At 42.2% G+C, this 230,686-nt stretch carries 193 protein-coding genes, 32 tRNA genes and 8 pseudogenes (1 of these 233 running past the window's edge); 130 read left to right on the top strand and 103 right to left on the bottom strand.

Annotated elements, in window-relative coordinates; all coding sequences use genetic code 11:
• The 5 genes from NLP_RS23985 to NLP_RS23965 all read left to right on the top strand — a co-directional run.
• Window positions 1-75: the end of a hypothetical protein gene (locus NLP_RS23985; protein ID WP_234017378.1), read on the top strand. The gene continues 237 nt to the left of window position 1, outside the view; the window shows 75 of its 312 coding nt (coding positions 238-312); its start codon lies off the left edge, out of view; the stop codon is at window positions 73-75.
• Window positions 76-106: 31 nt separating this feature from the next.
• Window positions 107-2,110 (top strand): hypothetical protein, encoded by a 2,004-nt coding sequence (locus tag NLP_RS23980; RefSeq protein WP_104908510.1) that lies wholly within the window; start codon window positions 107-109, stop codon window positions 2,108-2,110.
• Between the two features lie 21 nt (window positions 2,111-2,131).
• Entirely contained in the window at window positions 2,132-2,785 is a 654-nt protein-coding gene (locus NLP_RS23975; protein WP_104908509.1) for an OmpA/MotB family protein, read from the top strand.
• 13 nt (window positions 2,786-2,798) lie between these two features.
• The gene (locus NLP_RS23970; RefSeq protein WP_104908508.1) at window positions 2,799-4,202 is read left to right on the top strand and encodes an EH signature domain-containing protein; all 1,404 of its coding nucleotides are present in this window, start codon (window positions 2,799-2,801) and stop codon (window positions 4,200-4,202) included.
• A 197-nt stretch (window positions 4,203-4,399) separates the two neighbouring features.
• The gene (locus NLP_RS23965; protein WP_104908507.1) at window positions 4,400-5,122 is read left to right on the top strand and encodes a TerC family protein; all 723 of its coding nucleotides are present in this window, start codon (window positions 4,400-4,402) and stop codon (window positions 5,120-5,122) included.
• Between the two features lie 159 nt (window positions 5,123-5,281).
• On the opposite strand, the gene ndk is transcribed toward NLP_RS23965, so the two are convergent.
• Window positions 5,282-5,731 (bottom strand): nucleoside-diphosphate kinase, encoded by a 450-nt coding sequence (gene ndk / locus NLP_RS23960; protein WP_104910011.1) that lies wholly within the window; start codon window positions 5,729-5,731, stop codon window positions 5,282-5,284.
• Between the two features lie 270 nt (window positions 5,732-6,001).
• Between ndk and speA the strand changes: the two genes are divergently transcribed.
• A complete protein-coding gene (gene speA, locus NLP_RS23955; protein ID WP_104908506.1) occupies window positions 6,002-8,017 on the top strand; it encodes a biosynthetic arginine decarboxylase in 2,016 nt (671 codons plus the stop codon).
• Window positions 8,018-8,119: 102 nt separating this feature from the next.
• Here the strand turns inward: speA and NLP_RS23950 are convergent, their stop codons facing one another.
• From NLP_RS23950 to NLP_RS23940, 3 genes are all read right to left on the bottom strand, one after another.
• Window positions 8,120-9,289, bottom strand: coding sequence for a sugar phosphate nucleotidyltransferase (locus tag NLP_RS23950; protein ID WP_104908505.1), 1,170 nt, complete (start codon window positions 9,287-9,289; stop codon window positions 8,120-8,122).
• Between the two features lie 298 nt (window positions 9,290-9,587).
• Window positions 9,588-10,418: a segregation/condensation protein A gene (locus NLP_RS23945; protein WP_104908504.1), complete on the bottom strand. Its 831-nt coding sequence runs from the start codon at window positions 10,416-10,418 to the stop codon at window positions 9,588-9,590.
• Between the two features lie 318 nt (window positions 10,419-10,736).
• A complete protein-coding gene (locus tag NLP_RS23940; protein WP_104908503.1) occupies window positions 10,737-11,822 on the bottom strand; it encodes an AI-2E family transporter in 1,086 nt (361 codons plus the stop codon).
• A gap of 138 nt (window positions 11,823-11,960) precedes the next feature.
• Between NLP_RS23940 and pdxH the strand changes: the two genes are divergently transcribed.
• A complete protein-coding gene (pdxH, locus tag NLP_RS23935) occupies window positions 11,961-12,605 on the top strand; it encodes a pyridoxamine 5'-phosphate oxidase (RefSeq protein WP_104908502.1) in 645 nt (214 codons plus the stop codon).
• A gap of 137 nt (window positions 12,606-12,742) precedes the next feature.
• Here the strand turns inward: pdxH and NLP_RS23925 are convergent, their stop codons facing one another.
• Window positions 12,743-13,360, bottom strand: a complete 618-nt coding sequence (locus NLP_RS23925; protein ID WP_104908500.1) for an FMN-dependent NADH-azoreductase — start codon at window positions 13,358-13,360, stop codon at window positions 12,743-12,745.
• A gap of 149 nt (window positions 13,361-13,509) precedes the next feature.
• Between NLP_RS23925 and NLP_RS23920 the strand changes: the two genes are divergently transcribed.
• The gene (locus NLP_RS23920) at window positions 13,510-13,884 is read left to right on the top strand and encodes a winged helix-turn-helix transcriptional regulator (protein WP_199784882.1); all 375 of its coding nucleotides are present in this window, start codon (window positions 13,510-13,512) and stop codon (window positions 13,882-13,884) included.
• A gap of 26 nt (window positions 13,885-13,910) precedes the next feature.
• Here NLP_RS23920 and NLP_RS23915 read toward each other — a convergent pair whose 3' ends face one another.
• Together NLP_RS23915 and NLP_RS23910 are read right to left on the bottom strand one after the other, a co-directional pair.
• Complete coding sequence (locus NLP_RS23915; protein WP_104908499.1) at window positions 13,911-14,813, bottom strand: DUF3153 domain-containing protein; 903 nt, start codon at window positions 14,811-14,813, stop codon at window positions 13,911-13,913.
• 184 nt (window positions 14,814-14,997) lie between these two features.
• Window positions 14,998-15,540 (bottom strand): tetratricopeptide repeat protein, encoded by a 543-nt coding sequence (locus NLP_RS23910; protein WP_104908498.1) that lies wholly within the window; start codon window positions 15,538-15,540, stop codon window positions 14,998-15,000.
• A 170-nt stretch (window positions 15,541-15,710) separates the two neighbouring features.
• Between NLP_RS23910 and NLP_RS23905 the strand changes: the two genes are divergently transcribed.
• The gene (locus NLP_RS23905; protein WP_104908497.1) at window positions 15,711-16,238 is read left to right on the top strand and encodes a hypothetical protein; all 528 of its coding nucleotides are present in this window, start codon (window positions 15,711-15,713) and stop codon (window positions 16,236-16,238) included.
• A gap of 302 nt (window positions 16,239-16,540) precedes the next feature.
• Here NLP_RS23905 and argB read toward each other — a convergent pair whose 3' ends face one another.
• Window positions 16,541-17,437 carry an acetylglutamate kinase gene (argB, locus tag NLP_RS23895; protein WP_104908495.1) on the bottom strand — a complete coding sequence of 299 codons (897 nt, stop codon included), beginning with the start codon at window positions 17,435-17,437 and terminating at the stop codon, window positions 16,541-16,543.
• A gap of 525 nt (window positions 17,438-17,962) precedes the next feature.
• Between argB and NLP_RS23890 the strand changes: the two genes are divergently transcribed.
• Window positions 17,963-19,663 carry a pentapeptide repeat-containing protein gene (locus tag NLP_RS23890; protein ID WP_104908494.1) on the top strand — a complete coding sequence of 567 codons (1,701 nt, stop codon included), beginning with the start codon at window positions 17,963-17,965 and terminating at the stop codon, window positions 19,661-19,663.
• 105 nt (window positions 19,664-19,768) lie between these two features.
• Window positions 19,769-20,392, top strand: a complete 624-nt coding sequence (locus NLP_RS23885) for a Uma2 family endonuclease (RefSeq protein WP_104910009.1) — start codon at window positions 19,769-19,771, stop codon at window positions 20,390-20,392.
• 11 nt (window positions 20,393-20,403) lie between these two features.
• Here NLP_RS23885 and NLP_RS36220 read toward each other — a convergent pair whose 3' ends face one another.
• The 3 genes from NLP_RS36220 to NLP_RS33515 all read right to left on the bottom strand — a co-directional run bounded on the left by NLP_RS36220 (window position 20,404) and on the right by NLP_RS33515 (window position 22,321).
• The gene (locus NLP_RS36220; protein ID WP_104910008.1) at window positions 20,404-20,706 is read right to left on the bottom strand and encodes an element excision factor XisH family protein; all 303 of its coding nucleotides are present in this window, start codon (window positions 20,704-20,706) and stop codon (window positions 20,404-20,406) included.
• 20 nt (window positions 20,707-20,726) lie between these two features.
• Window positions 20,727-21,272, bottom strand: a complete 546-nt coding sequence (locus NLP_RS23875) for a shikimate kinase (protein ID WP_104910007.1) — start codon at window positions 21,270-21,272, stop codon at window positions 20,727-20,729.
• 893 nt (window positions 21,273-22,165) lie between these two features.
• A complete protein-coding gene (locus NLP_RS33515) occupies window positions 22,166-22,321 on the bottom strand; it encodes a hypothetical protein (protein WP_158680511.1) in 156 nt (51 codons plus the stop codon).
• Here NLP_RS33515 and NLP_RS23870 point away from each other — a divergent pair.
• Entirely contained in the window at window positions 22,320-22,514 is a 195-nt protein-coding gene (locus tag NLP_RS23870; RefSeq protein WP_104908493.1) for a hypothetical protein, read from the top strand. The two genes, NLP_RS33515 and NLP_RS23870, sit on opposite strands and share 2 nt — an antisense overlap.
• Before the next feature lie 22 nt (window positions 22,515-22,536).
• Here NLP_RS23870 and NLP_RS23865 read toward each other — a convergent pair whose 3' ends face one another.
• The 3 genes from NLP_RS23865 to NLP_RS23855 all read right to left on the bottom strand — a co-directional run bounded on the left by NLP_RS23865 (window position 22,537) and on the right by NLP_RS23855 (window position 26,395).
• Window positions 22,537-23,235 carry a hypothetical protein gene (locus tag NLP_RS23865; protein ID WP_104910006.1) on the bottom strand — a complete coding sequence of 233 codons (699 nt, stop codon included), beginning with the start codon at window positions 23,233-23,235 and terminating at the stop codon, window positions 22,537-22,539.
• A gap of 164 nt (window positions 23,236-23,399) precedes the next feature.
• Complete coding sequence (locus tag NLP_RS23860) at window positions 23,400-24,020, bottom strand: flavin prenyltransferase UbiX (RefSeq protein ID WP_104908492.1); 621 nt, start codon at window positions 24,018-24,020, stop codon at window positions 23,400-23,402.
• 17 nt (window positions 24,021-24,037) lie between these two features.
• Window positions 24,038-26,395 carry a ribonuclease R family protein gene (locus NLP_RS23855; RefSeq protein ID WP_104908491.1) on the bottom strand — a complete coding sequence of 786 codons (2,358 nt, stop codon included), beginning with the start codon at window positions 26,393-26,395 and terminating at the stop codon, window positions 24,038-24,040.
• Window positions 26,396-27,422: 1,027 nt separating this feature from the next.
• Between NLP_RS23855 and NLP_RS23850 the strand changes: the two genes are divergently transcribed.
• Both NLP_RS23850 and NLP_RS35145 read left to right on the top strand, forming a co-directional pair.
• Entirely contained in the window at window positions 27,423-28,307 is an 885-nt protein-coding gene (locus NLP_RS23850; protein WP_104908490.1) for a hypothetical protein, read from the top strand.
• A 73-nt stretch (window positions 28,308-28,380) separates the two neighbouring features.
• On the top strand, window positions 28,381-29,205 hold the full coding sequence (locus NLP_RS35145; protein ID WP_234017045.1) for a hypothetical protein: 825 nt from the start codon (window positions 28,381-28,383) through the stop codon (window positions 29,203-29,205).
• Between the two features lie 142 nt (window positions 29,206-29,347).
• Here NLP_RS35145 and clpP read toward each other — a convergent pair whose 3' ends face one another.
• Window positions 29,348-29,959: an ATP-dependent Clp endopeptidase proteolytic subunit ClpP gene (gene clpP, locus NLP_RS23840; RefSeq protein ID WP_104908489.1), complete on the bottom strand. Its 612-nt coding sequence runs from the start codon at window positions 29,957-29,959 to the stop codon at window positions 29,348-29,350.
• A 478-nt stretch (window positions 29,960-30,437) separates the two neighbouring features.
• Between clpP and NLP_RS33510 the strand changes: the two genes are divergently transcribed.
• The 5 genes and pseudogenes from NLP_RS33510 to NLP_RS23825 all read left to right on the top strand — a co-directional run.
• Window positions 30,438-30,608 (top strand): hypothetical protein, encoded by a 171-nt coding sequence (locus NLP_RS33510; protein ID WP_158680510.1) that lies wholly within the window; start codon window positions 30,438-30,440, stop codon window positions 30,606-30,608.
• Between the two features lie 544 nt (window positions 30,609-31,152).
• Window positions 31,153-33,213, top strand: a complete 2,061-nt coding sequence (locus tag NLP_RS23835; protein ID WP_104908488.1) for a thioredoxin domain-containing protein — start codon at window positions 31,153-31,155, stop codon at window positions 33,211-33,213.
• 18 nt (window positions 33,214-33,231) lie between these two features.
• Window positions 33,232-33,828, top strand: coding sequence for a molybdenum cofactor guanylyltransferase (locus tag NLP_RS23830; protein ID WP_104908487.1), 597 nt, complete (start codon window positions 33,232-33,234; stop codon window positions 33,826-33,828).
• Between the two features lie 367 nt (window positions 33,829-34,195).
• On the top strand, window positions 34,196-34,336 hold the full coding sequence (locus NLP_RS33505) for a hypothetical protein (protein ID WP_234017044.1): 141 nt from the start codon (window positions 34,196-34,198) through the stop codon (window positions 34,334-34,336).
• Window positions 34,323-34,871 (top strand): annotated as a pseudogene (locus NLP_RS23825) (histidine kinase dimerization/phosphoacceptor domain -containing protein); the annotation flags it as partial. The gene NLP_RS33505 and the pseudogene NLP_RS23825, both read left to right, overlap by 14 nt.
• Here the strand turns inward: NLP_RS23825 and trhO are convergent.
• A complete protein-coding gene (gene trhO, locus NLP_RS23820) occupies window positions 34,853-35,770 on the bottom strand; it encodes an oxygen-dependent tRNA uridine(34) hydroxylase TrhO (RefSeq protein ID WP_104908486.1) in 918 nt (305 codons plus the stop codon). The pseudogene NLP_RS23825 and the gene trhO overlap by 19 nt on opposite strands.
• A gap of 71 nt (window positions 35,771-35,841) precedes the next feature.
• On the opposite strand from trhO, the gene NLP_RS23815 reads away from it, so the two are divergent.
• From NLP_RS23815 to NLP_RS23805, 3 genes are all read left to right on the top strand, one after another.
• Window positions 35,842-35,914: transfer RNA gene (locus NLP_RS23815), tRNA-Ala, on the top strand.
• Window positions 35,915-36,191: 277 nt separating this feature from the next.
• Window positions 36,192-36,638, top strand: coding sequence for a DUF2127 domain-containing protein (locus NLP_RS23810; protein ID WP_104910005.1), 447 nt, complete (start codon window positions 36,192-36,194; stop codon window positions 36,636-36,638).
• 166 nt (window positions 36,639-36,804) lie between these two features.
• Window positions 36,805-38,211: a lysophospholipid acyltransferase family protein gene (locus NLP_RS23805; RefSeq protein WP_104908485.1), complete on the top strand. Its 1,407-nt coding sequence runs from the start codon at window positions 36,805-36,807 to the stop codon at window positions 38,209-38,211.
• Between the two features lie 8 nt (window positions 38,212-38,219).
• On the opposite strand, the pseudogene NLP_RS23800 reads toward NLP_RS23805, so the two are convergent.
• Together NLP_RS23800 and NLP_RS23790 are read right to left on the bottom strand one after the other, a co-directional pair.
• Window positions 38,220-39,230 (bottom strand): annotated as a pseudogene (locus tag NLP_RS23800) (sulfate ABC transporter substrate-binding protein).
• A 484-nt stretch (window positions 39,231-39,714) separates the two neighbouring features.
• Window positions 39,715-40,698 (bottom strand): AraC family transcriptional regulator, encoded by a 984-nt coding sequence (locus NLP_RS23790; protein ID WP_104908484.1) that lies wholly within the window; start codon window positions 40,696-40,698, stop codon window positions 39,715-39,717.
• A gap of 182 nt (window positions 40,699-40,880) precedes the next feature.
• Between NLP_RS23790 and NLP_RS23785 the strand changes: the two genes are divergently transcribed.
• The 7 genes from NLP_RS23785 to NLP_RS35640 all read left to right on the top strand — a co-directional run bounded on the left by NLP_RS23785 (window position 40,881) and on the right by NLP_RS35640 (window position 46,519).
• Window positions 40,881-41,318 (top strand): (R)-mandelonitrile lyase, encoded by a 438-nt coding sequence (locus NLP_RS23785; RefSeq protein WP_234017043.1) that lies wholly within the window; start codon window positions 40,881-40,883, stop codon window positions 41,316-41,318.
• 12 nt (window positions 41,319-41,330) lie between these two features.
• Entirely contained in the window at window positions 41,331-42,389 is a 1,059-nt protein-coding gene (locus tag NLP_RS23780) for an NAD(P)-dependent alcohol dehydrogenase (RefSeq protein WP_104908483.1), read from the top strand.
• Window positions 42,390-42,749: 360 nt separating this feature from the next.
• Window positions 42,750-43,601, top strand: coding sequence for an aldo/keto reductase (locus NLP_RS23775; RefSeq protein WP_104908482.1), 852 nt, complete (start codon window positions 42,750-42,752; stop codon window positions 43,599-43,601).
• Window positions 43,602-43,726: 125 nt separating this feature from the next.
• On the top strand, window positions 43,727-44,890 hold the full coding sequence (locus tag NLP_RS23770) for an aldo/keto reductase (RefSeq protein ID WP_104908481.1): 1,164 nt from the start codon (window positions 43,727-43,729) through the stop codon (window positions 44,888-44,890).
• A 51-nt stretch (window positions 44,891-44,941) separates the two neighbouring features.
• Complete coding sequence (locus NLP_RS23765) at window positions 44,942-45,280, top strand: aldo/keto reductase (RefSeq protein WP_104908480.1); 339 nt, start codon at window positions 44,942-44,944, stop codon at window positions 45,278-45,280.
• Window positions 45,281-45,311: 31 nt separating this feature from the next.
• A complete protein-coding gene (locus tag NLP_RS23760) occupies window positions 45,312-46,319 on the top strand; it encodes an aldo/keto reductase (RefSeq protein WP_104908479.1) in 1,008 nt (335 codons plus the stop codon).
• A 77-nt stretch (window positions 46,320-46,396) separates the two neighbouring features.
• Complete coding sequence (locus NLP_RS35640) at window positions 46,397-46,519, top strand: hypothetical protein (RefSeq protein ID WP_267894888.1); 123 nt, start codon at window positions 46,397-46,399, stop codon at window positions 46,517-46,519.
• A gap of 763 nt (window positions 46,520-47,282) precedes the next feature.
• Here NLP_RS35640 and NLP_RS23755 read toward each other — a convergent pair.
• From NLP_RS23755 to NLP_RS23705, 12 genes and pseudogenes are all read right to left on the bottom strand, one after another.
• Window positions 47,283-47,355: transfer RNA gene (locus NLP_RS23755), tRNA-Ala, on the bottom strand.
• Between the two features lie 429 nt (window positions 47,356-47,784).
• Window positions 47,785-47,925, bottom strand: a pseudogene (locus NLP_RS36215) (IS5/IS1182 family transposase); the annotation flags it as partial.
• 14 nt (window positions 47,926-47,939) lie between these two features.
• A pseudogene (locus NLP_RS23750) lies at window positions 47,940-48,273 on the bottom strand (transposase family protein); the annotation flags it as partial.
• 339 nt (window positions 48,274-48,612) lie between these two features.
• Window positions 48,613-49,532, bottom strand: a pseudogene (locus NLP_RS23745) (ISAzo13 family transposase).
• Between the two features lie 645 nt (window positions 49,533-50,177).
• Window positions 50,178-50,251: transfer RNA gene (locus NLP_RS23735), tRNA-Met, on the bottom strand.
• Window positions 50,252-50,418: 167 nt separating this feature from the next.
• Window positions 50,419-52,716 (bottom strand): peptidoglycan DD-metalloendopeptidase family protein, encoded by a 2,298-nt coding sequence (locus NLP_RS23730; protein WP_104908476.1) that lies wholly within the window; start codon window positions 52,714-52,716, stop codon window positions 50,419-50,421.
• 797 nt (window positions 52,717-53,513) lie between these two features.
• A complete protein-coding gene (locus NLP_RS23725; RefSeq protein WP_104908475.1) occupies window positions 53,514-53,975 on the bottom strand; it encodes a tRNA (cytidine(34)-2'-O)-methyltransferase in 462 nt (153 codons plus the stop codon).
• 345 nt (window positions 53,976-54,320) lie between these two features.
• A complete protein-coding gene (gene gshA, locus NLP_RS23720; protein WP_104908474.1) occupies window positions 54,321-55,460 on the bottom strand; it encodes a glutamate--cysteine ligase in 1,140 nt (379 codons plus the stop codon).
• 189 nt (window positions 55,461-55,649) lie between these two features.
• Window positions 55,650-57,482 (bottom strand): hypothetical protein, encoded by a 1,833-nt coding sequence (locus NLP_RS23715; RefSeq protein ID WP_104908473.1) that lies wholly within the window; start codon window positions 57,480-57,482, stop codon window positions 55,650-55,652.
• Window positions 57,483-57,545: 63 nt separating this feature from the next.
• Complete coding sequence (locus NLP_RS34305; RefSeq protein ID WP_234017041.1) at window positions 57,546-57,794, bottom strand: hypothetical protein; 249 nt, start codon at window positions 57,792-57,794, stop codon at window positions 57,546-57,548.
• Between the two features lie 117 nt (window positions 57,795-57,911).
• Window positions 57,912-58,052: a hypothetical protein gene (locus NLP_RS34300; RefSeq protein ID WP_199784675.1), complete on the bottom strand. Its 141-nt coding sequence runs from the start codon at window positions 58,050-58,052 to the stop codon at window positions 57,912-57,914.
• 736 nt (window positions 58,053-58,788) lie between these two features.
• Window positions 58,789-59,382 carry a DUF1802 family protein gene (locus NLP_RS23705; protein ID WP_442946632.1) on the bottom strand — a complete coding sequence of 198 codons (594 nt, stop codon included), beginning with the start codon at window positions 59,380-59,382 and terminating at the stop codon, window positions 58,789-58,791.
• An 85-nt stretch (window positions 59,383-59,467) separates the two neighbouring features.
• On the opposite strand from NLP_RS23705, the pseudogene NLP_RS23700 reads away from it, so the two are divergent.
• The 3 genes and pseudogenes from NLP_RS23700 to NLP_RS23690 all read left to right on the top strand — a co-directional run bounded on the left by NLP_RS23700 (window position 59,468) and on the right by NLP_RS23690 (window position 62,557).
• A pseudogene (locus tag NLP_RS23700) lies at window positions 59,468-60,454 on the top strand (aldo/keto reductase).
• Window positions 60,455-61,077: 623 nt separating this feature from the next.
• A complete protein-coding gene (locus NLP_RS23695; protein WP_104908471.1) occupies window positions 61,078-61,797 on the top strand; it encodes a hypothetical protein in 720 nt (239 codons plus the stop codon).
• A 358-nt stretch (window positions 61,798-62,155) separates the two neighbouring features.
• Window positions 62,156-62,557, top strand: a complete 402-nt coding sequence (locus NLP_RS23690; protein WP_104908470.1) for a hypothetical protein — start codon at window positions 62,156-62,158, stop codon at window positions 62,555-62,557.
• 214 nt (window positions 62,558-62,771) lie between these two features.
• On the opposite strand, the gene NLP_RS23685 is transcribed toward NLP_RS23690, so the two are convergent.
• Entirely contained in the window at window positions 62,772-63,710 is a 939-nt protein-coding gene (locus NLP_RS23685; RefSeq protein WP_104908469.1) for an alpha/beta fold hydrolase, read from the bottom strand.
• Between the two features lie 152 nt (window positions 63,711-63,862).
• Between NLP_RS23685 and NLP_RS23680 the strand changes: the two genes are divergently transcribed.
• A complete protein-coding gene (locus NLP_RS23680; RefSeq protein ID WP_104908468.1) occupies window positions 63,863-64,744 on the top strand; it encodes a shikimate dehydrogenase in 882 nt (293 codons plus the stop codon).
• Window positions 64,745-64,921: 177 nt separating this feature from the next.
• On the opposite strand, the gene NLP_RS23675 is transcribed toward NLP_RS23680, so the two are convergent.
• Complete coding sequence (locus tag NLP_RS23675; RefSeq protein WP_104908467.1) at window positions 64,922-66,304, bottom strand: aminopeptidase P family protein; 1,383 nt, start codon at window positions 66,302-66,304, stop codon at window positions 64,922-64,924.
• 47 nt (window positions 66,305-66,351) lie between these two features.
• Window positions 66,352-66,603, bottom strand: a complete 252-nt coding sequence (locus NLP_RS23670) for a hypothetical protein (protein ID WP_104908466.1) — start codon at window positions 66,601-66,603, stop codon at window positions 66,352-66,354.
• A gap of 150 nt (window positions 66,604-66,753) precedes the next feature.
• Here NLP_RS23670 and NLP_RS23665 point away from each other — a divergent pair, with 150 nt between their 5' ends.
• Window positions 66,754-67,560 (top strand): PhzF family phenazine biosynthesis protein, encoded by an 807-nt coding sequence (locus NLP_RS23665; RefSeq protein ID WP_104908465.1) that lies wholly within the window; start codon window positions 66,754-66,756, stop codon window positions 67,558-67,560.
• Between the two features lie 2 nt (window positions 67,561-67,562).
• On the opposite strand, the gene NLP_RS23660 is transcribed toward NLP_RS23665, so the two are convergent.
• Window positions 67,563-68,027, bottom strand: a complete 465-nt coding sequence (locus NLP_RS23660) for a DUF29 domain-containing protein (protein ID WP_104908464.1) — start codon at window positions 68,025-68,027, stop codon at window positions 67,563-67,565.
• Window positions 68,028-68,224: 197 nt separating this feature from the next.
• On the opposite strand from NLP_RS23660, the gene NLP_RS23655 reads away from it, so the two are divergent.
• On the top strand, window positions 68,225-68,968 hold the full coding sequence (locus NLP_RS23655) for a class I SAM-dependent methyltransferase (RefSeq protein WP_104908463.1): 744 nt from the start codon (window positions 68,225-68,227) through the stop codon (window positions 68,966-68,968).
• A 184-nt stretch (window positions 68,969-69,152) separates the two neighbouring features.
• On the opposite strand, the gene NLP_RS36210 is transcribed toward NLP_RS23655, so the two are convergent.
• Complete coding sequence (locus NLP_RS36210) at window positions 69,153-69,410, bottom strand: hypothetical protein (protein WP_442946673.1); 258 nt, start codon at window positions 69,408-69,410, stop codon at window positions 69,153-69,155.
• A gap of 76 nt (window positions 69,411-69,486) precedes the next feature.
• Between NLP_RS36210 and NLP_RS23650 the strand changes: the two genes are divergently transcribed.
• Window positions 69,487-69,927, top strand: a complete 441-nt coding sequence (locus NLP_RS23650) for a DUF4332 domain-containing protein (protein WP_104910003.1) — start codon at window positions 69,487-69,489, stop codon at window positions 69,925-69,927.
• 55 nt (window positions 69,928-69,982) lie between these two features.
• On the opposite strand, the gene NLP_RS23645 is transcribed toward NLP_RS23650, so the two are convergent.
• Window positions 69,983-70,597 (bottom strand): TetR/AcrR family transcriptional regulator, encoded by a 615-nt coding sequence (locus tag NLP_RS23645; protein ID WP_104908462.1) that lies wholly within the window; start codon window positions 70,595-70,597, stop codon window positions 69,983-69,985.
• A gap of 151 nt (window positions 70,598-70,748) precedes the next feature.
• On the opposite strand from NLP_RS23645, the gene NLP_RS23640 reads away from it, so the two are divergent.
• From NLP_RS23640 to NLP_RS23625, 4 genes are all read left to right on the top strand, one after another.
• Complete coding sequence (locus NLP_RS23640) at window positions 70,749-72,392, top strand: M16 family metallopeptidase (RefSeq protein ID WP_234017040.1); 1,644 nt, start codon at window positions 70,749-70,751, stop codon at window positions 72,390-72,392.
• 46 nt (window positions 72,393-72,438) lie between these two features.
• Window positions 72,439-73,956, top strand: coding sequence for a M16 family metallopeptidase (locus tag NLP_RS23635; protein ID WP_104908461.1), 1,518 nt, complete (start codon window positions 72,439-72,441; stop codon window positions 73,954-73,956).
• 70 nt (window positions 73,957-74,026) lie between these two features.
• Window positions 74,027-74,254 carry a hypothetical protein gene (locus NLP_RS23630; protein WP_104908460.1) on the top strand — a complete coding sequence of 76 codons (228 nt, stop codon included), beginning with the start codon at window positions 74,027-74,029 and terminating at the stop codon, window positions 74,252-74,254.
• 689 nt (window positions 74,255-74,943) lie between these two features.
• The gene (locus NLP_RS23625) at window positions 74,944-75,591 is read left to right on the top strand and encodes a Uma2 family endonuclease (protein ID WP_104908459.1); all 648 of its coding nucleotides are present in this window, start codon (window positions 74,944-74,946) and stop codon (window positions 75,589-75,591) included.
• A gap of 67 nt (window positions 75,592-75,658) precedes the next feature.
• Here the strand turns inward: NLP_RS23625 and NLP_RS35140 are convergent, their stop codons facing one another.
• Window positions 75,659-76,024, bottom strand: a complete 366-nt coding sequence (locus tag NLP_RS35140; RefSeq protein WP_234017393.1) for a hypothetical protein — start codon at window positions 76,022-76,024, stop codon at window positions 75,659-75,661.
• Here NLP_RS35140 and NLP_RS23620 point away from each other — a divergent pair.
• Window positions 75,912-77,114, top strand: coding sequence for an alpha/beta hydrolase (locus NLP_RS23620; protein ID WP_104908458.1), 1,203 nt, complete (start codon window positions 75,912-75,914; stop codon window positions 77,112-77,114). The genes NLP_RS35140 and NLP_RS23620 overlap by 113 nt on opposite strands.
• Window positions 77,115-77,162: 48 nt before the next feature.
• Here NLP_RS23620 and NLP_RS23615 read toward each other — a convergent pair whose 3' ends face one another.
• Window positions 77,163-77,795 (bottom strand): hypothetical protein, encoded by a 633-nt coding sequence (locus NLP_RS23615; protein WP_104908457.1) that lies wholly within the window; start codon window positions 77,793-77,795, stop codon window positions 77,163-77,165.
• Between the two features lie 228 nt (window positions 77,796-78,023).
• Between NLP_RS23615 and NLP_RS23610 the strand changes: the two genes are divergently transcribed.
• Window positions 78,024-78,455 (top strand): biotin carboxylase, encoded by a 432-nt coding sequence (locus NLP_RS23610; protein WP_104908456.1) that lies wholly within the window; start codon window positions 78,024-78,026, stop codon window positions 78,453-78,455.
• Between the two features lie 85 nt (window positions 78,456-78,540).
• Here the strand turns inward: NLP_RS23610 and NLP_RS23605 are convergent, their stop codons facing one another.
• From NLP_RS23605 to upp, 3 genes are all read right to left on the bottom strand, one after another.
• Complete coding sequence (locus NLP_RS23605; protein WP_104908455.1) at window positions 78,541-78,810, bottom strand: YggT family protein; 270 nt, start codon at window positions 78,808-78,810, stop codon at window positions 78,541-78,543.
• A 127-nt stretch (window positions 78,811-78,937) separates the two neighbouring features.
• Entirely contained in the window at window positions 78,938-79,291 is a 354-nt protein-coding gene (locus NLP_RS23600; protein ID WP_104908454.1) for a hypothetical protein, read from the bottom strand.
• A 74-nt stretch (window positions 79,292-79,365) separates the two neighbouring features.
• On the bottom strand, window positions 79,366-80,016 hold the full coding sequence (gene upp, locus NLP_RS23595; RefSeq protein WP_104908453.1) for a uracil phosphoribosyltransferase: 651 nt from the start codon (window positions 80,014-80,016) through the stop codon (window positions 79,366-79,368).
• Window positions 80,017-80,309: 293 nt separating this feature from the next.
• On the opposite strand from upp, the gene crtH reads away from it, so the two are divergent.
• Window positions 80,310-81,812, top strand: coding sequence for a carotenoid isomerase (gene crtH, locus NLP_RS23590; protein WP_199784674.1), 1,503 nt, complete (start codon window positions 80,310-80,312; stop codon window positions 81,810-81,812).
• A gap of 600 nt (window positions 81,813-82,412) precedes the next feature.
• Here the strand turns inward: crtH and NLP_RS23585 are convergent.
• Entirely contained in the window at window positions 82,413-82,871 is a 459-nt protein-coding gene (locus tag NLP_RS23585; protein ID WP_104908452.1) for a hypothetical protein, read from the bottom strand.
• Window positions 82,872-83,393: 522 nt separating this feature from the next.
• Between NLP_RS23585 and NLP_RS23580 the strand changes: the two genes are divergently transcribed.
• The gene (locus NLP_RS23580; RefSeq protein ID WP_199784879.1) at window positions 83,394-84,755 is read left to right on the top strand and encodes a serine hydrolase; all 1,362 of its coding nucleotides are present in this window, start codon (window positions 83,394-83,396) and stop codon (window positions 84,753-84,755) included.
• Between the two features lie 52 nt (window positions 84,756-84,807).
• Here the strand turns inward: NLP_RS23580 and purT are convergent, their stop codons facing one another.
• The 4 genes from purT to NLP_RS23560 all read right to left on the bottom strand — a co-directional run bounded on the left by purT (window position 84,808) and on the right by NLP_RS23560 (window position 89,440).
• Window positions 84,808-85,971 (bottom strand): formate-dependent phosphoribosylglycinamide formyltransferase, encoded by a 1,164-nt coding sequence (gene purT, locus NLP_RS23575; RefSeq protein WP_104908451.1) that lies wholly within the window; start codon window positions 85,969-85,971, stop codon window positions 84,808-84,810.
• Between the two features lie 65 nt (window positions 85,972-86,036).
• Complete coding sequence (locus tag NLP_RS23570; protein WP_104908450.1) at window positions 86,037-86,519, bottom strand: pentapeptide repeat-containing protein; 483 nt, start codon at window positions 86,517-86,519, stop codon at window positions 86,037-86,039.
• Between the two features lie 156 nt (window positions 86,520-86,675).
• Window positions 86,676-88,445 carry an ABC transporter permease subunit gene (locus NLP_RS23565; RefSeq protein ID WP_104908449.1) on the bottom strand — a complete coding sequence of 590 codons (1,770 nt, stop codon included), beginning with the start codon at window positions 88,443-88,445 and terminating at the stop codon, window positions 86,676-86,678.
• A gap of 44 nt (window positions 88,446-88,489) precedes the next feature.
• A complete protein-coding gene (locus tag NLP_RS23560; RefSeq protein ID WP_104909999.1) occupies window positions 88,490-89,440 on the bottom strand; it encodes an ABC transporter ATP-binding protein in 951 nt (316 codons plus the stop codon).
• Window positions 89,441-90,017: 577 nt separating this feature from the next.
• Between NLP_RS23560 and NLP_RS23555 the strand changes: the two genes are divergently transcribed.
• Both NLP_RS23555 and NLP_RS23550 read left to right on the top strand, forming a co-directional pair.
• Window positions 90,018-91,199, top strand: coding sequence for a PEP-CTERM sorting domain-containing protein (locus NLP_RS23555; RefSeq protein WP_104908448.1), 1,182 nt, complete (start codon window positions 90,018-90,020; stop codon window positions 91,197-91,199).
• A 239-nt stretch (window positions 91,200-91,438) separates the two neighbouring features.
• Entirely contained in the window at window positions 91,439-92,713 is a 1,275-nt protein-coding gene (locus NLP_RS23550) for an APC family permease (RefSeq protein WP_104908447.1), read from the top strand.
• A gap of 155 nt (window positions 92,714-92,868) precedes the next feature.
• Here NLP_RS23550 and NLP_RS23545 read toward each other — a convergent pair whose 3' ends face one another.
• Window positions 92,869-94,149, bottom strand: a complete 1,281-nt coding sequence (locus NLP_RS23545; RefSeq protein WP_104908446.1) for a sensor histidine kinase — start codon at window positions 94,147-94,149, stop codon at window positions 92,869-92,871.
• Between the two features lie 235 nt (window positions 94,150-94,384).
• Entirely contained in the window at window positions 94,385-95,065 is a 681-nt protein-coding gene (gene rppA, locus NLP_RS23535) for a two-component system response regulator RppA (RefSeq protein ID WP_104908445.1), read from the bottom strand.
• A gap of 102 nt (window positions 95,066-95,167) precedes the next feature.
• Here rppA and NLP_RS23530 point away from each other — a divergent pair, with 102 nt between their 5' ends.
• Together NLP_RS23530 and NLP_RS23525 are read left to right on the top strand one after the other, a co-directional pair.
• Window positions 95,168-95,593 (top strand): hypothetical protein, encoded by a 426-nt coding sequence (locus NLP_RS23530; RefSeq protein ID WP_234017039.1) that lies wholly within the window; start codon window positions 95,168-95,170, stop codon window positions 95,591-95,593.
• Entirely contained in the window at window positions 95,577-96,437 is an 861-nt protein-coding gene (locus NLP_RS23525) for a hypothetical protein (protein WP_234017038.1), read from the top strand. The genes NLP_RS23530 and NLP_RS23525 overlap by 17 nt, the downstream gene beginning before the upstream one ends.
• 114 nt (window positions 96,438-96,551) lie before the next feature.
• On the opposite strand, the gene NLP_RS23520 is transcribed toward NLP_RS23525, so the two are convergent.
• A complete protein-coding gene (locus tag NLP_RS23520) occupies window positions 96,552-96,740 on the bottom strand; it encodes a hypothetical protein (RefSeq protein ID WP_104908444.1) in 189 nt (62 codons plus the stop codon).
• An 830-nt stretch (window positions 96,741-97,570) separates the two neighbouring features.
• Here NLP_RS23520 and NLP_RS23515 point away from each other — a divergent pair.
• Complete coding sequence (locus NLP_RS23515; protein WP_104908443.1) at window positions 97,571-99,664, top strand: glycoside hydrolase family 32 protein; 2,094 nt, start codon at window positions 97,571-97,573, stop codon at window positions 99,662-99,664.
• A gap of 280 nt (window positions 99,665-99,944) precedes the next feature.
• Here NLP_RS23515 and NLP_RS23510 read toward each other — a convergent pair whose 3' ends face one another.
• Both NLP_RS23510 and NLP_RS23505 read right to left on the bottom strand, forming a co-directional pair.
• Window positions 99,945-100,427, bottom strand: coding sequence for an SRPBCC domain-containing protein (locus NLP_RS23510; RefSeq protein WP_104908442.1), 483 nt, complete (start codon window positions 100,425-100,427; stop codon window positions 99,945-99,947).
• A 301-nt stretch (window positions 100,428-100,728) separates the two neighbouring features.
• A complete protein-coding gene (locus NLP_RS23505; protein ID WP_104908441.1) occupies window positions 100,729-101,154 on the bottom strand; it encodes a universal stress protein in 426 nt (141 codons plus the stop codon).
• A 291-nt stretch (window positions 101,155-101,445) separates the two neighbouring features.
• On the opposite strand from NLP_RS23505, the gene NLP_RS23500 reads away from it, so the two are divergent.
• From NLP_RS23500 to accD, 6 genes are all read left to right on the top strand, one after another.
• A complete protein-coding gene (locus NLP_RS23500; protein ID WP_104908440.1) occupies window positions 101,446-101,988 on the top strand; it encodes a hypothetical protein in 543 nt (180 codons plus the stop codon).
• Between the two features lie 89 nt (window positions 101,989-102,077).
• Window positions 102,078-104,825 (top strand): cation-translocating P-type ATPase, encoded by a 2,748-nt coding sequence (locus tag NLP_RS23495; protein WP_104908439.1) that lies wholly within the window; start codon window positions 102,078-102,080, stop codon window positions 104,823-104,825.
• 141 nt (window positions 104,826-104,966) lie between these two features.
• The gene (gene leuB / locus NLP_RS23490; protein ID WP_104908438.1) at window positions 104,967-106,055 is read left to right on the top strand and encodes a 3-isopropylmalate dehydrogenase; all 1,089 of its coding nucleotides are present in this window, start codon (window positions 104,967-104,969) and stop codon (window positions 106,053-106,055) included.
• 90 nt (window positions 106,056-106,145) lie between these two features.
• Complete coding sequence (locus tag NLP_RS23485) at window positions 106,146-106,406, top strand: hypothetical protein (RefSeq protein ID WP_104908437.1); 261 nt, start codon at window positions 106,146-106,148, stop codon at window positions 106,404-106,406.
• A gap of 116 nt (window positions 106,407-106,522) precedes the next feature.
• Window positions 106,523-107,350: a prepilin peptidase gene (locus NLP_RS23480; protein ID WP_104908436.1), complete on the top strand. Its 828-nt coding sequence runs from the start codon at window positions 106,523-106,525 to the stop codon at window positions 107,348-107,350.
• A 602-nt stretch (window positions 107,351-107,952) separates the two neighbouring features.
• On the top strand, window positions 107,953-108,903 hold the full coding sequence (gene accD, locus NLP_RS23475; RefSeq protein ID WP_104908435.1) for an acetyl-CoA carboxylase, carboxyltransferase subunit beta: 951 nt from the start codon (window positions 107,953-107,955) through the stop codon (window positions 108,901-108,903).
• Between the two features lie 130 nt (window positions 108,904-109,033).
• Here accD and NLP_RS23465 read toward each other — a convergent pair whose 3' ends face one another.
• Window positions 109,034-110,461: an MFS transporter gene (locus tag NLP_RS23465; RefSeq protein ID WP_104908433.1), complete on the bottom strand. Its 1,428-nt coding sequence runs from the start codon at window positions 110,459-110,461 to the stop codon at window positions 109,034-109,036.
• A gap of 183 nt (window positions 110,462-110,644) precedes the next feature.
• Between NLP_RS23465 and NLP_RS23460 the strand changes: the two genes are divergently transcribed.
• On the top strand, window positions 110,645-111,904 hold the full coding sequence (locus NLP_RS23460; RefSeq protein WP_104908432.1) for an ABC transporter substrate-binding protein: 1,260 nt from the start codon (window positions 110,645-110,647) through the stop codon (window positions 111,902-111,904).
• A 204-nt stretch (window positions 111,905-112,108) separates the two neighbouring features.
• Here NLP_RS23460 and NLP_RS23455 read toward each other — a convergent pair whose 3' ends face one another.
• Window positions 112,109-112,513, bottom strand: a complete 405-nt coding sequence (locus NLP_RS23455; protein ID WP_234017036.1) for a type II toxin-antitoxin system VapC family toxin — start codon at window positions 112,511-112,513, stop codon at window positions 112,109-112,111.
• Complete coding sequence (locus tag NLP_RS23450) at window positions 112,498-112,743, bottom strand: type II toxin-antitoxin system Phd/YefM family antitoxin (RefSeq protein WP_234017035.1); 246 nt, start codon at window positions 112,741-112,743, stop codon at window positions 112,498-112,500. The genes NLP_RS23455 and NLP_RS23450 overlap by 16 nt, the downstream gene beginning before the upstream one ends.
• A 99-nt stretch (window positions 112,744-112,842) precedes the next feature.
• Here NLP_RS23450 and NLP_RS23445 point away from each other — a divergent pair.
• A pseudogene (locus tag NLP_RS23445) lies at window positions 112,843-113,016 on the top strand (ABC transporter substrate-binding protein); the annotation flags it as partial.
• 131 nt (window positions 113,017-113,147) lie between these two features.
• Here the strand turns inward: NLP_RS23445 and NLP_RS23440 are convergent.
• Genes NLP_RS23440 through NLP_RS23430 form a run of 3 tightly spaced genes read right to left on the bottom strand, consistent with a single transcriptional unit; the run spans window position 113,148 to window position 115,298 of the window.
• On the bottom strand, window positions 113,148-113,495 hold the full coding sequence (locus tag NLP_RS23440; RefSeq protein WP_234017034.1) for a hypothetical protein: 348 nt from the start codon (window positions 113,493-113,495) through the stop codon (window positions 113,148-113,150).
• Window positions 113,496-113,504: 9 nt separating this feature from the next.
• Entirely contained in the window at window positions 113,505-113,909 is a 405-nt protein-coding gene (locus NLP_RS23435; protein ID WP_104908429.1) for a hypothetical protein, read from the bottom strand.
• A 12-nt stretch (window positions 113,910-113,921) separates the two neighbouring features.
• Window positions 113,922-115,298 (bottom strand): hypothetical protein, encoded by a 1,377-nt coding sequence (locus tag NLP_RS23430; RefSeq protein ID WP_104908428.1) that lies wholly within the window; start codon window positions 115,296-115,298, stop codon window positions 113,922-113,924.
• Between the two features lie 35 nt (window positions 115,299-115,333).
• Here NLP_RS23430 and NLP_RS23425 point away from each other — a divergent pair, with 35 nt between their 5' ends.
• Window positions 115,334-115,795, top strand: a complete 462-nt coding sequence (locus tag NLP_RS23425; protein ID WP_104908427.1) for an alpha/beta fold hydrolase — start codon at window positions 115,334-115,336, stop codon at window positions 115,793-115,795.
• Window positions 115,796-115,799: 4 nt separating this feature from the next.
• Window positions 115,800-116,126: a hypothetical protein gene (locus tag NLP_RS23420; RefSeq protein WP_104908426.1), complete on the top strand. Its 327-nt coding sequence runs from the start codon at window positions 115,800-115,802 to the stop codon at window positions 116,124-116,126.
• 33 nt (window positions 116,127-116,159) lie between these two features.
• Here the strand turns inward: NLP_RS23420 and NLP_RS23415 are convergent, their stop codons facing one another.
• Window positions 116,160-116,354 carry a hypothetical protein gene (locus tag NLP_RS23415; RefSeq protein WP_104908425.1) on the bottom strand — a complete coding sequence of 65 codons (195 nt, stop codon included), beginning with the start codon at window positions 116,352-116,354 and terminating at the stop codon, window positions 116,160-116,162.
• Between the two features lie 510 nt (window positions 116,355-116,864).
• Here NLP_RS23415 and NLP_RS23405 point away from each other — a divergent pair.
• The 6 genes from NLP_RS23405 (at window position 116,865) to petJ (ending at window position 120,854) form a co-directional block, all read left to right on the top strand.
• Window positions 116,865-117,773: a carbohydrate ABC transporter permease gene (locus NLP_RS23405; protein WP_104908424.1), complete on the top strand. Its 909-nt coding sequence runs from the start codon at window positions 116,865-116,867 to the stop codon at window positions 117,771-117,773.
• Complete coding sequence (locus NLP_RS23400; protein WP_104908423.1) at window positions 117,770-118,606, top strand: carbohydrate ABC transporter permease; 837 nt, start codon at window positions 117,770-117,772, stop codon at window positions 118,604-118,606. Before NLP_RS23405 ends, NLP_RS23400 begins: the two co-directional genes overlap by 4 nt.
• Before the next feature lie 161 nt (window positions 118,607-118,767).
• Complete coding sequence (locus NLP_RS23395; protein ID WP_104908422.1) at window positions 118,768-118,983, top strand: hypothetical protein; 216 nt, start codon at window positions 118,768-118,770, stop codon at window positions 118,981-118,983.
• A gap of 133 nt (window positions 118,984-119,116) precedes the next feature.
• Entirely contained in the window at window positions 119,117-119,608 is a 492-nt protein-coding gene (gene psbV / locus NLP_RS23390; protein ID WP_104908421.1) for a photosystem II cytochrome c-550, read from the top strand.
• 236 nt (window positions 119,609-119,844) lie between these two features.
• A complete protein-coding gene (petE, locus tag NLP_RS23385) occupies window positions 119,845-120,261 on the top strand; it encodes a plastocyanin (protein WP_104908420.1) in 417 nt (138 codons plus the stop codon).
• 248 nt (window positions 120,262-120,509) lie between these two features.
• Entirely contained in the window at window positions 120,510-120,854 is a 345-nt protein-coding gene (gene petJ / locus NLP_RS23380) for a cytochrome c6 PetJ (RefSeq protein ID WP_104908419.1), read from the top strand.
• 817 nt (window positions 120,855-121,671) lie between these two features.
• Here petJ and NLP_RS23375 read toward each other — a convergent pair.
• Window positions 121,672-123,180, bottom strand: coding sequence for a hypothetical protein (locus NLP_RS23375; protein ID WP_104908418.1), 1,509 nt, complete (start codon window positions 123,178-123,180; stop codon window positions 121,672-121,674).
• A 614-nt stretch (window positions 123,181-123,794) separates the two neighbouring features.
• Here NLP_RS23375 and NLP_RS23370 point away from each other — a divergent pair.
• The gene (locus tag NLP_RS23370; protein ID WP_104909995.1) at window positions 123,795-124,490 is read left to right on the top strand and encodes an esterase/lipase family protein; all 696 of its coding nucleotides are present in this window, start codon (window positions 123,795-123,797) and stop codon (window positions 124,488-124,490) included.
• A 100-nt stretch (window positions 124,491-124,590) separates the two neighbouring features.
• Window positions 124,591-125,223, top strand: coding sequence for a cytochrome b N-terminal domain-containing protein (locus NLP_RS23365; protein WP_104908417.1), 633 nt, complete (start codon window positions 124,591-124,593; stop codon window positions 125,221-125,223).
• Window positions 125,224-125,274: 51 nt separating this feature from the next.
• On the opposite strand, the gene NLP_RS23360 is transcribed toward NLP_RS23365, so the two are convergent.
• The gene (locus tag NLP_RS23360) at window positions 125,275-127,194 is read right to left on the bottom strand and encodes a cation:proton antiporter (RefSeq protein ID WP_104908416.1); all 1,920 of its coding nucleotides are present in this window, start codon (window positions 127,192-127,194) and stop codon (window positions 125,275-125,277) included.
• Window positions 127,195-127,520: 326 nt separating this feature from the next.
• Here NLP_RS23360 and NLP_RS23355 point away from each other — a divergent pair.
• Window positions 127,521-127,593 (top strand) — tRNA-Glu (locus NLP_RS23355).
• A gap of 94 nt (window positions 127,594-127,687) precedes the next feature.
• On the opposite strand, the gene NLP_RS23350 is transcribed toward NLP_RS23355, so the two are convergent.
• The 3 genes from NLP_RS23350 to NLP_RS23340 form a co-directional block, all read right to left on the bottom strand.
• Entirely contained in the window at window positions 127,688-128,275 is a 588-nt protein-coding gene (locus NLP_RS23350; RefSeq protein ID WP_104908415.1) for an SRPBCC family protein, read from the bottom strand.
• Window positions 128,276-128,283: 8 nt separating this feature from the next.
• Window positions 128,284-130,311: a GAF domain-containing protein gene (locus NLP_RS23345; protein ID WP_104909994.1), complete on the bottom strand. Its 2,028-nt coding sequence runs from the start codon at window positions 130,309-130,311 to the stop codon at window positions 128,284-128,286.
• Window positions 130,312-131,183: 872 nt separating this feature from the next.
• Window positions 131,184-131,519: a hypothetical protein gene (locus tag NLP_RS23340; RefSeq protein ID WP_094347436.1), complete on the bottom strand. Its 336-nt coding sequence runs from the start codon at window positions 131,517-131,519 to the stop codon at window positions 131,184-131,186.
• Window positions 131,520-131,956: 437 nt separating this feature from the next.
• Here NLP_RS23340 and NLP_RS23330 point away from each other — a divergent pair, with 437 nt between their 5' ends.
• Window positions 131,957-132,463 (top strand): HNH endonuclease, encoded by a 507-nt coding sequence (locus tag NLP_RS23330; protein WP_104909993.1) that lies wholly within the window; start codon window positions 131,957-131,959, stop codon window positions 132,461-132,463.
• Window positions 132,464-132,479: 16 nt separating this feature from the next.
• Window positions 132,480-132,869, top strand: a complete 390-nt coding sequence (locus NLP_RS23325) for an alr0857 family protein (RefSeq protein WP_104908413.1) — start codon at window positions 132,480-132,482, stop codon at window positions 132,867-132,869.
• A gap of 34 nt (window positions 132,870-132,903) precedes the next feature.
• Here the strand turns inward: NLP_RS23325 and NLP_RS23320 are convergent, their stop codons facing one another.
• Entirely contained in the window at window positions 132,904-133,749 is an 846-nt protein-coding gene (locus NLP_RS23320; RefSeq protein WP_104908412.1) for a polysaccharide deacetylase family protein, read from the bottom strand.
• Between the two features lie 507 nt (window positions 133,750-134,256).
• Here NLP_RS23320 and NLP_RS23310 point away from each other — a divergent pair.
• The 27 genes from NLP_RS23310 (at window position 134,257) to NLP_RS23195 (ending at window position 136,859) form a co-directional block, all read left to right on the top strand.
• A tRNA-Asp gene (locus tag NLP_RS23310) sits at window positions 134,257-134,330 on the top strand.
• A gap of 4 nt (window positions 134,331-134,334) precedes the next feature.
• Window positions 134,335-134,456: transfer RNA gene (locus tag NLP_RS33485), tRNA-OTHER, on the top strand.
• A gap of 3 nt (window positions 134,457-134,459) precedes the next feature.
• Window positions 134,460-134,532, top strand: a tRNA-Cys gene (locus tag NLP_RS23305).
• A gap of 10 nt (window positions 134,533-134,542) precedes the next feature.
• Window positions 134,543-134,618: transfer RNA gene (locus tag NLP_RS23300), tRNA-Met, on the top strand.
• Window positions 134,619-134,621: 3 nt separating this feature from the next.
• Window positions 134,622-134,693: transfer RNA gene (locus NLP_RS23295), tRNA-Trp, on the top strand.
• A 56-nt stretch (window positions 134,694-134,749) separates the two neighbouring features.
• Window positions 134,750-134,820: transfer RNA gene (locus NLP_RS23290), tRNA-Glu, on the top strand.
• Window positions 134,821-134,827: 7 nt separating this feature from the next.
• A tRNA-Tyr gene (locus NLP_RS23285) sits at window positions 134,828-134,910 on the top strand.
• A gap of 4 nt (window positions 134,911-134,914) precedes the next feature.
• Window positions 134,915-135,001: transfer RNA gene (locus NLP_RS23280), tRNA-Ser, on the top strand.
• 4 nt (window positions 135,002-135,005) lie between these two features.
• Window positions 135,006-135,080: transfer RNA gene (locus NLP_RS23275), tRNA-Arg, on the top strand.
• A gap of 21 nt (window positions 135,081-135,101) precedes the next feature.
• Window positions 135,102-135,176 (top strand) — tRNA-Phe (locus tag NLP_RS23270).
• 6 nt (window positions 135,177-135,182) lie between these two features.
• Window positions 135,183-135,257, top strand: a tRNA-Asn gene (locus NLP_RS23265).
• Between the two features lie 5 nt (window positions 135,258-135,262).
• Window positions 135,263-135,335, top strand: a tRNA-Gln gene (locus NLP_RS23260).
• A gap of 3 nt (window positions 135,336-135,338) precedes the next feature.
• A tRNA-Gln gene (locus tag NLP_RS23255) sits at window positions 135,339-135,414 on the top strand.
• A 6-nt stretch (window positions 135,415-135,420) separates the two neighbouring features.
• Window positions 135,421-135,497: transfer RNA gene (locus tag NLP_RS23250), tRNA-Leu, on the top strand.
• Between the two features lie 6 nt (window positions 135,498-135,503).
• Window positions 135,504-135,581, top strand: a tRNA-Leu gene (locus NLP_RS23245).
• Between the two features lies 1 nt (window position 135,582).
• Window positions 135,583-135,655, top strand: a tRNA-Pro gene (locus NLP_RS23240).
• Window positions 135,656-135,658: 3 nt separating this feature from the next.
• Window positions 135,659-135,732, top strand: a tRNA-Leu gene (locus NLP_RS23235).
• 12 nt (window positions 135,733-135,744) lie between these two features.
• A tRNA-Met gene (locus tag NLP_RS33480) sits at window positions 135,745-135,820 on the top strand.
• 8 nt (window positions 135,821-135,828) lie between these two features.
• Window positions 135,829-135,901, top strand: a tRNA-Thr gene (locus tag NLP_RS23230).
• A gap of 4 nt (window positions 135,902-135,905) precedes the next feature.
• Window positions 135,906-135,976, top strand: a tRNA-Gly gene (locus tag NLP_RS23225).
• Window positions 135,977-135,985: 9 nt separating this feature from the next.
• Window positions 135,986-136,057 (top strand) — tRNA-Gly (locus NLP_RS33475).
• A gap of 5 nt (window positions 136,058-136,062) precedes the next feature.
• Window positions 136,063-136,138, top strand: a tRNA-Val gene (locus NLP_RS23220).
• A gap of 6 nt (window positions 136,139-136,144) precedes the next feature.
• Window positions 136,145-136,218: transfer RNA gene (locus NLP_RS23215), tRNA-Arg, on the top strand.
• A gap of 169 nt (window positions 136,219-136,387) precedes the next feature.
• A tRNA-Ala gene (locus tag NLP_RS23205) sits at window positions 136,388-136,461 on the top strand.
• A 6-nt stretch (window positions 136,462-136,467) separates the two neighbouring features.
• Window positions 136,468-136,541 (top strand) — tRNA-His (locus NLP_RS23200).
• Window positions 136,542-136,548: 7 nt separating this feature from the next.
• Window positions 136,549-136,631 (top strand) — tRNA-OTHER (locus tag NLP_RS33470).
• A 157-nt stretch (window positions 136,632-136,788) separates the two neighbouring features.
• A tRNA-Lys gene (locus NLP_RS23195) sits at window positions 136,789-136,859 on the top strand.
• 95 nt (window positions 136,860-136,954) lie between these two features.
• On the opposite strand, the gene NLP_RS23190 is transcribed toward NLP_RS23195, so the two are convergent.
• A complete protein-coding gene (locus NLP_RS23190) occupies window positions 136,955-138,043 on the bottom strand; it encodes a glycoside hydrolase family 3 N-terminal domain-containing protein (protein WP_104908409.1) in 1,089 nt (362 codons plus the stop codon).
• 445 nt (window positions 138,044-138,488) lie between these two features.
• Here NLP_RS23190 and pds point away from each other — a divergent pair, with 445 nt between their 5' ends.
• From pds to NLP_RS23170, 4 genes are all read left to right on the top strand, one after another.
• Window positions 138,489-139,928 carry a 15-cis-phytoene desaturase gene (gene pds / locus NLP_RS23185; protein WP_104908408.1) on the top strand — a complete coding sequence of 480 codons (1,440 nt, stop codon included), beginning with the start codon at window positions 138,489-138,491 and terminating at the stop codon, window positions 139,926-139,928.
• Window positions 139,912-140,844: a 15-cis-phytoene synthase CrtB gene (gene crtB / locus NLP_RS23180; protein ID WP_104908407.1), complete on the top strand. Its 933-nt coding sequence runs from the start codon at window positions 139,912-139,914 to the stop codon at window positions 140,842-140,844. The genes pds and crtB overlap by 17 nt, the downstream gene beginning before the upstream one ends.
• Window positions 140,845-140,963: 119 nt before the next feature.
• Window positions 140,964-141,055 (top strand) — tRNA-Ser (locus tag NLP_RS23175).
• A gap of 192 nt (window positions 141,056-141,247) precedes the next feature.
• Window positions 141,248-142,570, top strand: a complete 1,323-nt coding sequence (locus NLP_RS23170) for an ABC transporter substrate-binding protein (protein ID WP_104908406.1) — start codon at window positions 141,248-141,250, stop codon at window positions 142,568-142,570.
• 56 nt (window positions 142,571-142,626) lie between these two features.
• Here the strand turns inward: NLP_RS23170 and NLP_RS23165 are convergent, their stop codons facing one another.
• Window positions 142,627-143,469: a hypothetical protein gene (locus tag NLP_RS23165; protein WP_104909992.1), complete on the bottom strand. Its 843-nt coding sequence runs from the start codon at window positions 143,467-143,469 to the stop codon at window positions 142,627-142,629.
• Window positions 143,470-143,993: 524 nt separating this feature from the next.
• Between NLP_RS23165 and NLP_RS23160 the strand changes: the two genes are divergently transcribed.
• The 4 genes from NLP_RS23160 to NLP_RS23145 all read left to right on the top strand — a co-directional run bounded on the left by NLP_RS23160 (window position 143,994) and on the right by NLP_RS23145 (window position 147,859).
• Window positions 143,994-144,311, top strand: coding sequence for a hypothetical protein (locus NLP_RS23160; RefSeq protein WP_104908405.1), 318 nt, complete (start codon window positions 143,994-143,996; stop codon window positions 144,309-144,311).
• 238 nt (window positions 144,312-144,549) lie between these two features.
• Window positions 144,550-146,277, top strand: coding sequence for a succinate dehydrogenase/fumarate reductase flavoprotein subunit (locus NLP_RS23155; RefSeq protein WP_104908404.1), 1,728 nt, complete (start codon window positions 144,550-144,552; stop codon window positions 146,275-146,277).
• A 150-nt stretch (window positions 146,278-146,427) separates the two neighbouring features.
• On the top strand, window positions 146,428-147,021 hold the full coding sequence (locus tag NLP_RS23150; RefSeq protein WP_104908403.1) for a hypothetical protein: 594 nt from the start codon (window positions 146,428-146,430) through the stop codon (window positions 147,019-147,021).
• Between the two features lie 652 nt (window positions 147,022-147,673).
• A complete protein-coding gene (locus NLP_RS23145) occupies window positions 147,674-147,859 on the top strand; it encodes a DDE transposase family protein (RefSeq protein WP_104908402.1) in 186 nt (61 codons plus the stop codon).
• A 79-nt stretch (window positions 147,860-147,938) separates the two neighbouring features.
• Here NLP_RS23145 and ctpC read toward each other — a convergent pair whose 3' ends face one another.
• Both ctpC and ispG read right to left on the bottom strand, forming a co-directional pair.
• Window positions 147,939-149,222, bottom strand: a complete 1,284-nt coding sequence (gene ctpC, locus NLP_RS23140; RefSeq protein ID WP_104908401.1) for a carboxyl-terminal processing protease CtpC — start codon at window positions 149,220-149,222, stop codon at window positions 147,939-147,941.
• A gap of 232 nt (window positions 149,223-149,454) precedes the next feature.
• The gene (gene ispG / locus NLP_RS23135) at window positions 149,455-150,681 is read right to left on the bottom strand and encodes a (E)-4-hydroxy-3-methylbut-2-enyl-diphosphate synthase (RefSeq protein ID WP_104908400.1); all 1,227 of its coding nucleotides are present in this window, start codon (window positions 150,679-150,681) and stop codon (window positions 149,455-149,457) included.
• Window positions 150,682-150,861: 180 nt separating this feature from the next.
• Here ispG and NLP_RS23130 point away from each other — a divergent pair, with 180 nt between their 5' ends.
• The 3 genes from NLP_RS23130 to NLP_RS23120 all read left to right on the top strand — a co-directional run bounded on the left by NLP_RS23130 (window position 150,862) and on the right by NLP_RS23120 (window position 152,878).
• A complete protein-coding gene (locus NLP_RS23130; RefSeq protein ID WP_104908399.1) occupies window positions 150,862-151,332 on the top strand; it encodes a hypothetical protein in 471 nt (156 codons plus the stop codon).
• A gap of 30 nt (window positions 151,333-151,362) precedes the next feature.
• Window positions 151,363-151,773, top strand: coding sequence for a hypothetical protein (locus NLP_RS23125; protein ID WP_104908398.1), 411 nt, complete (start codon window positions 151,363-151,365; stop codon window positions 151,771-151,773).
• A 70-nt stretch (window positions 151,774-151,843) separates the two neighbouring features.
• On the top strand, window positions 151,844-152,878 hold the full coding sequence (locus NLP_RS23120) for an isochorismatase (RefSeq protein ID WP_104908397.1): 1,035 nt from the start codon (window positions 151,844-151,846) through the stop codon (window positions 152,876-152,878).
• A gap of 159 nt (window positions 152,879-153,037) precedes the next feature.
• Here NLP_RS23120 and NLP_RS23115 read toward each other — a convergent pair whose 3' ends face one another.
• Window positions 153,038-153,931 carry a LysM peptidoglycan-binding domain-containing M23 family metallopeptidase gene (locus NLP_RS23115; RefSeq protein WP_104908396.1) on the bottom strand — a complete coding sequence of 298 codons (894 nt, stop codon included), beginning with the start codon at window positions 153,929-153,931 and terminating at the stop codon, window positions 153,038-153,040.
• Between the two features lie 207 nt (window positions 153,932-154,138).
• Between NLP_RS23115 and NLP_RS23110 the strand changes: the two genes are divergently transcribed.
• On the top strand, window positions 154,139-155,347 hold the full coding sequence (locus NLP_RS23110; protein ID WP_104908395.1) for an HhoA/HhoB/HtrA family serine endopeptidase: 1,209 nt from the start codon (window positions 154,139-154,141) through the stop codon (window positions 155,345-155,347).
• Window positions 155,348-155,603: 256 nt separating this feature from the next.
• Here the strand turns inward: NLP_RS23110 and NLP_RS23105 are convergent, their stop codons facing one another.
• The 3 genes from NLP_RS23105 to ispD form a co-directional block, all read right to left on the bottom strand.
• Window positions 155,604-155,951, bottom strand: a complete 348-nt coding sequence (locus tag NLP_RS23105; protein WP_104908394.1) for a DUF760 domain-containing protein — start codon at window positions 155,949-155,951, stop codon at window positions 155,604-155,606.
• A 169-nt stretch (window positions 155,952-156,120) separates the two neighbouring features.
• Window positions 156,121-156,663: an SMC-Scp complex subunit ScpB gene (scpB, locus tag NLP_RS23100; RefSeq protein WP_104908393.1), complete on the bottom strand. Its 543-nt coding sequence runs from the start codon at window positions 156,661-156,663 to the stop codon at window positions 156,121-156,123.
• A gap of 194 nt (window positions 156,664-156,857) precedes the next feature.
• Complete coding sequence (ispD, locus tag NLP_RS23095; protein ID WP_104908392.1) at window positions 156,858-157,541, bottom strand: 2-C-methyl-D-erythritol 4-phosphate cytidylyltransferase; 684 nt, start codon at window positions 157,539-157,541, stop codon at window positions 156,858-156,860.
• A 69-nt stretch (window positions 157,542-157,610) separates the two neighbouring features.
• On the opposite strand from ispD, the gene NLP_RS23090 reads away from it, so the two are divergent.
• Window positions 157,611-158,570, top strand: coding sequence for a glycosyltransferase family 9 protein (locus NLP_RS23090; RefSeq protein ID WP_104908391.1), 960 nt, complete (start codon window positions 157,611-157,613; stop codon window positions 158,568-158,570).
• Between the two features lie 745 nt (window positions 158,571-159,315).
• Here NLP_RS23090 and NLP_RS23085 read toward each other — a convergent pair.
• Window positions 159,316-160,044, bottom strand: coding sequence for a class I SAM-dependent methyltransferase (locus NLP_RS23085; RefSeq protein ID WP_104908390.1), 729 nt, complete (start codon window positions 160,042-160,044; stop codon window positions 159,316-159,318).
• Window positions 160,045-160,479: 435 nt separating this feature from the next.
• Window positions 160,480-160,950, bottom strand: a complete 471-nt coding sequence (locus tag NLP_RS23080) for a CRR6 family NdhI maturation factor (RefSeq protein WP_104909991.1) — start codon at window positions 160,948-160,950, stop codon at window positions 160,480-160,482.
• A gap of 685 nt (window positions 160,951-161,635) precedes the next feature.
• On the opposite strand from NLP_RS23080, the gene NLP_RS23075 reads away from it, so the two are divergent.
• Window positions 161,636-162,082, top strand: coding sequence for a Fur family transcriptional regulator (locus tag NLP_RS23075; RefSeq protein ID WP_104908389.1), 447 nt, complete (start codon window positions 161,636-161,638; stop codon window positions 162,080-162,082).
• Between the two features lie 51 nt (window positions 162,083-162,133).
• Here NLP_RS23075 and NLP_RS23070 read toward each other — a convergent pair whose 3' ends face one another.
• On the bottom strand, window positions 162,134-165,166 hold the full coding sequence (locus NLP_RS23070; RefSeq protein ID WP_104908388.1) for a pentapeptide repeat-containing protein: 3,033 nt from the start codon (window positions 165,164-165,166) through the stop codon (window positions 162,134-162,136).
• A 143-nt stretch (window positions 165,167-165,309) separates the two neighbouring features.
• Between NLP_RS23070 and NLP_RS23065 the strand changes: the two genes are divergently transcribed.
• The 4 genes from NLP_RS23065 to NLP_RS23050 all read left to right on the top strand — a co-directional run bounded on the left by NLP_RS23065 (window position 165,310) and on the right by NLP_RS23050 (window position 169,790).
• Window positions 165,310-167,061: a DUF3685 domain-containing protein gene (locus NLP_RS23065; protein ID WP_104909990.1), complete on the top strand. Its 1,752-nt coding sequence runs from the start codon at window positions 165,310-165,312 to the stop codon at window positions 167,059-167,061.
• 56 nt (window positions 167,062-167,117) lie between these two features.
• The gene (locus tag NLP_RS23060) at window positions 167,118-167,825 is read left to right on the top strand and encodes a diacylglycerol/polyprenol kinase family protein (protein WP_104908387.1); all 708 of its coding nucleotides are present in this window, start codon (window positions 167,118-167,120) and stop codon (window positions 167,823-167,825) included.
• 688 nt (window positions 167,826-168,513) lie between these two features.
• Window positions 168,514-169,110 carry a DUF4360 domain-containing protein gene (locus NLP_RS23055; RefSeq protein ID WP_158680504.1) on the top strand — a complete coding sequence of 199 codons (597 nt, stop codon included), beginning with the start codon at window positions 168,514-168,516 and terminating at the stop codon, window positions 169,108-169,110.
• A 158-nt stretch (window positions 169,111-169,268) separates the two neighbouring features.
• Window positions 169,269-169,790, top strand: coding sequence for a hypothetical protein (locus tag NLP_RS23050; protein WP_104908385.1), 522 nt, complete (start codon window positions 169,269-169,271; stop codon window positions 169,788-169,790).
• A 301-nt stretch (window positions 169,791-170,091) separates the two neighbouring features.
• On the opposite strand, the gene NLP_RS23045 is transcribed toward NLP_RS23050, so the two are convergent.
• From NLP_RS23045 to pilM, 7 genes are all read right to left on the bottom strand, one after another.
• Window positions 170,092-171,543, bottom strand: coding sequence for a dihydrolipoyl dehydrogenase family protein (locus NLP_RS23045; RefSeq protein WP_104908384.1), 1,452 nt, complete (start codon window positions 171,541-171,543; stop codon window positions 170,092-170,094).
• Between the two features lie 106 nt (window positions 171,544-171,649).
• Window positions 171,650-172,753: a threonine-phosphate decarboxylase CobD gene (gene cobD / locus NLP_RS23040; RefSeq protein WP_104908383.1), complete on the bottom strand. Its 1,104-nt coding sequence runs from the start codon at window positions 172,751-172,753 to the stop codon at window positions 171,650-171,652.
• Window positions 172,754-172,779: 26 nt separating this feature from the next.
• Entirely contained in the window at window positions 172,780-173,064 is a 285-nt protein-coding gene (locus tag NLP_RS23035; RefSeq protein WP_010998076.1) for an HU family DNA-binding protein, read from the bottom strand.
• Between the two features lie 614 nt (window positions 173,065-173,678).
• The gene (locus NLP_RS23030) at window positions 173,679-175,865 is read right to left on the bottom strand and encodes a type IV pilus secretin family protein (protein WP_104908382.1); all 2,187 of its coding nucleotides are present in this window, start codon (window positions 175,863-175,865) and stop codon (window positions 173,679-173,681) included.
• Between the two features lie 285 nt (window positions 175,866-176,150).
• The gene (locus NLP_RS23025; protein WP_104908381.1) at window positions 176,151-176,915 is read right to left on the bottom strand and encodes a pilus assembly protein PilO; all 765 of its coding nucleotides are present in this window, start codon (window positions 176,913-176,915) and stop codon (window positions 176,151-176,153) included.
• A complete protein-coding gene (locus tag NLP_RS23020) occupies window positions 176,912-177,688 on the bottom strand; it encodes a PilN domain-containing protein (protein WP_104908380.1) in 777 nt (258 codons plus the stop codon). Before NLP_RS23020 ends, NLP_RS23025 begins: the two co-directional genes overlap by 4 nt.
• 4 nt (window positions 177,689-177,692) lie before the next feature.
• Window positions 177,693-178,799, bottom strand: a complete 1,107-nt coding sequence (pilM, locus tag NLP_RS23015) for a type IV pilus assembly protein PilM (RefSeq protein WP_104908379.1) — start codon at window positions 178,797-178,799, stop codon at window positions 177,693-177,695.
• 152 nt (window positions 178,800-178,951) lie between these two features.
• On the opposite strand from pilM, the gene NLP_RS23010 reads away from it, so the two are divergent.
• Entirely contained in the window at window positions 178,952-180,250 is a 1,299-nt protein-coding gene (locus NLP_RS23010; protein ID WP_104908378.1) for an ABC transporter substrate-binding protein, read from the top strand.
• An 8-nt stretch (window positions 180,251-180,258) separates the two neighbouring features.
• Here the strand turns inward: NLP_RS23010 and NLP_RS23005 are convergent, their stop codons facing one another.
• The 3 genes from NLP_RS23005 to NLP_RS22995 all read right to left on the bottom strand — a co-directional run bounded on the left by NLP_RS23005 (window position 180,259) and on the right by NLP_RS22995 (window position 182,603).
• Entirely contained in the window at window positions 180,259-181,557 is a 1,299-nt protein-coding gene (locus NLP_RS23005; protein WP_104909989.1) for a bifunctional folylpolyglutamate synthase/dihydrofolate synthase, read from the bottom strand.
• 219 nt (window positions 181,558-181,776) lie between these two features.
• Window positions 181,777-181,902: a photosystem II protein Y gene (locus NLP_RS23000; protein WP_104908377.1), complete on the bottom strand. Its 126-nt coding sequence runs from the start codon at window positions 181,900-181,902 to the stop codon at window positions 181,777-181,779.
• 173 nt (window positions 181,903-182,075) lie between these two features.
• Window positions 182,076-182,603 carry a gamma carbonic anhydrase family protein gene (locus tag NLP_RS22995; protein WP_104908376.1) on the bottom strand — a complete coding sequence of 176 codons (528 nt, stop codon included), beginning with the start codon at window positions 182,601-182,603 and terminating at the stop codon, window positions 182,076-182,078.
• A gap of 242 nt (window positions 182,604-182,845) precedes the next feature.
• Between NLP_RS22995 and NLP_RS22985 the strand changes: the two genes are divergently transcribed.
• The 4 genes from NLP_RS22985 (at window position 182,846) to map (ending at window position 188,285) form a co-directional block, all read left to right on the top strand.
• Complete coding sequence (locus NLP_RS22985) at window positions 182,846-183,355, top strand: TIGR02652 family protein (protein WP_442946672.1); 510 nt, start codon at window positions 182,846-182,848, stop codon at window positions 183,353-183,355.
• Between the two features lie 66 nt (window positions 183,356-183,421).
• Window positions 183,422-183,865, top strand: a complete 444-nt coding sequence (locus NLP_RS22980) for a VOC family protein (RefSeq protein WP_104909988.1) — start codon at window positions 183,422-183,424, stop codon at window positions 183,863-183,865.
• 142 nt (window positions 183,866-184,007) lie between these two features.
• The gene (locus tag NLP_RS22975; RefSeq protein ID WP_104908374.1) at window positions 184,008-186,878 is read left to right on the top strand and encodes a M16 family metallopeptidase; all 2,871 of its coding nucleotides are present in this window, start codon (window positions 184,008-184,010) and stop codon (window positions 186,876-186,878) included.
• A gap of 579 nt (window positions 186,879-187,457) precedes the next feature.
• A complete protein-coding gene (gene map / locus NLP_RS22965) occupies window positions 187,458-188,285 on the top strand; it encodes a type I methionyl aminopeptidase (RefSeq protein ID WP_104908373.1) in 828 nt (275 codons plus the stop codon).
• Window positions 188,286-188,538: 253 nt separating this feature from the next.
• On the opposite strand, the gene NLP_RS22960 is transcribed toward map, so the two are convergent.
• Window positions 188,539-189,993 (bottom strand): hypothetical protein, encoded by a 1,455-nt coding sequence (locus NLP_RS22960; protein ID WP_104908372.1) that lies wholly within the window; start codon window positions 189,991-189,993, stop codon window positions 188,539-188,541.
• 208 nt (window positions 189,994-190,201) lie between these two features.
• On the opposite strand from NLP_RS22960, the gene NLP_RS22955 reads away from it, so the two are divergent.
• Together NLP_RS22955 and NLP_RS22950 are read left to right on the top strand one after the other, a co-directional pair.
• Window positions 190,202-191,605: an amidase gene (locus NLP_RS22955; protein ID WP_104908371.1), complete on the top strand. Its 1,404-nt coding sequence runs from the start codon at window positions 190,202-190,204 to the stop codon at window positions 191,603-191,605.
• Window positions 191,606-191,607: 2 nt separating this feature from the next.
• Window positions 191,608-192,306, top strand: coding sequence for a Crp/Fnr family transcriptional regulator (locus tag NLP_RS22950; RefSeq protein ID WP_104908370.1), 699 nt, complete (start codon window positions 191,608-191,610; stop codon window positions 192,304-192,306).
• 44 nt (window positions 192,307-192,350) lie between these two features.
• Here NLP_RS22950 and NLP_RS22945 read toward each other — a convergent pair whose 3' ends face one another.
• The 5 genes and pseudogenes from NLP_RS22945 to NLP_RS22920 all read right to left on the bottom strand — a co-directional run bounded on the left by NLP_RS22945 (window position 192,351) and on the right by NLP_RS22920 (window position 195,416).
• Window positions 192,351-192,842: a hypothetical protein gene (locus NLP_RS22945; protein ID WP_104909987.1), complete on the bottom strand. Its 492-nt coding sequence runs from the start codon at window positions 192,840-192,842 to the stop codon at window positions 192,351-192,353.
• Window positions 192,843-192,952: 110 nt separating this feature from the next.
• The gene (locus tag NLP_RS35135; protein WP_234017033.1) at window positions 192,953-193,153 is read right to left on the bottom strand and encodes a hypothetical protein; all 201 of its coding nucleotides are present in this window, start codon (window positions 193,151-193,153) and stop codon (window positions 192,953-192,955) included.
• Window positions 193,154-193,236: 83 nt separating this feature from the next.
• Window positions 193,237-193,647: pseudogene (locus tag NLP_RS22930) on the bottom strand (GNAT family N-acetyltransferase); the annotation flags it as partial.
• A 300-nt stretch (window positions 193,648-193,947) separates the two neighbouring features.
• Window positions 193,948-194,814 (bottom strand): aldo/keto reductase, encoded by an 867-nt coding sequence (locus tag NLP_RS22925; protein WP_104908369.1) that lies wholly within the window; start codon window positions 194,812-194,814, stop codon window positions 193,948-193,950.
• A gap of 401 nt (window positions 194,815-195,215) precedes the next feature.
• Window positions 195,216-195,416: a heavy-metal-associated domain-containing protein gene (locus NLP_RS22920; RefSeq protein ID WP_104908368.1), complete on the bottom strand. Its 201-nt coding sequence runs from the start codon at window positions 195,414-195,416 to the stop codon at window positions 195,216-195,218.
• A gap of 900 nt (window positions 195,417-196,316) precedes the next feature.
• On the opposite strand from NLP_RS22920, the gene NLP_RS22915 reads away from it, so the two are divergent.
• Window positions 196,317-196,580 (top strand): DUF3146 family protein, encoded by a 264-nt coding sequence (locus NLP_RS22915; RefSeq protein ID WP_069070640.1) that lies wholly within the window; start codon window positions 196,317-196,319, stop codon window positions 196,578-196,580.
• A 59-nt stretch (window positions 196,581-196,639) separates the two neighbouring features.
• On the opposite strand, the gene NLP_RS22910 is transcribed toward NLP_RS22915, so the two are convergent.
• The 3 genes from NLP_RS22910 to ntcA form a co-directional block, all read right to left on the bottom strand.
• Window positions 196,640-197,092 (bottom strand): Holliday junction resolvase RuvX, encoded by a 453-nt coding sequence (locus NLP_RS22910; RefSeq protein WP_104908367.1) that lies wholly within the window; start codon window positions 197,090-197,092, stop codon window positions 196,640-196,642.
• Between the two features lie 130 nt (window positions 197,093-197,222).
• Window positions 197,223-198,713: a DUF3084 domain-containing protein gene (locus NLP_RS22905; protein WP_104908366.1), complete on the bottom strand. Its 1,491-nt coding sequence runs from the start codon at window positions 198,711-198,713 to the stop codon at window positions 197,223-197,225.
• A gap of 168 nt (window positions 198,714-198,881) precedes the next feature.
• On the bottom strand, window positions 198,882-199,553 hold the full coding sequence (gene ntcA, locus NLP_RS22900) for a global nitrogen regulator NtcA (protein WP_094347373.1): 672 nt from the start codon (window positions 199,551-199,553) through the stop codon (window positions 198,882-198,884).
• A gap of 379 nt (window positions 199,554-199,932) precedes the next feature.
• Between ntcA and fabI the strand changes: the two genes are divergently transcribed.
• The 5 genes from fabI (at window position 199,933) to NLP_RS22875 (ending at window position 206,816) form a co-directional block, all read left to right on the top strand.
• Window positions 199,933-200,709, top strand: a complete 777-nt coding sequence (fabI, locus tag NLP_RS22895; protein WP_104908365.1) for an enoyl-ACP reductase FabI — start codon at window positions 199,933-199,935, stop codon at window positions 200,707-200,709.
• A gap of 115 nt (window positions 200,710-200,824) precedes the next feature.
• The gene (hisB, locus tag NLP_RS22890; protein WP_104908364.1) at window positions 200,825-201,460 is read left to right on the top strand and encodes an imidazoleglycerol-phosphate dehydratase HisB; all 636 of its coding nucleotides are present in this window, start codon (window positions 200,825-200,827) and stop codon (window positions 201,458-201,460) included.
• Window positions 201,461-201,645: 185 nt separating this feature from the next.
• Complete coding sequence (locus NLP_RS22885; protein ID WP_104908363.1) at window positions 201,646-202,629, top strand: ABC transporter ATP-binding protein; 984 nt, start codon at window positions 201,646-201,648, stop codon at window positions 202,627-202,629.
• A gap of 497 nt (window positions 202,630-203,126) precedes the next feature.
• Window positions 203,127-204,596 (top strand): SLBB domain-containing protein, encoded by a 1,470-nt coding sequence (locus NLP_RS22880; RefSeq protein WP_104908362.1) that lies wholly within the window; start codon window positions 203,127-203,129, stop codon window positions 204,594-204,596.
• 804 nt (window positions 204,597-205,400) lie between these two features.
• Window positions 205,401-206,816 (top strand): right-handed parallel beta-helix repeat-containing protein, encoded by a 1,416-nt coding sequence (locus NLP_RS22875; RefSeq protein WP_234017032.1) that lies wholly within the window; start codon window positions 205,401-205,403, stop codon window positions 206,814-206,816.
• 633 nt (window positions 206,817-207,449) lie between these two features.
• Here NLP_RS22875 and NLP_RS22870 read toward each other — a convergent pair.
• The 8 genes from NLP_RS22870 to NLP_RS22835 form a co-directional block, all read right to left on the bottom strand.
• The gene (locus NLP_RS22870; protein WP_104908361.1) at window positions 207,450-209,678 is read right to left on the bottom strand and encodes a GumC family protein; all 2,229 of its coding nucleotides are present in this window, start codon (window positions 209,676-209,678) and stop codon (window positions 207,450-207,452) included.
• Between the two features lie 810 nt (window positions 209,679-210,488).
• Window positions 210,489-211,685: a glycosyltransferase family 4 protein gene (locus NLP_RS22865; protein ID WP_104908360.1), complete on the bottom strand. Its 1,197-nt coding sequence runs from the start codon at window positions 211,683-211,685 to the stop codon at window positions 210,489-210,491.
• Window positions 211,669-212,970: a nucleotide sugar dehydrogenase gene (locus NLP_RS22860; RefSeq protein ID WP_104908359.1), complete on the bottom strand. Its 1,302-nt coding sequence runs from the start codon at window positions 212,968-212,970 to the stop codon at window positions 211,669-211,671. The genes NLP_RS22865 and NLP_RS22860 overlap by 17 nt, the downstream gene beginning before the upstream one ends.
• Window positions 212,971-213,038: 68 nt before the next feature.
• Window positions 213,039-213,602, bottom strand: a complete 564-nt coding sequence (locus NLP_RS34295) for a hypothetical protein (protein ID WP_199784672.1) — start codon at window positions 213,600-213,602, stop codon at window positions 213,039-213,041.
• Window positions 213,603-213,819: 217 nt separating this feature from the next.
• Window positions 213,820-215,064 carry an O-antigen ligase family protein gene (locus tag NLP_RS22850; RefSeq protein WP_104908358.1) on the bottom strand — a complete coding sequence of 415 codons (1,245 nt, stop codon included), beginning with the start codon at window positions 215,062-215,064 and terminating at the stop codon, window positions 213,820-213,822.
• Between the two features lie 10 nt (window positions 215,065-215,074).
• Window positions 215,075-216,178 carry a glycosyltransferase family 4 protein gene (locus tag NLP_RS22845; protein WP_104908357.1) on the bottom strand — a complete coding sequence of 368 codons (1,104 nt, stop codon included), beginning with the start codon at window positions 216,176-216,178 and terminating at the stop codon, window positions 215,075-215,077.
• Between the two features lie 85 nt (window positions 216,179-216,263).
• Entirely contained in the window at window positions 216,264-217,691 is a 1,428-nt protein-coding gene (locus tag NLP_RS22840) for an oligosaccharide flippase family protein (protein WP_104908356.1), read from the bottom strand.
• A gap of 382 nt (window positions 217,692-218,073) precedes the next feature.
• Window positions 218,074-219,516: a sugar transferase gene (locus NLP_RS22835; protein WP_104908355.1), complete on the bottom strand. Its 1,443-nt coding sequence runs from the start codon at window positions 219,514-219,516 to the stop codon at window positions 218,074-218,076.
• A 2,092-nt stretch (window positions 219,517-221,608) separates the two neighbouring features.
• Here NLP_RS22835 and NLP_RS22830 point away from each other — a divergent pair.
• Window positions 221,609-227,560, top strand: coding sequence for an amino acid adenylation domain-containing protein (locus NLP_RS22830; RefSeq protein ID WP_104908354.1), 5,952 nt, complete (start codon window positions 221,609-221,611; stop codon window positions 227,558-227,560).
• A gap of 302 nt (window positions 227,561-227,862) precedes the next feature.
• Complete coding sequence (locus NLP_RS22825) at window positions 227,863-229,044, top strand: aldo/keto reductase (protein ID WP_104908353.1); 1,182 nt, start codon at window positions 227,863-227,865, stop codon at window positions 229,042-229,044.
• An 87-nt stretch (window positions 229,045-229,131) separates the two neighbouring features.
• Here the strand turns inward: NLP_RS22825 and NLP_RS22820 are convergent, their stop codons facing one another.
• The gene (locus tag NLP_RS22820; protein ID WP_104908352.1) at window positions 229,132-230,460 is read right to left on the bottom strand and encodes a hemolysin family protein; all 1,329 of its coding nucleotides are present in this window, start codon (window positions 230,458-230,460) and stop codon (window positions 229,132-229,134) included.
• Window positions 230,461-230,686: the final 226 nt, after the last annotated feature.

Genomic DNA, 230,686 nt, shown 5'->3' with positions numbered 1-230,686 from the left:
GCAGAACATCTGCCAATGCGGGTAGCTCAAGAGGTTCTTGCGGATAAAGAATTACAGCAATTTAAAAAGATATAACCAAGATAAACAAGAAGGGTGCAGCGTCAAAATGGCAAAAGTTTGGGATATTATTTGGCATAACGAACCTTTTCATTGGGCAATTGCTTTTGTATTAATAGTCGCAATTATTGTCGAGTTTTACACATTATTGCAGTATTGGCGCTTAGAGTGTGGAACAACTGAAACCGCAATTAAATTGATGAAAAAGGGTAAACATGTAAAGCTTTCAAACGAAGTTAGTGACTGGTTAAAAAAGTATTTAGGAACCGATGATCTAAGCATAATTAGTCAACAAGCGCAAAAGGATGGCAAGTTCGTACTGATAAAGTATCCATCTGTCTTAGCCCAGCCCATACCTCGTAGTTCCCTACGTTTCGTGACAACGTTGTGTACTGCTATTGGTCTTTTAGGAACATTTTATGGTATTCAACAGGGACTCCAAGGAATCAATTTATCTGCAAAAGACACCAACGAGCTGATAACTGCCAGTAAAGAGCTACTGGTGGGAATGAAAACAGCTTTCTCCACTTCCATGATGGGTCTTGGTTCTGGTAGTGTATTCACCTTAGTTTTATTTGTATGTGATTCGCTACGGCAGAAAAGGCGCGATAGTTTACGCCATAAATTCAATGCGATTGCCACTTTAAAAACAGCAGATAATGCCAACCATGAAGTAGCTGAAGCACTTAGTCTTGTAGCAAAAAATTTGACTGGGTTAAAGCAGCTAAATGCAGAAGGCATTGGTGAAGCTGTAGGTAGGAGTATTGCAGAACAGTTTGCAGGTTTAAATCAGTTATCAGCCCAAGCTATTGGTAAAGCTGTAGGCCAGCAAATGTTCCCAGCCTTGGAAGCAATATTCAAAGAACAGAAAAAACTTCGGGAACTCCAAGAAAATCAAGGACAGAAAGTTTTAGAAGAACTTATCAAGGATCTGCGAATTCAGGTACTCGAACCCATTGCAGATCGATTAGATAAAAGTGCAGAGTTAACCCAGCAAGCTTCTACCGCAGTACTGAACCTACATAAGGAACTTGGTGGTATCTCTGAAAGTTTGGCAAATTCCATCCTGACGATTCAGAACTTTCAACACGAAACTTTAGTAAAACTAGAAGGATTTGCTAAGAATTTGGGAGACACTCTCAATCAATTTAAAACAGATACAAGAGATGTTTTACAAGTAATAGCCGACGAAATTAATCAATCTGTAGATCATAGTATTGAAGGAATGACAGCCCAGCGAAGTGCTTTTGAAGCCAGTGCAGAAAAAGCGGCTGCTACCTTCGGAGGAATTCGAGAGGAACTGCAAAAAGCACTACAAGAACGCGCAATAGTAGAACAGCAGATGCTTCAAGCTACTCGGACTGGAATTATCCAAATTCTCACCCAAGCAAATACAACCTTTCATGAGCAAACTAATACTCTAAAAACAGTGGGTGATCAAGCCTCTGGATTGATGAATGATGCGAAGGATAATCTTATGGCTACTTTAGGAAATATCGATGCAACACTCACAGCCACCCGCCGAACAGTAGAGGAAGATTTGACAAAATTCCGGCAAGAATATCAAGAGAATTTAAAGAAGTTTTTTCAAGAACAAAATATCTTACTTGAGGGGACACTAGGCAAACAACAGGAAGGATTATCTGGAGTTGTGAACAATATTGATAAAGTTTTCCGAGAGGAATTTGAAAGACGTAGTAAATTGACTGGAGAAGTAGACAAAAGTATGACTAAAATTCAGGAGTCTGTCGAACAAATTAACAGATTAGTTAGTGCATCTGGATTAAATGATGCACAACGACTAATGCAACTAGAAAATCTTGCTCGTGGTATTGGTCAGGAAGTGCAAAGAGTGGACAATTCATACAGGGATTTGCATCAAAAATTTGACAATAGCCTTCAGTCTTGGCAGGGTCATCTTGAAGGTGCTATGCAAAGAACTGTTGACTTACAGGTAAGTTTTTTCCAACAAGCAGATAAGTCTATGGCTAGAGTTTGTGGAGATGTACTCAAAACAGCAGAAGTACTGTTAGAAGCAAATAAGAAATATTAAATTATTAATGGAATAATTAAAATGACTAATTTTATCAGCGACGAATTTGTTGATACAGAAATAGCTGAGGATGATGATTCTAGTATCTATCTGTCTATTGCCGATATGATGTCTAGTTTACTAATGTTTTTTGCGTTGCTATTTATCACTACACTACTCCAGCTTGCACAAAAGGATGCACCAAAACAGGGAGTAATTGGTAATGTTGTGGGACAGATGAAAAGCAACAATATCAATGTTAAAGTTAACCCAGAAAATGGGGATGTCAGTATCCAAGAATCAATTCTTTTTGCCAAGGGAAGTACAGAACTTAAACCAGAAGGTAAAGCCTTTCTACGCCGCTTTATTCCTGTTTACAGTGGGGTTATTTTCTCAAAACCAGAATTTGATAAGGAAATTAGCCGCGTAGTTATAGAAGGTCACACTAGCTCAGATGGAGACGACAAAACCAATCTACAACTAAGCTTGTTGCGATCAGCATCAGTTTATAAATACATTTTCTATGATATGAGTTTCCCTACCAAAGCACCTTTAAGCCAGAAAATATTAGCTGCTGGCCGTGGAGAAATTGAATCTGACAAGAAACGTGATAATCCAGGCGATCGCAAGGTAGTTTTCCGCTTTCAGTTTCGCAGTGATGAGTTAAAGAAAGATATTGTAAAAACCTCTCTTTAAAGGAGCTAAAACATTGAATTATCAGTTTTCCATTCCTTCCCTACCTGAAACTCCCCAGTGTAGTCCTAATCAACTTATTCAGCTTGCAAGTAACTTACCAGATGTAACAATATCAATACCAAGTGTTGATAAAGTATTGGAAGCTATTGAACAGGGTAAAGCCGATCAACTAAATAAGTTGGACTGGATTTACTGCATCCATGCTAAAGCACAATGGGATCAGCAAAATATTGACCGCTCCAGGAAAACATCAGCAGCCATTTGGAAGGTAGCAATTTCTAACTCATGGTTGCAACATCAGCTATTGTGGCGTTTAGCTCTTTATTATGGTGATTGGCAAGAACAGGTATTAGCACAGTCTATAGCTGAATCTTTTGATATCTTTGCTAATTCAGTTAGTCACCTGCTACCATTTCAAATTATTCGGGCATTTCGCAGTATACAAGCAGGTATAGAATTAGCAAAAATTGCTTGTGAACAGCGTGTTAATCAAACTGAATTATTAAACATAATCAAAGAAGATTTACCTATTTGGATTCCCTTATTTAGCAGATTCATAGAAGATATAATCCATTATTTTACTACAATTCGCTCCCCAAATCACCAGCAGATAAAATGGCTGTTAAGTTGTTTGGATGAAATGTCAGAGAGTCAGCAAATAAAAGCTGTTAATCATTTGCTAACTAATGTTTCCAATGATATAGCAAGCAATCATTCTTTACTAGTTGATTGGTTGCGAAATAACTATAGAAATGGGGAAAATTGGTATAAACTTTCAGATTCAGCAAGGCGAAAACTTCGAGAGTGGATTGGAGGTATTAATTATGGTGATTTCCAAAGGTTAGTAAATCTCATATTGAACAAGCTCGATTTGCAAGACTTCGAGTCAAATCGGCTATGTAGACGTAGAGATTTTTGGGCTGATTATAGTAACCGCTTTGAAAGGCTTCGCATCTTGTTACCTAAGACATCACAAATTGCCATAGGGTATCAAATCCAAGGTGATGTTGATTTACTAGAAGATGATGGTAGCGATCCGACAGAGGTCTGTATATTCGATTTTGGTGAGTGGTTTGTAGTCGAATTCTTTCGTGGAGGCGGTAGTGAGACGCGCCTGTTTCCAAAAAATTCCAGGAATGAGCAAATTCTCTTTGGTGAATCCACTCTTTCAGTCAAGCGGATTCGTTGTCTGGGTGGTGATAAGCACGATCATGAATTTCTTTGGCAGGTATTTTCCCGCATCTGGCTTGCAAATAATGGAATTTTTCCTAATCCAGATACCCACTATTCCAGAAACCCGACAGCAGATCAATTGCAACAGCGAGAAAACAGGCTTGAGCGGTGGAAAAGAGAAATTGAACGTTTAGAACGGGAAGCAAAAGCCTACTGTAACAGCAGTCAATTGCGATCGCACTAAACTAGATGTTAAAACTTTTGGTGTATTGAATAACACCCATAAACACCTTTCTGGCACTGCGATCGCACACATTCAACCCCCTTCAAAATGCACCACAACCACGTTAAGCTGAATTAGAGTGGCAATTTATTGCGCTTTTTAATATGTAAATCTCTGTTCTTGTCAAATTTTAATTTTTTCTGCTTGAGAAACCCGGAATGCTAGACCAAATTTTTGATTACCTCGACTTTCATTTCAGCCTTGAAGCCCTTATAGTTCTGTCGATCCTGGTGCTTTTAGAGGCGCTGTTATCTGCCGACAATGCCATCGCTCTCGCTGCGATCGCAAAAGGGTTGGAAGACAAGGAACTTGAGCGTAAAGCCCTCAACTTTGGTTTAGTCGTTGCTTATGTGCTGCGAATCTCCCTGATTCTCACTGCCACTTGGGTACAACAATTCTGGCAATTTGAATTATTGGGCGCTGCTTATCTGCTTTGGTTGGTATTCCAACACTTTACCTCAGAAGAATCCAAAGACGATCGCCATCACGGCCCGCGTTTTAATTCCTTGTTGCAAGCAATACCTGTAATTGCATTTACAGATTTGGCATTTTCTTTGGATAGCGTGACAACTGCGATCGCAGTTTCTCAAGAAAAATGGCTAGTGTTAACGGGTGCAACAATTGGTATTATTACGCTGCGATTCATGGCGGGATTGTTTATCCGTTGGCTAGACGAATATGAAAACCTAGAAGATGCAGGCTATGTAACTGTGGCCTTGGTGGGCTTACGCTTGTTGTTAAAAGTGGTCAACGATAGTTTAGTTCCACCAGAATGGATCATGATTGCTGCCATCTTCCTGATTTTAGGCTGGGGATTTTCTAAGCGTGTTGATACTGAATTAGCCCAAGTAGAACCGGAAAAGAGCGAAGTCTCTAAGTAATGAAGAGGGGACAAGGGAGGCAGGGGAGCAGCACTTCGGCTCCTTTCGACTTCGCTCAAGGCAAGTCGCTCAGTGACCGAGGAGAAGTTACAGTAAGTTTTTCCCCTCTGCCCCTTTGCACCTCTGCTTCTTGTGCCACACTCCCTACTCCCTACTGTCTTACTCGTGCAACCAAGGCGTTAAGTGTGGTTGCCAACTAACCAATTCTTCATCCTTAAACCATAAAGCTACTTCCTGTTGCGCGGTTTCTGGCGCATCAGAACCGTGAATTAAGTTGCGACCAATATTCAGTCCAAAATCGCCGCGAATCGTTCCTGGCTCTGCTGTTAAAGGGTTTGTCGCACCAATAATCTTTCTGGCAGATGCAATAACGCCATCACCTTCCCATACCATCGCTACCACTGGGCTAGAAGTGATAAATTCCACTAGACCACCAAAAAAGGGACGTTCTCGGTGAACACCATAGTGTTGTTCAGCCAATTCCCGACTGACTTTCAGTAACTTTAAACCAACTAGGGTAAAACCTTTAGTTTCAAAGCGACGGATAATTTCCCCCACTAATCCCCGCTGTACTCCATCAGGCTTAATTGCTAAGAATGTGCGTTCCAAAGCTTTCTCCAAAAACTTAATGAATTTTTTATCTGGTCAATTGTCCTTTATTATTTGTCATTTGTTCTTCGTCCTCTGTCTTGAGTCTAAGGGTTTTGCACTAATGACCAATGACTCTTGACTTTTGACTTTTGACTTTTGACTTTTGACTTCCCCGAAGGGGCTGACCAATCAGAGTTTATCTCAGAAATTATCTTTGGGTGCATATACGTTCCTAGATGAATGCGCTAAATTGTTAACTCGTGGGTGAAAAACAGAGGTTAGGAAGAAATGGGTGTTGAGTCAACTGCTACATCTGACGAGGTGGTACCAGTACCGTCCAATGGACAAAAAGAAGTGAAAAATCATAAGCACAAAAAGCTGTTACCACCTAGTCCTACCACAGGAGATTTACCTCGCTCCTGGAAAATTGAGGATAGCGAAGCCTTGTACCGCATTGAAGGATGGGGACAACCTTATTTTTCCATTAGCGCTGCTGGACACGTGACCGTAGCACCCAAGGGCGATCGCGGGGGATCTCTTGACTTGTTTGAATTGGTCAACGCCATGAAGCAGCGCAACTTGGGACTTCCCATGTTGATTCGCTTTTCCGATATTTTGGAAGACCGGATTGAGCGGTTGAACGCTTGTTTTGCCAAAGCGATCGCTCGCTATAATTACCCTGGTGTCTACCGTGGCGTGTTTCCCGTCAAATGCAATCAAGAGCGGCATTTGATTGAGGATTTAGTGAAATTTGGCAAGCCCCATCAATTTGGTTTAGAAGCCGGTTCCAAGCCAGAATTAATGATTGCTCTAGCTGTGTTGGATACACCAGGAGCATTGTTAGTTTGCAACGGCTACAAAGACCGAGAATACATCGAAACGGCAATGTTAGCCCAAAGACTAGGGCAAACACCAATTATCGTCTTAGAACAAATTGAAGAAGTCGATTTGGTGATAGATGCCAATCGCCAGTTAGGTATTAAACCAATATTAGGAGTTCGTGCTAAACTCAGTACCCAAGGCATGGGACGTTGGGGAGCCTCTAGCGGCGATCGCGCTAAATTTGGTTTGACAATGCCTGAGGTAATTGAGGCTGTTGACAAATTACGGGAAGCTAACCTGCTCGATTCTTTGCAGTTGATGCACTTCCACATCGGCTCACAAATCTCTGCCATTAATGTGATTAAAGATGCTATCCAAGAAGCCAGCCGCATTTATGTGGAATTGGCAATGCTGGGAGCAGATATGAAATACCTTGATGTTGGTGGCGGCTTGGGCGTAGATTATGATGGCTCTCAAACTAACTTCTATGCATCGAAAAATTACAACATGCAGAACTATGCCAACGACATCGTGGCAGAGTTAAAAGATACCTGCGCAGAGCGGGAGATTACCGTACCAACACTGATTAGTGAAAGTGGACGAGCGATCGCTTCTCATCAGTCGGTGCTGATTTTCAACGTTCTCAGTACTAGTGATGTCCCCCTGAATCCACCAGAACCTCCACAAGAGGGAGAATCCCCAATTATTAATTATCTTTGGGAAAGCTTTCAATCCATCAACCAAGAAAATTACCAAGAGTTATACCACGACGCTGCACAATTCAAAGAAGAAGCCATCAGTCGGTTTAACTTAGGAATTTTACGCCTCAGAGAACGAGCTAAAGCTGAACGGCTCTACTGGGCTTGTTGTCAAAAAATTCTGAACATTACTAGACAGCAAGAATACGTACCAGATGAACTGGAAGACTTAGAAAAAATTATGGCTTCCATCTACTACGTCAATATGTCAGTGTTCCAATCAGCACCAGATTGCTGGGCGATTGACCAGCTATTCCCGATCATGCCAATCCATCGTTTGGCTGAAGAACCAACGCGGCGAGGAATTTTAGCAGACCTCACTTGCGACAGTGATGGTAAAATCGACCGCTTTATAGACCTGCGAGATGTCAAATCGGTTTTAGAGTTGCACACTTACAAGCCGGGAGAACCCTATTATTTAGGGATGTTTTTGAATGGAGCTTACCAAGAAATCATGGGCAATTTGCACAACCTGTTTGGTGACACCAATGCCGTTCACATCCAATTAACGCCCAAAGGCTACCAAATTGAACACGTTGTCAAAGGTGACACTATGAGCGAAGTAGTAAGCTACGTTCAGTATGACTCCGAAGATATGGTGGAAAACATTCGCCAGCGCTGCGAGAAAGCATTAGAAGAAAATCGCATCACCCTAGCAGAATCTCAGCGGCTACTGCAAACCTACGAGCAAAGTCTTGGAAGATACACGTACTTAAATAGTTAGGATTGGGGATTGGGGATTGGGGATTGGGGATTGGGGATTGGGGATTCCCCTTATCTCCCTTATCTCTCTATTCCCCACTTCTCATGCCCCATGCCCCATTCCCTAAATTGTATTTGTCCCCAACAATTCCTCTATCGCTTGTCGCTCAACAGGTGTATGTGATGGCACTGTCTGACGGGCATCGGTAATCAGCCAGTCTAAAGCAGCCGCTTGAACATCGATCGCAGCGCCAGTTTTATCTACACAATAACGTCCAAATACCAGCTTATCGACTAACCGGACTCCAGGTCCCAGGCGCGACCATTCAAAAATCACGCTGTTTTCCACAGTTGCACCACTACATATCCAACAATTGGGGCCAATCATCGCTGGCCCGACAATTTTAGCTCCGTCTTCGATTCTCGTCATCCCGCCAATGTAAACGGGGCCTGTGATATCCACTTTGTCCCAATTTACGGCAACATTTAAGCCAGTGTAGATGCCAGGGGCGACTTCATGACCAGGAATTTGCACATTTTTGATTTCACCCAGCAGCACACCGCGAATCGCCCGCCAATAGTCTGGGACTTTACCAATATCTACCCATTCAAAGTCCATAGGAATGGCGTAAAATGGGGCTTTGATTTCTACCAATTTGGGAAACAACTGGCTACCAATGTCATATTCCACATCAGAGGGAATATAGTTAAAAACCTCTGGCTCAAAGATGTAAATACCTGTGTTGATGTTGGTGCTGAGGGCTTCTTCAGTTGAAGGTTTTTCTTGGAAAGCTTTGACACGACCTTCTTCGTCAGTCACAACCACACCATAGCTAGAAACTTCTTCCTTGGGGACAGATTTAGTGATAATGGTAGCGATCGCTCCTTTGGATTTATGCCATTTAACAGCCGCAGTTAAATCCAGGTCAATTAAAGCATCACCACATAAAACCACAAAGGTATCATCAAAAAACGGGGAGAAGTCTTGGATGCGCCGCATCCCTCCAGCTGAACCTATCGCTTCGCCCACCAGTTTACCGTCGTCATCGATTTTTCCTTCAAAGGAATAGGCAATCTGCACCCCAAACCGCTGACCATCACGAAAATAGTTTTCTATTTCCTCAGCCAAATGACTAACATTGACTAGAATTTGGTCAAATCCATGATGGCGTAACAGTTCTAGCAAAAACTCCATCACTGGCTTTTGCAGGATGGGCATCATCGGCTTGGGCATAGTGTACGTAATCGGACGCACGCGAGTACCCTTGCCAGCCGCGAGAATCATCGCTTTCATAAAAATTTATTCCTCAACCACAAGCCAGTTTACTTTCATTGAGTGATACTTAATCATCAGTTTTTATTTCTACTCTAAGTCATCCCCCAGAATAGGGATAACAGGAATTTAGTGGTTATAACAACCATTGATATACTTAGATGACAAGCGATCGCTTATCTTTTCAATTTACTCGGATTTTGGGGCTGAATCAAAAATCTATAACAAGGTAGGAGGCAGGTGGTCACTGAGCGTAGTCGAAGTGACCACCTACCTCATGCCTTTCTTAGAGAAATTGTCTGCACTACTTTTGACTTTCTTAGTTCATCGGATGCTCAAAAGGTTTGCCGATATTAGCTGAATCTCTAATTAAGCGAATTTTAATTTCATGGTAAAAATCCTCTTGAAATAGCTCTACTTTCGATTGAGCCGAGAGTAATAGTAGTGCCCAGAAAACGCTAACTAGGTTACTGTGTTTAGACTCATGTCCAGACCCATTTTGGTTGAGAAGCTTTGTCTTAGTCCATAATTCTACAAGTTGTTCTAAATTCAACCAATTTTGTTCTAAACTTAGCTCTCTTGTTGACAATTTCAACACCTGCTCCAGTTCCCCAGCGACTTCTGTCAGATTTTCCTGGTGGGCTAACTCCAGCGCCTCTCGCATACTTTGGACGCTAGGTTGACGCCTGGGACGGATAGGTTTGCTGACTTTTTCTACCAGTTTGAGTTGGTTAGCCATAATCTGCAATTGCTCAATTAACTCTTGCAGAGTTACCCGGCGCTTTGGTGGCGGCATCGCCGCTGGACGACGACGTAATTGCCGTTCTAAGGGTAGACGATGACCCTGAGGTGATATACCGTCTTCACCTGACAATAGGGCATCATCCTCTACACCATCTTGTGCATCTCCTACTGTTGACAATTGCATCAAGGTATTAGCTTTGAACAATACCAGCATTGATGCTGATAAAAATGCCTGTCCAGATTGAGACAAGTCCGCTTCATAGCCTCTTGTTATTGCCCCCGGTGCCATCAGTTCTAAATAGCGGTCAATCACCTCAATCACTTGGACATCCCAAGGATCAATTTCCCCCTGCTCGGCTTGGTAAATCAAAAATGTGATTGTTTCTAATAGCTCGGAAGCTTCCATCAACAGGTTATAAGTTAATTAATAAGAATCAAAAGACTGTAAATTAAACAGCAAACTAATTGACTATTAGCAAAGCGTATACTCTATACACTCGCTTGCGCTTCTTTTTTTCAGAAATTGCCTGCTGGCAGTATCCTCTGAAATTTGTAATCAATCACCATTGTGAATTGTGAGATTAGATTGTGCAACTTTTGAGTTGGGCATTGAGAATTGGGCATGGGGCACAAGAGGCAGAGGGGAAAAACTTACTGCAACTTTTCCTCGGTCACTGAGCGTAGTCGAAGTGCTGCTCCCCTGCTCCCCTGCTCCCCTGCCACCTCAATCAGGAGGTGAGTCATGGGCAATAGTAACAGTTGAGACAAAATTACTCGGCTTGCCACTCTTAATAGCATCGAAAGTGCCCTTAATAGTACCAGCAATTGGAACAGCAACAAGTGTCCCTAACAAGCCAGCAATCTCAAATCCCATTAGAATAGACACAAAAATCCAAATGGGATTCAGTCCGATAAAATTGCCGAGTAACCTGGGAGCTAACAAATTATCTTTAAGCTGCTGCATGAGAATTGCCGCAATCGCAACTTGAACTGCCAACCACCAATTTTGCAGCAGCACTAAAATCGTTACTAGACCAATACCCAGAGACGCCCCAATAAAGGGAATGAGTTCTGAGATACCGATTAATATGGCAAACAACAGGGCAAAGGGCACCTTCATCACTAAGAAAATTGGTGTCAGGGTTAGCACCATGAACAATCCTAGTAATAACTGGCTGAGAAAGAAGTTCTGGAAGTTTAAGCGCAAGGATGTGGTCAGGGGATCTCCAATGTTAGAAGGCAAAAGATTGATCAGACCATACCAGACGCGATCGCCATATAAAAGCATATAAAATGCAAGCACAATCACTAACACTAAGTCAAGTAATCCTGTCAGCAGAGTTCCAGCAAACCCCACTGCACCAGAAGCTAGCTGTTGCACCACATTCTGAATGTTGGCATTGATTTGACTGCTCACAACCCTCAGATCGATTGGCAAACGTCGTTGCTTTGCCAGCATCTCAAACTGCTCTAGGTTTGCTTGACTACCGGCTAACCAATCAGGAATCTTATTTAACAGTTGGATTGTTTGGTCAATAATCAACGGCACTAGGGTGACGCCCAGAATCCCAAGCAGCGTTAATGTTGCCAGTAAAACTATGATCACCGCCTGAGTGCGCGTGATCCGGGCACGTTCAAAGAACTTAACCGGGTAATTTAGCAGAAAAGCCAGAATCGCCGCAATGCTCAAAACAGTAATGGGATGCTGGAAATAGCGAAAAAGCAAGGATAGTAGCCAGATATTGAGAGCGATAACTGGACCGCTCAGACCATAAATTAAGAGACGTTGGAGGGAGGCCGAACGGCGCATTTTATGCAACCTATTTTAGATATTCTTTGAGAGAGTTTGTAAAATTCTTGATGGCGCTGATCGTCATCCGATCATCATCATAGATATTTTTGAGAAAGATATATATAAGCGTATCTGATAGCAAGGAAACAAATCACAATGGACAAAACCGTAGCTGACCTTCGCAAAGACTACACTTTGGAAGGTTTGAGCGAACTCGAAATAGAACTCAATCCTTTTATCCAATTTAAAAAATGGTTCGATCAGGCACTCGCAGCACAACTCCCTGAACCCAATGCCATGACCATTGCCACAGCCACACCAGACGGTAAGCCTTCAGCCAGAATGGTGCTGCTTAAGAATTTTGATGAACGGGGCTTTACCTTCTTTACCAACTACAACAGTCACAAAGGACAAGAATTAGCAGAAAACCCCCAGGCGGCTTTAGTCTTTTGGTGGGCAGAACTGGAACGTCAAGTCCGAATTTCGGGGTATGTGGAGAAAGTTTCCGAAATTGAGTCCGACCAATATTTTCACAGTCGTCCTGCCAACAGTCGCCTGGGTGCATGGGTATCTAATCAAAGCGAGGTGATAGAAAGCCGAGAAGTCTTAGAGCGACGCTTGCAGGAGTTCCAAAGCAAATATAAAAATCAGGAGATTTTTCGACCACCTCATTGGGGAGGCTTACGAGTTATCCCTACAGAAATTGAGTTTTGGCAAGGACGCCCTAGCCGTCTGCACGATCGCTTACTCTATAGCCGTTTAGATAATGCCACTTGGAAAATTGAGCGGTTGTCACCCTGAAGAAGAGGCAGGGGAGCAGGGGAGACAAGAGGACAAGGGGGACAAGGGGGAATTCTTGAACAAGTCTCTCCCTTGTCTACCTTGTCTCTTCTCCATGCCCAATGCCCAATGCCCAATTCCCAATGCCCCGCATCACATTACCACTGGGCGATCGCATCTTGAATTGCTGCCCTTGCTTCTAATAGAGATTGGGTACGGGCATCACCTTCATTCAAGCTATTAGCGTTAATAAATTGAATGTCTGTAATCCCAATAAAGCCGAAAATTGCCCGCAGGTAGGGTTCTTGGAAGTCGTAGGCAATGAAAGGAGATGTCGCGCTAAAGTCACCACCGCGAGCTGTGATGATAAGCGCCTTTTTACCCTCGACTAACCCTCTAAAACCTTGAGCATCTATAGCAAAAGTCCGGTTAGCGCGAACGATTTGGTCGATGTAAGCCTTGAAAGTCGAAGGTATATTGAAGTTGTACATTGGCACTCCAAAGACGTAGTGATCGGCTGCCAAAAACTCATCAATCAGTTCGTCAGAAATCCTAAGTGCCTCAGTTAATTCTGGGGTATGGGTTTCTGGTGGTGAAAATGCCGCCGCAATCCAAGCTTCATCAACGTGAGGAACTGGGTAATGCCCTAAATCTCGATAAGCGATCGCATCTTCAGGATGCGCTGCCCTCCAACCACTGACGAATTCCTTAGATAGTTCTCGTGAGTGCGATCGTTCACCACGGGGGCTGGAATCAATATGTAGAATATTTACCATCAAATATCTCCTGATTAACTAGGATTTACTGCTTTTACTTTTTTTGAATCTTTATTTCAAAGCATTACATTAGATACTAAAAGTAACTAGTTACTAAAGTAAAGTAGTTACCATAAAGTAACTACTAGATAATTTTGGCTAACTTATCGATGCCTGCTTCTACAAGTCGTGATGCTTGCCCAATAAGTATTTTGATGTCTTTATTATCAGGACCCTGGACAATGTATATACTGTGGGTGTTGTGTAATAGTGGGCCGGCTCGCTTTGGTGCATTGAAGCGCCAAGTCGAGGGCATCTCAACCAAAGTGCTGACAGAAAGACTGAGGATGCTTGAGGCCGCAGAGATTATTTATCGCCAGTATGAACCAACTGTTCCACCCCAAGTAACTTACGGTCTGACAGAACGCGGTCAGGAACTCATTGATGTGCTTCATCAACTTAATGGACTTGCTGAACGTTGGTATGGCAGTGAACATGAGTCTGAAGGTGAAGTAAAAAAGCCGATGCATTCTCCATCGGCTTAACTGACAATATTCAACAGATAAATAGTCTACTGTTCCTGGATCGCTGTTGCTTTGGGAGGAAACTGAATTCTGGGATCTGGCATGAAATTGTATCTCAAGTACAATCCTCCCCAGACAAACAGGATAATTAACAACCCACCAATACCAAGGGGACTAGGAAGCCAAAAAACAGCTTCTATGTGATTTAGTTCACCAGGCTGGAGTTTCCACACTAATTGATTGCCATTTTTTTCTGGCTCAATTGCAGTTTCAGTTAGTTGAATATTTTTGGCTCCCCAAGGAGTCTTCAAGCTAAATTCTAAATCGAGAATTGAACCAGCATTAGCTAGGACGTTACCTTTGCTGGCGATTAGAGAGAGCGATCGCAAATCCAAATCATAAATCAACCGATTTCGGACTAAAAGTAAAAAATTATTCTCCTCGAAGAGGACGTTTGATTCAATTTTCGGCAGTTCTGAGTTAGATTGGCTCTCTACAGACTCAGAGGGTTGATTCGCACGGGAGTTAAAGAATTCGTTGAATTTCTCTTGCAATTCTCTACCATTGCTAAAAGGAATTGTGACGATAATTTCTTCTTGGGAAACTCGCTGTACTTTACCCTCAAGTTGACGGGCGCGGCGTTCTATGCTGTTTAACCATTCGTACACAGAATCGCCACTAAAACTGGTTAGACGTTCTCCCAACTTAATATGCTGTACTAGTTTGCCACTATTTGAGTTGTCAAAATTAAGCCCCACATCATACTTTACACAGCCAGTCAGTAGGAGAGATGTTAACAGCACTAGCCACAGAATAGGATTTCGCATGGGAAAGACCCGGTTCATTCGATTTCGACCATTCAGTGGTGAGAGCAATTTCATATTTGCCAACACAAAACTAAATGGTCTGACTAACCACAAGAAAATCTTTCCGAAAATTGAAGAATTCATAACTATAAATCTCCCCAAAAGTCAAACTTTTTAACCAATCTTGATTTCTTAGTATTGTTTGAGATTCCTGGAATACCATTTCGATCGCTCTGGGACTGGGTAAGAAAATATGAGTAAGATTTAGTCTGGGTCTGAATCTTCATTCAAATCTTCCCAATCCCTAGTCCCCAATCCAAAATTTTTATCAGCCAGGAGTTCCTGAAAAATTCAACCAAACCAAGTACGAGATGGTTAAACCAATGGCAATTAGTGCCACCCAGATAAAGCGATTATCTCTGGTATTGACCTGACTGAGGTCAACGAATTCTGGCTCGGCAGGTTTAGGTTTTTGCTGAACAGAAGATTTAGTAGACTTAGCAGGTACAGAAATTTTGAGTTCATTATCGGCTAATGCTGCCAAATCGGGGATTTCGGTCATCCATTCGCTAGGTCTTTTCAGCTTTGGTGCTTTTAAGATATAAAGCATCTGCCGTGCTTGTTTGCTGATTTCAAAATGGGCATGGCGTTTGAGTCTTTCGCAAAGAGCGATCGCATCATCCGTGCGTCCAGCCGCTTCATAAGCTGTCACTAGATGAATTTCTACTTCGCCCCCAAGGCGAGAATTACGCGCTAACAGGGCGCTGGCCTTTTCCAAATTTTCTATGGCTTCGCGGTATTGCCCATTTTCAAAGGCAAATTTCCCAGTCTGGTAGCGGGTTTTAGCAATTTCTAAACTTTCTGTACTCACGTCTTATACAAAAATTAGCACTGTTTTAATTTTGCCAATGCCAGCAATCTTTTTGGAATCTTTTCAAAAGCTGGCAATCTGAAAGTGGATAAACTTCTAAAATTTTAACTAAGTAGCTGTGACTATTTTCTGATTAAAAATTCCGGTATCTTATGCAGGTGAGCAAAATTATGTTGAAAATCAAGCATTCGCAACTGAATTGGCTCTTAGCAGGTATGACTTTAGCAGTGATGGGTATAAGCATTGCTCCAGCTTCCGCCCAGCGCGCGTTCGTGATTGATGGTGGTTATGGAGTCAGGCGTAGCTGCGAAGCAGGTTGTCGTCAGACATCGCCTTCTGCGGGTTCATTTATTTATGGTAGTCCGATTCCCACGCCTATGCCTGTAGACCCAACAACCGGACTAATGCCACAACGCACTAATTTCCCCGATTCTTACTATCCCCAGGTAAGGCAGCCCGATTCTTACTACCCCCAGGTAAGGCAGCCCGATTCTTACTACCCCCAGGTAAGGCAGCCCGATTCTTACTATCCCCAGGTAAGGCAGAACGTGAGAAATTCCACGCTGATTAATCCAACTTTGATTAATCCGACAATTCGAGACTCAACCGTAGTTAATCCGGTGATTATAAATAATTCATGGCGTCATACACCATTTAGCAGTGGGCGATCGCGGGTTATTATTACCTATCCCCGGTAGGGAAGTGGAGGAGTCGGGGAGGCAGGGGGAGGAAGGGAGGTGAGGTGAGTATCAAAGACTCATCCACGAGTATCAAAGACTCGTCCACGAGTATCAAAGACTCATCCACGAGTATCAAAGACTCATCCACGAGTATCAAAGACTCGTCCACGAGTATCAAAGACTCATCCACGAGTATCAAAGACTCGTCCACGAGTATCAAAGACTCGTTCGCGAGTAAAAAACGAATTTTAATTTACACAAAATTACAGTTACAAATCATTCTCCCCTGCTCCCCTGCCCTTCCCCTCCCTGATCTTCCTCTACGAAGTAAACTGCGAACCCAGAATCATTGTCCCAATTCCAACGTCAGTAAAGATTTCTAGTAACAGAGCGTGAGGAATGCGACCATCGATGATGTGTGCTGCACGAACACCTTGAGCAAGCGATCGCACACAACAATTCACTTTGGGAATCATCCCACCGCTGACTATACCATTAGCAATCAACTCGCGGGCTTCGCGGATATCTACTTTTGGAATCAAAGTAGATTGGTCTTTGTAATCTTTTAAAATTCCACTGGTGTCGGTCAGTAGAATTAACTTTTCTGCCCCTAATGCTGCGGCGATTTCTCCCGCTACAGTATCAGCGTTAATGTTATAAGCTTGCCCTGTCTCGTCTGCGGCGACGCTGGATACCACCGGAATATAGCCATTGCTAGCGAGGGTGTCCAAAATCTTGATATTCACATTGCTGACTTCCCCCACAAAGCCGATGCCTTCTTGACCTTGGGAACGGGCTGTAAATAGATTACCGTCTTTACCGCAAAGTCCTACAGCCAATCCACCAGCTTGGTTAATCAGGGAGACAATTTCTTTATTAACTCGACCAACTAAAACCATTTCCACCACATCCATTGTGTCGGCATCAGTGACTCGCAGACCATTCTTAAATTGTGGTTCGATGCCCAGCTTATCTAACCAACTGTTAATTTCTGGGCCACCGCCGTGGACTACAATCGGACGCAAGCCCACGCAGGATAAGAATACAATGTCGCGGATAACTTTGTCTTTTAGTGTGCTATCTTTCATCGCTGCGCCACCGTATTTGACAACAACAGTGCGACCGGCGAATTGTTGAATATAAGGTAGTGCTTCGCTTAGTACACGCACACGAGTGGCTTCAGTTTGCCTGATGTATTCAGAATCGTTGACCGTCATGAGGAGCCTAACAGAGAGAGTTAAAACCTATTTCAGTCAGTGTAGAAGACTTTGTAACTCCTCACAATCTCTGCTGCCAAAGTCGAGTATGTTTGTACTGATCAGCCATAGCTGTTTGGTTCGTCTCAGAAATGTGGAAATCTATAAAAGAAGGACTAGCAACCAGAATCGAAAATTGTCAGGAGAAATATGGATACACCGATTCTTGATCGGGAATACGCCTTGCATACAATTAGCTTCAGCTTGCCTGACTATTCAGAACCGTTGACCGTCATGAGGAGCCTAATAGAGAGAGTTAAAACCTATTTCAGTCAGTGTAGAAGACTTTGTAATTCGTCACAATCTCTGATGCCAAAGTTGAGTATGTTTGTACTAAAATGACTTTAGCAATCTGGCTGAATTTGTAAAAATATGGTTGCTATGGTTGCTTGTTGTGTAGATAACACAGCAATAACAGTAATGGTGGCAGTATCTCTTTTACAAGGAGATATTGTTAGTGGTGTTAAGAAGCGCTTTATTTGATTTATGGATATTAAAGAATTACTCAGACAGTATGCCTCTGGGGAAAGAAATTTTATTGGCATTAGTTTAAAGAATGCTAACTTAATAGGTATTAACTTGAGCGGAGCTAATTTAAGCAACTCTAATTTAAGATATGCCGAGTTACACGGGGCTAATCTTCAACGAGTTATTCTTAAAGGAGTTGATTTAGAGGGAGCAAACTTACGCTATGTAATGCTAGATGAAGCAGATTTGAGTAATGCCGATTTAACTGAGTGTAATTTCCAATATGCCAGCTTAAAAGGGGCAAAATTAGCAACCTGCAAAATATTGGAAAGCAGTTTAGAAGGTGCAAATCTAGAAGGCGCAAATTTAGAAAATGCAGACATAGTTGATACAAGTTTAAAGGATACAAATCTCACAAACGCTAATTTAAGTAATGCTGAGATTGTGGAAACAAGTGGTTCCCCAGAATTTAGTGGCGCTATTTTGTGCAACACGATTATGCCAAGTGGTCATGTTTACACCGACAATTGTAATCCTGATGCAATTAAAAATATTTTGTTGCAACGTTACGCATTAGGAGAACGAGATTTTACAAACAATTTCAGTTATGTTGAATTAAGTCTTTCTGATTTGCGAGGAGCCGATTTAAGTAGTGTACAGCTTCCTGGTATAAAACTATGGAATGATCTTTTAGAAGGCGTAAATCTAAGTAATGCAAATTTGAGTGGTGCTTGGTTAATTGAAATTTTTTTCCAAAATGCCAATTTAGAAGGTATTAATCTTGAAGAAAGCAAATTGAGTAGCTCATCTTTTAAATCAACTAATTTAAGAAGATCAAACTTCAAAGGTGCTAGATTGGACGTGGGTGAACATGGTTGTGTTTTGACAGATTTAACAGATGCGGACTTCACAGAAGCTGATTTAAGTAATGCCAATTTAGCAGGAGCTATAGTCAGTAAAGCTAATTTTACTAGAGCTAACTTAATAAATGCAAATCTAAGTAAAACTGATTTGATGCGTGCCAATTTCAGCGAAGCCAACTTAACTGGAGTTAACTTAAGTGAAGCCGTTTACTGTTCAGAAACAATTTTTCCTGCAAATGTTGATTTATCTCAAGCTATCTCAATTACCTCTGGAGTAAATTTGTCTGGACATCACAAATATCTTTTATCTTGCAGAGATTTACACTCTCTTGATTTAAGTAGAGCTAACTTAAGCGGTCTTTACATGAATGATGTAAATTTGAGTGGCGCAAATCTTAATGAATCTAATCTTAGCAATACTCGTTTAAGTTATGCCAATTTAAAAGGTGCAAGTTTAATAGGTGCTAACCTTAGTAAGGCTTATTTAGGTGGTGCTAATTTAAGTAATGCTGATCTTAGCTATAGCATCATGACTAATACCAATTTAGTAGGATCATTTTATAATTCGGAAACTATTTTTCCTAATGGTAGTGATTTATCAAAAGCTATATATCTTGATTCAGGCGCAAATCTATCTAATATCTTTTTCACAAAAATTAATTTAAGTAGAGTTAATTTATCTAACACAAACTTAAGTAATTCAATTTTAAAGTATATTGACCTAAGTTATGCAAACCTTAATAATGCTAATCTAACTAATGCCAATTTGGAAGGCGCGATTTTAGATGGTGCAAATCTGGAAGGAGCAATATTCAGTACAACTATTATGCCTGATGGTAGTGTTCGGAATAACTGATACTAAATAAATCACTGTTGCCAGATTACCCGACATAACAAGCAAGCGATCGCTCCTTCAAACCTCTAAAATTGAAATCATTCGGCTAGAAGCTAGGGAATGAAAATGACCACGCTGCTAATTCAAACTGAAAGCACACCCCTTACGGTAAATTTCCCCTCCCTTGTGCAGATGACAAATGAGCAGTTCTACGAATTCTGCCAAGCCAATGGAGATTTGCGAATCGAGCGTACTGCCAATGGGGAAGTCATCATCATGCCTCCAGCTTTTTCAGATACGGGGAACCGTAACTTTAACATTGCTGCACAGCTGGGGAATTGGACTGAACAAGATGGCACTGGCATAGGCTTTGACTCCAGTGCAGGTTTTACACTACCCAATGGAGCAATGCGTTCCCCTGATGCTTCTTGGATTGAACTGGAGCGCTGGAACGCCTTAACAGATGCACAAAAAGCCTCATTTGCACCAATTTGTCCCAGCTTTGTGATTGAGTTACGTTCTTCGAGCGTAGGCGTAGCCCGTCGTAGACATCGCCTGATAAAATTACAAGAGAAAATGCAGGAGTACATCGATAATGGTGCATCACTAGGCTGGTTAATTGATCGGCAGAATCGAAAAATCTACATTTACCGTCCGAATCGAGAAGTTGAAATTTTGGATAATCCCGAAGCAGTTACAGGTAATCCAGAATTACCAGGGTTTATCCTGCGGATGGGCAAAATTTGGTAATTTGAGTTTTTTTAATGAGAAACTTGTGTTTTGAGAACGTTATAAATTGCCTCAAGTATTCGCTGGGCAACGTCTTGGGGTGTGTCTCCCTCTCGCTCGATGATGTGCAAATTGGCTTGAGAGTAAAGTGGTGTTCGTTGTTCGAGGAGCGATCGCATTACGCTATTTTCTGCGGCAATTATTTTCTCTGCGCCTAAATCAATTTGGAAGTTGACTTGCCCAAATTTAAATTTGAATCGATCGCTCGTAATTGTCCATTGTTCTTTTTGCAAAGCTTGTTTAACTGATTCATGAAAAATATCTTTTGCAGACACAGTTAGCTCAATCTTCCCCATTAATGAGAAACAGATTTTTTCAGCACACTAGGAATTGCCTCAAGTACTCGCTGGGCAACGTCTTCAGGTGTATCTCCCTCTCGCTCGGTGATGTGTAAATCGGCTTGGGAGTAAAGTGGTGTTCGTTGTTCGAGGAGCGATCGCAACTTAGCTTTAGGATCGGCATCTTGCAGTAGCGGTCTTGTGGTATCCTCAGCTAAACGGCTGTAAATTATCTCCACTGGCGTATCTAGCCACACTATCAAACCGTGGTGCAAGTAACCCCAATTTTCTTGCCGCAGTACAATGCCCCCACCAGTTGCTATAGTCAACTTTGTAAAAGCACAAACTTGTGAAAGTACGTCGCTTTCTAACTGACGAAACCCGGCTTCACCAACTTGTGCAAATAACTGATTGATAGATTTACCCGTGGCTCGGACAATGACATCATCGGTATCTACAAACCCATAACCCAGTTCCTTTGCTAGTAAGCGCCCTACTGTCGTCTTACCAACGCCCATAATACCAATTAAGTACAGGTTGACTCCTTGTAATAAGCTGCTCACCAGTTGTTTCGCTCCAATTATAAGTTCTGAGTGCTGAGTCACAGTTTTAAATTATAAACAACTAAGTGGGCGCTAAAAAACACAACTAAATTAAAAAGAGTAAAGGGGTAAGAGGATAAGGGAAAAACCTTTAACCTTTTCCCCTTACCCATACAAAATTTTATATAGTTCGGTTTGATTATGCCTACCTACTTATCACTGCTGGGGAAAAAAATATCATCGCTAGCTTTATAAGGTGTTTAAATCCACAAAGGTATCTCGCTTCATTTGGAGCAAGATACCTTTGTAGATATCAAACTTGCTTATAATTTTTTTAACTTCCAATTATTTTTAAAACCTTCAAATTCATCTTCTAATTAAGTAGGTTGGGTTGAGGAGCGTAGACCCGTTGGCGTTCGCGTTAGCGTCTCTGAAAGAGATGCCTCTCGTAGAGAAGGGGCTGACCGCAAGGTAAACCAACATTTCTTTAGCTTTGTTGGGTTACGCTTTGCGTAACCCAACCTACAATTTTTCTTAACTGAACTGTATAGCCTTCAAATTCATCTTCTATTTAAGAGGAATTAACTGCTGTTATTACCGTTATTAATGGTATCTAAAGTAACTTAGGCAATCAATTAACGATTCTTCTATCAAATATACCATCAGTAATAACTAATGAATTTCTTACGAATGTAGTGATTTTCCTGAAGTAACTAGGTAATTGCTGTATAGCGATCGCTATGCTTAACCAGAAAATTAAAGTAGCTTGTTTGAAACTTTATCCAAACAATATCTGTCTATCCAAATAATCAGGGTTTTTACTCCGATGAGGAATTTTAAGTATATACAATACTGTGTTTCTACCAGCACATAATGATTATTCTAAAAATTCAGTTATAACAAGACCTGCTCAATTAAATGTTTCTGATAAAGGTGTAAATAATGACTGATTTACCGCGATCGCCCAAAAAAGCTTGCAAAGAAATTGAAGTTTCGACACAAAGACTACTGCATATTCCACCCCAATAAGCCTGAATGAATAAATATTGTATGAATGAGGTGTCAACCATGACTCGAATTCGTGACGTTGTAGAAAAAGCTTTAGTAACCGGCTATTTAACTGTTGAAGCTGAAGATCAACTACGACAACTGTTGACTACCCGATATGACTTGGAAGATTTTAATGCTTTCATGACTTTGCAGGAAGCTGCCATGACTGGTAAGGTCAAGCAGGAGTCAAGAGAACGGTGTGGCATTAAATAGAGATGTAGCCTGCTACTACATCTCACCGACGGGGGCGTTTACCATCATCTTCAAAATCATCATCATCCTCAAAAAATTCCCAATCATCATCATCTGCTTGATTGGTAGTTGGCGGCTGGTAAGGGGGGATAATTACCCGGTAATCAGCATCGTAAATTGATTCAGTTTTTCCCGCGGCAGTATTTTTTGGCTCGCGGTAGCTGTAAGAGTAAACTGAACCAGACCGAGAACTGCTTTTGGCTTCTGATTGACGTTCGTAAGTTGTTGAGTCTCTAGGCTGTTGAGCTTGAGAATTAGGAGTAGGTGCTGATGACTGTTCATCAAAGTTCCAATCATCATCTTTACTGCTATTTGTCTCCCAATCATCAAATACCTCACTGCTAGACTCTTCATTTTTACTAGCTGGTGGTGGAGAACTGGTAGGGCGAGATGTAAATTCTTCTCTTTGGGTTGTTTTGGCACGACTTGAAGGGGTGGTTGCTCTGTTAGGAGTTTGACGTTGTCCTGCCACAAAATAATTAGATAAATTAAATAAGGTAGCAATCAATATCGATGTGAAAGCACCAGTGGCAGTACTGAACAAAATCCATATCGCTAGTGGTAATGGTTGAGTTCGTACCCCCAAAAATACTAGCGATAGGGCAGGTGAGAAATTTTGGACTAATAACAGCGTTAGTCCTCCCAGTACTGCCACCAATAGAATTAAGCGAATTACAGCCATAAAAAAGGTAAAAGGTAAAAGGTAGAAGGCAAAAGGCAAAAGGCAAAAAGCAAAAGGCAAAAAGCAAAAGTAACTCTATCTTTCTTTTACCCTTCGGGTTCACCACTTGCTTTATGCAGGTGTTCCCGTCCACCGCAGTGGCTCACCTTTTTACTTTTACCTTTTTACTTCCTTCCTTGCCACCGCTGAATTGGGATGCAGTCAATATCTAGTTGATCTAAAGCACGGGCAACTACAAAATCAACTAAATCCTCAATGGTTTGGGGATTGTGATACCAAGCGGGAATAGCGGGGACAACTCTCACTCCAACTTCTGCTAAAGAGGTTAAGTTACGTAGGTGGATGAGACTAAAAGGGGTTTCACGCGGGACAATAACTAGCTTTCGCCCTTCTTTGAGTTGGACATCCGCTGCTCGTTCTAGTAAATCGGAACTCAAGCCAACCGCTAGCTTTGCCACTGTACTCATGCTGCATGGAATAATCATCATCCCCAGAGTGGCAAAGGAACCACTGGCAATTCCGGCTCCAACATCGCTCCAAGGATGACAGCGGAGTTTACCCAAAAGTGCAACACCAGCTTGCTCTCGCCAGAATTGTTCTTGCCCGGTTGGTTCTGATGGCATCCGAATTTCCTGTTCTGACTGCCAAACCATGTAAGTTGATTTAGAGGCAACCAACTCAATACTATACTCCGCTTCTAGCAAAAATTTGATCGCGCGAACAGCGTAAATCAGACCAGATGCGCCCGATACGCCTAAAATTAAAGGTTTAGTGTGATTTGACACGTAAGTTGTAGTGGATTTTACTCGTCCTCAGAGTAAGAGTCTAGGTCATCAGGTTCCATGTCATTTGGTAAGTAGAGGTCTGAAAGGTCTTCTTCACGGGAATCATTGCCAGTTAAACCTTTGGCGACGCCATCGCTGCCGACTGTTACCAAATCAATTTGCTGACGGTAGTAATCGACACTTTTAACTTGGACGGCAACGCGATCGCCTAATCTGTAAGAAGCGCGATTTTTGCGCCCAAACAGTGCTTGTTGTCTGGCGCGATATTCATACCAATCATCTTTGAGAGAACTGACGTGTACCAATCCTTCTACCCTCAAAGGCACACCAGGATTACTGCTAGACTCCACCTCAGCCGCAGGTACTTCAATTTCCACAAAGAAACCGTAGGATTGAACCCCAGTAATCACACCTTGAAATACCTGACCGATGCGTTGCTTCATCAGTTGGGCTTTTTGCAGTCCAGCTAAATCGGCTTCGGCTTCTTGGACTTCTTTTTCTCGGTCGTTGATTTGGACAATTACCCTAGTCAAATCGCTTTGCAGTTCTTGTTGCAATTCTGGGGGTAAAACGTTCCAGTTAATTTCCTCGTGGCTGGAGGAGTGGCGTAGATTAACGCGCTCTCTAACACGGGTATTGCGGCGATCGCGTCCGTTTTCGAGTAGCGCGTAATACACTCTTTGCATCAGCAAATCTGGGAAACGCCGCAAGGGAGCGCTAAAATGGACATATTGCGGTAGTGCCAGACCAAAGTGAGATCCTTTGGTGGTACTGTATGCAGACGGCTTAAGGGTATCTTGTAATAAGTAAGTAAGAACTTGCTCAGAGGGAGATTCAGCAAAAGCTGTGGTCAAATGTTGGTAATCTAAGGGTTGGATATCGACTTCTGGATCTAATGTGAGGTCAACGCCTAAATTGACTGCCAATTTCAGCATTTCCTGGACATCTTCAACATCAGGAGTACCTTGAACTCGCCAGATTGCGGGAACACCAAGGGCATTTAAGTGAGTTGCAAACAGTTGATTAACTAACAGCACCAACTCCGTGAGTAGCGATCGCACTGGTAAATCATTCACCACCACAGCGCCGAGAATTCCCTCATCATAATAGGCGTTTTGGCTAGGTGGCAGATTCAACTGGAGGCTACCACGAGTCAAGCGTACCTGTTTTACCGCTGTTTGCAAGACTTGGAGGTCTTGCAGTATTTGGGAAACCTGTGATGATTTATCTTCAGCTTCACCTGTGAGAATTGCTTGGGCAAGTTCAGTAGTCAGTGCAGTTTCGACATTGATTACACTGGGTTGAATTTCCCATTCCAGCACTTCTCCCGATTGGGGATCGATGGTAATTAAAAAAGAGATGGTTAAGCGATCGCTCCCAGCTACTAAAGAACAGCGTTCTGCCACAGTTGGGGGCAAGATTGGCAACACCAATTCTCCTAGATAGACTGATTTACCCCGTTTGAGTGCTTCTCTATCTAAGGCTTCGTCAGGTTGGACATAGTGAGAAACATCGGTGATATGAACGCCCAAAAGCCAATTTCCGGCTAAGTTTTTTTCTAAACTAAAAGCGTTTTCTATAACTTTAGTATCGCTATTTACCCCTTCAATCGTGAGAGTAAACAAATTACGCAAATCCAGCCGATTTTTCAGGTCTGCTTTCAGCAGCTTTTTGGGCAACCTGGCGGCTGCTTCTAGAACATTATCTGGAAAAGTCCGGGAAAGGTCGTGTTTGCACGTAACTAAATCTATATCAGCAGCAGCTTCGGCATCGCTACCGAGGATTTGCACCACTCGACCAAGGGGAGGATATTGTGCCAACGGGTAACGCAAAACTTCCACATGAACCAGATGATCGATCGCTTCTTCTAACTTGGCCCCGTTAGGTTGAATCTTGAGTTCAAACAGCAATCGATCGTCTAAAGGCACAGCCCGAAAACCAGTTTCTACTTGCTTAATTCGTGCCAGTAAAGTGTGGTTAGAACGTTCCAGAATCAGCTTCACCTCCCCTTCTGGAGAGCGACGGCGACTGCCTTCTTTAAGAACTCTCACCAAAACGCGATCGCCATTCCAAGCATTACTCAGATGACTTTCGCGGATGTAAATATCCTCGGCTCCTTCCACATCTTGAATAGCAAAGCAAAAGCCTTTACTAGAACAACGGAGTTTTGCCTCGATTATTCCCTCTTCTGAGACACGGCGGTACTTGCCCCGTTCCTTCACTAAAATACCGATTTTTTCCAGAACATCTAAGGCAATGTGAAGTTTTTGTAAACTTTTTTCATCTTCACAGCCAAGTTTCTTTTCTAAAACCTTCCGAGCTACCAATTTATCATCGGTGAAATTGGCAAGGAGTGTAGCGATTGAAAATTCCATGCAGTGAACCGACCTTTGGTCAAAACATCATTTGTTGTTTAATCTGGTTCTTTCCTGTATATCCTCACGGCTTACAGAAACAAGCTGGAAACTAATTGCCCTGAAGCAAGACTTCCTAAGTTCTAAGGAAAGGAAGCCCGACCCAGTAAGAGCGGGAAACTACTCTTGCAGTTCCTTTGCAAAGAAGCCCACCCACAGACAACTCTGGGCGTTTACGAACTTCTCACTGCACGGTGCTCTCAGAATTCGCCTGTGTTCAAGTCCCTTCACCTAACCAAACTTAAGATTGCACGCCTGATTAAAATTTAGCCCCGCTAGTTAATTACGCGACGGGTTTTTGAGAAGTTGGGTTTAGAGAATCCATACTGCCCAAAAGCGCTATGCAGGGGAGCCACTGCGGTCTTCTCCCTTGGCGTTAGCCTCTCCCTTTGGAGAAGGGGAGAGGCTAAAAGCAATGGGGTCTCCCCAAGTGGAGCAAGTGGCGTGGAAACTACAGGTGTTTGATTGTCTAGAGTGAAGGTAATTTTACGACATTAGACTCTGATTTTTAACTAGGCGGAACTGCCGTGAACCCAATTTTCCCACATGTAGAATCGGTAACAATTAGGTGAGCAGCTTAATAAGCAGTGAGGGCGAACCTTATCTCCATTATTGTAGATTTAGAGCGCACTTCCAGAAAATACTTCTAGATATCGACTTGGGTAATAAGTATAGCATTGCAAGCAAGACTACCCAGATAAGTTAGCACTGACCAAAAATTTCGTCAAAAAAGAGCTACTGCTACAATTGGGACACAAGGCAAAGCAAGAATATCACCTTGATGGCTCAGAGCAGAGAATTATACCTACTCATCGCCTGCCAAGAAACTGATGACACATAGTAAACAATTAAAAATGAATAAATGCAATATTGGCAGGCATCCTGGGTATCGAGTGGATGTAAATTAAAGTAAGGGCAGCTGATATCGCTTGAACATACAGGCAGTATCAACCCCGTTATTAAAAATATTTAGATTGGTAGCAATATTATGTTGGCTCAATTCCAGAGCTTGTATCCCAAAGCCAGTTTGATTTCTGAATTAGTGCAAATTTTTCAAGGAAAATATATTGTTCGGGCAAGCGTGCAAATTGAAGGTGTAACCCGTGCTACGGGTATGGCAGCAGCAGAAACAGTAGAAGCCGCAGAAGACCAAGCCAGAACCAGGGCGTTGATAGTTTTGGGTATTACAAACGCGCCACCAGAATCAGTAGCGTTGACTTCAAATCCAGTTTCTCCAGCACAGCTAAATCCTGAATTGAATACTAAAGGTAGATTGAGTGAGCCTGCTGCTTATTCCTCTGCAAAAGATGAGGATTTTGTTAGTAGTCAGTGGTCAGCAGTCAGCAACAAAGAAATATCTATACCGCCTTCCCAAGAACAGAACATCAAACCAGAAGTAGTAACAAGCAGTAACGAACAATACGGCTACAGCAATGCTGCGCCTCTAAACGATACCTATAGCCAGGATTTAGGTCAAAACTTTCCGATGACTGCCAACCGGGAGCTAGAATTCGATCCTCCAGTTGAAAACTTGGAAATAAACTTTGATAACCAGCCAGAAAATCAAAACTTTCCGGCAATTTCTGCCAACAATGTCACACCATTTACACCTCGGAGTTACAGCCCTCAAGAAAATGTTACTACCCCGGCAGTGACAGGAAAGAGAAAGAAAAAAGCTGAACCCGTGGATTTATCGGATGTAATTGCTAAAACAGATGTCGAACTTCAGCGTTTAGGTTGGACACCAGAACAGGGACGGGAACATCTGATTGAAACCTACGGTAAGCGCGGGCGGACTTTGCTGACTGAAGAAGAATTACACGGATTCCTCAAATACTTACAATCTCAGGCAGATCCAATAGCGGGATTTTGATTTGTCATTGGTCATTAGTCATTTGTAAGGACTAATGACTAATAACGTTGGCTCTTGAAACAGTGACGAAGCTATGGAAACTGGGAATTTTTCTGAAGTAATTGCTCAAACAGATGTTGAAATGCAGCGACTAGGGTGGACAATAGACCAGGGACGGGAACATCTCATAAAAAATTATGGGAAGCGATCGCGTTTTTTGCTAACCGATGAGCAATTGCATGAATTCCTGCAATACCTTGTATCTCAACCGACACCAACATTAGACGAAGTTCTAATTGCTAAAATTAATGTTGAAATCGAACGTTTATGGTGGACAGAAGAGGAGGCATGGGAACATCTCAAAAAAACCTATGGGAAGCGATCGCCTACCTTACTGACAAAAGTAGAATTACTAGACTTCTTGCAATACCTTGTATCTCTACCTACAGTAGAATCCCCCACGGATTTTGATGCGGAATATGAAGAGTTCCAAGATTTCTCTACATACTCAGAAGAATCAGACAAGGTAATTACTAGAATATCTTCTGAGGATTTATCTCAGATATTGGATAAGACCGATGTCCAAATGCAGCGTTTAGGGTTGACAACAGAACAGGGACGGAAGCATCTAATTAAAACTTATGGGAAGCGAGGGCGTACTTTGCTGACAGAAGCAGAATTACTAGACTTCCGGCAATACCTTGCATCCCTTGCATCTCAACCAACACCACCAGATTTGTCGGATGTAATTGCTAAAACAGATGTCGAAATCCAGCGCTTAGGCTGGACACCAGAACAGGGACGAGAACATCTGATTAAAGTCTACGGTAAGCGAGGGCGTACTTTGCTTACTGAAGAAGAATTACACGGATTCCTCAAATACTTACAATCTCAGCCAAACCCAATAGCGGGATTTTAGTTGGTCATTTGTCCAAATCGGTATTAAGTACTTGAGCAGACCATCCATTCCAAAAATAACCCCTCTTCATAAGTAAAGAGGGGTTATTTTTGCGGTTTAAGGAAATTAAAAGTGCTAAATCACCATTTACCAATCGTGACTATTAATTAAGAACAGCAACTGCTGGGCGACTACCAGCAGCGTGACGGTCAATCACTTGGTCAATCAAACCGTATTCCCTGGCTTCCTCTGGCGACATAAAAAAGTCACGCTCAGTATCTTCAGCAATCCGCTCAATTGGTTGACCTGTATGTTCGGCTAAATAGTCGTTTAGCCGCCGCTTATGGTAGAGAATTTCCCGCGCCTGAATTTCAATATCAGTCGCCTGTCCTTGAGCGCCACCTAAAGGTTGATGAATCATAATCCGAGAATGGGGTAGACTCATCCGCTTACCCTTAGCACCCGCGCTGAGGAGAAAAGCACCCATACTCGCCGCCAATCCGGTACAAATAGTACAGACATCAGGGCGAATATGTTTCATAGTGTCAAAAATACCCATACCAGCCGTCACCGAACCACCGGGAGAATTGATGTACATATAAATGTCTTTCTCCGGGTCTTCAGCATCCAAATACAGCAGTTGGGCAACAATCAAGTTGGCAATATTGTTATCAACTTGTTGTCCCAAAAAGATGATGCGCTCACGTAGCAGCCGTGAGTAGATGTCAAAGGCGCGTTCACCTCGACCCGATTGTTCAATAACGATAGGAATCATGGAAGCGTGTTTGTGGCTACTTTAAATACATTTTATCGGTGACAGCACGAAACTGGGGTTTATCTCTACTATTCCGAGGTAGATATAAGTAAATCTTGGCTATTCTGTCTGATTCAACAAAGGAGCAAAATGTGCTTTTGCAATAAATTCAACTTCTAAGGACACTTTTTAGCGACAAAAGCTGTCTAAGAGAATATCCCGGTTTAGAGAAGAATAAATCAAAAAACTTCAATTGTCGCCAATCTTATATCTCGGACTTTGCTGCACAACCTTGGCGATGTATTGATTAGACCGATAACCGAAATCCGACTTGCTTAGGGAATTATATTAACCATCAGTAACATTTTAAACATTTTTTTATGATTTCCTTCGGCATTTATTGAGTTATTTTTGTTAGATTCGGTTAATCGGGAGTACGAGGTGTATTTAGAATAACCAGTCGCAGTTGAAATGCTATCCACTCAGAGAGAGACGTGCCATGCTGGAAAAACTCATACAAGCCGCCATCATCACCTTCTTGCTCCATCTGATAGCAGGACTTAGCCCAAATACTTTAATGCAAACAAAGACAGCATCACCTATGCAGCAACCTATGCAGCAAGAAATGCCACCAAATATTGTTAGCTTGCTATTGCGACCTTTTCAATAAGAATGTTTCATAAGTTGCACAGGTGTAAGTAAGTCGGCGTACATAAACTCAATTATATAGATGATTACCTAGTAGTTAGCGCTGACTACAAAACTGCAATTTTTTACACTAACTTACTTAGGCAAGATTAAAAACAAAAGTATAATTCGCTCGTTGAGTTTCTTACTTACAGCAGTTTTCATGTATTTGAACCACACTTGTCGTAGGGGCGCAAGAACTTGCATTGGTGTCAACTTCAGAAAAAATCTGCTTTGAGAAGACGTTTGACCCTCATCCCCTAACCCCTTCTCCCAAGTTGGGAGAAGGGGAACTAGAGAATTTGCTCCCCTCTCCCAATTTTGGGAGAGGGGTTGGGGGTGAGGGTCAAACCTGGAAAGTTCGCCAAATCTAGCTTATAGGTTAAGTTGACACCAATGAAGGACTTGCGCCCCTACCGCGTGGTCTATTTACCTGAAAATAGCTGTAATGTACATAGCTGTCTAGGCTCACACTCCTGAGAACAGGGTAGACTGAGCAAAGAAGGCAAACTTACTTGCGTTTGATTATGACTAATCGCCTTGCTGAAGCTAAGAGCCTCTATCTCCGCAAACACGCCGAAAACCCAATTGATTGGTGGCCTTGGTGTGATGAAGCACTTGCAACTGCAAGGGCGCAAAATAAACCGATTTTTCTCTCCATTGGCTATTCTAGTTGCCACTGGTGTACTGTCATGGAAGGCGAAGCTTTTTCTGATATTGCGATCGCTGACTACATGAATACTAATTATCTTCCCATCAAAGTAGACAGGGAAGAAAGACCTGACCTCGATAGCATCTATATGCAAGCTTTGCAGATGATGAGCGGCCAAGGGGGTGGTTGGCCTTTAAATATTTTTCTTTCCCCAGAAGATTTAGTGCCGTTTTACGCTGGTACTTATTTCCCTGTAGACCCGCGCTATGGTCGTCCGGGATTTTTGCAGGTGTTGCAAGCGCTTCGCCGTTATTACGATACAGAAAAAGCGGACTTACAACAACGTAAAGCCTTAATTGTTGAGTCTCTGCTCACGTCTGCGGTGTTGCAAGATGGTACAACAGATGAGCTTGAAGACCATGAACTACTGAGCCAAGGTTGGGAAACCAGTACAGGCGTAATTACTCCTAATCAATCTGGCAATAGTTTTCCGATGATTCCCTACACAGAATTAGCACTGCGGGGAACTAGATTTAATTTTGAATCTCGCTATGATGGCAAGCAAGTTTGTACCCAACGAGGACTAGACTTAGCGCTGGGCGGCATTTACGATCATGTAGCTGGTGGTTTTCATCGCTATACTGTTGACCCGACTTGGACAGTACCCCACTTTGAAAAGATGCTCTATGACAATGGACAAATTGTCGAGTATCTGGCTTCTTTATGGAGTACAGGAGTACAAGAGCCAGCCTTTGAGAGGGCGGTTGCTGGAACTGTACAATGGCTGAAGCGGGAAATGACTGCGCCTGAAGGTTACTTCTATGCTGCTCAAGATGCCGATAGCTTCACTGAATCCACGGCGGTAGAACCAGAAGAAGGAGCCTTTTACGTCTGGAGTTACAGCGAATTACAACAACTGTTAACGCCTGAAGAATTAACCCAATTACAACAACAGTTTACGGTGACGCCTAACGGCAACTTTGAAGGACGTAATGTTTTGCAAAGAAGCCATTCAGATAAATTAAGTGCAACGCTAGAAACGTCATTGAGCAAGCTGTTTACCGCTCGTTATGGCGTTAATTCTGAGTCACTAGAAACTTTTCCTGCTGCTCGTAACAACCAGGAAGCAAAAACCACTAACTGGCCAGGTCGCATTCCCTCGGTGACAGATACGAAAATGATTGTCGCCTGGAATAGTTTGATGATTTCAGGGCTGGCTAGGGCTGCTGGGGTTTTCCAACAACCTTTGTACCTGGAATTAGCAGCACAAGCGGCGAATTTTATTTTGGAAAATCAGTTTGTCGGTGGGCGTTTCCAGAGACTCAACTATCAAGGAGAACCAACCGTTTTAGCGCAGTCTGAAGATTACGCTTTGTTTGTTAAAGCTCTCTTGGATTTACAAGCTTCCAACCCTGAGCATGAGCAATGGTTAGAAAATGCGATCGCTATCCAAGATGAATTTAACGAATTTCTCTGGAGTGTAGAATTAGGTGGTTATAATAACACATCAAGCGATTTTAGTCAAGATTTAATTGTTAGAGAGCGTAGTTACGCAGATAATGCGACACCATCAGCCAATGGAATTGCGATCGCAAACCTTGTCCGTCTGGCCCTACTCACCGATAATCTAGATTATTTGGATTTAGCGGAACTTGGTTTGAAAGCTTTTAGAAGTGTAATGCATCGCGCTCCCCAAGCTTGTCCCAGCTTGTTCACAGCTTTGGATTGGTATCGAAACTCTACTTTGATTCGCAGCACCACTGAGCAAATCAACGCTTTGATTCCCAAGTATTTACCGGCAGCTGTGTTTGCCATCACATCTGATTTTCCAGAGGGAAGCATTGGGTTAGTTTGCCAAGGTTTGAAGTGTCTTGCACCAGCAGAAAGTGTTGAGCATTTATTGCAGCAAGTGCAGAAAAGTCTAAATAGGGCATAGGGCATAGGGCATGGGGCAATGACGAGCCGAAGCAAATTAAGCGCGATTGTATTAGCCGGCGGTAAGAGTTCTCGGATGGGTCACGATAAAGCCTTGATTCCCATTCAAGCGGTACCATTGTTGCAGCGAGTTTGTGGGATTGCTCAAAGCTGCGCTGATACTGTTTATGTAGTAACTCCCTGGCCAGAACGCTATCAAGAATTATTTTTGCCTGGTTGTAAGTTTATTCAGGAAGTACCTTTATCTGGAGAATCTTTAGCTCACGGGCCTCTAGTTGGGTTTGCTCAAGGATTAGCCGAAGTAGAGACAGATTGGGTGCTGTTGCTAGCTTGCGATTTACCAAGATTGCGGGTTGAGGTGTTGCAAGATTGGGCAAGTAGACTTGATAGCGTGGGAGATAATGCGATCGCAGCTTTAGCTTGTCATCCAAAAGGCTGGGAACCTCTGTGTGGTTTCTATCGCCGTCGCTGTTTGCCACAACTCCTAGAGTTTATCAACCAAGGGGAGCGATCGTTTCAGCAGTGGCTTCGGCAATATCCGGTAGAAGTTTTGCCCTTAGCAGAACCAGAAATGCTGTTTAACTGTAATACACCAGAAGACTTGGCTTTAAGTTGAGTTAGGTAATGGGGACTTAATCGTGAACTGAACCTGCGGAAACTCTGGTAATAAAGTCATTTTTCGGCTGATTTGAATTTACCTCTATAGTTCAACACAGTTCAGATCAGCCCAAAACCCTAATGTAGAGACGCGATAAATCGCGTCTTGGTTATTTTAGATTTAAACTCATTAAAATTAGTAGATAATAAAAACTTTTATCACATAACCACTAATGCTATTTCCTGAAAATGAAAGCCAAAGGAGTTTTAATTTACTTTTCTCTAAAAATCCCAACCCTATGTGGGTATATAACTAGCATAATCTACAATTTTTAGATGTAAATGAAGCGGCTGTTGTTCACTACGGTTACTCACGAGAAGAGTTCTTGCAAATGCGAATAACTGACATTCGCCCTTCAGAAGATGTGCCTATCTTCCTTGAATATTTAGAACGAAAGCACTCTAACTTAGATTTTACTGGGCGATGGCGACATCAGCGAAAAGACGCACAGATTAGCGATCGCTAATATTTATGAAGCTGGACTAACTGATTGCCATATTCGCCTGTTAGAACAGTTTGAGGTGAAAGCAAATTTAGTTGTGCCCATTTTACTCGAAGTAAGCTCTCAAAACCCTGGCTCCCACATTTGGGGTTTACTGATTGCTCACCAATGCTCTGGTTTTCGTGAGTGGGAAGAAAATCAATTAGATTTGCTCGATCAAGTGACAGTCCAATTAGCGATCGCAATTCAACAATCCAGGATCTTAGAGCAAGCTCAAACTGAACTTGTTCAAAGACAAAAAGCTCAAATCAAGTTAAAAACTGCCTTAGCTGAAAAAGAAGTTCTTTTAAAAGAAGTTCATCATCGAGTTAAAAATAATTTGCAAATTGTCTCCAGTTTATGACAACTTCAGTCTCAAACACTCAAAGACCCGGAAATAATCAAAGTTCTTCGAGAGAGTCAAAATCGAATTGAGTCAATATCTCTAATTCACAAAAATTTATATACTTCTGCTAATATTGGACAAATTGATGTCGCTGACTATATCAGTAATTTAGCAGCTTTGTTACCAACTTGGGTTTGGTAGTGGCGCCATTTTTCCTGCTGACGCGCTCTTTTCTCCTCGGTAAGGCTATCGAAACAGTAGGGACAAGAGATACCTTGCTCATATTTGGGAGACCCTTTATCTTCCTCAGAAATCGGACGCCCACAACTGAAGCACCGCTCACAACTTCCTTCTTCTAATCCATGACTAACGGCTACCCGCTCATCAAAAACAAAACATTCTCCTTCCCATAAACTTTCTTGTGCTGGAACTTCCTGCAAATACTTAAGAATGCCGCCTTTGAGATGATAGACTTCTGCAAAGCCTTGGGCAAGCATGAAGGATGAAGCTTTTTCACAGCGAATGCCACCTGTACAAAACAGAGCAACCTTTTTGTGTTTAGTTGGGTCGAGATGGTGGCGCACATAATCGGGAAATTCGCGGAATGATTCAGTTTGGGGATTTTCTGCCCCTTGGAAAGTACCGATATTCACCTCATAATCATTGCGCGTGTCAATCACGGTTACTTCTGGATCGGCAATTAAATCATTCCATTCTTGGGGATTGACATAGATGCCAACTTGCTCATTTGGGTCGATTTCTGGCAACCCCAAAGTGACAATTTCTTGCTTCAACCGCACCTTCATCCGCTCAAAAGGTGGGGTTTCGGTATAGGACTCTTTAGATTCTAAGTCTGCTAGACGGGGGTCAGAACGCAGAAACCAGAGAACTGAGTCAATCGCCTGACGCGAACCGGCAATTGTACCGTTAATCCCTTCAAGTGCCAGCAAAATCGTCCCCTTGACACCTTGCGCTTGGCAGTAAGACAGCAGAGGATCTCGTTTCTCGGCAAAATCTGGCAGCTTAACAAATTTATACAGTGCTACGACAACTTGGATCTTTTCTGGCTTCATCCCTTTGGTAATAGAACAATATAAGTTACAATAACAACGGTAATCAAAGTTATCTACTATTTTAAGTTTATGGGGGTTTAGCTCAGTTGGTAGAGCGCCTGCTTTGCAAGCAGGATGTCAGCGGTTCGAGTCCGCTAACCTCCATTGGAAATGTTTGATTAAAATGTGCTATGCCTGGGGTTCTTGCTAGCCTACGCACATTTAAATTAATTAAAATCCCATTTATTATCAAATAATGGGGTTATTTCCCTTGTTAGGCAAGAGGTTTGGGGAGAGGAAAGTATGGTATTGCATCCATTGCACCGATTCAAAGCTGTACTTAGTTAGAGGAATCTCTGGATAAGGAGGTAAACTCTGATTTGATAGTACTAACGTATTTTGAATAGTTAAAAATTTGACTTATTTATACTTAGGGGGTTGTTTGGAAAAGCGTCCATTGGGGTTAGTGGCAATTGTTCTCTACAAATCATTTACCGCCTTGCTGCTTATAGTTACTTCGATCGCTTTATTATTGACATTAAAAAATTATCAAACTCTAGAAGCGTTTTCAGAAAATTATGTTTTAGAAGGTAAATCGGTAATTATTGATTGGCTTTTAAAGAAAGTTGTTAACTTAAATCCTAGAACTTTGGCATTTAGCGGTATCGGAACCGGAATTTATGCTATTGTTACTGCTACAGAAGCCGTTGGTTTATGGTACGAAAAGCGTTGGGCACATATTTTAGTATTGGGACTTGTCGGTATCAGTATTCCACCAGAGATTTATGAATTAATTCGGGGAATATCTCCGATTAAAACATTAGCTTTTGTGTTAAATTTAGCTGTATTTGGCTATTTATTCCGAAATTTTCCTAAACATCCAAACTAATTTTTGATTCGATACTTAGGGTCTATCGTGGAAAAGTTAAGGAGTGCTGAGGAACCAAAAGAGCGAAACGTAGTGATTAAAAAGCTTGACCACAAAAGGCTCAGGGTTTACGCAAAACCAAGACCCCACGTTGTACAATCGCTAGAAATACAATCTGGAGAGCGACTTGCCTAGATCGATTCAGTCTACTCAACCACCACTGAAATTTATTCCCCAACGGTTGAATCCGCTGGTACTCCAGATTTTTCGGTGGTTACTGCCGATCGCACTACGGTTTCGTACTCGCCCTTGGCTGCCGGCTGGGATTGTCAAGATTGAAGCCAAGAATGTTGAAGTATTAGCTGAACTATATCAACAATTTCAGGCTGGAAAAATTCGCTTTTTGTTGGCATTTCGCCACCCAGAGGTGGAAGATCCTCTCTGTATGCTGTATTTGCTTTCTCGGATTGTGCCACAAGTTGCTCGTCAAAAAGGTATTACACTAAAACCCCTGGTTCACAGCTATTTTCTTTATGACCGAGGTATGACAGTTTGGGCTGGAAAGTGGCTAGGTTGGCTGTTCTCTCTGCTGGGGGGTGTGCCCGTTCGTCGTGGTAGGCGACTAGATCGGCAAGCTATCCAAAATGCAAGGGAGTTGTTTGCTAATGGCGAACTTCCGATCGCAGTGGCACCGGAAGGCGGTACTAATGGTCATAGTGGCATTGTTAGCCCCTTAGAACCTGGTGTTGCTCAAATGGGGTTCTGGTGTGTAGAAGACTTAGAAAAAGCTAACCGTTCTGAGACTGTGATCGTTGTACCGATCGCCATCCAGTATCGCTACGTTGAGCCACCTTGGTCTAAGATAGATTGGCTATTGAGTAAGTTAGAAGCTGATAGTGGCTTGAAAGTTTTGGAAATTGATTCGGGCAATAGCGAAGAGATTTACTATCAACGCCTCTGTAGGTTAGCTGAATATCTGATTACCGAGATGGAAGAGTTTTATCGTCGCTTCTATCATCAAGATATCCCCAAAAGCATCTCAACTGATGAATCTGCTAGTGCTAATCAGGTATTAATTGCCCGACTTCATTGCTTACTGGATAAAGCTTTGCAAGTTACCGAGCAATATTTTGGAGTTCAAGCGCAGGGTAATTTTATTGACCGCTGTCGCCGTTTGGAAGAGGCTGGCTGGAGTTACATTTACCGAGACGATTTGCCAGATATCAATGCTTTACCACCCTTCAAACGCGGTTTGGCAGACTGGATTGCAGAAGAAGCCGACTTGCGAATGCGGCACATGCGGATAGTAGAAAGTTTTGTTGCAGTCACAGCTACTTATATTCAGGAACAACCAACGGCGGAACGGTTTGCAGAAACAGCTTTGCTTGTATTCGATATGCTTTCTCGAATTCAGGATACAACACTTCCGGGGCGACCTCGCTTAGGTTTGCGACAGACACAAATCACTGTGGGAGAGCCAATTTCAGTTACAGAACGCTTCAGAAATTGTCAGGGCGATCGCCAAGCATCTAGACAGGCCGTGAGCGATTTGACACAAGATTTGCAAATCGCTTTAGAGAAGATGATTAGATAACAGAAATTCTAAGACTTTTTCGCTCGAATTTTGTCAAAGATTGCACCTTCATCAAAGAATTTTTTCTGAATTTCGTCCCATCCTCCTAAATCTTGAGCTTTGAAGATCGTTTTAATTTTAGGAAATTTGCCTTCCGTTTCTTTTGTAACAGTCAGGTCAACAGGACGAAATCCTAATTTGGTAAATTCTCTTTGCGACTCTGCGGTGTAAAGAAATTTGATAAATGCTTCGGCAATCGCACGAGTACCATGTTTATCAACATTTTTGTCTACAACAGCAACAGGATTGTCGATGGAGATATTAATATCAGGCACAATATATGAGATTTTTTTACCATTTTTTGCTAGCAAAATCATCTCGTTTTCGTAGTTTAGCAGAACATCACCTTGATTATCGTTGAAGAATAGTTCAGTGGCATTTCGAGCCGTTTTAGGTAACAAAGGTGCATTGTTATAGACTTTGGAGGTAAAGTCTATTGCTTGATTTTCATTTTTGCCAGTTTCTGTTACAGAACCCCAGAGACTAAGAAAATTCCAGCGAGCACCGCCAGATGTTCTAGGATCAGGTGTAACCACATTTACGCCATCTCGTGCCAAATCTGCCCAAGTTTTGATATTTTTGGGATTACCTTCACGAATAGCGATGCCTGCGGCGGGCTACGCCTACGCGTCTAGAGATTTGGTAACAATTGCATCATTAGGCGCTTCTTTTTGCCACCCCGGTTGAATAAAACCTGTCTGAACAAGTTTATTAATATCAAGGGCAAGTGACAGGTGTACCACATCAGCTTCTTTACCGTCAATCACAGCAAGAGTTTGGGAACCCGACCCATCATAGCTTTGATTGAAAGTGACGTTTTGGTTATGTTCTTTCTTCCACTGTTCAATAAATTTAGGAATGATCTGCTGGTATGCGGCACTAGTAACTGAGTAAGAAACAAAGGTTAGTGTTACATCATTCTGGGAAACTGCACTAGTATTACCACTATTATTGATACCACGTGGAGAGCAGGCAGCCATTATTACACTCAAGCTAACTCCGACTACGAATAGAGACGCAACACCCAATAAAGAATATTTGTACAACCAATTTCGTATTAGTTGTACGCGCCACTGTCTTGTAATATGTAAAGCTTTAACAATATAAGTCTGAACTAATTCAGTCAAATATCTCCTTGATTTAAAAGTACGTTGCCCCTGGTTCATCAAATTTTTCCCTTAAATCTGCGGTAAAGCGATCTGGATACTGTAGTTAAGGGGCATTATAAAACAGTGGTTAAGGATAAATAACTTTTTATTAACCTAAATTTAAACAAATTATCACCGTACCGAAATCTGTGAGTAGAACCATAACTTTGCCGTTAGTGAAGCTGTAATGGGCACGATACACAATCTATTCAGCACTATCTAGGACACAAAAACATTCAGCATACGGTGCGGCTACACAGAGCGGTCTCCACAATGTTTTAGCGATTTCTGGCAAGATTAGAGCATCTTGAGGAGATCATATTGAACTAGCAGTCTCCCTAGCAGCTTCTCGCAGCCGTTCTACATCGCGCATCGGTGGTGCACCAAAGAGCCGCTTGTACTCCCGGTTGAAGTGCGAGGCATCGTCGTACCCCACTCGGTAGGCAGCACTGCTAGCGTCAAGGCTTTCCCCCAGCATCAGACGGCGAGCCTCCTGGAGCCGCAGTTGCTTCTGGAACTGCAAGGGACTCATTGCAGTGACAGACTTGAAGTGATGGTGAAAACCCGAAACACTCATTCCCATCTCTCGTGCGATGCTTTCAATCTTGATCGGCTCGTTAAAGTCTTTACGAAGTCGCGCGACGGCTCTGGCGATATGGTAGGTATAGCCACCCAGAACTGCAATATGACGGAGCCGATTACCTTGCTCTCCCATCAGGAGTCGGTAAATGATTTCCCGCTTAATCAGTGGTGCGAGAACATGAGCTTCAGCAGGGGAATCTAGAAGCCTGACGAGCCGCACCACAGCGTCCAACAGATTTGCATTCAACGGACTTACGTCAATCGCTTTCACATCAGCACGGCTACGCGATGAGGGATACCCTGCCTCGACCATCACTGAACCAACGAGGGTGGGGTCAAGATCGAGGCGAACGCTAAAGTACGGTTGCGCCTTGGACGCTTCCAGAATTTGGCTGACAATCGGCAGTTCAACCGTAGCAAGCAGATAATGCATCGGGTCGTACTGATAGCGATCGCTACCCAGAAGAACTTCTTTACTGCCCTGAGCGATCGCACAAAAGGCAGGGATAGAGACACTATGACAGGGTTCCGAAGGCGAGGAGGAGCGGTTGAAGTGCAATCCTCTGTGCGGCTCAATCGTCCCATCCTGACGAATCGCCTGTGCAATCCGCTCAGTCAGTTCGTCTCTGTTGGCTTGCGCTCTGTCTGCCTCGCGCTTTGCCTGCGGGTCATTCATTAAATCGATATCGGACTTTTCACTCGTTTTGGCAGCGTTCATTTCTAAATTTGCAGGATTGTACAACGATCTTAGACGATCGTTATATTCCTTATTCTTCAGGATTCTTAGAATGAAGCTAAAGCAGCGAAAAATGATTTTGGCTTCTTGTAAGCATTCTAGATTTTTATTTAAGAGAAAACTCAGTTTTGATTGGGCAAGAGACTTGCCTACTAGCCATCGAAATGGCATCAAGTGAAGGAATTAAGAAAATGGACATTAAAAGAAGTGGCTCACAGCCTTCCGCCAAAGGGCAGGCTGAGTATTTTACCGGCACTGTCCGCGTTGACCCCCTGTTCGAGGCACACGATCCAGCACGCACGTCTGGAGCCAGTGTCACATTTGAGCCTGGTGCTCGGACAGCATGGCACACTCACGCGTTGGGACAAACCTTAATCGTGACGGCTGGCTGTGGCCTCGTACAACGCTGGGACGGCTCGATCGAGGAAATTCGACCGGGAGACGCGATCTGGATCTCGCCGGGTGAGAAGCATTGGCACGGTGCTACAGCAACCACGTCCATGACGCACATCGCCATTCAGGAATGGCTCGACGGCAAGCCCGTGGACTGGCTGGAAAAGGTCAGCGACGAACAATACCAGACGCCAAAAGTAGACAAATAGGAGCATCAATTTATGTACAACACAAAAGCTTATTCCGCAACCAGTGCAACATCACCCCTGTCCTCCACCAAGATCGAGCGTCGCGATCCAACCGAACACGACGTGCAGATCGAAATCCTCTTCTGCGGCATCTGCCACTCCGACCTCCATTCGGTGCGTAACGAGTGGAGCAGCATCATGTCCACAGTCTACCCGATTGTCCCCGGTCATGAGATTGTCGGCCGCGTCACCAAGGTCGGCTCGGCAGTTACCAAGTACAAGCCCGGCGATCTCGCCGCGGTCGGTTGCCTGGTCGATTCAGATGGTACCTGCCCGAACTGCAAAGCTGGGCTTGAGAATTTCTGCCCGAACCAGATCCTCACTTTCGGCTCCCCAGACAAGCACCTTGGAGGTGTTACTTATGGTGGCTACTCCGATAGCGTCGTCGTCGATGAACGCTTCGTTTTGCGCGTTCCCTCCAACCTCGATCTCCCTGGAGTCGCGCCACTCCTCTGCGCCGGGATTACAACCTACTCCCCCTTGCGCCACTGGGGTGTCACCAAGGGCAAGAAAGTTGGTGTGGTCGGTCTTGGTGGACTGGGCCACATGGGCGTGAAGTTCGCCCGTGCGTTCGGTGCCCACGTCGTCGTCTTCACCACCTCGCCCAACAAAAAGGAAGACGCGCTCCGCCTTGGTGCCGATGAAGTGGTCGTCTCCCGCAACGCCGACGAGATGCAGAAGCACACAGGCAGCTTCGACTTCATCCTCGACACCATTTCCGCCGATCACGACATCAACGCCTATCTTAACCTGCTCACCCGCGACGGCAACATTACCCTTGTTGGCGCACCCGCAAAACCCCTGGATGTCTCGGCATTTAGCCTGATCATGGGCCGCCGCAGTCTCTCCGGCTCAAACATCGGTGGCATCGCCGAAACCCAGGAAATGCTTGACTTTTGCGGCGAGCATAACATCACCGCAGATGTCGAAGTCATCCCCATCCAGAAGGTCAACGAAGCCTACGAGCGACTGCTCAAGTCCGATGTGAAGTACCGCTTTTGTATTGATATGGCATCCCTTAAATCTGAATAACCGAGGTAAAACCTCGAAGGGGTAACAATGCAAAAGCGTAAACTTGGCAACAGCCATCTGGAAGTTTCGGTTCTTGACCTTAGCTGTACAGAACTGAGCTACGGCTGCCATTCTCGCCGATATCGGGTCAAGCTGCGATGAAGAGTGCTGAGTAAAAAGTGCTGTTAGCGGTAGCGGGGCGTTTAGCCCGTGTTGGGTAAAAAGACCACGCCACTTGCGGGTGGGGTATCAACCTCCTCCTGAAAAGAAAAGATTCCGCTTAACATCGGGCGGGGCAAAAACCCAAGTGCAAAAGTACTGAGTACTTCTTAATTTACTCAGCACTCACCACTCAGTACTAAGTAGGTAAAAGGAGAAATTATGCAGAAGGTTGTCTTGAACAACGGGTTGGAAATGCCCATTTTGGGATTCGGTGTCTTCCAAATGACTGATCTGGAAGAGTGCGAAAGAAGCGTCTCGGACGCGATTAAAGTTGGCTACCGTCTGATTGACACGGCAGCTTCTTACGGCAACGAAGAAGCCGTCGGCAAAGCCATCCAAAAGAGCGGCGTGGCGCGAGACGAGATTTTCATCACCACTAAGCTCTGGATTCAGGATGCCGATTACGAAAGCACCAAGAAGGCTTTCCAACGATCATTGGACAAGCTGAGATTGGATTACCTAGACTTGTATCTGATCCACCAGCCTTACGGCGACGTTTACGGTGCGTGGCGGGCAATGCAAGAGTTGTATCGAGAGGGTCGCACCAAAGCCATCGGTGTCAGCAACTTCTATCCCGATCGGCTCATAGACCTTATCATTCATAACGAAGTGGTTCCGGCGGTAAATCAAATCGAGACCCATCCCTTCCACCAGCAAATTGAAACCCAAAAATTTTTACAGGAAAACAAGGTTCAGATTGAATCCTGGGGACCGTTTGCTGAAGGTAAGAACAACATTTTCAGCAATGAACTACTACTTTCGATCGCCGGGAAATACCAGAAAACCATTGCTCAGGTGATTCTGCGCTGGCTGACACAAAGAGGAGTGGTGGCGATTCCGAAATCCGTTCGGACGGAAAGGATGGTTGAGAACTTCAACATTTTCGATTTTGAGCTAAGTCCCGAAGATATGAATGCGATTATCTCGCTGGACACGAACAAGAGCAGCTTCTTCGACCATCGCGACCCCGACATGGTGAGAATGTTAGGAACTGCCAAACGCAACACCTAAGCCCCTGAAGACAACAAAGGGCTACACGCAAAACGATTTTATTCCAGATAACTGGGGCGCTACAGCCCAAAGAAGGTGTCACTGACATGAACAAAACACGAAACAGGAGAGAAGACGGCCCTCCTATGCCAAATCGTCGCCAGTTGCTCGGCGCGGGACTGGGACTGGCCGCAGCGTCGGTGCTGGCTCGCGGGGCCACGACCGCGCAGGCCCAGCAAGCCGGACAAGCTACCGGGGCGCAGGGCGCCACAGGACAAAACGCCAATGAGTCACAGCAAATGGCGCGACGCAGACTCGGCTCTTTGGAAGTCTCGACCCTCGGACTCGGCGTTCAAAACATGAGCCGCACCTATCAACAGACGATCCCCACCCGATCCGAGATGTTCAACATCATTCGGACAGCCTTTGATCGTGGCATCACCTTTTACGACGCCGCGGAGGCTTACGGTCCTCATGAGGTGGAACGGATACTCGGTGAAGGTGTAGCGCCGTTCCGAGACAAGGTTGCGATCGCATCCAAGTTCGGCTGGAACATCGATCTCGAAACGGGCGAGCGCCGTCCGGGACTCAACAGCCGCCCCGACCATATCAAATTGGCCGTCGAGGGGATGCTCAAGCGCCTTCGCACCGACCGCATCGATCTCCTCTACCAGCACCGAGTCGACCCCCAGGTGCCAATCGAAGATGTCGCCGGCGCGGTCAAGGATCTGATGGCGCAAGGCAAGGTTTTGCACTGGGGCCTATCCGAGATGGGGCCGAACACATTGCGCCGCGCTCATGCCGTGCTGCCCGTTAGCGCCGTTCAGAACGAGTACTCGTTGCTGTGGCGTGGGCCGGAAGATGTAGTCATCCCGCTCTGCCAGGAACTCGGCATCGGCTTCGTCCCGTGGAGTCCGCTTGGCGTGGGTTTTCTGACCGGCGCCATTGACGCAAATACGCGGTTCGCTGACGGTGACATTCGCGGCATTGAATCCCGGTTCTCGCCAGAGAATCTGCCCCACAACCTGACGCTCGTTGACTTGGTGAAAAGCTGGGCCGTGCGAAAACAAGCCACTCCCGCCCAAATCTCGCTGGCATGGCTGATGGCGCAGAAGCCGTGGATCGTGCCCATCCCCGGCACGACACAGATGCCGCATATGATCGAGAACATCGGCGCGGCTGCCGTTCGATTCACACCTGCCGAACTTGCCGAACTGAATCGGTCTGTTTCGGCGATCCAGATCCGTGGGGCGCGCCTCCCAGACGCAGTGCTGGTCTTCTCGGGTGTAGAGGCGCCTTCAAAGAACTGAACGTTCCAAGGCTACTCTGCTAAGTCATCTGGAACAGAATCTGGTAAGCCAATCCAGCCGCCTTCGCGTGTCAGCCAAACACGGTTAACCGCGACAGAACAAGGCAAAAACAACATCTTCCACAACGACGTTTTGCTGTCCATCGCCGGAAAATACGGCAAAAGCGTGGCTCAGGTCATCCTGCGCTGGCTGACGCAACGCGATGTGGTGGCGATTCCCAAGTCGGTTCGCAAAGAACGTATGTCCGAAAACTTCAACGTTTTCGACTTCGAGCTAAGCGCCAACGACATGGATGCAGTTGCGATGTTGGATAGCAAGCAAAGCGCCTTCTTTGACCATCGTGATCCCGCCATCGTAAAAGCGTTGGGCACCATAAAGATCCATGACTGAGCCGATTTGAAACCAATAAAGGATAAGTATCATGCAAAAACGTAAACTTGGAAAAAGCAACTTAGAAGTCTCGGCGATCGGGCTTGGCTGTATGGGAATGAGCTTTTCTTATGGCCCACCCAAAGACACGCAGGAAATGACCGCTCTTCTCAGGGCCGCCGTCGAACGCGGCGTTACATTCTTTGACACCGCCGAGGTCTACGGCCCGTTCACCAACGAAGAGCTTGTGGGCGAAGCCCTCGCTCCCTTCCGCGGGCAAGTGGCGATCGCCACCAAATTCGGATTCGACCTGAGTCCTAATTCCGATCCCCGTGGGATGAAGGGTGCGCCAGGATTGGATAGTCGGCCGGAGCGCATCAAGCAGGCCGTGGAAGGCTCGCTCAAGCGACTCAAGGTCGAGACAATCGACTTGCTCTATCAGCACCGGGTTGACCCGAATGTACCGATCGAAGACGTGGCAGGAGCAGTGAAGGAACTGATTCAGTCAGGTAAGGTTAAGCACTTTGGACTCTCTGAAGCAGGAGTGCAAACGATCCGTCGCGCGCACGCGGTTCAGCCGGTCACTGCTCTTCAGAGCGAATACTCGCTATGGACGAGGACTCCTGAGAAGGAAGTGATACCGACCCTTGAGGAACTCGGAATCGGCTTTGTTCCGTACAGCCCGCTGGGCAAGGGCTTTCTCACTGGCAAGATTGACGAAAACGCGACCTTCGACAGCTCCGACTTCCGCAGCACCCTGCCTCGCTTCACGCCGGAGGCTCTGAAGGCGAATCAGTCCCTGATTAATCTGCTCGGCAGCATCGCAGAACAGAAGCAGGCGACACCTGCTCAGATTGCGATCGCCTGGCTGCTTGCCCAGAAGCCGTGGATTGTTCCAATCCCAGGCACCACGAAGCTGCATCGCTTGGACGAAAATATCGGGGCAGTCTCAGTCGAACTCACGCCCGACGATTTACGTGACATCAATGATGCGGCCTCTAAGATCGTGGTGCAAGGAGCTCGGTACCCCGAAAAGCTGGAGCAAATGACCGGTCGTTGAGTGGCAAAAAATGTGTTCTCTGGTTGCATTCCGTAGCTCACTAAGTACAGCTTTGCGTAAAATCGTAGCGTTCTTTAATGCAAGGGGACGCATTGGCATTGTCAGTCGATGCGTTGGCATTGTCAGCCGATGCGTTGGCATTGTCAGTCGATGCATTGGCATTGCAGGGTATTACCAAATTTAATATCGCTACGAATTAATGAAATGCTGTACTAAGCAAGGCAACACGTACAAGGCAGATAGCTGGCAGCGATAGACAAGGGAGAGCAGTATGCGAGTTGGCATTCTAGGTTCGGGATTGATGCGTGGCAAACTCGGAACGCTCTTCGCCCGTGCGGGGCATGAGGTGGTGTTCAGTTACGCGCGCCGCGCCACCAGAAACTGAAGAAGCTCGCGCAGGACGCTTATGGGAACGCGCGGGCGGGTACACCTGACTTTTTAGGGGATGTGGAAAGGGGAGACTGGTTCGCGAACCAGTCTCCCATAAATGGAATGCGACAGAAGAACTATTTTTAGGCATTTTTCAAATTTATGTCATGCCATCTCTGCCAAAGACCTCAAGGATAGAAAGGCGATTCTTCTGAGAAATGTACAGCAGTCTTGCGATGAAGTTCGACGAATTGCCCTAAGTTTACACAATCAGGGAGCATATCCGTCTGAAGCCTGCGTTTCAGAACACAGAAGTATGCCACCAGGATACTTAAGATACAGAGAAGCCCGTACAGCATTGCAAGAGATACAATGCCAATTAGGCAAATGCTAACTTAAATTTGCTTCGAGCCGTCGAGCAATTATTTCTTCTATGCTTTTCCTTGCCTTCCTCTTCCTCTCCGTTGTGCGACAATTGACAAGCATTAATTGTCCTTTGAGAACAACAAGCATAAAGTGACCTTTTTGGACAACTATTGCTTGTTATCGCAACAAATAACAGGTTTTGAGTAAGTAGGTTGTAGGTTTTAATAATGGAGCTAAGCGGATTCGAACCGCTGACCCCCTCAATGCCATTGAGGTGCGCTACCAACTGCGCTATAACCCCAGAACCCTTAGTAGGTAAGCTTTTTAAGCTTACTAATTAGTTCTATAAATTATGTTAGCTTAATTATTATGCAAGTTTATGTAAGTTAAGTCAAGACAACTATATTAAGTTATGTACATTCACAAATTAATGTCGCTAACTTGAACCCACAAAAGCCTTGCTACCGTTCTTTTGTCACTCTGGGGAAATAAAAATCTCAGGCAACATTTAAACTTCATATAGCACTTGGGTTTGAAGCTTTATTTTTTAACATTATGGTCAGAAATATGTATTTGGACTGAAACTACTGCGTAGCATGGATTATATGTTTTTACTCTGGTGAAAGTGATTAAAGAGCGCTACACGGGGTTTTTGTTAATATTTGCTTACTACTGGACAGTTGATGCGGCAGGTGTCTACTAGACCTTTTGCAAAAGTCATTCAAGCAGCTTAAACTTTAATTAGATGAAGTTCATAATTGTACAGACCCGCTATCAAATTAAATCTCAAATAAAATTTTTTTCTCCGATTTCTATAACGATCTGACAAAATTTTAAACCCCTTGAGTTTTCTATTTATATGTTCGCCTAACACTCTGACTATTGCTAAATCCTGATTACTTTTTTATCTTCATAGCTCAACTGACCACAGCGAGATTTCTTTTTTAGTATTCGACTATTGGAATGGATTTTGTGAATACCTTGATATCCTTTATCTCCCAAGCATTCAATATTTTCTTCCAATCGGACTTTGCTGTTTTTAAATATTATAAAATCATGCTCTTTACCCTTACCATGAGCCGTACATACAATTTCACCAGTCTCTTGGTTTACCACTACCTGTGACTTCAATGTATGTCGTTTCTTTTTTCCACTGTAGAAATGCTTTTGTTTTTTTTTTGGGACGCTCTATTGGGCTTTCTGTCACGTCGACTACCACTACCTTAATCTAAGAATCAGGGACTTCCAAAGAATAAATTATTCCAAGAAAAACAAGAGACAGGTTTTCTCAAGAATGATAATCATTTTAAGGGGGGAGAAAAGGGGTTGCCGAGGGCAACCCCTTTTCTCCCCCTCATCTATGCATGAAGAATCTATACACTTGTCGTCTGCTTTGAAGTTAAACAGTGAAAAATTAGTATCTTTTGTAGCTAAATAAATGCTGTTATTAAAATCAAATAACTTTTGTTTTACTACAATAAATATCAATAAACCAATTACCTAAATTTGGGAAAACTTCAGGAGTAGAATCGGTTAGCCGCTCAATCTGTTTTTCAATTTAAGCCATCGCTTTTTTTGTAAGCTTTACCCCATTCTCATAAGTTTCGTGTACTAGCTTAACTACTGGATGAGAACCTTTCCATTTCATAGTACTAGCAAACTTTAAAGCCGTCTCCACTTCATTTAAAATGCTCCCATTCCTATCATTTTCTAGTATTGCCCATGTCCTTTCTATCGGATTATATTTACTATGATATGGAGGGTAGTAAGCTAAACGTATATTTAGTTGATACTTGTGAGCAAACTCTACTATACGTTTCATAAATTGGGTACGCCGGGAGCTATTCTGCGGCCCATTATCTTGATTGAGAAGTAATGTTTTAATGTGCGAAAAACGATACTTTTCACAATACCAAAAATCTTCTAAAACATCAACAATAAAATCACTGGTAACTTTTGATTCTGTAAAGTACAAAAATAGCTCATCAAGCTCTGGAAGAAATATACCATAAGGAGTTACAGTTGTTTTTGGATTATAATCATGGTCATCAGCTTTCGCTCCATCCCTGCTTTTACCCCCTCGATCAAATGAGCCAATCTTAACGCGGGCTTTTCCGTCCATGCTGAGACGTAAAACACTCTTATCTTCCGAAGCGTCTTTGTTTACTATGTCTAGTTGCTCAAAGATTGCATCAGTTTGTGGGATTTTTTTTGAGGTTGAACTTTCTTTACCCTTCTGAGCTTGTAACCTAAATTATTTAATTTGACTCGAATTGTTTCTGATGTATGTAACTTTTCGTCACTGTAACCATACTTTTCTATTAATTGCTTTCTGACTTCGGCTGCACTGAGTCTAGTATATAGTCTTTGACTTTTAAAACTCGGATCGGTTTGACTATAGAAGTCAACTAAATTTTTTATATCTTCTAAAAGATTTGGCAGGTGTTCTTCTGCTTTATAACGCCCTTTGCCACTCATGTTATCAACACAAGTAATACCGCTTTTTAATTCTCTTGTTCCTTTGCGAATTGTGTCTCGATTCCATCCTAATTCTGATTGTGCAAGCCTTTGCCCCCCTAAACCTAAGCCCTGAACTGTCTGCGCCATAAATTTGCGCTTTGCTGCACCTTTTAATTGAGATGCAGTTCCAATTAACAACTTTTTGAGAGAATCAGTTAATACTATAGCCACCAGTTACCACACTCAAAAACAAGCATCATTATTCAAATTACTACAAAAGGGGAATGAAGGGGCTGCCGTCGGCAGCCCCTTCATTCTCCCCTTTAAAATGATTATCATTCTTGTTAGTGGAATAGTTTATTTTCTGGAAGTCCCTAAAGGTAGATTTGATAGTGTCGGTGAACATGAACTCTGGGATTCCAATTCTAGAGATTTAGTACAAGCGCGGGCAGTTTTGCACTTCATATCTTCTCGAATGGCTGGTATTTTATTTCTTTGCAAGTCCCTTAGTCTCTAATCTTGCGATATTAATTTGTGAACGGTTATCTCGAATGAGTTGCGACATCAATTAGTGAAAGAGCGACATTAATGTGTCAATGGCGACACCTAATTTGTGAATGTACAACTACAAGCTCAAACCCTTATGTTATTCTACTTTTAAAATGGCTCAGGTCGGAGTTGAACCAACGACCCCAGGCTTATGAGTCCCGTGCTCTAACCAACTGAGCTACTGAGCCAGATTTATTCAAGTCATTAGCTAATATAGCATGCAAATTTGCTCAACACTAGCCCCTTTTGCAATTTTGTTAGAATTATCTATTCCTGTTGAGGTAGTAGGAAGCTGAAGAGGGAGGTAAACTCCCTCAACTAACAAAGCAATGATTTAGTTAAAGACAACTAAGAATTACAGGCGTTGTGGTAGAAAGGCTATTGGGTTAACAGCACCCTTGCCTGATGGATGAATCTCAAAGTGGCTGTGTGGGCCAGTGCTGTGACCAGTAGTACCCATTAAAGCAATTGTTTCTCCTTGATGTACCTGTTGACCCGGTTGCACCAGAATCTTGCTGTTATGAGCATAGCGAGTACTACTGCCATCAGGATGATGGATTTCGACGAGGTTGCCGTAGCCACCATTGTTCCAGCCAGCTTTCTCTATTGTACCGTCAGCTGAGGCAACAACTGGCGTGCCAGTGGAGTTAGCAATATCAATTCCCTTGTGGGGTCTTCCCCAGCGCATACCAAAGCCAGAAGTGAGAGTACCCTTCGTCGGCCAGATATAAGCCAAGGTTGAAGTAGATGGAGGAGGTGTAAGTTCGTCAATGGGTCTGGGTAGATATTGATCCACTGCTGCTAAAGGCGGCATTATCTGTGGAGAAACTGTGGTTCCTCGCATCTTTCCTAAAGAGTCAGAGGCATTTACTCTTCCAGAAGGCGTTGCAACCCTTGTGGCAGATTGAGTGCGAGAGGGAGTCCACTGACTAGCAGAACCTAGATTAGGCAAGAACTCTGGGTTTACTGCTTCGGTAGCACGTACAGTAGTCTGGAATTGGGGCTTAACTGGCTGAACGCTATAGTTACCTCGAATCGGTGTCGGAACTGGAATTGGTATTGCTACACTATTTGGTCTAGATGCAGGGTTAGGTACACTGAAATTATTGGGCGTAGATATAGGAGTGAGCATAGCAGCATTATTAGCTTCAATCGCTGTTGCTGGCACAACTAAATTACCAGACTGTTGAGCGCGATATTTCTGCTGTAACCTCTGGATTTCCGCTTGTAAGCCCCGCAAACGGTCATTATTGCTATTGTTTCCCCTTGCTACCCTATTTGCTGGTGTATTAGGCTGTTGCATTTCGGCAAAAGCTTGTGGCGCTGGAATATCACCACCGACGCCATAAGACTTAGCTGTAGGGGGGGCAGTTTCTGAGTCAGTCGCACTGTTTGCCTGAATCTGTACAGTCACTGGTGTAGGCACGGCAACGCTACTTTTGTCGGCAATAGTTGGTGATGAGAAACTAGGTAGATATGAGTTGGCACTACCAATATTTAAAGGGGAGGTAGCAACATGAGGAGTTTTGCTAGACTCTACAAAAGTGGGCTGACTCGCTACAGTTGCTTCAACTTGAACAGCAGGAATTTGAACAGCAGGAATAACTAGTTTTTGACTAATTCGCAGTTCATTGGGATTATTGAGGTTATTTGCTTTAACTAGTTCTGATACTGAAGTATTGTATCTGCTGGCGATCGCTGCTAGTGTATCTCCAGGCTTAACTTCGTAGGCTGTATGTGTCGAGGAGGCAATCACTATTGGCGCCGATGGTACAGATGCACTTGTCTGTGTCTTCTGTTTTAACCTCGATATCAGGCTCGCTTGGCTTGCATCGCTAGAAGTGTCTAATTGGGCTGTTAATGCAGTCTTCGCAACCACAGTTGTCGGCTGCGCCAATTCTATATCAGCTTGTGATAAATTTTTGGTCTCTCCAGACTGTAACTGCGCCAGACTGTTTCTTAAACGGTTCGACTTTTCTTGTAAGCGATTTAGTGCGAATTCTTGTTGCGCCTTAAGTTGTGCATTTATTTCACTGTTGGCTGCGCCAGATGTTGCCACTGTTTGTGGCTGGGCAGTTAGTGATACCTTTGTACTATCAACACTATAATCAGACAGATTATTGACTGTTGGAAAACTAGTTTCGGTTAAGGTATTGTTCAATCCCTGTGCCACTTTGGGCTTCAGGTAAGTGGAATTGTTATAACCTACGTTTGTTTGAGAAAACGTGTTTGATGCAGGAACTTGCAAAGATATTCCGCTTGCCGCGACTTGCCATTTAGCTTCAAGCCCAGGCACTTGTGAGACTGCCGTTGGTTGCACGATTACAGGATTTTCCGGCACGCTCACTGATGAGACTGCTTGGGAGTCCAGCTTAGTGGAGGCGAATTTCACCTTGGTGTCCGGAACAGCAGGAATTGTTGAGGTCGCCTTTTGGCTGCCTACTGGCACCGCTGCTTGGGCTTGATCGCTTTGTCGAGTCACCAAAAGGCTGGTTGCTCCCATAGAGATTGCCAAGCCAATCATTGCCGCTTTTGTCCGCACCCGGCTGTTAACTTTTGGATTCATCACATTTAGCAGTTCTACCGGGGCATCATCGCTGCTGGGGGTATTGTTCAACACAGCTTTTACTCTCTTTTTCAATGCTCGTTTCAAAGACGACCTCCTTACGATCACTAGCGCTTAATTGACCTCGATTTTTCAGTTGGATACTAGTCAATGATTTAGATCGCAACAAACGATAGATCGAGATCACATTCACCAGAGATGCTTACGCAAGATTAACCTGCTTCTCTGATTTAGACAAGTTCATAACATCTGTTAGCAAAACTTAAATTTTGCTGTCTTTACTTGTCCGAACCACTCCTAACACCACTTAGGACGATTGATTTTACTCTTTACCATTATCCGCGCTTGTCTTGCGTCAATCGCGGGGACTGGACAAACTATTTGCCAAGCCCAAGTCGCAGCTGAGATTAAATCGCGGCGACTTCTGGAAAAGTTATGCCCCCTGCTGTAGATATCTTCAAGATATTTCTACCCCATCCGTCTTCTCAACACGAGACTTTACGTTGATTATTCCCTAAAAAACAACCGTATTAACTATCGGCTACTTTTGGGCTGATTTCTGTTCTTTGTTGAGCCAAAATAGCTCAAATGTAAGACATGACTGGATTTGAGCGGTTTTGTTCCTAGTTTAGGATGTTTTAAATTCATCAAAATCTATCATTCAAGTTTGGCAATATCCCAAGTTTCATATACAAATTTCTTATAATAACCTTACTATACTTGTAAGTATCTTCCACTACATTTTGCAAATAAACCCAACTTTTGGTATATTGTTTTACATATTCTTGCTATTACAAGAAAATTTTTGCAGTCAGAAATAAATCGTCTAATAGGTTTCTAGAAAAGTTATAAGTAAATACACTTATAAGTAGGAATGTAAACAACTATTGTAAATAGCCTAACTGACGACGGGTTTCAAATAAGCCAATTGCTACACTTACTGACAGATTCAAGCTGCGAACCCCCGATTGGCTCATGGGAATATAGAGGGTAGCATCGCAATCTGACAGAATTGCTGGTGGTAAGCCCGTGGTTTCACTACCAAACAGTAGCCAATCATCAGGTTGAAACTGAAAGCTTACATAATTACAATTTCCACCAACCGTATAACCCAACCATCTGCCGCCACGCCCCTGATGTAAGGTCTTAAAGGCTTCGAGAGATTCGTGATAGTGTAGTTTTACATAAGGCCAGTAATCTAAGCCGGCTCTTTTGAGGTAGCGATCGCTAATTTCAAACCCCAAAGGGCCCACCAAATGCAACTCTGTACCCGTAGCTGCACAAGTACGGGCAATATTACCTGTATTAGGAGGTATCTGCGGGTTAACTAAAACTACCTGAGGCATTATCCGTACAATTTAAGTATTGTATAAAACAATTTATTGCCAATGTTAAATCTACCAAAAGATAGAGGCTATTCATAGGTTTTGTTAATAATCATCAAGCATCCTTTACCGATTAGATTTTTTAAACGAAGTACGAATCATCCCAGAGCAATGCCTGAGAGGATATTTGGCTACAATCACTAAATATTAAGTTTTGTGTAGAAAAAGTAAGTACTTATGTATTTTAGGGCTGGTAGTGACCGCAATAAAATCTACCATTTGTATGAAGACGAGAGTGGGGAGATGAGGGGACAAGGGGATAAACAAAGTGTTTTCTCAATGCCCAATCCCCAATGGCTTTTGTAGTTAACCCAGCAGAGACGAACATAATTTGTCTTCGAGTTCAATTTCGCGCTCTTGGGTGGCAATAATAGCCTGAGTGATGACGCATTGGCTGTCAAAACCGACTGCGTGTAATTGCAACCACTGTTGAGCTTCATTGCCTTCGCGGAGGATTTTGTGCAAAGGGGAAAGGAAACAGCTAAAACCTTGTTGCTTGGCGATCGCCCAAACATCTTGGTAAATTTCGGCAATCCAATCTCTTGCTACAATGCTTCTGCCATCTTTCCAATGCCTTAACTGAGCATCAAGACTACCAGCAGCAGCAGCAGCTTCGTTGTCAGCAGTCAGAGTCACAAGTTCTTCAGCAGAGAAAGTACTTTGGGTTAACGGATCGATGCTGGGATTTTCGATTATTTGCAACAAACGCGCTTCTAATAAGGCAGTAATTGCTAGTAAGGCAATAGGATCTGTGACTAAATCGCAAATTCGCAGTTCTAGGCGATTTAAGTCATAAGGACGGCGATCGCCATTTGGTCGCACTGATGCCCACAAATGCCGCACATTCTGCATGGTTCCGGCAACGAGTTGATCTTCCACCCACTGGATATGATCGGCGTGGCTGGCAAATAAGGGGACATGGCTAGGCGTTTGTGGGAAGACGCCCCAACGCGTGGAGTGATAGCCAGTAGCTTTGCCATCCAAGAAGGGAGATGAGGCGCTGAGGGCGAGAAATAGGGGCGCTTCCATACGGATGACTCGACACGCCCGCATTAATACTTCTGGGTCGCTGATGCCTATATTTATGTGTACGCTAGCGGTGACTACTTTCGTGCCGTAGGTGTTCTCAATGTAATCATGATAGGGATTTGCTGGATCGGAACGTAGAAAGCGATCGCTCCCACCCAAAGATAAAGTACTTCCCGGTATCAAGGTGTAATTGCCCAAACGATTGAGGTAGTTTCGCAACTCCCGCTTGGGACGCAGCAAGGCACACAATAAATTTTCGTAATTATGAGATGGTTGGGTTATGTATTCAACGTTGCGGCTATCTGGTTCGCGCATAAATCCATCCAAAGCCGCAACAATTTTGTCGGAGAGACCGACGATTTCACCTTGAGGCGTACCAGTGTACATCTCAATCTCAAAGCCTTTTAATAATACCACCTTGTTCTCCTCGCCTCTCTCTACCTATAAATTGTATCGAACAAGACGAATCTCTGAAATCTATCTTTAAGTCAATCAAAGGTTAAGAATCATTTAATTGCCAATTCCCGCGAAATCAAGACGGCATATATCTGGACTGTGTTCTAATAAATTATTACTATTGGAATATGAAAAATATCCTAGTATGGGTTAAATACAATACAAAATAAAATCATTGGGCGAATCACTCTCTTGAACAATCTTGAGACGTATAAATTGCGCCCATACTTCATCACTAAGTAAGTTGAAAGCAGTTTCGGGATTGTTAATTGCGATCGCGCCGATGACTTTACGCCATCCCTGTTGCAATAACTCAATAAAAGCCTCTTCAAGAGAAACTTGACTCAGCAACGAAAGTGCAGTTTGAAAACTTGCTGAATCACCTGATAAGTTTTTCGATTTTAATCCCTGTATTGCTACATTCAACCATACAGGCAGAAGTTCAAACCAATTAGTTTTCTGTATCTCTTTGAGTGCAATATCTTCCATACCTAGCGCACCCCACACACATAAAGACTCTACAGCCAGTTTAGAATCGCGGTTTTCTAGAGCATTTTGCCATAATTTTTGAGCGTGATTTTGGAAGCGATTAGCAAGAAATTTATAAGCTTCCTGGACTTGAAGGGGAATTGTCACTTTATAAACTGACTCACCTCGTGGGAGGTAATCGCCGCGATAAGATAACCAGTTATGAGAGCCGCAAAGATGTATTTCTTGATCAACTATTACTTCTTTAACATGGGAATCTCCCAACCAAAAAACCTGTACAGATGGTAAACCATCAGGTGTTTTTATCGCTCGAAGTTTTTTTTCTAATTCTGGTGGAATTGATTTATTCTCATCTTCTTGTCGCCGCGCAATTCCATATCCAACTAAAATCCAAACTCCGCGATTAACTAATTTCTGTAACAAAGTTAGAAATTTTTCATTGATAACTGCTTGATTCACCCAAGGAGAATAGATTAGAATCTGACTTTTAGCCGAATTTAAAACTTCTGAAAAAGTTAAGCTAATTTGTCCATCGCGTAACTGTACGGCTTCACCTAACGCTTTATAGTTATCTACCTCATTAGTGGTTTTTGTGACAGCTTGTAGCGCCTTTTTGCGAATATTTTCGAGCCTAGCTTCTATTTGAGTATTTTTCTGCTTGAGAATGGCTTCGCGTTCAAAATCTATAGTTTCGGTTGACAATTTACATAACGTTTGCAAAGATATTTTACCTTTATTATGTAACACTTCTAACCAATTTGATGCTGACTCTAAAATTTGCTTGCCATTTCTTATTTGAATGCTCAATTTATCTTCAAGAGCATCAAAAATAACGAAAAGCGATATTTTTCTCCAGATTTTTTGAGTTGAAGCTAGCACCCTATAGGAAGTTACAATTTTTCCCTCTTCTGGCACATGAAGTGCTAAACCTGAAGCTTGAATACTTTTTTGTATTTCTTCAAGGGGTAAGGAAGCAATATCAGCAATTGTATGATCAATAGTTATAAAGTCTGCCAAGTCAGGCAAATTTATCGTTGTCTCGTTTAGTGATTCAGATTGAAAGGTTATCTGATCGCTTAAAGGGTCTGTAATAGCATTAATTTGTATAGGATATGGCGGCTGTAGTACAGACCCTTTTTCATAAAATGAGCGACCTTCAGGAGTAACTGTTAGTGGCGATGTTGGTGATAGAGTTTGTAAGGAACGAAGAGTTGTAGTAGTAGTTTTAATAAATACAGAATCAAGCCCAAGTACAGATGCTAATTCATCTTCTGTTGGCGGAGGTTGAAATTCAATAGCAGCACGGATAATAAATTCTTCGAGTACGTTAAACTGGCGGGGTTCCTTGATATTTAGTTCTACAGGACTTTGCCGCAAACTATAACGGAATTCACGCGCTGCTAAAACTGATAAACTTGGGCTTTGCGCTTCAATTTCGTCTACAAAATTCTTGAGATTGTCATCAATCGGTTTAGCAGAAGAGGCTAGAAACATCAACGTAACAAGATTGGATAATTCAATTTGTACAAATACTTGTAACCATGAGGCAAACTACTTTTATGCTTTCAACAAGCCTTGGCGACAACTAGTCCACCAAGCAAATCCAGCACCAGTCAAAAATATTAGCAGACCATAAATTGCCCCAGGAATGGCTATTGTGGAAGTATTCAGCAGTGTAGGTGTAGAAGCGATCGCCAGTGTCCCATTTTGAATTCCTACTTCTACTGGAATTGCCGTAACGTATTTTTCTCCTAATCTGGTTAAAGTAGCGATCGCAAAACCTAAAGCCATTGCAACCACATTCAAAACTAGAGTTGCCCAGCCTACATCTTATGACATAAGAAACAAAATTATTCCATTCTCGTAGCAGCACTCCAGTAATTATCACCACCAGGAAAAATAAAGCACAGCCACTTCACAGGTTTATCTGCCTTGTTCTGCCAGTTCGGGTACATACCGCTTGGCTATCATTCCTATTGCTATAGGTAGAAGTGTAATCGCCGCAATCTGCAAAACAGTACTTAAGAAAGGTAACTTTAGCGCCGTCAGAAAATTTGCTTCCATTTTTAACACGCGTTGGTAACAATAAAAGTTCCTCTGGATTTTACCGTATTCCGCTTAAAATTCTAATTATTACTTGTGATAATCGATACAATCAACCACAGATAAACATAGATTATCATAGAGTTGCGATCGCAGTTCTGACTTCATTATGCCAGAGTTAAACTGTATCTGGTGCAAGGTGATTCACTGGGGATTCTGCTTACATATAGAAGCGCAGATTTTAGAAGTTAGTTATAAAGCAATATGCTTGGCTTTGTAAAAAACTTTAGTAGCGTGTCAAGGCGAAAATAGTGTATTAGATGTAAATGTAGGTTGGGTTAAGCAAAGCACAACCCAACAAGCAAGACCTGGAAATGTTGGGTTTCGTTCCTCAACCCAACCTACTAGTACCGCAAGGCGGAATTAAAAATTAAAAATGAATACAGCATAAGGGTTTCGTTGATTTGGAATGGTTGGTTTATTTTCGCCGTGTTGTACTAGCGCGGCAAGCTTAATTTATTGGGTTGAGTAATTTTGTTCATGATTATATTTTGGTTTTCGTGAGTTTTTGAAAGCCAACATTTTAAGCCTATCGCGCTACTACAAATATTATTAAGTGTTTAACCGAACCTGATATTAGAGATAATTTATAAAGTTATAAATCAAATGAGCTATAGGGTGAAATAGCACTTCTTAAACTAGATTTAGATACCCGACTTATTGAATAAATCGGGTATCTGAACAACAAGTTGGGTTATTAGAAGGATGGAGCATACAACTTATCGCCGACAATCTGGCGAATTGTCTCTACTATTTGGCTGTATGCAAAGTTAGATAAAACTGGTTGTGCTGTTTGTAAGTAAATCGATCGATCTAAATCAATCCATGACTTGCAGCCAGCGTATTTGGCGTAATAGGGAATTTCTTGCTCTTGCGGTAGTTTATACGTCCGCAGAAGCAGAATATAAAGGGGTTGACGTGCTTTCCATTTGAGGCGATCGCTAATAAAATGCTCGTTCCAAATATGGAAGGGAAGTAAACTGTTGACAATAGACTCGTCACTCACTGGCAAAATATCTGTAATTTCAGCCCAACTGCCAATGCGAACAGTTTCAGGATGCCAGCCTGATGTTACTGGATAGACATTATTGGCATACTCAGCTTTCAGCATGAAAGCTTGTTGATGTTCATAAGTAGGGTAAAGCAAAATTTGCTTGTGGGCAACTTGGAAATGTCCATGTCGTTCGTGGATTCCGCCTTTGCGGAGCAACATAATTGTTTTGCCATCTTCCAAGGCATTTATGGCCACTGCCCATTCTTTGAGAGCATGAAAAGTTGTAGTCAATTCCATCGGTATCTATTGTAACTCTGATTTAATTTGAAGCTAAGACTGATAATGTATGAACCTGTCTAAAGGAATGAATTAGGAAGCAATTATGGAAAAGCGATCGCTAGGTACAAGTGAAGTCAAAATCACACCCATTCTGATGGGAACTTGGCAAGCTGGTAAAAGAATGTGGGTGGGAATTGAGGATGCTGACTCGATTAAAACGATTCGAGCCGCTTATGAAGCTGGTATCACCACAATTGATACTGCTGAAGCTTATGGTGAAGGGCACTCTGAGCGAATTGTCGTTGAAGCTTTATCTGATGTGCGCGATCGCGTGGAATATGCCACAAAAGTTTTTGCTAACCATCTTAAGTATGAACAAGCGATTGAAGCTTGCGATCGTTCCTTAACTAACCTGAAAACTGATTACATTGATCTTTACCAAATACATTGGCCCTCCGGCGCTTTCAATAGTGAAATAGTACCTATCGAAGAAACTATGAAAGCTCTTAACATGCTCAAAAAGCAAGGTAAAATTCGAGCAATCGGTGTTTCCAATTTTTCTGCTGTCCAGTTAGCAGAAGCAGCTAGTTATGGACGTATTGATAGTTTGCAACCACCCTATTCTTTATTCTGGAGACAGGTAGAACAAGATGCATTGTCCTATTGTATCGAAAACAATATTTCTATCCTTGCTTATTCGCCTTTAGCGCAGGGGTTGTTAACAGGAAGATTTGCTCTCGGTCATGAATTTGACCCAACAGATAACCGTGCTAAAAATAAACTGTTTCAAGGCGAAAACTTTGAACGTGCCCAACAAGCGCTAGAAAAACTGCGTCCTATAGCCATTCTTCATAATTGTACCCTTGCTCAGTTAGCTTTAGCCTGGTTAATTGCTCAACCTCAAACAAATGCGTAGACGCGTCCTAGCGGCTTGTCGCCAGACATCGCTGGAGGGCGTTATCCCGAACAAGCATTAGATAACGCATTAGCCGCCCAAATCAAGCTTTCTAGCGCCGAATTGGTAGAAATTGATGCCATTGGCCGTATTGTCACCGACCATCTGGATGACAATCAGATTATGTGGGATTGATGACAATGCTGTTTGGTTGCTATGCTTAATCTATCCAAGATCCCTTTAACTTTCTTCAAAAGAGGGTCGGGGATCAAATTTTTGGCTCTAGATTGCAAAATCTAACAAAACGTCAACTTTCGTAAACCAAGGGTTACAACTCACAAATTAAGTGATATTTTAAATAGTAGGACACCAAACAGAATAAAACCAAACAAAAAGGGTCAATGACTTAGTGTCCCCTTGTCATCAGCCCAAGCAGATTTCAGCATATTAAATGTAATAGAAGTGGCAAAAAGCCTAATGTAGAGGGCAAAGCCAAATCCTAAAGCGGAAAAACGCAATAATGCTGAGTTTGTTAGTTTTTCAGTCCACCCTAGTTATTAACCTTCAGTTATTTAATTAGTTTAAAATTTGAAACCTGTAAACTCGATAAAACCTGGTCAACCTCGACCAGGTTTTTGGCATTTTATTGTAATATGATTTTCTCGGTACAGCAGGGAGTGCCAGTGGGGCTTTGTTGAGTCACGCTTTGCTTAACCCAACTTACAATTTTTCTTAATCCAAGCGTATTGGATGGACTCTAGCTAATTTTCCAGCAGGGAATAAAATAGGACAGCAACATATCCTGTTAGGAGAATTTGATGAGAAATTATCGCTTTTTAAATAAAATTACTACAGTTATGATTGTAGCTGCCCTTTCTTTTTCCTGTAAGTCTTCTGGTAGTAAAAATGCAGAACAGGCAAAAGCAACTGAGAAATCAAAGCCACAATCAAATATTATCTATGGCGATTTAATTATTAAAGAACAATCAGATTATCTAATGATTCCTGTTAGTCTTACAGAGCAGAATGAAGATAAAGGAATTGATTTAAACCTTTCACGTTCTTATGAAAATGAAAGAAATAATCAATTGTATAACATCATCTTTTATCAAAAGCAAGGTAGTGAAGCTCATCTTTTATTAAATAAAAAAGCTATTATCACCTCTTTCGATTTATTGGAGGTAAAAGCGGCAGAGAAACCCACCAGAAGAGTTTTGTTATATAAAATCATTGAACAAGATACAAATACAGATAAAAAACTTAACAGCGAAGATGCTACTATTGGCTATCTTTCTGATTTATCAGGTAAGAACCTCCAGCAAATTACCCCAAATAATACTCGAATAATCAGTTGGGTTGTTGTTCCAGGTCAAAATGCAATTTTTCTAAAAATTATTAAAGACTCGGATAATAATAAAAAGTTTACAAAAGAAGATAAAACAAATTTTGTGAGGGTTAACCTCGATAAAATCAGTATGGGAACTGAGATTATTAGTGACCAAATAGACCAAGAAATTAAATCCTACGTTTTTAAATAATTAAATAAGTGTGTTTTAAACTTGACAAGGCAAATTTTAGCTGGTGATGCATGATCCGCTAAAATTCCTTTGCTCTTTAGCGATCGCGCTTTCTGCAATGCGGTGGGTGCGTTCCTATTTGGATGGCCATCAACAAAAGTTGCCAAGACTTAACAATCCATAAACTTGACAATTATTCGTAGATTGCGAGTGACATTGAAAACATAAAATTTTCTAAGCAAAACACAAGGTAATGTCTGAGGAGAACTATGTAAGTAGCTTCTGGCGATCGCATAACTTTCGCTTGGAGCCTTAGGGAAATGACTACGAGCCACCAATTCAAATCAGTGAAGAACTTTCACTGAAAGATGCAAATACTTTGGTAATTCGAGATGGAGCATTGCGATATGAATCGCCAACATTTACGTTGGGCTACATCAAATTACCACAACTAGAATCTTCAGACTATATCAAAGCACTAGAAAAACGCGATCGCGCTGCTGAACAAAACCGCCAAAAAGCTGCTGATACTAAAACTAAAGCTGAAACAACCATCGATAATCTAAAAAAGCAAGAAATTCAATGTCGCCAAATATTAGCAGAAAAAGAAGCTGAACTGGAGGCAGAGACACAACAAATTAGTGTCATATTAAAAACAGATAAATGGAAAATTAAAGTAATTGAACAGGAACGCCAAGCATTATATGAAAGTGACGCTAAGTATCAACAATGTTTAAGAAACCAAGAGAAAACAGGTACAGAGGGAAACAAGACAGATTAGTTGGCGTGATCACTCATGTTCCCGCCTTGGGAGAGGAGTTAGGAACACAAATCAAAGTAGAGAAGTTTTTGGAAGGCTCTCGGATTGTTGTAACAGGAATTTTAGCTTAATAGTAATTTCCTCTTTGTTATAAGTATTTTTTTTATAGAAAAACCTGCGAGTAGAGATGCAATAAATTGCGTCTCTACTCAACATTTTCTAATGAGATTTAATATCACCGGGCAATAGATAAAACCCAATCGCGTAAAAGTTGATTTACTCCATCGGGTACTTCATCATGGGGACAATGACCTGCTGTTAAGAAATGCTCTGTGAGTTGAGGAGAATATTGACGAAACTTTTGAGAACGTTCTTTAGGATTCATCCACGGATCGGCTTCTCCCCATAACATCAACAAAGAACAAGTTAATTGCTTTAGTAGTACATCAACTTTTTCTCCTTGAGGACTGCTAAAAACTGAAACAAATACATCCAATGCACCCGGATCAAAAGCAGGACGATAAATTTCTTCTACCAATTGGTCTGTAACTGCACTTTTATTAAGGTATACCTTTTCTAAAGTTTGGCGAATTACCCAACGTTGTCGTACATATTGAAATAACACAAACTGAGCTAAAGGTTGTTGAAAAATCCATTTAACTGAGTCACCCAGAAGTTTCTCTAAAGAAGAGGGTTTTTTGGGTGGCTGAATTTCGCTTTGCAAAGTTTCAGGTTCAGATGTTGGCTGGTTTTCGCTAAAAGGCCCGGCACTATTGAGCAAGACTAATCCAGCTGCACTGTCGGGACGTTGTGACGCAACACATAAGCAAGCATAACCACCAAGGGAATTACCTGCTAATACTGCTTTTTGACCAATCACTTCGCTGATAAAATCGTGAAGTTGGTCGCGCCACAAGTCGCCACTGTACTGCAATTTTGGTTTTGCCGATCGCCCGAATCCCAAAAGGTCGATCGCAAATACTTCAAAATCTTGACACAATCCTGTGATATTCTTGCGCCAGTGGTCTGTGGAAGCACCAAATCCATGTACCAAAAGCAAGGGCGGACGTTGCGTTTGTTTCTCTCCTGCACGCACGTAGTAAACGTTGTGCCCGCGCCACTGCCAATATTTGCCAGGAATTGGAGTTGTAGAGGAGGCTGTAGTTGCCTGCATGATTTAAAGAAATGTTAAGGAGCTTTTAATAATTGTAGGCTAGGTGGGGAGTAGGGGGCAGGGGGGCATACTTCTCTACGAGAGGCTGCGCCAACGACTGCGCTCAGTAACCGGGGGAGCAGGGGAGATAAATGACAAATGACAAATGACAAATGACAAAAGAAATTACAGGGAAAACTAAACTACTAGGAGTCATTGGACATCCGGTGGAGCATTCGCTGTCGCCAGTGATGCATAATGCAGCGATCGCACAATTAGAATTAGATTACATTTATCTGCCTTTTCCGATTGAACCACAGAATTTAGAGGTGGCGATCGCAGGTTTAGCTGCTGTTGGGGTTGTCGGCTTTAATGTGACAATACCTCACAAACAGGCAATCATTCCCCTACTCTCAGAAATTACACCCCTGGCTCAAATTATTGGAGCAGTGAATACTGTTAGCCGCCAAAATAACCAATGGGTAGGCACAAATACAGATATAGAAGGATTTCTTGCTCCTTTACAGACAACATATAAACAAAATTGGAGTCAGAAAGTAGCGGTAATTTTAGGCAATGGTGGTGCAGCCAGAGCAGTTGTCGCAGGTTGTACTCAGTTAGGTTTTGCCCAAATTCATGTTGTTGGGCGCAATATGCAGAAATTAGAAGAATTCCGCAATAGTTGGAGCAATTCACCCCTTGCTGAGAAATTCCAGGTTCATCAATGGGAAGAATTACCAAAGCTTATTCCCCAAGCAAATCTGCTGGTAAATACAACTCCGATTGGGATGTATCCCAAAGTCGATGAATCGCCTTTGAGTGTAGAGGAAATCGCGAATTTACCAACAGGTGCGATCGCTTACGATTTAATATATATTCCTAAACCAACACAATTTCTAGAGCAGGCACAAAAACAAGGCGCAATTGCGATCGATGGATTAGAAATGCTAGTCCAACAAGGGGTAGCAGCATTAAAAATCTGGTTACAGCAGGAAACTTTGCCTGTAGAAGTGATGCGCCAAGCTTTACAAAATCACCTGGGCTTGGGGAAATGAAAGTTCTATAGGACTCAATACGCTTGGGTTAAGGCTCAAACTCTTTATCAAAGTCAATTTTTAATTAACGTAGACGCAAAGCTGCTTGCTGTAGGCTACCGCAGAGGCGCAGAGGGAACAGAGAGAAGAAAAAATCCAGTAATTAGGCATCCATAAAGGATGCCTGTGAGTATGAACTCAGCCATTGACTAGATTTTCTACAGTATCGGCATCGTTTGGCAATGCAGCTGTTAAAACTTCGCTGCCTTCTGTAGTAACTAAAACATCATCTTCAATGCGAATTCCCCGCACATCGGCAAATTCAGATAAACGCTGCCAATTCACCACATTCTGATATTTTGAACGCACATTAGCATCATTTAAAATTGCTGGTACTTGATAAAAACCAGGCTCAATTGTGACTAGCATTCCTGGACGCAGGGGACGATTTAAACGGAGGTAGCTTAAGCCAAAGCGATCGCTCCTTTCACGTCCCTCTTCATACCCGGCTAAATCGCCCAAATCTTCCATATCATGCACATCTAAACCCAGTAGATGACCGATACCATGAGGAAAAAACAGCGCGTGGGCATTGATTTCTACTAAATCTTCGGGATTTCCTTGTAAAATGCCTAACTCTACTAAACCTTCAGCGATCGCTGTAGCTGCTAGCAGATGAATATCCCCATACTCTACACCAGGCTGGATTTTGGCAATGCAAGCATCATGGGCTGCCAATACCACATTATAAATATCTCTTTGGGTAGATGAAAACTTACCCGAAACTGGCCACGTGCGAGTCACATCACCTGCCCAACCCGTCTGGGTTTCAGCGCCAACATCGGCAAGCAGTAAGTCACCTGGTTGCAAACTATGGTGATACTGCTCGTTATGCAAAACTTCACCGTGAACGGTGACAATACTGTTGTAAGAGGTAGTCATATTGTGGGCAATAATTACCCCTTCCATCGCTGCCCGAACTTCTGCTTCTAGTTTGGCTTGGGGTGTTGCTGCCATCCCCGCTTTGTGAGCTTTGACAGTGAGTGCCGCAGCTTTTCGCAACTCGGTTAATGCCGCATCATCGTGGGTGAGGCGGAGAGAAACGATCGCCTTAGCTAACTCCAAGTCAATTCCTTGGGGAGGACTTTGTGGTAAAACCCATCTATTTAATAGCTGCGATTGCTGCGTCCAAGTAGCTGCATCTTGGACAGCAAGTGTAGCGGCATCTTCTAGCCAAGACTCTAATTCTGCCATTGGTCGAGCCACATCCGCCCCAATCTTCTCGGCTATTTCTTCGCGCGTTGGCGTTTCTCCATGCCAAAGGGCGCTGCTGGGTGACGGATCGTCGATGAATAGTTCTAGTTTGCCTGCTTCTAGACGAATTGCCGCCTTTGGTAATGGCAGTCCGGCGAAATAGAGGAAATGACTGTTAGCACGAAACGGAAAGGTATTGGCGGGAAAGTTGCGCGAATTATTACTACCCGACCACAGAATTGCTGGAAAATCAACGAGGTTGGCTAGTTGTTGCCGTCGGTGGCGTAAAGTATTGCCGAGGGAAGTAGAAGTTTGTGGGATAAGCATAAATGTAAACTCAAAGAAAAAAATAAAGGTGATGGTTTTGTCTTTATTTAGTCGTTATCGTCATCTTTTTTCTCATTTTTGCGATCGCCATTTTTATCGTCGTCATTTTTGTCCTTTTGCTTTGTCTGGTTAGGCTGTTGGGTAGGTTGTACGACTGGTTTTGGTTGCTCAGTTGGTGCAGGTGGCTGGGGTGCTTCAACAACACAACTAACTAATCCTCCAGAAATTAGCGCTAAGTTGACAGCAGCAAAGATGCTTTTGAAGATTTTTATCCTCACGTTTTCGGTTTGCTTTAACATTGACTCTGGTTTTTGGAGATTGTATTCCTAATTTCTAAGGTACTGTATATAGTGGTTCTCATTAAACAAGTAGGGGCACGGCACGCCGTACCTCTACACCTTGCTACTGATAAATATATTGTTTTCTAACTTTCAAGGCGACTCTATCTAATGGGACAAATCATTACTCAAGTTGATGCTTTTACCAATACACCTTTCGCGGGTAATCCGGCTGCTGTCTGTGTTTTGCCTACTCCCCAACATAAGCGCTGGATGCAAAACGTGGCGCAGGAGATGAATTTATCTGAAACAGCTTTTCTAGTCAGACAGGATGATGGCTTTAATCTGCGTTGGTTTACGCCCACAGTGGAAGTACCGCTTTGTGGTCATGCAACTTTAGCTAGCGCCCATGTACTTTGGTCAGAGGGACATTTATCACCTGATGAAGTTGCACGTTTTTATACCAAAAGTGGAGTGCTGATTGCGAAGTTGCAAGGTGAGTGGATTGAGTTAGATTTTCCTGTGAATCACTCACGAGTAATCATCGGGCCTCCAGAACTCAAGACTGCTTTGGGTGTACCATACAGATTTGTCTTGCAGAATTCACTAAGTTATTTAGTGGAATTAAAATCGGAAGATTTAGTGCGGCAAATGCAGCCTAATTTTCAACTACTAAAAACCTTACCACTTGGTAAAGTTATAGTTACTAGCTTGACTAGTCCTGATTCAGATTATGATTTTGTCTCTCGCTTCTTTGCACCAGAGGTAGGTATTAATGAAGATCCGGTGACTGGTTCAGCCCATTGCTGTCTTGCTCCATTCTGGCGCGATCGCTTGCACAAAAATGAATTTTTGGCTTATCAAGCATCCAATCGCGGTGGCGTGGTGAAGGTGTATTATGACGGTGGCGATCGCGTCTTTCTCGCCGGACAAGCGGTAACTGTGCTACAAGGGGAGTTATTTACCGCATCAATCTAATATTACAAATCAATAATATCCGGCAAAAACTCACTATCAAGAACTTGGGCAATGGAATAAGGACATTCCACTGCAAACGTATTTATTGGTAGTTCAGTTTCATTACTAGCAGCTTTCAATCCCCGATGATAGCACTGGGCTAAAACTTCTTCTGGATAAGACTTGAGGCTGGGACTCTCTTGCAGTAAATCTGCAATTTTGTAGCGCTGCTGATCAATCGTATTTCGCCAAGAGCCACTCCGCAAACTAGACTGATGTTGCCACTTGAGCAAATGCTGTAATAATACTTCCAAGCGGCTTTTCAACTCTCGTCGTTCTGACCGTCCCAAGCTTTCAATCTCCTCAATCACAGCATCCCAGTCTACTTGTCCAAATTGTCCAGCACGAATGAGTTGTACAGTTTTTTCTGTCCATGCTGCAAAGTCTGTTTCATACAACTGGGCTGCGCTTTTCGGAATCTGGGTCATGAGCTTCCTGCAATCTACCGTATACTAGCTAAATTGGAGATACTTTACGCCCATTTTAACTTCAAGAAAGCGATCGCATCTTTTTAGTCATACAAGCCGTAACGCGCTTATCTTGAAGTGTTGGTGCTGAGGTGGCAGGCGTAGAATTTAACTTTTCAGACATCCTTTAATAAAAAACTTGCAAGTGAGTTGAAAAAATGGCAGCCGAGTATGATAGCATAGCTCTCCAGTTTCAAAAACTTAACAAATTGCCTTATCGCTTGTATGGTGAGGCATATACATACTTAAATTTAATCGCAGATGTTACCGGGAAATCAATCCTCGATCTAGCTTGTGGAGAAGGATTTTTCACACGATTGCTCAAACAGAATGGCGCTGCACGTTTGGTTGGTGTGGATATTTCCTCAGAAATGATCAAATTGGCAAGACTTGAAGAAGCTTCTGTTCCACTTGAAATTGAATATATCATCGGTGATGTGATGGAAATTGGTTCTATTGGCAGCTTCGATCTTGTGGTAGCCTCCTATTTGCTGAATTACGCTTCAACTAAAGAGCAACTACTCAAAATGTGTCAGGCTATAGCAATTCATCTGAAACCTGGTGGTCGATTCGTCAGTTTGAACAATAATTTAGAACTGCTTCCAGAGTTTTATGATAAACATGAGAAATATGGCATTGCTAGGAGATGTGCCCAGTCACTCCAAGAAGGTACTCCCATAACCTTAACATTGAGCATTCCTGATGACGGTGAGTCTATCAGTATTGATAACTACTACCTTAGCCAAGCGACTTATGAATGGGCCTTGATGAGTGCTGGTTTTAAAGAGATCCGCTGGCACCATCCCATAGTCTCTCCCAAAGGCATACAGAAATTTGGCTCCGAGTTCTGGCAGGATTACATTGACTATCCCGATATGATCGGCATTACCTGCCTAAAATAACTATCAATGCAGTTGGTTATATCATGTCTGCCAAATCACCCATAATAAAAGAACCCCACCCCCAACCCCACCCCGCAAGCGGGGAGGGGAGCTAAAGCGCAGCTTTTGCGGGGTGGGGTTCCGGTTATTATGGTTAATTACCCGGACATCATATTAGGGGCTGTTAGGGAGTTTTGCAAGATATCTAATGTTTGTTAGGCGAAACAATTGCATTGTCAGGCGAAACAATCGTATTGTCAGGCGAAACAATCGTATTGTCATGCGAAACAATCGTATTGTCAGGCGAAACAATCGCATTGTCAGGCGAAACAATCGTATTGTCAGGCGAAACAATCGCATTGTTAGGCAAAACAATCGCATTGTCAGGCGAAACAATCGCATTGTCAGGCGATGCAATGGTATTGCTGAAGATTGAATTCAAATTGCACGTCAATACAAACACCAAACTGCAAGAGCGTACTTTTAAAGGAGAAGTAACTGTCACAATATTTAAACAAGCCTATATTTTAATTTCAAAAATGTCTGCTAAACACAAAGATAGTAGAACTACTATCCAATCTCGTGATTGGCCAATTGAGCAATTACCTGGACTGAGCCACGAAGAACAATCTCAACTTCAAAATTGTGGGATTACTAGCACAGTAGCCTTAGTCAAACAAGGGAAAACTTTAGAGTCAAGACTAGCGTTAGCAAATAAACTACAGATTCATCTTCAGTATGTAAATAAATGGATGGCTTTAGCTGACTTGGCACGTATTCCCAGTGTCGGGACACAATATTGTGGTTTATTGCTTCATGCAGGTATTGGTTCTGTAGTGCAGTTAGCTCAAACTCCCACTCACAGATTGCACCAACAAATTATGCGCTTGCAAGTAGCAACAATGCAGCGCCGAGATTTGTGTCCAGCAATTGAGCTAGTACAACAATGGAGTCAGCAAGCTAAAGCAATCATTAGTTAGGAGTTAGGAGTGAGGAGTTAAAACTCATAATTCATAACTCACAACTCATAACTCTTCACTCTTTAGCTAAAACACCATTAAGAAAGATATCAGCGAGTCCTTCCGCCATTTCCTGCATTTGTTGGGGAGAGGCATCAGGTTCTATCAGGGTGTTGTTAGAAAAACCTGCGATCGCAAACATTCCTAAGAAAACTTTCGCAACTAGCTTTGCGTCCCCTTGACGATAAATGCCTTTATCCATCGCTGTTTGAAAGAATGCTTCACCCACATCAGTCATTTTGGTAATGACTTCTGATTGAATGCGATCGCGCAAATCGGGGTGAAATTGCACCTCCATAAAACAAACACGCATCAAATCGGCATTTTTTTGGAAATTCCACATCCGGCGGCGCATCACCTGAGCAACGGCTTTATAGCTGCCCATTTCACTTAATTCTGTGAGCAAATCTGTAAGAATCTCTACCCAGCCACTCGTGGCTACTTCCACCAAAATTGCTTTTTTATTCGGAAAATGACGAAATAGAGTGCCTTCAGCTACACCTGCTGCCTGTGCTAAGTCGCGGGTGGTAGTACCGTCAAATCCCTGAGAGGCAAACAAGCGTTGCGCTGCCTGTAAAATCCGGGTGCGCGTCTGAGCCTCTGAGGGCGGGGAAGAATTAAAAACTCGCATAACAGTTATGGTTAGATATCCGTAACAAGACTTGTAGCATTATTGTCTAATGTCAAGTGCAAAGAGCCACTGAAAACTTAATACAAGATTAACGTTCTTTTGCTGAGTATCCTGTTATTTAGGTGATGTAACTTTATCTTAATTTTCGCTTATGAACCAGAGCAGTCGGTCAATTTTAGATTTTAGATTGGGGATTTTCGATTGGTTAGATCGAGTATCTGTCATATTACGACGGTTGTTTGTCACTTTGTTGGCTTTAATCATCTTCTCGTGGGGATTGCTGCCAGAAGTCGCTCTAGCTCAAACTCAGACAGCACCTCCTCCTCAAGAAACCAAAACTCAAACCCCACCAGTTCAAAGTTCAATTCAACCTTATCTCGATCGAGTTATTAAGCAATTAACGGAGTTTCGCCTCGACAATGGTTTGAAATTCATTGTTTTGGAACGACATCAAGCGCCCGTGGTTTCTTTTCTTACTTATGCAAATGTTGGTGGTGTGGATGAGCCAGATGGTAAAACTGGTGTAGCTCACTTTCTGGAACATTTGGCGTTTAAAGGTACAACGCGTATTGGTACACAAGACTACAAAAAAGAAAAACCGCTACTAGATACCTTAGAGCAGTTGAATGCTCAAATTAAAACAGCGAAAGCCGATGGCAAAAAAGCTGATGTTGTTCGGTTACAAACTGAGTTTGAGCAAGTGGAATCGCAAGCAGGTAAGCTAGTCAAGCAAAATGAATTGGGGCAAATTGTCGAACAAGCGGGAGGCGTGGGTTTAAATGCCAACACTTCAACCGAAGCCACTCGTTATTTTTACAGCTTTCCTGCCAATAAGCTAGAACTTTGGATGTCGTTGGAGTCGGAGCGATTTCTCGATCCGGTAATTCGTCGTGAGTTTTATAAAGAGAAAGATGTAATTTTAGAAGAACGACGGATGCGGGTGGAGAATTCACCCATTGGACAGATGGTGGAAAAGTTTATCGATACTGCTTACAAAGCCCATCCTTACAGGCGTCCAGTGATTGGTTATGACGAAGATATCCGCAATCTGACACCAGAAGATGTCCAAAAGTTTTTTGATACTCACTACGTACCAAGTAATTTAGCGATCGCTATTGTCGGAGATGTCAAGCCGGCTGAGGTAAAAAAACTGGCGCAAACTTATTTTGGCCGCTTTCAAGCCAAAACCAAAGCTGTTGAACAAATTCCGGTGGAACCACCACAACAACAAACACAGGAAGTTACTTTACAGCTACCTTCTCAACCTTGGTATTTAGAAGGTTATCATCGTCCGGCAATTACTCATCCAGATAATGCCGTCTATGAAATCATTGGCAGTTTATTAAGTGATGGGCGCACATCGCGGCTATATAAATCTTTGGTAGAAAAGCAGCGTTTGGCGCTAAATGCTCAAGGTTACAGTGGATTTCCTGGAGATAAGTACCCAAACCTGATATTTTTCTATGCTCTCACAGCTCCTGGTCATACAGTTGATGAGTTGGCAGTGGCTTTGCGCCAAGAAATTGACAAATTAAAAACTGAGCCTGTAGCGGCGGCTGATTTGCAACGGGTGAAAACCCAAGCACGGGCGAGTTTGTTACGTACTCTCGATTCCAATATGGGGATGGCTCAACAATTGTTGGAATATGAGGTGAAAACTGGCTCTTGGCGGAATTTGTTTAAGCAGTTGGATGACATTTCAGCGGTGACGACGGCTGATATTGTGCGAGTGGCAAAGGAGACTTTTACGCCAGAAAATCGCACGATTGGTAAGTTGTTGTCGAAAGAATCTTAAGAGAAACGAACCACGAAGGACGCTAAGGGCGCAAAGGAAGAGAGGTATGCAGAGGTATAAGGTGAAGGGTAAAAGGCAGATAACGTTGAAAATTCAAAATAGGAAGGGGTTGATTTATGTTTTGGTTGCTGTTTTTGCGTGCTTACTTTTAACTTGTAATTTTTCTCTGGCGGCGACGGCTGAGGCGAAACATTACACACAATTGCAGCTACCACCGCTACCTGAGATTAAGTTACCCAAGTATGAGCGGTTTGTGCTGCAAAACGGCTTGGTTGTGTATTTAATGGAAGATCACGAGTTACCGTTGGTGAATGGTACAGCGTTTGTACGCACAGGGAATCGCTTGGAACCAATGGAAAAAGTTGGGTTGGCTGGTTTTACAGGCGGGGTAATGCGAACTGGAGGAACTAAGAACCATTCGCCTGATGAACTCAACGAGATATTAGAACAACGGGCAGCATCTGTGGAAGTTGGTATTAGTGAAACTTCTGGTGGTGCTAGCTTTGATGCACTCAGTGAAGATTTAGAAACAGTATTTGGGCTGTTTGCTGAGGTGCTGCGATCGCCTGTATTTGCTCAAGAAAAGCTAGACTTGGCTAAGACACAAGCTAAAGGTGGCATTGCCCGTCGTAATGACAATCCAGATGGGATTGCTAGTCGAGAATTTAAGAAATTGATCTATGGGAAAGATAGTCCTTATGCTCGCACGATAGAGTATGCAACGGTGGATAAGGTTGAGCGTGAGGATTTGCTCAAGTTTTATCAGCAATATTTCCACCCCAATAATATAATTTTGGGGATTGTGGGGGATTTTGAGAGTCAGAAAATGCGATCGCTTATTCAAGCTAAGTTTGGCGGTTGGCAACGTAACCCAGGTATTGCTAAACCCACATTACCAAAGGTTTCACCAGCTAATACAGGTGGAGTCTTTTTTGTCAATCAACCACAACTAACGCAAAGTAGTGTGCTTATCGGGCATTTAGGCGGACGTTTCGACAATCCCGATTATGCAGCGCTGGATGTATTGAATGGAGTGTTAAATGGATTTGGTGGACGCTTATTTAATGAATTGCGATCGCGTCAAGGTTTAGCTTACTCTGTCTATGGCCAGTGGAGTCCCCGCTACGATTATCCTGGCATATTTATCGCTGGTGGAGAAACGCGATCGGATGCTACCGTCCAGTTTGTCAAAGCCTTACAAGCTGAAATCAAGCGCACCCAAACTCAAAGAGTGACAGCAAAAGAACTAGCTTATGCCAAAGAGTCTACACTCAACTCTTTTGTGTTCAACTTTCAAGACCCCAGCCAAACCTTATCACGGTTGATGCGATACGAATATTACGGCTATCCTGCTGATTTTCTCTTTCGCTATCAAAAAGCCGTAGCCGCCACCACAGCTGCTGATGTCCAACGGGTAGCACGAGAATACCTCAAGCCAGAAAAGATTGTGACTCTAGTAGTGGGGAATCAAACCGCCATTCAACCGCCATTGACACAGTTAGCTAAACAGGTGACACCAATAGATGTAACGATTCCTGGTTCGCAGCCTCAAGCGAAGAATTAATAGTGTAGATAGCTACAATACCTTTGCCAAAAAAAGAGTACGAACACAGAGGGCTGCTGTAGTAGAGTTATTGTCTCTCAAAACAACAACTCAAAAACTACAAGCAGCCCATGCCCGATATTTTTTCACTGCTACAATGCCTGTTACCGCAGATAAATGCTACGACGATGCGGCAATTGAACTAGATAATCCTGGCTATGTTAGCAATGAGTGGCTTATCTCTCGTTTTCGCATCCTTAATTCCAACTCCGGCATTATTGACCTTAAAGCTTATTATCGTGGATTTCGATATATCTAGGACTTACGCATTGACACAAAATACATAGTATGTAAGGCTTTAAAAACCACATCTGTCGTAGGTGCACAGCATTGCTGTGCCCCTACAGCGCGGGTTTACTGATCATCAAAGAACAATTAATAAAGGCTGAAACGACCTATTTTCGTGAAACATACTATGATTAATTTGTACAGTGCGTAAGTCCTAATATCCATGAAATCTTAAAAATGCTTCCAGAAATCCCTGAGCCTATTTTATTAACCTAGATTTTTGCCAAATTTACTTCTTCAAGGTGTCTTTATTCCGGTTCTACGGACGTTCAACCCTCGTAAATTGGCAATGGTATTGTAGCTAGATACTCAATATCCAAATAAAATCGCAAGGTTCAGATCCCCGACTTCTTGGACAGTCAGGGATCTTGTTGTTGAAATAATTTTCTCCATTATCAGGAAATGACTCAGGAGAAATTGGAGTAACAAGTAGAAACTAAATCAGGAACCAAAACCTCTGGAAACTCCAGAGGTTTTTTTTACTCTATTAATCTTTTTGGGAGCGATCGCCCCGGTATACACTTCTATAAAGGGCTTCTTCAAGCAAGCGATGTCTAACGACAAGCTGCGGCGTATCCTATGAAGTAGCAAAAATTGTCGCAGCAAATTATTTAACTAGAGTAAGCTAAATTTAGGTTTCAACTACTGGGAGCGGAGATGATGTTGTTGGAATTAAAGCGCATCCATGTTCCACCAGGGCAAAGAGTGCTACTGCAAGATGTAACCTGGCAGGAATTGGAAACAATTCTAGAAGATTTAGGGGAACACCGAGCAGCACGAATTGCTTATGATAGGGGAATGCTGGAGATTATGGCACCACTGCCAGAACATGAAGACGATAAAGAAATTATTAGCGATTTAGTCAAAGCTCTTTTGGAAGAATTAGACATTGAGTTTAGATGCCTTGGTTCTACCACTTTCAAAAACCAAGCAATGGTTCAAGGTATAGAACCCGATCAGTGTTTCTATATAAAAAATGAATCTAAGATTCGCGGCAAGAAGCGGCTAGATTTAGCAGTAGACCCTCCTCCAGATTTAGCTCTAGAAATTGATATTACTTCTCGCACTCATCCTAATATTTATGAAGCGCTAAAAGTGCCTGAGCTTTGGCGTTTTGAGCGAGGAAAGCTCCAAATTAGTATTCTACAAAATGGTCATTATGTAGAATCTCAGCTAAGCCTAAATTTTCCTCTATTCCCACTAATTGAAGCGATTCCCCAATATCTGGAGCAAAGTACAACAGCAGGTAGAAATGCAACGCTCAAAGCTTTTCGGATTTGGGTACAAAAACAGATACAACAACAATAACTTATGCTGTCACCAGAATTCACAACAGACAGCAGATTTCAAGTTAGTGAAATACACAAGCTAAGTCTCAAAGCCTCTCCTGGCGAATGGAATGCGCGGCTATACAAACAAAACCCACTCCCGTGGGTTTCAAATTCTTTGAGTTTGCGTAGGCGGACTTCGTTTGTGTAGCTGCGATTTCTAATCGCCTGGTAGATTTGCAAAGGTGAGATGCTCCCAAGACTGTTTTACCTCTGAATTCTGCTGTATAACTATTGCCAACCTTCGCATAAGCGGATAAATTGTACTTCTTTGAAGTCATTACTACCGCATTTTTATCTATGTTTGTTAAACCCAAAATATTTTTATCATCGCTTGCATTATTACTCAGTTTTGCAAGTCTATTTCTTAGCACTTGGATTCTTCTTCCTGCTCCAAATATGTTTTTACTCACGCTAGCAGTAGGAGCGCCAGAAGTCAGTCCTTGGTTATTATTATTAAATTTGCTCTTTTTATTGCTGTCTGTATTCTATATCCGTCGCCGTCAACTACAACGTTTAGTTTGCATTTTCAGTTTAATCGGATTGCTAATTTGTGGATGGGTGCTAGTGAATATCCCACAAACTCAAATGCAGATGGCTAAAGCGATGAAACAAGGGTTGGGAGCAAATTACCTAGAGCAAATTCCACCCCAAGTAAGGGCTAAGATGCAAACCTATCCCTTTAACTTAGTTAATTTTTTTCGGGGTATTGCATTAGGTAAAACGCGTCATCAAAAAGATATTCTCTTTGCTTCTCCTGAAGGAGTGCCTTTAAAAATGGAAGTTTACCAACCCCCAGAGGTAGGGAAATATCCAGCAATGATAGTAATTTATGGTGGAGCTTGGCAATATGGCAATACTCATGCCAATACCGAGTTTAATCAATATATTGCTAATCATGGATATACGGTATTTGCGATCGACTATCGACACGCACCTAAATATCGGTTTCCATCTCAGTTAGATGATGTGCGTACAGCCTTGAATTTTATTCGCAAACATGCAGCTGAATATGAAGCCGATTCAGAATGTATGGTACTTTTGGGACGTTCTGCTGGGGCACATCTAGCAATGCTAGCGGCTTATCAACCCGATGCACCACCGATTCGCGCTGTGGTGAACTATTACGGGCCTGTTAACTTAACTGAAGGATATAAAACACCACCAAATCCCGATCCTATAAATACCCGCGCTGTTTTAAAAGCATTTCTTGGTGGTTCTTTAGAAGAATTGCCTAATCAGTATCAGATTGCTTCACCGATAAATTACCTAACGCACCCTTTACCGCCAACTTTATTAATTTACGGCAGTCGCGATCATTTAGTGGAAGCGCGATTTGGCAGACAGATGTATGAAAGTTTACATTATTCTGGCAATACTGCGGTTTTTCTCGAAATTCCTTGGGCAGAACATGCTTTTGATGCTGTTTTCAACGGTGTGAGCAATCAATTAGCGTTGTATTATACTGAGAGGTTTTTGGCTTGGGCGTTGTTCGGGCAATGATTTTATTCGCAGACTCATTCACAAGTATTAAAAACTCAGCACTCTTTACTACTTCTGAGGCCAGCGCCAATTGTAGCGATTCCATTCATACATTCCTTGAATTTCATATTCTGCGCCGTTAAAGAAGCGCACGACGCAATTAGTGGAGGAATCATCGCGTAGGCGTAGCCCGTCGTAGACATCGCTAATTTCCTCAACCTTAATCACCATACAAGGAAACCACTCCCGCTTACAAGGGCCATTCTCCTGCACCCATTCCCATAGTGCATTGGAAACTTCAATGCGATCGCCTACTCTTAACTTCAGTGCATCCTCAAAATAAGAATACTTATCAAAATGATATGACTCAACACGATTCAACCACTGTAAACCATAGCGTTGGCGAATAAACTGTACCGTTCCAGAGTCCTTTTCTAGCAACCAGTCGTTGAGTAATTGCACTTTCCAAGTGCGATTGCGTTGTTCTTCATCCTTCACAAACTGTAAAAATGTTTCTAACTCTTCTGGGGTAAGTTCATCTAAAGGATTAGCAATATTTGACATCTCAGAGGTAGAATTTCCCTGAATTTGCTCGACTATTTGTAGTAATATCTGTTTCTGCGTGTCAGTGAGAGGACAGCTTGCGGCATCACAACTATTAAAGGCTGCAAGCATAGCTGTTTCAATCTCATCTGGAGTCATAAGTTAATAGCAATTGAGGGGTTATTCCCCTAATTATTACAAATGTTAAATTCAAGTCTCCAATCACCCTGTAGTTAAATTCAAGGTAAGCTGAGGTTGTAAGTTATATGGCATCTCCAAAATGAATCTAGAGATGTAGCACTGCTATGTCTCTACAAGGGTTCGGATAACGCATATTTAATTTCACCAGATGTCTATTGTTTGTTACATTAACTCACGGGGTATTTTATGCGGTTGCGTTCGCTCACGGTCGTTTTTATTTCATGTCTCATTACCTTTCTATCGTGGGTGATTATTCCCCCAGCTGTAGCCCTGACACAGATTAAACTATTTGATGTCTCTTATAAAGATTGTCCATCAGAACTAGCACAAGGCGCTGTTATCAGTAGTGGTAGCGCGGCAGCCAATTGTTTTATTGTCATTGGCAAAGCAGAAAATGGCACTAATAAAACAGTCTACGACGCAGATATTTTTGGACGTATCTATGATGCCAATAATGACTCGGTGATGCAAAACCGCACTCGCTTAGGCTCTATTACCGAGGTGCCACCAGGTATTAGCGATTTTGAATTGAGAATTTCTGTACCTGCGAATCAGCCTACTCCGTTGAAGCTAAAACAGTTCAAGGCTGCCGGGTTTAGCGGTCAAGTGCGTAGGTAATTCGTAATTCGTAAAAAATTGTAGAGACGCTTGTATACTTAACGTCTCTACACAATTCTTTACCAAAATAGTAATCAAAATCTTTCTATAAGGGCAGGTTAGATGGAATGGCACTCAGAAGCCCAGTAACTACATTGAGTGCTAAGAAAGCTAAGAGCGGCGAAAAATCTATACCGCCTAGTGGGGGAATAATTGAGCGGAATAGATTCAGATAAGGATCGGTTATCTGGGCTAAAGCGGCAAATGGCTGGTTATACCAGTTGATTGTCGGGAACCAGGTTAGCAAAACCCGGATAATTAGCAAATAGCTATAAAAGGTGACAAAGGTAATTAGTGTCGTAATCAGTAAACTCATGGATAGCTTTGTTTCCTACTAGGTGTCAAACGCGGTCTTATCTTTTAATTTTAATTTAGTCCATGTCATGGTGTATGCGGATTCCCGATTTACCACACTTGACACTTTCACCACGCCTGAACAAATTTCAGGAGTCTTTAGTGAGGGAGCGGTCATTGGCTGCTTGGGGTGAACCACTATTTACTTTTCCCAGTTGATTTCGCACTTCATCAATTGTGGCATTTAGCTGGGCAATTTTATCTTCTAACGATCGCCTGGCCGTTTCTATGCCGATGCTCTCACTTTCTGAGGCTTTCATCTGACGCCGCTTTGCTGCTATTTTCTTAGCTTCGACTTGGCTATCCGTTAGTTCTGTCTCCTCCTCTGCTAGTAATTGAGGATCGCGTCGAGAAGCAATCAGTGCGCCGATAACACCACCAAATACGCCACCAACAAACGCCCCTGCTACAAAACCACTGCCAAAACCATCTCGCTGACTCATATCTTTACCGCCTTCACAAACCTTGCAACTTTTACAGTAGTTATGCTATTTTCCTGCCCTAGCTGCATACTAGCTTAAGTCCCAAAGATGCGATCGCCTGCATCTCCTAATCCCGGTACAATATATCCCTTTCTGTCCAGTTTTTCGTCAATTGCAGCGGTGTAAATTATTAAACCTGGATAAGCTTCACTCAATTTTTGCAAAGCCGGTGGAGCCGCCACTACACAAACAATCCGCGTTAGAGTTGGATCGGCACCCCGTTGTGTCAATTCTGCCATTGCCACCATGATTGACCCTCCAGTTGCCAACATTGGATCGGTAATTAATACTCGTGTTTGGGGGTCAAATTTTTCTGGTAACTTGTTCAGATAACAATGAGGTTGCAGTGTCTCTTCATCTCGCGCCAAGCCAAGGTGGTAAATCGATGCTAAAGGCAGTAAAGTCTGCGCTCCCTCTAGTAATCCTAGCCCAGCCCGCAGAATTGGCACTACTGCCATAGGCACTTGCGGATCGATCACCGTTGCTGGACAGATATCTAAGGGACTCTGTACTGCTGTTTCTTGAGTCGGCAACCAGTCTCGTGCAGCTTCATAAGTCAGCCATCTTCCCAACTCAGTCATCGCACTGCGGAACAATACTGAAGGCGTGCCTGCATCACGGGCTACTGCTAGCCAGTGCTCGATCAGGGGATGGGGTGGAACATAAACGCGCAATTGTAGCGTCATAGCCAGAAATAGGCGCCTTTTTATTGTATAACAACTGAAACACCATAATACTCTTTCCTGCATCCGGCTGACAGCTTAAAATTAACAATCTCAATTTTATTGATAAAATCTTTCATTAATAGTTGACATTAATTCTCAATCAAGGCTATATTCTTATAAAGTGTTCTCCTCTCTTTTAAGGATCGGCAGACGGGATTAGTCAGCAGTAGCAGGCTCGTCCCTCTTTTTTTTTGATTGGGGCATTGGGAATTGGGCATTGGACATAAGGGAGAATGACAAATGACAAATGACAAATGACCAAAATGCAAGATATTGATGCGATCGTGATTGGGTCTGGGATTGGCGGATTAGTAACAGCGACCCAGTTAGCGGCGAAGGGAGCGAAAGTGCTGGTACTGGAACGTTATTTGATTCCGGGTGGTAGTGCTGGTTATTTTGAACGCCAAGGCTATCGATTCGATGTTGGCGCATCAATGATTTTTGGACTGGGACAGAACGGTACAACCAACTTACTCACCCGTGCATTATCAGCTGTAAATGTCAGCCAAGAAGCGATCGCAGATCCGGTGCAGATTCACTATCATCTACCTCAAGGTTTAGACCTGAAGGTTGACCGGGTTTATGAAAAATTTTTGCAAAATCTTACTGCTCATTTTCGCCATGAAGAACAAGGGATTCGTCGCTTTTATGACGAATGCCAAAAAGTATTCAAATGTCTAAACAGGATGGATTTGCTGTCGCTAGAAGAACCTCAGTATCTACTGCGCGTATTTTTCCAGCATCCTTTGGCGTGTCTCGGTTTAGCCAAGTATCTGCCCCAAAATGCCGGGGATGTGGCGCGGCGTTACATCAAAAACCCGCAATTATTGAAATTTATCGATATGGAATGTTATTGCTGGTCGGTGGTTCCATCAGACATGACACCAATGATTAATGCTGGGATGGTCTTTTCTGACAGGCATTATGGCGGAGTTAACTATCCTAAAGGCGGAGTCGGACAAATAGCCCAAAAACTGGTGGAAGGTCTAGAGAAGGCTGGAGGTAAAATTCAGTACCAAGCTAGAGTCACGAAAATTCTGACAGAACAAGGAAAAGCAGTAGGTGTACAACTGGCGAATGGTAAAGTATATCGGGGTAAACGCATAGTTTCTAATGCTACACGCTGGGATACATTTGGACAATTACTACCAGCAAAAGAAATGCCATATAATGAGAAAAAATGGCAACAAAACTATCAAAAATCTCCAAGCTTCTTGAGTTTGCACATCGGGGTAAAGAAGTCAGTTTTACCTGTGGGGACAGAGTGTCACCATATTTTGCTGGAAGACTGGGAAAAGATGACAGTAGCAGAAGGCACAGTGTTTGTTTCGATTCCCACATTGCTTGACCCAGATTTAGCACCAAATGGATATCACATCATTCATGCCTTCACTCCTCATTGGATTGATGATTGGCAAGAACTTTCTCAGGGTGAGTACGAAGCAAAGAAAGAAGAGGCGGCTTGGCGAATTATTGACCGCCTAGAGAAGATTTTTCCGGGTTTAGATGCCGGATTGGATTATTTAGAAGTGGGGACACCGCGCACCCATCGCCGCTTTTTGGGTCGTGAGGATGGCACTTATGGGCCAATTCCCCGGCGTAAGTTGTGGGGGTTATTGAACATGCCCTTTAATCGCACAGCTATTTCAGGCCTTTATTGTGTAGGGGATAGTACCTTTCCGGGTCAGGGTTTGAATGCAGTGGCTTTTTCTGGTTTTGCTTGCGCCCACCGTATTGCCGTAGATTTAGGATTGTGAAGTCCATCAATCAAGGTGATTACAGGAACAGCCTATGCAAAAAGCTTAGTAAGGGGATAGCGTTAACAGTGAAGTTGGTAGCTACCTCAACAATCTGAGTAACTCTCAATATGATTCGGTTAAGAAAGTTATCTGTTAAGGCGATCTCTTTAAGCGGGAGTAGAAGAAAGTGCTGGGGAAGCAAGAGTGTTTAAATTTAATCTCTTCACTTGAAGTGAAAATTATAGCCAAACCGCCTCAATCTCCAAATCCAATAGACCTCTTGCAAAAGTGCTTTTTGCAAGAGGTGGGAAAAGGGACTCATGTTAAAAGGAAAGGGGAAAATACAAAATACTTCCCCTTTTCCCGACTTCTGCAATAAGTCTAATGTATAGTCAAGCACTGTTGGGATCATATACCGGGAGCGATCGCTTATTTTAAAGAAACACCCCGAACGATTAAAGCGATTAAGTTACCAGAGGTTGTGTTTGTAGCTGCTTGTAAGTAGGGGAGTAAACTGGAAGCCGCACAGGTGAAATCGAATGTGATTGTTTGGTTTGAGTAGGCGCGGCTCCATATAATCGGGGATTTTAATTGAAATTGCAAGTCAAACGTAGACAGTTAATTTTTGGAAGTTGAAAAGTTCAATTCCTGTTGAATGGTTTTAGCATCATCATACAGATTTGTCACTCTCGAATCATTACTTGGACAGCTAATATCTTGAGATGTTTGCCCTTGATACCTGACTTGAGTTGACGTACCGAACGAAACAGATTTCACACAGGGTTTATATGGTAAATTTGACAATAGTTTAGCTGCTGAAATATCATTGAAAAATTTAGTAGCTGTGCCTAATTTTATTTCACCTACACCTTTTCTGTTGCAAACAGTATAAGTTGCTTTTCCGGATGGCAATACGCGAATTCTATATTTGCAGGTATTTGTAGAGCCACTATTAATAATAACTGCTGGCTGTTTGGGATTTGGAGTTTCTGCAAGTATTCTCAAAGGAAAAACACATAAGGGTGTAGCTAACAATACTGAAGCTAGACTAATTTTATATATGTTAAAAAGTTCCACTTTCACCTCACATTAATTTTTTGAGTTACCTAATTAGGTCAGAACTGATTTGAGATATCTTATGCAACAAAAAATTTTGCAATAGCACTTGCTTGCTTAAGACTTGATTAAGTAATATTAAATTTTTGAGCAACACAGTTACTAAACAAAAATTATAGTGATTTTTTAAAAGTATAGTTGATTATATACTTTTTAGATATGTCATTCTGATGTCAATGTTATGTCAGGATAACACTGATTTTTCTGTGTTATTCCTGTCGAATATCTACTGTGGATTTCGCAATAAAAGCCTTCAGTGACACAATTGTGGCATTGCTGGCTCACGCCGGAGAAACAGTCATCAGCCGCGATACGCAAACGCATTCGTGCGTGGATGCGGTAGGTTACGCCACGCTCAAAATCCATTCGGTTGGTTCTTTACCATGCCTTTTCACGGCAATTTACAAAATTTTTCATAATTGTGCTTTAATGGTGGGCGGTTTTTATTTTCAAGAATCTTCCTCACACACAAAACGATCGCTGATGCTACTCACACACAAAGAAAATATTGTAAAATTTAGCTGGCTTCTACCCAGTTTCTTAAGCTTGATCCTGTTTGGCTCCACTGTTAAAGCTAATGGTGCGATGCCTGCGGCGGGCGTAGCCATCGCAAATTGGCATTTTGATAGCAATCGCAATCATCTGGACTTTACCACAGATGAGAACGTTCAACCGAAAGTACAACTACTTACGAACCCTACTCGTCTGGTCATTGATTTACCTGGAGTTACGTTAGGATATCCACAGACTAGTCAAAGAGTGGGGTTAGTAATTAAAGACATTCGTATCGAGCAGTTTAATGTAGAGACTACTCGTATGGTAGTTACTTTAGCATCCGGTTACACCTTTGATTTAGCACAGGTACAACTGCAAGAAGAATCCGCCAATCATTGGTCTGTGCAGTTACCCAAGCCAATACAATTGACTGCAACCCAGCCGCAATATTTAGAGATAACTCCGAGTATTGCTCCAAGAGTGAATGATAATAGTACTCTCTTTGCTGGCGTGGTTCCGATGCATTCACCGATGAAAGCGCTGGAACCTCAAATTAAAGTCTTAATGAGTCGCTACAGTTTTCTGAAAACAGGAATGTTTTTTCTGGATTTGGATACTGGGGATTATTTGGATATTGGAGGCGATCGCGTTTTCCCCGCTGCAAGTACAATCAAACTGCCAATACTCATCGCCTTTTTCCAGGATTTAGATGCTGGTAAAGTCACCCTTCAGGAAAACCTGACTATGCGGCGTGACTTAGTTACCAATGGTTCTGGAAGTATGCAATATGAGCGAGTTGGGAAGAAGTACACAGCTTTGGAAACCATCACTAAGATGATTACCATTAGCGATAATACCGCCACCAACATGATTATTGATCGCTTAGGTGGAGCAGCGCGACTAAATCAGCGCTTCCGTAGTTGGGGACTGAAAGACACAGTAATTCGGCATCTTTTGGCTGACTTGAGAGGAACCAACACCACAAGTTCTCAAGATATGGCGAGGGTGCTGGCTTTAGTTGTGAATAACAAGCTAGTTTCTTTACAAAGTCGGGAGCAAGCCTTAGATATTTTGCGTCACACCACAATTCATACACTGCTTCCCGCTGGTTTGGGGAAAGGTGCAGTTATCGCTAACAAAACTGGAGATATCGGCTTTCTCATCGGCGATGCGGGATTTGTCACTATGCCCAATGGTAAGCGCTATTTGGCCGCCATTTTCGTCACCCGTCCCTATAAAGACACTAGGGGGAGAGACTTTATTCGTCAAGTTTCCCAACTTGTTTACAATTATCTGAATCAGACAAATCCAGTTGCTGCGGTTAATTTGCCTAATAGTGCTACGAGATAACAGTTCAAAATAGATATTGGTAGGGACGCACAACCGTGTATCCCTACGGTAATTAGATAATTTTAATTTTACTTGCGGCTATAGTAGCTTTTTGCCTAGCCTCTTGGACATTCACACCCTTCGCCAAAGCTACGCCCATTCGCCGATATGGATGAGCATTAGGTTTACCAAATAATTTAATATCTACATCTTTTTCTGACAAAGCATCGGCTACACCACCAAAAGCAATAGAATCAGATTTTTCTGAGGCTAAAATTACCGCACTGGCTGAGGCTCTTAGCTGCTCTATATGAGGAATTGGCAAGTCTAAAATAGCTCTTAAATGTAATTCAAATTCATTGAGATTTTGTGAGATTAATGTCACCATTCCCGTATCGTGGGGTCTGGGAGAAAGTTCGGAAAAAATAACTTCATCTTTGGTAATGAAAAATTCAACACCAAAAATTCCGGCTCCTCCTAAAGCATCAGTTACTTTTATAGCTATTTCTTGGGCTTTTAATATTTTATCTTCAGAAATTTCTGCCGGTTGCCACGATTCTTGATAATCGCCTCTTTCTTGACGATGACCAATGGGAGAGCAGAAAATTGTCGGTGCATTCCACTGTTTAATTGTCAGTAAAGTTATCTCCATTTCAAAATTAATAAATTCTTCTACGATCACCTTTTGACTGTCTCCTCTAGAATTAGCGATCGCATAATTCCAAGCTTTCTCAACCTCAGTCTTATCCTGGACTACAGACTGACCTTTCCCTGATGATGACATCACAGGTTTAACAACATTGAGAAAGCCAATTTTATCCGAAACTGTAATCAATTCTTCTAGAGTTGTTGCATAACCATATTTAGCTGTTCTGATGCCCAATTGTTGATGTGCCAGTTCTCGAATTCTGTCACGATTCATTGTGTAGTTAGTGGCAGCCGCAGTCGGAATAACTGTAATTCCTCGCTGTTCAAATTCTAGAAGTTTTTCTGTTCTGATTGCTTCAATTTCTGGTATAATAATATCTGGCTGATGTTTTGTCACTACAGCTTCTAAATCATCAGCACTGAGCATAGAAATAACTTCATAAGCATCAGCAACCTGCATTGCTGGAGCATTGGCATAGCGGTCAACGGCAATCACATAATTACCAAGACGTTGAGCAGCGATCGCAAATTCTTTACCTAGTTCTCCTGAACCCAACAACATCAGTTTTTGGGGCAACTTAATACTCATTAACTTATCCATCTCAATATCAATTCAATCATTTTATAATTTTTTGTGTTTTCATTACTAACTTTTCAAGAATTAAATATGGCTTTGCGTAGTTCTAAATCTTGACGTTGTAGATGATTTAAACCAATACCTACACCAAGCTGACAGTTATCTACTAGAGTCTCTAACCAAATAGTCTCATTCAGAGTTGCACCTCGTAAATCTGCATTTCTCAAGTTGGCTTTCGTAAAATTTACAAATAAGAGGTCTGCATTTACTAAACTACTACCTTGTAGATTGGCTTCTGACAAATTTCCTCGGATGAAGTTGACACCATCTAAAATTAAACCAGATAAATCTGCTCCTATAAGATTAGGAAACTTTAGCTGACTCGGATATTTAAAAAACCGCATCATACAGATGATATTTGCTTCATTTAGTTGGATTTTGGTTAAAAACTCATAACGAGCTATACCCAGTTGCTTAAGAAGTTGTAGACGCTGTGGGGGACTTTGTTCTAAAAACTGGATAGCTGTATAGCGTAGGTCTTGAGTAGGGATATTTAACATGATTTTCCGATTGTTACGATCCTTATGCCGATTAAAAATTTAATAGTCGATGTAGGCAAATAATAGATAATATAGCAGTCTTAAATCATTCATGAAAAACAATAACCCCGATTTCTCAAAGAAATCGGGGTTATAACTTTATCGATAACTACTTACCTAACCTCTTGCCAACACTGCTTTCGTAGCAGATTCGCCTGCTAATTTCACCTGCCTTGTCAACTGAAAGTTTAACAACGCGAGAACACTCAAATCAGCTAAGAGTGCCATAAAAACTGTTGTCACCCCAGCGGGTTCTATAGCTGCCCAAGGAAAAGGTGTAAACATCCATACAGTAGAATGTTTCCACGACGAGATACCGATAGTTTCTAGAATCATTGGTAGTAAGAACATGGCAGCACCTAAAGTCCCAATTGCCCAGAAAGAACGCTTAGGAGTTTTCAGCAAAAGTATCAATTGGGCGATGGTAGCGTAAATCATCATTAAGCTGATAGACAAAGCTATAGTTAAAAGTACTTTAAATCTGTCAATCTCGTTAACAATCTCAGTTCGGCCATTGTTTGCGTCAACAACAGATGTAAGTAAAAGCCAAACTAACCAGGGGATAGTAGCAATTGTCAAATTAATAGCGATCGCCACAAGTGCAGGGCTTTTTTCAGACCAAATTAGATCCTGCCAAACACTCTTATAGTTAGAAACTCCCTGATGTCGATATCTTGCCCAATCTTGTACACCTTGACGATGAGGGGAAAGAACTGCAATTAAACTTAAAATCAACACAAAGTTGTACACTGCCAGCAAAACGAAATTTCCTGCAACCTGTTCATTCCATGTGTTATTATTATTCCCATTTTGTAGAGCAAATCCCCAGATCATCAACTGGTAAAAAGTTACTAGTAAATAACTTTGCTTCTTGCTAATTATTGAAGCTTGAGGATTACGGAAGCAACGTTTAAGAGCTTGCAAAATACCGTAAATGCACAATTGAAAGTTTAATAAATGTAAGCAAACAACACTAACAACACTTGTTCCTAATGGTAAATAGAAAAACTGCAAGTTTTTCAAGGTAGAACCCTTGTCTAGATGGAATAATTTAGGAAATAGATAATTTGTTACATCCCAAGGAGCAAACAGCCTCAACCAAGCCGTTGAATTATACCAAGCGCCTGAATGATCTGATGATGTTATCTGAAACGTTATCAACAAGAAAAGGAAAACTGCACCACTACCTAACCAAGGTTGAAAACCACTCAACCAGCGACTAACTAAGCCAAATAGTAGTGCGGCGCTGTAGAAGAAAATACAGCTAGCAATAAGAATTGCGTAATAACTCAAAATGTAGCTAAAGGCAATTTGGGCAGAAAGTCCGGCCCACAAATGTAAAGGAACTGCTACTAAAACAGTCAGATAAATTAAACTTGGAACTCCTAGCAACTTACCAGTCAATATACTTGTTTCTGACTGGGGACTAAGACGGATAAAATTCAGCGTACCGCGAGTTTCTTCTTTTGCTAAATCGTTGATTAGTAAATAAGTTCCTGCAACTAATAGTGTAAATCCAAAAATTACAGTAAAAGAGAGGAATATATATTCCCAATGGTCTCGCCACCACAACTGCCAATTAATTTCATTTTGGGGACAAAAGTTCTTTGAGAGGAATTTATTGAATTCATTAATTATAGATTGATTTGATTGCTGGTAAATCCGGTTTTGTTGCTGTTCATATACTTGACGCAGATTACAGTATGTAGCAGTTAGTGAGTATCTCTCACCAGGATATTCGCGGAACTGATATAAAAAAACTACTAATTGCAGTAGTAGGGAAGTTGCAAATGCGATCGCAACATTAAAAAATTTCAGTCGTCCTTTGAGTTCCCGCAATAGTTGCGGATTCCAATCGCCGATTTTGTCGATAAAATTGGGCATCATAGCAAAAAAATCTCCAAAAATGGGGAGTAATATTTATTAACGAATCAAGATGCTTGTTTGTGACCTAATTTCAAGAAAATACTTTCTAAATCTTCTTGCGTACAGTGAAAATCAGTCAGGGGAATGCCCGCTTTGATGAGCGATCGCAACAACTCAGCACTATCTTCATCTTTGCCCGAAAAATTCACCCGCACGCTGTTTTTTCCTGGTATTACCTCCCACTCTTCTACTAAATGATGATGTTTTAATTCGCTCAAAAGTGCCTCTAGATTCCCTAGAGTTGATATCACAATTTGCTGATGAGCAAGACGTTGGTAAAGTTGCTGTAGGGAAGTACTTTCTACCAAGAAGCCAAGTTCCATAATTCCCACGGATGTGCAGAGTTCCGCTAAATCACTAAGAACGTGGGAGGAAATGATGACAGTCATGCCAGCTTCTTGCAAAGCCTTGATGATTTCCCGGAAGTGCATCCTAGCAATGGGATCAAGCCCAGAAACAGGCTCATCTAGTAGTAGTAAAATCGGTTCGTGGATAATGGTTCGCGCTAAACTTAAGCGCTGTTTCATCCCCCGCGACAGCGTAGAAATCTGACTATTACGTTTATTACCAAGTTGGATGAGTTCTAAAACTTCATGTAGGCGTTGAGTGCGGCGCGGTTCTCGCAAGCGATAGAGACGCGCAAAGTAATCTAAGTAGTCCCAGACTGTTAAATCCTCATATAGCGGGTAGTCATCGGGTAAGTAGCCTAGACGACGCTTGAGCTTGGGGTTACTCTTGTCACGGAGTAGGCGATCGCCATTAATAAAAATCTCACCCGTAGTTGGTTCCTCAGCAGTTGCCAACATGCGGATGAGAGTTGTTTTACCCGCGCCATTCGGCCCAATCAGTCCATATACTTCCCCCGCCTGGATTTCTAAATCCACATCATTGACAGCAACGTGTCGGTCAAATTGCTTAGTTAGTCCACGGGTGCAAATTGCTATTTCTTTTACCATCGCGGCTGGGGTGCGGCTTGTGATTAACACTTAACGTAACCTCTTTCTACAACTTCTGTCAGTCTGGTTTCACAAATTGAAACTGCTTTACGTAAAGTTGCTTTGAGCAATACTTTGAACGATTTTTAGTTGAGGGAATCGGCAAGCAAGCTATCGAACCGTTAAGGTGCTGATTAGAACAAACAAGCATCTTAATGGTTCGATAGCTGTATGGAAACTGATAAACTCCGCAGAAACCCTCAATTTATCGCTTATGCTTTGCTAATTCCTCGTCATAGCCGATCTCAAAGTAGTATTCCCACCGTTACTCATCCGTCAAGCTTTATTTGACTAAGTGTTCTAAGTGATTTATGGCAAGATTACATATATTTTTTTTAGATTAATTTATAAAAAGTGTTAATACTGGTAACAAAAATCTTGAGCCTGTTAACTCTTCATGAAAATGAAGCAAAATAGCCGTCATTTCACTAATTTAAATCAAATTAATAAAACTAGTAAATTCGCTATTTACAAATGCTACTCAGACTACTTAGCATGAGAAGCGAAACAAACATCAAGATTTTACCTGGAGTTATCAATGAATAAGCAACTTTCTACTAACGCTTTAGTTATTGCCATTAGCTTGCTTGGGGTATATTCTGCTATCACACCTGCTTCAGCTAGCTTGACAAGTGCAATAACAGCAGTCACAAAAACTGAAGTTCCTAAAACAGTACAAAGTGTAACCACAACTACTAATACTGCTGAAGTCGGAAAAGGCGTTAAAGCTACTGTCCAAGAGACAACTAATACCACCGTTGGACAATTGGCTGGAGTTGCAACTGATTCTAAAACAACTGCACAAGTAAAAGACCCAAGTCAAGTTAAATTACCATCCTTGGATAACCCAACACAGCTCGTCCAAACCACTGGTCAAGCTGCGGTTGGAATTAAAGCCGATCAACAAAGTACTCAAGCTAATGCAAAAGCTGACCTGGGAGTACAAATCGCTGATTTGGCCACAGTCGGTATCTGTTTAGACGCTAATGCAACATTAGGAATTGTTAATAAAGGTAGCTCGGCTAATTGTTCCAAAGCTGTTGAAACTCCACCTGTTGGCATTGAAACTTTAGCTGCTGCCCTTGAAACTTTAAAAAGTGTAACCACAACTACTAATACTGCTACTGCTGAAGTCGCAAAAGGCGTTAAAGCTACTGTCCAAGAGACAACTAATACCACCGTTGGACAATTGGCTGGAGTTGCAACTGATTCTAAAACAACTGCACAAATAAAAGACCCAAGTCAAGTTAAACTACCATCTTTGGATAATCCAACACAGATCGTCCAAACCACTGGTCAAGCTGCGGTTGGAATTAAAGCCGATCAACAAAGTACTCAAGCTGATGCAAAAGCCGACCTGGGAGTACAAATCGCTGATTTGGCCACAGTTGGTATCTGTTTAGACGCTAATGCAACATTAGGAATTGTCAATAAAGGTAGCTCGGCTAATTGTTCCAAAGCCGTTGAAACTCCACCTGTTGGCGTTGGAACTTTACCTAGTGCCCTTGAAACTTTACCTGTTGCGGTTAAAACTCCACCTGTTGCGGTTGAAATTCCACCTGTTGCGGTTGAAATTCCACCTGTTGACGTTGCTTTGTATGTTCCTATTAAAATTCCACCTGTTGGTGTTAAACCTCACTCTGTTCCCGAACCTACAACTCTCGGAGGACTTGCTTTGTTGGGGGTTTACTTTATTTCCCGCCGTCGTCGAGTCTCTTAATTTAGAACTCTTGAGTACAGTTACTCTCCTGAAGATTTCTGATAGTGTTTTGCCAAATACTTCTATAGCCCTTTCTATGTCGGTGAAGTCTAGCTAGACTTCATATATAAACCCTCTCAACTTTGAGGATGTGTCTCATTTGATCGAGAACTGCTATATTCCCAACCACCTAATCTCAGCTTGATTATATGCCTGTTGGTCAACGATTATAAGACTATCTATTCCTAAAGAGGTTACAGGTGTCAAGCAAAAAAATCGGTTTCTGGTCTGTGTGGGCATTAGGTGTCGGAGGCATTGTCGGTGGACTTTTCCCAGCACTGGGAGTTGTAATTCAAATAGTTCATACAGGCGCACCACTAGCATTTGCGATCGCTGGGACAATAGCTTTGATAACTACTTATGCTTATGCAAAACTTTCAGTAGCTCATCCATGTCGAGGCGGGACAGTAACCTTCTTAAACCAGGCTTTTGGTTCAGGGCTGTTTAGTGGGACACTGAATCTTCTACTATGGTTTAGCTATGTAGTCATGCTTTCTTTTTACTTACAGGCTTTTGGTAGTTATGGAGTTAGCCTGTTCACATCTACTCAACCTATTTGGAAGCATTTACTGATTAGCTTGGCAATTTTAGGGACAACTGGATTAAATCTACTAACTGCAAATCATATTGGTAAATCTCAAATCTGGATTGTCAGCTTCAAACTAGGGATTTTGATCCTGTTCATTACTGTGGGAAGTAGTCATATCGACATTTCCCGTCTAGAACCAGTCTCAGTATCGTCGCTACAGTCAATTTTCGCAGGAGCAATGGTAATCTTCTTGTCTTATGAAGGCTTTGAGCTAATCGCCAATACAGCAGAGGATCTTGTCAATCCCAAGCATACTTTGCCACGAGTTTATTACTCTGTAATCGGGTTCGTTATTTTGCTTTACGTTTTAATAGCACTAGTTACATTGGGAGCAGAACCAATAGAACAGATTTTGGCAGCAAAAGACTATGCTTTGGCTGAAGTTGCCAAACCAATTATGGGGCAATTTGGATCTGTTTTGATTACTATTGCTGCTCTTTTCTCAACTATCTCGGCTAGTAACGCAACACTCTACGGTTCAGCTCGTTTTAGCTCTGTGATTGCTAAATCTAGAGGGTTTGACTTTGGCAGCCAAATAAATGGCATAGATCAATCTTCAATTGGCTTATTTATTACTAGTGGTATCACTCTCATAATCGCCAATTTCTTTGATATAAGTCGGATATCAACGATGGGTAGTGCCGGGTTTCTCTTAATATTTGCTGCGGTTAATTTAGCTAATGCTCGTATGCATTGTTATACGAAAAGCAAGCAATGGATTTCACTTCTAGGTGCTGGAATATGTTTAGTAGCACTAGGAATGTTAATTTGGTTTGCTTTGCAAACAGATCCACAAACTGTCTGGGTTTTAGTATTGATGGTGGGAGTAGCCATAGGCATCGAAGTAATGTACTACCTGTCAAAAAACCGACAGATGCACCTTTGAAGAAGCTTTGCTCAACTCTAAAATGTATTTGTAATAGTCCACGTTTGGATTAATTTAACTTAAATTCGCTAACAGTGCCTTCTCTGTTAGCGGGTCGTTAAATATAGCTCTTTATTTTAGATTTTCATTATGAACCATCATCTCTTAAAGGTGATTTAGGAATGCCTCATAAGCGGTAATTTTATCTGGAATGTCGAGCCTTTACCCTCATTGCTCATCACATGAATGTGACCTCCGTGAGCCTGGACAATTTGTTGAGCGATCGCCAATCCCAACCCAAATCCGCCGCTTTCTCTGGCACGTTCTGTGTCAACCCGATAAAAGCGATCAAAAATATAAGGTAAATCTGCATCTGGAATTCCAATTCCAGTATCGATGACCTGAATTACTGCCCGATCTGGATGAGGTTCTAAGCGTAACCAGACAGTTCCACCAGACGGAGTGTAATTGCAAGCGTTGTTGAGTAAGTTTTCCACAGCTAGCCGCAGCAAATCGGGGTCAGCCCACAACTCAATAGGTTGTTCTGGTAAATGGCTGATCAACTTGATCGACGCTTTTGCAGCTTGAGTATTGTAATAAATAGCTAAATTCTCTAGCAAGCTATTGAGATTAACCTTTTTGAGAGATTCGGGAGTTAATTTTCCCTGATGCCGTGCCAACAGTAATAAGTTATTGACCAAGGTACTCATCGACTTAGCGCTATCGATGATGTTCTCCACTGAGGGATGGATTTGAGGATGGTCTGCTGCCATTAGTAACCCAACTTGGGCATTGGTCAAAATCGCAGAAAGGGGCGATCGCAACTCATGAGAAGCATCTGATGTGAAGCGTTGCAGTTGATTATAGGCTAGCTGAACAGGCTGCATAGCTATGCCACTGAGTACCCAACCTGTAAGTCCAATTAACCCCAGTGCTACAGGTACAGCAAGGGTCAATATTAACTGAAATTCTCCGAGCTCGTTTTGAGTTTCTTTCAGTGGGATGGCAACTTGCAGATAACCGATGACTGAATTTCCTCCTTGAACAGGTAGCGTGACTTGACGAAGCCAAAACGTCTTACCTGTAAACTGGTCAACAGACTTAATCGTGAGAAACTCAGATGCTATTTCTAACTGCTCTGGAGGTGGAGTACCAAAAAACCGCTTGAGTTTGCTATTGGGGTCATACCAGCGAATATACACCAGTTCAAGATCAGCGGGGTGAGAACCACTACCCAATAGCGGTATATTGCTCAGATCGACTTGTTTTTGTCCTTGATACAGCCGATACTGCGAACTGGCTGCCATTAGCTCTGCTCTTTTATAAAGCAGTTGATCTAATGCTTTGAGCTTGTCTTTTACCTCAAGATTGTAAATGACTCCAGCAAAGAGAATGAGAATGCACCCCATTGAAAGGGTAAACCAACGAGCTAAGTTACGACGACTGCGGTTAAACACAACTGATGCTAATTCGTAATTCGTAATATTTCGGCTGCGCTCAATACAAGTTCGTAATTAGTCAGGACTTACGCAAAATAATGAAAAAACGAACCGCAAAGGACGCAAAGGACACAAAGGAATAAGAGTTTCAGAGAGTTATTGCGTAAGTCCTATTAGTAATTACAAGACTTTTTAAGTAATTGAACTACATTACTGCCTACTGCCTATTCTCGGTCTCCGGTGTTATTAAATCTCAAGATGGTTTTGGAGGGTTTAGACGATAGCCCATGCCGTAAACAGTTTCAATCCAATCGGCTGCTGCTAATGTTTGTAAACGTTGGCGAAGTTTACGAACTAAAACGGTGATTGCATTGCTTTCTGGCTCACTACCCCACTCCCATACGGCTTGCTCAATTTGGTTGCGAGTCAAGACTTGCTTAGGATGACGCATGAAGTACTCTAGCAACTGAAATTCTTGGCTGGAAAGGGATACGATCGCCCCTTGTCGCTCCAAAATTAGTGTATCGAGATGAAGTTGCAGGTCTGCCAACCAGAGGGTGTCTCCTTGCCAGAGGGGCGATCGCCTCCTCAATGCCCGCACCCGCGCCATGAACTCTATAATATCAATTGGTTTGACTAGGTAATCATCTGCTCCGGCATCTAATCCGATGACTTTATCGGGTGTGGTGTCTTTTGCCGTGATCATTAATACGGGAGCTGTTTTTCCTGCCGCCCGATACTGTTGACACAAGCTCACTCCACTAATTCGAGGTAACATCCAATCCAAAATCAACAGGTCATATTCTTTTTCAGCTAAAAGCCATTGAGCGGTTTCACCATCCTTGACACCATCGACGCTGTGTCCAGCCTGAGAGAGAACCATTTGCAATGGCATTAATTGCTTTGGATCATCCTCTACCAGTAAGATTTTCATCGCTTTTATACACTTGTGCTTGTTTAGAATAATCCATTGAAGCAATCTCAACGTCTTTCATCAGTCAGATTTCAGAGGATTGTCTATCCCATTAGGATATAGATGAAGTGCGATCTAGCAAAATCAGAAGCAGGTGTAGTGGTGTGGCGTATTAGTAAACGTTGGCTGCAAGGGCTGGGATTAGAGTTTTGGTTGCCTCTACCACTAGTAGCGGTTGTGTTTTGGCTTGGCTGTAATTTCCTAGCTGCTCAAGAGTTAAGCCGACCCTACTCCACGAAGAAAAAACTTCAGTCAGATACTCAACTTGAAGCACGGGTATCAGTCAATGTGTTGCTGATTAACGCCGCCGTCAACCGAACTAAGAGAATTACCCAGGTAGAAGTGGAAACAGCAGACCCCATCTTGAAGCGACTGGAATTAGAACTTCCAACAATAGAATTCAGCCAAATAGAAGCAACAATTGCCCAAGAACTAGGTCTACCCCGTGAGGATGTGAGGAAGTTAGTGCGCTATGAAATTGTGGAATAACATAATAATAGTTGCGATTGAACACCTTCCCAATTTGCACGCTGATTCCTTGTCCTTTAGTTGCTTACTTTTTATAACAATGGAATTTGATTTTAATAATTTAGAGCCATTATTAGCGACTTTAACTAATCTTTTTGCAAACGCTGGCTCTGCAAAACAGGTAGCGGTACTTGTAGAGGCGACGGCCAAGATTGTGCAAATAGATTATGACAACTGGAACGGTGGAACTGAAATTTATAATTTCTACTTAACAATTCCTGATTATCTAGTTAGCCAAATTGCTAATGATCAAGAGAACTTAGAGAATGAAATTCTGGAAAAGACATGCTATGTGCTAAGACCATATATGACAAATTGGTATATCAAATGCGTTGTTATATCACCGACGCTATCAAGTAACTCTCAATGGAGAGAAAAAGCAAAAGCATGGATAGGGGGGCAAGGTATCACTAATCAAGGTCGTGTACGTTCAGACAACATTGCAAATAAGTCATGTGATGGATTGTTATTCCGGTCTCAACCCGAAATATATTTGTATCAGGCGTTTAAGGCTCTTGGTGTTTCCTTTGCACCGCTTCCGGTATTTATTCGAGGAGGTAAAGATTATCGCCGTATTGAACCAGATTTTGTAATTATTAAAGATGGACTAATAATGATTATCGAGGTTGATGGTGATAGTGTTCATCGAGAAACGCCTGCGGAAGCCCATACTCGTTTAACTATGCTCACTCACGAGGGAGCTATTTCAGAACGGGTATTAGCAAGTGAATGTAGCACACCTGAAAATGCTAAAAAATGTGCATCTCAATTACTGGAAATCCTTAATAAGAGAAGAAAAGCCTAATCACCCGAACACTATGTTAGTAATTAATTAAATAGCCATTTCCCCCTCCTTGTTGAGAAATAGATTACCATATTCTCGAATTAGTAGAATAGATTAAAAAACCTATGGTAATGATTAACTAAATCTCAATCCTTCTATTGATGTGTTTTCTACTATTATCTTTGCTGTACCAGGTATAGATGCTAAATAGAAAATCCAGGCATCAGCAGTATGTTCACTATATGTCCAATCTCCTAATGGTTCACCTTCAGTAGTGGTGACTTTGTATATTTTCCCTGGAATCAACGATATATTTGTAACCATAATTTCTTAATACAGAAGTTGATACAGCTATTTTAGGCTTTTAATAGATTGTTTAATTAGTTATTATTTATACAACCAATTTTCAGTTTACAAAGTGACAAAAGCCATTCTTATGTAAGAAAGGTACACAGCACTGGCTGATGCAAAACCTTACAAATAAGGCTTTGGAGCGAGTCAGAAGTTTCTTTGCTTATTTTTGTTTCTTATTTGCGCCCAATTTTAAAAGCAAATCCCTGATTAACACTATTTAGGTATTAATTCTAATCTATGCCTCGTCAAATCCTTCATCATTTATATCTGGGATTCAGGCTAGACTTGTGCATTCAATTGAGTAGTCATGGTTTGAGCAATACGTTCTGCCTTGGTTTTCAATGTTTGGTTCATGGCTTCAAACCCTTGGCGAACGTCGAGATTTAATCGAGGAGCCAGCAGAGGTACTAGTAAGCCTTGGAAAGATTCTTGCTGAATGAAGCGAACGCTTAGGTGTAGCCCGTCGTAGACATCGCTTCCTAGCGGTTCAATGAAGACAAAGCTAAGTTTACAGGTTTTTTGGTCTTAACCGAACCGTATTGGGAGACTATGTATCTCACTTTCTGCCCTGCTAGCAACTCTCGACAGGTGATGCTAGTAGTTGACTTGAATAAAACGCTAATAGTGACCTTCTTGCATGAATGGAGCGTCATGGAAAGCGGAAAAGTGTTATTTTTTGTTTACTGCATTAAATGCTTACCATGAAAATTTAATATGTATGTAATGCATCCATCCACTTCCTTGCGTCAAGGTGGTGAAGTTTCAGCCGGAATTGCAGGGATATTGTTTGGAGAAGAGCGATGAAGGTGCGTACTGTTTCTGTACTCTATGCGACCGCGGCTTTGTTGATTTTTCCCGCTCCTGCTCGGTCTGCGATCGAAAAGGTTGTTGGAGGTGGTAGTGTTCATCAGGGTGAAACACGCCGTATTACTGTGATCGGAGATGGGATCGATTTTGCGACTTCGGTCGCTTCCTCGGATGCGCGGATTGGTGTCAGGCTTCTCAGTAAGAAAGGACTTGGACAGGGCAGAGCAAAAGGGCAAATTGTACTGGAAGTTGCTGTGCCTCTCAATGTCCCTAAAGATCAGAACTTTAACCTGACGGTTAAAATCGCTCCAAACCTTTATTACTCCAAGGGAGGTTCTGAAACGGTTCGGCTGAATGTGCAGGAATATCCCAACAGTTCATGGAGACCTTTCTTTCATTTTGCTCCCTCATGGGGATGGATGAACGATCCGAACGGTCTTGTCTATGTAAACGGGACGTACCATCTCTACTATCAGGCAATTCCGTTCTCCCGGGATCTTAATGGCCAAATTAACTGGGGACATGCAGTTAGCACCGATCTGGTTCACTGGTCTGGGCGCAGAGACGCGATGTTCAGTCCGTCAATGGATCTTCTTCCCAGTAGCGACGATCAGAATCAAGTCTGGTCTCCTTTTTCGGGGTCGGCGGTGACCGTTAGTGGTGAGGCAGCAAGACAGTTCCCCTGCGACTGCTCAAACCTTTGTGTTGCTTCTATATTCACCAAGAACACTTCTATTATCTCACTCCAGGATCAGTGGCTTGCGGCTAGCTGCAATGGGGGCGAGTCCTTTAAAGCACCGGAGAGTGTGTTGCCTAACTTGACACCTCCTAAGCCAGATTTCCGAGATCCGAAGGTATTCCCCTATAAGGGGCACTGGATTATGGTGTTAGCGGTTGGAGATAAAGCCGAGCTTTACGAATCTGCGAATCTGAGACAATGGAAACTCCTATCCTCTATCCCGCTCTACAGCAGCCTCACCACTTTAGGCCCTTTCGTCGAAACCCCAGATTTATTTGAGTTACCGATCAGTAATTCGGGGACGAACCAGACCAAGTGGATACTGACCTACAGCGAAGGTTTCCTTCCGCCTGTGGCCTGCCAGGGTCTTCGAGACAGTACCGGAATGCCGCTCACTGACCCTAAACCCAAAAAGGACTGTGAAAGCTCCCGAAAATTTACCTCACGTAGCTTTTATATCGTAGGCGAATTTGATGGGAAGCAGTTCAAGCAGGAGTCACAGCCTCGACCTATAGATTTTGGCTCAGATTTTTATGCGCCTCAAACCTGGTCTGGCACTCCAGGACGACGCATCCTGGCTGGCTGGCAAAATAATTGGCATTACGCCCACCAAACTCCAACAACGCCGTGGCGAGGACAATTGAGCATTCCGCGAGACTTGGGGTTGATGAGAGATTCTGGCACCTATTGGCTGACTCAAACTCCGGTTCAAGAACTAGCGCTTCTGAGAAATTCTGCGCTTGGGCGTGTGACTCGGCTGCGGGATAAACCCTTGACTAACAGGACGCCAGAGGAACTGAAGAATTTTCGTTCCACTGCATTCGATGCTGACCTAGCAATTGATGTGGCTGGTTTGCCCAAAGTGAACTCTGAAATCAAGATTCATCTGCGATCGGGTAATACAGGGCAAGGAATGGTGTTGGCATGGCGACGTACTGGTGCCGACAAGGGAGAGCTATCACTAACGCGCTCTGCTTCTGAAGCCGGTGGATCGACTTCAGAATTAAAACAACAAGAGTCTGGGTTTATCGGTAAATGGTTGTCTGTCTCTCTTCCTTTTGCAGCATCCACAATTGAGCGGCTCGTATCAAACCTCAGGAATGCTCAACCCAATGAAAGCTCGCAGATCACTCAGATGCCTGTTGTGACACGTGGCACTAATAATAGCCTCTTAAAACTTCGGATTCTCGTGGATCGAAGTTCGGTAGAAGTGTTTGGGGGCGATGGACGCGTAGTGTTAAGCAGTTTATTCTTTCCTAATTCAGCCAATAAAGAGTTCAAGCTGTATGCAACAGGGGGAAATGCAAAGATAGTGAGCTTGGTTATATACCCGTTCAGTGATGACTGATGATTTCAGATAACGACTGCAAACTAATCAACCATCAGTGCGTAGACGCAAAGCGGTGAGGGGGTCGCAGTCTTCTCCCAAGGGGAGACGCTAAGAGCGATGGCGGTTCCCGTCGTTAGCGCAGCGTTAGCGAGTCTTCGAGCGTCTTGCGAACCCCCAAACCCGAAGGGCTTGTCGCCAGACATCGCCTTATTGAGGTTCTAGGCGACTATGTATCTCACTCTCTGCCCTGCTGTCAAGTCTCAACAGGTGATGCTAGCAGTTGACTTGAAAAAGCGATTTAGCGATTTAATGAAGTAGTCGTAGTTTGATTAATGCGTTCTGCCTTGGTTTTCAATGTTTGGTTCATCGCTTCAAACCCTTGGCGAACGTCAATATTTAATCGACGAGCCAGCAGAGGTACTAGTAAGCCCTGGAAAGATGCTTGCTGAATGAAGCGGACGCGTAGGCGTAGCCCGTCGTAGACATCGCTTCCTAGCGGTTCAATGATAAAGCTGTGTTCACCGTCAAATAATCCTGGGATCAAAAAATGCCCTAACCAGCGCAATTTGCGATTAGGTTCTACCGTAATCACAGTAGGTCGAAAGATCATAATATCTGTACCCGGAGGCTGAAAGTGAACGGTTAGCTGTGCCCCTTCACTCAGCGAACCACTAATTTGACGAATAAACAGATTCCAATGTGGAAAACTGGCAAAATCAGTGAGTAAGTTCCATACTTGCTTATCGGATGCCTGAATTTCGATTTCAGTATAGATTTTCATGGGTATGAGTTGATAGAAAAACCAGCATTAAAACGGTTATTCCTGCTAAAAACAACCCCATGTATTCTAGTCTTAGTAATCGACCAACCCAAAAATTACGGGTGAAGGCAGGCAGATAAAGCAGGGGGAGCAGGGGAAGAAAATAACTTGATTTTTTTACCATAAAATAAACTCCGCAAAGTCTCTTTGGTGGACTACAAGTAAACTAGATTGTTTCTTGTCAAGCATAATGAATACTATTTGTAGAAAACTCACGTTTGAACAGCAAAATTCTGGCGGTTGGTAGACAGTTGTCAAGGAATTACTGACGTTGAACAACTAGGACGGAACATGGAGCGTGATGAACGACGTGATTGCTCACACTTCCTGTTAAAAGTTCGGCAAATCCTTTAAGTCCTCTACGACCAAGCACAATCAAATCTGCTCCCCAACTCCGGGCTAAATCACAGATGTTAGTCCCAGGCTCTCCTGTTTGATAACTGTATTCTGCCATAATGCCTAGTATTTTCGCTTTCTGATAGTACAACTGGAGTAAACTTTGTGCCTGTTGTGTTTCTATTTTTAGGTCTACTAAGTTCACAGTGAGTTGACTAGAAGCTGCTAGCTCAATGCTGTAACCAATCATTAACTGAGCAGCATCTCTTTGGGCTAACTCCAGCGCTTTTATAAACACTGTTGCAGTCGCAGGTGAATCATTAACCGCCACCAAAATCTTCTTAAAGCTCATATCCAGCTACAATAATCGATTACTTCATTCACTTTTGTTGTCTTTTAGCTTGAGGGACAAATGTGATTTAAAAGTGAAATTAAGTCGGATAAACGATTTATTCACTTTTCGTTCACATTCATCAGCAATCCTGGAAAAGAAGCAGAGAAACGAAACTAACCCAACTGAGGTTTAAAACGAATACCCGAACTAATACGGTTCATGCTCACACTATCAAACTATAGTTTTTTACTATTTGGAGATTAATAAAGCTTCGTTTTAAACTTACTGATTTTGATAGGAGATGTTGTGATGAATTTCAATCCAGTTAAAAATGCAATCGGGATCATTTCTACCCGTCAGGCTGCAACACAGGTGCTTGATGAACTCAGAGCGATTGACTTTCCCATGCAGAAAATTTCTGTGTTCACTTTAGACTCTGAAGACGAAAAGTTGCACGAGGATGCTAATGCGGGTAAACATCCCATAACTCCGATCGAAGGTGCTAAAGCAGGCGCAATTACAGGAGGAACAACCGGGGGCTTCCTGGCACTAACAGCCGGACTTGGCGTATTAGTTATTCCCGGTTTTGGGCCAGCATTAGCGGTTGAATCTGTGGTGAGTACACTGCTGGCGGGTGGAGCGAGTGCGATTTTTGGCAGTGTTTATGGTGCATTTCAAGGTTGGTTTGCTCCCGAAAGGCAACCTAGACTCTGTGAGCCAACCACCTGCCAAGAAAAATTTTTGGTGAAGGTTGAGGGAACAACAGATGAAATCTGGCAAGCAGAATCGATTCTCAGTTATTGGGGTGTGCAGGAATGGCATATTTATGAATTTAACAAAAGATTCTCGTAATAACACCAATTTGAAAAAAGAAAAGTACAGATTCAAGCAGAGAAATCCAGATTAAATCTGTTAATTACTAATTATTTTTGGAGACGGAAATGACAGCAGATACGATCGCTACAAATACTTTTGCCCAGACAACAAAAGATTTACTCAACTATGAATGGCATACTCTGGGTGAACAAAAGGTTGTGCAAACGTTAGCCAGCCATCCGGAAGCAGGTTTGACCCATGAAGAAGCTACCAAACGACACCAGCAGATGGGTGCAAATCAACTGACTGCTAAAAGTGGAAAAAGTCCTTGGCTACGATTTTTAGAGCAATTTAATCAACCACTACTATATATTTTGCTGACGGCGGGAGTAGTAACGCTGCTGCTGCGAGATTGGATAGATGCGGGAGTAATTTTTGCCGTCACCCTAATTAATGTCATCATTAGCTACATTCAAGAATCGAAAGCAGAAGGTGCGATCGCTGCTCTATCCAAAGCCGTCACTACCGAAGCAACTTTGATTCGCGATGGTCAAAAAACCCGTCTGGCTTCGACTGAACTTGTTGTTGGTGATTTGGTATTGCTGGCATCTGGGGATAAAGTACCTGCGGATCTGCGGCTATTAAGTGTGCGTGGGTTGCAAGTTGACGAGTCTGCCTTAACAGGCGAATCCGTTCCGGTGGAGAAAGCAACGGCATCGCTAGCTGTCGAAACACCGTTAGCTGAACGAAGCAATATGGTGTACGCAGGAAGTTTCGTTAGTTTTGGACAGGCAGAAGGGATTGTAATAGCGATCGCAGATGCCACTGAAACCGGTCGCATCTCGCAGTTAATTGAAAGCAGCACAAATCTGAAAACACCGCTGACACGAAATATTGACAAGTTTAGCAAAACCTTGCTGTATGTCATTTTAGGTTTGGCTGCTCTGACATTTGCAGTCGGATTAGGACAAGGCGAATCTTGGATTGATGTTTTCAAAGCGAGTGTAGCTCTGGTAGTCAGCGCGATTCCAGAAGGATTGCCTGCGATCGTTACCGTCACTTTAGCGATCGGAGTTTCCCGGATGGCACGACGTAAAGCGATTATTCGCAAGCTACCCGCTGTGGAAACCTTGGGAAGTACCACTGTTATCTGCTCTGACAAAACTGGGACGTTAACTGAAAATCAGATGACGGTTCAAAAGATTTATGCGGGTGGGCAACACTACACCGTTAGCGGTATTGGTTATGCCCCAGATGGTGAAATCCTAATGGATCAACAGCCTGTTGATTTCAATGCAGATGGACATATTGCTCTTTGGGAATCCCTGGAAGCAGGATTGCTCTGCAATGATTCTCACATCGAATGGGGAGATGGACAGTGGGACTTAGTAGGAACCCCAACCGAAGGAGCATTAATTACGGCTGCCAATAAAGCGGGATTGACGCAAGGGAATCTAGAGCAATTACGTAGAATAGACACCATTCCCTTTGAGTCGCAATTCCAGTACATGGCGACTTTGCATGAATTAGATGCAAAGCGATCGCTGAATGTGATTTATCTCAAAGGTTCTGTAGAGGCAATTCTCCAACGATGCGATCGCATGTTCGATGCTCAAGGACAACTCGCTCGTCTCAATCCTGCCGCAGTGGAACAGGAAGTTGCTGATATGGCAAACCAAGGGTTACGAGTGCTAGCTTTTGCCAGCAAAGAAGTTGCCACTAAGCGATCCTTGGATCGTAATGATATTGATCGAGGACTGGTGTTTCTGGGACTTCAGGGCATAATCGATCCGCCGCGTGAGGAAGCGATCGCCGCAGTAAAAGCCTGTCAATCTGCCGGAATTCAGGTAAAAATGATTACAGGCGACCATGCACTCACAGCAGCTGCGATCGCCCGCCAAATGGGAATTTGCTCGACTGAAGCACAAGTTTTCACCGGACGGCAATTAGCTCAGATGGATGAAAAAGAATTCGCCCAAGCGGCTGAACAAGGTATGGTATTTGCGCGAGTTGCCCCAGAACAAAAATTGCATCTGGTGAAAGCGTTGCAGTCTCAGGGTGAAATTGTTGCCATGACTGGAGATGGTGTAAATGATGCTCCCGCTCTCAAACAGGCAGATATTGGTGTAGCGATGGGCATAGCCGGGGCAGAGGTGGCCAAAGAATCGGCGGATATGCTTCTAACTGACGATAACTTCGCTTCAATAGAAGCTGCTGTGGAGGAAGGACGTGGTGTTTATCGCAACTTGCGAAAAGCGATCGCCTTCTTGCTGCCGATCAACGTTGGAGAATCCATGACGATTTTGATTGCCATTCTCCTGGCAACTGTGCTTCCCATCTTACCAATCCAAATTCTCTGGTTGAACATGGTCAGTTCAGTAGGGTTGATTGTTCCCCTCGCCTTTGAGCCAAAATCTGGACAGGTGATGCAGCAACCACCACGCAACCCTAGAGAAAAGCTTTTATCAGGTAGTTTACTTAAGCGCATATTAGCGATTTCTGTTTTCAATTGGGTGGTAATTTTTGGGGTGTTTCAATGGATACTTCAAACTACAGGCAATGAAGCCTTAGCTCGCACGATGGCAATTAATGGATTGGTGGCAGCAGAAGTCTTTTACCTGTTAAGCATTACCCAGTTTTTACCATCTCTAGTCGTGAGAATCCAAGGTAAACGCACACCCGTAGCTTATGCACCTGCGATCGGAATTGTGGTTGTGGTGATTTTACAATGTCTGTTCAGTCAGTGGAGCATGATGAATCAAGTGTTTGACACCACACCTTTGACATTTATCCAAGCTCTCATTTGCATGGGTGTAGGTTTCCCAGTGGTGTTTATAGCTCTGATCTTGCAGCGTTTCGATCCGCTCAACTAGGGATATAGGAGTCCGATAGTGGTTTCATCCAATGCCAAATGATTACGTTAGAGCCGCATTCAAATTAATTAAAAACTCCATCGGTACATTTTGCTGGGTATGATATTTAATCTGCAAGCATTTACCTAGTAATAACCAGCTATGACCCAGAACTACCGCATTACTCTACTCCCCGGCGATGGCATTGGCCCTGAAATTATGGCAGTGGCGGTAGATGTGCTAAAAGTCGTAGGCAAGCAATTTGATCTGAAGTTTGAATTCCAAGAAGCCCTCATCGGTGGTGCAGCAATTGATGCCACAGGGGAACCCCTACCATCTGCCACTCTCGATACTTGCCGTAACAGTGATGCTGTGTTACTTGCTGCGATTGGTGGTTACAAGTGGGATTCCCTGCCATCCAATTTACGCCCAGAAGCAGGTTTGTTAGGACTACGCGCAGGTTTGGGATTATTTGCCAATTTGCGCCCAGCGAAAATTTTGCCCCAGCTAATCGACGCCTCCACTTTGAAACGCGAAATTGTCGAAGGCGTAGATATTATGGTGGTGCGTGAACTCACTGGTGGGATTTACTTCGGTAAACCTAAAGGGATTTTTGCTACAGAAACTGGTGAAAAACGCGGTGTAAATACAATGGTTTACACCGAATCAGAAATTGAACGTATTGGGCGAGTGGCGTTTGAAGCAGCAAAAAAACGCGGTGGAAAACTTTGTTCGGTGGATAAGGCGAACGTATTAGAAGTATCTCAGTTATGGCGCGATCGCATCACCCAACTTTCTCAAGAATATCCAGATATCGAACTCTCTCATTTATATGTAGATAATGCTGCTATGCAGTTAGTACGCGCTCCCAAGCAGTTCGACACCATAGTTACAGGTAATTTGTTTGGTGATATTCTCTCTGATGCTGCCGCCATGCTCACAGGTAGTATTGGGATGTTACCCTCAGCTAGTTTGGGCGCTTCTGGGCCTGGTGTATTTGAACCAGTCCACGGTTCCGCCCCAGATATCGCCGGACTTGATAAGGCAAATCCTCTAGCACAGGTTTTGAGTGTGGCGATGATGTTACGCTACGGTTTAGACCAGCCAAAAGCAGCAGATCACATCGAACAAGCCGTATTGCAAGTTTTAGAACAAGGCGATCGCACCGGGGATATAATTTCTTCAGGAAAAAACCTTTTAGGTTGCCGCGCTATGGGCGATGCACTGATTTTAGCTCTTGAAGGTAAATAATTAAATGATGCCACTTGGGCAATTTGGCAACCTTTGCTATAAGTTTCGGGTAGACTAAAGGGAAATCTAGCAATCAAATAACAGTCGATAGTGTACGCATTACGACAAGGTCAAGTAAATTTCACCGCCCCAAAGAACCAATCGCCTTTGATTGATCCCGCCGTAATTAGAGCTGCTGGGCAGATATACTATACTCACTGTGAAGTACACCCCGAAATAGCTGGGCAACCTTCCGGTGTAGCAATTAATCGTGTGACTCATCGAGGTAAGGTTATTTTTACTAACCAACCAGTTCTTTTACCTCAAGAGTGTTTTGTGCCCTTAAGTCAAATTGAATCGCACATGTATTAGTCATTGGTCATTAGTCATTGGTCATTAGTCATTAGTCATTGGTCATTAGTTATTGACAAAAGACAAATGACACAGCACAAATGACACAGGACAAATGACAAAGGACAAATGACTATATGGACATTTTGTTCGCCATCCCGGCGAGTGTAATCGTCTTTGCTTTGGGTGCATCTATTGGTAGTTTTCTCAATGTTATTGTTTATCGCCTACCTGCTGGGTTGTCAATTCTTTGGCCGCCTTCTCGTTGTCCTAAATGCTTAAACCAGCTAAAAGCTTACGACAATGTACCAGTGTTCGGCTGGATTTCCTTAAGAGGGCGGTGTCGATATTGTAAAAGCAAAATTTCTGTCCGTTATCCTGTGGTAGAAGGGGTAACGGGCATAATTTTTTTACTAATTTTTTTGGTATTTCAAGTTTCGATTTTAACAATAGGCTATTGGACTTTTTGCAGTTGGTTATTGGCGCTATCGCTCATCGATTTAGATACAATGACCCTACCCAGTCCACTTACTCAGTCGGGTTTGGTGGTGGGGATTTTGTTTCAAATGGTAGCTGGTTTTCTACCAGAGGGTAGTTTTGTGGCACTGGTAAATCATCTTATGATAGCCATCGTTGGTGCAGTATTGGGCTTATGGTTGTTTGATGCGATCGCCCTATTGAGTTCAATTGCCTTTGGTAAAACTGCAATGGGTACAGGTGACCCCAAGTTAGCAGCCATGATGGGAGCCTGGTTAGGCTGGAAATATTTGCTCTTGGCTAGTTTTATTGCTTGTGCGCTAGGAGCATTAATTGGCATCAGTATTTTGATTATGCAGCGATCGCGACAAAAATTAGGACAAAAGATACCTTTTGGGCCTTTTCTAGCTTTAGGATCTGTGATTACCCTGTTTAGCGGCGAAGCCATTTTGTCTAGCTACCTGCGGTTATTTTTTCCAGCCTCTTGAGTTGGAGTAGGGAGCAGGGGAGCAGCACTTCTCTACGAGACGCTGCGCGAACGGCTACGCTCAGTGACCGAGGAGAAGTTGCAGTAAGTTTTTCCCTCTGCCCCTGTGCACCTCTGCCTCTTGTACCCAATACCCATTCATAATAAATATTTATAATTCGTGACTGTAACCAACATTACCCCATCTACCTTTCACATTTTGATAATATTCAGCTTGTGACTTGTATTACCCTCTTAACGACGATTAACCGTTGGCAAGCGCAACTAGTACAACAGATGCTGATTGTTCAGAACCTAGCAATAGGAATAATTGATTTGGGTGGGAGGGGGAGAGCATCTTATTTGGAGGTTGGTATTCTCATGGCTTTGTCACTACATCCATATAATTAAGTCTGCTGAAAAAAAGAGCAAGAGACTTGTATTGGTATAAGTATTTTCGTTAAGCTGGCAACCAAAGATGAAAATTAAGGTCTCAATTGCTTAAAAGCTTAGTTTGACGATGGAGCCATTAGTCTTAATAAAGAAAAATGACTAATGACTAAGGACAACCCAATACGGTTTGAAATGTTTTCGACCTCATACCCACTTAAAATAAAATAAAAAATGGCTAACAACGAAGAATCACGTGGTTTAAAGTCTCTATTTGATTGGTTTGCAAATCGACGGAAGTCAGGATCTACCAGCCTCGAACGCCAAGAACGTGAAATTGCTGATGGTTTGTGGCATAAATGTTCTAAGTGTGGTGTGTTGGCATATACAAAAGACCTAAAAGCCAATCAGATGGTTTGTGTCGAATGTGGTCATCACAATCGGGTAGACAGTGATGAGCGCATCCGTCAATTGATAGATAACAATACCTGGAAACCGCTGGATGAGCATTTGCGTCCAACCGACCCGCTGGAATTTCGCGATCGCAAACTCTACAGCGATCGCTTGCGGGAAACACAAGATAAAATTGGCTTAATAGACGCGGTTAGAACTGGTTTAGGTCAAATCAATGGTTTGCCCATTGCCCTTGGAGTTATGGACTTCCGCTTCATGGGTGGTAGTATGGGTTCGGTCGTGGGAGAAAGACTCACCCGGATGATTGAGCAAGCCACTCAACGACGCTATCCTGTAGTTATCATCTGTACCTCCGGTGGCGCGAGAATGCAAGAAGGTATGCTCTCTTTGATGCAGATGGCAAAAATCTCCGCAGCCTTACAGCGCCATAAAGACGCCCGACTATTATATATTCCTGTTTTGACCAACCCGACAACGGGCGGCGTTACCGCTAGTTTTGCAATGTTGGGCGATATAATTTTGGCAGAACCCAAGGCAACGATTGGTTTTGCTGGTCGGCGAGTGATTGAGCAAACCCTGCGGGAAAAACTACCCGAAAATTTCCAGACTGCTGAAGATTTGCTCCAGCATGGTTTTGTTGATGATATTGTACCCCGTACCCAATTAAAGAACACCTTAGCCCGACTGATTGCCCTACACCAGCCTGTACTAACAACACCTCACATGGTGTTGTGGGAAACAATGTCCTTGACTTCTACCGCCGCAGAATAAAGTATGGGGCATGGGGCTTGGGGCATTGGGTACAAGAGGTAGAGGTGCACAGGGGCAAAGAGGCAGAGGGGAAAAACTTACTGCAACTTCTCCTCTGCTCCCTGCTCCCTGCTCCCTGCTCCCTACTTCTTCACGCTCTCCCCGGCTCTTGAAGAAACATGAGTGGAACAAGGGCTACTAGTCGGAATAGACCTGAGAGGGCAAACAAACCTAGTAAGCCTCCAGACTGAGCAAATTGGACGAGAAAGCTGCCTATAGTTGTACCCAAAGCACCACTCGCTCCAGCAACGGCAGCTGCGATCGCAAAATAGATAGACTGATTTTTAATTGGTGCAATGCCCAATTGTATATTGTTGCTGCACAAGTCAATTGCCGCCCAAGTACCTCCAGTCAAGATGTGTAGTAGTGGCAACCACAGCCAGATGTCAAGGCGATTAACACTAATCCCCAGCCACAGCAATGGTGTAGCTGCAACCAAAATCCCAATACAGATGAGGATGGGACGATTACCTATCTTGTCTGCTAATTTTCCCCATAGGATAAGCATCAGCAAAGTTGCCCCCGCCTGAAGGCTGTTGTAGATAGTCACATAGCTCACATCTAAATTCAACGTGTTAAGCATATAGAGGTTAAAAAAAGGACTGCTGAGGTTAACAGCAAGCGTCCAAAAGCTGAAATACAGCAGAAATATCAAAAAGTTAGAATTTTTCCAGATGCTGTTAGCTAACTCGTCTTGTGGCAAATGAATTGATTGAAGTACTTCAGAAGATTCATCTTTTGTAACCTCTGATTGAATTTCACTGGTTTGTGGGGACTTGCCATAATAAGTGTTTTGCGATTGCGGATTCATGTCCACCTGGAAATACTGACAGCTCAATCCCATAATCCCAAAGACAACGCTTATCAGTAGAACTACTCCATAGCCTTGTAGAGTTCCCCCATACCAATGTGATACAACTAGACCGGCCATTGGTACGCAAACCAGATTAGTTAGACTAGCAGCACTATTGCGTGTCCCAAAATACCTGCCTCGTAATCGCCGAGGAACTATCATTGCCACCCAACTTAGCCACGATGCAGTTCCTAGTCCTCCCAAAAGACTACTGAATAGAACAATCAAGAGTGTCAATATGACTAACTGGTGAGCATCAATCACTCCCAAGCTGGCGCTGGCAATACCAATTACTAAAACCAGCCATAGCAGCCGACCAATTCCGTGTGTCCGAAGCGAATATTGAAAGCGGCTAGTGCTGCGTTCAGACAAGTAAGCACCCAACGGCTGAATGAGATTGACCAACATGGGAATAGAGGACAGCATTCCAAATACCACTGGACTAGCACCCAATTGCACCAATAAATTGCTGAGTAAAATCCCGCCAGTTCCAAGAGAGTAAACCGATGCTAAGACAGAATCCGCAGTGGAAGCTTTTAAACTAGTGCGAATAGTATCCTTGGAAATTCGAGAGTTTGAAGAGATTGCTGTTGGTGGTGAGGCAATCTGGGTAAATTCCAGGGTCAGTGGCGCAGTTGTTTCAATCTGAACAGAATCCGTAAACATAGATTATGGGTGAAGTATCCTCGGATAAATCAGCTTGCAAAGGATCTCAGTATGCTTTAATTAGCATCGCTGATAATTTTTCGTTATTTTAGCTTGCAATTTTTAACCATAATTTCAAATAATTAAGATATCACTCCTTAATAACACAAGGTATGAGCAAGGAAAGAGACGTATTATTTGTTTGTGAACAATAAAGGATTATTTAATTTTTTGGCATTGGTGGTGGCGATCGCGATCGCCATTATTGGTTGTCACACCCTAGAATTACCAAGCAAACTCTCAGTGTTTACCCCAGTCACCATTAAACTCAGTGGTTGGGGAGGCAATCTTGTTGAGCAAAAACTTTTGAAACAGGTATTGCTAGACTTTGAGGCACAGCATTCAAATATTAAGGTCAAATATGAGGCGATTTCTGACCAATACATGGATGTAATCAAAACTCGTCTGGTTGGGGAAGCAGCGCCTGATGTCTTTTATCTGGAGTCGGTGGAAGCTCCTTTTTTGATGAGTCAAAATGTTCTCGAACCGCTAGAAGCTTACATTACCCCCGAATTTGACCTAGCGGACTTCGAGGATAGCCTACTTGACAGCTTCAAATACCAGAACCATATTTATGGTCTTCCTAAAGACTATTCCACCCTTGCCCTGTTTTATAACAAAAAAGCCTTTGCCGCCGCAGGCTTGAGTAATCCGCCAGCTACTTGGGATGAACTACGCACTTACTCTAAGCAATTGACAGGCAAACTTAACAGATACGGCTTTGGAGAAAACCCCGACTTAGCACGTCAGGTTTATAAAATTAAAGCCTTTGGTGGACAACTCGTTGATCAAAATAGTTATGCTACCTTTGCCAGTGAGGCAAGTTTGCAGGGTTTAGAGTTAGTGATAGATCAGTATCAAAAAGACCGCTCCTCTGCCCAAAAATCTGATGTGGGGACAAACTCAGGTAGTGAAATGTTTGGTCAGAGTAAAGTGGCGATGGTGATTGAAGGTAACTGGGCAATTCCCTATCTAACCGAAACCTTTCCCCAAGTAGAGTTTGCTACCGCACAAGTACCTATGATTAATAATAAAAAAGGCACAATGCTGTTGTCCGTTGCCTACGTGATGAACAAGCAGGCACAGCACAAAGCCGAAGCTTGGGAGTTGATTTGTTATCTCACGGGTAAAGTCGGGATGCAGAAGTGGACAGGCACAGGGTTTGCTTTGCCAACACGTAAATCAGTGGCAAAGAATTTGGGCTATGACCAAGATCCCTTGCGATCGCCATTAGTGGCAGGAGTTAATTATGCTACACCGTGGCAAGTAGGTCAGTATCCAAGTGCGATCATCAATAATTTTGATAACCAGTTTGTCAGCGCCTTGTTGGGGCAACAATCATTAAAGCAGGCGATGCTGAAGGCAGAGAATGAAGCTAATCAGCAAATTAAGACGATGGAGTAAGTAATCTTTATTACCAAGCCCCGTTGGGGCGGGTGTAGGGGTGTAGGGGTGAGGGGTGTAGGGAAAAAGACTAGCCCCAACAACCACTCTTGTTAAAAGCCCCATCCCTTGGGACGACCGCGTTGTCCGAGGTTTCAATCCTCGGACAACGCTTGAACCCCCTATACCCCTATACCCTTATTACCCCTACACCCCTAATGAACTCTACCAAATCACTTCTGAGTAGAAATTTGCTATCTCTTTATCAGATGTAATTATCGCAGCTTGATTACTTCTGGCTAGTGCGACGACAACTCGATCTACTGGATCTCGATGACCCCATTCTAAGTTGACACTTTCCATCCAAATATTTTCATCAATGGGTACAATCTCAACGGTACTAGACTTTTTCAGCCTTACTACGTACTCGTTAAGATTGACTCCTAAATCTAGTTTTTTATTTTTGATTTTTATCGCAATTTCCCATATAGCTATTGACGGGACAAGACCATTTTTATCCCTTTCCATGTAGTTGCACGCTTCTTTAGCTTGTTCAGAAAGTTTAGCTGGATCTAAACTCCACCAGATTAGGGCACAAGTGTCAAGGACTATCTTCACAATTGTGTCCATTCCTCAGTGGTTGGTGTAGTTAAATCCTCAAAGTACTTCACTTTACCGCGCATTTCTCCAAATAACTCCTCTGTTGAAGGTGTTTGTGCGTATTTGGAAATTTTCACCACTGGCTTACCGCGATCGGTAACTACAATTTCTTCTCCCTCTGACTCTACAAGTCGTAAGAACTCAAGAAGCTGAGATTTGAGTTTACTTTTGGAAATTGATTTCATAATAACCGTAGTCATGACTATAGTCATATTCTAATAGGGCATAGCATCGGTTCTCACTTGCTTACAATACAAATGCTCAATATTTCCCGCCTATGACCAAGACCTACTGTGATCTTAGTTGCGGGAGTGAATTATGCTACACCGTGGCAGGTAGGTAAGTATCCAGGTGCGATCGTGAATAATTTTGATAACCAGTTTGTCAGTGCCTTGTTGGGGCAACAACCATTAAAGCAAGCGATGGTGCGGGCAGAAAATGCAGCTAATCAGCAGATAAAGGCGATGGAGTAACTTAAGAGTATCCACTGCATAATATTTAACTGCTAACTACCAGGTATGAGGGTGCAATTTACAGGTAAGTGGGGAAATCTCTACTCTCTGGAAGTCAGTAGTATGATTCAATCAGTTTAAAAACCCTGTATTTATTCAGTAAACCAGCGACGCACGGCACCATCCAAGCCATAATAAGCGGATTTGAACTGCTTCATAGCGGCTACGTACTGAGATAACATCAGTACTACATCACTATTTTGAGGGATATCATCCTCATCAATGAGATCAAGATAGTCAAGCGATGTTTCCGAATCTAATACTTTACGACAGCTTTCTAGAAGTCTATTGACAATTTTTACCTTATTCTTGCTCAACACAGCCTCTGGCTTCTTCTTGCTAAGTTCTTTAAATTCTATATGCATGGCATCTATTAGAGGCATTGTAACTTCATGCAGTTCGGCTTTCACTAGGCTTGTCTGTTTTTGATCTATTTTCATAATAATAATTTATTCTCTTAAGCGCTTTGGACGAATTGTTTTAATATAAATTTTGCCTGATTCATCTCCAATTTCATTTCCTTCAGCATCTACTACCCAATACCAACTGAGATATCGCTGCTTTACATTATCTGCACGCATTTTCTCAAAGCATTGTAGATACTGTGAGAGAATAAATACTACATCACTATTTTGTGGAACATCATCTGTATCAAACTCTGAAAATTCTTTAAAAGGCCGATATTTATCTTCAAGGAATCCATTCGAGCCATTCAACAGTTGGTTGATAAAATTGAGTTTAAACTTATTGACTGCATCATTGGGAGATTTTTTAGACAATACAGAAATCTCTTCGTAAATACCTTGAAGTTGTCCCGATAGTTTTTCAAATTCATCAACATCTTTACGCTTCATCTATTTCATCTTTCATGAGGGACAAGCTCGACGAAACTCCACATACTTTTTTTTGAGAACATCAATTGGTGAGCGCTGCTTACTCTCAAAAATATTAACCATTAAGGAGATATCCTCATCTGTAAGCGTAATGATACATCGTCTTTGTCCAGACCATAAATCAATAGTATTGCCCAACATTGCTTTTGAGAGAGGGTTTCTTGTGACGAGAACACCAAACTTACCAAGACCAGAATCCAGATATCTATTGAGTTGGCTAATGTGTTCACGCTCAATTATCTTGACGTTCTTTAACTCAAAAACAAGCTGTCTATTGCCATAGTCTTGATAAATCTCTTGAAGAAAATCAATTGACCTATTATTGTAAAAAATGAGGTCTCGAATAAGTCTTCCAGATTCTGTACGACTCTGTTTTGCTGCAAAGTCAAGGTCTGGATAGAAAAGCGATGCAAGAAGTTGACAGATATAATTTTCGTATTTAATGTCTGCTTCATTCGTCTTTCCTGTTGGTAACTTTTGTATTTCACCTAATTTTCGTTTAGCGGACAAGACGGGAATCTGTTTAAATAGCGGATCGTTTTTACAGTCATCCTGAGTTCGCTCTTTTACCTTGATATATTCCTGAACAATGCCATAATTCTCCCTATTGAAGTTTAGAACCTTAACACGTTCTTCTGGCTCACCAGGATTAAAAATTTCATCACGAGGACAGTAATCCTTAAAGTAGTCTTCAAAGTTGATCCACGGAGAAAATTTGAGCCATCTCTTAGGAACAAAAATTAAAGGCTCTTTTGTTTCAGGATTCACAGGCAATGTAATTTCCTTATCTAAGATAAATAAATTTTTACGGTAGTCATAAAGTCCAGAAACAACAGCTTTATCAATTGGTATCCCTAGTTGTTCGCATTGTTGTATTGTAAAGTCTATTAAAAATGATTTAATAAAATTACAACAAATATCACTGATCCGATCTTTCGCAATTCCATCTACATAAAACTGGATTTCTTCAAAGTGAACAAATCCGTATTTTCCATACTCAGTAATTCTCTGAAATAAAGAGAGAATTTCATCTGCTTTTTTACGGCTAATTTTTATCCCTTTTCGTTTTTTTGACAATCCCAGTCCAATCTCTTGGCATTCAGATGCAAGAATGAGATTGTCACGAGCCTGATCTATTTTGCCTTTCTGAACAAGAAAGTTTAGGTTATTAAAGGAATTAATTATGGAGGTATGAAGTGATTGGTCTTGTTGTGAGGGAGACTTCCATAAAAGAAAAGGGTCAACGTAAAGGGGAATATCTTCATCTAGAAATGTTATGGCAAAATCTAGCTGTGCTTGGGTAGCTGAAATGCCGTGGTAATCAATTATTCTTGGGCGGACGATCGCCATTTGCTATTTTTGTCTACGTATAGTCGACTATTATAATGTCAAATAATTTTTGTGCCATGTCTAATACTTCTGCCCTCGAAGACTTTATTTCATTCCGTGGTCATCAGGTATGGTATCGCATCGTTAAACCAGACCAAGAATATTCTAAAAAACTACCACTGCTGTGTCTTCATGGGGGGCCAGGAGTACCCCACGACTACTTAGAACCTTTGGAAGCGATCGCCGCAACCGGAAGGCGAGTTATTTTTTACGATCAATTAGGGTGTGGTAATAGCGATCGCCCCACACATCCCACCTTATATTCCATTGATTTGTTCAAAGAAGAACTCTTCGCCGTCCGCAGTGCCTTAAATTTAGACCAAATTCATCTTTTTGGGCAATCATGGGGCGGTTGTTTAGCCTTGGAACATGCTTTTTCTCAACCTACTGGGTTAGTCAGTCTCGTTCTAGCTAACACGCCTTCTAGCATTCGACAATTTGTCATCTCAAGCTTATAGCCTGATGAATGAGCTACCAATTGAAGTACAAGAGGTCATTCGTAAACACGAAGCCGATAGTACTACTCAAGACCCCGAATACAAACAGGCAATGGAAGTATTCAATCATTCTTTTCTTTGTCGAGTAGACCCTTGGCCTAGCAGCTTAACTAGAGCCTATAGCAAAGTTGGTACAGAGTTTCGGGGTGCAGGCAAAATTCTAGCTCTGGCGATCGCCATTAATCCTACACTTGTTAGCAGCAGTTTTCAAGTAAAATATCCTAATATTCCTAGAGTGATGTTTCCAACACTGCTAAAAGAGCGATCGCCATTTTTATTAAGCTATTGCTAATCCAATCCCCATTCTAATTTCAGAGTTTCTAACTTAGGATTCTTCACACTCATTTTCTTCGTTTAGCCCTTTGACTTGGCTAAAGTCAAGTTTAAATTCTTTGATGCGATTAGTAATTGGATCTGCTTGTACTAAATCAGGTTTTTTAGCGACATACTCAAAAGATGGATAATCAATAGAGTCAAATGAGACTGGGACTACTTGGTGTTTTTCATAATCAGGAACCATGATTACAACCTGGAAGCGATCGCCATAATATACCTTTAATAGAAATAGCTATCTTTGTATCTAAAAAAATATACAAATCCAACAGAGGATTTGCACAAAGTCCCAATTTATCAAGAGTAATATTAAAATCATCTATGAATGATTGACTTCTACGCTGATAGCCAAACTGTTCTATGATAGTTTTGACCCGTAGGCTTTTTTGAGTTTTACCAGTTCTCTGAAGTTTACTTTTAATCGAAGTAAGTAGGCTGTATATGACATTTTGTGTCCTCTTGCTTGAGTTAGGTTAATTAGCATCGCCAAGGAAACTAAATATATAGTTCCCGAAATTACATAAGCAGCTAACTCATAGAACCGATGTCTCGTGACTTGCCGCTTTGCGTCTACGCTTTCTAAAAATAGAAACTTATCTAAATCAGGTTAATTATTTTTTTACAGGAGTACGATAAATAATCATGCACTACCCATCGCTACAGCCGGGTTAGTGCGGGATTAAGCGGAGGTTCTGTAGTGTTTGAAATCAACAGGCGGCGGAATAACCCCAGGTGGAATATCAGAGAAGACTTGGCTGGGTATATGTTCATCATGCCCACCATACTAGTTTTGGGAACTTTTGTAGTTTTACCCATTCTCTACGCCGTTTTTCTTTCCTTGCAAAAAGTTCAACTTCTCGGCGGTATTGAGTACGAGTTCATCGGTTTTCGGAACTTCACGCAATTAGCTGAAGATGAACGAGTTTGGATTGCTTTAAGAAACACAGCACAATATGTAGCCATTGTTGTGCCAACTCAAACAGTCTTAGCTTTAATTCTGGCGGTAACTCTGAATTCTGGGATTCGCGGTAAAAACTGGTGGCGCATCCTCTACTTTTTGCCCACAGTCACTTCTTCAACAGTGCTGACACTTATCTTCATGTGGATTTATAACACTGATGGGCTACTAAACGATTTTCTCACTTTTATGGGGCTACCTACTTATAACTGGTTGGGCGATCCAGCAGTTGCGCTCAAAGGCATTATGATCATGAACATTTGGTCAACTGCGCCGTTTTTCATGGTGATTTATCTGGCGGCGTTGCAAGATATACCCCAAACTCTTTATGAGGCGGCAGAACTCGATGGTGCAAATGAATGGCAGCAATTTATTCACATTACCCTTCCCTTGCTGAAGCCTGTAACCTTCTTTGTGGTGGCAGTGGGGGTGATTGGGACTTTTCAACTTTTTGACCAGTCTTACATCTTTTCTGGCGGTACTGGCGGGCCAAACAACGCTACCTTAACTGTGGTGCTGCTGATTTATCAATCTGTATTTCGGAATTTACAAATGGGATATGCCGCTGCGATCGCATTTTTGTTAGCAGCAGTGATCATTGCCATCACTTTAATTCAACGGCGACTTTTCGGAGGCGAACGGATTTGATTAAAATCTCTGGCTTATCCTGGCTCAAAGTCTTGTTATACATCTTGCTGACATTCTATGCGATCGTTACCCTAATTCCCTTTCTCTGGGCACTTTCGGCATCATTTAAGCCACTAACAGAGATTGTCAGTGGTGAACCCAACTTTCTCCCCAAGAATTTTACTCTCGATAACTACAGACAAATCTTTCTCCAAGAACCGCTATTTTGGCGCTGGTTGTTCAACAGTGTAGCGATCGCCGTCAGCGTTACGCTTTTAAACTTGTTGTTAAATTCAATGGCTGGTTATGCCTTGGCAAGACTGCGCTTTGTGGGCAAGCGCTTTTGGTTCTTCCTAATTTTGGCAGTACTAGCAGTACCGACGCAAATCACCCTGATTCCCACATTTTTGATTTTGAAAGCGATCGGCTGGCTAAATTCTTACCAAGGCATGATTGTTCCTAGCATGGTTAATGCCACTTTTATCTTCATGATGCGGCAGTTTTTCGTTAATTTTCCTAAAGAATTAGAAGAAGCAGCTCAACTCGATGGCTTAAATACTTTTGGAATTTTTCGACACATTGTCTTACCTTTGGCAAAACCAGCACTAGCAGCACAGGCAGTTTTTGTGTTCATGGGGAGTTGGAATAATTTTTTACTGCCTATAGTTATCCTATTTGACCCAGAAATGTTTACCCTTCCTTTGGGGCTGAACACCTTCAAAGGTCAATACATCAGCTATTGGAACTACATTATGGCGGCTTCTATGGTCTTTACCCTGCCAGCTTTAGGTATTTACGCCTTTTTTAATCGTTACTTTATTCAAAGCGTCACCTTTACCGGAGGAAAAGGTTAATAGGCATTGGGTATTGGGTATTGGGTATTGGGTTATTCCCCTTGTCTCCCTTGTCCCCCCATGTCCCATTCCCCAAAGAGTATTTTGGGCAACAAATTGCACTCCTAACGTGATATTGGTATTACAGCGACTCAATCTCTATCTATCAGTAAACAAGCATTATGGGTTTTGCAGACCTATCGATCGCAGAGATAGCTGCCGACTACAGCATTCCTGTAGAACAAGTGTTTTCTCTGTGCAACCAACTGGGAATCGCCTACAAACACCAAAAGACCCGTTTGGCGTTAGAAGATGCAAAGGCAATTATTTCCCAAATATCGTCTGAAATATGCCCCAAAGGTACTAACGACTTGGTGGGTGATCACGAAGTCCCCTGAAGGGTTATCTCAGAACTTTCGCTAATAACTGATAGCTAATGACAAAAAACAATGAGTCATTAGCAATTAGCAGCTTGGAGATTGAGAATCGCGTTCTTAGCTGTGTTGAGCGTCAAAATCTTTAAGGGGAAACATGTTTATAAGACTAATTGGCGTTGTTGTGGCTACTGTTTTACTTTCGTTTCAGTTGATTGTCGGTAGCGCGACAGCAGTGGAACTGGACAAAGCTACCCGAACAGTGCCATTAAATACTCAGGGTGATACCGTTGTACTCAGCCTTAAACAAGTCAAAGAAGGCAAACGCTTATTTAATTACGCTTGCGCCCAATGTCATGCTGGTGGAGTTACCAAGACAAACCAAAACGTGGGACTTACTCCAGAGGACTTGGCACTAGCAACACCTAACCGTAACAACATTGAAGGTTTAGTAGATTACCTGAAAAATCCCACTACTTACGACGGGGAAGAAGAGATTTCCGAAATACACCCCAGTCTCAAAAGCGCAGATATTTTCACAGCAGTGCGAAATCTGACGGATGATGACTTGGAAGCGATCGCCGGTCATATTCTCTTACAACCCAAAATCGTTGGTACTAAGTGGGGAGGCGGGAAAATCTATTACTAAATCCCGGAGTTGAGTCATTGGGAATAGGGCATTGGGCATTGGGAATAGGGCATTGGAAAGAATTTAGTCCCTATTCCCTATTCCCTATTCCCCATTTACTGCTGATTGGACGGCTTTTTGCAATAAATTACTCTCCATTCTTAAAAAAAAAATAGATATATGACAGATTGTCATACTTTGACGTTGATTTTATTTAAAATGAGAAAAGGAAAAAAATTGTTTGTTAGGAGAGAGCTATGAAATTAATTTCGGCAAGCTGGCGACGCCTTGGTTTAGCTGTGTTGACAATCCTTTTAGTTGTTAGCAGCTTTGCTGTTTTTACTCCCAGTGCTTCGGCTGAAACCTACAAGGTGAAATTGGGTAGCGATAAAGGACTGCTAGCATTTGAACCGAAAAAGGTGACCATTAAAGCAGGTGACACAATTGAATGGGTGAACAATAAAGTTCCTCCCCATAATGTTGTGTTTGATGCTGCCAAAAACCCTACTAAGAGCGCCGATTTAGCTAAATCTCTGTCTCATAAGAAGTTGCTCATGAGTCCCGGTCAAAAGGAAACAACCACCTTTGCAGCAGACGCACCTGCTGGTGACTACACCTTCTACTGTGAACCTCATCGTGGTGCTGGTATGGTTGGTACAATCACTGTCCAATAGCTAGAAACACCAGCGTTTGACACGAGATGATTACTCAGTGAAATTAGCTCATCGCCACACGCTACACTCCTAGGGTGACGCACAAAATACACAAATGGCGGTAACGAGTCCTATCCTTCCCTAAGACGCTAAACAATCTGTAGCGATCGAGGAGTGAACTCGTTACCGCCAATTTTGATCAAATTTGACTTAGTCAGGGATTAATCGCGTTTATACTCTTGCTGGAGGCTTGTTGCGAGGAAATTTTGTTGAGAATACTTTTATTAATTCTACTGTCGACGATCGCCCTATTCAAATTCACATTCATTAGTCCAGCACTAGCTGCCGAAACATCCAACGGTGCTAAAATTTTCGAGGCTAACTGCGCTTCTTGCCATATAGGTGGCGGTAACATCCTTATCAGCCAGAAAACTTTGAAAAAGGAAGCATTGTCAAAATACCTAGAAAATTACAATCAAGACTCAATCCAGGCGATTATCCACCAAGTGCAAAATGGTAAAAATGCCATGCCTGCCTTTAAAGGCAAGTTAAGTTCTGAGGAGATTCTGGAGGTAGCTGCTTACGTTTTTCACAATGCAGAACAAGGCTGGTAAAGTACCTATATCATCTAGTTCTTGTGGGGTGAGCGTTTGCTTATCTTTAATTACTAGCCAGCTAGGCGCTCATCCCAAAACATTGGAGAATTTATTTGTTGGAAATCCCTCAGTGCATTTCCTTCTTGGAAGCAGTTAAGTTAGGACTTACGCACTGTACAAATTAATCATAGTATATTTCACGAAAATAGGTCGTTTCAGCCTTTATTAATTGTTCTTTGATGATCAGTAAACCCGCGCTGTAGGGGCACAGCAATGCTGTGCCCCTACGACAGATGTGGTTTTTAAAGCCTTACATACTATGTATTTTGTGTCAATGCGTAAGTCCTAAAGTATTATGTATGACGAACTAGCGATCGCTTATTCGTCAACTACTAAAAACAATATTTTAAACCCAATACCCTGATGTAGAGACGGGATTTATCGCATCTTAAAAGACCAATTATCTACACCAATAGCTATCTTGCACGAATACAAAACTAGCCCACCCTGCGGGAAGCGAGCTACATTCCCCAACCCCTTCTCCCAATTTTGCGAGAAGTGGAGACAATTTCAAAGTCCCTCTCCCAAGCTTGGGAGAGGGATTTAGGGTGAGGGCTTTTGATTCATGCAAGAAGTCTAATAACTTTTAACCCAAGCGTATTGTATTTTAAACAGGACTTACGCAAACAATAGTCGAAAAGAATGATTTTCAGGTAGGTAAAAGGCCCTGAGGGTACTCCAGGGGAGAACTCGTAGAGTGCCGCTTCTTTATGAGACGCTGCGAATACGTCTACATCAATTACCTATACCTGAATCCAAAATCATCAGCGGGTGATTATTTTTCTGAATTAGACTTTTGTCTGCTTTCCTTGACTTCACGCAACCGTTCTACTAATTTTTTATCCGATTCAGCAGCAGATGTAGACTGGCCCTGATTGATTTTCGGCAACAATAACGGTTCAGAAGTAGTAGCTGCCGATGAAGGCGTAGGCTGGTTATTTTTAATTTGCAGTTCAGATAATGGTTTGGGAGTAGCTGCTGGTGCAGTTAATGGTTTGAGAGTACCTGTTGGTGAGGACGTAGGCAGGTTATTTCTGATTTGTAAATTAGGTAATGGTTTAAAAGTAGCTGCTGGTGAGGGGGTAATCTGATTGTTATTGATTCCCGGTGCAGATAATGACGAGGGCTTTTGCTCTTGATTAATTCCAGTAAGATTGCTCGTACTGCTTTGGAAACGTAGGTTGAATGGATAGGAACTAATCTGTTTATCTCCCTTGGGGGATTGCTTGTTGAAGTATTGCCTTGCTTTTAATTGCAATTCCGGGGAAATTAACTTGTCTTGAAATTTGATATCTAAGACCTTACCATCAGGATCTACCACTAATACACCCAAAACAGCACCTTCAAGATTTGACTTATCCGTGGATAATGTTTGGCGGATGACTGGTTTTTGTTCAGCATTAGGGTATTGTTGCTGGACTTCCTTTCTCAGGTTGGCGTAGGAGTCTAGCTGTGCAATTGCCTGTTGAGTTCCCTTAGCCGATAAATCGGGTGTTTGTAGCGTGCTTCCCCTAGTTCCAATTAAAGTACCCCCATTCGTTGGAGCTTGTTTTAGAGAATTTATCAGCGGGTTTTGAGCAATTCTAAACGACGCATTATTATTAATCGGTTGCGTCATTGGCTGAGAAGTCGTATTTACCTGTGCTGTTTCAACGGGTGTACTGTCAGATAAGATTGGAGGTTGGGCATTCCGCAGAAGATCAGCAGGTATTTGCTGCGACTGCAATTCTGGCAGCCTATTTACAGCCAGCGGCTTAGGTGGTTCGTATTTAGCTACGTTCTCACTCACATTCGCGCGAGGAACTGGTCGAGAGAATCTGGCGCTGGTATTAAATTTAGAACTATCAAATTTAGACGCGTCAAACCGCAAATTATCACTAGGAATCATCCGCAAAGACTGCCTTGTAGGCAAAGAGGATACTCGATAGTTATTCGATGATGCTGGTAGCGGAGGTAATACCAGCTGACTCGATGGTGATGGCGCTAACGGGGTTAATCCCGGTTGGACGCTAAAGTTTGGAGCAGCAAGTGGGGCGACTGGAGGTAATTGTTGTAAACCAATTTGGGGTGTGCTTTGCGGCAAACGGTTTTGGTCTGCTTGGCTCAATTCCAAAAGTCCAACTGTTTTAGATGATGCTGTTTCTTTGGGCTTGTTAGACTCCATCGGCATCAATGGTACGATCATAGCGATCGCACCGTGGATACCAAGGGAGGCTATAGCTGCTATCCCAATTGGCTGGCTTAAGATTTCTGGTATATTTCTCAGCAGGGAGACGTAAGACATAGCTTTTATCGTTCACTCACTCAGTTACAGTTGACTAGCGATTTTCTCTTTTCGATATTGCAATATCTTGCAAGATATGCGTTCTTCATAAGGAAATAATAACTTTCTCTGCTGGCAATCAAAACGCTAAAATTGCCATTTATTCAAGTTTTTAACTAATGACGCTGTATCATATCTTCAAAATTCGAGCTTGCTAAAGAGATATTTTAAAAATTACTACTTTTGATTTTTTATTGTTATGACGCACACAATTAAAATTAATATCTAGAAGTTTTATAAAGTTTAAGTAAACGCACAAGTTTGAATACATTAAAACATCTGCCGAAGTTGCCTTGTTTTTTTCAACTGTTTTTCAGTCAACGACACTTCTGTAACAGATGACACACGTGTTTTTTCGATCCTGGGGCCTATTTAAAAAAATAGTACCACATTGGCAGCCACTCAAACTGTTGCAAATTGTACAATTTTATTGACATTCTAGCCTAAAACCCATCAAAGCTATTGGTTTTTATCCAAGGAGTGAGTCAGACGATCGCAATTCTACTTCCTGAATCATGACTAGTTCTTCGTCAAAAAAGTTCAAACCCTCAATCATTGCATCCCCAAAATTTCTAATGCCGTTACCGACAGTTATTGTGCCTGGTTATCTGGAAAACGCGATCGCTTATCGCCAGCTAGAACAATCCCTACAAAAGTTAGATTTTCCTACAGTTACAGTACCACTGCGAAGGCGTGACTGGCTCCCCACTTTGGGAGGAAGACCTGTAACCCTGATTCTGCAAGAACTTGATTACACGATCAAGCATATATTAGAGCAACATAATGCTACTCAAATTAACTTAATTGCTCACTCAGCCGGAGGTTGGATATCCCGGATCTACATGGGAGAAAAGCCCTATTTGGCAAGCAGTGATGTCAAGCCATTTCTCTGGCAAGGGCATCCCTTGGTTGCTAATCTCATTACCTTGGGTACACCCCATATTAGCCAAGAACGCTGGACACGCCAGAATCTGGATTTTGTTACCAATAACTACCCAGGAGCTTTTTACAAAAACGTTCGTTACGTTTGTGTGGCTGGCAAAACTATCTTTGGGAAAAGGCGGCCTGGTAGTTGGTTAGCTTACAGTAGTTACCAATTAACCTGTGGTAAGGGCAACACTTGGGGAGATGGCATCACACCCATTGAAGCTGCTCATTTAGAGGGAGCAGAAAATCTGGTGATTGAAGGTGTCAAGCATTCTCCCAGAAGTCCTGGAATTTGGTATGGCTCACCAGAACCCTTAAAAGCTTGGGTGCAATATTTGATTTAAAAAACTTTATTTTTATATAAAAAAAGTAACATTTATTAAAATTTCTTAGTTAAAATCGTAATAAGAATAAATACTTACTTAAGAACAGGAGGGGTGAGCTATGCAAAGCACCCAGTTCGATAAGATTTTGCGACGAATAGCGACGATATTATCAGTCGTGATTTTGACTCTGTGTTTAATTTATATCTCTACCGGAGTAATGCTTTCTTTTTACTATGAACCGACAGCAGGCGGAGCTTATAACTCATTGAAGATGATTAATACACAACTGCCATACGGCTGGTTATTTTGGAGAGCGCATGATATTGCTGGTAATGCGGTAATAGCGATCGCTCTAATTCAAATTGTGGTGATGTTTTTAGGTCGGCAATTTCGCAAGAGTTGGCTGGCTGCTTGGATTAGTGTGATTTTGTTAACCCTGAGTGCGATCGGGCTGGATTGGACAGCGATGATTTTAGATTGGACTCAGGAAGGGTACTGGCGTTTTAGCATTGAGCTAGGAACCATCGAAGCCATTCCTTTGATTGGTGGGCAACTGCGCGAAATCCTGACTGGTGGTGGAGCCATTAACACAATTACCGTCGAACACCTTTACACAATACACAGTTATCTGATTTCGGTAGCGACGCTAATTCTCGCCATAGTACATTTGTCTGCTTTACTCTGGCAAGAATGGCAAATGTATCAAGAAACGCCAAAACCAGAAAGCGAATTTATTCCTTCCCAAGGCTAATAAACAGTCAAGAGTTAGGAATTCCTCCCCTGCTCCCCTGCCCCATCCCCCTCATCCCCCAGAAGCCTCACTAGTAGAAAGTTGAGATAATTGGGCAAGGGATAGGTCTTCAACCTCTGGTAGCTTTTCTAGAGAAAGGGGAGTGGATTGGGTAGCACCAGATAAGCGTTTTAAAAGGCTAGGTCTGGGGTCATGTAACAGATAAATAATCCGATCGCCAATTTCCCAATCTTGGTTAGCTGGTATTACCTGTAAGCGTTCTGCTCGTTCTACCAATAGCGGTATCAACACCCCAGTCTGAATCTTTTCTTGGATGCGATCGCATTGAGTCGAAAACTCCAACTCATCTAGCGTGGTTGTTCCCAACTTCACTCGCCCATCATTCAAATACTCATTCCAAGTTTTAATCGCTAAGTCTGGGATAAAAGCTTGATTAACTTTATTACTAGCCGAGATACTCGCTTGCGGATCGCGGGGAAAAACAGCTAAGACGCGCGGGGGTTTAAACTCCTCAGCTGCTCGTTGAGCCAAAACAAAATTCACCTCGCCATTACTTGTCATAGCCAAAAAAGTGCCCATAGAGGCAAGTCCTGCCTCTTCCAAAACAGCAGCATCCAGTGCACTGCTGGCAATAACCCGGAGATTTTGCGCCTCGGCTTGCACAAGACATTCGGGGTCAGTATCAATCATCACCACGTTTTCTCCCCGTTCTTGAAAGAAGCGGGCAATCAAAAGACTCAAAGGATTACAACCCACAATCACTGCTCCAGTTACATCCTTGGAGGTGATTTGCAGCCATTTAGCAACCCAGCCAGCTGTTAGCCCCTGGCAGACAACAGTCATGATAATTGTCAGGAATACTAGAGCTTTAATCGAATCACCGCCGTTAATGCCGCGTTGAGTCAACGAAATCGCAAAAAAAGAAGCCACAGAGGCAGCAACAATTCCTCTCGGAGCAACCCAGCTTAAAAACAGTTTCTGTCGCCAGTTTAGGTCACTGTTCCAGGTACACAAGAGGATGTTAATCGGGCGAACGACAAACATTAGTACCAAAACGGTGAATAAACTACCCCAACCCAAAGCAAACACACTCGCAATGGATAAATCAGCAGCTAATAAGATAAATAGTACCGAGACGCTGAGAATTGTTAGCTGACCCTTAAAGCTGCGTAACAGACGTTCTTCCGGGACTGAGGAGTTAGCAAAGACTGCTCCTGCAACTACTGTTGTCATTACTCCCGATTCACTGCGGATCATTTGCGATAATGTAAACAGGCTCCAAAGTATCGCTAACACCACTAAATTTTTTAGCTCAAATGACAGAAAACTGGCGCGTTTGAAAATCAAACTCATCAGATAACCGCCAGCACCACCAATTCCTGCACCAACACCCAGACGTATAAGTAAACCGACGATCGCATTGATCGGGTCAGCATCGCCGTTCAAAATCGTATCGAGGACAACGAAGGCGAGGATAGCCCCTACAGGGTCAATTAAAACCCCTTCTCCTTCCAAAAGCGTTGCCACTTGCCGATCGACATTGATTTGTTTGAGCAATGGGCCAACGACGGTTGGCCCTGTCACCACGACTATGGAAGCATAGAGAAAAGCTATGTTCCAGGGAAATTCACCCAGCCAGTGGGCTGCCATACTCCCGCCAAGCAATGTGATCAGCGTTCCTTGAGTGACAAGCAATTGTAGGCTGACTGAAACTCTACCTAACTCTCGCAGATCCAAGTTAAGTCCGCCTTCAAACAAAATGATTGCCGTTGCTAGGGCGACTATAACTTCCAGTCCAGTGCCTAGCACGTGGGGATGCAATAGCCCTATACCATCAGAGCCAAACAAGATGCCCAATAGCAATAACAAGACGATACTGGGTACACGAAGGTATGCAGCCAGCACTTGGGCACTAATGCCTGCAAAGACAGCGATCGCCATCTGTATGGTGATTTCAAAAGATGCTTCCATGTTGTAGATTTTGAGCGATTTATTTCAAAATCTCTTGTAAAAAACCGTAGATATTAACTCTACAGGGTACAACATCATACCCTTTGTTCCTTGCTGTCTTCAGCGTTTTTTAGATATGTGTATACCCCGAAATTCCTAGTGCCCAACGCTGACGCACCCTGCGGCTGATCGCAGAAGCATCTACGGACTTTTTTATCTGTCTCCATATCTTTGTATCCTCTTCGAGCTTTTGCTTCCACCCAGTTTAGCTGCCAGAAACTTTTTTTGGCAAAACCTGTTGACAACGGCAAGGAAATTGGTTAACTTATAAAAGGTCTGAGTCCAATGCCCCCATCGTCTAGAGGCCTAGGACACCTCCCTTTCACGGAGGTAACGGGGATTCGAATTCCCCTGGGGGTACTTAAAAACAATAAAAAGCAAAAGCTTTTTTGTTTGAAATCTAGCAATAAAAACTATCATCCAGGAATGCACCTGAATGATGGTTTAATTGTTGTTATGCATACGGTTTTTTGCTGGCTAGTTCTTCTACACGTTGGTGAATAGCCAAAAGATTTAACCGCAAATCTTTGCTCAGGCGATTTTCAATAATCCCCACTGGCATAGTGAGTTTAGGCCAAACTTGAATTGTGTAGGACAGATTTGTTCCTAGATACTCACCGAAAGAATAAGGCTCTAAGCACCAGCTACCAGAAAAGCCTTTAAAATCTCCCTCTACCATGCGGAAATTAATTGCTTTAGGGAAGCATTCTTCTAAATCTAGAACTACCCGCGCACAAAAGTTGAAATTTAGTAAGCGTTGGGAGCCTACTTGCTCCAGTCGAATTCCACCATTGGGATGCTCGATTAGATAACTCTTGGCGAGGTTGGGGATGAAGTCAGGTAAGGCTTCATAATTTGTCAGAACCTTCCAGATTTGCTCCACTGGGTGGGGAATTTGGACTTTAGCACTGATTTGCCGCTGTCGCTCTGCTATTTTCTCAATTTGAACTTCTACCTTAGCAGGCAAATCCCCTTCTAGGTTGGTGTCATCAGTAGGAGACTGCAAATTAGGGTTCTCTGTTGTGTTCTGTTTTTTAGTCACTTTCAGAATTATGGTTTGCTTTCGTCAGAAAATTGGGGCAGAGTCAAGGTGAAGCAAATTTCGCTCTGTTCAGAATCCGAAATTAGGAGACTTTCAACAGCGATCGCTCCATTCAAATGCTGCACTAAAGACTTGACTAAAGCAAGTCCCAAGCCAGTCCCTGGAGTCCAACTCCCTCTTCCTCTTCCACGACGGAACTTATCAAAGATGTAGGTCGCTTCTTCTTCTGAGATGGCACGTCCTGTATTCGTCACCTTCATGATAACTTGATCGATTTGTTGATCGACTCGGTGAGCAGCTTCAAGGTGAACTATTGTATCAGGCTCTGAGTATTTACAGGCATTAGTTAATAATTCTTGCAGGATGCGGTCAAAGCTCTCCAGTTCAGTTTGCAGTTTGAGCGATTCCTCCGGCAAATCTACAGAAATCTTTAATCCCTTTTCCGCAAGTTTTTTCTCAAAAGATGCTGCTATATCCTGAATTCTAGTATTTAAATCTATAGATTCTAATTGCAGGGCTTTGCTCTGTAACTCTAGCTCTTGGAGGGTCAACAAGTCATTAATCAAGTTGATTTCCTTGGAACATTCTTGTTCAAGAATATTGAGATATATACCCTGACGCTCTGGTGTTATTCCTGGCAAACGCAAGTTTTTTATTGACATCAGCATATTTGTCAAAGGGTAGCGTAGGCGATCGCTCATGTTGCTCATAAATTCATCTTTGAGTTCATTGAGTTTCTGTAGCTGCTCGACATACTGCCGTGTTCTTTCATGCAATTTTGCCTGGAGTTCCTGACTGCTCTGGACTGTGGCTGCCCGCTCATCTACCGCACTTTGGAATTTTTCGAATCTTTTTGACTGAATTATGGCGTTACTCACTTGAGCACAAACCATTTCTACAATATTTAATTCTGCTGGTTGCCAACTGCGAGTCACAGCTTGCTGTAGCACCAAAAATCCTAAAATTGTACCTTGACTTTCTAATGCCATTAACAGCACCGTCGGAAATTTCTCTACTGCCAATAATGGAGTAGCTGTTGAGGTATCATTTTGCTCTGTATAATTATCAAAGATTACTGGTTTTCCTGGGTTTAGCAAGGCACGCTGGCATAAACCACAGTCTGAAATCAAGAAAGACTGAGCTAAGGTGTCTAGTTTACTAGTGCCAGAATTTTGTGTTTCTGTATGCGGCCATTCAGCAATTACACTAGCTTTCGCTTTGGGGATTTGTTTTTTAGCTTGAGTCCTATATAGTGGATCTATATATTTCAGTAATATCAGCAAACCCCGATCTGCCTGTAGAGATTCGGTAGTAGAGTCGATAACTACCTGCAACATTTGATTAAGCTTCAAGTTGCTACGACTCAATATGGTTAATTGCTTGATCAAACTTTCATGCTGCTTGCTCTTTTGCAGGGACTGCTCTTGATGAGCAATTAGCTGGGCTTGTGCCACGCGAAAAAAAGCGATCGCGCAAGCCGACTCCACTTCTTTGAGCAATTGTTTTTCTGATTCACTCCATTCATAAGGTTGGGATTTAATCAGATTAATCACTCCATTATTATTGCCACCAAACCGAGTTGGAATTGCCAAAACTGCTTCTATGGCTAGTGGCAAATATTGACAACCAATTACCAGACTGTTGTGAATCAAGGAAATGTCTTCAATAGTCAATGGTTCAGCAGCACATTGCAGCACTGGCAAGTGCATAAGTAACTGTTCCATCGAAACCATCTCTTCTGAGTGTGGCAACCCTAGATACTCATCAGCACACCAATTAGTAGTAATCGCTTCCTCGGTTGTCTCACCCGTTACTGAAACCAAGCAGCAGCAATCTACTTTAAAAGCAACTCCGAGCAATTGGGCTATCTCTTGCAGCATCAAAGCCGTAGTAGAGCTATTAGCAATAATTTGGTTAATCTTTTGTACCAACTCGCGGGCAGGTTCTTCCTGATGCTGCATCAGTTTGACTTGGTAAGGTTGTAGTCGGTCTATGTCATCTACGTAATGTGGCGGCGATGATAAAGGCTTTTTCATTTTTGGCACGCCCTCGGATAATAACCCCATTGTTCTTGCACCCAACCTCTTGGCATATTCTTCACCGTATTCTTCACCGTTAGTTGTGTTGCTACACCCTGATAAATTGACAAATTTTGTGTGAATACTTTCTCTCACCTGTTATAGCCCTTTTCTATCTCAGATGGCCAAATTCCCCCTGTATCAAGCAAATTGCTACATTGGTACATAAGTAATAGAATACTTAAGATATCCTATAAATGCTTAAGTTAGCTTATTTTTAACTGCTCTATCTTGAAATAATTTACTAACTTTATCCTGTCTGTAAGTATACATAAACCGTAATTTCTCTGGAATTACAGCAAAATTCACCTTTTGAGGGCGTAAAATTACGTAACTTGCTTTATAAAGCTTTATTACATTTATTGAAAAAACTAGTAGGTTTAACAAGCTACTCTTCAATCTCCGTAACTCTCAGTAAAATATCAATAAAAGTAAAAGGAGACACGAGGAGGTTGCTCTTGCAGTGTACGCTTCTCTTCTCTACAAGAGGCTGCGCTAACGAGACACACTCGTATTCAGACCTATACTGATAGCGTAACTGTGGTAGCGAGTTCGTGAGCGTCTTGCTCTCAAACTGTGGCAGAAATTTGGAGTAGAGCTTAAATTTAAATAAATTCTTGCTCATTAGAGGTTGCGGCAGTTCTGGCTAAATTTTGAATGCAGCCCAGTTATTAGTAAAAATAACTAGGCTGCATTCGTCTGAATATAAAATTAAACCACATCTATTTTGAAAACTATATTTTTTAAAGTAGTAAGAGCATTTTGTCCTCCCTGCTGGTAGTAGCGGGCTTTTCGGCCCGCCCTACTCCAGGTTTTAAAATGTACGAGGTTTATCCAGCCAAGCTCTCGACACTCAGAGGAACCATATCGCCATTCCTCGTCAGTCCTAGCAACATCGGTTCTTGGGGTTGAATTAGTTGACCTGTAAGTACACAGCGTTCTTCTTGCTGAGCTGTGGCAGCTATGCTAGCTCGAATGTCGGATCGCGAAAATCGAGGCTTCCACTCACCTGATTTTTGCTGGACATAATTCCAAAGGATATCTCGGATCAGAGCTTGATATCCCTGATTCCCAGCTATTTCTTTGAGCTTATCTTTGAGTTCCCGCTCTAGGCGAATGCTGGTAACTTCCATATCGGTGGTTGGGGTGCGAGCGATCGTATGCATCAGTTTTTCTCCTTAAAGGTATAGACAGGATAGTAATACAAGTGTAGTATGTTTAAAGGAATGTTCAATAGGTGAAATTTTCTGTGAAATCCATTTACCCCATCTCTACCTCAATTTTGTGCGCTACCAATTGCCGAACCAATTGGGAATCGGCTGCTATGGAAGTGGAGTATTTATTTATGGGCGATGGTAGCCGAAATCATGGGCAAATCACAGAAGGTAATGATGATTATAAGTATGTAGCCATTAGTGCACTATTTGCAAAACCACAACTAAATCAAAAAAGCGGGGGGTATAGGCAAAAGAATCCTGTACCGATATGAAACCAGAAAATTTTCCGGTCAATTATAACCCCCGCTTCACCGAAAACTTGAAGCGGGGGTTTTTTTATAAGGAGTTAAGCTGTGACGATATCTTCCATGCGCGGCGCGAACGCAATGCAAGTGTTAGAGCAATCTGTGGTGGTGTTTTCTCAAAATTACTTGCCACTATGTCGGGTGAATATCAAGCGGGCGATTGTGCTGTTAGTAACCAACAAGGCGCAACCGCTGGGTTTTACCACAGAAAGCGGATGGCAAGTTCACTCACCCAGTTTGGTAATTGATGTGCCAAAACATATTCGCTTGACAATCACTTCTAATGAGCGGATGTGGAAAGTTCCGCCAGTCAATCGGCGGGAAGTATTACGACGAGACCATCACAGTTGCCAATATTGCGGCAACGGCAAACATCTAACGCTAGATCATGTGATGCCGCGTTCTAAAGGCGGTTCTCACACTTGGGATAACGTAGTCGCAGCTTGTGAAAGATGTAACTCCCGTAAAGGCGATCGCACTTTGTTTGAAGCTGGTATGCAACTGCGTACCAAACCAAAAGCGCCAATCCACCCCGCGATTTCTTTTGCTGAACAGTTTTGGATAGATATGCAAGCAAACCTGGAATAACAGGAGAGCATAAGGAATGCTGAAATTAACTTACACTGAAAGCAGTTTTGATTTGGAATGTGTCACTCTGTCGCTAGAAGAATGGGTAGCGCAGCGAGTGATTTTAGCCCTGCGAGTTGGGCAAGGTTTGTGCATTGAACCCACTACCGCTTCCTTTTTGCTTCCTGTTGATTTGCCAGGAGTAGAAGTATTGAGGGCTGAGGTAAAAAGAGATGACAGAGAAATCATTGCCCTCTGTGCGTGCGATGCCGAATATATGGAAGTCACGCTGCGGGGTTCTTGGCTATCAGCTTGTTCTAAGGATTCTGTCGGTGTGTTTGTCACCACTATCAGCGATCGCGCTGAGTTCTTTTTGCAGAAACTTTGGCAGGAAGCTCAATCTTGTGCTTCTGTGATGAGTGAATAAACGAAATAGTCGGGTGAGGAGAATTTCTCACCCTTTATTGCGCCATTTTTAGTAGTTCAGGAATTGTCACAAATCGGTAGCCTTGCTGTTTGAGTCCACTGATGATTTGTGGCAAAGCTTCTACAGTTCTGTGGCGATCGCCACCACCATCATGCATTAAAACAATAGAACCAGGTTTCGCGCCTTTCAGGACATTATTTACAAATGCTTGTGGTTTGGCGTGAGGATCGGTATCAGCTGAAGTTACTGACCACATAATTACAGCGTCCTTCTCGCTTTTGGCGTAAGCGGCTAGTCCATTGTTTAAAAAGCCTCCAGGAGGACGAAACAGAGACGTTTTAACTCCTGTAGTTTTGTATATCAGATCGGCTGTGCGATCGATTTCACTTTTGGCTGTGGCTTCATCCATTCGCCGATACCAATGATGCCAAGTATGGTTGCCAATGGCGTATCCTTCGGCTACCTCACGCTTGGCTAAGTCAGGATTTGCTTGCAAGGCTTGTCCTACCCAAAAGAATGTCGCCTTAACATCATTTTGCTTCAGAATATCCAGCATTTCTAGAGTTGTCTTCGGCCAGGGACCATCATCAATGCCTAGAGCAATAATCTTCTCGTTATTTCTGGGATGCACCTGATAAACTGTTTTTCCCTGAAATTTAGCTGGGACTGTAAAGGTAGGGTTTTCTACTTTGGCTGATGGTGGTAGCTGGGCATTAATTTGGCTCTTTGCTGGATCTTGAAGTGCAGTATGAATTTTCCTTAGTGGGTGGTTCAATCCCGATTGTGGGGAGATACCTGGAACAATACTACAAGCTGTAATACTAGAGGCGATCGCGACAAAACTAATTATCTTTTGTCGCTTCAGGTGGTTGTCTGTCACGTCAGGCTTTTAAAGACTCACCCAATCATAACTGTAGTTTGACTTTTAAGAGGGGTTAGCAAGTTCAAATCTAAGTGCAGAAGCTTTTCTAGACAATTTCAAAAAAACTTTCTGAAACCCCTTGACACCTCTTGTAGTATTTTGTAGTATAAATGTAGTGAAGCGAAAGACAAAGCTTCTCAAGAGTCAAAGTCATGTTCTACATACAACTAAAAGAAAGGCGCTGGCATAAACCAGAGTCCCCAGTCAACAAAGCCGCTCCTACTTGCAAACCATCGCAAGTAGAGGCAATAAACGAAAAAAGTTCTAAGTTTGCACTCATCAAAACCACCGAATACATTCGGAATATACAACAGGCTTGCTACCTAGAGTTTCGGTTGTTTTGCTAACACTTTCTAATAGTAAAAGCTAATTTTTCTGAACCTTGAAAACTAAATAAGAAATGGGCAAGTTCACCAAAAATCTGTGCCTCAAAACCTAAAAGTTTAGGCACAGATTCCCAAAAATCGGGGTGTAGCTCAACTGGCTAGAGCGTTCCGTTGTCTGCGGAAATGTTGCGGGTTCAAATCCCGTCACCCTGGTTGAAGTCCCGTAGGCGAATAGTTTAAGCCGTCAGTTTACGGCAGTCGCTACAACTCTGGGAACCAGAGCAACGCGCTGCCTGCTCAAGCTGAAGATTGCGAGTGCGAATCTCGTCGGGACTCCCAAATGGCTGAGTAGCCAAGTGGTCGAAGGCGTCGGTCTGCAAAACCGATATCGTGAGTTCAAATCTCACCTCAGCCTCTGGTGCGATCGCAGCGTAGCTTAACCAGCAAAGCCCCAGGTTCATACCCTGGTATATGCGGGTGCAAATCCCGCCGCTGCCACCAAATGCAGGGATGGTGTAACGGCAACACCTCGTGACTCCAAATCCGATGTTCTAGGTTCAAATCCTAGTCCCTGTGTCAGACAATTTTAGATTAATAAATTTCATCCAAAATCTAAAATTCGGTAAATTATGCCCTCGTGGACGAATGGTTAAGTCAGTGCTCTTTCAAAGCACAGATGCGAGTTCAATTCTCGTCGAGGGAATGATTATGGGTCGGTGTCTGAGTCTGGCTGAAGGCGACAGTCTGTAAAACTGTTCTTTTTTGCACGCAGGTTCAAATCCTGCTCGACCCACTATGGAGAGGTGGCTGAGTGGCCTAAAGCATCCTCCTGCTAAGAGGAAGCGGGTGTATACCCGTCACAGGTTCAAATCCTGTTCTCTCCGCTTTGAGAGTGTGGTGTAATCGGATAACATCTCAGTCTACGAAACTGAGGACTTGAGGGTTCAAATCCCTCCGCTCTCGTTACATAATCTCTTCTTTTATCCCCCGGTAGCTCAGTTGGTAGTTAGCGCCTGTTTGAAAAACAGGAGGTCGTCGGTTCGATTCCGACCTGGGGGACTTCGTTGCCTCATAGCTCAATGGTAGAGCAAGCGGCTGTTAACCGCGCGGTTGTAGGTTCGAGTCCTACTGAGGCAGCCATTCATTGCCGGGTGGACGAATTGGTAAGTCGCATCGCTCTGAACGATGAGGTTGCAGGTTCAAACCCTGCCCTGGCAATAAAGCCCTGTGGTGTAATTGGCAACATAGCGCCCTTTGAAGGCGAAGATTCCAGGTTCGAGTCCTGGTGGGGCTGCCAAACTTTGCTCTTGTAGCCCAACTGGAAGAGGCTGCCGTCTCAAAAACGGTATGTTGTGGGTTCAATTCCCACCAAGAGTACCAAAACTTGCTCCTGTAGCCCAATTGGAAGAGGTGGCAGACTTAAAATCTGTTTGGTTGTGGGTTCGACTCCCACCAGGAGTACCAACGGGATGTAATTCAGTGGTCAGAAGCCATGCTTTGGGAGCATGGAGTCGCAGGTTCGAGTCCTGCCATCCCGATATACCTCTGTGACGGAACTGGTATACGTGCTGGAATCAGAGTCCAGATTTTGCAGGTTCAAATCCTGTCAGGGGTATTTGGTGAATATGCGGGGATAGAGCAACGGTGGCTCGTCAGGCTCATAACCTGAACATCAGCAGGTTATGAGCCTGCCTCCGTCACCAAAATTAATGCTGGTGTAGCTCAATTGGCAGAGCAACTGACTTGTAATCAGTAGGTTGCAGGTTCAATTCCTGTTACCAGCTTGATGCGGGTGTGATGTAACGGCAGCATGAGACGCTTCCAACGTCTTCGTGCGAGTTCAAATCTCGCCGTCCGCTCTGAAGCTTGCGGGTGTGATGTAATCGGTAGCATCTGAGTGCGCCATACTCAGTGCGTGGGTTCAAGTCCCTCCACTCGCTTGCATAGTCCTGTAACTCAATTGGTAGAGTGTCTTCCTTACAAGAAGAATGTCGCAGGTTCAATTCCTGCCAGGACTACCAAATATTGGGAGTGTAGCTCAATGGAATAGAGCTTCGAGCTTCTACCTCGAAAGTTGTGGGTTCAAGTCCTACCACTCCCGCCTAAACAAGTCAAAAGTCAAAAGTCAAAAGTCAAAAGTCAAAAGTCAAAAGTCAAAAGTCAAAAGTCAAAAGTCAAAAGTCAAAAGTCAAAAGTCAAAAGTCAAAAGAATGAATTTAATTATTTTTCTTTCTTTTTAGTTTTTACTTTGCTCTTTTTATTTTTTTGATGGGGTCATAGCTCAAATGGATAGAGCGCCTGCCTTGCAAGCAGGAGGTTATGGGTTCAAGTCCCATTGATTCCACTGATGGTGTCTGAAGCCAAAGTGGTCGAGGCGCTGGTTTGTGGAACCAGTCAAAGCGGGTTCAAGTCCCGTCAGACGCCCCTGAATGGAAGATGCCGCTGAATGGACGGCAACTGGTCTTGAAAACCAGGGTATGGGCAACTGTAGGGGTTCGATTCCTCCATCTTCCACTTATCCACCTGAAGCCGAAAAGCGAGGCGCTGTGCTGATAACACAGAAATAGGAGGGGCAGTACCTCCCTGGTGGATTTATATCTAATGTTGGTATTACAAAGCTTGCGATGTAAGTATCCGATCGCACTTGCTCATTTCTTTTTCAAATTAACTAGGGTGGTTGGCATACCGGCTGTGCAGCGGGCTTTTAACCCGCAGAAATAGGTTCGACCCCTATACCACCCACTAAACAATTCAAAATTCAAAATTCAAAATTTAAGAAATGCAATCTTAGTTAGGCTTTTGGCAATTGCTAATGTACAACTTGAATGCACGTTGGGTTATGAGTAGCAACTCGCGATCGCTAGTTGAGCATGTTGCGATAATACATCTTTATCCAAGGCATGTATGGGATATTGCGGTGTTACTGCCAGTAGTTTCTCAATTCTTTCTCTAGCTGCTTCTACCACTGTTTCATCTAAGCTGCCGTTATTAAGCGAATCAGCAAAATCTTCAGCAATCCGATAAGTTCTTTCAATAGATGATGAATTAATATTACGTGACACAATAAACAGATCGCAGCCTGCATTAAATGACCGCGCCACAGTACCAGCTTTCATAAACATATCTGAGATCGCTTTCATATCCAAGTCATCAGATACAACCACTCCCTCGAAGCCAAGTTCCTCTCTAAGTATAGTTTTGAGGATAGCCTGGGAAAGCGTTCCTGGCACATCAGGATCTATCTTGGGAAATAAGATATGGACAGTCATCATCAAAGGAATCTGGACTTCGATTAAAGCTCTGAAGGGTATAAGTTCTCGAAGTCGCAGGTCTTCTAGAGTTAAATTCAGTATTGGTAACTCAATGTGAGAGTCCTTGCTGGTGTCTCCATGTCCCGGAAAGTGTTTGGCGCATCCCAAAATTCCTAAATCTCGAAGTCCAAAGTAATAGTCACGCGCACCTTGAGTAGCAGTTTCGGGAGTGTTACCAAAGGCGCGAGACCCAATCACGGGGTTGTCAGGATGGGAAAAAATATCAGCTACTGGTGCCCAAGATAAATTGATTCCCAATGATTTTAGTTCTACTGCTGTGGCTTTTGCTACTTCATAAGCGTGCGATCGCAGTAATAAGGCATGAGGAAAGCGGGTAATTGGCGGTGGTGTACGAATTACACGACCTCCTTCATGATCGAGAGTCATGAACATAGAATCACGTTCAGTATATTCTCGTATCTGCCTATTTAAATCCTTGAAGCTTTCCAGCCAAACCTGATATGGGGTGCCATCCAAAAAGTTCTTGGCAAAAAATATCACACCAATCGGTTTCAATTCATTGAGTGCGCGTTTATCGTCATCACTTAATGTAGTTCCGGAAATACCTAAAATCAGGTGATGTCCAAAGCGCTTTAGCTCCTGCGATACACCCATAATCTTTTACCTATAAGTTGTGCGGTAAACAACTGGGTTGTTCAACCTAGAGGACATAGACTTTTATCCTACACGCTTATGGGAAGCGGAAAGTTTTCCAAGTAGTCTTTAAGCAATACTCCAGATATTTCCTCAGAGCAAATACACGAATTAGCAAATAAATCAACTACTTTAAGACCACATTTGAGATTACCCTATTTTCAGTCAAAGGAAATACTTTTGTTTGCCTAAATTTCTTCTATGTAAAGATAAATGAAATGCTCGCTCAAACCTATTGCCAACAATGGTATTAACAATTTGTTCGGGTAGGTGCGCTTAGGTAAAATTCCCTTTGGCAAAAGCTTTTTGGGGAAGCGATCGCACAACAACTGCCAAATGTAACGGATTGCAACGTATAATGAAAACGATAAAACGGTTAAGAAATATTGAAGAGCAGTAGGGTTACATGCGAGTAGCGATCGCGGGAGCGGGACTAGCAGGACTTTCCTGCGCGAAATATCTTACAGACGCAGGTCACACACCCATTGTCTTGGAACGTCGAGACGTTCTAGGCGGTAAAGTGGCCGCGTGGAAAGATGCTGATGGAGACTGGTACGAAACAGGTCTGCACATCTTTTTTGGCGCATATCCTAATATGTTGCAGTTATTCAAAGAACTGGACATTGAAGATCGATTGCAGTGGAAAGAACACACAATGATCTTCAACCAGCCGGATGCACCAGGTACTTACAGTCGCTTTGATTTCCCAAATTTGCCAGCACCGATTAATGGTATAGTGGCAATTCTGCGAAACAACGACATGCTGACATGGCCAGAAAAAATCCGCTTTGGCATCGGGTTATTGCCAGCCATGATTCAAGGGCAAAAGTACGTTGAAGAAATGGACAAATATTCCTGGACAGATTGGCTGCGTAAACACAACATTCCAGAACGGGTCAATAAAGAAGTTTTTATTGCCATGGCCAAATCGCTGAACTTCATCGGCCCAGATGAAATTTCGGCAACCATTCTTTTAACTGCCCTCAATCGTTTCCTCCAGGAAAAAAAAGGCTCGAAAATGGCCTTTTTGGATGGTTCGCCAACAGAACGATTGTGTCAGCCCATAGTGGATTACATCACCGAACGCGGTGGAGAAGTCCGCTTGAATGCCCCTTTAAAAGAGATTTTGCTAAACGCCGATGGTAGCGTGAAAGGATACTTGATTCGGGGGTTGAATGGGGACGAAGATGAAGTTTTCACGGCGGATTTGTATGTATCTGCCATGCCGGTTGACCCTCTAAAGGTGATTTTGCCAGCACCTTGGAAAGAAATGGAGTTTTTCCAAAAGCTAGAAGGGTTGGAAGGCGTGCCTGTGATTAACGTACATTTGTGGTTCGATCGTAAACTTACGCAAATTGATCACTTGCTATTCTCGCGATCGCCCCTCCTAAGCGTTTATGCTGATATGAGCAATACCTGCCGTGAATACGCCAACCCCGATCGCTCGATGCTGGAATTGGTTCTAGCCCCGGCAAAAGATTGGATTGCCAAATCCGATGAGGAGATTGTGGCTGCAACTATTGCCGAGTTAGAAAAACTCTTCCCCGACCATTTTGGGGTAGACAATCCAGCAACATTGCTGAAATCTCATGTGGTGAAAACGCCCCGTTCAGTTTACAAAGCGACCCCTGGTCGTCAACAGTACCGTCCCTCGCAAATAACCCCCATTAGTAATTTCTATCTCAGCGGGGATTACACCATGCAACGCTACTTAGCCAGTATGGAAGGTGCCGTACTTTCTGGTAAGCTGACAGCGCAGGCGATTTCTGAGGCCCTCCCGGTAGCAAATTCCTCAAACCTGCAAACGCTCACCCGACCGCCCGCAACGAATGCTGCAACTGCCTGATTCCCCGCCGCGCATGAAAACGCTGGTCTCTGTAGACGAGTCATACAAACTTTGTCGGCATCTCACAGCAAAGTATGCCAAGACTTTTTACCTGGGTACTTTGCTTATGAGTCCGGTAAAACGTCAATCTATTTGGTCAATTTACGCTTGGTGTCGCCGTACAGATGAATTGGTGGATGGCCCCGCATCTGCTATTACCACGCCAGAAACCCTAGACCTATGGGAACAGCAGCTGGAATCCATTTTTGCGGGACGCCCATTAGAAAATTACGATGTAGCTTTAGTTGATACTCTCCAGCGCTTTCCGATGGACATTCAGCCATTTCGGGATATGATTGCCGGTCAGCGCATGGACTTATATCGCAGTCGTTATGAAACCTTTGAGGAGTTATACCTCTACTGTTACCGTGTTGCTGGCACTGTTGGCTTAATGTCAACATCAGTTATGGGTGTGGATAACACCATATATGCAGCACCGTGGCGGCAAAACATCCAACCTTATGTTCCCACAGAAGAAGCGATCGCTCTGGGAATTGCCAATCAACTCACCAACATCCTGCGGGATGTGGGAGAAGATGCCAAACGGGGACGGATCTACGTTCCCCTTGAGGACTTGGCAAAATTCAACTATACCGAGCAAGATTTCTTCAATGGTGTGGTAGATGAGCGTTGGCGGGCATTGATGCGCTTTCAAATTGCTCGGGCCCGCCAATTCTATACCATATCCGATCGGGGAATTACTTATTTAGCAGCAGATGCTCGTTGGCCGGTTTGGGCAGCATCAATGCTGTACGGTCAAATTTTGGAGGTGATTGAACGCAACGGTTACGATGTATTCAGTCAGCGGGCTTACGTTCCCCAGTGGAAAAAGTTACGCACCTTGCCCATAGCTTGGATGCGATCGCAAGTCCTTTAAAAAATTAGTCATTTGTCCCTAGTCTTTAGTCCTTAGTGTTTTATAAATAACCAATGACAAATGACAAATGACTATTGACTCTTGCCAAAAAACCTGCTAACATCATTATTCGTGAGTCAGGAGAGGTGGCTGAGTGGTCGAAAGCGGCAGATTGCTAATCTGTTGTACGGCAGGCAACTCCGTACCGAGGGTTCGAATCCCTCCCTCTCCGTTTTCCAGGTTTTGATACACGGAGGATATTCTGTGTAGAAAAATAAATATTAATGCCGAGTAAATACTCCTACTCCCAAAGATGGATGATATGATCTATCCTTTGAAGTCTTGATAAAATCCAGCTAAGTTACAAATCTAGTTTGGATCTTATTTTTAGGCTCCTAAGTATTTTGAGGAGTGAGAGTAATTTATGAAAAAAATTAGCACCGCCTTAGCCTTTAGTATAGCTACCCTAGCAACTGGGTTTCTGGTTGGGTCTTGTGGTGATAACACTACCCCCAACGGTACAGCTAACAACGCAAGTACTGCTACTCCAGCGGCAAACTCAACTACTACAAGCAGTGCTAAAGGACTAAAAATTGGTTCCCTGCTACCAACAACAGGTGACTTGGCTTCTGTAGGACAGCAGATGCTAGGTTCTGTTCCTTTACTTGTCGATACAGTCAACGCTTGCGGTGGGGTGAATGGCGAACCTGTTACTTTGGTGCAAGTAGACGACCAAACCGACCCAAGAGCTGGAGCTGCCGGTATGACCAAACTTGCAACTTTAGATAAAGTTGCAGGTGTAGTTGGTTCCTTTGCCAGTAGCGTTTCTAGTGCAGCAGTCTCGATTGCCACGCCAAATAAAGTCATGCTGGTTTCTCCTGGTAGTACCAGTCCCGTCTTTACTGAAAAGGCCCAAAAAGGCGACTATAAAGGCTTTTGGGCACGTACAGCCCCCCCCGATACATATCAAGCGCTAGCTTTAGCCCAACTTGCCAGAAAAAAAGGTTTTAAGCGAGTTTCTACAGTCGTGATTAATAATGACTATGGCGTAGGGTTTGAAAAAGCATTCGTGCAAACTTTTGAAAAATTGGGTGGAACTATAGTTAATAAAGATAAGCCTGTCCGCTACGATCCAAAAGCCCAAACATTTGATACAGAAGCGGCTGCTGCTTTTGCTGGTAAACCAGATGCAGTCCTGGCTGTACTCTATGCAGAAACTGGTAGTCTGTTCCTGAAAGCCGCCTATCAACAAGGTGTGGCGAAGGGAGTACAGATTCTGTTGACAGATGGGGTTAAATCACCGACTTTTCCCGAACAAGTTGGCAAAGGCGGTGATGGTAAATATATCTTAACAGGAGCGATCGGTACAGTACCCGGTTCCGATGGTAAAGCATTAGAAGCTTTCAACAAACTGTGGAAAGATAAAAAGGGTGGTGCGCCAGGGGAATACGCTCCTCAAGCTTGGGATGCAGCTGCTTTATTGACATTGGCGGCGCAAGCTGCTAAACAAAATACAGGCGTTGGTATAGCCAGCAAAATTCGGGAAGTTGCTGATGGCCCTGGCACAGAAGTTACTGATGTCTGCGAGGGACTAAAATTACTTCAAGATGGTAAAAAAATTAACTACCAAGGAGCCAGTGGCAACGTAGATGTCGATGCTAACGGCGATGTCGTTGGTGTATACGATGTTTGGACAGTAGGAGATGATGGCACAATCAAGGTGATTGACAAAGTTACCCCTAAATAAAAACTAAGGAGTTATGAGTTATGAATTTAATCTTAATAACTCCTAACTCCTAATTCTTAAAGCCCACTGAAGTTGTAACCAACTCCTAACAACAAGCCCACATCAGTTTCATCGAAAAATCCGGCATTTATAGCAGCCGTTGCTGTAAATTGAGAAGTTAGAGGTACATCAATGCCAGCAGATGCCAAAAAGGCAAATTGCGAATCATCACCAGTTTTATAAGCTGCACCGACTCCGATGTAAGGTGCGATCGCTAATGGTTCGCTAAAAGCATCTGCTGATTTGAAGGTAAAATCGTAGGTGATTGGAAGTAAAATTGTGGTGTTATCTCCAAATACGGCTGAGGGTCGCACTGATATAGAATTTGTCAGTCCAATTTTGCTAACTACTGCAAAGTTACCGTCGCCCAAAGACGTGTCACCACCACTCAAACCAATGTTAGCAGCGATCCCAAGATAGCTACTACCACCACCTGTAGTTCTACCTAAATCAATATCCGATTGCGCCACTTTGGTAGCAGATGATTGAGCAGTGGCTTTAGAAGTCGGTTGTACAAATTCAGAGATAAGCGTCGCAGATGAAGTTGCCACTGTGCCTGGGACAGGTGTGGGTGTTACACTAGCGTTTTCTTGTATCGCAGTATTGGGCAACTGCTCTCCCTTAGTTAAATTTGTGACTGTAAAAGTCTTAGTTATTTCTGTAGAGAGATTTTGGCTTTCAGTGTCTATTTCTGGACTAAACTCGTTGGGAGACGCTACGGTTGCGGAAGGTTCGGTTAATGGCTGACTGCTCACCTTGTCTACTGTCTGGGCGCTTGCAGATAAACCGCTACTCAGGAATGCAAGAGCAGCTAAACTTGGCAACCAAAAAACACCTTTACGAAGAAAAATAGTATTCACATTCACTCCTAAAACAATGTTGCCACGAAAAATAAAGGTTTTTGTTGATTTAGTCAACAAGTTCGGGCAATACTCAAAATTTAACATCAAAAAATCGGTTTGACATCAAGCACTTTACATGATTTCTCTAGTTAATATTTACTAGCAAAAAACTAAATACTATAGCAATCTTGAATCATTCATGAGAAACAAGACTCCCGACAACTTTTAGGAAGTTGGGAATCTGTGGGTTGCAATTTTCACAAATTAAATAGAATTGCTATATATTTATTTTGAATATCCTGAATTTGACAGATGACAAATAGTCTCTTTGCCTAAAACTAAGATAGTGTTTGTTAAGGAGGCGATCGCAATTGCGACCTCTCCTATGAAGGGAAGAAGTTTTTGAGCATAACTTCCTTGCCGCCAAAGACAGCTAGATTGTGAAGTGATATTACAAAGCTTGCAAAAATATTTAGAAATTGCCTACAAGGCAAACATAGTTCTAACGTAGAACCTATTAGGAGAGACTTGAGGCAAATGTGATGAGCGAAAATAATATTCAAAAGTATCGGTTTGTCTGTACCCTGACTTTCGGTGATATCTACGGTCAAATAATAGTTTGGTTGATTACAATTACCCTGAGTTTGGCATCAGCTTTGGCGCTGATGGGTGCCAAGCGCCCCGTGTACGCTTTAGCAACAGCTGGTCTCGTCGTTCTGCTATCGCTACCTTTCTTGTTGTTTGCGTTTGTCACTACCTTGTTAAATCATGTTGAAGTCAGTCCTGTAGGACCAGAAACCAAAATGGAACCCATACCAGGTAATGTGTCTCAGCAACAACCTGTACAAGCAACTAGCTAAAGAGTTAGGAGTTATGAGTAGAGACGCGATTAATCGCGTCTCTACAGGAGTTATGAGTCACTCTATCTGTGCCGTAACTCTTTGTTTTTAACTTTTCACTCCTAATTTCAAAATTTTTTATAACATCCCTGTCTATAAGCAGGGATTTTTTTGTAGAGATGCGACTGTTACAACTCACTAGCTGATTAATCACGTCTCTACAATAGAACAGCAGTGGTTTGCAATCAGAGGGCTAATTATGCTGGAACACGATGTGATTATTGTCGGGGGAGGATTGGCGGGATGTCGCGCTGCTGTAGAAATTGCCCGTACTGACCCTAGTTTAAATATTGCTGTGGTTGCAAAAACCCACCCAATTCGTTCCCACTCGGTTGCGGCTCAAGGTGGTATGGCTGCATCGCTGAAAAATGTTGATTCCGAAGATAGTTGGGAAGCACACGCTTTTGATACTGTCAAGGGTTCTGATTACTTGGCAGACCAAGATGCTGTGGCGATTCTCGCCCAAGAAGCGCCAGATGTGGTGATTGACTTGGAACATCTCGGCGTTTTGTTCTCTCGCTTACCCGATGGACGCATTGCCCAAAGGGCTTTTGGCGGACATTCCCACAACCGCACTTGTTACGCCGCGGACAAAACCGGTCATGCAATTTTGCACGAATTGGTTAACAATTTGCGGCGTTATGGGGTGCAAGTTTACGAAGAGTGGTACGTGATGCGTCTTATTTTAGAAGAAAATGAGGCCAAGGGTGTGGTCATGTTCCATCTTTTGGATGGACATATTGAGGTGGTGCGCGCTAAGGCGGTGATGTTTGCTACCGGGGGCTATGGTCGCGTTTATAACACCACCTCTAATGATTACGCTTCTTCAGGTGATGGTTTGGCCATGACTGCGATCGCAGGTTTGCCCCTAGAAGATATGGAATTTGTTCAGTTTCATCCCACTGGTTTATATCCGGTAGGGGTACTGATTTCGGAAGCGGTACGGGGAGAAGGGGCGTATCTGATTAATAGTCAAGGCGATCGCTTCATGGCGAATTATGCACCTAGTCGGATGGAACTAGCTCCTCGTGATATTACCTCACGAGCGATCGCTTACGAAATTCGCGCTGGACATGGTATTCATCTCGACGGTAGTGCTGGCGGGCCCTTTGTTTATCTGGATCTACGCCATCTGGGCAAAGAAAAAATTATGAGTCGCGTTCCCTTCTGTTGGGAAGAAGCCCATCGCCTAGTAGGTGTTGATGCAGTAACTCAACCTATGCCAGTCCGCCCGACAATTCACTATTGTATGGGTGGTATACCAGTTAACACTGATGGTCAAGTTCGTAGTAGTGGCGATGGTTTTGTTGATGCTTTCTTTGCTGCGGGTGAAACATCTTGTGTTTCCGTACATGGTGCAAATCGTCTTGGTAGTAATTCACTACTGGAATGCGTAGTTTATGGTAAAAGAACTGGGGCTGCGATCGCCAAATTTGTGCAAAAACGTAAGTTACCCTCTGTAGATGAGCAACATTATGTAACAGAAGCCCAGCAACAAATTCAAGCTTTATTAGAACAGCCAGGACAGTACCGTATTAATCAAGTCCGTGAAGCTTTTCAGGATTGTATGACTGAGTACTGCGGCGTTTTCCGCACTGAGGCATTAATGACTGAAGGTTTGCAGAAACTAGAAGAAATACAACAAAAATACCCTCAAATTTATTTAGATGACAAAGGTAGTTGTTGGAATACAGAACTCGTAGAAGCCTTAGAATTACGAAGTTTGATGGTAGTGGGACAGACCATTTTGGCATCAGCCCTAAATCGCCAAGAAAGTCGTGGCGCTCATTTCCGCGAAGATTATTCCCAGCGAGATGATACAAACTTTCTCAAACACACAATGGCATACTACTCACCAGCAGGAATTGATATTCAATATCGATCGGTCGCAATTACTATGTTTGAGCCAAAAGAGCGGAAGTATTAAATTTTAACTAAAGGATGAAATTATCTATTTCATCCTTTCTTTATAACTTTATTTTTTCAGGTAATTTGACAGAGTGTTTGACAATTACACAAAGAATATATAGGTTTAAACATTCGACAATAGTTGATTTTTGATCACAGGTTATGCAATATGGAAAACGAGCTAAAGCTTTCTAATAATCGTAGAGATGCAATTGCTACTTCTATACATCAAACAGTTCAGGCATTTTCCGATAGACTTCCTGGTAAAGTTAATGGTCTATGCCTATACTATGCAGGTCTTGGTATGGACGTTTGTACAGTTGTATATCAGAAGGTAAGTAAAGATGAAACTCTTTATTACTCTCTTCAAGGAGGCAGTATTTCTGTAAGAGTAGCGTCTGATCCCGAAGACGTAAGCAAAGGAGTAAACTTTGGGGCAATAAACCCATCTTTTAAGACTGGAAATTACCATTGTTGGATTGTTGGTTTGTGTAGAGAACGCCGAATAATCACCCCTTTTGAGTTTATCGATTTCACCAGTAAGCATTACAAATCAAATTCTCTAGAGCAGGGACATAGATGGGAAAGGACTGATATTGGTGATTATTTATGGTTAGACCAAGATGAGATGGAGAAGTATGGAGTCTCAGCTAATTTTGATGAAAATATAACTCAAAAAGCTATGGAAGCGTGGTCAGATATTAGCTTCAAGGATGCAATGCTTTATCAGACAATACAAAACTATAAATCAATAAATCAATAATTCAATCAATATCACGAGAAAAATTTTATATTGTGATAAAATTTGAAATTTTTACGCTGAATTATTGATTCACATTGAAAATTCAACTCAAAATGATTGTGCGAACATATGATACTGAGAGTTGCGTTGAACCTAACTTTGAGCCTATAATCTTCTAATTATTATATGTGGGTGGCTGGTGTATAGCCTTCCAAATGTCTTGGGTATTAGGATTATTCTAGAGGTACTCAAGGATGCTCCAACAGTGCAGGATTGGGCCTCGTTCTCCATGAACATCAAGGAGGGTCTTATGATTGCACCTATTGTCTATGTGACAGTCGGTTCCTGTGGGGTAGCGTTACTGCGGAGATCGAATGGCGATTTACTCTGAAGTGTACTGGGAGCATTGTGAGGTCTTAAAGAGGTTCTTTACCTGGGAGTAGCGCTATGGGGGTTCAATTCCCCCACTCCGCATTTCTCGTAGTCTACACAGTTAGTGGATAAACTTAAGCAACAGGAACTATTCTCAAGCATCCAAGATATGATTAGTCGTCAAAAAACCTACAGGGTTCTATGATCGCACCTACAGAATGTCGGATTTAGCAGTAAGGGCGAAGATATTTTCTGTATGCCGTAAAATTCTTACTATAAAAACAAGATTTTTATTTAAAATATGAACAATTCACAAACTTGGTATATTGTCAAGCGTTCTGCTGGAAACTGTGAAATTATCCCCAGCGACCAAGTTGGCGACGATAATTTAGAAATTATAGAACAGTGGGGGCCTTTTAGTTCGCAAGAAGAAGCGATCGCTCGGCGTGTTGGACTTATTAGGGCTGGGAAGTGCCAACCAGTTTAAGTTAGGAGTTAGGTAGTTGACAGTGACGCTCTTTATTCCTAACTCCTTACGATTCACTCCTAACTTTATTCCTAACTCTTCATTTTTCTGCTGTAGGTGTTCCCTTAACAGCAATTTTTTTACCTATCACTTCCACTGCTTTAGCGAATTGAGGGTCTGCTAGAGTAGCTAGTTTGTCACGTTCATGGAGCCATAAATCCTCCATCTGCTTTTTGGTCAAATCCACCTTCACATCTGGCGAAATGCCTTTGTGATTGATATCTGTACCATTGGGGGTATAGTAATGAGCAATTGTCACCGCCAATCCTGAACCATCTTCCAGAGGACGCACCGATTGTACTAGTCCCTTACCAAAGGTTTGAGTACCGACCAAAGTAGCACGCTTATTATCCTGCAAAGCCCCTGAAAGGATTTCACTAGCACTAGCTGAACCTTTATCTACCAGCACCACCAATGGTTTAGTTGTCAAGGCTCGTCCGTTTGCTTCTTCCTTTTCAGCCTCTCCTTGGCGTTCAACAGTGGAGACAATCTTACCTTTATCTATCCACATCCGGGCAATATCCACACTGGAGAAAAGTAAGCCGCCTGGATTACCACGCAGATCGAGAATATATCCAGCTACCTTTTTGTTTTCTAAATTTTTGATAGCGGTTTGCATTTCTTTACCAGCATTGGCGCTGAACTGGTTCAAGCGAATGTAACCAAGATTTCCTGCTGGGGTTTTCTTTTCAGAAAACTTAACTGGATGGATTTCAATTCGCGCCCGTGTAATGTCAAATTGTTTTATCTTACTATCGCGCTGAATAGTCAAGCTGACTTGCGATCCTGCCTCACCCCTAATTAAAGATACTGCCTGATTGGTATCCATCCCCTTAGTATCTTTGCCGTTAATTTTGAGGATGATATCTTTTGCCAAAACACCAGCTTTAAAGGCTGGTGTATCCTCAATTGGCGCAATTACAACCAATTGCTTGGTTTTTTCATCCTGACTAATCGTGATCCCAATCCCTGTCAATTCTCCAGAGGTATCCACTTGCATATTCTTGAATTCCTCTGGGTCCATAAACCTAGTGTAGGGATCTTCTAGCTTTTTCAGCATTTCCCGAATGGACTTATACGCATCCTGCGGATTACTGTAGGACTTGCTCAAATATTCCTTACGAACAGCCTGCCAATCTACTTGATTAAAAGTACCGTCTACATATTGGCGCTGAACAATTTGCCAAACTTCATCTACTAATTCTTTAGGACTTGCTTTAAATAAAGCCTGACCTCGCGAGTGAATGCCAAGGCTAGTAACAGCGATCGTGGAGAGTGTAACTGCCGTAGCACCCAAAACAAGCCTACTTTTTGTAATCACCATAATGACAGTTGCGTCAGAGGGAAAATTTATAGTCAGTATGCTCAATCTAACACAGGCTACCACTTACAGACCAAGTATGTATTCTTAATTTAAACAAAATACTTGACAATCAGACGACCTTGGTGGTTAAAAGATATAAAGTTTTTGGGGATGGGGCATTGGGCACAAGAGGCAGAGGTGCGGAAGGGCAGAGGGGAAAACTTACTGTAACTTCAATTTTCCCCTGCTCCCTTTAAGGTTCTACCCAGCGTTCATCTGCCTTAATGAGGTTAATTAATTCCTCTACACCTTTATCTTCTGGGACTTTTTTAATTTCTTCTCGACCACGATACAAAGAAATGTAACCAGGTGTTTTGCCAACATAACCATAGTCGGCATCTGCCATTTCTCCAGGCCCATTGACAATACAACCCATAACCGCTACGTCAAGGCCAGTTAAGTGTTTAGTCGCTTCCCGGACTTTGTGCAGCACTTCCTCTAGGTTAAACAAAGTGCGTCCACAGGAAGGACAAGCAACGTATTCCACCATCGTTTTTCGCAATCCCAAAGCTTGGAGAATGCTATAACAGACGGGAATTTCTTTTTCTGGTGCTTCTGTCAGTGAGACGCGGATTGTATCACCAATGCCATCAGCAAGTAAGGTAGCAATACCAGCCGTAGACTTAATTCGCCCGTATTCGCCATCACCGGCTTCGGTAACGCCTAAATGTAGCGGATAATCCATACCCAGTTCATCCATGCGCTTGGCTATCAGGCGATAGGCGGCTAGCATCACTGGTACTCGTGAGGCTTTCATGGAAATTACCAAGTTGCGGAAATCTAGAGATTCACAGATGCGAATGAATTCTATGGCAGATTCCACCATGCCTTCTGGGGTGTCACCGTAGGTAAATAGCATCCTTTCAGCGAGGGAACCGTGATTTACCCCAATTCGCATCGATTTACCTTGATCTCGCAAAGAAACTACTAGAGGTTCTAGGGTTTCGCGGATTTTATCGCCAATTTCGTCAAATTCGGTTTTAGTATACTCAGTTCGATTAACGTTTGGCTTTTCAAAGACATACAAGCCCGGATTAATCCGCACTTTTTCTATGTGCTTGGCGACTTCCACAGCAATTTTCAGCCCATTGTGATGGACATCAGCCACAATGGGCACATCTTGGTAAGTTTTAATTAATTTTTGTTTAATTTCTCCTAAAGCTTTAGCATGAGCCATACTCGGCACTGTGACGCGGACAATTTCGCAGCCAATTTCGTGCAGACGACGAATACCAGCCACGGAACCATCAATATCAAGGGTGTCTTCGTTAATCATTGACTGCACTACAACGGGGTAGCCACCGCCAATGGTGACATTACCAACCTTTACAGAACGGGTTTTACGCCGCTTGATAGTTGTATCAAAGGTGGCTGGAGGTGATGTGATGTTTGAAGTGTTTACTGTGGGCAGAGTTTGCATAACCTGATTAAGTAAATTTGCTGTAGCTAAAATATCAGATTTAATAAATCTCTGTTTCCCAGATTGCCACAGCTAGTGCCTCTTTTGGACGATTCGCGGATAAAAAAAATGGAGAAAGTAACAATCCTCTAGTCTTTAGGGAACCCTAGTAAATGAAAAATCTATTGAAAAAGCAGGAATATGGGATTTCTCGAAGCAATTTTTGGTGCTGGAGCTATTGTCATGAAGGCAATCCAAACTGTTAATCAAGTAACCAAAAACTATATTGCTAGAGTTGTTAATGAGATTTCGCAAGAGAGAGCCAAAGAAAACCAGGCTACGCCTAGTCCAACACCTATTACTGTAAATATTCAAATTGACATCAAGAATATTGATCTTGAGGAAACGGAACTTGAGAAAAAGCGGGCGCGTGATGGACTGCTAAAGCGAACTGAGCTAGAGAAACTCCAAGAGTTAAAAAAACAACGTGAGGATAAGTTTGAGCAGTGGCAAAAGGCCAAAACTCAAGAAGTCGTAGCCGAACAAGTAAAAAACCCTGATAGATATGAAACATCATTTTTGAACAATGATAAAGTTCACATACTTCAGTTTCACATGGGGCAAGTTGTTCTTGAAAAGCAATGCGGGTGTGGCAGACCAATGTTTTTATAACATAAAAATCGACCTGACAGCAGTTGATTGATGTTAAATGACTTTTTCTGGTCGTGTATTGGCTATTACAATCATGCAAATACTCAATGTAGAGGTACACAGAAATTTTATACGCAGGATATTGGTTTAATGCATAAAGCAAATGTCTTTGAACTTAAGTTATCAAATGCCGAACTAAGTCAGAGTTTTACACCTAAAAATATCCAAATTACAGTGGTTGATCGTGTTAGACAGCATTTGAAGGTAGAAAATAGCGATGTACTATGCCCCATACATCATGTACCTATGGTCTTACGTGAAAAATGCAATCACTCAGATGTTGTTATAGATATGTTTTACCTGCAATGTCCGCATTTTGGATGTCAACAGCTTGTTAAATTGAAGTCAGCCGCACAAATTGCTGCATTTTTGCACAGTAAAGAAGGAAGGGGAATTTTGTAGTAAAAACTTTGTCAAGTATTATATCTAACTGAGTTAAGCCTAGTAATTATCAACACAAGTGTAGAATTATATGAACACCCAAATAACACCCCAACAACTAATTCCCCCACACTTTAACCCAGAAGAAGTGGGCAAAGTCTGGCGCGTAGCTTATCAAGAACGTGCCGCTGAAGCTGAAATCTGGGCAAAACAACACGAGATAAAACCAGCATCTTTAGATAAAACCCGTATTTGCCTACTGTTAATTGATGTCCAAAACACCTTCTGTATCCCTGGATTTGAATTATTTGTAGGTGGAAAATCGGGGAATGCGGCGGTGGATGATAACGTCAGATTATCTGAGTTTATCTATCGAAACTTGGGAATAATCACGAAAATTGTACCAACTCTAGATACTCACACTGCAACGCAAATTTTCCATCCAATCTTTTGGGTGAACGCTGCGGGAGAACATCCCACTCCAGCAGCAACTAGCATCACACCTTTAGATATTCAACAAGGTATCTGGAAAGTTAACCCAGCAGTTGCTAACAGTGTTACTAATGGGGATTATGAATTATTAGAAAAACACGCTTACCATTACCTTAAAAAACTCAGTCAAGATGGGAAATATCCCCTTACTGTTTGGCCTTATCATTCTATGTTGGGTGGTATCGGTCATGCTCTAGTTTCATCGGTAGAAGAAGCGATATTTTTCCACGGTATTGCGCGTCAGAGTCAAACGCAATTTGAAATAAAAGGTGAAAATCCTTTAACAGAAAACTATTCCATCTTACGTCCAGAAGTGTTGGAAGATTTTGAACAACGTCCACTTGCTCAAAAGAATACGCTGCTGATTAAACAACTTTTAGAATATGATGCAGTAATTATTGGTGGTCAAGCTAAAAGTCACTGCGTCGCTTGGACGATTGACGATTTATTAACAGAAATTAAACAGGTAGATGTTACTCTGGCGAAAAAAGTCTATCTGCTAGAAGATTGCACTTCCCCCGTTGTTGTTCCTGGTGTTGTGGACTATACAGAACAGGCAGATGCAGCATTTAGAAGGTTTGCAGAGGCAGGAATGCACATCGTCAAATCTAGCGAATTTGGGAATAGGACATAGGGCATGGGGCACTTGTACTGAGCGACTTGCCCTCTTGGTAGTCGTTGGCGCAGCCTCTCGTAGAGAAGGGAGTCGAAGTTATTGGGCATTGGGTTTAGTAGTCTCCCCCTGCTTCCTCATCCCCTATTTGCTATTCCCTACTCCCTACTCCCCATTTCTTCATTTCTTTAAATAACCCTTGGGATCTTGCGCTACCCAACCCAGAGATGAGCTAGAACGCACTTCAAAATGGAGATGCGGCTGAGTGGATGTTGGTTTTCCACTAGTGCCTACTGTTCCTAGTAAGTCTCCTTTTTTCACTTGTTGACCGACAGTAACTTTGATACTGTCAAGCTGGGCGTAGCGGCTTTGAAGTCCGCCACTGTGGTTAATAATGACCAACTTGCCATAAGAACCTTGATCGCTAGCAAAGGCTACAGTTCCAGGTGCGATCGCTAGCACATTAGTACCAACTGGTGATAATAAGTCAACACCACTGTGGAAGAAAACTTCACCTGTCGCAGGATTAATTTGCCAGCCATAAGCTAATCCCACAGCTGCCACTTGTGCTAAGGGATATCCAGACAAGGATGCACGGTTTGGTGTACCTGCATCAGTAGGCAAAGGGGACTTAGTTACAACACCATTAGGCGACCAATTTACCCCCGGAACAAACACGATTCTGGGGTTTTGTTGGCAGCCATTCACCTCAAACAGGCTATCAGCACGAACTTTATATTGTGCCGCCACTTGTCGCCAAGTTTGACCGCGAGGCACTTCGACTACAATCCCATTGTAGGGAGGAATCTGAAGCACACTACCAAGGGCGGCAGCTGCACCATTCTGCAAAGCTGGATTCATGCCAATAATAGTTGTCGGAATGAGATTGTAGCGCTGCGCTATGCTCTCCAAAGTTTCGCCACGAACAACTTTATGGCGTTGGAAGCGAGATAGGGCTGGAGTTGAGCAACCACCCACAGCAGCCTTAGCACTGTTTGAGTATGGCAGTATGCTTACTAGGCCCAAGGCGCTAACTAAGCTACAGAGAAACAGTTGACGAAAGGGTAAAGTCATGTACACAGGTCAATAGCGCATTAACTTTAGATTTTAGATGGGAAGAATAGGAATTGGGGAGCAGGGGAAAATTGAAGTTGCAGTAAGTTTTTCTCCTGTGCCCCATGCCCAATGCCTAATTTCTCGTAAATTGATCTGTCCACTTGCCGTTAGCTTGACTACACTTAGAAATTAGCAACTGCATTGCTGTTCTTGAGCAAAACAATTATGAAGTTATCCTTAAAGCAACTGGCGGTTTATGTATTTTTACTGCTAATTGGCGGTAGTGTAGGTTTGTTTGGCAGTCGCTATCTCATACCGCAAAATCGCTCGTTCCAACAGCTAAAAAATGTAACAATAGCTTCGCCGCCAGAATCCGTAGTTCCGAATTCTCCTAACGGAGCTATTGGGGCTACTGGTGGCGATAACGTGAATTTTATTGCGACGGCAGTGCAAAAAGTTGGGCCGGCTGTAGTGCGAATTAATGCCACTCGCAAAGTAGCCAATCCTATCTCTGATGCTTTGAAAAATCCCATCTTGCGGCGATTCTTTGGAGAGGATGACCAACCAATTCCTCAAGAACGCATTGAGCGCGGTACAGGATCGGGATTTATTTTGAGTGAAGATGGGGAATTACTCACCAACGCTCATGTAGTGGCAGATACAGATACAGTACAAGTTACCCTTAAGGATGGTCGAAGTCTAGAGGGTAAAGTGGTAGGAGTTGATTCTGTAACAGATGTGGCGGTGGTAAAAATAAAAGCGAATGATTTGCCGACAGTAAAACTGGGCAATTCGCAAAATCTGATCCCAGGAGAATGGGCGATCGCTATTGGCAATCCTCTAGGTTTAGATAATACTGTTACTATCGGCATCATCAGCGCTACCGATCGCACTAGCACTCAAGTTGGTGTCCCAGATAAGCGAGTCAGCTTTATCCAAACTGATGCCGCAATTAACCCTGGTAATTCTGGTGGCCCCTTATTAAACGCCCAAGGCGAAGTGATTGGTATTAATACAGCCATCCGCGCTGATGCTCAAGGGCTTGGTTTCGCCATCCCCATTGAAACCGCCGCCCGCATCGCCAATGAACTTTTTACTAAAGGGCGTGTGGAACATCCTTTCTTAGGTATTGAAATGGCAGACCTTTCTCCCATCAGAAAACAGCAAATTAATCAAGAAAATCAGCTGAACATTCAGCAGGATGCTGGAATTGTGATTAAAGGAGTCACAGATGATTCCCCGGCCAAGCGTGGAGGACTGCTTCCTGGAGACGTGATTCAAAAATTTAATGGTAAACCAGTCAAAACTTCAGCCCAAGTTCAAAGGCTGGTAGAGTCGAGCAAAGTTGGAGACACTATAGCTATCGAAGTCAACCGCAGCGGTAAAATCCAAACCTTTAAAGTCCAATCAGGAGCTTATCCTGAAAGGAAGTAGTCAAAATAATTCGTAATTCGTAATTCGTGCTTACAAGATGCTCTCTACGAGACGCTAAAAGCGTAGCTTGCTTCTTTGAAAGAGTACGCGAACTCGCTAAAGCTGTGCTATCAATGGAAGATTTAACTTTCCATAAATATCTTGTTGACCACTAAATTTTAATTCAGTGTCGGCTACTATACCTTTTTTAATTACGAATTACGAATTAGTCGTTATTTGGTCAATAGTTCCAGAATGTTTGATTACTGACTATTAATTATTGACCATTAGACAAATGCTCTAACTGCATTCTTTGTTCCATCTGGCGCAGAAAATACCCCGTCATCATGGCTGACGCTAGAAGTCCAGCTAAATTCTCCCGATCTGTTGTGATTTGCACGTTGAAATTTTCTGCCGGGAGCATCCCCACTAGCCCTTGGACATTTTGCGAGATGATTTGTTTAATTTCCGGGCTGGCGGACTGAGCAATCCTAGCTAAAACATCAGGAGACTGATGCTGTAGATATTTGAGTAACTGATTAGGGTATTCCTCAGAGTGGTCGGAAAGAAGTTGATTAGGGTGTTCCTCGGAGTTGTCATTCAAAAAGTCAGGATTAAACACCATTGGCAGTTTTATTTAGCTTAATTGCTAACTCTACTCTAAACCATAGTACAAGGGTAGCGCATTCACCACAGTTATAAGTCAAGAGGAGGGGAGTGAGGAGTAGGGAATAATCAATAGTTCTTCTTCCTCTAGCTCCCCTGTTCCTCAATCCCCTTCATCCCTCAACTCCCTACTCCCCACTCCCCACTCCCTTCAGTTCTAGTTCTAGTTCTAGTTGTTCTTCCTTCTGGCTGGTAGAAAGTATTTGCGGGAGTTGTTCAATTTGGAAATACTGATGAAATTTCGGTGTTACTTGGAGTGAGTAGGAGCGAGAATCGCTGTCTCGACGCTTGCGGATAAAACCAAGTTCCACAAGTTCTGGAACGTGTTGATATACTCCCGAACCGCGCAGGTTAATTAAATCGCTCTGGAGTATGGGACTATTGAGGGCGATCGCTGCCAAAGTTCGCAATGCACCTACACCCAATTCTACTGGTATCATTGTTTGCACCAGATCGTGAAAGTCAGATCGTAGTTGCAAACTATAACCATCTGTGGTTTCTATTACCTCTAGGGCGCTATCTCGGTGGGCATAGTTGTCCATGAGTTCAATTATGCCTTCTTTGACAGTGGCGCGATCGCACGCGGCATACTCGGCGATTTCGCCGAGCGACAAGGGTTTACCTTTTAAATAGAGAATTGCTTCTATCTTCGTCGCTGTGGCTGTAATCATTTAGTCATTAGTCGTTAGTCATTGGTCATTAGTCATTGGTCATTAGTACATGACAACTAACAATCAACAAGTGTGTGGCATTATATCGTAAATTGTCAAAGTATTTTTTAAAAATTTTAAATTTGGCATTGGGATTAGGGGAGAGGTGACAGATGACAGGGAATAATCTTTACCCTATTCCCTTCTTCACTCCCTCAAAAGCCTCTATTTGTAAGAATAAATTCTGCGATCGCTAAATCTTGGGGAGTGGTCACTTTTAAATTTGTCTCCTCTCCCTCGACAATTCGGACTTCGATGCCGCACTTTTCAAATAAAGCAGCATCGTCTGTTACTTCCCAACCTTGACGAACTCCTTCAGCATGACACTGTTTCAACAACTTGACATCAAATCCTTGGGGAGTTTGTGCCGCCCATAGTTGTCGTCTGTCGGGTGTCTCTTGAATTATGCCTTGTTCGTTGACAACTTTGATGGTGTCTTTGACGGGTACACCAGCAATTAAACCGGGACAGTGGTAAATGGCCTCGGCACAAGAATTAAATAAATCTGGTGTGGCTAGGCATCTGGCGCCATCATGAATCAACACTTGTTCTGCGGCTATTGGTAGAGATTGCAAGCCATTGTAAACAGATTCTTGGCGGGTGGAGCCGCCTTGAATCAATTCCACTGGTTTAGTCAGCTTTAGATCGGCAATAATTGCTTTGAACTCTGGCCAATCGTTAGACTGAGAAATAATCCCGATCCAACTGATTGTACTGGCGGCTTCTGCGGCTAATAAAGTCCAAGCAATAATTGGTTGCGATCGCACGAGTAGCAGGAGTTTATTGCGGTTACTACCCATTCTTTTTCCGATTCCAGCTGCGGGAATTAGTAAATACACAGAATTCCTCAATCTTTAAGCTATATATTTTCCCCTAAAATAGGGAGCGAGTAAGCGTCAATAAATATTATGCGAGTAGTAGCCCTTGTACCTGGCGGAATTGGCGACCAAATTCTCTTCTTTCCGACTCTAGATGACCTGAAGCGCCATTACCCTAACGCTCAGATAGATGTCGTTGTTGAACCCCGGTCAAAGGCTGCCTACCGAGTGAGCAAGTCAGTTCACGAGGTACTGAACTTTGATTTTAATGACCGTAACAGTCTGGCAGATTGGGGTAATTTAGTGGGGACAATTCGCGATCGCGAATATGATGTTGCCATTGCTGTTAAGCAAAATTGGTTGGTAGGTCTTTTACTCTGGTTAACGGGAATTCCTATACGTATTGGCTACCAAGGCAAAGGATCGGGTTTTCTTACCCATGCTGTGCCGTTCAAACCATCCCAATATGCGGCGGCAGTATATCACGACTTGCTGCAACCGTTGGAAATAAATAGCCCTGTCCCAGAGTTAGCAGTAAATGTGCCAAAACCAGATATTGAGTGGGCACAAAAGGAACAAAAACGTTTAGGGGTTCATGAAACAGGCTATATCTTGATTCATGGCGGTTCTGGCCAGTTATTACAGGCTAAAGAACTAGATAAAATCTACCCTGTCGAGAATTGGCAGCAAATTATTCAAGCCTTCCAACAAAAGCAGCCGGATCTGCCTGTGGTGGTTATTAAGGGACTTGATGATGAGCTGTTTGTGCGATCGCTTCTGGAGTCTTCTCCAGATATCAAGGTGACTGCCCCAGATGATATTGGTAAGTTAACTGCCATAATTGCCGGGGCAAATTTGATGTTATCTACTGATAGCGCGGCATTACAACTGAGTGTTGCAGTTCAAACCTATACCATTGCCGTATTTGGTCCCAGCGATCCAGCTAAGTTGTTGCCGAAAAACGACAAATTCCTGGCTATTGAATCCCTCACGGGAAAAACAGCGGATATTTCACCAAACACAGTTTTAGAAAAAATTTGGGGTGGCTAAACCAGTAGTTTTCCCAAACTTAGATACCTAGAACAGAGAGTAAGTCTCAAAACCTCTCTCTTTACAGGAGAGAGGTGAATGTATATTCCATACAAATGAAAAGCTCTATAATTTATCACTCAGCCGTTATCACAAGTTGGGAACGGCTTTCAGTTTTTATTTAGACAAATCGATCTATTCTAGTGCGTTATAGCATTTCCAAAAATCTTTGCAACGTATTAATTGGCCGTAGGGGCATACAGATGTATGCCCCTACTTATTTACAGCAGATTGCAAGTTAATGAAGTACAAAAATACCCCTCCCTAACCCTCCCCTTGGAAAGGGGAGGGAACTATATTGGGAATTTTCCCCCAATGCATCGGGGGGATTAAGGGGGGTAAGAATGTACTTCATTTAGATGCAAAATGCTGTATCTGTATCAGATATTTCGTGAAATGATATTATCCTTCACTAATACACCCTAAAAAATTGGATTTTTTAATAGGGAATCTCTTAACTTAAGGTGAGTTCAACGAACCTCTTCCACCTAGTACAGCTTGGCGTAAATAAACATACCATTTCAAATGGCGCAAGAGCTTGGAATACAATTCTTTTGACTTTTGACTTTTGACTTTTGACTTCCGCCTTGCGGTACTAGCCCAATACCGTTCAGTTAAATCTAAAATCTTTAGATATGCGTTAGCCCAGCAAGCATCTCTACAGATTGAGGTCAAATTCCCCATCTAAAATCCAAAATGGTATTAATTAGAGGCAAGCAATAAATGTCCAGCTTGCCATATATGTTCCCACAAATATACTGGGATAATCAGCATTACTATCGGAAACAAACCAGTCAGGAGTCGCTTTCTGCTGTCGAACCCTCTTTTCCAAACCAATTTGTAGAGATATATTCTCGTGAACAATTTTTGCATTGGCAATTTCTAGCATTTTCTCTATTGACTTTTGTAGCCACTCTGCTCGAACAAACAAACTGTGAGATGGATGATCGCCGTAGCAAAAAGGTACAATGAGAACAAGATATCCTTTGTCGTTTAGTATTTTATTCAGGCAAAATTGAATAATTTCTTGATCGTCTTTTTTTTCTTGGGTATCTTTGTTAATGCTGTGAAATAACAAACCCGCTAGCACGACTGCATCAAATTTTTGATTATCTTCAACAAGTTCAGACAGGAAAAGCGATAAATCTTTGGTAACAAACTTTCTATTTGGGTAGAGTTTTAAACATTGTTCAATAGCTAATTCACTGTGATCGACTCCTAGATAGTCACATCGAGCTGGAAGATATTTGCTTAAAGCCCCATTACCGCATCCTAAATCTAATAAAGAGAATGAGTTTTCTGGAAAAGCGTTACTTAAAAAACCACCTGTAGGTGTATATCGGGTAATATTTTCCGGGGATTCAAAGTAAGAATAATAGTCATCTTGGAAACGTTCTTCTTCAGATGTTGCACGCTCAGGTACTAAATTTTTCATTCCAAAACCCTCATTTTTTCAAGCTTGTTTGATTACAAAATTGCTCTTTCAGGATCTTGCGAAACTACTGAAAGCGCTTTGAAACAAGTATAAAATCTAACTTGTTATCTTTCCTGTATCAGAAACAGGTTTCTATTCTCAGCATATTTGCTATAGTTAATTTAAAAAATATCTTTTTAGATAGATAAAAATTTCATCCTTAGAGGACGTTTTAAATATCGCAAAATATAGTATACATCAATACGATTCAGTTAAGTTTTTGGTATCGATTTCGGCAAATAGAGGCGCGAAATTATACTTCGTGTCGATGCGCTAACGCTTCTCTACAGAGGATTTAGGGCTTAACTGAACAATATTGCAATCTAAGAAGAATAACCTCACACAGTCCACTAAAACGAAGAAAATTTTCTCAAAATTCCATGACCTATTAGCTATTTAAAATATTTCAAAAAAAGCATCATCTAATTCATAACCTAGAATTTGCGCCATAGACTTTAGCCGCGAGAGGCTGGGGATATCTTGCTGTTTAAGCCAGTCACCTAAAGTAAAGATTTTATGCATCAAAAATATTTCTAAGGCTTCAGGATTGTATTGAATGCCTTCTTGGGAACTGAACTGGTGTGGTACAAGCATGGCGGCATAACGGGCAAATTCCCCAGCTTTCCAATCTAGTAAAAATGGCAACCAGGGATATTTGGCATCTAGACGCACAAACCACAGTCGCACCTCTGGAATTTCTGAGAGTTCTCGTGGGTCGCCAGGTTGGAGATCGTAATTGACATCAAAGCGTAGCTGCTGTTCGTGGGATGCAACCCCATCTTGCAGCAGTTTTTCAATCACTGTTGATGCAGGGGACAGATCCAGATTGTTAATGAAGTCATTATTGAGTGTGATCGCAATTGTCATTGATTCAGCAGCCACTTTATTGATGCTCAACTGTAGGATCGAGAATATACAGTAGCAGCTTTCAGGGATTGACGCTACATTAACTTTTGATAGCACAAAGTCTTCTTCATAAATCAATTAGTATTTACTGATACTTTTTTGCTAATAATTTCGTCAACCCATACAAGGTTTAAACACAAGTCTGACCTTGCTCAAATTTATTTGATACTTTTAGTTAATTTTCGCTGGTTATAACAAATATACATCCATTAATAGCCTTGATATGAGCTACTGGCGATGCCTGCGGTAAATGCTCACCTACGCCACTCACTTCACCGATGTTTACTAAAATTAAATGTTACTTTTATCATTGCTATAATTACTCGCATCTAATAAATAATTACTACACGATTAATATGGTACGCCATTAGAATCAGCCTACTTGGGCAAGACAATAGCTGCCCCAAGGTGGACATTTACAGCAATTTTAAGTTAAAGTTGTAATGAGTTTGTTTTAGATTAAGGTCTGATCAAAGTAACCGTCAACAAGCAAAAAAAAAATCATAATCGCACCTGTCACTTCCCCAGCATCAAAAGCCAAAACATAAGTGTAGGTAAAACAGCGGTGTGCAATATCATTGCATATATTAAATAACCAATAAACATTTAGATCGGAAAATTCCCCTAACAGTTAACAAGCTGTAATATGCAAAAACAAACAATTACTACAAAACCAATTCGTTCCTTAGAAGATGCACTTGAGCGCTGTCAAATCCTGGGTATGCGCGTCAGTCGTCAGCGCCGCTTTATTCTGGAATTACTTTGGCAAGCAAATGAACATCTTGCTGCAAGAGAGATTTATGATCGCTTGAACCACCAAGGTAAAGAGATCGGTCATACCTCTGTTTATCAAAATTTAGAAGCATTATCCAGTCAAGGCATCATTGAGTGTATTGAACGCTGTGATGGGCGTTTGTACGGCAACATTAGTGACTCTCACAGTCATATTAACTGTGTGGATACAAATCAAATTCTTGATGTTCATGTGGAACTACCAGAAGATTTGATCCGCAAAATTGAAGAAGAAACAGGAGTGCGGATTACTGACTACAGTATTAACTTTTTTGGCTACCGCAACCCGGAAGAGGTCTAGGGACTAGGGACTGAGGACTGGGAAGATGAACCAATCCCGATTCCCTATTCCCTATTCTCCAATCAAGTTATTGCCAAAAACTGTCTCATCCTCGATATTATCATCTAAATCTACTGACAAAATTGTGCCTTCACAGCTTTCAATTAGTCCGATTGCAGGGATCTTGTTCCAATTAACCTTTGTGTTTGGCGTGATTTGTACGGTGTTTAAGAAAGGCTGCTGCGATGCCTGCGGCGGTAAACTACGCAAATGTTTCAGTTTTTGAAACAACTCTTTAGATAATAAAGCACCATTATCAGCGGCCAATTTTTTGTCAGTTGTAGCAAGGATGGCGTCAAATAAGCAGGCATTGGTGAGATCGGCAGAATTAAGATTTGTCCCCATAAGGTTTGCCTGTTGCAGGTTTGCGCCTGTAAGATTTGCCTGTTGTAGGTTTGCACCTGTAAGATTTGCGTATTGTAGGTTTGCGCCTGCGAGGTTCGCCTGTTGCAAATTAGCTCCAGCCAAATTCGCCCCCATTAACTCCGCATTAGATAAGTTTGTTTGCTCAAGATTTACTCCAGTTAACATCACTTGCGATAAAAAGGCTCCCGATAAATTGAGTCCAGCCAGAGACTTGATTCGGGTTGCAAAGGCACTTTTATGCAAAACCGTTGTCCTAGCAATTAGCACACTCAGCACTTCTGGATTGAATTCTGTCAAATTGACTGGATTCCCACAAGGCCAAAAAGGAACTTTTGTTTCTCGGTAGCAAGTACAAAGCAATAAAAACACATTCATTCCCACAGCAGCATTCACCTGTTCAACATTCACAAGGTTTTGCAGGGCATGAAAATTAGTCAAAGCCTTGTGGGCTATCCCCTCATCTAACCAACGTCCTTGACAGTAAGCACGCCAGAAAGATAAAAGACGTTGAAACAGAACTTCAAACGAAAATTTGTGCTTTTGTTGGCGACGCAATCCGGCGATCGCTAGTTCTTCAATTTCTTGGCTAAGTATCCCGTAACCTAGTAAATTATAAATATTCTGGGCTACGCTACTAGGAGAATCAAGAACAAAAGTGGGCGTACCATAAGCTTCCTCTTGATACTGAGTCAGAAATTTAAGTTGGGCAGCAATTGCATCTGCACAAAGAGATTCTCCTAACTTGAGATGCGAAAACTCAATTAAACTACTTTTCGCTGCACTTTCGCCTGAGCTTTCTACATCCCAAATTTTAAAATAAAAGGCTGGTAAAGTATTAAATTCACCAGCTAGATTAATTTGATGACGTTGCGAGTGTAAAATTTTAAGAGCGATCGCTTGCATCTGCTCAAGTAAATCTTGGGGATGACGACCGGCGAGTAAATTAGCGATCGCTTCTGGAGTCCGATGAATATGAGCCGTACCCGAACGCAGTAGCATTGTTTTGATCCCACCACTTAGCGGATAACCCAACAACCATCGACTCAGGCGATGATAAATTTCCGATAACAGAAAAGACTTTTGGGTATTAGCAGCTAACTGCAATAGTTCATCATCTAGCAATCCCTCGCGGTGCAAGATGCCCAACAAATGCAGCATTAGGGGTTGACGGACAAGGGCGGATAATTCTCTTAACTTTAATTGGCTGGTAAATAACCCTGCCTGTTTGAGAAATGTAAAGAAATTTTGAGTGATGGGCAATGATTGCACTTTTGCCCACTGTTGAAACCATTGTTTGAGTTCGTCCACATCCAACGGCTGAATAATAATTCGCCTCAACAATAGTGGTAGTTCGGAGATGATTTCTGGTAATGTCTTTGACCGACTCGTTAACACAATTTTGTGGCGGTGCTGAGATTGAAAGTTTAGTAATTGCTGAATAAAAATTGCTTGTGCTCTGATACTCTGAGTAGAATGGGGCAATTCATCCAGACCATCCAGCAGCAACAGACAAGGGAGATTTTCTTGCTCTAACCAAGTTGAAAGATTAACGGGAAAGGCAGAATTTAGAGTTTCGATGAGAGTTTTACCGTATTTTACATCTCGCAACTTAATTACTATAGGCATCCAAGTAGGGTATAATTCCTCTGCTACCTGTGCTGCCCAAAGTTGGCAAAAACTAGTTTTTCCATAACCAGGTTCCGACTCAATAACAGCGATCGTTTCTAAATCAGTTAGCTGTTTCTGCACCCATGTTTTTAAATCAACTGGTTTAATAGTTTTTTTATCTTGCTCAGAAATATTTTCCTCTATTGGTAAACCTTTTTGTGGTATATAGATATCTTTAAGAGCAAAGGATTCCATTAGCAAAGGGATGCTGAGGTTTTTAATCAAACTTGCACGGTAATGTTCTCGGTGCAAATCAATTTTTTCACTGACTGTAGAACCAACTTCTGGGGTAATGAAATTGGGAGATAATGAAATCCCCAAACGGAAAAATTTTTGCAGTTGGGCTAAAGGTGCAGCATTTTCGGTGACGACTACCAATATGTCACCAGGAAGTGAGTTGACCAAACGCTGTGTTAGGAGTTTCGCTTCCGGTTCTTCTGCACCATTGGCAACTAACCAAGCTATAGCAGCGTTATTTATTTGTTGCACCAGTAATGAATCTGCAACTGAAGACAGTGCTTGTTCAGCTTGAGTATCAGTCAATTTACCTGGGCTGAGAGTTTTCAGCAATCCTTGTAGTTGCGGATCTTGGAGAATGAATTTACCCACATCCTCTTTAAGTATGTGTGGTTGTATGGGTATAATTGCCCGGTCTAACCACGGCTTTTGTAAGCTTGCTTCCTGCTCTAGAATTGCTTGCAAAGCCTGGAGATAGGCAATTTGAAAGGCTAGCCATGTGCCTTCGTTACGTTTTAACGGTTTTTTTTGGCTGAGGCTACGTAACAGTTTTTCTGTCAACTGGGAAATGACACTGATTTCTTCCCAAACAATATTTAAGGGCAGTTCTAAAACCTCTACCAAGGTACAGATATCAAAAGGCATTAGGCTTTTGACTTCCATATCCTGAACAATATGGTAGGCAATACCTGCCAATTGCCCCTCAGAAAAGCCTTTGATTTGATTGATTGCGATATGGCGTTCTGCCAACCAGTGCCGAATACTCAGGTTCATTTAATTACACAGTGAAGGCTGCATAAGGCAATTATGATCGATTTATCAGTTTGCGAAAACAGGTGACAATGGGGAAGACAAAGTTTTGTATCAAAGCTGTTTTCTGATTGGTAAAAAACAGTGCTGATGTAATTGAGTGGATTATGAGCGATCGCCCTCTAAAATTATTGTTAATCGACCAAGACCCGATTTTTCGTCTGGGATTACGGGTAGCCCTCGAAGCGATTCCTAACCTGGAAGCGATCGCAGTTGTAGAAACTGATACCGTTGCCTTGCAGATTCTAGCAGAAATTGCTGAAAAAGACCCTAATCAGGTAAATTTGGTAGTTTTGGAATTCGGTAATGGTCGCTCCACCACCAGTCAACAGCTAGGTTTACAATTCTGTCGGCAACTCAGAGCCTTATATCCCAACCTACCAATTTTGCTCCTGAGTTCTATTCAAGAACAAGGACTGCTATTGGCGGCGAAATCTGTTGGTGTAAATGGCTACTGCCTCAAAGGTACACCACTTCTTGAGTTAGTCGCCGCCATGCAAGAAGTTGCAGATGGTGGTTCCTATTGGTTCCAGGACACGCAAGCAATAATAACTCCTAATTCCCCACTCCTAACTCCTAACTCCTCACTCCCTTTCTCTAAACTGCGAAATAATTTACGTTTGTCAGGAATTGCTAACATTGACGCTACCCTAGCCGCAGTAACAGCACAATTACAAGTTCCCGGACTACCAGTACTAGATCGAGCAATTCTAGCTGGACAGGGGCGAGAACTGCTAGCGGCTCGTTGGTTACTAAATCGGTTGTTGGTTTCACCACCAGAAAGGCAAGAGGAACAGATTCCGGTTGCTGATCGGCCGCCTTTGACTCCTTCATTAAGTAGTGCCATTCAACAAAGGCAAACTATATCTTCTTTACTTAGTCCAGGAAGCCTACAATCTGCCTTATTTACATCTTGTATTACCAAACTTCAATTACCTTTAATAAATGTCACAGATATACCTTTAGAAATTGACATCTTTCGTGAAGATAAAAAACGGGAATTACTTTATCTTATTTTGCAAAAATTGGCTAACCAATTGGATGAACTGCGTACTTCTCAAATAGAGATAAATCAATTATATGAACTAAAAAATACTTTAACAAGTGATTTATGGCAAGCAACAATTACAGATTTTTTTGGCAAATTTTCTCGGATAAAAATAGTTAATCAAAATATAGAAGTCGTTAATTTGTTGCTGGAAAATATAGAGGTTGTGCAAAAAGATATTCTCAATAAAATCCCGCTAGTTTATGAGTTGTATTCTTATCTATTATTTCAAACAGAGTTGAACATTGATAATATCTCTTATCCAGTAGTGAGTGATGAAGCCAAATCTCAAGCATTAATGATTTTAGAGAACTTGTTGATTCAGGTAGGGAATGGAGTAGTACAACCGCTGCTAAATTATTTAGCAGATGTAGAAGAGATTAAGCAAAAATTTTATGGACGTCAATTGATTTCTACAAGAGAGATTGAACGGTTTAGAAATGATTTGTCGTGGAAATATAAATTTAAAAATTATATAAACGAGCCAAAAGCAGTTTTTGAAAGTCGCTATGAGCTATTTGTAATTGCGCCTCGTGGTATTGCCAATACTTCAGTTTATGCTCCTCGAAATCAGGAGTTAGTAAAACTTTCTAATATTCCTTTAGTAGTAACATTGCTCCTAGAATTTAGTGATGCGATCGCACCGCGTCTAAAATCGCTAGTAGCTTTTGTAGGTAGCGGTATAGTTTTTATCCTTACCCAAATAGTTGGTCGGGGTTTAGGTTTAATCGGTCGTGGTATTCTTCAAGGTATTGGTAGCGTTTCGTCAGTAGAAAAAAACTTTAGACGAAATAGCGATCGACCTAAGTGAACCAGCAAAGCAGAGGGGCCACTTTCTGTAAGTCTTTCTCCAATGACAAATGACAAATGACAAATGATTTTATCGGGCTAGCAATTTCTTATGTTTACGCTATCAGTCTGCTTGTGATTGGCGAGGGATTGCGTAAGCTGTTTGGTGTGAAGCCGGATTTGACTCGCAAAGTAATCCATATTGGTGCAGGGATGTGGGCTTTCGGCGTCCTGCTACTGTTTAGAAACTGGGAAATCGGAATTATACCTTTTGCTACCTTTATCGGATTGAACTACCTGTTTTACCGCTACCGAATCATCGGCGCAATGGATACCCAGGATAGCTCACCCGGTACAGTTTATTTCGCTATCTCAGTGACACTGCTGTTCGGGCTACTATGGCGACCGGAGGGGCCAGTAGATAGCGCTCCAATTGCTGTAGCAGGGATAATGGCCATGACCTGGGGTGATGCACTAGCAGCATTAATCGGTAGACGTTTTGGGCAACATAAATACCAAGTGGGAAGTTCTATACGTTCCTGGGAAGGTTCAGCAGCAATGTTTGTAGCGAGTACAGTAGTGATTTTCTTGGTGCTGTTACTGCTACCTGGTTCGTCGCTGAGTCCCCTGGCAACGCCTTTAAGTTTCGGGTGGGCCTTGTTGACGGCGGTGGTAACTGCTACTTTTGCAACTTTAGCAGAGGCAGTTTCGCCCCACGGCACAGATAACCTCAGCGTACCTCTAACAGCGGCGGGAGTAATTTGGATTTTCATACGGGGTTTTTAAGGCACTCCCAATTACCTCGTTCCCAGTCTACAAGTAGAATTTCAGCCACTTAATAATATAAATTTTCAATAAAAACAGTTATTTCACTGCGATGTCTGCGGCGATCTGTGACGCTCGACGGCTCACTAACGCTGCGCTATCGATATCTCACTATTAAATCGGCGATTTATAGCCCTAATTTTTAGCACCCAACTTTGGAGTACTACTCCTCCATACTACCTGCATACTACTAGCTTGAAATTGGCAGTGTTCGGAGACACAATATATCTGTGATCGAGAACACACACTTGCTGATTAAGATAACTATATGATTTTCACCACACGGAAATACAGCAAGAATACATCTTATAACTTGATGTCCATCTTCTTTCTGTTAACTCCAGCGATATACAGTTATGCTTCATTTCCTGATTGAGCAAAAATTGTCAAAGCATACCTGAAAGGATTTCCCACAATTGAAGAAGGCAGAAGCCTGTAAGTATCAATCAAAACTTTAGTTATGGGTAATTGCCCACTACTATAACAATATTGTGTCGAGATATGTAACACCAGACACAAAGCATCCTTGCTTCAATCTCATGCTTTTAAGCGTGGGATTAAAGCAAAGATGCCTTCATACCTCGTACCTTCTGGCTTCTAAATGCATTTTTCATCAATAAACAATTCTAGCAACATAGGTACAATCAATATGAACTTTAAACAATTTGGTGTATTACTATCTGTATCTACAATTCTTGGAATCAACGTGATTGCGACCAAGGTTTTGGCTGAAGACCCGCCTAGTATTACTTTTGGAGATGCACTCGGGTCTGGCGGATGTAGTGTTGCCGATCAGCTTCCTGGAGAGGATGGTAGAAGCTTATCGATCGTCTTGGATAACTTTAATGCATTCAATGGTCAGCGTAAAAAGTGTATTTTACGTGTTCAAACTTTTATTCCAAGTGGTTTCATCGTCCAAGATGTACAAGTACTGTACCAAGGAACTACTGATCTTGATAGAGGGAGTAAAGGTACCAGTTTAAACAGAACTTATAGCTTTAGTGGTGGTGCTCTTGGTCAAGCCGTAGCTCCCCCTCAAACTACCAAGTTTACATCTAGTAAGGCATTTGCGGAGCAAGATGAGATTACTGTTCTAGCTGCTACAGGTTTATGTAGTGGTGGTGGGCAAGGACTATTAGGTATTAATCTGATTGCACAATCCTCATCAGGAAGTTCTATTTTCGTTGATACAGCCGATCTCAATGCTGGGGATGTGAGACTTTATTTTGACCTAAAGCGTTGCTAGTCCTTGGTTTTAGCGATTCTGCGGATAGATGGTGATACACCGCACCAAATTCCAAATTTAGTGGTCTTCAATGAGTGGTGAGTCTAAATCCCCCACTCATTGAATCTACCGAATGTATTCTTTTTTCAGATTATAAATTTCTGTTGATGGAGAATAAGATGATGTTGAGATTAAGTGATGCACGTAATTTTTTCATATTAATGTGCTTGTTTTTTTTCTATTCTTATGATGCCAATTCATCTAGCGCTGCTGCTCCAATAAACAACCAGCCACGATTTTCGGTTAATAAGGGATGTAATATAAGTTTCGATCCGCAAATAAGTCAGTTGACGCTTCGCGCTCCTATAACTGTAAAGGCACAATCACCAAGGGCTAGATGTATAGTTAGAATTGATACCTCTAATACTCAAAAGCAATTTAGGCTCGTGCCTTTAGCTTTAAAAGGTGTAGTAAAGAAAGCACCAGCAAGAGTAGCTATAACATCATTTTTACTTGGCGATAAACCAACACCATATCAAATAACATATGCAAGTGCTACAAATTTTGATTTGACCAATAAAATACTTCCAACTAACTATACAACTACAGGAAAAAGTGTTTTAGGCATTAATTTAGTATTAACAACAACCGGAGGAGAATTAGACTTGACAGAGCTAAAGTTTGCACTTCAACAAAAATAATAAGAGGATGTTTTAAAAGTCCCGAAAGGTATAATTTTGCTATTCAGCACGGTGTTAAGTGCGACGAAAAATTAAGGTTTTAGCCATGTACTGAGATGCTTGGCTGTGCTAACTATGAGAGCAAAAGACCCTTTTAAAACATCCTCTAAGCTCAATTTTGAGGGATGCTCCCCAATTCTGATGACGTTGTGTTTGCAATCAAGGTGCTGTCAATATTGGCAAAGGCAGCGAGAACTGCAAAGTCAGTAATAATATCAGCACCTTGTTTAAGTGATTATAGTGACAACTCCATGCATAAGTGCTAATTCCAATTGCGGCAGAAATAGAAGAAGCCTTCTAAAAACTCTTGCAAAGGAATGTTGGTATTTAACTTTTGCTTACTCCACTCTCTTGCAGTTCGTTCCAGAATTTCTGAAAAACTGGGATAGGCAGGAGATAAATTTGCTAGATGTTTGACTTTAATTTTTTGTGATATTGCTAAGGCAATCAAATTAATTAATTCGCCAGCTTCTGCCCCCAATATCGAAGCTCCCAAAATTTCGCCGTTGTATAACACAATTAATTTACACATACCAGTGGTTTCGTTCCGAAGTTGGGCTGCTGCCACTGTTTTAAAATATTGTCGCAAAACTAAAATTTTATCTCGGCTAAATAGGCGTTTTGCCTGTGTTTCTGTCAAACCCACTTGCGCCAGCATCGGCACAGAAAACATCGCCCAAGGAATGGAGCGATAATTTACTCGTAACCTGGGGAAAAAGAGTGCATTGTTTAGCGCAATTTTTGCTTCATAATTAGCGATATTGGCAAAGTCGTAACCACCAATTACATCACCACAAGCATAAATGCGGTGGTTAGTGGTTTGCAGTTTATCATTCACAACTAAACTACGCCGATGCCATTTCACACCTACTGCTGCCAGATTTAGGGATTCAAGATTTGGCTGTTGTCCAGTCGCCACTAAAATTTCATCAGTTTCAATGGCCTTATCTCCTACTTGAATCCACTTTTTATTCTCAATTAGCCTCACCTGAGTTACTGGTTTTTTGGTGAGGACGCGTACACCTTCGACTTCCAACTGCGCTTGAAGCAATATAGCTATCTCAGGGTCTAGATATGGAAGAACATAAGGATGCTTGACTACCAGCGTCACACTGGAACCAAACCTTGCTAAAGTTTGAGCAATTTCAATGCTTTGGGGAATTCCACCAATAATTACCCAATTTTTGGGTAATATGCCTCCCTGTAAAAATTGCCAAATATTAGAAAGGGTTAGATAGCCAGTGGCTTGCAATCCTTCAATCTCAGGAATTTCTGGACGCGAACCACTAGCCAGCAAATAAGTACGAGCGCGTAGTAGGCGATTATTAACGGCAAAAGCCAATTGGGGTGAAGATTGAAATTGACCACTGCCAACGATGATATCGACTCCCTGCGCGGCTAGGATAGCTGGGGAATACTGTTCTTGGAGATTTGAGGCGACGCATTGAGCATACAGCATCGCTTCTTGCCATGCCATAGATATATGGCATTCTTCTGAGGCATCAGTGTGTGTGGCATGAATACCAAAACCAGCTGCATCCTTCAACTTTTGCGCTAGTTTACCAATTTCGGTAAGAGCATGGTGATGAGTAAACCCATAGTCTACTTTGGGTTGTACCAGGGCTACTTTGGCACGTAGTTGGGTTGCAGCAAGGGCAGCGTAGTATCCAGCAAGACTGCCGCCAATAATTACAACATCGTAGTCAACGGTCACGTGAATTTAGATTAGAGTTAGGAGTTAGGAATTAAGAGTTAGGAATTAGCAGTTAAGAATTAAAACCTTTTTTAACTTATAACTCCTAACTTATAACTTATAACTCCTAACTCTCTTTTAGCGCTGTTAGTAAGCGTTGGTTATCAGACTCTTCACGTACAGCAACCCGGAAAAAGCGATCGCCTAGTTCTTTAAAACTAAGGCAATCGCGGATTAGAATCTGGTGATCCTTGAGTAATTGTTGCTGTAACTGGGAAGTAGATTCTTGGGACTCAACCAGTAAAAAGTTAGCAGCACTTGCTTGGGGTTGCAATCCTGGGATTTCATTTAAACCCTGAAACAGTTGGTTTCGTGCAGGTGGTAGCCATGCCCAGGTTTGCTGCTGAAATTCCGTATCCTGGAGTGCCGCAATTGCCGCCGCCACAGCTAGCGTGTTTACGGGCCAAGGATCGCGCCATAGCTGCCATTTAGCTAGGCAGTCAGGATGTGCGATCGCATATCCCAATCGTAGTCCTGGGAGACTGTAAAATTTGGTCAGCGATCGCAACACTACTAAATTCGGATATTCTTGCACCACCGGAATCAGGCTTTGTTCCTCATTGGGCGGCACAAAATCCATAAATGCTTCATCCACCACAACCAAAGCAAATTGCTCCAGGTAGGGCAAAATAGACTCCCGCGAAAATAGCTTTCCGGTTGGGTTGTGGGGGTTATTCAGCAATAGTCCTTTGTCCTTTGTCCTTTGTATTTTGTCAATGATCAATACTTCGGCTTCTCTACGAGACGCTACGCGAACGCTCAGTACAAGTGACCAATGACCAATGACTAATGACAAAGGACACTCCAGCACTTTAGCGTTGTACGCTGCCAAAGTTCGGTAGTAGTCGCCAAAGGCTGGAGTGATTAAAATTGTTGCGGCTAATTGAGCTAATTCTCTACCGATTAAAGTGAGTAATTCTGCGGAGCCGTTACCCGGCAGAATCCACTCAGACGGCAGTTGATGGAAGTGACTGAGAGCTAGTCTCAGTTCACTATAGTTTGGGTCTGGATAGTGCTTAAGATTACCAATTTGGGACTTAATAGCAGCGATCGCGCTATTTGGAGGCCCTAACGGGCTGATACTAGCAGAAAAATCCAGAATAGCATCAGGGGGACAGCCAGCCAGTGCTGCTGCCCAGGCTAAATTTCCCCCGTGTGCAGGTTGCCGCATTAAAAAAGGGTTCCCGAAGACAGAACCTATGCTTTTGGGGGTGCTACCTTTTCTCTAAACAGTTTTCCTGCGGAGAAGGCAGGAACCCTCGTGGCTGGAATTTCCATTTTTTCATTTGTTTTCGGGTTGCGACCTTCACGGGCTTTACGTTCCCGTGATTCAAATGAGCCAAATCCCACCAACGTTACCTTATCACCAGAGGAAACTGCTTCAATAATCGTTTCCAAAGCGGCAGTTAAGACTGCATCCGCTTGCTTCTTGGTAACACTAGCTTTTTCAGCTACGGCATCAACTAATTCACCTTTGTTCATGTCAAACTCCTGAAGGTTTACTTGAGATTTTAGTACGGATGCACATTAATACACCCGTACTAAAATCTTTGTTCGCGGAAATACAAAAATCATCCTTTGGGAGTATTTTTACTCAAAACGGCTGTACATCCCATCGGCTCGACTTTTCAATGAATCATTCTAAGGCGTTGTAGCCTGATGTGGATAGATGAAACCATTAATTTATATAGATTTCAGGATTTTTTGTAATTTTAGGGTACTTGTTTCACTAAAAACTACCCCAAAAGTAGGAAAAAATACCTAATAAATCCCGTAATTGCCAAGAAAACAGGGGAGTAGGGAGGTGGAAGATGGTCAGCATTTGTTGGGATTAATTACCGATGGTAAAGAGTTATTGCTGAGATTAACCAATTTTTATGAAAAATAATTTGTAGTATGCACTTTTGTGCTTAAAAAACTTTCTTCTACACCACAATAAAAGGCGATAAAAACTAACCTACAGCATTTTGCTGCAACGCCTCAGTCGCTTATCTGCTCTGCACAGAGAATTTTGTAAACAAGAAGATCCCCAACTTCTTAAAGAAGTTGAGGATCTAAGCCTTTGGCAAAGGTGACTCACCTACTCATTATCTTTATTACCTGCCAGGAACCTTCAACCCCCGACGCTCAAGGATTTGCCGCACTTCTGGGCTGGGGGTGTAGTTATAGCCGTAGGAGGAGTTCTCAGAGTCGTCCATAATCTGAGGTGTGAGTAACACAATCACCTCTTGACGCTGGTTCTGTCTGTTTGTACTTCTAAACAGCGAACCAATCAGAGGAAGATCACCCAAGATAGGAATCTTGGTTGCTGAAACTCGCTCTTGATCTTGAATTATGCCGCTGAGAATTAGTGTCTGGCCATCTCGCAGACGAATTGTGCCAGAAGTTAGGGAGCGTTGAGAAATTAAAATGATTTGCCCATTACCTGTATCTGCTGTACCTGCTGGAGATTTGACTTGGGGAGCAACTTGTAGAGAAACAAAACCGTTGTCATCAATTTTTTCTACTTGGACAGCAAGAATTAACCCTACAGTCTCTTTTTGTGCATTTCGCACTTCTCTAGAGCCACCAGGTGTGTCAGTTATAGTTATTGTTATATCTCCTACAACTTGCTGAGTTAGTTGGACATCAGCCGTCTGTCCTTCTTGCACAATTAAGGTTGGGTCGGTCAAAATCTTGGCATTGCCATTTGTAACCTGAGCCTGCAAACTAGCGAGAAGACGCTTGGGAAACTGGTATGGCGATGCAAGAGTGCTAGCGAGATTATTGATGATCGGTGTACTAGTCAAGCTGTTTCTCGCTTCAGTAGTAGCAGCTGGTCTAGAACCGCCAAAATTCAAAGATGCGACACCACCTTCATTAGTAAAAAAGTTATTACCAACCCCAAAGGAAAAGCTAGTGTTGAAATCATTAGCTGCCAAGAGGTTAACGTCGATAATCCTAACGTTAACTGCCACTTGACGGCGGCGGATATCAAGGGGAGTAATTTGAGCCACCGCAATGTCAACTAACCTCGGCGAACCAATTAAAGTAATAGTACTTGTTCGCTCGTCTCCTAATACTTGTAAACCTCTAAGTAGGGGAATTGAGTCAGTAAATTTAATGCGTTGAGCCGTTAGATCAGAGTCTTCAGCTGTATTTGTTTGCTTTCCCTCTACTGTACCCACTGCTTGTGTAGTGACCCTAGTTATCTTTGGTTCAGCATTAACAGCACTCTCTGCTCCTAGATTAACTAAAACCCTTAAGATTTCTTTTACTTTTGCTTGGTTAATTCTCAGGTTCCGTATCACCACATCACGAGTTGAATTAGGCAGTTTAGGCGCTACAAAAATCGTGCGTCCACTGCGGTTAGCTTCTAAACCACTCAGGCGCAAAACGTAGTTAAATACATCTTGCACTGGCTCATTTTCTATATCTAGGGATACTGTGTCATAAGTTTGCCTTTCAGTATCACCAGCACCCTGAGACGAAATTACACTAGACCCCTTACCGTCTTCTGCCTTTCCGACATAAGCCAAGTTCAAATTAGCCGCACGGGCAAGCAATGACAAAACCTCACGCACTGGCGCATCTCGCAATACTAAGCGGGGTACACGTTCCTGAGTTCCTAAGTCGATAGTGCTAGGAGAAGCATCAGCATTGGAGATGGCGATATCTCCCACAGGTGGGGCGACGGCTCGAGGTAAGAACGGTGGAGCCTGACTTAGAGGTTGACCTGGCCCAGCAGCTTGTGCAGGTTGTCCGTCAATGGTGACTTCCGGGTTGGGAACGAGAACATCTGGCTTTTGACCCGGTTGGGCTGGAGTAGTAACAGGTGGTGCAGTGGATGTTGGGGATGTTGGGGCTGTTGGCGTTGGTGCTGATGCTGTAGTGCCTGCCGATGGACTAAAGCTGAGTGTAATTCCATTTGGCGATCGCACCACCGGTTGACTGCTAGGTGTGTTGTTGCTGCCAGTTACCGTCACTCGGATGCTATTAGCATCAAGCTGATTAACCTCAACAGACGCAATTCCTGGTGCTGGGCTATCTTGACGAAAACTATTACCTTGTGGTAATCGTAATTGAGTGTTGATAACATCTGCGACTAAAGCCTTGCCTCTTTTAGTAGTGAAAACTTGGGGGCGCGACCCTGAAGAAGTTTTCAAAACAACACTAACTCCACCATTAGCTGGATTTAATTGGACACCAGTAACTTGGCTCATTTGTGCCCAAACTGGTTGAGCTGCCAAAAATGCAAAAGCGGCAGTACCTAAAATAAAACTATTACCGTGAAGCTGTTTCACAGTTCATTCCTCACCTTATAAAACCTTGTTTACAAACAATTTTGAGTAGGCGGTTAGAAACCACACGCCAATTAGCTTATGAAGGAAACCCTATTGGCGTTAGCCTCTCCTTTTTGGAGAAGACCGCGCTGGCTTGACTACACGAGACTTTACCCACCTACCCTGCGAGAACGCCAAGGGCGAACGTGAGTTTCAAAACCCTCAATTTTCAAATCCTTAGTCTGCGGGAAAGCTTTATCTACGCTTGTGTAGCCGCTAATTCTATTCGTCCTAGCTCTAATTTGACTACTTTTTCGGAGCAGCTTTAGCTGCTGCGGTTATTTCTTCTGGACTAAGTGGCATCAATACCTGTAACTGGAATGATGTATTAATCGCTGCTGGGCCTACCTGCATCGGCGTTTTATCTAATGGGGATCTTGTCTCTGCTGGAGCCAAGGTTGCTTGATAATCTTTAACTATTAACAAAGGCTGCAACCGCTCAATGTTACGAATTATCGATTGTGTTTGTTCATAAGTTGCTGTAATCTCGGCATTGATACTACTGCGTTGCAGCTTGCCGTTAACCTGTTCTCCCAGACTTCCATCGGTAATCGGTTCTGGTTTTTGGGAAATCGGCACAAATTTATTCAGTTTGGCTCTGACTGCATTAATAGAAGTTCCAGTATTGCCAGACTCAATTAAGCGGTTCAAATCCAATAGCAATGTATCTAAGGTTTTTTCGTTAGCAAATAAACTTAAAACCTGAACTTTTTGCTGCTTTGCCTGTGCTAGTTCGTCTTTAACTTTGTCAATCTGTTTGATATTGGCTTTTTTTTGCTCAATTTGCGCTTGCAGTTCAGAGCTTTTGGCTTGCTGCTGCTGATAGCTTTCCCAAGCTGGCATCAGCAGGTTTAAAAATATATAAGCTGCTCCCGCCAAACCAACTACCCCCACCAAGATCCCAATAATTTTTGGTGTGAAGGCAATACCAAATACCACAGGTGCGGCTGGCGTTGCCGGATCGAATTCCCCACCTTGTTCGGCAAAATTTAAATCATCACTCAGCGTCATTTTGAAATGACTCCTGTTTGTTGCATATTACGAATTCGAGTTACTAACCCCACTGTGCCTTTTTTTTCCAACTCTCGAATTAATTCCGACGCTGGAACGTCGTTCATGCTCGATTGAATAGTGTATTTAACTACTTGAGGAGGCTTAATTATTACATCATTAGAAGATTGACCTGCACCTGGTGTTAAGGGAGCATCTACTAATGTTGCTGTCAGAATTCTGGTTTCTGTGGGCTTTAAAAACTGAGACTGTTGTAAACTCAATAAGAAATCATTGACATCATTAAAAGAACGAGCCAATCCGTTAATTTCTAATCCTCCTGCGGGGTTATTTGGTGGCTGACCTGCCGCTACCGCTACAGGTGGGATTTGCTTGATGTTCTCGATTTGCACTGCCGTTGGGATGCGATCGCGCAAATCTTGCAGCATTGCTGACCAAGGACGAATCTGGTCAAATACAGTTACTAAAGCTTGGGTTTCCCCTTTAATTGCGTTTGTCTCGGCTTTGATATTGTTAATATTTCCTATTTCTGTATCTAACCTCTTGCTTTCTTGGTCTAGTTGTGCTATTTGACCATCTAATTCAACAATCTTCCCTTGCAGGAACCACCAACCAACTCCCAATAAAGCCGGAAGACCTACACCTACTGCAACTCCGACATACAGTAGTGTCAAATCCCCAGTAGGAAATTTTAGGGCTATTCCCTTGTTTCTCTCAGGCCTGTCCTTGTATGCTGGGCGGTCTTTAAGAAAGTTAACATCTAGGCTGTACATTTTGTTACACCTCCCGCATTCCTAGACCGAGTACAATCGCCAGACCAGAGCGTTGTACCTGTGGATATTTATCAGTGTCAACTTCCAAAGATAAAGACCCGATTGGATCTATTTGGGTAGTTGGCAAACTCAATCGTTGAGTAAAAAATTCATCTAACTGTTGAAGTCCACCTCCTGGCCCAGCTAATAAAATCTGCGCTACCTCCAAATTTTCACTTTGATTCAGGTAAAAATCGATGGAACGGCGCAGTTCATCCGTTAATTCTCCCAAGACTCTCAATATGGCAGCCATGCTAGGATCGAGTTCGGTAACGCCAGTTTTACCGCCGTCTATGGGAGTTGCAGGAATAACCATTCCGTGTAACAGTTCCATATCTCGTGATGTAGGTAAGCTCATTGCCCTTGCTAAGGCAGTTTGCATTTGATAAGTCCCGATTGGGACTGTGCGCGAAAATTGCGGTACTCCGTTAACGATGATGGCGATTTCTGTACTATCGAACTCGATATCAACTAGTACTGCTGCTTCTTGCGGCCCAAATTGTCGCAGTTGTTCACGAATAGTCCGAATTAGAGCAAAACTGTTAATTTCTAAAACATCAATTTGTAATCCTGCTTGCTCGAAGGTACTTATATAGGTATCCGTTATCTCCTTGCGGGTGGCAACTAGGAGTACGTGTACTTTTTCAATGCCATCTTCATCTACAAAATACCCAAGTTTCTGATAATCTACATCAGCCTCTTCACGAGGATAGGGTAAATACAAACCTGCTTCATGGTTCAGCACCATTTCTCGCAGTTCTTTATCATCTAATTCTGCTGGCACTGGTATAATCCGAACGATAGAATCTCGTCCTGGGACACCAGTAGCAACGCGAGAAGTTTTGATTTTGCTCTCAGCTAGCGCCTGCTGGATTAATTGCGCCATTGCTGGAGGGTCGCTGATTTGACCATCGATAACTATCCCTTCTGGAACTGCTACCGATGTATAGATTTCTAGTTTCAAGCCTTGACCCTGCTTGCGTAGCTGAACAACATTTACCCGTTCGGGAGCAAGTTCAATGCCTACCCCTTTTTTCGATTTGCCAAACAGACTATTGAAGCTTTTTACCACAGTTGTGCCCGCTGGACTGCTAAATTGAAAATTTAAATTTGTTGCAGTAAAGGCGTTATATATTACGTCTTTACGGGTAATTTATTTAGCCGATAATCTCAACAATTCTGTCTAAGCTTTTCACACCGATCAAGCGTAAAAATACTGGGAAAATGATTCAATTGCGAAAATCTAAACAACTTGTTGCTTTGGTACTGCTTGGCTTATTAACCAGTTGGATTGTAAGTTGCAGTACAGGTAATGTTAATACAAGTACAAAACAAGCTACTTCAGGAGCGGGAACTGTTGAGTTTTGGACAATGCAACTCCAACCTCAATTTACCGACTACTTCAAAAGCCTAATTGCGAATTTTGAATCGCAAAATCCAAGTATAAAGATTAACTGGGTTGATGTACCTTGGGCGGCAATGGAGAACAAAATATTAACAGCTGTCTCCGCAAAAACGCCACCTGATGTAGTTAACTTGAATCCGGGTTTTGCTTCCCAACTTGCCGGACGAAATGCCTGGTTAGATTTAGATGCAAAAGTCCCAAATGATGTACGTTCCTCCTATCTGCCGAATATCTGGGAATCTTGTACGCTTAATGGTAAGAGTTTTGGGATTCCCTGGTATCTCACCACACGGTTAACCATTTATAACACTGATTTATTAAAACAGGCAGGTATCAATAAAGTCCCTGCAACCTACGCAGAATTAGCACAAACTGCGCAACAAATTAAAGACAAGACGGGAAAATATGCCTTTTTTGTAACTTTCGTACCGCAAGATTCCGGTGAAGTGCTGGAATCTTTTGTGCAAATGGGAGTTACCCTAATAGATGCTGAGGGGAAAGCGGCGTTTAATTCAGCACAAGGGAAAGCTGCGTTTCAGTATTGGGTAGACTTGTATAAAAAAGGGTTACTTCCTAAAGAGGCTTTAACCCAAGGACATCGCCACGCGATCGATTTATACCAATCTGGAGAGACGGCGTTTCTAGCTTCTGGGCCAGAGTTCCTGAAAACGATCGCTAATAATGCCCCAAAAATTGCTCAAGCTTCGGGAATAGCACCTCAACTCACTGGTGATACAGGTAAGAAAAACGTTGCGGTGATGAACATAGTTATTCCCCGCGATAGCAAACAACCAGATGGCGCTGTGAAATTTGCTTTATTTGTTACTAATGACGAAAATCAGTTAGCCTTTGCTAAAGCTGCAAATGTCCTACCTTCTACAATCAAAGCATTGTCTGATAGTTACTTTAAAGATGTTCCAGCTAATGCTTCAACAATAGAAAAGGCGCGAGTTATGAGCGCTCAAGAACTGCCAAAGGCAGAAATCTTAACCCCTACCTTGAAGGATTTCAACAAACTGCAAAAGGCTGTTTACGAAAACTTGCAAGCAGCAATGTTAGGCGAGAAGACTGTAGATAAAGCTGTAGAAGATGCGGCGCAAGAATGGAATCAAAGATAAATTCGTAATTATGATTTACGAATTATATCGGTGGTTGCTAAAAAATCGCCGACTAAATAAAGGGAACCACACAAAACGATTAAATCTTTTGTGGTAGCGGTTAAAGTTGCGGCTGCTAGTGCTGTGAATAAATCTGGATGAATTTGGCGATCGCTTAATTGGGGACAGAGGCTGTAAGCTAGGTTTGATAAGTAGTCTAAGTCAGCAGAAGTTCTACCGGGCCAAGGTTCTACTGGTATTGGCACTAAATAAAGGCGATCGCCTGGTCGCAGCAGAGCGGTAAAAATATCAGTATGATCCTTATCGGCAAACATTCCCATAACCCAATTGACGGGCTTGGGGTTAACTGCGTCTAAGCTATCGACATACTGGCGAAGAACTTCGGCGGCGGCAGTATTATGAGCGCCATCAAGTAATAATTTATGGTTGTTCCAAGTAGTCGATTGCATCCGCCCCGGCCATTTAGTTTTGGCTATGCCGTTAATTATGGCTTCTTCTGAAATCTGCCAACCCTGTTGTTGGAGAATTTCTAAAGCAGCTAAAGCCAAAGCTGAATTAGTTAACTGAATTTGTCCCGCTAACGGCAAAGGGTATTTAATTAATTTAGAATTTTGAATATTTTGATATTCTGCCCACCCTGTAGTGATTTCACGGGCGGATTGAGGTGTAAAAAGTGGGCATTGTAATTCTAAAGCACGCGATCGCACCACTTGGTCTGCCTCTAGTGGTAATGGCCCAACCACAACGGGACATCCAGGTTTGAGAATACCTGCTTTTTCTCTAGCAATATCAGCGATGGTAGGGCCAAGTTGCTGCCAGTGTTCCCGGCTAATGGAAGTAATGAGCGTAACCAAAGGTTCTAAGCAGACATTAGTAGCATCTAAGCGCCCTCCTAGTCCGACTTCTACCACAGCCACATCAACTTGCTGCTGGGCAAAATATAACCAAGTGGCAGCTGTAATTACTTCAAACTGAGTTGCTGATTCGTCATCAGGGCGAATAACCGCTTGGACTTTTTCTAATAATTGGCTCAATTCTTCAGAGGAAATTTGCTGTTCATTCAGACAAATACGTTCTGTCCAATCAACTAAATGGGGGGAAGTGTAGCGTCCTGTACGATAACCAGCCTCAGTGAGTACTGAGGAAAGATAGGCACAAACTGAACCTTTGCCATTAGTGCCAGCAATATGAATTACTGGGACTTGGTGATGAGGATTGCCAAGATTTGCCAATAAATTGACAATGCGATCAAGTCCCAGATGGACGCCAAAGCGTTGCAGCGGTTGTATTACAGAATCGATATCCAAGGAAGTGGAGGGGGGATAAGGGAGCAGGGGAGCAGGGGAGCAGGGAAGCAGGGGAGCAGGGGAGCAGGGGAGAAGTTGCAGTGAGTTTTTCCCCTCTGCCTCTGTGCTCCTGTGCACCTCTGCCTCTTATGCCTCATGTCCCATTAATCGATATGAACAAAACCGACTGCCTCTGTGAAGAGAAACAGTCGGTTAAATAATGATGATATTGAGCCTAATTTAGGCTTCCCGATCAAAAAAGCCTTGAATTTGTCTTAAAGCCGCAGCGCCAATATTAAACACTGCCCAGCTGGCGGCAATGGCAATTGGTGCTAAAACGATCGCTATACGGAAATCGATATCCATATCTAGAACCCCTTTTTTAATTAGAAATTAAAGTTTTGTCAACTGCTCTCATTTTTATTTTTAGCTGAAGTGGGCAATTTTTCCAATTAGATATGTAAAGAATGTTTAAATTATGGGGCATTGGGCATTTCCCTCCTGTTCCTCTGCTCCCCTATCTCCCCACTTCCCACTCCCTAAGCCTTGCTAAAACCAATATCAGTACCCTTACCAGCATGAACTAAAGCTAACTTTTGGTAACGTTTAGCGTGTTCAATCAGTTCTGCGGCTTCAACGTCTGTTAGTTGGCGTAATACTTTACCAGGAATACCGACAACTAGCGACAAAGGCGGTACATTTTTAGTTACCACTGCGCCAGCACCAATAATGGTACCAGTGCCCACTCGTACTCCATCTAAAACCACTGCGCCAATGCCAATCAAACTTCCACGCTCAATGTAGGCAGAATGTACTACAGCGCGATGCCCTACGGTAACATGATCTTCTAAGATTGTTGGAAAACCAGCATCACAATGTAAAATTGCACCATCCTGAATATTTGTGCATTTGCCAATTTCAATCCGTTCTACATCTCCCCTAACCACTGCTCCATACCAAATGCTCACTTCTGCTGCTATATTTACCGAACCGATAACAACAGCATTGGCTGCAATGAACGCAGCTTGAGAAAAATCAGGAGATGTCCAGTAAGAAGCGGTAGACACGATAGAATATAAATATGGTACCCAGGAACACTGGAGAAACTCCAACCTTTGAGGCTGGTTGCACAACCAGGATATCACAGCGTCAAGCCTCTACGCTGAGGAAAACACTAGTGAACAATGTTCCTGCCGCAACACCGTCTCTATGCAGCAGCGAGCAAGTAACCCAAAGTGGTTGAGCCGAAGTGTATAATCCAACCCACTAGTGCTAGTGAAGACAAAATTATGTTTGTACGCACTTCATGATGAATCCAGGTTTGCAGTACCCGATGTTTGGGCCGGAAATACAGTGTCCCCATTGTCGCCAGACTATTCCGGCGTTGACACTAACAGATACCTATTTGTGTTCTCGTCATGGCGCGTTTGAAGCTAATCCTAAAAATGGAGAGTTAATCCATTTGCAATCGGGGCGTCATTGGCGGAGGTGGAATAATGAATGGTATAGACAACATACTCATCCTGATGGTATTCGCTTTGAAATTCACGAAGCATTAGATAAGCTCTATAACCAAGGCTTTCGAGCAACACGAGTGATTATTGCTCGACGCTATCAGGAATTGATGAGTAGCTACTTGGAACGCAGCACCCCTTGGCGTTCTGAACAACCAGAAGCTACTGCTGCGCGATTGTACGGTTTACCTGTGGAGTTTAGCCCCGATACTTCAGATGATGCCTGTTGGGAAGTAATTAATTTTGACTTGGAAAAAGAGCCTGGTGTCCCTGTACGCTACCCTTATTTCAGGTTGTTTGAATAATGGTCATTGGTCATTGGTCATTGGTCATTTGACAAATGACTAATGACAACTGACAAAGGACAAATTATGCACCACGCTTCTATTCGGACTGCGAATATTCATCGAGCGATCGCTTTCTACGAACTTTTAGGGTTTACAATCTCAGAACGCTTTACTACAGGCTACACCCTAGCCTGCTGGATGGAAGGATTGGGCGGCAGAATTGAACTGATCCAAATTCCCGAACCAAAACCAGCCCCAGATGCGTTTGCTGACGAACATTATGTGGGATATTATCATCTCTCGTTCGATTTAACTGAAATTACATCAGATTTACCTAGCTGGTTGACAAATTTACAAGAACGTGCATTTATAGCTGCTGAGAGCCAAACCGAAGGATTAGAACCGTTGAAGGTGCTTTTAGAACCGACACAACAGCAAATAGGCGATCGCATTTACGAAGTGGCTTTCATCGCCGATACGGATGGCTTACCTCTGGAATTCATTCGGGTTTTAGCAAAACTCCCATAATTTAGCTTTTTTATGACCTTTACTGCTAATATATTGTTTTTCTGTATTGTTACCGAAGTCACAGATTTTTTTGCCAGATTAAAGTGTAGTCACTCTCCAAAATAACTATGTAACTTAATTTACAGATATATCTGCTAAATACATGTATGGATTTTCCAAATTTTATTCCAAATTTTATAAATATCCCTTGCCGTTATTACTTTTAAGTTTATGGCTAGTAGCTGTTTTTTTGTTGAGCGATCGACCGGCTCATAGCCAACATCCAGTTATATCTAACAAAGAAAAATATCAGTCAACCTTGCTAGCAAAAAGAATAATGCCCTCAACACTGACAGAAAATGTCCGCAAGACAGTGCTAGAGAATGGTCTAACTGTCCTGACAAAGGAAGTGCATACTGCGCCAGTGGTGACGGTGCAGGTGTGGTACAAGGTTGGCTCACGCAACGAAGAACCGGGTGTGAATGGCATTGCCCACCAGTTGGAACACATGATGTTTAAAGGTACTTTAAATCGTCCAATTCAATTTGGACGTTTGTTTGGTGCTTTGGGTAGTGATTCCAATGCTTTTACTAGTTATGACCAAACTGCATATTACAGTACTGTGGAACGAAACAAGCTGAAAGCGCTCTTGGTGCTGGAAGCAGACAGAATGCGAAATTCTCAGATTGAGCCGGAGCAATTAGCGAGTGAAAAGCGGGTAGTAATTTCGGAGTTGCAGGGTTACGAAAATAGTCCAGAATATCGCCTGAACCGCGCCGTCATGCAGGCGGTGTTTCCCAATCATGCTTACGGGTTGCCTGTAGGTGGCACCAAAGCTGATGTCGAAAAATTTGAAGTTGAGCAGGTAGAAAAATATTACCGTAATTTTTACAGTCCCGATAATGCCGTCTTAGTGATTGTTGGAGATTTTCAAACTGCAAACACCCTCGAAACAATTAAAGAAGTATTTGGCAAATTACCGAGGCAGGAGGCAGGGGGCAGGGGGCAGGAGGCAGGAGTTATTTCTCCATCACTTAGCACTCAGCACGGGCTAAACGCCCCGCTACCGCTAACAGCACTCAGCACTCCCATAGTATTGCGAGAACCGGGAGCAGGGCAGCTGTTACAAGTTGTGTATCCGCTACCGGATGCAAATCAACCGGATGTCCCGGCGCTGGATGTAATGGATTACATTTTGACAGAAGGACGGAATTCTAGACTTTATCAGGCATTGGTGGAATCAGGTTTAGCTAGTGAAGTTACAGCATCCGTCACCAGTTTGCGAGAATCTGGTTGGTATGAAGTGTTGGTAACGGCTGGTTCTAAACAAGATTTGAAAAAAATTGACTTAATGTTGAGTAGCGCGATCGCCAATGTAGCAGAAAAAGGTGTGACATCTGAGGAAGTAGAACGAGCCAAAACTCAATTAACAGCAGATGTAATTTTGAGTAACCGTGATATCACCTCTCAAGCAATGCGGTTGGGTACTGATGAGACAACTGTTGGTGATTATAGCTACACAGACCGCTATTTGGCTGCTGTCCGTCTAGTGAAGTCGGCTGATGTCGTTGCTGTGATTAACAAATACCTGACAAAAGAAGCGCGGACAGTTGGCTTTTTTGAACCAACTCAGAAGCGGATAACAGAGGTTGCTGACAAACCAGACTCAGCCCAAACTACAGAAAACTTCTCTCCTGGCGCACCCGTACTTTTTTCTGAGGTGATAAAGTACTTACCGCCTGTGGATTTGGCTACAGATGCGATTGCCCAAGTCTTACCTGATGAATTTAAATTTACCAACGGACTGCGGATATTACTGTTACCCGATCGGAGTACTCCCACCGTAACCTTGAGCGGTTATATTCAAGCTGGGACAGAATTCGATCTAGAGAATAAAGCTGGATTAGCTGCTTTTGTGGCAGATAATTTGCTCAATGGCACTAATAGCAAGGATGTCTTTACTATTGCTAAAGTCTTAGGAGAACGAGGGGCAAGTCTAGACTTTCAAGCCTACCGTGAAGGTGTGCATATCGAAGGTGATAGTTTAGCAGAGGATTTGCCGATACTCCTAGAGATATTGGCAGATGTTGTAAAAAATAGTAACTTTCCAGTCAAAGAGTTGGAATTGCATCGCCAACAAACTTTAACCGAACTGCAACTGGAATTAGATGAGCCATCAGAAGTAGCCAGAAGAGTATTTGTTCAGTCAATTTATCCGAAAAAACATCCCTTACATACTTTTCCCACAGACGAAAGTTTACAGCAGATTCAGCGCCAGGATGTGATTGATTTCAAAGCTAAACATTATCGTCCAGATACAACAGTGCTAGCGCTGGTGGGAGATTTTGATCTAGACAAAGTGCGATCGCTGATTAAAAATAAGTTTGGCGATTGGGAAGTTAACGGAAAAGCACCCACATTAAAATATCCCACGGTGGCAATGCCGGAGAAAATCGTTAGTGTCAACCCAGTTTTACCAGATAAAACCCAAGCTGTAACTTATATGGGTTACACAGGCATTAACCGTTACGATCCTCGATTTCATGCAGCCTTAGTATTGAACCAGATTTTGGGAGGCGATACCTTATCTAGTAGACTAGGTGCAGAAGTGCGCGATCGCCAAGGTTTGAGCTATGGAATTTATAGCTCCTTCCAAGCTCTTAAGAATGTAGGGACATTTTTGATTGAGATGCAGACTAGTCCTGAAGATAGCAGTAAAGCGATCGCTAGCACCTGTCAAATACTACAGCAAATCCATCAACAAGGTGTAACTGTACTAGAAGTAGAAACAGCTAAACGCACTCTCATCAGCAATTACAACGTTTCCCTGGCAAACCCAGAGGAATTAACAGATAGAATTCTGATGAATGAAGTCTACGGGCTAGATAAAGTAGAATTGCACTCCTTCACTGATAAAATCCAGAAAGTCACCCTTACCCAAGTGAATCAAGCGGCTCGTGAGTTACTCCACTCAGATAAAATCGTAGTCGTTACTGCTGGACCATCTGTGTCAGCAGAGAAAAGCATTAGGTAGAGATGGGCACTAAGCATGGATAATATAAAGAATGGGTAAAGTCGTTTTTCCCGCTATCTATAAATTGTTCCTGCTCATCAGTATTGCCTTTTGAAAACTAGTGATGAAAATTTATCACCATTTTTACGAAATTGTAATTAAATCTTTTACTTTCCCAACTCCTATTTAGGTAAAAATATGACGGCAGAGCTAAGTGATATTAGCGCTGCTCCTAGCTCTAATATTTCATTGCTGCTACTCCAGCAATCGCGGCGAATGTGTCTGGCGATTTGCTCAAGCAACCAGCTAGATAAATTACAGTTAGCTTAGGTAATTCGGCTAACGAACTAAAATCCCTCATTTTAGACAAAACTGTACTAACTCCCATAGTGTATGGTGAAAAATAACTTAGGGCGTTTTTGATTCAAGTCCAACATATTAGGAGTATGCAAATATGTTATTCTATATACATTAGCGCCCAAAATAGAAGAATCCCTATCAGCGATTAAAATAACTTAAATTATAGATATTATTTCTCAAGTAATCTAGAGAAAGCATTGATAGTTCAGCGGCAGAGCCACCAGTAATTATTAATTTCTTATGAACATTTTCAGTAACTTACTTCCTCAAACAACTCAGCCTGCAACATCGAAAAAACAGCGCCGAGGAATTGAAATTAAATCACCGCGTGAAATTGAAATCATGCGGCAATCAGCCATAATTGTGGCCACTGTCCTCAAAGAAATTTCCGAGCTAGTAAAGCCAGGAATGACAACAGCTGATTTGGATGCTTATGCAGAAAAGCGCATCCGCGAAATGGGTGCAACACCAAGTTTTAAAGGATATCACGGTTTTCCAGGTTCTATTTGCTCCAGCATTAACAATGAAGCAGTACATGGCATTCCTAGCCCCAAGAAAGTTATCCGCGTCGGGGATGTATTAAAAGTAGATACGGGCGCTTATTATCAAGGCTTTCATGGTGATTCTTGTATTTCAATTGCTGTCGGTGAAGTGACGCAAGAAGCTGCTAAATTAATTCGTGTAGCAGAAGAAGCTTTATATAAAGGCATTGAGCAAGTTAAGGCTGGTGTATACCTACTTGACTTAGCTGGAGCAATTGAAGATCATGTGAAATCTAACGGCTTTAGTATAGTCGAAGAATTCACTGGACACGGTGTCGGCCGTAACCTACATGAAGAACCTTCAGTATTTAACTATCGTACCCGCGAGATGCCAAATGTTAAACTTCGGGCGGGGATGACGCTGGCAATTGAGCCAATTTTAAATGCGGGTTCCAGACACACACGGACATTATCTGACCGTTGGACAGCAGTCACTATGGATAATTCTTTGTCAGCTCAGTTTGAGCATACAGTTTTGGTAACGGAGACTGGTTATGAGATTTTGACTGACCGTTCTAAGGTGTAATTGTTAGTTGTAATTATCTATTGTTAAGAGGTGAAGCGTCGAAAGAGGGCGATTTACCTCTTTATTTTTTAAAGCATAGGCGCTTCGCATTCCTGTAATGTAGGTTCGCGGAGATAAGCAGAGAGAATATTAATACCAATGGAGATTCAAATCCTATCTTATCCGGCTTATGGAGTTAGGTAAAATTATGCTGGAGGAAGCAATCTATCACGGATAAGGTAAGAGTAATCCTATCTAATTTTTCACAAATGATTTAAAACTGCTGACTAGTAGCTGCATAATTAATTTTATAAATAGTAAGCATCTCTTTAGCTTGTACAGAGACAGATGTACTTTCTGGAATAGCTTCTAATAAATTAATGGCTTGCTGCCATTTATCTTTTGCTTGCTGCCGACTTAGTTGTGAATGAGGTAAATTTTGAACAAAGAAATTAGCTTCTGCTGCAAGCTTTTGGGCTGATTCTAAGTTTTCTAAGGCTTTCTTTTCAATTAACGCTCTTTGACTAATAAATTTATAGTTAATTTGATAGTAAGCCAATTTCTTTTTTGCCCGGTCATAAACTGATGTCTCATGAGGAATAGTATCTAACAAGTCTATTGCCTGATACCATTTAGTTTCTGCTTGTTGCCAGACTTTTAAAGGATGTGGTGGCTTTTGAACCAGAGAAGCAGCTTCCATACCAAGTTTTTGAGCAGATTTAAACTTAGCATAAGCACTTTTTTCTTGAGTTAAACTTAGATTTTGTTCTCTAATTTTCCAACCACCAAAAGTTAAGAGTAATAAACTTGAGGCTATAATCAAAGCTAAACTTACTATTTTTGGTGTAGAAAACTTCGGTACTATTTCTACTTCTTGACCATTAATTGTTTCTTCACTACTTTCCTGTTCAATTTTTTTTAGGGCTTGTTCTCCCTGTTGGTTTAAAGTGTCACATTGCACAATCAAAGTAGCAATTTGTTCTTGGAAAAAATCACAATCATTGAGAATATCTGTCAATTCTTGAAACTTTTCCTCACTCGATATGATTAATTCGTGGTCATCATCTAACCACTCTAAAGCGAAACCAGATTTACCATAAAAAGCTGATACACCTAATAAAATATTTAATAAACTGCGACTATTTTTAATAGTGTTAAAAATATGATTTAATTTTTGTTGTAACTGTAATAGTTGTTTTTGATAATCACTAACTTTTTGAAGTTGATGTGTTAATAGATTATATTTGTAAAAATCTAAGTTAATTTTTAATTTTTCATTAAGTATTTCAAGTTCATTGGATATGCTTAGATGACTAATATCAGAGTTTAGTTGATTTACTAATTGAATATCACTGAGAATATCAGCCGCTATTGCTTGCAAAAAATAACCCCATTCAATCCAAGAATCAATTTTTAATTGTAAATCAGTCAATGAAATTTTCGTTTCTGAGTTACCAAATTTTTCTGCTATGACTGGATCTACTAATCCTACACTAGGTATAAATAAAGTAGTTCCTGTGATTAATCGAGGAAGTGTAGCGATCGCGGAATTTTTAACGCTCTCAAATCTCAATTCCTGAGCGATTAATTTTTTTATATTCCGTAGCTGTTCTTGAGCATTATTGATCGGGATAATTTGTTGCATGATTTCATTAGAATCGCCAATAGTCAGTTTTAAACTCTGAATCAGTCTTGGCAATTCACTAACAAGTATTTCTAGGTTAGCCATAAATACCCTTTAGGGATTTGTCGAAAGTTTATGCGAAACAATTAAAATGGCTTGAGTAAGAACATAAGCACGCCTATTCCATCTGAGCATCCTAAATGAGTCACAAATCTCAGGAGCTATAAAATGTATAGTTCCCCGAAATCCTGCTAAAGTAACAATTTCAGTTTAAAAATCCCAGAGAAAGACAAAATTATCCATTCACTAACCTATGAATGAAGTTGATTTAGCATTTACCCCAGCACTAGAGTTGGCGCAATTGATTCGTCGTCGGGAAATATCACCGCTAGAGTTGGTAGAAATATATTTAGAACGGATTGGGCAATTAAATCCCCAATTAGGAAGTTATTTTACGGTGACGGCAGAATTAGCGATCGCAGATGCCAAAGCCAAAACAGAATTATTGACAACTACCTCAGAACTACCGCCATTTTTTGGCGTGCCGATTTCCATTAAAGACCTCAATGCTGTAGCAGGTGTTACCTGTACTTATGGAAATCCAGCATTACTGAACAATATCCCTAACTATGATGATGGCGTTGTAACGCGGATTAAGCAAGCTGGATTTACTATTCTTGGTAAAACAGCGACTTCCGAATTAGGTTCATTTCCATACAGCGAACCTATGGGTTTTCCCCCAGCCAGAAATCCGTGGAATTTAGAATACACCCCTGGCGGTTCCAGTGGTGGCGCAGCGGCCGCAGTAGCAGCGGGATTGTGTGCGATCGCTCAAGGTTCTGATGGCGGTGGTTCGATTCGGGGACCTGCGGCTTGTTGTGGTTTGGTAGGAATTAAGCCATCTAGAGGCAGGGTAAGTAAAGCACCCGTAGGCGAACGCCTCGCTGGAATTGCCGTCAACGGGCCAATCGCCCGCACTGTAGCTGATGCTGCTGCCCTTTTGGATGCCATCTCTGGGTACATGACAGGCGATCCTTACTGGTTGCCAGATCCCGAACCATCATTTCTCGCTGCCACTCAGACAAAACTTGGTGCTTTGCGAATTGCCTTTGACACTAGCATTTCTCCTTTGGGAGAAGCTGACGCGAACTGTCAGCAAGGTGTCCGCCAAACAGTCCAGTTATTAGAACAACTCGGCCATCACGTTGAACAAAAATCTCCAGATTTTAGTGGTTTAGTTGAACCATTTCAAATCGTTTGGCAAGCTGGGGTAGCTGCATCAGGACTTCCTGTTGAAGCCTTGCAACCATTGAATCGCTGGTTATTTGCACGTACAGGTTCTGTTGCCCAGTATTTGCAAGCAGTTTCCCAAATGCAGGTAGTGGCACGTCAAATTGTGGCGTTTTTCGATACCGTTGATGTGCTGGTATTGCCAGTTTATTTACATTCACCCATCCGCATTGGGGAATGGGCTTCACTGAGTCTAGAAGAGACATTCCAAAATATTATTGAGTGGGTTGCCCCTTGTCCACCTGCGAATGCAACTGGACAACCTGCGATCGCAATTCCTGTGGGCTTTGACAGTAAGGGTTTACCCATGAGCGTGCAGCTAATTGGTAAACCTGCCGCTGAAGCCACAATCATCAGCCTAGCAGCACAATTAGAAGCGGCTAACCCTTGGATTGATCATCGTCCAGCTTGGGCAATATCGGGCTAATCATGCAGGCATCTCTGGAACAACTTTCGCAAATTCTTGTGTTTGCGGGTTTAGAAACAGCAGAGAAGATCGGTTTGCAACCTGACACTCAGGTACAAGGCTATCGCAAAGGGGAGATTATTCTCCATGAAGGCGATCGCTTACCAGCAAAACTCTACGCTGTTGTTAGTGGATCAATCCAAGTTACCAAAACAGCAACAACGGGAAAAGAAACAATTCTCCGCGCCTTAGCTGCTGGGGAAATTTTTGCGGCTCCGGCTTTGTTGGGAAATGGAATTTCTCCGGCAACTATCACTGCTGAATCTGATTGTGAAATTATCACTGTAAAGCGAGATGCTTTATTAAAAGCTATTGGTCAAAATCCGGAAATTGCCTTACAAATGCTGATGATTTTTAACAGTCGGATTCAGCAATTACATGAAACAGTCCACGGATTAGTTTCTGAAAGAGCTATTGTTCGCCTTGCCAGATTAATACAATATTTTGCTGCCGAATCTGGAACTGAATCTAGTTCCCAAGGCGAATGTTTAAAAATAAAATTATCTTATTATCGGATGGCTCGAAGTAGTGGCATTACTTACGAAGAATGCGTGCGATTAATTAAAAGTCTCAAGTCAGTAATTGCTTATCGCCGTGGTGGGACGATTATAATACTTGATGCTGATAAATTAGATGCGATCGCTTCTGGAGATATAGATTAGTAGGGGCACACAGCTGTGCGCCCTTACACGCAAAGAACAGTAATTTACATTGCTACACCTACTCTATCTTGTTGGCGTGCAGCAACAACTAAAACTAGACATAGAGCCGCGATCGCTTTTTGCCATTCCTGCCGAACTTGCACATCTTCGACACCTTCAAATATCTCTACCAAGCGGGGAATAGAAGCTTCTAAAGCCAGACGAGGTACTGGACGGTGTAACTCAACTAAATGAGTTAAACTTTTTTGATTATGGAGGAAACCAATTACCCATGTTGTTGTGTGATCGGGACTATCAGGAACCCGCTTTACTCCCAACTCATTTTTTAGCCAGTTATAAAAAGGTGGTAATTCCTTAGCTAAAATTCCTCCTGCTCTCGGCAAGCTTTTCTTAAGTAAATTGGTATCTAAGCTGTTTAATTCTTGTTGCAATCCCGGTAAAGTAAGAACTTCAGTTAAAGGTTGTGAGAGTATTTTTTCTAACTGAATTTCAGAAAAACTTAGATTTTGGGCAAAAGTTAAAAGTAGCAATCGCATTTTTTCAGACTCCATAAATAACTAATTATTCTCTGCGACTTTCTCAGAGAGGGTGAGCAAAAAAGTCAGGTTTTCTTCAGCTTTTAAAGCATCAGGTGCATTAGCAAATATCAAGAAAAAAACACCAGATTATAGTATTTTGGGATTAGGAACCGTAAAGAAAGGCTGATAATCCTCCAGGCTGAAATGTTTGCCCATTGAAATAATTTATCTGTAGCTATTCGTCCACCAGAACGCAGATATTTTTTATCCGTTGCTGCTAATACTTTGTGTCCGATAGCTGTTTGGAAATTGAGGATAGTGTTGGTCATCTGTGCGACCCTCTGAACTTGTCTTATCCTCAATTTCTCAGTAATTTATGATATTGTCTCTGAGGTAGCTCATAGAAGCAATATTAGTTCGCTTTCCACTCATGCTCAAGGATCGCGTAAAGAAAGTTGTCGTACCATCTGCCTTTGATTAACTCTTTTTCTTGCAGATGACCTTCACGACGCATACCAATTTTTTCTAATACCTTTATAGAAGCAACATTCTCTGCAATACACCAAGACCAGATCCGATGCATTTCCAGTTCTTCAAAGCCAAACTTTAAAATGGCTTGTGCTGCTTCTGTTGCATAACCTTGTCCCCAATATTGAGTGTTTAGTTCATAGCCGATATTTGCTTCTCGCATTTCCAGATCATTTACACGGATGGCACAATTGCCAATAAGCTGATTTTCTTCTTTGAGGATAATAGCTAACTGAAATTTTGTTCTTGGTTGCTCTTTTTGCTGATCGATAAACATCTGGATAAACTCGCAAACATCCTTCTGTGTGCGGTGTGTTCAGTAGTTGTAACGCAAGTACAAAGGATTTGATTGATAGGCAAAAACCGCTTGCCAGTCTGTCTCTACAAAATCACGCATTAGCAAGCGGTGTGTTTCTAATATCATGTCTTTTTTTATAGGCAACCTCTACCACATCTACGTTAGCGAGTGGAATAATTGGTGTTGCTAAATTCAGGTATGAAAATGATTTTGCGTGATGTAAAAATATTTGTAAAGACGTCGTAATGCAACGTCTTTACACCCAGATTTATACATTTAATTAGCAACGCCGAATGATTAAGTTGCCCGATCAATTTTTTGCACTTCTTCATCAGATAGTTTCACATTGATAGCTTTTGCCGAATCTTCAATGCTCGAAACTTTGCTAGCACCAGGAATTGGCAAAATAGCAGGCGACTTGGAACGCAACCACGCCAAAACGATATTATACACCGATACGCCTTTTTCTTTAGCTAATTTAGCGATCGCAGAAATATCTTGCAAGTCCTGATGGCGACGCCTACCACCAAAGGGACTCCAAGGTAAAAAGGTCAATCCTTGCTGTTCGCAATACTTCAATACGCCGTCATTTTCTGGCTGTCGTTGCCAAGGGCTGTATTGATTCTGCACCGAGACAATATCCACTACATCCCGCGCCCGCTTAATTTGTTCAACGGAAAAATTAGAAACTCCCACAAACCGAATCAAACCAGCCTCTACTGCTTCTTTAACTGGTGTAAGGGATTCTTCAATGGTGTAATTAGTATCGGGAGAATGATATTGCCAAACATCGATGGGTTTAGCACCACCCAACGCCTCAAAACTGTCTCGAATTGTTTGGCGCAAATGTTCTGGGTTGCCGTTGCTTGTCCAGTTGCCATCGGGACGCATCAACCCGCCCTTAGTTGCTACAATCACTTGGCTAACATCAGCTTTGTAACTACTAAGTGCCTTGTGAATTAGCCGCTCATTGTGGTGCTTATCTGACTCATCTTTGCAGTAAGAATCGGCAGTGTCAATAAATCTAATACCCAAATCCAAGGCACGATGAATAACTTGGATTGATTGTGATTCTGGAGGGCGATTAGAAATTGACATGGGCATACCACCCAAACCAATTGCACTCGCAAAAATACCAGTTTTTCCTAGCTGTTTGGTTTCCATGCTTCTAGCTATAGCTTTCTGCCCCAATTATCTATCAGTTCGTTATTCCTCATAAATCCTCCCTAGTACTTAGACTTGAGGATAAGTGAATATAATTCTTTTTTGGCTAGGCGTGGGAATACCACGTTATTTGACAGACAACCGTCGGTTGCCTCTAATTTCTACCTAATAATGATTATTAATACGAGAGTTAGCATTTAATTTTCTGAAAGTTATATTCGATTGCTTCTTGACGAATTTAACTTTCATTCAGGTTTGCCCTGCTGTAAAAGGAGGAATATTTGCGATGAAGTAGAGTAAGTTATTAATATCTACGCCCGTAAAACGGACGTAAATATCATTAAGCAATTGTGTTGGCTAAATCATTTCATCTAAATTTATTAGAAAATTTAGAAATTTAATTAATAGCCCTCTATAGTATAACCAGCAGATTGAACCATCTGTTTAATTGACTCTTCAGAAGCCGCAGCATCTACAGTTACAGTTTTAGTATCAACGTTCACGTCTACTTTGGCATCAGATTCCATAGTCAGAATAGATTTAGTTATTTTCTTGGCGCACTCATCACCTTTAATATCCGGAACTTTCAATTTAATTGCCATTACTTACCTCATTACGTAAACTGAAATTTACATTTAATATATATAATATCGGTTTTAATAGTAAGCGCACATCTGACTTGAGTTAGGGAATCGAGCATTAGACAAATAGTAATAAATAATAGTTATACCTAAATCATTATTGACAAATTATTTAGGCAGTAAAAACAAAAAAAATACCAAAATCTATAAAGTTATTTCTGAAAATGCACTTAGTACTACTAACTTATAAAAAGCCGCTTTTTTAGTTTATTCTGAAGACCCCACCAGACATTCCCCCTGTTTTTCTAAACGTTGCTGTTCGACATAGTTGTTCTTGCAACACTGCCTGATCGTACAAGGGTCTATACGTAAGTCACGAAACCTTTTTATCTGTAGTTTTTAATTTATTGTATACCCCAGATACTTTTGCCCAACTTTTACAGTACATATAGATTCAAAAAACAGCTATCTTGCGGTATAGATATACTGTGGGCTTCGCAACTAAAACCTTCAATGACGCAATTGTGACAGGAGGGTTGAAGACTGCTAATTTGATTATTGACGGTAGAGACTGCTTCACGTTGCGAATGGAAACGATTGCTCAAATGTGCCAGTAGTTGAAGTGCGATCGCTAGAAGCAACGAAAAAATTAGCATTTCTCGTTTGATTTATTTTCCAATCTCTACGACTAGCTGTGACCCTCGAAGGAAGACTCACTAACCCTTGTCTAAAAGACGCTACGCGTAGCTTGCTTACCTATCGGTGGTGCGGCTTCAGGATAGTGAAGTAGTTTTGCTCATAAACACAACCTAGTCAACTACAAATACCCACTTTGTCAGTTTGTTTAATTAAGATATGTTTGGTAAATAAAATAAATAGCCTACATCATCGGCTGTTATTCCACACTTGGCATAAAGCATTGTGAGTGCAAAACGTCTGCCAGAAACCATTGCCCATGTCAGAATTACCCGCCAATCCTGGCAACACGGCTTCCTTGAGGGCGAAGTGAGTGCAGGTGAGTTTGAGTGGCATTTCCAGTGGCATTTTCGCCGGGGAGAACTTGCCGTCAAGCCTTCCCAAGGTCGCGCCTTGATCAAAGAACCCCTCGGTCGATTCTTAGAGCAACAAGATTACCAGCTAGAGCCTGGAGGAGACTATGCTTTTACGATTCGGGCGGAACTTTAAAACTTAGGAGTTATTCAATTTTGGATTTTGGATTTTAGATTTTGGATTGAAGAAAAAATTTAAAATTGGCTGGCTGCTGATTCAGTGAGGCGATTTAAGTATCTTTCGATTAAAAGGATGGCAACAATGTCATCTATGGGTCTTGGTGGCTGTCGTAGACCCTGTGGCAATAGCTTTATTAACCCTTTGGGCGGGAACATTTGCCAATAGCGATCGCGTGCTTCTAAGGTTGTGTAGCGCTCATCCACTAAAATAATGCTCAGGGGTTCTGTCAATTCTTGATATAATTTCTCTCTCCACTGTTTGGCTGTAGTTTGGTCGCCCATGACCATCAAAGAGATCGGAAACCTTTGACGCAGTGTCTCAATGGTAGCGATCGCCTCTTTTGCTAGCACGACCTGATGATAATGCAGTTGCCGATCCAGTCCCATCACCGCTAAACCACATTTATCTCGACCTGGATCAAACCCCAAGATGACTGGTTGCGTTGGTGAAAATTCACGGAAATTCATAATAAATTAAAAATTAAAAATTAGAAATGTTCGCGTCGTGTCTGCTAAATAAAAAATCCAGCTACAGCAACTATTTTGGCTGCTGTTCAATATATTTAAATCTTACTAATAACAGCGTACAAATAATTTTTTAAGTACTAAAAATAATTTTTCCGTTAACTATTGCCACCAATTTTACTCTCAATGGCCCGGCTGTATAAGTATCCTCTGCTGCGATCGCTTTGATCTCCAAGGGTTGATTATACTGTCTTAGTTGGCTGACAAAGCGCAGAAAAGTCCCTTCTACTTGGACATTTTCGACAATTCCGGCATTACGGGCACGAAATTGGGAAGCAGAAATCAGTATTTCTAGGCGCTGCTGTAACTGATAAGATGTCATGGTTTTGGAATCAGCAGTAGTCGTAGCTAGCACCGCGCCTCCTGAAAAAACTAGTTGATTCTGGGCTGTATCCGCGAAAAATTCTATCTGCTTTTCTCCCCTGACGTAATTACCAGCAGAGAAAATTCGCACGACGTATTCTTTACCATCGCCAATCTGCTTGCTCAATTGATCGACTCTATCCTGGGTCACACGCAGTAGCTCTACATTTGCAGGATTTGCACCAGGTTCGCTTAATTCAAGGTTGGCGTTGCGATTGGCTTCTTGTAAAAGTTGTACCACTGCCTGACGAGCAGCAGCAGGTTGAGTAACACGAATGACAGCAGCGGACAGAACTTGACCGCGAACTAAGGCCAGCTTACCCAAACGCAGGTCGCGGTAGGACTGATAATATTTTTCCAGCCTGGCAACTTCCTGTTCTAGTTCCTCCTGTTGTGCTTCCAATTCTTTGAGGCGCGATTCTCGTTTGGCAATCACTTGCTCTCGTGCTGTAATTTCTACATTACGTTTTTGAATTAGTTGATCCAGTTGGGCAATTTTTTGATCGCGCTGTTCTATGGCTTCTTGACGGTTAGCAAGTTCGCGATCGCGTTTTTCAATTGCTGTTTTAGCTTCGTCAATGGCTTTTTTCGCTTCGGCATACAGTCTTTGACGTTCTGTCTTCAGTAGTTCAACTGCCGCCTGTAGTGCCTTTCTCTGGTCGTAAACACTTTGCAATTCAGCTATGGCTTTTTGGTATTGAGTTACCACCCGATCTAGCTGACCTTGAGTGCGTTGGAGTTGAGTTTGGGTTTGGGCTTGCTGACTAATTGTGCGGTTCAACTGAGCTTGTGTTTGCCTCTGTTTGGCATTTGCCGCCTGCAAGGATTGATTAATTGCCTGCAAGTCTTGTTGTGCCTTTGCTTGGGCAATTCTTGCTTGGTTTAGCTCACTCTCTACCTGACTTTTCTGAGTTTCTGCGGTTTTTAGCTGTTCCCGCTTCTGTCTAAGGTCTGTTTGAATATCCTCTAACTCAAAGACTCCTTTTCGCAAGCCTTCGTCGGCAGCGAATAAAATCCCTAAAGTTGATGCTGAAATCAAACCACCAGTAAAAATTGTTACTAGTACAGCAGTGTTTTTCGGACGGAGCTTAAAAAGTGAGAGGCGGGCTTTGCCAACTCGTGTGCCGATGCGATCGCCCACGGTGGCAATTACGCCTCCCAGAATCAAAATTGCTGCGATGAGGATGTATCCGGTGGTCATCTTTAGCTACCGAAATCCTTCCAGATACAGCCTACTACTTTTAAGCATTGTCTGTGGAGAAGTGGAAATTGGCAATAGCTGAAATTATTCAATTTTAGATTTACCTCTAGCTATTAGTGTCATCTTTCAAAATACAACACGCGCCGACTCCCCTTTCTCCAATTGTTTTTATGTGAATTGCCTACTTAAGGTAACAGGTTTATGCACAGTAATCTTCTTTTTGTGAATAGAAATCATCTTTTTTTCACGCAAATCTCCCAGTAGCCTGGTGACAGTAACACGAGTTGAACCAATTGCTTCTGCGATCGCTTGATGAGATAACTTCAAATCAATTGTGATCCCATCTGCACAAGGAACGCCAAAATCTCGACAAAGAATTAACAAAAAACTCACTAACCTAGAACCCATATCTCGGTGAGCGAGAGTTTCAATCATCATCTCTGTTTGTAAAATTCGCGAAGACAGACCTCGCAGCATTAACATTGATAATTCTGGATTTTCCTTGAGTGCTAGCTCTACCTGTTCAATTGGTGCTGACAGTAATTCCACAGGAGTAAATGCAACCGCATGGTAAAACCGATCCGACTTATTTCCTGTCAGCAATGACAATACACCAAAAACACTGTTTTCCCGCAGCAACGCTACCGTTATTTCCTCTCCTGCCTCGTACACCCTGGAAAGTTTAACAGCACCTTTCAAAAGAAAATAAACTCGTTCGGCAGGATCGCCAGGAAAAAAGATCGTTTTATTGCGTTCAAACGTTTCCACAACTGGCGGAAACGCCCCGGTCGCCATCTGACGAAAAACATTTGCTAGGGCTTTATCTTGTGTCACGATCATCTCCCTTCCCCTACCCAATGCCGGAAAAACAAAAACTGATTACCTAAGAATACACCCGAAAAATGAATAAAGCACCGTCAACCTTTCTGTACTTTCCTATACTCAAACAAATCTCTTCATAACTCTTTGTTTATAATGATACATAATTGTTGATCCTTTCAGCTACTAATTGTTGATAAGTAGTTCCAATAGCTGTATTCAAAAGGTTTTTTGAAGAACAAATAAAGATATCTTGAGAATATCTTTATAAAAAATCAAGATTTTTCTCACAGTAAACACCGTTAGCAATATTCATTTTTGTCAATCCTGTATAAAACAAAGACAAAACGTGCCTCAGATTCTAGTATGCTCCTAATGATCGATCGCATTAACAATTTCTATGCTAAATCTGACTGCAAAAAATGCCCTTGTTACAGGTATTGCCAATAACCGCTCGATCGCCTGGGGCATTGCCCAACAACTGCACAAAGCCGGAGCAAACCTGGGTATCACCTACCTGCCGGATGAACGCGGCAAGATGGAGAAAAAAGTTGCAGAATTGGTAGAACCCCTCAACCCCAGCTTATTTCTTCCCTGTAATGTCCAAGATGAAGATCAAATTAAATCTACCTTTGAGACAATCCGCGAACAGTGGGGAAAGTTAGATATTCTGATCCATTGTCTGGCCTTTGCAAGCAAAGACGATTTAACTGGAGATTTTAGCCAAACCTCTCGTTCTGGCTTTAACACCGCCTTAGAAATCAGCACCTACTCACTAGTGCAGTTAAGTGGTGCAGCTAAACCTTTGATGACAGAGGGAGGTAGTATCGTCACTCTGACATATTTAGGTGGTGTTAGGGCAATCCCTAACTACAACGTCATGGGAATTGCCAAGGCGGGGTTAGAAATTAGTGTGCGTTACCTGGCTGCTGAACTAGGTCCGCAAAATATTCGCGTGAATGCCATCTCCGCAGGCCCCATCCGCACTTTGGCATCTTCAGCAGTGGGTGGGATTTTGGATATGATTCATCATGTAGAAGAAGTAGCTCCCCTACGACGTACCGTCACTCAATTAGAAGTAGGCAACGCTGTGGCTTTCTTGTGTAGTGATTTGTCCAGCGGCATTACCGGACAAATTCTCTATGTAGATGCAGGATATGAAATTATGGGAATGTAAGATAATTTGGGCATGGGGCATTGAGGATTGGGCATTGGGAATTGAGTATTAGTAAAATTCTTGTCCATTTCTCATTCCCCATGCCCCATGCCCTATTCCCCATGTCCAATTTCCTATGCAAATCAGCAAAATTAATTTAAACTACGATCGCTTAACTGAAACCCCTCGGATTGCCACTGTTCACCGCACCACTGGTGAAACGAATGTGCAAGTTACCATCAACCTGGATGGTAGAGGAACTTGCACAGCAGCAACAGGTATTCCGTTTTTGGATCACATGTTGCATCAAATTGCCTCCCACGGGCTGATTGATATTGATGTCCAAGCCAAGGGAGACTGGGAAATTGACGATCATCACACTAACGAAGATGTAGGCATTACTTTAGGGCAAGCTTTTAACCAAGCACTAGGCGACAGAAAAGGTATTGTCCGCTTTGGTAATTTTCTTGCACCATTGGATGAAGCCTTAGTTCAGGTAGCACTAGACTTTTCTGGACGTCCTCACCTCAGCTACGGCTTGCAAATTCCTACTCAGCGGGTAGGAACCTATGACACCCAACTGGTGCGAGAATTTTTTGTGGCTTTGGTGAACCATAGTCAAATGACATTGCACATTCGACAATTGGATGGTATTAATTCCCATCACATTATTGAAGCGACATTTAAAGCCTTTGCAAGAGCAACGCGGCTGGCGGTGGAAATTGATCCCCGACGTGCTGGCTTAATTCCCAGTTCTAAGGGAGTTCTATGAAAGGAGTCAAATTGGATATTGTGCATTGGGCATTGGGCATCGGGAAAACTCTACCCTTGTCTTCCTAGTCCCCAATCCCCAGTCCTCAGTTCACGATAATTGACACACAGCTTGGTGATGGTTATTATCAGCCTACTGGGTAATTTTTAATTAATACCAAGCTGATAAATAGTTATTTAACCGAGATGAAGTCTGTTGCAGATGACCCTAATTCTCAACTTAATACGACAGACATTCCGCCAGTAGTCCTAACTTCTGAGTTGCGAAAAGTCTATCGCACTGGTTTTTGGCTAAATCAAAAAGTAGTATCTCTCAAAAACTGTTCTTTAACAGTTTACAAAGGCGAAACCTTTGGGTTGCTGGGGCCTAACGGTGCTGGTAAAACCACCCTTTTAAAATTATTGCTGGGAATTATTCATCCCACCTCTGGACGGGGATCGTTGTTGGGTAAACCAATAGGCGATCGCAGTGTTAAGCAACATATTGGCTATCTACCAGAAAATCCCTATTTGTATGACTATCTCACTGGTTGGGAGTTTTTGCAGCTTGCTGCTGGGTTATTCCAAATTCCCCAAAGTGTCCAACGCCAGCGGATTCCCCAACTACTGGAATTAGTCGGTTTATCCCAAGCCGATGCCCGTAAAAAGCTCCTGCGTCGCTATTCCAAAGGAATGCTACAGCGTGTTGGTATGGCACAGGCATTAATTAATGAGCCAGATTTAGTTTTTCTGGATGAACCGATGTCTGGTCTCGATCCAGTGGGACGCTACCAAATGCGAGAAATTATTCTGGCGCTCAAAGCTGCTGGTAAAACAATTTTTTTTAATAGCCACATTCTGAGTGAAGTAGAACAGATTTGCGATCGCATTGCCATCCTCGCTCAAGGTGAACTAATTTGCTCTGGTTCCCTCAATGAACTCTTAGGCGTAGGCGACACATATCACGTCAAAGGTCAAGGTGGTCACTGGGAAATTCTCAAAAAATGGATACCCACTCTCATATTTGAGCCTGATGGTTCCTGGCACGGTACACTACAAGATGATTACTATGATTTTCTTGCCAGTCTTCGTCTCATGGAAGGTAAAATTATCGCCATTAACTTGTCACGTCACTCCCTAGAAGAATTTTTTATTCAACAAATCCAAAGAAAAAACAACTCATTGAATTAGTCTTATTGCCAAATAGTAAATTGTCGACTGGCTTGAAGAACAAAACCCAAATTCTGCCTTTTTAAGTTCTCTTTACCCAACACAATCCACAAAAAATGAAATCCGACATCTTTTCAAGGTTATTTGTATTTATTTAATGAACTTGTTCCTAATTTTAGTAGTCCCTTACTACTCATCGCAGATTTTAAATATCATCAAATTAACTTTGACAAGAAAACTTTATTCGTCACTACTTGATTGTTGGCTAACAGACAATTTCTTGTAGAAACTGGGTTTAGTTGCGTAAATCCTATATTTTTTGATATTGCTCTATTCAAGCAACATTAACTTTAAGCTAACTTCACTAAAAATTTAAGTTCAATAAACAAATTTACTCCGGAAAATCACACTTTTCTAGGAAAATAAGAGTGTCGGGGAACTTGAATATTTAGGTATAGTCAAAATAAAAATGTTTAGACAGTACTTTATTGATTGTAGTTTCAGAGTCTCAGGTAAATATGCTTAACAAAAGTTTGTCTAAATTCCTAATTCAGCCAGCTGTAGGTATGGCTTTTTTAACTGCTGTCAATGCCGCTGTGTCATCTGCCAGTCTTGCTCAGGGACAACCATTACCACCAACTACACAACCACCAATCATACAAACACAATTAGATACTAATTATTCATTGGGAGGCGGCGATCTCATCCGTGTAAATGTATTTGAAGTACCTGAATATACAGGTGAATACCAAATTCCCCCAGGTGGAGCAATCAACCTACCTTTAATTGGCAGTGTGTCCGTACTAGGGCTAACAACTGAACAAGCTTCTGATGAAATAGCTAGAAGATATGCTCGCTTCCTCAAACGTCCCTTGATCTCAGTCAATCTGTTATCGCCTCGTCCCATCAATATTTTCGTTGCTGGAGAGGTGACACGTCCTGGAGCTTACACTCTAAGCTTGAGCGGTGGCGCTGGGAACAATCCAGGTGTACAATACCCCACTGTATTAGCCGCATTAACAACAGCGCAGGGGGTGACTTTAGCTGCGGATGTGACTCAAGTTCAATTACGGCGTAAGATAGGACGTTCTTCAGAGCAAGCTGTCACCCTCAATTTGAAGGAACTCATTCAAACAGGCAACTTATCGCAGGATATTACCTTGCGGGATGGAGACACTATAGTTGTGCCAACAGCAACCAACTTCAACGTCGCAGAATCTCGCAATATATTTGCAGCTAACTTTGCCGCCAGTCAAACCACACCCCGCACAGTAACAATTATTGGTGAAGTTAACCGTCCTGGTTCGTATCTTGTCACCCCAGGTAATACAGATAGCCAAGTGGGCGCAACCCCTAACAGTGGCACTGCCAGCCCCACTGGTTTACCAAATGTGACACGGGTAATTCAATTAGCTGGCGGAATTACAGCACAAGCTGATGTGCGTAATCTCAAGCTACGCCGACCTACAAGAACTGGCTCAGAACAATCTATAGATATTAATCTTTGGCAACTGTTACAGAGTGGTGATGCCAATCAAGACATCATTGTGCAAGACGGAGATACGATTGTAATTCCGACAGCAACTGAAATCATCCCGGCAGAAGCTACTCAATTAGCTACCACTACTTTGTCTCCTACACGGATTCAGGTTGGTGTGGTAGGTGAAGTTAAAAGACCAGGTCTAACAGACGTTCAGCCCAATAGCTCTTTAAATCAAGCTATACTCGCTGCTGGCGGATTTAATGATGCCAGAGCTAGTAGTAAGGCTGTTGATTTGATTCGCCTCAACCCTAATGGTTCTGTCACTAAGCGGATAGTAAAAGTGGATTTCTCCGCTGGGATTAATGAGCAAACTAATCCTATACTCCGTAATAATGATGTTGTGCTAGTCAACCGATCTGGTTCCGCTAAGACTGGCGATACCATAAACACTATAACTGGACCTCTAGGTATTATCCTTAATCTTCTGAACATTTTCGGACTCTAATTTCAGAGATAGATGCAAATTGGGGGCGTTGGCCAACCCTCTTCGTCCCTAAAATTGCACTATCCTTGAATCAAAAGCAAGTTACACATAACAAACGCTCCACAAGGCATCGCTTCTTCCAAATTGCGTTTTATAGGGGCTGTGATCCTGGTTAGGACAAGTCTGCTATAAATGCTCTGACAGCCGCTCTCTTCTGATTTGCCAATGTTATAAGCTATTTGACCACTGCTATATATCCGTCATTATAATAATTTTAAGTAATATTACTCATAGAGAAACACTGTAAACTTTACAAATCTCACTGTAAATTCTTAATGTGCATTGATAGGCTTTTGCAATCTTTATTGTAGGTACTCGGATTTCTTATGATAATGAGAATATTTTAGAAAGCATATTCCGCAAATACTACTCTATAACTTATTTTTAGTCATTTATTGATTCTTATTATCATAAGAATTATTTAAGTAAATTAACTAATTGATGACAGATATACTATTTTAACCAAAGATACCGCGTATACACAGTAGAATGATGTCGAATTGGAAATGACGCCCTTTGTACGGTTGCTTGGTGTTCATGAATAGGGTAACTCTGGATACTGATATTTTTTTTCAGTGATTTTATCAGATGTTTGCGATTTTTTGGAACACAAGCTCAAAAGGTGGTTCAGCCATATTTACGCAAAAATGCGCAGGTTGAAACCTATAAAACCGTGTATAAACTTACAAGTGGCAGTGATACGACTGTATCCAATACTGGGTTATTAACTAAGGCTAGAGTTACTGACCATTAACGATTGAGTTTTTGCAACATACCCTATTTTTCCCTATGATGATTCATGGTTTCGGTTTTCTCAGTTTGAGCGCATCTCTTGTACTTCCCTGGGCATTAACAGGTCTGGTTCAAGGACAGAAAATAACAGAGTCTTTATTTAAAGATGTTCCTCAGTCATCCACTGTTCAGGAAATACCACTACCTAACCGCAAGCTGATCAGTCGTATTTCAACTGCGACAACATACTATGTTAGTAGTAACGGAAACGACAGAAATAGCGGGCTTTCTACCTCATCCGCTTTTAGGACACTTCAAAGGGCAGCAAACCTTACTAATCCTGGCGACACGGTACTTATTATGAACGGGGAATACAAGAATGAACCCAAAAATGGGGCTGTACTAGGTATTAAACGTTCTGGAACTGCAAATGCATGGATTAAATATAAAGCATATCCTGGGCATTTTCCAAAAATTCAGCACAATACATGGAATGGTATCTCGATTACAGGAGCTTCATATATCGAGATTAACGGGCTGGAGGTCATAGGGAACAATGCTCATATCAACTATGATTATGCGTATGCGTCAAGTCAGAACAAGGAAGCACAATCAAATCGACTTACTAACGGAAATTGCATAAGCATTGAGCCAGGAGACAAAGGCCGTTCTCATCACATAAATATTCTGAACAACAAAGTGCATGATTGTGGAGGAGCAGGTATCTCAGCAAAGCAAGCTGATTATGTGAAAGTGGATAATAACACTGTTTTCAATAACTCTTGGTACACAGTTTATGGTTGCAGTGGCATTTCCATGCTTGATAATTGGAGTTCTGACAACAAGCAGGGATACAAGATATTTGTGACCAATAACAAGAGCTACAACAATCGAATGTACATTCCTTGGTTTAAAGCCGGAAAGATCACAGACGGTAATGGCATTATTGTTGATGTTTCAAAAGGATATAGAGGACGGATTTTAGTTGCTAACAACATCACCTACAAGAATGGCGGTTCAGGTATTCATGCCCATGATAGTCAGCATATCGATATTATCAACAACACGGCATATTTGAATCAGCAAAGTCCAGAAGTTAAAAAAAAGGCAAAGGGCGAAATTTATGCGGGTTATTCCTCTGATGTCAAAATTTTCAATAACATCATGTATGCTTCTCCTGGTAATGCTGTGAATAGCAATATGAAAAATGTCAACGTCAGTTATAACTACAATGTTTATTCCAATAATTCGACGATCAACATTACAGGATCTCACGATATGATTGCAGATCCACAGTTTGTTAATGCCTCGGCTCGTGACTTTAGATTGAAATCAACAAGTCCGGCAATTAATAGTGGTTTAAAGTGGAGTAGTTTGACAACCGATTTTCTAGGTAATCCTCGTGTGTCGGGTTATGCACCCGATAGAGGAGCATACGAAAATCGGTAGTAGTTAAAAGTATGGCATTGGGTTGTATGATAAGGTTCTTATTTATACATAATTTTTGTCTACAACCCAATTGGAGACGGGCCAGGAAGAGCCATAAGAGAAAACAAGACCCAATACCACGACTGCATAAACAAGAAGAATAGAGATGCTGAAATTATGTGCGATTACCGGAGATATTTGGATGAATAAGGTTTTGTGCATGGAGCAAACTGAGTTATATATATTACTTTCGAGGCTAGCACAAACCCTAATGAACCCAATTAAACTGGGGTGGCAACACCTAAAGAAATCGGACTACCATCCTAAAAATTATCTCTAGCTCATAATATAGCGTTTCCTAATACTGGTGAAGATATACCTTATCAGATATAAGAGCGCTATATAATTCTAAGTCCGGTTAATTACTTATTATTTAAAACTTCTTGCGTCTTTGCATCAGTCTTTATTAATAAATATTTATCCGAACTTGATCTAATATGATGTCCGGTTAAAGCACTTATCATCAAGACCGCAGGGGGGGCAGAGGAGCTTCAGGTGCAGAGGGGAGCGGTTTTTGGGCTTTCTGTATAGATTTGGAAATTATAACTAATTAGCTGGACATGAAATAACTCCTAAAATAATTTTTTGCAAGCTTTATTTTTTCGCCAGTCCCTTCAACTCTTTTGTCAACTCTCTTGGTTTAAAATATTCGTGAGAATGATATTTATAACTACTAGATTCATTTTTATCAATGACTCCGTTGACTACTAAACCTAAAACGTTGTAATTGGATCTCTCTAATATCTCTTGAGCAGCATTAGCACTGTTGGAATCAATTATTCCAGGTCGGGCTACTAACAAAATACCATCAGTCATTTGGCTTAAAGTCAAAGCATCGGCTGCCAAAAGTAGTGGAGGAGCATCAATAATTACAAAGTCATATTTATACTGAGACGAGAAATTCTCAATGAGTGATGCCATCCGTTTTGAGTCAAGCAAAGCAAGTGGGTTGGGAGGTCTAACTCCAGCAGTTAAAACATCAAGGTTGTCCATTACCTTAGATACGGCAATCTCAAATTCAGCCTGACCTACAAGAACCTCACTCAAACCAACTTCATTGGTTAGTTGCCAGAGATGATGCTGAGAAGGAACTCGCATATCTGCATCGATCAGTAAAACTTGACGTCCTAGTTGAGCGATCGCTGCTGCCAAATTAGCTGAAACTGTAGACTTGCCTTCTTTAGGAACTGCGCTAGTAATCACAATGGTTTTGAGCAAATGATCTGAACTTAAGAATTTCAGATTTGCTTGAATCATCCGGTACATTTCGCTCGTTAAAGAGTGGGGAGTATCCCTGACGGCAATTGTTTGAGATATTGATTCTGCATTTGAATAACGAGAACGAAGCTTTTTAACAGACAAAGGAACAATTCCTAGCAAAGTATATCCAAATACATCTCTAATCTCTTTAAGTGTTTTTAGAGATCTATCTCTCATCGCGAGAAAAAGTACAGTTGTGGTAGCAAAAAACAAACCGAACATGACTCCTAGCACCAAAACAATTATTGTTTTGGTTAATGTAGGATCTTCGGGCACTAAAGCCTGAGCAATAATCCGGGAACTAGGCGTATTTGTATTTTCAACTAACTGTAGCTCTTGAACCTTTTTCAATAGAGTTTGATAGGTTGATTCTGCAACTTCAACTTTCCGATCCAACTCTCGCTGGTTTTGTGCCAGCTGGGGTATGAGTTTCACCCGCTGTTCGTACTTGACACGAGAATTATATAGAGAGGAGAGTCTTTGAGTTAAACCAAAACGTTGTATTTCTGATTGCAAAAAGTTTTGTATCAGGCTTTGTCTGAGTTCTCCAATCTGCAATAGGCTCTGAGGAACTTGTGTTTGATTGCCAATAGTCTGCCCAACTTGCTGTTGCAGGAGAGATTTTAAATTAGCTTTTTTTGCTTCTAGGTTAATAATTATTGGATTGTCATCTAGAAAACGGCTGCGTTCAACCGCTAACTGCCGATCAGTCTCTTGGAGTTGTGTAAGAATTCCCTGTACTGCTGGTGACTGACTGAGGGCACTCACAGCGATCGCTTCCTGAGAATTTAGCTCTACTTTCTGCCGCAGTTCATTGGTTTGGGCATTTACCTCATCCAGTTGAGCTTTGACAGTATTCATCTCATTATCTAGATTTCCAATAGTCGCAACAGCTGACCTTGTCTCTTCTGCTAAATCTGCAATCTGATGCTTTTGTTTAAATATACGTAGCGCTACTTCTGCATTGTCAACAGCAGCTTGAGTTGTAGGAAGTTGCTTGGCCATAAACTGACGAGTTGCTCCTGCCTCAGAGCGATTTGTCAGAATATCATTTTCTAAATAAAACCTCATAATTGTGTTAACTACTGCCGCTGCTTCTTCAGGATCGTGACTTCTATAAGCAATACGCAATACATCTGTCCCACCAACAATTTTTAGGTTCAGGACTTTTAGTAGTTCTTTCACCTCCAGAGGTTCACCTTCGTTGTCTTTGAGTTGTAGTTTGTCTATTGTCCGTTGCAATAAAGCTGGGGAAGAAATAACTTCTATCTGACTGCTTATGGGATTTTGAGTTGCTACCAATGGTTTCAAATCTCCTGAGTCTCCTCCTTCAGCGGTACCAGGAGAAAGATTATTGCCTCCTACTTTAAAACTGGGAACTCTAAATAACAGTTTTCCTTCTGCTTCATAGTCTGGCTTCAGAAATTGTGTAGATATGGCACTCAGAATAACTGTCGCCACAAATATACTGAAAGCCGGTAGCCACCACCGTTTCAATATCAATAAGTAACGACTAAGGTCTAAATCAATAGATTCTCTAGATTCCATAGATTTTTCTGACATAAATCTTCCAAAGTACAGGTCTTAAGAAACAAACTCAATATTGATCTACTCTGAGTAGCTACAAAGCACACCTATTAACTAAGAGTGACACTATTTTACAATATATATAGTATAGACTATTTAAGTTAAAAAACCTGAAATCATTTACAGGCTTTGGTTTCAGGAATCTAAGAGCCAATACTTAGGAGGTCGAGGAGCATTATTAAAAGCACATGCGATACCAATTCATGCTGATTTATGGTTCAATTAACCCTCTTCTAAAAAACTGTATTTGCTTCAGGTTGAGGAATAAGCTCAAAACCAAAAGCCTAATGTTTTTTGTGGAGGTTATTAACCATTCGCTCTCGGTAACACTGCTCATAATAATCCATACCAGGATCGGTATAATTTCTTCCTGTTGTCCAAAGTTGGTAGAAAATCCGCGCTATCTTATCTTATGAGCAGTAGCAGTAATGGCTTTAGGGGCGCCAAGTCGGGAACGTAAGCGACGATATAAATGTGCCCAATGCAGAATGGCACTTTCCTGCGGTTTGTGCGACCATACGCAAAGCATTGGTGGCACGATTAACAACTCGACGAGTCTGAGAGCTTTGAACTTTTTTCGTAGCTTTACTTTTGTTTCCTTCATCCATAGCGGACACAGCCTCATCCGTTAAGGGACTTTCATCATTTAGCCTTGATTATTTTCTGCCCAAAGCCATAAAAGAGCGTTAGTCAATTTGAGGTTTTTGAAGATCAAAATTTCCTCCTGATTGCTTAACCTCATCAAATTACGAATATATTCTCACGACATTTCCATCTGCCGTGTTGCTACTTACGTTGCCAAGCTTTCTCATAAGCTTCTAACAGCTTAGGTACTTGATGTCGCCACTCTAGTTTCTCCTCCATTCTTTGTCTACCTAGCTCTCCCATCTTTTGTCGCCGCTCAGTGTCCTCTAAAAGTTCAAGAATGTTCTCGGCAAAATCCACCACATCGTTGCCTTTGGCATAAACAGATGCTCCCTCTGCCGATCGCCTTCCTTCCAAAAGGTCAAACTGAACAATGGGTTTTCGCATTGCCATGTACTCCATGATCTTGTTCATAGTCGAACGATCATTGTAGGGCATTTTTTTATCGGGATTAGCACATACATCACAGCTAGAAAGTCGTGCCAAAAGTTCATTATCAGGAATACGCCCGGTAAATTCTACAAACTCCTTAACTTCTAACTCTTCAGATAGTGCCTGAAGCTTCTCAAACATCGGTCCACTACCGATGAGCATAAACTGAATATCCTGGCGTTTTTTTTCATAGACAATGTAGCGCACCGATTGCAGCAGGTAATCGATTCCCTCCGGTTCTCCCATAACACCAACATACCCCACCAAATACTTTCGACCTTTACGGTAGAGTGGGTTGGGCGGTACGGGTTGAAAACGGGAAAGGTCAGGTCCACTGCGAACAACGAAGACATCCTTTGGACTCTTGCCTCCACGGGTAAGTGCTACCGAGAGGTAAGATTCATTAGTTGAGATAACTACATCTGCTGTCGCAAAGGTCAATCGCTCCACCAACGAGAGCCCATAATAAAAAATGTCTCGTCGTCCATACTTAGCTTCGTACATCTCTAGATTGATATCATGGTGGTCAAATATGACTTTTACACCCTTGAACAACTTGAACCATCCTGCCACCAAAAACAGTAGATCTGGAGGATTGCAAATGTGAACGATATCAAACCCTCGCTCTCGCCACACCCGATGAGCAAGGCGAAACTCCCAAAAAAGAGCTGTACCATACTCCCTTAAATATCCTGAGACCGAGCTGATATCAGGTGGCATTTGGTGGCGATAAATATGAACCTGATCGATTACCTCGTATTCTTGTTCAAAGCCTTTACCTTTGGGACAAATCACCGAAACTTCATACCCAGCTTTTGTCAGGGTGGTGGCTTCCATCCATACGCGCCGATCAAAGGGAAGCGGGAGGTTTTCGACAATAATCAGTACCCTACCATGCGATGCCATGATAACCTAACTCCTTAGTTGTTTGATTCAAGACCCCGGCTAGATCCAAAATTTGTATTCCTTTGGGGGCCTCGAGTAGTACTTGGCGAAACTCTGGTGTAGCATGCGTAACCACTGCCAGATCTGCTCCCTCCAAAGCTTGCTGGGAATTTGGTACTAGCAACGCCTCAAAATGAGGCAGGTTACTCTGGATATAGTCAAGGTTGGTTCCCATTAGTCGGGCCTCATATACCGCGGGGTCATAAATTTTCACCTGACAGCCTTCTCCAATCAACCGCTTGACTAGCAGTACCGCTGGACTTTCTCTTAAATCATCTGTACCTGGTTTGAATGCCAATCCCAAGACAGCAATCTGTCTGACTCCAAGGCGTAACACCTGTTGGGCAGCCAAATCAACTTGAAGGCTATTAGTAGTTGGGAGGGCGTTTAGTAGGGGAACTGGTACATCCATATTCTTTGCGTGGTAAAGCAAAGCACTCAAATCTTTGGGCAGACAGGAACCACCGTAGGCAAATCCAGGACGCATGTAAACAGGGGAAATATTTAACTTCGTGTCCTGCACAATGATATTCATTACTTCCCGTCCATCTACGCCAAAGGCTTTGGCGACTCGTCCGATTTCATTAGCAAACCCCACCTTAGCAGCGTGCCAGCAATTGGCCACATATTTAACCATTTCCGCCACAGAAGGTTGGACTACTGTGAACGGTGCATCTACTGTGGCATACATCTGCCGTACTGCAGCTTCTGCCACAGGAGATTCAGTACCGATAATGGTGTAAGGTGGTTGATCGTAATCTTTGATAGCCGAACCTTCGCGTAAAAACTCTGGATTAAATGCTAGATGAATAGAATTATCACCTATGAGACTATCTAGCAGGTTTTGACACTTTTCCAATGTTCCTGGAGGGACAGTGCTACGCAACACAACCACATGGCTTTCAGTTTTATGGATGGCAGCTTTTCCAATCTGCTTGCACACATTCCAAACGTAGGTAAGATCCGGTTCTCCCCTCTCTCTTGGAGGTGTGCCGACGCTAATGAGTGAAACATCTGATGCTAGCACAGCCGCTTCAGCATCTGTAGTAGCTCTGATTAAGTTAGCTGCCACTCCGTCAACTAGCAACTGACTCAGCTGTGGCTCTACAATGGGCGACTCTCCCTTGGCGATCAAATCCACTTTTTCAGGATTTACATCTACCCCAATTACTTCGTGTCCATCTCGTGCCAGGCAAGCTGCTGTTACGGCACCCACATATCCCAAACCAAAAATGCTAATTTTCATATCTATCCAGTCCAGTTGTTATTCTTTGATGAAGTACAAAACAATCAAGCCCATAAGGCAATCTTCATCTAGCATCTTAAATTTAATACTGAGCCATATAAATCCATAAAATAAATCCAATGTTTTTTTATATCTAGAGGAAAAACACTTGTTCTCGCCTTCGCTCCTAGAGAAAGCCTCAAAGCCTCATTTTCAATCAAAGACAGTTCAGCGTAGAAAACATGGAATTGACTACGATGATCATGTAGAATTATCGGCTTGTGAAATACCCAAGCTAAAAATGTCATAATTCCTTGTCGTAAAACACTGCCGCGCTGGGAAATTTCAAGTTGAACAATATCAACTTCTTCCCTCACTAACATCCACACAAATTTCCATATAGCTTTCAAAAATACTATAATTTTTATTGCTATAGCTCCTTCTTCGTGAGTAATTATATGACAAATGTGAACCTCAGAAGGAGCATACTCCAAAAAAAGCTTCTCGTAATTGGAAATTCCACCCTGTTGGAGTAAGCTAGGTCCTAACAGGATAATTTTGAGACTTTTACTTCGATACAATATAGGTTGCACTTTTTTAGTAATTTGTCTATTGTTGGTTGATGTATCAACAATAGAATTAGAGTTGCTCATTTTAATATTTTTTCCATGGTTTTAATCATCGCATATTATCTTAAAATATTCTCAAAATGCGATTATTTTTCAATCTTCTCAGGTTGAAAGACTTTTTTCAAATAATGCACGCCCTCAGAAAACGCTTATAGCGATCTTCGTATGGTCTGAATCCCCACTACAAAAACAATGGCTTTAGAACATTTTTGAAAGTTCTATGCTGTACACTTTGTTTTTTTCATGATTTTATTTTTATTTCATGTTTCATTCTTACTGAGAAAGATACCGCCACATAGAGCATCCAATTCAAACTATTAGATTCCAGCAAGGCAGATTCAGTAAGGCTAGCTAAGGCTATATATGTCATATGTATAAGTGGCCAAACATCTAATGCTGTTTTAGTACCACGCACCCAAGCGAATCCTTGTAGATAATTGCGCCAAAATCCTAAAAAGAATAATCCTAACCCTAAAAGACCCAAATCCAACCAAAGAGCCAGATAACCATTGTGGGGGTGGTTTGGCATCCATCCAACTATGCGCCAAATATAAGCAGATTCGCCATCCCATCCTTGCCAAAATCCGCCATAACCATAACCAAGCCAAGGATGTTTCCAAATCATATCGAACACTAATGGCCAAATGTCTGTTCGACCCGTCAGTGTTGCATCTTTACCAACTGAACCCAACAGGACATCAGCGTTATCAGAGAACCAAAAATAGAAACTTTGGCTGATTGTTGCCATCATTATTAGGGTTGGTACCATGACCTGGTATGGCCAACGCCAAATTAGAAAAGCAAAAAATGCCAACATTATAATTAATAGATTAAATAGAGCTGAAGTGGAAAAGGCAAGCAGTAAGAGTAGTATTGACAAGCTAAAACCTACCCAGAAAAACCAACCACGTCTTTTAGCTTGATAACCAAGGACAAAAAAAACCATAGTACTAGTTACCATCCTGGCTCCCAGACCGTTTTTGTGCGTGAATACTCCACGCAACTTTGAGCCACCAAGGTCGTGCTGTATGCCGTATTGAGGCAAAGCTACAGCAAAAATGATACTTAATACCATAATAATTCCAAAATTCCAAGCTAGTAAATGTAATTGCTGTTTTAAGCTATATCGCGAAGCAAAATACAGCCCAAATAAACTGGAATTAATTAGGGTAAAACTATTTTTTAATGTTGTTGATGGTGCAAAAGACCAAATAATAGAAACAGCTGCCAATAAAAGTAAACAATAAAGCAAAAGGTCTTTACTTAAGACCAGTAAATAAAGAGTTTTCTTCCAACGCAAACCTAGTAGTAAGAAGGTAATTGCGTAGATTACGAAAAAAATAATCCGAACCCCGGAGCTATCATATTCTACCAAATCATTCTGTCCAGCTCCTCCTGACAGTACGAGAACAAAGATTGCCCCTGAATACATTAGCAAGCTCGCAATTGTGAATCCCTGTTCAGCAAAAATTAGTATTTTCCTCATAATAATTTAACTAATCTTTATTTTGCATATTCATTTCTTTATAATAAACTTGAGCTGTTTGAGCGGCAATATTTGACCAATTTAAATCTTCCTGACAACGAGCTAATGCCGCAGTTTGCATACGTTGTTGCAAGTCGCGATCGTTTAATAAACAAATAATCGCATCAGCTAGAGATCGGACATCACAAGGTGGAACTAATAACCCATCTCTTTTATGCTGAATTATCTCACTTAATCCCCCTACTTCAGAGGCTACAACCAGTGCTCCCATCCCATAAGATAAGGCTGCTACACCACTTTGAGAGGCTTCTATGTATGGTAGAACTGTTATCGTACTGCGTTGAAATAAATTACTTACTTTTTCAAGGGGGATAAAGTCATTGATAATTTCGTAGTGTTTTTCATCATAACCATTAGGGAAATATTGTTTTATGCTTTCTCCCCGTCCAGCGATAATCAGCTTAACTTCAGGTATACGTTCAGCAATTAAAGGCATAGCCTCAAGCAAATATTTCAATCCTTTATAGGGCCAGATGCGTCCAAAAAATATTAATGTATTTGGATCGCGAGTCTGACTATTCTGATTACCCCGACGCTGATACAAACTACCAAGTTCCCCATGTGGTAAAACATTGACTCGCTCTTGAGGTATACGAAATTGTTCAGTTAGAATTTTTTTGAGTTGATGAGTATGGACAATCAATTGTTGGGAACGATAGAAGGCAATACGCCTGGTATACTCTGAACCGAATACAGCCATCCTATCCCCTGGGTGACGGAATATATCGTGGATGGTTGTCACCAGTGGTGGCATCTTGTTGAGTAACAAAGTCCAATCATACCAAGGATCGTTAGTTTCTTGCACATGCAAAATATCTGGCTGTATGTCTTTGATAATACGCATCATTGCGTACATAGACAAGAGGTTGCGCGGGTCGCGAATCCGTGGTTTTTTAAAGCTAATCACGCGGATACTGGAATCAAGAACATTCATACAGACATCTGAGAATTTTTCCGGGTGAATTAGCGTTAAATCAACATATTTAACCAGACTGTTTGCTAATTCAATGGTGTAATCTTCAAAGCCAAAATGTAATAAAGCAACTTTAATCATAATTAGAATTATACCTTCACTTTAATTATTTATTACACCATTTTTTATGAGTTAACAATAAAAATTTATCTTAAACGAATTACTGCTATTTTAACAATTTGAACCATAAAAAACGAAACCCTCCAAACGCACGAATACCTAAATAAATCACCAATAAAGCATAGGCAAAAGTTGCAATAATTAGAGTGAATACAAAATCTAAGCTAAGTTTTTGTAATAATATTAATATAGGTAGCATCACAATAGTTATTATTAAGGGTCGGCGCATAATGCGCCATAAATTTAATGAAAATAGGCGAGTATAGGTGAAATAAATATACTGGCTAAAACCAGAAATAGTCATTAATAATGCCATTAAAGCTGCACCTAGTAACTGATAGTGCGAAACTAATACCACACCTCCCAAGCTCCCTAATGTAGTGGTAAAAACTACTTCACGTAGGTTCACTATCTCGAAACCATTGGCTACAAGTACATAACTCAGTGAGCGTGTAAACGGTAAAAAAACGAGTGATGCAGCACTTAAAACAAGGGCTATATTTGCTTCAGCAAAGCTAGCATTATAGAGAAAAACTAGTAAATCTTTGCCAAACAGTAAGATTCCAAGATATAAAGGCAATGCTATAATTAGTAGGATTTCAATCAGATTTTCAGCTATCTGCCTCTGCTTGTCACGTCCTTGCTCTACTGCCTTTGAAAATCTTGGAAATATTGCTAAAGCTATACTGTTAGCAATAATCAAAAAGGGTTGTAATAATTGTGTTATTCCACCAAATAGACCTACTAAAAGCTCATTTCCTAACAATGAAAGAATCAATATTTGAATTCTGCCACTAACTACAGCTATTGCTTCAATAGCAAAAAATGTACGTGCACTTTTAATTGTATTAAAGATAAAACTCCTATCAATCTGCCATTGTATTTTTACTAACCGAACTATAAAAATCCATTCAATTACCAAAATTAGTGTTTCTGAAAAAACTAGGATCGCCCCCAAATATTCAATTCCATATTTGAGTTGCATCGCCCAAATCATTATTACTAGGCGTAAGATATAGACTGGTACTGTAGCGAGCGCTATCAGATGCATCTTTTCTTTAGCTTGAAAAATCGCCTCTGTGATATTAGAAAGCGCAAAAGGAACGATCGTTAAGCCCATTATGTAACAAACAGTCGAGGTCTTGGAACTATAGGGAAGCAAAAACACTACAATTACCAATGCCGCATAACTAAATAAACTAAATATTAACTGTAGCCACGTACCACTCATTAGATAGACTGGTGTTTTTTGTGGCTCACGAGCTAGTTCTCTAGTAAATAATGTCTTTAGCCCTTGTGAGGCAATGCCCACAAAAATAAAATAGTAGCTATATGCGAGTAGATACTGCCCTAAAGCCTCAGCTCCTAAAGTACGAGCAATAGAAGCGGTTAATACAAATGCTGTAATGCTTTGTGCTAACCGATTGAGTATCATTGAAAGGGAATTACTTATGAATTTGTACTTTTCTACCATTCTTGTAATTCTTAATTCAGCTTAATTCGTTCATTTTGAGTCACCATGATTTTTTCGGATAGATCCTTAGAAATAAAAGAAGTTTTTTAAAGGATGTTTTAAAAGTCCCGAAAGGTATAATTTTGCAATTCTGTACTGGGTTAAGTACAACGCAAAATCATGGTTTCGCCATATACTGAGATATCTTGCTGTGCTAAACTATGATAGCAAAAGACCCTTTTAAAACATCCTCTTAGATCCCTCTCAAACAGGTAACTAATCAGCAAGGTAGAAAAATCTAAATTTAATCCGCTATCAACTAAACTGTAGACTGCACTGCAATACTTTTATCAATACGTAACTTATATTCTGTAATGCTGAACCTATACGGCTATGATTTTCTTTAGTAAGCACCATCTTTTTTCAAAACCACCATAACTGTTTTAAGGAGAATTTCAAAGTCTAAAGCAAGTGACCAATTTTCGATGTAGCTCATATCCAGATGAATCACTTGTTCAAAATCTAAAATATCAGATCGACCTGATACTTGCCAAAGACCTGTAATACCAGGCAAAACTTCATGTCGAATAAAATGATGTTCAGAAAACTTATCAACGTCTCTAGTAGGTAAAGGGCGAGGACCTACTATACTCATTTCTCCAAGGATAACATTAAAAAGTTGGGGCAATTCATCTAAGCTGTAACGACGGAGAAACTTTCCAACACGGGTAATACGAGGATCGTCTTTTATTTTAAAGATAATTCCATCTTTTGTTTCATTTAAAGCTTCTAATTCCTTCTGTAGTGTTTCTGCATCAGACCTCATAGTTCTGAATTTCCATACTTTAAACTGTTGTCCATGTAGACCTATACGAGTTTGCCTGTAAAATACTGTCCCAGAAGAGTCAAGTTTTATAGCTATAGCTATAGCTATATAAATCGGGAATGATAACATTACAAATAAAGTCGCCAAACAAAAATCACAAATACGCTTTATCCAAAAGTCTTTACCTGTAATTATAGGGCAATCCAAACTCAGACAAGGCATTCCCCCTATCTTATTAAATTCTACGTTTCTATAAATTGGTTTTAATTCCATCGGTAAGATATGTACTTGAATCCCAGATGCTTGAAATAACCAGCACAAAAACATTCTATTTTTTAGAGCATCCCAAGATATAAAAACTTCTGTTACACCTAATTCATTAAGTTGACTCAATGTTTGTTGGCGTTTATATCTGTCTAATGAGTTAGCATTTGCCGTTCCAGAGACAATATAATGCTTTTCTTTTTTTATAAAGCTAGCAATCTGTTCGCGCTCTTGAGGATCGCAAATAATGAATACAGAAGAACGAACGATTTTTTTCTGCTTACGCAAATATTCAAGAGTAACATTTACAGCATATCTACCAGTGCAAATAAATAATATACTTAGCAACCAAGATAATAATATCAATCTTGAGCTTGTGATATCAACAACTGGCTTATACAAAGAACAAACAAGGACTATTAATCCATGAGCAAAAGTTAAGGATTTGATAATATTCCAATAGTCATAGCGTTTTTGACCTTCTCGATAAATACCTTGGAGAGCTAGCGATCCGATTTGAATTCCAATAGTTATTAAAATCGGGAAATATTGACTCGGTACATACCAAGAAAGATGTTCAGAAGAAGATTGATATCCAGCAAAAATCCAAGCTAAGGACAACAAAGTATAATCTACTAAAAACAATGTTGTTAATCTTAACCACCACGAACCCTTGCGTACCCTGACAAATGCAGATGCACGTAAATCTAAAGATACTTCACTCAATTTATTTGTTGCAATGCTTTGATTACTCATAGTTTAGTAATGCCTGGTATCGTTAAAAAATTTATGAAAACCTACTATATAATCGGTATCTCTTAACTCACACTCACGTTTTCATTTCAAAAAAGTTGGTCTTTATAGTCTACTATTGAACTTTTTTCAGAGTAACTTATAAGTTCTTTATTAAAAGTATATTCCAGAATTTATTTAAGTGTAACTACTACTCTAGTACTTAACTTTTGTTGACATGATAACATCCATCCTGTTTCGTACGGAAAATTCTAGCTTTGATGCTAAAGCAAAGGGGATAAGGATTTGCTGGTAAATAACTTAGGATGTTTGAATAACATTCCTGACATTAACAATCAACTTGGTCAGGTAAACAATATTAGTATTTTTAATGTACGTGTACAAAATAATTGGAATGTATTAGCAGAATTAACCCTCTTTTGCGAATTTTACCAGAGAAGAATTTCTAGTTTTTAGGGAGTTTAGCAACAGGGCTATTTAAATAAACAAATCATAAATAGCGATCGCATAACCCATGATTTTGCTTAAAATTTAGGATAGACATAATGTACTTTTCTCCCCAGAGTCACAAAATAGGGGTCGCATCGCAGAGGTACGACTTTCTAAAGAGATATAGTTACATCTCTTTAGAAATTACTTTAGCATGTTTGCTTATACTATTTTAGTTTTGATTAAAAGCTTCTTTGTTTCTTTACGCATAATTACTTATTCACAAAACTTACACAATTAACATATAACAAAGTGCATCAAAAATTTGATTATCGTTATAAAAATTTACATAAACCAATATTGTGATTTAACTTGGGTCAGCTTCATGGGTACATTTAAAAGAATTAGTAACAAATTAATGATAATTATAATTAACAAGCAAAGTTAAGCTCAATAATGTATGTCTAATATCTGTAAGTCTTGCAGTATCTTCATTCTAAACATTTTCACCTCCTGAGAGAGTCAATTTTTTAATATGTTTTTGATAAAACTTTTTTGTGTCCTAGATTTGGATTTTAGACCGCTCTAATTCTTGTTTATTAAAAATTGAGGGTTTAGGCACGGTCATATCACCGTCAAAAAATCAACATCTGACTTGCTGCGAGTCATTATCTATAGCCAAAAACCTTGAATAAGTTTTCGCTCTAAGAAAAAGCAAGGGTTTTAATGTATTTTATGTCACACTTTTTTAAATGTTAATTCTATGTGCAAAACTTTCACTTTATGTATGCTTTATATAGTGAGATGAAACCGTGCTGATGATGGTTTCACTGAGTCGGCATAACGGTCTTTCATCAATCTTGGTGAAAATTAATGATTTTTTGTCATCTCAGTTAACGAAAAATCAACCCTTTAACCTAAACTCATGGAAGAACAATAAGTAGAAAAGGATAAATAAAGATGAATGAGGCTAAAACCCTCTTTTTTTCTGCTTTTTGCCTTTTTGAACTTTTGAGACTTGGGGCGGAGTGCCCTAACGCCGCAAGTTAGCGATTAAACTTCTCTTTGCCCCTTCTTGATTCTAATGACAATTTTTTACACCGAGTTGAGCTTACTTAAGTCTTTTAGCAAATCCGATCGTAGCTTTACACTATTTTTACATATCAATAAACACAATGAAGATTCTGTAATGATGATTTTCCCATTAGGGAAACTTTCGTAAAAAAGGATAGAGTATTTTTAGATATTGTATATTCAATTATACACTGTAAAAAAAATCGTTTTTTAATGAAAGGTAAAGTAAGCAAATTATAATTGTTGCCTACATTTTTCATGCTTAGTTAACAGTTAAGACGAGATTGAGTACAAATCGGCAAATAGATTATTATACGGATAATCAATCGATTATCTAAAGGTATAAAAACATCTTTTTGCACATATAAATATTATATAATAATTAGCCTGGATACTAGGAGCAGAAGCCACAACATTTTAAAATAGGGGCATTTTGCCAATCTTACAGCTAAAGAGGCTTTGTTTTTGTATTCCCATACTCATAGCCTCAAGGCGTTAATTTGTAGCCTCACATAGGATTTGTATAAACATAATATTACAATAAATAATAATTTAAAAAATTGGATTTCCTGATGGAGGCGATAAATAAAAAATGCAGATAAATAGCCAAACTTCAGAATATAAGAAAAATATTCCGTTAGATACCTTAACTCCTATCATAGGCACTCAAGTTTTACAGGAATGGAATGACACCCAAGTAGTTCATCATCAGGATCTGTGCATTCATCAAATGTTTGAGATGCAAGTAGAGCGATCGCCCCAAGCCATTGCAGTAGTATGTGAAAATACACAACTTACTTATCAACAGTTAAACCAGGGGGCGAATCAACTAGCGCACCACCTACGTTCTTTAGGCGTTGGGCCAGAAGTACTTGTAGGTATATGCCTGGAGCGCTCCTTAGAGATGATTATAGGACTACTGGGCATTCTCAAAGCTGGAGGAGCTTATGTGCCTTTAGATCCAGCATATCCCTCAGAACGTTTAGCTTTCATCTTGGAAGACACCCAGACCGCAGTATTGTTAACCCAAGAAAAAGTGGTCAAGAACTTACCACCACATCAGGCACAAGTGGTTTGTCTGGACTTAGACTCGCAAGGGAATATCCAAAACAGTCAAGAAAATCCTGTAAATCAAACTACAGCTGATAACCTCATCTACGTAATCTACACATCTGGCTCTACAGGACAGCCCAAGGGTGTAATGATCCCTCACCGTGGTATATGCAATCAACTCCACTGGAAGCAAACAACTTTTGGATTAACTCACGCAGACAAAGTTTTACTGACTATTTCTTTTAGCTTCGATCCCTCAGTATGGCAGATATTTTGGCCATTGTGCTTTGGGGGGCAATTGTTCATAGCTCGCCCTGGTGGACATCAAGACACTGCCTACCTTGTGAAAGTGATTACTGAGCAGCAAATCACCGTTCTGGCTTTAGTACCTTCCATCCTGCGTGTCTTATTGGAAGAGAAAGGAATTGAGAATTGCCGATTCATCAGACACATTACCTGCGGTGGTGAAGCTTTACCTGGCGAACTTATAGAACGCTTCTTTGCCCAACTGAATTTGGACAATGTTTTACATAATTGTTATGGACCGACAGAAGCTTCCATTGATACCACTTTCTGGACTTGCCAGCGCGGCACTAATTATGCACTTGCTCCCATTGGTCGTCCGATTAGCAATGCAGAGATTCACATCCTTAATGAAAATTTACAGCCAGTGTCTGTTGGTGAATCAGGTGAACTGCACATTGGTGGTATTGGTCTAGCACGAGGCTATCTTAACCGTCCAGAATTGACCACAGAGAAGTTCATTTTCAACCCTTTTAGCTCTGAGGCTGGCACACGTCTTTACAAAACTGGGGACTTGGCACGCTATTTGAGCGATGGTAATATCGAGTTCCTTGGTCGCATTGACGACCAAGTTAAAATACGTGGCTTCCGAATTGAATTAGGAGAAATTGAAGCCATACTAGCTCAACATTCGGCTCTGACGCAGACTCTAGTCATAGCCAGAGAGGATGTTCCTGGGGACAAGCGACTTGTGGCATATATTGTTGCCAGTTCAGAGCAAATTCCTAGTCAGGTTGAATTGCGTCGCTTTTTAGAAACTCGGTTGCCTGAATACATGATGCCTGGTTTCTTTGTATTTTTGGACACTCTACCATTAAATCCCAACGGTAAAATAGACCGCCGCGCTTTACCTGCACCGGATACATCTGATATTAGGCTGTCAACTAACTTTGTTCCACCTCAGAATTCGACAGAAGAAGTCTTAGCTGGCATTTGGGCGAAAGTTTTGCGTCTGGAACAAGTAGGTATCCACGACAATTTTTTTGAATTGGGAGGTCATTCACTGCTGGCCACTCAAGTGATGTCTAGGGTTCGCCAAGCTTTTCAGATAGAAATACCGTTGCAACTATTATTTGAGCATCCCACGATCGCTACTTTAGCTCAAGCGGTCGCTCAAAACCAAACTCCAGAAAACGATCCCCAAAATCAGACTATTCCCCAAATAACCAATCGGGAATTAGTCCCTTTATCCTTTGCCCAACAGCGAGTCTGGTTTTTGGAACAGTTGGAACCCAATAGCCGGGCGTATATCGTCTCCAATGCACAGCGCTTAACGGGCAAGTTAAATCTTGGTGTATTGCAACAGTCACTAGATGCGATCGTTGTCCATCATGAGGCATTACGAACCAACTTTATTAGATCATCTGATGGTAGCCCCATACAAGTAATTGGCACGCCTCGGTCAGTAGAACTCAAAATTATTAAGGTAACAAAAGAGCAAGTAGAATTTCTCCTAAATCAAGAGGTGCAACGCCCCTTCAACTTAAAATCTGACTTGATGTTGCGAGCTTCTTTGCTCCAAGTAGATGAACAGGAGCATATACTCTTGTTAATGATGCACCACATCGCCTCAGATGGCTGGTCAATCGGCATTCTCTGGCAGCAGTTAACAGCGCTCTATGAAGCCTTTTTAAGCAGTAAGCCTTCTCCCTTGGCAAAATTACCCATTCAGTATGCGGATTTTGCTGTCTGGCAGCACCAATGGCTATCAGGTGAGGTACTTTCCAGCCAAATTAACTATTGGAAAACCCAGTTAGCAGGTGCTAATACTGTACTGGAATTGCCTACAGACCGACCACGGCCACCAGTGCAAACTTACGAAGGGGCAGCCCAATCTCTGATGCTACCGCAGACTTTGAGTGCATCACTTACAGAACTCTCGCATCAGGAGGGTGTCACTCTATTCATGACATTGCTGACGGCCTTTGGGACAATATTGCACCGCTACACTGGGCAAGAAGATATTCTCATTGGTTCTCCCATTGCCGGCCGTAACCGTTCTGAGATTGAAGGGCTAATCGGATTTTTTATTAACACCGTTGTTTTACGGACTGATTTTGCTGGCAATCCCAGTTTTTGGTCAGTTTTAAATCGAGTTCGCCAGATGGCATTAGATACTTATGCCCATCAAGATATGCCCTTTGAGAAACTGGTAGAAGAACTGCAACCAGAGCGAGATACCAGTCGTAACCCACTGTTTCAAGTGTGGTTTAATATGCTCAACTTAAGGGACATCCAACTGGAACTACCTGGAGTGGTTATAGAACCAGTATCGATCCTAGAAACAGTTTCTAAGTTCGACTTAACCCTTTACGTTACAGAACAAAATCAAGGAATCCAACTTGATTTAGTCTATAACACCGATCTGTTTACTTCAGAACGGATGATGGAAATGCTTCATCAATTCCATCACTTGCTAAATCAAATTGTTGCTGCTCCAGAGAGGCAAATTAGTTTATATTCCCTGGTGACACCAGAAGCGCGACCTTTACTACCAGAGCCAATGGCGGTTCTGCCAGAACCACGGTATGAATTGACGACAACAATGTTTACCTCTTGGGTAAATCGTACCCCAGAACATTCATCACTTCGTCAAGGAATTCGCACTTGGAATTATGGGGAATTGGGCAAAATCGCTCAAACCTTAGCACAGGTTATGTTATCTCACGGAGTAGAGCGGGGAGATGTCGTAGCCGTGTTTGGGACACGCAGCTTTGGGCTAATTGCCAGTATGCTTGGTGTACTCTTGAGTGGCGGTGTGCTACTCACCCTCGATCCAAAACTTCCTAGCCAACGCCAGCGGCTGATGTTACAGGAAGCTAAAGCTAAATACATATTATATATTGATGGTCAGCATCCAGAAGACGAAAATATAGAGGAGTCTTTAACTAGCATCTGTGTCAACCCAGACACAGGAGAAGCTATAAATTCCAAAAAGAGGATTGAAGCAGTAAATCTACCTGAAATTACTGCCGACGATGCAGCTTATATTTTCTTTACTTCCGGCACTACTGGTGTGCCCAAAGGAGTGCTGGGGTGTCATAAAGGGTTGGCGCATTTTCTGAACTGGCAGCGACAAACCTTTGAAATTAATCAGCAAGACCGTGTTGCCCAATTAACTGGTCTTTCTTTTGATGTCGTTCTTAGAGATATTTTCTTACCTTTAACTAGTGGTGCAACCCTATGCTTGCCAGAAGAAGAGGATAACTTAGAACCGACTAGAATTCTGCGTTATTTGGAAAATGAGCAAATTTCTGTACTTCATACAGTTCCTTCGCTGGCGCAATTATGGTTAGCGAATGTGCCGTCAGGAGTCTATTTACGTAACTTACGCTGGTTATTTTTGGCTGGAGAACCTCTGAAAGAAACCCTTATACTTCGGTGGCGGAATGCTTTTCCCGAATCAGGTGAAATAGTTAATCTCTATGGCCCGACAGAGACAACTTTGGCAAAATGTTATTACCAAGTACCTGTTGAGTGTCAAACAGGCGTACAGCCAGTAGGACTGCCCCTGCCTCAAACCCAAGCACTAGTTTTCACACCAAATCACCAACCATGCGGTATCGGTGAACCAGGCGAGATTGTAATCCGAACTCCATTCCGCAGTTTGGGGTATATCAATGCCCAGCAAGAAAACCGTTCTCGTTTTGTCAAGAACCCTTTTCGGAGCGATCGCCAGGATTGGCTTTATTATACAGGCGATCGCGGATGCTATCGTCCAGATGGCTCTCTAGAAATTCTCGGTCGCCTAGATCATCAAGTCAAGATCCGGGGAATACGCATTGAGCCAGGGGAAATTGAAACGGTGTTAGCCCAACATCCAGATGTACTCCAGACTGTAGTCATTGCTCGTGAAGATATTCCCGGCGATCAACGTTTGGTAGCTTACATTATACCGAATCAAGACTCAGTAATTGCAAATACTGATATCCGACGCTTCCTCTCGACAAAATTGCCACAGTATATGCTACCTTCGGCTTTTGTCTTGCTGGACACCATGCCCTTAACCCCCAACGGCAAGGTAGACCGCCGTGCATTACCTGCACCAGACTTATCGAGGCAAGAGCCAGAAGCCAGCTTTGTTGCTCCCCGCAATGAAGTGGAACACCAGTTAACACAGATTTGGGAACAAATTTTAGGTGTCCAACCCATTGGTGTTAGGGATAACTTCTTCGAGCTAGGAGGACATTCTATCCTAGCAGTAAAACTGTTTTGGCAAATTGAAAAGACATTTAGTAAAAACCTGCCACTTGCCATTCTCTTCCAGTCAGGGACTGTAGAGGCTCTAGCCAAAATAATCTGCCAAGAAGAAGATTTAACAACAAACTCGGCTTTAGTAAATACCTTAGACCAATCAAAATCTAGCTGGTCATCCCTAGTAGAAATTCAACCCAACGGTTCCAAGCCACCTTTTTTCTGTATTCACGGGCTGGGTGGAGAAGTCTTATGTTTCCGTGAATTGGCATTGCATCTGGGGACAGAACAACCATTTTACGGACTACAACCACGGGGACTAGATGGAAAAAACCCTCTCCATACCCGCATTGAAGATATGGCAGCGTACTACATTCAAGAAATTCAGATCCTTCAACTTCATGGGCCTTATTTTCTCGGAGGTTATTCCTTTGGAGGTACAGTTGCCTTCGAGATGGCTCGGCAACTCCATGAGCAAGGCGAACAAGTTGGCATTTTAGTTATGCTTGATAGTTGTCGTATAGGTTATAGTTGGCAGGCGCCATTTCTCAAGCGAGCTTTTTTGCATTTAAATAATATTGTTCAACAAGGACCTAACTACCTTTGGCAAAAGGTTGGGAGATGGAGTTATTGGCGTAAGCAAGAACTGCAAAATACATATAATCGTTACTTGGAAGACGTACTTCATGTACCTGAAACTGACAAGCATCTAAAGGTTATAGATACTAACACTCAAGCCCTCAGTGACTATATTTTTTCACCTTACCTTGGTCAAGCTATTCTTTTGCGGACAGAGGATAAAAATCGGGACGAAGCTATAGGCATAGAATACGATCCTCAATTCGGCTGGGACGAGGTAGTAGTTGGAGGATTAGATATTCATTATCTTCCTGGATCTCACCTTGACATACTTAATGAACCCCATGTACAAGTGTTAGCTGAAAAATTGAAAAATTGCTTAACTCAGGCACAGTCTCAGTCTGCAAAGAATTAATTTGAAATTTTTTGTTAGTTCACCTTCGTACAACTCAGCACTGTTGGGTCGTTTTGCTGTTTCTTGGTCTAAACTTGATAGAATAATAGAAAAATGCTTGCTAGTGGTAACTAGGGTGAGATAATTATTCTGTGGAACTGGAATATTGGTAAAAATCCAATAACTAAAAGACCTGACCGATTTAAGAATGCGATGAATATTGCTAGTGTCACAGATTGAACAGAGGGAATGATTGTGGCACTAAAAGCTGGAATGACTATCGTTTTTAGATTTTAAGTTGGTAAGCAATCTACAATCCACTGATGCTACATAGAAGATTTGGACGCACAGAATTACAGATGCCAGTATTTTCCTGCGGTGGCATGAGATATCAGTTCAAATGGGAAGATGTTCCCATTCATGAAATTCCTGCTGATAATCAGGCGAATCTGGAAGCAACTATTAGAAGGGCAGTCGAGGTTGGGATCAATCATATTGAAACTGCCCGTGGTTATGGCACTTCTGAAATGCAATTGGGGAAAATATTGCCCAAGTTTCCCCGCGAAAAGTTGATTGTTCAGACCAAAATAAATCCAAAGGCAGATGCGAAAGAATTCCGGGAGATATTTGAACAATCCTTGAAAAATCTCCAACTAGATTATGTTGACCTTTTAGGGTTGCACGGCATTAATCATCCTGAGTCGTTAGATGACAGCATCCGTCCCGGCGGTTGTTGGGAAGTAGCGCAGCAGTTGCGAGCAGAGGGAAAAGTTAGATTTATTGGCTTTTCCACACACGGCTCGACAGATATGATTGTGCAGACAATTAATACCAATCTATTTGATTATGTGAACCTGCACTGGTACTACATTAATCAATGGAACTGGGCGGCAATTGAAGCAGCTAAACACCACGATATGGGGGTGTTTATTATTAGCCCATCTGATAAAGGAGGTTTGTTATATAAACCACCACAAAAATTAGTAAATCTTTGTGCCCCGTTGAGTCCAATGGTGTTTAATGATTTGTTTTGTTTGAGTCATCAAGAGGTACATACCTTGAGTTTGGGAGCAGCAAAACCAGAAGATTTTGATGAACACCTGAAGACTTTAGAATTAATAGATCGGGCATCAGAGATTTTGCCACCAATTTTAGTAAGGTTGGAAGAAGAAGCGATCGCTACTTTGGGAGAAGATTGGGTAAAATCCTGGGAAACAAATCTACCAACCTTTGACGAAACCCCTGGTGAGGTAAATATTCGGGTGATTTTGTGGCTGTGGAATTTAGCGATCGCCTACGATCTAGTAGACTACGCTAAAATGCGCTACAACCTACTTGGTAATGGTGGCCACTGGTTCCCCGGCAACAAAGCCGATCGGTTAGAAGAATTAGACTTAGGGCAATCTCTCGCCCGTAATCCCTACGCCCATAAAATTCCCCAACTCCTAAAACAAGCTCATCAGTTGTTGGCGGGTGAAGCAGTCAAACGTCTATCTGGCACTTGATAAATTGCATAAATAGGGCATTGGCTATTATGGCGTATGGCAAATAGTAAACAATAATTATCAATGCCCAATGCCCAATGCCCAATCCTAGTCAGATTTTTTCGTATCTGCTGATTTAGATGCCTTCGGTATGACTAGCACCTTATCAACGCGATTACCATCCATATCCATCACTTCAATTCGCATACTTTGCCATTCAAAATAATCTGCTGCGGTGGGAATACGACCTAAATGGGTGATCACAAAACCGCCTAATGTTTGATAACTGCCGCGTTCTTCAGATTCCCACTCTTCCATACCAAAAAGTTCCAAAAACTCTTCTACAGGCAACATCCCATCCAAAAGCCAGGAACCATCTTCGCGTTGTACAGCTTGTGGTTGATCCTGTCCATCTGTTGAAGGAACATCACCCACGATTTCACTCATGATGTCGTTGAGAGTGACTAATCCTTGAATCACGCCGTATTCATCCACTACTAGCGCCATGTGAGTGATGGTTTGCTTGAACAATTCCAAAACCTTCAAGCCACGGGTGCTTTCTGGCACAAATACGGGTTGTCGCAATCCGATTGTTAAATCTAGTGGTTCTCCTCGGAAACTCCTGGCTAATAAGTCAGTAACAGGGATAACACCCAACACATTGTCAAGTCCTCCCTGACAAACTGGATACCGAGAATAAGCACTATCAACCATTTTTTGGCGATTTTCTTCGGCAGAGTCGTCTAAGTCTAGCCAAACAATATCGGGACGGGGTGTCATTAAGTAACTGACAGGGCGATCGCCTAAACGAAAGACTCGCTCCACCATATCCTGTTCGGCTTCCTCAAAAGTTCCCGCCTCGGTGCCTTGTTCAATTAAGATTTTAATTTCTTCTTCGGTGACTTGCGGCTCGGTAGAAGCTGTAATTCCCAGTAATCGCAAGATCAAATCTGTAGAAGCGCTTAAGAGGAAGACTACTGGAGAAGCGATCGCCGCCAAGGCTTGCATCGGAATAGCTACAATTGAGGCAATCCTTTCTGGGTTGTTTAATGCCAGACGCTTCGGTACCAATTCGCCAACAATGAGTGAGAAATAGGTAATGAGCAAAACCACTATTCCGAAGGAGAGCGGGTCACTATAAGGTGCTAACAAGGGGACACGTTTTACATAGATTGCTAACCGACTAGCAATTGTTGCTCCTCCAAAAGCACCAGTCAGGATACCGATCAGGGAAATACCCACTTGAACAGTTGACAGGAAATGATTTGGAGACTCCGCTAGTTTCAATGCTACCTTTGCCTTGGCATCTCCTTGATTGGCAAGCTGCTGTAGTCTAACTTTCCGTGCCGAGACAATCGCCATCTCAGACATAGAAAACACGCCATTGGCAATAATTAGCACCAAAATGATTAAAATTTCAAAAGTTATGGAGGACATGTTTAAAATTGCCGCTTATCAGAGCGAACGTAGCTCAATCCCTAGTATCTAGTATTAAAGGTGCTTCGATAAATGCTTTGACTATACATAAAGTAATAGTTATAGTTCTTAAATTTATTAGTCGTTGTGCATTATTCTTCCACCGAAGGAATCAGAAAGCTGTTAACACTTTTAAAATAGTTGACATAAACTGCCTCAAGATTTGCTGACTCACAAAGACTCCCAT

It is taken from the genome of Nostoc sp. 'Lobaria pulmonaria (5183) cyanobiont' (assembly GCF_002949795.1).
Classification (GTDB): domain Bacteria; phylum Cyanobacteriota; class Cyanobacteriia; order Cyanobacteriales; family Nostocaceae; genus Nostoc.
This window is presented reverse-complemented; position numbering and strand designations above follow the sequence as displayed.

Bases quoted from the DNA above. Each gene is read 5' to 3' on its own strand.
- NLP_RS23980 (WP_104908510.1), top strand. From the start codon at position 107: ATGGCAAAAGTTTGGGATATTATTTGGCATAACGAACCTTTTCATTGG.
- NLP_RS23975 (WP_104908509.1), top strand. From the start codon at position 2,132: ATGACTAATTTTATCAGCGACGAATTTGTTGATACAGAAATAGCTGAG.
- NLP_RS23965 (WP_104908507.1), top strand. From the start codon at position 4,400: ATGCTAGACCAAATTTTTGATTACCTCGACTTTCATTTCAGCCTTGAA.
- speA (WP_104908506.1), top strand. From the start codon at position 6,002: ATGGGTGTTGAGTCAACTGCTACATCTGACGAGGTGGTACCAGTACCG.
- NLP_RS23950 (WP_104908505.1), bottom strand. From the start codon at position 9,289: ATGAAAGCGATGATTCTCGCGGCTGGCAAGGGTACTCGCGTGCGTCCG.
- NLP_RS23945 (WP_104908504.1), bottom strand. From the start codon at position 10,418: ATGGAAGCTTCCGAGCTATTAGAAACAATCACATTTTTGATTTACCAA.
- NLP_RS23940 (WP_104908503.1), bottom strand. From the start codon at position 11,822: ATGCGCCGTTCGGCCTCCCTCCAACGTCTCTTAATTTATGGTCTGAGC.
- pdxH (WP_104908502.1), top strand. From the start codon at position 11,961: ATGGACAAAACCGTAGCTGACCTTCGCAAAGACTACACTTTGGAAGGT.
- NLP_RS23925 (WP_104908500.1), bottom strand. From the start codon at position 13,360: ATGGTAAATATTCTACATATTGATTCCAGCCCCCGTGGTGAACGATCG.
- NLP_RS23920 (WP_199784882.1), top strand. From the start codon at position 13,510: ATGCCTGCTTCTACAAGTCGTGATGCTTGCCCAATAAGTATTTTGATG.
- NLP_RS23915 (WP_104908499.1), bottom strand. From the start codon at position 14,813: ATGAATTCTTCAATTTTCGGAAAGATTTTCTTGTGGTTAGTCAGACCA.
- NLP_RS23905 (WP_104908497.1), top strand. From the start codon at position 15,711: ATGTTGAAAATCAAGCATTCGCAACTGAATTGGCTCTTAGCAGGTATG.
- argB (WP_104908495.1), bottom strand. From the start codon at position 17,437: ATGACGGTCAACGATTCTGAATACATCAGGCAAACTGAAGCCACTCGT.
- NLP_RS23890 (WP_104908494.1), top strand. From the start codon at position 17,963: ATGGATATTAAAGAATTACTCAGACAGTATGCCTCTGGGGAAAGAAAT.
- NLP_RS23885 (WP_104910009.1), top strand. From the start codon at position 19,769: ATGACCACGCTGCTAATTCAAACTGAAAGCACACCCCTTACGGTAAAT.
- NLP_RS23870 (WP_104908493.1), top strand. From the start codon at position 22,320: ATGACTCGAATTCGTGACGTTGTAGAAAAAGCTTTAGTAACCGGCTAT.
- NLP_RS33515 (WP_158680511.1), bottom strand. From the start codon at position 22,321: ATGGTTGACACCTCATTCATACAATATTTATTCATTCAGGCTTATTGG.
- NLP_RS23865 (WP_104910006.1), bottom strand. From the start codon at position 23,235: ATGGCTGTAATTCGCTTAATTCTATTGGTGGCAGTACTGGGAGGACTA.
- NLP_RS23855 (WP_104908491.1), bottom strand. From the start codon at position 26,395: ATGGAATTTTCAATCGCTACACTCCTTGCCAATTTCACCGATGATAAA.
- NLP_RS23850 (WP_104908490.1), top strand. From the start codon at position 27,423: ATGTTGGCTCAATTCCAGAGCTTGTATCCCAAAGCCAGTTTGATTTCT.
- NLP_RS35145 (WP_234017045.1), top strand. From the start codon at position 28,381: ATGGAAACTGGGAATTTTTCTGAAGTAATTGCTCAAACAGATGTTGAA.
- clpP (WP_104908489.1), bottom strand. From the start codon at position 29,959: ATGATTCCTATCGTTATTGAACAATCGGGTCGAGGTGAACGCGCCTTT.
- NLP_RS33510 (WP_158680510.1), top strand. From the start codon at position 30,438: ATGCTGGAAAAACTCATACAAGCCGCCATCATCACCTTCTTGCTCCAT.
- NLP_RS23835 (WP_104908488.1), top strand. From the start codon at position 31,153: ATGACTAATCGCCTTGCTGAAGCTAAGAGCCTCTATCTCCGCAAACAC.
- NLP_RS23830 (WP_104908487.1), top strand. From the start codon at position 33,232: ATGACGAGCCGAAGCAAATTAAGCGCGATTGTATTAGCCGGCGGTAAG.
- trhO (WP_104908486.1), bottom strand. From the start codon at position 35,770: ATGAAGCCAGAAAAGATCCAAGTTGTCGTAGCACTGTATAAATTTGTT.
- NLP_RS23790 (WP_104908484.1), bottom strand. From the start codon at position 40,698: ATGAACGCTGCCAAAACGAGTGAAAAGTCCGATATCGATTTAATGAAT.
- NLP_RS23785 (WP_234017043.1), top strand. From the start codon at position 40,881: ATGGCATCAAGTGAAGGAATTAAGAAAATGGACATTAAAAGAAGTGGC.
- NLP_RS23780 (WP_104908483.1), top strand. From the start codon at position 41,331: ATGTACAACACAAAAGCTTATTCCGCAACCAGTGCAACATCACCCCTG.
- NLP_RS23775 (WP_104908482.1), top strand. From the start codon at position 42,750: ATGCAGAAGGTTGTCTTGAACAACGGGTTGGAAATGCCCATTTTGGGA.
- NLP_RS23770 (WP_104908481.1), top strand. From the start codon at position 43,727: ATGCCAAATCGTCGCCAGTTGCTCGGCGCGGGACTGGGACTGGCCGCA.
- NLP_RS23760 (WP_104908479.1), top strand. From the start codon at position 45,312: ATGCAAAAACGTAAACTTGGAAAAAGCAACTTAGAAGTCTCGGCGATC.
- NLP_RS35640 (WP_267894888.1), top strand. From the start codon at position 46,397: ATGCAAGGGGACGCATTGGCATTGTCAGTCGATGCGTTGGCATTGTCA.
- NLP_RS23725 (WP_104908475.1), bottom strand. From the start codon at position 53,975: ATGCCTCAGGTAGTTTTAGTTAACCCGCAGATACCTCCTAATACAGGT.
- NLP_RS23715 (WP_104908473.1), bottom strand. From the start codon at position 57,482: ATGTTTCTAGCCTCTTCTGCTAAACCGATTGATGACAATCTCAAGAAT.
- NLP_RS34300 (WP_199784675.1), bottom strand. From the start codon at position 58,052: ATGGAAGCAAATTTTCTGACGGCGCTAAAGTTACCTTTCTTAAGTACT.
- NLP_RS23705 (WP_442946632.1), bottom strand. From the start codon at position 59,382: ATGGAATTGACTACAACTTTTCATGCTCTCAAAGAATGGGCAGTGGCC.
- NLP_RS23695 (WP_104908471.1), top strand. From the start codon at position 61,078: ATGAGAAATTATCGCTTTTTAAATAAAATTACTACAGTTATGATTGTA.
- NLP_RS23685 (WP_104908469.1), bottom strand. From the start codon at position 63,710: ATGCAGGCAACTACAGCCTCCTCTACAACTCCAATTCCTGGCAAATAT.
- NLP_RS23680 (WP_104908468.1), top strand. From the start codon at position 63,863: ATGACAAAAGAAATTACAGGGAAAACTAAACTACTAGGAGTCATTGGA.
- NLP_RS23675 (WP_104908467.1), bottom strand. From the start codon at position 66,304: ATGCTTATCCCACAAACTTCTACTTCCCTCGGCAATACTTTACGCCAC.
- NLP_RS23670 (WP_104908466.1), bottom strand. From the start codon at position 66,603: ATGTTAAAGCAAACCGAAAACGTGAGGATAAAAATCTTCAAAAGCATC.
- NLP_RS23665 (WP_104908465.1), top strand. From the start codon at position 66,754: ATGGGACAAATCATTACTCAAGTTGATGCTTTTACCAATACACCTTTC.
- NLP_RS23660 (WP_104908464.1), bottom strand. From the start codon at position 68,027: ATGACCCAGATTCCGAAAAGCGCAGCCCAGTTGTATGAAACAGACTTT.
- NLP_RS23655 (WP_104908463.1), top strand. From the start codon at position 68,225: ATGGCAGCCGAGTATGATAGCATAGCTCTCCAGTTTCAAAAACTTAAC.
- NLP_RS23650 (WP_104910003.1), top strand. From the start codon at position 69,487: ATGTCTGCTAAACACAAAGATAGTAGAACTACTATCCAATCTCGTGAT.
- NLP_RS23645 (WP_104908462.1), bottom strand. From the start codon at position 70,597: ATGCGAGTTTTTAATTCTTCCCCGCCCTCAGAGGCTCAGACGCGCACC.
- NLP_RS23640 (WP_234017040.1), top strand. From the start codon at position 70,749: ATGAACCAGAGCAGTCGGTCAATTTTAGATTTTAGATTGGGGATTTTC.
- NLP_RS23635 (WP_104908461.1), top strand. From the start codon at position 72,439: ATGCAGAGGTATAAGGTGAAGGGTAAAAGGCAGATAACGTTGAAAATT.
- NLP_RS23625 (WP_104908459.1), top strand. From the start codon at position 74,944: ATGTTGTTGGAATTAAAGCGCATCCATGTTCCACCAGGGCAAAGAGTG.
- NLP_RS23620 (WP_104908458.1), top strand. From the start codon at position 75,912: ATGTTTGTTAAACCCAAAATATTTTTATCATCGCTTGCATTATTACTC.
- NLP_RS23615 (WP_104908457.1), bottom strand. From the start codon at position 77,795: ATGACTCCAGATGAGATTGAAACAGCTATGCTTGCAGCCTTTAATAGT.
- NLP_RS23610 (WP_104908456.1), top strand. From the start codon at position 78,024: ATGCGGTTGCGTTCGCTCACGGTCGTTTTTATTTCATGTCTCATTACC.
- NLP_RS23605 (WP_104908455.1), bottom strand. From the start codon at position 78,810: ATGAGTTTACTGATTACGACACTAATTACCTTTGTCACCTTTTATAGC.
- NLP_RS23600 (WP_104908454.1), bottom strand. From the start codon at position 79,291: ATGAGTCAGCGAGATGGTTTTGGCAGTGGTTTTGTAGCAGGGGCGTTT.
- upp (WP_104908453.1), bottom strand. From the start codon at position 80,016: ATGACGCTACAATTGCGCGTTTATGTTCCACCCCATCCCCTGATCGAG.
- crtH (WP_199784674.1), top strand. From the start codon at position 80,310: ATGACCAAAATGCAAGATATTGATGCGATCGTGATTGGGTCTGGGATT.
- NLP_RS23580 (WP_199784879.1), top strand. From the start codon at position 83,394: ATGCTACTCACACACAAAGAAAATATTGTAAAATTTAGCTGGCTTCTA.
- purT (WP_104908451.1), bottom strand. From the start codon at position 85,971: ATGAGTATTAAGTTGCCCCAAAAACTGATGTTGTTGGGTTCAGGAGAA.
- NLP_RS23570 (WP_104908450.1), bottom strand. From the start codon at position 86,519: ATGTTAAATATCCCTACTCAAGACCTACGCTATACAGCTATCCAGTTT.
- NLP_RS23565 (WP_104908449.1), bottom strand. From the start codon at position 88,445: ATGATGCCCAATTTTATCGACAAAATCGGCGATTGGAATCCGCAACTA.
- NLP_RS23560 (WP_104909999.1), bottom strand. From the start codon at position 89,440: ATGGTAAAAGAAATAGCAATTTGCACCCGTGGACTAACTAAGCAATTT.
- NLP_RS23555 (WP_104908448.1), top strand. From the start codon at position 90,018: ATGAATAAGCAACTTTCTACTAACGCTTTAGTTATTGCCATTAGCTTG.
- rppA (WP_104908445.1), bottom strand. From the start codon at position 95,065: ATGAAAATCTTACTGGTAGAGGATGATCCAAAGCAATTAATGCCATTG.
- NLP_RS23530 (WP_234017039.1), top strand. From the start codon at position 95,168: ATGAAGTGCGATCTAGCAAAATCAGAAGCAGGTGTAGTGGTGTGGCGT.
- NLP_RS23525 (WP_234017038.1), top strand. From the start codon at position 95,577: ATGAAATTGTGGAATAACATAATAATAGTTGCGATTGAACACCTTCCC.
- NLP_RS23520 (WP_104908444.1), bottom strand. From the start codon at position 96,740: ATGGTTACAAATATATCGTTGATTCCAGGGAAAATATACAAAGTCACC.
- NLP_RS23515 (WP_104908443.1), top strand. From the start codon at position 97,571: ATGAAGGTGCGTACTGTTTCTGTACTCTATGCGACCGCGGCTTTGTTG.
- NLP_RS23510 (WP_104908442.1), bottom strand. From the start codon at position 100,427: ATGAAAATCTATACTGAAATCGAAATTCAGGCATCCGATAAGCAAGTA.
- NLP_RS23505 (WP_104908441.1), bottom strand. From the start codon at position 101,154: ATGAGCTTTAAGAAGATTTTGGTGGCGGTTAATGATTCACCTGCGACT.
- NLP_RS23500 (WP_104908440.1), top strand. From the start codon at position 101,446: ATGAATTTCAATCCAGTTAAAAATGCAATCGGGATCATTTCTACCCGT.
- NLP_RS23495 (WP_104908439.1), top strand. From the start codon at position 102,078: ATGACAGCAGATACGATCGCTACAAATACTTTTGCCCAGACAACAAAA.
- leuB (WP_104908438.1), top strand. From the start codon at position 104,967: ATGACCCAGAACTACCGCATTACTCTACTCCCCGGCGATGGCATTGGC.
- NLP_RS23480 (WP_104908436.1), top strand. From the start codon at position 106,523: ATGGACATTTTGTTCGCCATCCCGGCGAGTGTAATCGTCTTTGCTTTG.
- accD (WP_104908435.1), top strand. From the start codon at position 107,953: ATGGCTAACAACGAAGAATCACGTGGTTTAAAGTCTCTATTTGATTGG.
- NLP_RS23465 (WP_104908433.1), bottom strand. From the start codon at position 110,461: ATGTTTACGGATTCTGTTCAGATTGAAACAACTGCGCCACTGACCCTG.
- NLP_RS23455 (WP_234017036.1), bottom strand. From the start codon at position 112,513: ATGGACACAATTGTGAAGATAGTCCTTGACACTTGTGCCCTAATCTGG.
- NLP_RS23450 (WP_234017035.1), bottom strand. From the start codon at position 112,743: ATGACTACGGTTATTATGAAATCAATTTCCAAAAGTAAACTCAAATCT.
- NLP_RS23440 (WP_234017034.1), bottom strand. From the start codon at position 113,495: ATGAAAATAGATCAAAAACAGACAAGCCTAGTGAAAGCCGAACTGCAT.
- NLP_RS23435 (WP_104908429.1), bottom strand. From the start codon at position 113,909: ATGAAGCGTAAAGATGTTGATGAATTTGAAAAACTATCGGGACAACTT.
- NLP_RS23430 (WP_104908428.1), bottom strand. From the start codon at position 115,298: ATGGCGATCGTCCGCCCAAGAATAATTGATTACCACGGCATTTCAGCT.
- NLP_RS23425 (WP_104908427.1), top strand. From the start codon at position 115,334: ATGTCAAATAATTTTTGTGCCATGTCTAATACTTCTGCCCTCGAAGAC.
- NLP_RS23420 (WP_104908426.1), top strand. From the start codon at position 115,800: ATGAATGAGCTACCAATTGAAGTACAAGAGGTCATTCGTAAACACGAA.
- NLP_RS23415 (WP_104908425.1), bottom strand. From the start codon at position 116,354: ATGGTTCCTGATTATGAAAAACACCAAGTAGTCCCAGTCTCATTTGAC.
- NLP_RS23395 (WP_104908422.1), top strand. From the start codon at position 118,768: ATGGGTTTTGCAGACCTATCGATCGCAGAGATAGCTGCCGACTACAGC.
- psbV (WP_104908421.1), top strand. From the start codon at position 119,117: ATGTTTATAAGACTAATTGGCGTTGTTGTGGCTACTGTTTTACTTTCG.
- petE (WP_104908420.1), top strand. From the start codon at position 119,845: ATGAAATTAATTTCGGCAAGCTGGCGACGCCTTGGTTTAGCTGTGTTG.
- NLP_RS23375 (WP_104908418.1), bottom strand. From the start codon at position 123,180: ATGTCTTACGTCTCCCTGCTGAGAAATATACCAGAAATCTTAAGCCAG.
- NLP_RS23370 (WP_104909995.1), top strand. From the start codon at position 123,795: ATGCCGTTACCGACAGTTATTGTGCCTGGTTATCTGGAAAACGCGATC.
- NLP_RS23365 (WP_104908417.1), top strand. From the start codon at position 124,591: ATGCAAAGCACCCAGTTCGATAAGATTTTGCGACGAATAGCGACGATA.
- NLP_RS23360 (WP_104908416.1), bottom strand. From the start codon at position 127,194: ATGGAAGCATCTTTTGAAATCACCATACAGATGGCGATCGCTGTCTTT.
- NLP_RS23345 (WP_104909994.1), bottom strand. From the start codon at position 130,311: ATGAAAAAGCCTTTATCATCGCCGCCACATTACGTAGATGACATAGAC.
- NLP_RS23340 (WP_094347436.1), bottom strand. From the start codon at position 131,519: ATGCATACGATCGCTCGCACCCCAACCACCGATATGGAAGTTACCAGC.
- NLP_RS23330 (WP_104909993.1), top strand. From the start codon at position 131,957: ATGCAAGTGTTAGAGCAATCTGTGGTGGTGTTTTCTCAAAATTACTTG.
- NLP_RS23325 (WP_104908413.1), top strand. From the start codon at position 132,480: ATGCTGAAATTAACTTACACTGAAAGCAGTTTTGATTTGGAATGTGTC.
- NLP_RS23190 (WP_104908409.1), bottom strand. From the start codon at position 138,043: ATGGGTGTATCGCAGGAGCTAAAGCGCTTTGGACATCACCTGATTTTA.
- pds (WP_104908408.1), top strand. From the start codon at position 138,489: ATGCGAGTAGCGATCGCGGGAGCGGGACTAGCAGGACTTTCCTGCGCG.
- crtB (WP_104908407.1), top strand. From the start codon at position 139,912: ATGCTGCAACTGCCTGATTCCCCGCCGCGCATGAAAACGCTGGTCTCT.
- NLP_RS23170 (WP_104908406.1), top strand. From the start codon at position 141,248: ATGAAAAAAATTAGCACCGCCTTAGCCTTTAGTATAGCTACCCTAGCA.
- NLP_RS23160 (WP_104908405.1), top strand. From the start codon at position 143,994: ATGAGCGAAAATAATATTCAAAAGTATCGGTTTGTCTGTACCCTGACT.
- NLP_RS23155 (WP_104908404.1), top strand. From the start codon at position 144,550: ATGCTGGAACACGATGTGATTATTGTCGGGGGAGGATTGGCGGGATGT.
- NLP_RS23150 (WP_104908403.1), top strand. From the start codon at position 146,428: ATGGAAAACGAGCTAAAGCTTTCTAATAATCGTAGAGATGCAATTGCT.
- NLP_RS23145 (WP_104908402.1), top strand. From the start codon at position 147,674: ATGAACAATTCACAAACTTGGTATATTGTCAAGCGTTCTGCTGGAAAC.
- ctpC (WP_104908401.1), bottom strand. From the start codon at position 149,222: ATGGTGATTACAAAAAGTAGGCTTGTTTTGGGTGCTACGGCAGTTACA.
- ispG (WP_104908400.1), bottom strand. From the start codon at position 150,681: ATGCAAACTCTGCCCACAGTAAACACTTCAAACATCACATCACCTCCA.
- NLP_RS23130 (WP_104908399.1), top strand. From the start codon at position 150,862: ATGGGATTTCTCGAAGCAATTTTTGGTGCTGGAGCTATTGTCATGAAG.
- NLP_RS23125 (WP_104908398.1), top strand. From the start codon at position 151,363: ATGTTAAATGACTTTTTCTGGTCGTGTATTGGCTATTACAATCATGCA.
- NLP_RS23120 (WP_104908397.1), top strand. From the start codon at position 151,844: ATGAACACCCAAATAACACCCCAACAACTAATTCCCCCACACTTTAAC.
- NLP_RS23115 (WP_104908396.1), bottom strand. From the start codon at position 153,931: ATGACTTTACCCTTTCGTCAACTGTTTCTCTGTAGCTTAGTTAGCGCC.
- NLP_RS23110 (WP_104908395.1), top strand. From the start codon at position 154,139: ATGAAGTTATCCTTAAAGCAACTGGCGGTTTATGTATTTTTACTGCTA.
- NLP_RS23105 (WP_104908394.1), bottom strand. From the start codon at position 155,951: ATGGTGTTTAATCCTGACTTTTTGAATGACAACTCCGAGGAACACCCT.
- scpB (WP_104908393.1), bottom strand. From the start codon at position 156,663: ATGATTACAGCCACAGCGACGAAGATAGAAGCAATTCTCTATTTAAAA.
- NLP_RS23090 (WP_104908391.1), top strand. From the start codon at position 157,611: ATGCGAGTAGTAGCCCTTGTACCTGGCGGAATTGGCGACCAAATTCTC.
- NLP_RS23085 (WP_104908390.1), bottom strand. From the start codon at position 160,044: ATGAAAAATTTAGTACCTGAGCGTGCAACATCTGAAGAAGAACGTTTC.
- NLP_RS23080 (WP_104909991.1), bottom strand. From the start codon at position 160,950: ATGACAATTGCGATCACACTCAATAATGACTTCATTAACAATCTGGAT.
- NLP_RS23075 (WP_104908389.1), top strand. From the start codon at position 161,636: ATGCAAAAACAAACAATTACTACAAAACCAATTCGTTCCTTAGAAGAT.
- NLP_RS23070 (WP_104908388.1), bottom strand. From the start codon at position 165,166: ATGAACCTGAGTATTCGGCACTGGTTGGCAGAACGCCATATCGCAATC.
- NLP_RS23065 (WP_104909990.1), top strand. From the start codon at position 165,310: ATGAGCGATCGCCCTCTAAAATTATTGTTAATCGACCAAGACCCGATT.
- NLP_RS23060 (WP_104908387.1), top strand. From the start codon at position 167,118: ATGACAAATGATTTTATCGGGCTAGCAATTTCTTATGTTTACGCTATC.
- NLP_RS23055 (WP_158680504.1), top strand. From the start codon at position 168,514: ATGAACTTTAAACAATTTGGTGTATTACTATCTGTATCTACAATTCTT.
- NLP_RS23050 (WP_104908385.1), top strand. From the start codon at position 169,269: ATGATGTTGAGATTAAGTGATGCACGTAATTTTTTCATATTAATGTGC.
- cobD (WP_104908383.1), bottom strand. From the start codon at position 172,753: ATGCGGCAACCTGCACACGGGGGAAATTTAGCCTGGGCAGCAGCACTG.
- NLP_RS23035 (WP_010998076.1), bottom strand. From the start codon at position 173,064: ATGAACAAAGGTGAATTAGTTGATGCCGTAGCTGAAAAAGCTAGTGTT.
- NLP_RS23025 (WP_104908381.1), bottom strand. From the start codon at position 176,915: ATGACGCTGAGTGATGATTTAAATTTTGCCGAACAAGGTGGGGAATTC.
- NLP_RS23020 (WP_104908380.1), bottom strand. From the start codon at position 177,688: ATGTACAGCCTAGATGTTAACTTTCTTAAAGACCGCCCAGCATACAAG.
- NLP_RS23010 (WP_104908378.1), top strand. From the start codon at position 178,952: ATGATTCAATTGCGAAAATCTAAACAACTTGTTGCTTTGGTACTGCTT.
- NLP_RS23000 (WP_104908377.1), bottom strand. From the start codon at position 181,902: ATGGATATCGATTTCCGTATAGCGATCGTTTTAGCACCAATTGCCATT.
- NLP_RS22985 (WP_442946672.1), top strand. From the start codon at position 182,846: ATGAATCCAGGTTTGCAGTACCCGATGTTTGGGCCGGAAATACAGTGT.
- NLP_RS22980 (WP_104909988.1), top strand. From the start codon at position 183,422: ATGCACCACGCTTCTATTCGGACTGCGAATATTCATCGAGCGATCGCT.
- NLP_RS22975 (WP_104908374.1), top strand. From the start codon at position 184,008: ATGTATGGATTTTCCAAATTTTATTCCAAATTTTATAAATATCCCTTG.
- map (WP_104908373.1), top strand. From the start codon at position 187,458: ATGAACATTTTCAGTAACTTACTTCCTCAAACAACTCAGCCTGCAACA.
- NLP_RS22960 (WP_104908372.1), bottom strand. From the start codon at position 189,993: ATGGCTAACCTAGAAATACTTGTTAGTGAATTGCCAAGACTGATTCAG.
- NLP_RS22955 (WP_104908371.1), top strand. From the start codon at position 190,202: ATGAATGAAGTTGATTTAGCATTTACCCCAGCACTAGAGTTGGCGCAA.
- NLP_RS22950 (WP_104908370.1), top strand. From the start codon at position 191,608: ATGCAGGCATCTCTGGAACAACTTTCGCAAATTCTTGTGTTTGCGGGT.
- NLP_RS22945 (WP_104909987.1), bottom strand. From the start codon at position 192,842: ATGCGATTGCTACTTTTAACTTTTGCCCAAAATCTAAGTTTTTCTGAA.
- NLP_RS35135 (WP_234017033.1), bottom strand. From the start codon at position 193,153: ATGACCAACACTATCCTCAATTTCCAAACAGCTATCGGACACAAAGTA.
- NLP_RS22925 (WP_104908369.1), bottom strand. From the start codon at position 194,814: ATGGAAACCAAACAGCTAGGAAAAACTGGTATTTTTGCGAGTGCAATT.
- NLP_RS22920 (WP_104908368.1), bottom strand. From the start codon at position 195,416: ATGGCAATTAAATTGAAAGTTCCGGATATTAAAGGTGATGAGTGCGCC.
- NLP_RS22910 (WP_104908367.1), bottom strand. From the start codon at position 197,092: ATGAATTTCCGTGAATTTTCACCAACGCAACCAGTCATCTTGGGGTTT.
- NLP_RS22905 (WP_104908366.1), bottom strand. From the start codon at position 198,713: ATGACCACCGGATACATCCTCATCGCAGCAATTTTGATTCTGGGAGGC.
- ntcA (WP_094347373.1), bottom strand. From the start codon at position 199,553: ATGATCGTGACACAAGATAAAGCCCTAGCAAATGTTTTTCGTCAGATG.
- fabI (WP_104908365.1), top strand. From the start codon at position 199,933: ATGCTAAATCTGACTGCAAAAAATGCCCTTGTTACAGGTATTGCCAAT.
- hisB (WP_104908364.1), top strand. From the start codon at position 200,825: ATGCAAATCAGCAAAATTAATTTAAACTACGATCGCTTAACTGAAACC.
- NLP_RS22885 (WP_104908363.1), top strand. From the start codon at position 201,646: ATGAAGTCTGTTGCAGATGACCCTAATTCTCAACTTAATACGACAGAC.
- NLP_RS22880 (WP_104908362.1), top strand. From the start codon at position 203,127: ATGCTTAACAAAAGTTTGTCTAAATTCCTAATTCAGCCAGCTGTAGGT.
- NLP_RS22870 (WP_104908361.1), bottom strand. From the start codon at position 209,678: ATGTCAGAAAAATCTATGGAATCTAGAGAATCTATTGATTTAGACCTT.
- NLP_RS22865 (WP_104908360.1), bottom strand. From the start codon at position 211,685: ATGGCATCGCATGGTAGGGTACTGATTATTGTCGAAAACCTCCCGCTT.
- NLP_RS22860 (WP_104908359.1), bottom strand. From the start codon at position 212,970: ATGAAAATTAGCATTTTTGGTTTGGGATATGTGGGTGCCGTAACAGCA.
- NLP_RS34295 (WP_199784672.1), bottom strand. From the start codon at position 213,602: ATGAGCAACTCTAATTCTATTGTTGATACATCAACCAACAATAGACAA.
- NLP_RS22850 (WP_104908358.1), bottom strand. From the start codon at position 215,064: ATGAGGAAAATACTAATTTTTGCTGAACAGGGATTCACAATTGCGAGC.
- NLP_RS22845 (WP_104908357.1), bottom strand. From the start codon at position 216,178: ATGATTAAAGTTGCTTTATTACATTTTGGCTTTGAAGATTACACCATT.
- NLP_RS22840 (WP_104908356.1), bottom strand. From the start codon at position 217,691: ATGGTAGAAAAGTACAAATTCATAAGTAATTCCCTTTCAATGATACTC.
- NLP_RS22835 (WP_104908355.1), bottom strand. From the start codon at position 219,516: ATGAGTAATCAAAGCATTGCAACAAATAAATTGAGTGAAGTATCTTTA.
- NLP_RS22830 (WP_104908354.1), top strand. From the start codon at position 221,609: ATGCAGATAAATAGCCAAACTTCAGAATATAAGAAAAATATTCCGTTA.
- NLP_RS22825 (WP_104908353.1), top strand. From the start codon at position 227,863: ATGCTACATAGAAGATTTGGACGCACAGAATTACAGATGCCAGTATTT.
- NLP_RS22820 (WP_104908352.1), bottom strand. From the start codon at position 230,460: ATGTCCTCCATAACTTTTGAAATTTTAATCATTTTGGTGCTAATTATT.